At 51.8% G+C, this 226,136-nt stretch carries 217 protein-coding genes, 4 tRNA genes and 11 pseudogenes (2 of these 232 cut by a window edge); 109 read left to right on the forward strand and 123 right to left on the reverse strand.

Annotation, left to right across the window (positions count from 1 at the left end; genetic code table 11):
• From ACH0VJ_RS06585 to opgB, 5 genes are all read left to right on the forward strand, one after another.
• On the forward strand, positions 1-83 hold the 3' end of the coding sequence (locus tag ACH0VJ_RS06585) for a threonine/serine exporter (protein WP_000511329.1). It extends 391 nt beyond the left edge of the window; the window shows 83 of its 474 coding nt (coding positions 392-474); the start codon falls outside the window, past its left edge; its stop codon occupies positions 81-83.
• 92 nt (positions 84-175) lie between these two features.
• On the forward strand, positions 176-715 hold the full coding sequence (gene dnaT, locus ACH0VJ_RS06590) for a primosomal protein DnaT (protein WP_000098581.1): 540 nt from the start codon (positions 176-178) through the stop codon (positions 713-715).
• A gap of 2 nt (positions 716-717) precedes the next feature.
• Complete coding sequence (gene dnaC / locus ACH0VJ_RS06595; protein ID WP_000799924.1) at positions 718-1,455, forward strand: DNA replication protein DnaC; 738 nt, start codon at positions 718-720, stop codon at positions 1,453-1,455.
• A gap of 57 nt (positions 1,456-1,512) precedes the next feature.
• Positions 1,513-1,974, forward strand: a complete 462-nt coding sequence (locus tag ACH0VJ_RS06600) for a DUF2501 domain-containing protein (protein WP_001090314.1) — start codon at positions 1,513-1,515, stop codon at positions 1,972-1,974.
• A 282-nt stretch (positions 1,975-2,256) separates the two neighbouring features.
• Positions 2,257-4,548 carry a phosphatidylglycerol--membrane-oligosaccharide glycerophosphotransferase gene (opgB, locus tag ACH0VJ_RS06605; protein WP_001292713.1) on the forward strand — a complete coding sequence of 764 codons (2,292 nt, stop codon included), beginning with the start codon at positions 2,257-2,259 and terminating at the stop codon, positions 4,546-4,548.
• A gap of 169 nt (positions 4,549-4,717) precedes the next feature.
• Here opgB and tsr read toward each other — a convergent pair whose 3' ends face one another.
• A complete protein-coding gene (gene tsr / locus ACH0VJ_RS06610) occupies positions 4,718-6,379 on the reverse strand; it encodes a methyl-accepting chemotaxis protein (RefSeq protein ID WP_000919511.1) in 1,662 nt (553 codons plus the stop codon).
• Positions 6,380-6,745: 366 nt separating this feature from the next.
• Here tsr and btsT point away from each other — a divergent pair, with 366 nt between their 5' ends.
• The 3 genes from btsT to yjiA all read left to right on the forward strand — a co-directional run bounded on the left by btsT (position 6,746) and on the right by yjiA (position 10,161).
• A complete protein-coding gene (gene btsT / locus ACH0VJ_RS06615) occupies positions 6,746-8,896 on the forward strand; it encodes a pyruvate/proton symporter BtsT (protein WP_000379929.1) in 2,151 nt (716 codons plus the stop codon).
• Between the two features lie 94 nt (positions 8,897-8,990).
• Positions 8,991-9,194 (forward strand): YbdD/YjiX family protein, encoded by a 204-nt coding sequence (locus ACH0VJ_RS06620; RefSeq protein WP_000460616.1) that lies wholly within the window; start codon positions 8,991-8,993, stop codon positions 9,192-9,194.
• A 10-nt stretch (positions 9,195-9,204) separates the two neighbouring features.
• Positions 9,205-10,161 (forward strand): GTPase, encoded by a 957-nt coding sequence (gene yjiA, locus ACH0VJ_RS06625; protein WP_000612222.1) that lies wholly within the window; start codon positions 9,205-9,207, stop codon positions 10,159-10,161.
• A 115-nt stretch (positions 10,162-10,276) separates the two neighbouring features.
• On the opposite strand, the gene ACH0VJ_RS06630 is transcribed toward yjiA, so the two are convergent.
• Positions 10,277-11,245 (reverse strand): hypothetical protein, encoded by a 969-nt coding sequence (locus ACH0VJ_RS06630; RefSeq protein ID WP_000452024.1) that lies wholly within the window; start codon positions 11,243-11,245, stop codon positions 10,277-10,279.
• Between the two features lie 141 nt (positions 11,246-11,386).
• On the opposite strand from ACH0VJ_RS06630, the gene hsdR reads away from it, so the two are divergent.
• The 4 genes from hsdR (at position 11,387) to symE (ending at position 17,650) form a co-directional block, all read left to right on the forward strand.
• A complete protein-coding gene (gene hsdR, locus ACH0VJ_RS06635; RefSeq protein WP_000774453.1) occupies positions 11,387-13,810 on the forward strand; it encodes an EcoAI/FtnUII family type I restriction enzme subunit R in 2,424 nt (807 codons plus the stop codon).
• A 74-nt stretch (positions 13,811-13,884) separates the two neighbouring features.
• Positions 13,885-15,354 (forward strand): type I restriction-modification system subunit M, encoded by a 1,470-nt coding sequence (locus ACH0VJ_RS06640; protein ID WP_000028402.1) that lies wholly within the window; start codon positions 13,885-13,887, stop codon positions 15,352-15,354.
• Positions 15,354-17,114, forward strand: a complete 1,761-nt coding sequence (locus ACH0VJ_RS06645) for a restriction endonuclease subunit S (protein WP_031622250.1) — start codon at positions 15,354-15,356, stop codon at positions 17,112-17,114. Before ACH0VJ_RS06640 ends, ACH0VJ_RS06645 begins: the two co-directional genes overlap by 1 nt.
• A gap of 215 nt (positions 17,115-17,329) precedes the next feature.
• The gene (gene symE, locus ACH0VJ_RS06650) at positions 17,330-17,650 is read left to right on the forward strand and encodes an endoribonuclease SymE (protein ID WP_001536292.1); all 321 of its coding nucleotides are present in this window, start codon (positions 17,330-17,332) and stop codon (positions 17,648-17,650) included.
• A gap of 44 nt (positions 17,651-17,694) precedes the next feature.
• Here symE and ACH0VJ_RS06655 read toward each other — a convergent pair whose 3' ends face one another.
• Complete coding sequence (locus ACH0VJ_RS06655) at positions 17,695-19,548, reverse strand: DUF262 domain-containing protein (RefSeq protein WP_000102839.1); 1,854 nt, start codon at positions 19,546-19,548, stop codon at positions 17,695-17,697.
• A 135-nt stretch (positions 19,549-19,683) separates the two neighbouring features.
• On the opposite strand from ACH0VJ_RS06655, the gene ACH0VJ_RS06660 reads away from it, so the two are divergent.
• Positions 19,684-20,604, forward strand: coding sequence for a DUF5655 domain-containing protein (locus ACH0VJ_RS06660; RefSeq protein WP_023196242.1), 921 nt, complete (start codon positions 19,684-19,686; stop codon positions 20,602-20,604).
• A 76-nt stretch (positions 20,605-20,680) separates the two neighbouring features.
• Here the strand turns inward: ACH0VJ_RS06660 and yjiS are convergent, their stop codons facing one another.
• Positions 20,681-20,845: a DUF1127 domain-containing protein YjiS gene (gene yjiS, locus ACH0VJ_RS06665; RefSeq protein ID WP_000397917.1), complete on the reverse strand. Its 165-nt coding sequence runs from the start codon at positions 20,843-20,845 to the stop codon at positions 20,681-20,683.
• Here yjiS and ACH0VJ_RS06670 point away from each other — a divergent pair.
• Positions 20,812-20,955 (forward strand): hypothetical protein, encoded by a 144-nt coding sequence (locus tag ACH0VJ_RS06670; protein ID WP_031622249.1) that lies wholly within the window; start codon positions 20,812-20,814, stop codon positions 20,953-20,955. The genes yjiS and ACH0VJ_RS06670 overlap by 34 nt on opposite strands.
• Positions 20,956-21,049: 94 nt before the next feature.
• On the opposite strand, the gene ACH0VJ_RS06675 is transcribed toward ACH0VJ_RS06670, so the two are convergent.
• Positions 21,050-22,420, reverse strand: a complete 1,371-nt coding sequence (locus ACH0VJ_RS06675) for an NAD-dependent succinate-semialdehyde dehydrogenase (protein ID WP_000331431.1) — start codon at positions 22,418-22,420, stop codon at positions 21,050-21,052.
• A 180-nt stretch (positions 22,421-22,600) separates the two neighbouring features.
• Positions 22,601-23,125, reverse strand: coding sequence for an Rpn family recombination-promoting nuclease/putative transposase (locus ACH0VJ_RS06680; RefSeq protein WP_000750006.1), 525 nt, complete (start codon positions 23,123-23,125; stop codon positions 22,601-22,603).
• A gap of 478 nt (positions 23,126-23,603) precedes the next feature.
• On the opposite strand from ACH0VJ_RS06680, the gene mdtM reads away from it, so the two are divergent.
• From mdtM to hypT, 7 genes are all read left to right on the forward strand, one after another.
• Positions 23,604-24,845, forward strand: coding sequence for a multidrug efflux MFS transporter MdtM (mdtM, locus tag ACH0VJ_RS06685; protein ID WP_001188918.1), 1,242 nt, complete (start codon positions 23,604-23,606; stop codon positions 24,843-24,845).
• 86 nt (positions 24,846-24,931) lie between these two features.
• Positions 24,932-26,203: a DUF445 domain-containing protein gene (locus ACH0VJ_RS06690; RefSeq protein ID WP_001033033.1), complete on the forward strand. Its 1,272-nt coding sequence runs from the start codon at positions 24,932-24,934 to the stop codon at positions 26,201-26,203.
• Between the two features lie 219 nt (positions 26,204-26,422).
• On the forward strand, positions 26,423-27,607 hold the full coding sequence (locus tag ACH0VJ_RS06695) for an MFS transporter (RefSeq protein WP_000233267.1): 1,185 nt from the start codon (positions 26,423-26,425) through the stop codon (positions 27,605-27,607).
• 870 nt (positions 27,608-28,477) lie between these two features.
• The gene (locus ACH0VJ_RS06700; RefSeq protein ID WP_000068752.1) at positions 28,478-29,149 is read left to right on the forward strand and encodes a nucleoside recognition domain-containing protein; all 672 of its coding nucleotides are present in this window, start codon (positions 28,478-28,480) and stop codon (positions 29,147-29,149) included.
• Positions 29,146-29,607 (forward strand): YjiG family protein, encoded by a 462-nt coding sequence (locus tag ACH0VJ_RS06705; protein WP_000211979.1) that lies wholly within the window; start codon positions 29,146-29,148, stop codon positions 29,605-29,607. Before ACH0VJ_RS06700 ends, ACH0VJ_RS06705 begins: the two co-directional genes overlap by 4 nt.
• 12 nt (positions 29,608-29,619) lie before the next feature.
• Positions 29,620-30,792 (forward strand): beta-aspartyl-peptidase, encoded by a 1,173-nt coding sequence (iadA, locus tag ACH0VJ_RS06710; protein ID WP_001113061.1) that lies wholly within the window; start codon positions 29,620-29,622, stop codon positions 30,790-30,792.
• Between the two features lie 118 nt (positions 30,793-30,910).
• The gene (gene hypT / locus ACH0VJ_RS06715) at positions 30,911-31,819 is read left to right on the forward strand and encodes a hypochlorite stress DNA-binding transcriptional regulator HypT (RefSeq protein ID WP_000383511.1); all 909 of its coding nucleotides are present in this window, start codon (positions 30,911-30,913) and stop codon (positions 31,817-31,819) included.
• Between the two features lie 5 nt (positions 31,820-31,824).
• Here hypT and ACH0VJ_RS06720 read toward each other — a convergent pair whose 3' ends face one another.
• A complete protein-coding gene (locus ACH0VJ_RS06720; protein ID WP_000683251.1) occupies positions 31,825-32,559 on the reverse strand; it encodes an aspartate/glutamate racemase family protein in 735 nt (244 codons plus the stop codon).
• A 238-nt stretch (positions 32,560-32,797) separates the two neighbouring features.
• Positions 32,798-33,328, reverse strand: coding sequence for an Hcp family type VI secretion system effector (locus ACH0VJ_RS06725; RefSeq protein WP_000907671.1), 531 nt, complete (start codon positions 33,326-33,328; stop codon positions 32,798-32,800).
• 717 nt (positions 33,329-34,045) lie between these two features.
• On the opposite strand from ACH0VJ_RS06725, the gene trpS reads away from it, so the two are divergent.
• Positions 34,046-35,059, forward strand: coding sequence for a tryptophan--tRNA ligase (gene trpS / locus ACH0VJ_RS06730; protein WP_001094622.1), 1,014 nt, complete (start codon positions 34,046-34,048; stop codon positions 35,057-35,059).
• Here the strand turns inward: trpS and uxuR are convergent, their stop codons facing one another.
• Positions 35,060-35,833, reverse strand: coding sequence for a Uxu operon transcriptional regulator (gene uxuR / locus ACH0VJ_RS06735; RefSeq protein WP_000841654.1), 774 nt, complete (start codon positions 35,831-35,833; stop codon positions 35,060-35,062).
• Positions 35,834-36,182: 349 nt separating this feature from the next.
• Here uxuR and ACH0VJ_RS06740 point away from each other — a divergent pair, with 349 nt between their 5' ends.
• Positions 36,183-36,848: a dienelactone hydrolase family protein gene (locus tag ACH0VJ_RS06740; protein WP_000588692.1), complete on the forward strand. Its 666-nt coding sequence runs from the start codon at positions 36,183-36,185 to the stop codon at positions 36,846-36,848.
• 16 nt (positions 36,849-36,864) lie between these two features.
• On the opposite strand, the gene ACH0VJ_RS06745 is transcribed toward ACH0VJ_RS06740, so the two are convergent.
• The 3 genes from ACH0VJ_RS06745 to ACH0VJ_RS06755 all read right to left on the reverse strand — a co-directional run bounded on the left by ACH0VJ_RS06745 (position 36,865) and on the right by ACH0VJ_RS06755 (position 39,402).
• Positions 36,865-37,326 carry a DUF302 domain-containing protein gene (locus ACH0VJ_RS06745; protein ID WP_001682584.1) on the reverse strand — a complete coding sequence of 154 codons (462 nt, stop codon included), beginning with the start codon at positions 37,324-37,326 and terminating at the stop codon, positions 36,865-36,867.
• Positions 37,327-37,530: 204 nt separating this feature from the next.
• The gene (locus ACH0VJ_RS06750) at positions 37,531-38,442 is read right to left on the reverse strand and encodes an STM4504/CBY_0614 family protein (protein ID WP_000556768.1); all 912 of its coding nucleotides are present in this window, start codon (positions 38,440-38,442) and stop codon (positions 37,531-37,533) included.
• Positions 38,443-38,793: 351 nt separating this feature from the next.
• Positions 38,794-39,402, reverse strand: a complete 609-nt coding sequence (locus ACH0VJ_RS06755) for a DUF1062 domain-containing protein (protein ID WP_000864865.1) — start codon at positions 39,400-39,402, stop codon at positions 38,794-38,796.
• 487 nt (positions 39,403-39,889) lie between these two features.
• On the opposite strand from ACH0VJ_RS06755, the gene ACH0VJ_RS06760 reads away from it, so the two are divergent.
• The 3 genes from ACH0VJ_RS06760 (at position 39,890) to ACH0VJ_RS06770 (ending at position 43,059) form a co-directional block, all read left to right on the forward strand.
• Complete coding sequence (locus ACH0VJ_RS06760; RefSeq protein ID WP_001054381.1) at positions 39,890-40,147, forward strand: YjhX family toxin; 258 nt, start codon at positions 39,890-39,892, stop codon at positions 40,145-40,147.
• A 4-nt stretch (positions 40,148-40,151) separates the two neighbouring features.
• On the forward strand, positions 40,152-41,783 hold the full coding sequence (locus ACH0VJ_RS06765) for a methyltransferase domain-containing protein (protein ID WP_000979793.1): 1,632 nt from the start codon (positions 40,152-40,154) through the stop codon (positions 41,781-41,783).
• Positions 41,784-42,342: 559 nt separating this feature from the next.
• Positions 42,343-43,059, forward strand: coding sequence for a YebC/PmpR family DNA-binding transcriptional regulator (locus ACH0VJ_RS06770; protein ID WP_000532939.1), 717 nt, complete (start codon positions 42,343-42,345; stop codon positions 43,057-43,059).
• A gap of 239 nt (positions 43,060-43,298) precedes the next feature.
• Here ACH0VJ_RS06770 and ACH0VJ_RS06775 read toward each other — a convergent pair whose 3' ends face one another.
• Entirely contained in the window at positions 43,299-45,344 is a 2,046-nt protein-coding gene (locus tag ACH0VJ_RS06775) for a hypothetical protein (RefSeq protein WP_000049444.1), read from the reverse strand.
• Positions 45,345-45,735: 391 nt separating this feature from the next.
• Here ACH0VJ_RS06775 and ACH0VJ_RS06780 point away from each other — a divergent pair, with 391 nt between their 5' ends.
• The 5 genes and pseudogenes from ACH0VJ_RS06780 (at position 45,736) to ACH0VJ_RS06800 (ending at position 50,091) form a co-directional block, all read left to right on the forward strand.
• Complete coding sequence (locus ACH0VJ_RS06780; protein WP_000826209.1) at positions 45,736-46,386, forward strand: hypothetical protein; 651 nt, start codon at positions 45,736-45,738, stop codon at positions 46,384-46,386.
• Positions 46,387-46,389: 3 nt separating this feature from the next.
• On the forward strand, positions 46,390-46,953 hold the full coding sequence (locus ACH0VJ_RS06785) for a TIGR03759 family integrating conjugative element protein (protein WP_000825592.1): 564 nt from the start codon (positions 46,390-46,392) through the stop codon (positions 46,951-46,953).
• Positions 46,932-47,450 (forward strand): transglycosylase SLT domain-containing protein, encoded by a 519-nt coding sequence (locus tag ACH0VJ_RS06790; RefSeq protein ID WP_000090693.1) that lies wholly within the window; start codon positions 46,932-46,934, stop codon positions 47,448-47,450. Before ACH0VJ_RS06785 ends, ACH0VJ_RS06790 begins: the two co-directional genes overlap by 22 nt.
• Positions 47,447-49,464 (forward strand): annotated as a pseudogene (gene traD, locus ACH0VJ_RS06795) (type IV conjugative transfer system coupling protein TraD). Before ACH0VJ_RS06790 ends, traD begins: the two are co-directional and overlap by 4 nt.
• Positions 49,461-50,091 (forward strand): annotated as a pseudogene (locus tag ACH0VJ_RS06800) (DUF4400 domain-containing protein). Before traD ends, ACH0VJ_RS06800 begins: the two co-directional pseudogenes overlap by 4 nt.
• 2 nt (positions 50,092-50,093) lie before the next feature.
• Here the strand turns inward: ACH0VJ_RS06800 and ACH0VJ_RS06805 are convergent.
• Entirely contained in the window at positions 50,094-50,885 is a 792-nt protein-coding gene (locus tag ACH0VJ_RS06805; RefSeq protein WP_024133357.1) for a DUF6602 domain-containing protein, read from the reverse strand.
• 155 nt (positions 50,886-51,040) lie between these two features.
• Here ACH0VJ_RS06805 and ACH0VJ_RS06810 point away from each other — a divergent pair, with 155 nt between their 5' ends.
• The 7 genes and pseudogenes from ACH0VJ_RS06810 to ACH0VJ_RS06840 all read left to right on the forward strand — a co-directional run bounded on the left by ACH0VJ_RS06810 (position 51,041) and on the right by ACH0VJ_RS06840 (position 54,380).
• Complete coding sequence (locus ACH0VJ_RS06810; RefSeq protein ID WP_000966040.1) at positions 51,041-51,355, forward strand: RAQPRD family integrative conjugative element protein; 315 nt, start codon at positions 51,041-51,043, stop codon at positions 51,353-51,355.
• Positions 51,348-51,479 carry a TIGR03758 family integrating conjugative element protein gene (locus tag ACH0VJ_RS06815; protein WP_001536177.1) on the forward strand — a complete coding sequence of 44 codons (132 nt, stop codon included), beginning with the start codon at positions 51,348-51,350 and terminating at the stop codon, positions 51,477-51,479. Before ACH0VJ_RS06810 ends, ACH0VJ_RS06815 begins: the two co-directional genes overlap by 8 nt.
• 111 nt (positions 51,480-51,590) lie before the next feature.
• Positions 51,591-51,908, forward strand: coding sequence for a TIGR03745 family integrating conjugative element membrane protein (locus ACH0VJ_RS06820; RefSeq protein ID WP_001267430.1), 318 nt, complete (start codon positions 51,591-51,593; stop codon positions 51,906-51,908).
• Between the two features lies 1 nt (position 51,909).
• Positions 51,910-52,149: pseudogene (locus ACH0VJ_RS06825) on the forward strand (TIGR03750 family conjugal transfer protein); the annotation flags it as partial.
• A gap of 108 nt (positions 52,150-52,257) precedes the next feature.
• Positions 52,258-52,671 (forward strand): annotated as a pseudogene (locus ACH0VJ_RS06830) (PFL_4703 family integrating conjugative element protein); the annotation flags it as partial.
• Positions 52,672-52,687: 16 nt separating this feature from the next.
• Positions 52,688-53,687, forward strand: a pseudogene (locus tag ACH0VJ_RS06835) (hypothetical protein); the annotation flags it as partial.
• A 201-nt stretch (positions 53,688-53,888) separates the two neighbouring features.
• On the forward strand, positions 53,889-54,380 hold the full coding sequence (locus tag ACH0VJ_RS06840) for a GNAT family N-acetyltransferase (protein ID WP_000404199.1): 492 nt from the start codon (positions 53,889-53,891) through the stop codon (positions 54,378-54,380).
• 352 nt (positions 54,381-54,732) lie between these two features.
• On the opposite strand, the gene ACH0VJ_RS06845 is transcribed toward ACH0VJ_RS06840, so the two are convergent.
• Both ACH0VJ_RS06845 and ACH0VJ_RS06850 read right to left on the reverse strand, forming a co-directional pair.
• Positions 54,733-55,056: a helix-turn-helix domain-containing protein gene (locus tag ACH0VJ_RS06845; RefSeq protein ID WP_001098042.1), complete on the reverse strand. Its 324-nt coding sequence runs from the start codon at positions 55,054-55,056 to the stop codon at positions 54,733-54,735.
• 150 nt (positions 55,057-55,206) lie between these two features.
• The gene (locus ACH0VJ_RS06850; RefSeq protein ID WP_023196253.1) at positions 55,207-55,485 is read right to left on the reverse strand and encodes a helix-turn-helix domain-containing protein; all 279 of its coding nucleotides are present in this window, start codon (positions 55,483-55,485) and stop codon (positions 55,207-55,209) included.
• A 76-nt stretch (positions 55,486-55,561) separates the two neighbouring features.
• On the opposite strand from ACH0VJ_RS06850, the gene ACH0VJ_RS06855 reads away from it, so the two are divergent.
• The 3 genes and pseudogenes from ACH0VJ_RS06855 to ACH0VJ_RS06865 all read left to right on the forward strand — a co-directional run.
• The gene (locus tag ACH0VJ_RS06855) at positions 55,562-55,837 is read left to right on the forward strand and encodes a helix-turn-helix transcriptional regulator (protein ID WP_001074456.1); all 276 of its coding nucleotides are present in this window, start codon (positions 55,562-55,564) and stop codon (positions 55,835-55,837) included.
• A 112-nt stretch (positions 55,838-55,949) separates the two neighbouring features.
• Positions 55,950-56,084: pseudogene (locus ACH0VJ_RS06860) on the forward strand (PTS glucitol/sorbitol transporter subunit IIC); the annotation flags it as partial.
• A pseudogene (locus ACH0VJ_RS06865) lies at positions 56,085-56,681 on the forward strand (Gfo/Idh/MocA family oxidoreductase); the annotation flags it as partial.
• A 35-nt stretch (positions 56,682-56,716) separates the two neighbouring features.
• Here ACH0VJ_RS06865 and ACH0VJ_RS06870 read toward each other — a convergent pair.
• The 9 genes and pseudogenes from ACH0VJ_RS06870 to ACH0VJ_RS06910 all read right to left on the reverse strand — a co-directional run bounded on the left by ACH0VJ_RS06870 (position 56,717) and on the right by ACH0VJ_RS06910 (position 62,416).
• Entirely contained in the window at positions 56,717-57,262 is a 546-nt protein-coding gene (locus tag ACH0VJ_RS06870; protein WP_000718702.1) for a hypothetical protein, read from the reverse strand.
• 14 nt (positions 57,263-57,276) lie between these two features.
• Positions 57,277-58,317, reverse strand: coding sequence for a ParB/Srx family N-terminal domain-containing protein (locus ACH0VJ_RS06875; RefSeq protein ID WP_000617192.1), 1,041 nt, complete (start codon positions 58,315-58,317; stop codon positions 57,277-57,279).
• Between the two features lie 181 nt (positions 58,318-58,498).
• On the reverse strand, positions 58,499-58,678 hold the full coding sequence (locus ACH0VJ_RS06880; protein WP_229023603.1) for an Arm DNA-binding domain-containing protein: 180 nt from the start codon (positions 58,676-58,678) through the stop codon (positions 58,499-58,501).
• A 557-nt stretch (positions 58,679-59,235) separates the two neighbouring features.
• A complete protein-coding gene (locus tag ACH0VJ_RS06885; protein WP_000940054.1) occupies positions 59,236-60,033 on the reverse strand; it encodes a helix-turn-helix transcriptional regulator in 798 nt (265 codons plus the stop codon).
• 116 nt (positions 60,034-60,149) lie between these two features.
• Entirely contained in the window at positions 60,150-60,425 is a 276-nt protein-coding gene (locus ACH0VJ_RS06890; RefSeq protein WP_000409331.1) for a type II toxin-antitoxin system RelE/ParE family toxin, read from the reverse strand.
• Positions 60,426-60,428: 3 nt separating this feature from the next.
• The gene (locus tag ACH0VJ_RS06895; protein ID WP_000168386.1) at positions 60,429-60,677 is read right to left on the reverse strand and encodes a CopG family ribbon-helix-helix protein; all 249 of its coding nucleotides are present in this window, start codon (positions 60,675-60,677) and stop codon (positions 60,429-60,431) included.
• A gap of 76 nt (positions 60,678-60,753) precedes the next feature.
• Positions 60,754-61,574, reverse strand: a pseudogene (locus ACH0VJ_RS06900) (DUF4942 domain-containing protein).
• Positions 61,575-61,689: 115 nt separating this feature from the next.
• The gene (locus ACH0VJ_RS06905) at positions 61,690-62,031 is read right to left on the reverse strand and encodes a TA system toxin CbtA family protein (protein WP_001194750.1); all 342 of its coding nucleotides are present in this window, start codon (positions 62,029-62,031) and stop codon (positions 61,690-61,692) included.
• A gap of 43 nt (positions 62,032-62,074) precedes the next feature.
• Positions 62,075-62,416 carry a type IV toxin-antitoxin system YeeU family antitoxin gene (locus tag ACH0VJ_RS06910; protein WP_000380486.1) on the reverse strand — a complete coding sequence of 114 codons (342 nt, stop codon included), beginning with the start codon at positions 62,414-62,416 and terminating at the stop codon, positions 62,075-62,077.
• 18 nt (positions 62,417-62,434) lie between these two features.
• On the opposite strand from ACH0VJ_RS06910, the gene ACH0VJ_RS06915 reads away from it, so the two are divergent.
• Positions 62,435-63,346 carry a 5'-nucleotidase gene (locus ACH0VJ_RS06915; protein WP_001536490.1) on the forward strand — a complete coding sequence of 304 codons (912 nt, stop codon included), beginning with the start codon at positions 62,435-62,437 and terminating at the stop codon, positions 63,344-63,346.
• A 77-nt stretch (positions 63,347-63,423) separates the two neighbouring features.
• Here ACH0VJ_RS06915 and ACH0VJ_RS06920 read toward each other — a convergent pair whose 3' ends face one another.
• The 3 genes and pseudogenes from ACH0VJ_RS06920 to ACH0VJ_RS06930 all read right to left on the reverse strand — a co-directional run bounded on the left by ACH0VJ_RS06920 (position 63,424) and on the right by ACH0VJ_RS06930 (position 65,435).
• Positions 63,424-64,299, reverse strand: a complete 876-nt coding sequence (locus tag ACH0VJ_RS06920) for a phosphorothioated DNA-binding restriction endonuclease (RefSeq protein WP_000253099.1) — start codon at positions 64,297-64,299, stop codon at positions 63,424-63,426.
• A 121-nt stretch (positions 64,300-64,420) separates the two neighbouring features.
• A pseudogene (locus ACH0VJ_RS06925) lies at positions 64,421-65,164 on the reverse strand (tyrosine-type recombinase/integrase); the annotation flags it as partial.
• A 186-nt stretch (positions 65,165-65,350) separates the two neighbouring features.
• Positions 65,351-65,435, reverse strand: a tRNA-Leu gene (locus ACH0VJ_RS06930).
• 222 nt (positions 65,436-65,657) lie between these two features.
• Between ACH0VJ_RS06930 and ACH0VJ_RS06935 the strand changes: the two genes are divergently transcribed.
• Positions 65,658-66,677: an NAD(P)-dependent alcohol dehydrogenase gene (locus ACH0VJ_RS06935; protein ID WP_000152566.1), complete on the forward strand. Its 1,020-nt coding sequence runs from the start codon at positions 65,658-65,660 to the stop codon at positions 66,675-66,677.
• Between the two features lie 27 nt (positions 66,678-66,704).
• Here the strand turns inward: ACH0VJ_RS06935 and idnK are convergent, their stop codons facing one another.
• Entirely contained in the window at positions 66,705-67,235 is a 531-nt protein-coding gene (gene idnK, locus ACH0VJ_RS06940) for a gluconokinase (protein WP_000896756.1), read from the reverse strand.
• Positions 67,236-67,451: 216 nt separating this feature from the next.
• On the opposite strand from idnK, the gene idnD reads away from it, so the two are divergent.
• The 4 genes from idnD to ACH0VJ_RS06960 all read left to right on the forward strand — a co-directional run bounded on the left by idnD (position 67,452) and on the right by ACH0VJ_RS06960 (position 71,715).
• Complete coding sequence (idnD, locus tag ACH0VJ_RS06945) at positions 67,452-68,483, forward strand: L-idonate 5-dehydrogenase (protein WP_000453350.1); 1,032 nt, start codon at positions 67,452-67,454, stop codon at positions 68,481-68,483.
• A 24-nt stretch (positions 68,484-68,507) separates the two neighbouring features.
• Complete coding sequence (gene idnO, locus ACH0VJ_RS06950) at positions 68,508-69,272, forward strand: gluconate 5-dehydrogenase (RefSeq protein WP_000998686.1); 765 nt, start codon at positions 68,508-68,510, stop codon at positions 69,270-69,272.
• Between the two features lie 61 nt (positions 69,273-69,333).
• A complete protein-coding gene (gene idnT / locus ACH0VJ_RS06955; protein ID WP_001128356.1) occupies positions 69,334-70,653 on the forward strand; it encodes a gnt-II system L-idonate transporter in 1,320 nt (439 codons plus the stop codon).
• Between the two features lie 63 nt (positions 70,654-70,716).
• Positions 70,717-71,715, forward strand: a complete 999-nt coding sequence (locus ACH0VJ_RS06960; protein WP_001244065.1) for a LacI family DNA-binding transcriptional regulator — start codon at positions 70,717-70,719, stop codon at positions 71,713-71,715.
• Positions 71,716-71,931: 216 nt separating this feature from the next.
• Here ACH0VJ_RS06960 and lptG read toward each other — a convergent pair whose 3' ends face one another.
• The 3 genes from lptG to ACH0VJ_RS06975 form a co-directional block, all read right to left on the reverse strand.
• Positions 71,932-73,014, reverse strand: a complete 1,083-nt coding sequence (gene lptG / locus ACH0VJ_RS06965; protein ID WP_001182242.1) for an LPS export ABC transporter permease LptG — start codon at positions 73,012-73,014, stop codon at positions 71,932-71,934.
• Positions 73,014-74,114, reverse strand: coding sequence for an LPS export ABC transporter permease LptF (gene lptF / locus ACH0VJ_RS06970; protein ID WP_000584132.1), 1,101 nt, complete (start codon positions 74,112-74,114; stop codon positions 73,014-73,016). The genes lptG and lptF overlap by 1 nt, the downstream gene beginning before the upstream one ends.
• A gap of 63 nt (positions 74,115-74,177) precedes the next feature.
• The gene (locus ACH0VJ_RS06975) at positions 74,178-74,228 is read right to left on the reverse strand and encodes a hypothetical protein (RefSeq protein ID WP_212724070.1); all 51 of its coding nucleotides are present in this window, start codon (positions 74,226-74,228) and stop codon (positions 74,178-74,180) included.
• Positions 74,229-74,508: 280 nt separating this feature from the next.
• On the opposite strand from ACH0VJ_RS06975, the gene pepA reads away from it, so the two are divergent.
• The 3 genes from pepA (at position 74,509) to ACH0VJ_RS06990 (ending at position 79,455) form a co-directional block, all read left to right on the forward strand.
• Positions 74,509-76,020, forward strand: coding sequence for a leucyl aminopeptidase (gene pepA, locus ACH0VJ_RS06980; protein WP_000397158.1), 1,512 nt, complete (start codon positions 74,509-74,511; stop codon positions 76,018-76,020).
• Positions 76,021-76,156: 136 nt separating this feature from the next.
• Entirely contained in the window at positions 76,157-76,600 is a 444-nt protein-coding gene (holC, locus tag ACH0VJ_RS06985; protein ID WP_001523689.1) for a DNA polymerase III subunit chi, read from the forward strand.
• Positions 76,600-79,455 carry a valine--tRNA ligase gene (locus ACH0VJ_RS06990; RefSeq protein ID WP_000416327.1) on the forward strand — a complete coding sequence of 952 codons (2,856 nt, stop codon included), beginning with the start codon at positions 76,600-76,602 and terminating at the stop codon, positions 79,453-79,455. Before holC ends, ACH0VJ_RS06990 begins: the two co-directional genes overlap by 1 nt.
• 141 nt (positions 79,456-79,596) lie before the next feature.
• On the opposite strand, the gene ACH0VJ_RS06995 is transcribed toward ACH0VJ_RS06990, so the two are convergent.
• Positions 79,597-80,784, reverse strand: coding sequence for a YjgN family protein (locus ACH0VJ_RS06995; protein ID WP_001066970.1), 1,188 nt, complete (start codon positions 80,782-80,784; stop codon positions 79,597-79,599).
• A gap of 194 nt (positions 80,785-80,978) precedes the next feature.
• Here ACH0VJ_RS06995 and ACH0VJ_RS07000 point away from each other — a divergent pair, with 194 nt between their 5' ends.
• Both ACH0VJ_RS07000 and ACH0VJ_RS07005 read left to right on the forward strand, forming a co-directional pair.
• Positions 80,979-81,482, forward strand: a complete 504-nt coding sequence (locus ACH0VJ_RS07000; protein WP_001519079.1) for a GNAT family N-acetyltransferase — start codon at positions 80,979-80,981, stop codon at positions 81,480-81,482.
• Between the two features lie 106 nt (positions 81,483-81,588).
• Positions 81,589-82,077: a DUF3617 domain-containing protein gene (locus ACH0VJ_RS07005; RefSeq protein WP_000826193.1), complete on the forward strand. Its 489-nt coding sequence runs from the start codon at positions 81,589-81,591 to the stop codon at positions 82,075-82,077.
• Between the two features lie 233 nt (positions 82,078-82,310).
• Here ACH0VJ_RS07005 and miaE read toward each other — a convergent pair whose 3' ends face one another.
• Positions 82,311-83,123: a tRNA isopentenyl-2-thiomethyl-A-37 hydroxylase MiaE gene (miaE, locus tag ACH0VJ_RS07010; RefSeq protein ID WP_000218462.1), complete on the reverse strand. Its 813-nt coding sequence runs from the start codon at positions 83,121-83,123 to the stop codon at positions 82,311-82,313.
• An 11-nt stretch (positions 83,124-83,134) separates the two neighbouring features.
• Entirely contained in the window at positions 83,135-83,551 is a 417-nt protein-coding gene (gene rraB / locus ACH0VJ_RS07015; protein ID WP_000002940.1) for a ribonuclease E inhibitor RraB, read from the reverse strand.
• Positions 83,552-83,651: 100 nt separating this feature from the next.
• Here rraB and ACH0VJ_RS07020 point away from each other — a divergent pair, with 100 nt between their 5' ends.
• A complete protein-coding gene (locus ACH0VJ_RS07020) occupies positions 83,652-83,747 on the forward strand; it encodes a hypothetical protein (RefSeq protein WP_223164636.1) in 96 nt (31 codons plus the stop codon).
• Positions 83,717-84,721, forward strand: a complete 1,005-nt coding sequence (gene argF, locus ACH0VJ_RS07025) for an ornithine carbamoyltransferase (protein WP_000103041.1) — start codon at positions 83,717-83,719, stop codon at positions 84,719-84,721. The genes ACH0VJ_RS07020 and argF (ACH0VJ_RS07025) overlap by 31 nt, the downstream gene beginning before the upstream one ends.
• Before the next feature lie 73 nt (positions 84,722-84,794).
• Here argF (ACH0VJ_RS07025) and ACH0VJ_RS07030 read toward each other — a convergent pair whose 3' ends face one another.
• Entirely contained in the window at positions 84,795-85,247 is a 453-nt protein-coding gene (locus tag ACH0VJ_RS07030; protein WP_000635208.1) for a YhcH/YjgK/YiaL family protein, read from the reverse strand.
• A 675-nt stretch (positions 85,248-85,922) separates the two neighbouring features.
• On the opposite strand from ACH0VJ_RS07030, the gene arcA reads away from it, so the two are divergent.
• The 5 genes from arcA (at position 85,923) to ACH0VJ_RS07055 (ending at position 91,336) form a co-directional block, all read left to right on the forward strand.
• On the forward strand, positions 85,923-87,143 hold the full coding sequence (arcA, locus tag ACH0VJ_RS07035) for an arginine deiminase (protein ID WP_000410835.1): 1,221 nt from the start codon (positions 85,923-85,925) through the stop codon (positions 87,141-87,143).
• 10 nt (positions 87,144-87,153) lie between these two features.
• Positions 87,154-88,086 carry a carbamate kinase gene (gene arcC / locus ACH0VJ_RS07040; protein ID WP_000428748.1) on the forward strand — a complete coding sequence of 311 codons (933 nt, stop codon included), beginning with the start codon at positions 87,154-87,156 and terminating at the stop codon, positions 88,084-88,086.
• A gap of 111 nt (positions 88,087-88,197) precedes the next feature.
• A complete protein-coding gene (argF, locus tag ACH0VJ_RS07045; protein WP_000237035.1) occupies positions 88,198-89,202 on the forward strand; it encodes an ornithine carbamoyltransferase in 1,005 nt (334 codons plus the stop codon).
• 55 nt (positions 89,203-89,257) lie between these two features.
• Positions 89,258-90,661: a YfcC family protein gene (locus ACH0VJ_RS07050; RefSeq protein ID WP_000514424.1), complete on the forward strand. Its 1,404-nt coding sequence runs from the start codon at positions 89,258-89,260 to the stop codon at positions 90,659-90,661.
• 186 nt (positions 90,662-90,847) lie between these two features.
• Positions 90,848-91,336: an arginine repressor gene (locus ACH0VJ_RS07055; protein ID WP_000666051.1), complete on the forward strand. Its 489-nt coding sequence runs from the start codon at positions 90,848-90,850 to the stop codon at positions 91,334-91,336.
• Here ACH0VJ_RS07055 and ACH0VJ_RS07060 read toward each other — a convergent pair.
• Positions 91,306-91,447: pseudogene (locus ACH0VJ_RS07060) on the reverse strand (hypothetical protein). The gene ACH0VJ_RS07055 and the pseudogene ACH0VJ_RS07060 overlap by 31 nt on opposite strands.
• On the opposite strand from ACH0VJ_RS07060, the gene pyrL reads away from it, so the two are divergent.
• From pyrL to ACH0VJ_RS07085, 5 genes are all read left to right on the forward strand, one after another.
• The gene (gene pyrL, locus ACH0VJ_RS07065) at positions 91,427-91,528 is read left to right on the forward strand and encodes a pyr operon leader peptide (RefSeq protein WP_000249504.1); all 102 of its coding nucleotides are present in this window, start codon (positions 91,427-91,429) and stop codon (positions 91,526-91,528) included. The pseudogene ACH0VJ_RS07060 and the gene pyrL overlap by 21 nt on opposite strands.
• 35 nt (positions 91,529-91,563) lie before the next feature.
• Positions 91,564-92,499, forward strand: a complete 936-nt coding sequence (pyrB, locus tag ACH0VJ_RS07070) for an aspartate carbamoyltransferase (RefSeq protein WP_000013055.1) — start codon at positions 91,564-91,566, stop codon at positions 92,497-92,499.
• 12 nt (positions 92,500-92,511) lie between these two features.
• Positions 92,512-92,973 (forward strand): aspartate carbamoyltransferase regulatory subunit, encoded by a 462-nt coding sequence (gene pyrI, locus ACH0VJ_RS07075; protein WP_000148567.1) that lies wholly within the window; start codon positions 92,512-92,514, stop codon positions 92,971-92,973.
• 76 nt (positions 92,974-93,049) lie between these two features.
• Positions 93,050-93,436 (forward strand): 2-iminobutanoate/2-iminopropanoate deaminase, encoded by a 387-nt coding sequence (ridA, locus tag ACH0VJ_RS07080; protein WP_000047544.1) that lies wholly within the window; start codon positions 93,050-93,052, stop codon positions 93,434-93,436.
• A gap of 74 nt (positions 93,437-93,510) precedes the next feature.
• Positions 93,511-93,957: a transposase gene (locus tag ACH0VJ_RS07085; RefSeq protein ID WP_000252553.1), complete on the forward strand. Its 447-nt coding sequence runs from the start codon at positions 93,511-93,513 to the stop codon at positions 93,955-93,957.
• Between the two features lie 104 nt (positions 93,958-94,061).
• Here the strand turns inward: ACH0VJ_RS07085 and mgtA are convergent, their stop codons facing one another.
• A complete protein-coding gene (gene mgtA / locus ACH0VJ_RS07090; protein ID WP_000920854.1) occupies positions 94,062-96,770 on the reverse strand; it encodes a magnesium-translocating P-type ATPase in 2,709 nt (902 codons plus the stop codon).
• 140 nt (positions 96,771-96,910) lie between these two features.
• Positions 96,911-97,009 (reverse strand): mgtA regulatory leader peptide MgtL, encoded by a 99-nt coding sequence (gene mgtL / locus ACH0VJ_RS07095; protein ID WP_105789234.1) that lies wholly within the window; start codon positions 97,007-97,009, stop codon positions 96,911-96,913.
• Positions 97,010-97,153: 144 nt separating this feature from the next.
• Between mgtL and treR the strand changes: the two genes are divergently transcribed.
• The 5 genes from treR (at position 97,154) to nrdG (ending at position 104,587) form a co-directional block, all read left to right on the forward strand.
• Positions 97,154-98,101 carry a trehalose operon repressor TreR gene (gene treR / locus ACH0VJ_RS07100; RefSeq protein WP_001181297.1) on the forward strand — a complete coding sequence of 316 codons (948 nt, stop codon included), beginning with the start codon at positions 97,154-97,156 and terminating at the stop codon, positions 98,099-98,101.
• 137 nt (positions 98,102-98,238) lie between these two features.
• Entirely contained in the window at positions 98,239-99,657 is a 1,419-nt protein-coding gene (gene treB / locus ACH0VJ_RS07105; RefSeq protein WP_000048828.1) for a PTS trehalose transporter subunit IIBC, read from the forward strand.
• Positions 99,658-99,706: 49 nt separating this feature from the next.
• Positions 99,707-101,359, forward strand: coding sequence for an alpha,alpha-phosphotrehalase (treC, locus tag ACH0VJ_RS07110; RefSeq protein ID WP_000155050.1), 1,653 nt, complete (start codon positions 99,707-99,709; stop codon positions 101,357-101,359).
• 408 nt (positions 101,360-101,767) lie between these two features.
• Positions 101,768-103,906, forward strand: a complete 2,139-nt coding sequence (gene nrdD / locus ACH0VJ_RS07115) for an anaerobic ribonucleoside-triphosphate reductase (RefSeq protein ID WP_000187818.1) — start codon at positions 101,768-101,770, stop codon at positions 103,904-103,906.
• A 216-nt stretch (positions 103,907-104,122) separates the two neighbouring features.
• Positions 104,123-104,587, forward strand: coding sequence for an anaerobic ribonucleoside-triphosphate reductase-activating protein (gene nrdG, locus ACH0VJ_RS07120; RefSeq protein WP_001009174.1), 465 nt, complete (start codon positions 104,123-104,125; stop codon positions 104,585-104,587).
• Between the two features lie 3 nt (positions 104,588-104,590).
• On the opposite strand, the gene ACH0VJ_RS07125 is transcribed toward nrdG, so the two are convergent.
• The 13 genes from ACH0VJ_RS07125 to pmbA all read right to left on the reverse strand — a co-directional run bounded on the left by ACH0VJ_RS07125 (position 104,591) and on the right by pmbA (position 114,739).
• A complete protein-coding gene (locus ACH0VJ_RS07125; RefSeq protein ID WP_000220573.1) occupies positions 104,591-104,875 on the reverse strand; it encodes a type II toxin-antitoxin system RelE/ParE family toxin in 285 nt (94 codons plus the stop codon).
• Positions 104,865-105,107 carry a type II toxin-antitoxin system RelB/DinJ family antitoxin gene (locus ACH0VJ_RS07130; protein ID WP_000212724.1) on the reverse strand — a complete coding sequence of 81 codons (243 nt, stop codon included), beginning with the start codon at positions 105,105-105,107 and terminating at the stop codon, positions 104,865-104,867. Before ACH0VJ_RS07130 ends, ACH0VJ_RS07125 begins: the two co-directional genes overlap by 11 nt.
• A 77-nt stretch (positions 105,108-105,184) precedes the next feature.
• On the reverse strand, positions 105,185-107,098 hold the full coding sequence (locus ACH0VJ_RS07135; RefSeq protein ID WP_001212129.1) for a BglG family transcription antiterminator: 1,914 nt from the start codon (positions 107,096-107,098) through the stop codon (positions 105,185-105,187).
• Between the two features lie 16 nt (positions 107,099-107,114).
• Positions 107,115-107,855: a KDGP aldolase family protein gene (locus ACH0VJ_RS07140; protein WP_000779272.1), complete on the reverse strand. Its 741-nt coding sequence runs from the start codon at positions 107,853-107,855 to the stop codon at positions 107,115-107,117.
• Positions 107,852-108,970: a DgaE family pyridoxal phosphate-dependent ammonia lyase gene (locus ACH0VJ_RS07145; RefSeq protein WP_001139193.1), complete on the reverse strand. Its 1,119-nt coding sequence runs from the start codon at positions 108,968-108,970 to the stop codon at positions 107,852-107,854. The genes ACH0VJ_RS07140 and ACH0VJ_RS07145 overlap by 4 nt, the downstream gene beginning before the upstream one ends.
• A complete protein-coding gene (locus ACH0VJ_RS07150; protein WP_000459932.1) occupies positions 108,954-110,087 on the reverse strand; it encodes an amidohydrolase/deacetylase family metallohydrolase in 1,134 nt (377 codons plus the stop codon). The genes ACH0VJ_RS07145 and ACH0VJ_RS07150 overlap by 17 nt, the downstream gene beginning before the upstream one ends.
• A 58-nt stretch (positions 110,088-110,145) precedes the next feature.
• Entirely contained in the window at positions 110,146-110,790 is a 645-nt protein-coding gene (locus tag ACH0VJ_RS07155) for a DUF4310 family protein (RefSeq protein ID WP_000392128.1), read from the reverse strand.
• 11 nt (positions 110,791-110,801) lie between these two features.
• Positions 110,802-111,578: a DUF4311 domain-containing protein gene (locus ACH0VJ_RS07160; protein WP_000478578.1), complete on the reverse strand. Its 777-nt coding sequence runs from the start codon at positions 111,576-111,578 to the stop codon at positions 110,802-110,804.
• Between the two features lie 22 nt (positions 111,579-111,600).
• Entirely contained in the window at positions 111,601-111,903 is a 303-nt protein-coding gene (locus ACH0VJ_RS07165; protein ID WP_000975187.1) for a DUF4312 family protein, read from the reverse strand.
• Positions 111,903-112,265: an SFCGS family glycine-rich protein gene (locus tag ACH0VJ_RS07170; RefSeq protein WP_000435389.1), complete on the reverse strand. Its 363-nt coding sequence runs from the start codon at positions 112,263-112,265 to the stop codon at positions 111,903-111,905. Before ACH0VJ_RS07170 ends, ACH0VJ_RS07165 begins: the two co-directional genes overlap by 1 nt.
• 10 nt (positions 112,266-112,275) lie before the next feature.
• On the reverse strand, positions 112,276-112,614 hold the full coding sequence (locus tag ACH0VJ_RS07175; protein ID WP_001255103.1) for a glycine dehydrogenase: 339 nt from the start codon (positions 112,612-112,614) through the stop codon (positions 112,276-112,278).
• 287 nt (positions 112,615-112,901) lie between these two features.
• A complete protein-coding gene (cybC, locus tag ACH0VJ_RS07180; protein ID WP_001232231.1) occupies positions 112,902-113,288 on the reverse strand; it encodes a cytochrome b562 in 387 nt (128 codons plus the stop codon).
• A gap of 98 nt (positions 113,289-113,386) precedes the next feature.
• Complete coding sequence (gene pmbA, locus ACH0VJ_RS07185) at positions 113,387-114,739, reverse strand: metalloprotease PmbA (RefSeq protein ID WP_000852994.1); 1,353 nt, start codon at positions 114,737-114,739, stop codon at positions 113,387-113,389.
• Between the two features lie 95 nt (positions 114,740-114,834).
• Between pmbA and yjgA the strand changes: the two genes are divergently transcribed.
• A complete protein-coding gene (gene yjgA, locus ACH0VJ_RS07190; RefSeq protein ID WP_000166262.1) occupies positions 114,835-115,380 on the forward strand; it encodes a ribosome biogenesis factor YjgA in 546 nt (181 codons plus the stop codon).
• 55 nt (positions 115,381-115,435) lie between these two features.
• Here yjgA and iolH read toward each other — a convergent pair whose 3' ends face one another.
• The 5 genes from iolH to iolD form a co-directional block, all read right to left on the reverse strand.
• Complete coding sequence (gene iolH, locus ACH0VJ_RS07195) at positions 115,436-116,320, reverse strand: sugar phosphate isomerase/epimerase IolH (protein WP_000683955.1); 885 nt, start codon at positions 116,318-116,320, stop codon at positions 115,436-115,438.
• A gap of 52 nt (positions 116,321-116,372) precedes the next feature.
• Positions 116,373-117,188, reverse strand: coding sequence for a 2-keto-myo-inositol isomerase IolI2 (gene iolI2, locus ACH0VJ_RS07200; RefSeq protein ID WP_001019386.1), 816 nt, complete (start codon positions 117,186-117,188; stop codon positions 116,373-116,375).
• A 160-nt stretch (positions 117,189-117,348) separates the two neighbouring features.
• Entirely contained in the window at positions 117,349-118,575 is a 1,227-nt protein-coding gene (locus ACH0VJ_RS07205; protein ID WP_000661780.1) for an MFS transporter, read from the reverse strand.
• 71 nt (positions 118,576-118,646) lie between these two features.
• Positions 118,647-119,669 carry a D-chiro-inositol-2-dehydrogenase IolG2 gene (gene iolG2, locus ACH0VJ_RS07210; RefSeq protein WP_000736098.1) on the reverse strand — a complete coding sequence of 341 codons (1,023 nt, stop codon included), beginning with the start codon at positions 119,667-119,669 and terminating at the stop codon, positions 118,647-118,649.
• A gap of 180 nt (positions 119,670-119,849) precedes the next feature.
• A complete protein-coding gene (gene iolD, locus ACH0VJ_RS07215; protein WP_000849476.1) occupies positions 119,850-121,790 on the reverse strand; it encodes a 3D-(3,5/4)-trihydroxycyclohexane-1,2-dione acylhydrolase (decyclizing) in 1,941 nt (646 codons plus the stop codon).
• A gap of 416 nt (positions 121,791-122,206) precedes the next feature.
• Here iolD and iolC point away from each other — a divergent pair, with 416 nt between their 5' ends.
• Together iolC and ACH0VJ_RS07225 are read left to right on the forward strand one after the other, a co-directional pair.
• Positions 122,207-124,144, forward strand: coding sequence for a 5-dehydro-2-deoxygluconokinase (iolC, locus tag ACH0VJ_RS07220; protein WP_014343940.1), 1,938 nt, complete (start codon positions 122,207-122,209; stop codon positions 124,142-124,144).
• 60 nt (positions 124,145-124,204) lie between these two features.
• Entirely contained in the window at positions 124,205-125,371 is a 1,167-nt protein-coding gene (locus ACH0VJ_RS07225; protein ID WP_079833527.1) for an MFS transporter, read from the forward strand.
• On the opposite strand, the gene iolI1 is transcribed toward ACH0VJ_RS07225, so the two are convergent.
• From iolI1 to reiD, 5 genes are all read right to left on the reverse strand, one after another.
• Positions 125,368-126,201, reverse strand: coding sequence for a 2-keto-myo-inositol isomerase IolI1 (gene iolI1, locus ACH0VJ_RS07230; protein ID WP_000976927.1), 834 nt, complete (start codon positions 126,199-126,201; stop codon positions 125,368-125,370). The genes ACH0VJ_RS07225 and iolI1 overlap by 4 nt on opposite strands.
• A complete protein-coding gene (gene srfJ, locus ACH0VJ_RS07235) occupies positions 126,202-127,545 on the reverse strand; it encodes a lysosomal glucosyl ceramidase-like type III secretion effector SrfJ (protein WP_000678387.1) in 1,344 nt (447 codons plus the stop codon).
• A gap of 97 nt (positions 127,546-127,642) precedes the next feature.
• A complete protein-coding gene (iolG1, locus tag ACH0VJ_RS07240; protein ID WP_000172704.1) occupies positions 127,643-128,653 on the reverse strand; it encodes an inositol 2-dehydrogenase IolG1 in 1,011 nt (336 codons plus the stop codon).
• An 18-nt stretch (positions 128,654-128,671) separates the two neighbouring features.
• Complete coding sequence (gene iolE / locus ACH0VJ_RS07245) at positions 128,672-129,592, reverse strand: myo-inosose-2 dehydratase (RefSeq protein WP_012601329.1); 921 nt, start codon at positions 129,590-129,592, stop codon at positions 128,672-128,674.
• Between the two features lie 260 nt (positions 129,593-129,852).
• Positions 129,853-130,677: a myo-inositol utilization transcriptional regulator ReiD gene (gene reiD, locus ACH0VJ_RS07250; RefSeq protein WP_000332219.1), complete on the reverse strand. Its 825-nt coding sequence runs from the start codon at positions 130,675-130,677 to the stop codon at positions 129,853-129,855.
• A 122-nt stretch (positions 130,678-130,799) separates the two neighbouring features.
• Between reiD and ACH0VJ_RS07255 the strand changes: the two genes are divergently transcribed.
• From ACH0VJ_RS07255 to iolB, 3 genes are read left to right on the forward strand one after another with little or no spacing between them, the layout of a single operon-like run.
• A complete protein-coding gene (locus ACH0VJ_RS07255; RefSeq protein WP_071588223.1) occupies positions 130,800-131,102 on the forward strand; it encodes a hypothetical protein in 303 nt (100 codons plus the stop codon).
• 15 nt (positions 131,103-131,117) lie between these two features.
• Positions 131,118-132,623 carry a malonate-semialdehyde dehydrogenase IolA gene (iolA, locus tag ACH0VJ_RS07260; protein WP_000450729.1) on the forward strand — a complete coding sequence of 502 codons (1,506 nt, stop codon included), beginning with the start codon at positions 131,118-131,120 and terminating at the stop codon, positions 132,621-132,623.
• Positions 132,624-132,647: 24 nt separating this feature from the next.
• On the forward strand, positions 132,648-133,457 hold the full coding sequence (gene iolB / locus ACH0VJ_RS07265) for a 5-deoxy-glucuronate isomerase (protein WP_000002010.1): 810 nt from the start codon (positions 132,648-132,650) through the stop codon (positions 133,455-133,457).
• Between the two features lie 352 nt (positions 133,458-133,809).
• On the opposite strand, the gene iolT2 is transcribed toward iolB, so the two are convergent.
• Positions 133,810-135,246, reverse strand: coding sequence for a myo-inositol import MFS transporter IolT2 (iolT2, locus tag ACH0VJ_RS07270; RefSeq protein ID WP_000083108.1), 1,437 nt, complete (start codon positions 135,244-135,246; stop codon positions 133,810-133,812).
• A 458-nt stretch (positions 135,247-135,704) separates the two neighbouring features.
• On the opposite strand from iolT2, the gene iolT1 reads away from it, so the two are divergent.
• Positions 135,705-137,138 (forward strand): myo-inositol import MFS transporter IolT1, encoded by a 1,434-nt coding sequence (gene iolT1 / locus ACH0VJ_RS07275; protein WP_000107709.1) that lies wholly within the window; start codon positions 135,705-135,707, stop codon positions 137,136-137,138.
• Between the two features lie 49 nt (positions 137,139-137,187).
• Here iolT1 and iolR read toward each other — a convergent pair whose 3' ends face one another.
• Positions 137,188-138,021: a myo-inositol utilization transcriptional regulator IolR gene (gene iolR, locus ACH0VJ_RS07280; RefSeq protein WP_000033840.1), complete on the reverse strand. Its 834-nt coding sequence runs from the start codon at positions 138,019-138,021 to the stop codon at positions 137,188-137,190.
• Positions 138,022-138,511: 490 nt separating this feature from the next.
• Positions 138,512-139,891 carry a UDP-N-acetylmuramate:L-alanyl-gamma-D-glutamyl-meso-diaminopimelate ligase gene (gene mpl, locus ACH0VJ_RS07285; protein ID WP_001219833.1) on the reverse strand — a complete coding sequence of 460 codons (1,380 nt, stop codon included), beginning with the start codon at positions 139,889-139,891 and terminating at the stop codon, positions 138,512-138,514.
• A 174-nt stretch (positions 139,892-140,065) separates the two neighbouring features.
• Between mpl and fbp the strand changes: the two genes are divergently transcribed.
• The 4 genes from fbp to ACH0VJ_RS07305 all read left to right on the forward strand — a co-directional run bounded on the left by fbp (position 140,066) and on the right by ACH0VJ_RS07305 (position 144,599).
• The gene (gene fbp / locus ACH0VJ_RS07290; RefSeq protein WP_000853764.1) at positions 140,066-141,064 is read left to right on the forward strand and encodes a class 1 fructose-bisphosphatase; all 999 of its coding nucleotides are present in this window, start codon (positions 140,066-140,068) and stop codon (positions 141,062-141,064) included.
• Between the two features lie 226 nt (positions 141,065-141,290).
• Positions 141,291-141,821: an inorganic diphosphatase gene (ppa, locus tag ACH0VJ_RS07295; RefSeq protein WP_000055079.1), complete on the forward strand. Its 531-nt coding sequence runs from the start codon at positions 141,291-141,293 to the stop codon at positions 141,819-141,821.
• A 409-nt stretch (positions 141,822-142,230) separates the two neighbouring features.
• Positions 142,231-143,394, forward strand: coding sequence for a metallo-dependent hydrolase (locus ACH0VJ_RS07300; protein ID WP_000977208.1), 1,164 nt, complete (start codon positions 142,231-142,233; stop codon positions 143,392-143,394).
• Positions 143,391-144,599 carry an MFS transporter gene (locus ACH0VJ_RS07305; RefSeq protein ID WP_000203131.1) on the forward strand — a complete coding sequence of 403 codons (1,209 nt, stop codon included), beginning with the start codon at positions 143,391-143,393 and terminating at the stop codon, positions 144,597-144,599. The genes ACH0VJ_RS07300 and ACH0VJ_RS07305 overlap by 4 nt, the downstream gene beginning before the upstream one ends.
• Before the next feature lie 54 nt (positions 144,600-144,653).
• Here ACH0VJ_RS07305 and ACH0VJ_RS07310 read toward each other — a convergent pair whose 3' ends face one another.
• Genes ACH0VJ_RS07310 through tamA form a run of 3 tightly spaced genes read right to left on the reverse strand, consistent with a single transcriptional unit; the run spans position 144,654 to position 150,510 of the window.
• Positions 144,654-144,998 (reverse strand): gamma-glutamylcyclotransferase, encoded by a 345-nt coding sequence (locus ACH0VJ_RS07310; RefSeq protein WP_001219167.1) that lies wholly within the window; start codon positions 144,996-144,998, stop codon positions 144,654-144,656.
• 2 nt (positions 144,999-145,000) lie between these two features.
• Entirely contained in the window at positions 145,001-148,780 is a 3,780-nt protein-coding gene (gene tamB / locus ACH0VJ_RS07315) for an autotransporter assembly complex protein TamB (protein WP_000060833.1), read from the reverse strand.
• Positions 148,777-150,510, reverse strand: a complete 1,734-nt coding sequence (gene tamA, locus ACH0VJ_RS07320) for an autotransporter assembly complex protein TamA (RefSeq protein ID WP_001120240.1) — start codon at positions 150,508-150,510, stop codon at positions 148,777-148,779. The genes tamB and tamA overlap by 4 nt, the downstream gene beginning before the upstream one ends.
• 212 nt (positions 150,511-150,722) lie before the next feature.
• Between tamA and msrA the strand changes: the two genes are divergently transcribed.
• Together msrA and ACH0VJ_RS07330 are read left to right on the forward strand one after the other, a co-directional pair.
• Positions 150,723-151,361, forward strand: a complete 639-nt coding sequence (gene msrA / locus ACH0VJ_RS07325; protein ID WP_000051469.1) for a peptide-methionine (S)-S-oxide reductase MsrA — start codon at positions 150,723-150,725, stop codon at positions 151,359-151,361.
• A gap of 182 nt (positions 151,362-151,543) precedes the next feature.
• On the forward strand, positions 151,544-152,887 hold the full coding sequence (locus tag ACH0VJ_RS07330) for a hemolysin family protein (RefSeq protein ID WP_000934972.1): 1,344 nt from the start codon (positions 151,544-151,546) through the stop codon (positions 152,885-152,887).
• 84 nt (positions 152,888-152,971) lie between these two features.
• Here ACH0VJ_RS07330 and ACH0VJ_RS07335 read toward each other — a convergent pair whose 3' ends face one another.
• On the reverse strand, positions 152,972-153,178 hold the full coding sequence (locus tag ACH0VJ_RS07335) for a DUF1107 domain-containing protein (RefSeq protein WP_000689229.1): 207 nt from the start codon (positions 153,176-153,178) through the stop codon (positions 152,972-152,974).
• Between the two features lie 326 nt (positions 153,179-153,504).
• Here ACH0VJ_RS07335 and ACH0VJ_RS07340 point away from each other — a divergent pair, with 326 nt between their 5' ends.
• Positions 153,505-154,062, forward strand: a complete 558-nt coding sequence (locus ACH0VJ_RS07340; RefSeq protein WP_000175300.1) for a YtfJ family protein — start codon at positions 153,505-153,507, stop codon at positions 154,060-154,062.
• Here the strand turns inward: ACH0VJ_RS07340 and cysQ are convergent.
• Positions 154,052-154,792 (reverse strand): 3'(2'),5'-bisphosphate nucleotidase CysQ, encoded by a 741-nt coding sequence (gene cysQ, locus ACH0VJ_RS07345; protein WP_000893398.1) that lies wholly within the window; start codon positions 154,790-154,792, stop codon positions 154,052-154,054. The two genes, ACH0VJ_RS07340 and cysQ, sit on opposite strands and share 11 nt — an antisense overlap.
• Before the next feature lie 267 nt (positions 154,793-155,059).
• Here cysQ and ACH0VJ_RS07350 point away from each other — a divergent pair, with 267 nt between their 5' ends.
• Positions 155,060-157,003, forward strand: coding sequence for a bifunctional 2',3'-cyclic-nucleotide 2'-phosphodiesterase/3'-nucleotidase (locus ACH0VJ_RS07350; RefSeq protein ID WP_000589396.1), 1,944 nt, complete (start codon positions 155,060-155,062; stop codon positions 157,001-157,003).
• Positions 157,004-157,050: 47 nt separating this feature from the next.
• Here ACH0VJ_RS07350 and ACH0VJ_RS07355 read toward each other — a convergent pair whose 3' ends face one another.
• Entirely contained in the window at positions 157,051-157,437 is a 387-nt protein-coding gene (locus ACH0VJ_RS07355; protein ID WP_001201297.1) for a helix-turn-helix domain-containing protein, read from the reverse strand.
• 87 nt (positions 157,438-157,524) lie between these two features.
• On the opposite strand from ACH0VJ_RS07355, the gene ACH0VJ_RS07360 reads away from it, so the two are divergent.
• The 3 genes from ACH0VJ_RS07360 (at position 157,525) to ytfE (ending at position 160,184) form a co-directional block, all read left to right on the forward strand.
• Positions 157,525-158,373 carry an SDR family oxidoreductase gene (locus ACH0VJ_RS07360; protein WP_000560616.1) on the forward strand — a complete coding sequence of 283 codons (849 nt, stop codon included), beginning with the start codon at positions 157,525-157,527 and terminating at the stop codon, positions 158,371-158,373.
• Positions 158,374-158,453: 80 nt separating this feature from the next.
• On the forward strand, positions 158,454-159,419 hold the full coding sequence (locus tag ACH0VJ_RS07365) for a DMT family transporter (RefSeq protein WP_000623273.1): 966 nt from the start codon (positions 158,454-158,456) through the stop codon (positions 159,417-159,419).
• Positions 159,420-159,521: 102 nt separating this feature from the next.
• Positions 159,522-160,184 (forward strand): iron-sulfur cluster repair protein YtfE, encoded by a 663-nt coding sequence (gene ytfE / locus ACH0VJ_RS07370; protein ID WP_000331476.1) that lies wholly within the window; start codon positions 159,522-159,524, stop codon positions 160,182-160,184.
• A gap of 111 nt (positions 160,185-160,295) precedes the next feature.
• Here ytfE and cycA read toward each other — a convergent pair whose 3' ends face one another.
• A complete protein-coding gene (gene cycA, locus ACH0VJ_RS07375) occupies positions 160,296-161,705 on the reverse strand; it encodes a D-serine/D-alanine/glycine transporter (protein ID WP_000228322.1) in 1,410 nt (469 codons plus the stop codon).
• A gap of 295 nt (positions 161,706-162,000) precedes the next feature.
• Entirely contained in the window at positions 162,001-162,621 is a 621-nt protein-coding gene (fklB, locus tag ACH0VJ_RS07380) for an FKBP-type peptidyl-prolyl cis-trans isomerase (RefSeq protein ID WP_000235159.1), read from the reverse strand.
• Positions 162,622-162,840: 219 nt separating this feature from the next.
• Here fklB and ACH0VJ_RS07385 point away from each other — a divergent pair, with 219 nt between their 5' ends.
• Positions 162,841-163,476: an OapA family protein gene (locus ACH0VJ_RS07385; protein WP_001119448.1), complete on the forward strand. Its 636-nt coding sequence runs from the start codon at positions 162,841-162,843 to the stop codon at positions 163,474-163,476.
• A gap of 49 nt (positions 163,477-163,525) precedes the next feature.
• Here the strand turns inward: ACH0VJ_RS07385 and ACH0VJ_RS07390 are convergent, their stop codons facing one another.
• The 6 genes from ACH0VJ_RS07390 to ACH0VJ_RS07415 all read right to left on the reverse strand — a co-directional run bounded on the left by ACH0VJ_RS07390 (position 163,526) and on the right by ACH0VJ_RS07415 (position 166,316).
• The gene (locus tag ACH0VJ_RS07390; RefSeq protein ID WP_000381064.1) at positions 163,526-164,452 is read right to left on the reverse strand and encodes a DMT family transporter; all 927 of its coding nucleotides are present in this window, start codon (positions 164,450-164,452) and stop codon (positions 163,526-163,528) included.
• A gap of 147 nt (positions 164,453-164,599) precedes the next feature.
• The gene (gene rplI / locus ACH0VJ_RS07395; protein ID WP_001196059.1) at positions 164,600-165,049 is read right to left on the reverse strand and encodes a 50S ribosomal protein L9; all 450 of its coding nucleotides are present in this window, start codon (positions 165,047-165,049) and stop codon (positions 164,600-164,602) included.
• A 41-nt stretch (positions 165,050-165,090) separates the two neighbouring features.
• A complete protein-coding gene (gene rpsR / locus ACH0VJ_RS07400) occupies positions 165,091-165,318 on the reverse strand; it encodes a 30S ribosomal protein S18 (protein WP_000135199.1) in 228 nt (75 codons plus the stop codon).
• Positions 165,319-165,322: 4 nt separating this feature from the next.
• Positions 165,323-165,637, reverse strand: coding sequence for a primosomal replication protein N (gene priB / locus ACH0VJ_RS07405; RefSeq protein WP_001519453.1), 315 nt, complete (start codon positions 165,635-165,637; stop codon positions 165,323-165,325).
• A gap of 6 nt (positions 165,638-165,643) precedes the next feature.
• Positions 165,644-166,039, reverse strand: a complete 396-nt coding sequence (rpsF, locus tag ACH0VJ_RS07410; RefSeq protein ID WP_001216673.1) for a 30S ribosomal protein S6 — start codon at positions 166,037-166,039, stop codon at positions 165,644-165,646.
• Positions 166,040-166,109: 70 nt separating this feature from the next.
• The gene (locus ACH0VJ_RS07415; protein WP_001541376.1) at positions 166,110-166,316 is read right to left on the reverse strand and encodes a hypothetical protein; all 207 of its coding nucleotides are present in this window, start codon (positions 166,314-166,316) and stop codon (positions 166,110-166,112) included.
• Between the two features lie 193 nt (positions 166,317-166,509).
• On the opposite strand from ACH0VJ_RS07415, the gene yjfY reads away from it, so the two are divergent.
• Positions 166,510-166,785, forward strand: a complete 276-nt coding sequence (gene yjfY / locus ACH0VJ_RS07420) for a DUF1471 family protein YjfY (RefSeq protein ID WP_023195975.1) — start codon at positions 166,510-166,512, stop codon at positions 166,783-166,785.
• Between the two features lie 128 nt (positions 166,786-166,913).
• Here yjfY and ACH0VJ_RS07425 read toward each other — a convergent pair whose 3' ends face one another.
• The 6 genes from ACH0VJ_RS07425 to ulaA are packed head-to-tail and all read right to left on the reverse strand — an operon-like array spanning position 166,914 to position 171,320.
• Positions 166,914-167,600, reverse strand: a complete 687-nt coding sequence (locus ACH0VJ_RS07425) for an L-ribulose-5-phosphate 4-epimerase (RefSeq protein WP_001170769.1) — start codon at positions 167,598-167,600, stop codon at positions 166,914-166,916.
• On the reverse strand, positions 167,600-168,454 hold the full coding sequence (gene ulaE, locus ACH0VJ_RS07430) for an L-ribulose-5-phosphate 3-epimerase UlaE (RefSeq protein WP_000949530.1): 855 nt from the start codon (positions 168,452-168,454) through the stop codon (positions 167,600-167,602). The genes ACH0VJ_RS07425 and ulaE overlap by 1 nt, the downstream gene beginning before the upstream one ends.
• 9 nt (positions 168,455-168,463) lie before the next feature.
• Positions 168,464-169,114 (reverse strand): 3-keto-L-gulonate-6-phosphate decarboxylase UlaD, encoded by a 651-nt coding sequence (ulaD, locus tag ACH0VJ_RS07435; protein WP_000056761.1) that lies wholly within the window; start codon positions 169,112-169,114, stop codon positions 168,464-168,466.
• A 13-nt stretch (positions 169,115-169,127) separates the two neighbouring features.
• Positions 169,128-169,592: a PTS ascorbate transporter subunit IIA gene (gene ulaC / locus ACH0VJ_RS07440; protein WP_000776531.1), complete on the reverse strand. Its 465-nt coding sequence runs from the start codon at positions 169,590-169,592 to the stop codon at positions 169,128-169,130.
• A 9-nt stretch (positions 169,593-169,601) separates the two neighbouring features.
• Complete coding sequence (gene ulaB, locus ACH0VJ_RS07445) at positions 169,602-169,907, reverse strand: PTS ascorbate transporter subunit IIB (RefSeq protein ID WP_000218362.1); 306 nt, start codon at positions 169,905-169,907, stop codon at positions 169,602-169,604.
• Between the two features lie 15 nt (positions 169,908-169,922).
• Positions 169,923-171,320, reverse strand: coding sequence for a PTS ascorbate transporter subunit IIC (ulaA, locus tag ACH0VJ_RS07450; protein WP_000404876.1), 1,398 nt, complete (start codon positions 171,318-171,320; stop codon positions 169,923-169,925).
• A gap of 362 nt (positions 171,321-171,682) precedes the next feature.
• Between ulaA and ulaG the strand changes: the two genes are divergently transcribed.
• On the forward strand, positions 171,683-172,747 hold the full coding sequence (gene ulaG / locus ACH0VJ_RS07455; protein WP_000049161.1) for an L-ascorbate 6-phosphate lactonase: 1,065 nt from the start codon (positions 171,683-171,685) through the stop codon (positions 172,745-172,747).
• A gap of 104 nt (positions 172,748-172,851) precedes the next feature.
• Complete coding sequence (ulaR, locus tag ACH0VJ_RS07460) at positions 172,852-173,607, forward strand: HTH-type transcriptional regulator UlaR (protein ID WP_000133618.1); 756 nt, start codon at positions 172,852-172,854, stop codon at positions 173,605-173,607.
• Here the strand turns inward: ulaR and yjfP are convergent.
• Complete coding sequence (yjfP, locus tag ACH0VJ_RS07465; RefSeq protein ID WP_000560313.1) at positions 173,604-174,353, reverse strand: esterase; 750 nt, start codon at positions 174,351-174,353, stop codon at positions 173,604-173,606. The genes ulaR and yjfP overlap by 4 nt on opposite strands.
• 183 nt (positions 174,354-174,536) lie before the next feature.
• On the opposite strand from yjfP, the gene bsmA reads away from it, so the two are divergent.
• Both bsmA and yjfN read left to right on the forward strand, forming a co-directional pair.
• Positions 174,537-174,866 carry a biofilm peroxide resistance protein BsmA gene (gene bsmA, locus ACH0VJ_RS07470; protein ID WP_000586840.1) on the forward strand — a complete coding sequence of 110 codons (330 nt, stop codon included), beginning with the start codon at positions 174,537-174,539 and terminating at the stop codon, positions 174,864-174,866.
• Between the two features lie 130 nt (positions 174,867-174,996).
• Positions 174,997-175,272 carry a DUF1471 family protease activator YjfN gene (yjfN, locus tag ACH0VJ_RS07475; RefSeq protein ID WP_001518964.1) on the forward strand — a complete coding sequence of 92 codons (276 nt, stop codon included), beginning with the start codon at positions 174,997-174,999 and terminating at the stop codon, positions 175,270-175,272.
• A gap of 44 nt (positions 175,273-175,316) precedes the next feature.
• On the opposite strand, the gene ACH0VJ_RS07480 is transcribed toward yjfN, so the two are convergent.
• The 22 genes and pseudogenes from ACH0VJ_RS07480 to nnr form a co-directional block, all read right to left on the reverse strand.
• The gene (locus ACH0VJ_RS07480; RefSeq protein WP_000118961.1) at positions 175,317-176,939 is read right to left on the reverse strand and encodes an isovaleryl-CoA dehydrogenase; all 1,623 of its coding nucleotides are present in this window, start codon (positions 176,937-176,939) and stop codon (positions 175,317-175,319) included.
• Between the two features lie 84 nt (positions 176,940-177,023).
• Entirely contained in the window at positions 177,024-178,187 is a 1,164-nt protein-coding gene (locus ACH0VJ_RS07485; protein WP_000943930.1) for a glutathionylspermidine synthase family protein, read from the reverse strand.
• Positions 178,188-178,189: 2 nt separating this feature from the next.
• Entirely contained in the window at positions 178,190-178,828 is a 639-nt protein-coding gene (locus ACH0VJ_RS07490; protein WP_001085594.1) for a DUF1190 domain-containing protein, read from the reverse strand.
• Positions 178,829-178,837: 9 nt separating this feature from the next.
• Positions 178,838-179,236, reverse strand: a complete 399-nt coding sequence (locus ACH0VJ_RS07495; protein WP_000547737.1) for a DUF350 domain-containing protein — start codon at positions 179,234-179,236, stop codon at positions 178,838-178,840.
• 17 nt (positions 179,237-179,253) lie between these two features.
• The gene (locus ACH0VJ_RS07500; RefSeq protein ID WP_000090294.1) at positions 179,254-179,937 is read right to left on the reverse strand and encodes a YjfK family protein; all 684 of its coding nucleotides are present in this window, start codon (positions 179,935-179,937) and stop codon (positions 179,254-179,256) included.
• A 122-nt stretch (positions 179,938-180,059) separates the two neighbouring features.
• Positions 180,060-180,161: pseudogene (locus ACH0VJ_RS07505) on the reverse strand (hypothetical protein); the annotation flags it as partial.
• Positions 180,161-180,859: a PspA/IM30 family protein gene (locus tag ACH0VJ_RS07510; protein ID WP_000511974.1), complete on the reverse strand. Its 699-nt coding sequence runs from the start codon at positions 180,857-180,859 to the stop codon at positions 180,161-180,163. The gene ACH0VJ_RS07510 and the pseudogene ACH0VJ_RS07505, both read right to left, overlap by 1 nt.
• 14 nt (positions 180,860-180,873) lie before the next feature.
• On the reverse strand, positions 180,874-181,278 hold the full coding sequence (locus tag ACH0VJ_RS07515) for a YjfI family protein (RefSeq protein WP_000312605.1): 405 nt from the start codon (positions 181,276-181,278) through the stop codon (positions 180,874-180,876).
• 131 nt (positions 181,279-181,409) lie between these two features.
• Positions 181,410-182,141: a 23S rRNA (guanosine(2251)-2'-O)-methyltransferase RlmB gene (gene rlmB / locus ACH0VJ_RS07520; protein ID WP_001293273.1), complete on the reverse strand. Its 732-nt coding sequence runs from the start codon at positions 182,139-182,141 to the stop codon at positions 181,410-181,412.
• Between the two features lie 90 nt (positions 182,142-182,231).
• Positions 182,232-184,670 carry a ribonuclease R gene (gene rnr / locus ACH0VJ_RS07525; RefSeq protein WP_000076354.1) on the reverse strand — a complete coding sequence of 813 codons (2,439 nt, stop codon included), beginning with the start codon at positions 184,668-184,670 and terminating at the stop codon, positions 182,232-182,234.
• 37 nt (positions 184,671-184,707) lie between these two features.
• Entirely contained in the window at positions 184,708-185,133 is a 426-nt protein-coding gene (gene nsrR, locus ACH0VJ_RS07530; RefSeq protein WP_001177632.1) for a nitric oxide-sensing transcriptional repressor NsrR, read from the reverse strand.
• 207 nt (positions 185,134-185,340) lie between these two features.
• Positions 185,341-186,639, reverse strand: a complete 1,299-nt coding sequence (gene purA, locus ACH0VJ_RS07535; protein WP_000527972.1) for an adenylosuccinate synthase — start codon at positions 186,637-186,639, stop codon at positions 185,341-185,343.
• Between the two features lie 102 nt (positions 186,640-186,741).
• Positions 186,742-186,939, reverse strand: a complete 198-nt coding sequence (locus tag ACH0VJ_RS07540; protein WP_001089290.1) for a DUF2065 family protein — start codon at positions 186,937-186,939, stop codon at positions 186,742-186,744.
• Between the two features lie 78 nt (positions 186,940-187,017).
• The gene (gene hflC, locus ACH0VJ_RS07545) at positions 187,018-188,022 is read right to left on the reverse strand and encodes a protease modulator HflC (protein ID WP_001232417.1); all 1,005 of its coding nucleotides are present in this window, start codon (positions 188,020-188,022) and stop codon (positions 187,018-187,020) included.
• 2 nt (positions 188,023-188,024) lie between these two features.
• The gene (hflK, locus tag ACH0VJ_RS07550) at positions 188,025-189,284 is read right to left on the reverse strand and encodes an FtsH protease activity modulator HflK (protein ID WP_000312505.1); all 1,260 of its coding nucleotides are present in this window, start codon (positions 189,282-189,284) and stop codon (positions 188,025-188,027) included.
• A 214-nt stretch (positions 189,285-189,498) separates the two neighbouring features.
• Positions 189,499-190,779 (reverse strand): ribosome rescue GTPase HflX, encoded by a 1,281-nt coding sequence (hflX, locus tag ACH0VJ_RS07555; RefSeq protein WP_000460337.1) that lies wholly within the window; start codon positions 190,777-190,779, stop codon positions 189,499-189,501.
• Positions 190,780-190,850: 71 nt separating this feature from the next.
• On the reverse strand, positions 190,851-191,159 hold the full coding sequence (hfq, locus tag ACH0VJ_RS07560) for an RNA chaperone Hfq (RefSeq protein ID WP_001051875.1): 309 nt from the start codon (positions 191,157-191,159) through the stop codon (positions 190,851-190,853).
• Positions 191,160-191,241: 82 nt separating this feature from the next.
• A complete protein-coding gene (gene miaA / locus ACH0VJ_RS07565; RefSeq protein WP_001000737.1) occupies positions 191,242-192,192 on the reverse strand; it encodes a tRNA (adenosine(37)-N6)-dimethylallyltransferase MiaA in 951 nt (316 codons plus the stop codon).
• The gene (gene mutL, locus ACH0VJ_RS07570) at positions 192,185-194,041 is read right to left on the reverse strand and encodes a DNA mismatch repair endonuclease MutL (protein WP_001122542.1); all 1,857 of its coding nucleotides are present in this window, start codon (positions 194,039-194,041) and stop codon (positions 192,185-192,187) included. The genes miaA and mutL overlap by 8 nt, the downstream gene beginning before the upstream one ends.
• A gap of 9 nt (positions 194,042-194,050) precedes the next feature.
• On the reverse strand, positions 194,051-195,370 hold the full coding sequence (gene amiB / locus ACH0VJ_RS07575) for an N-acetylmuramoyl-L-alanine amidase AmiB (RefSeq protein ID WP_000640370.1): 1,320 nt from the start codon (positions 195,368-195,370) through the stop codon (positions 194,051-194,053).
• 16 nt (positions 195,371-195,386) lie between these two features.
• Positions 195,387-195,848, reverse strand: a complete 462-nt coding sequence (tsaE, locus tag ACH0VJ_RS07580) for a tRNA (adenosine(37)-N6)-threonylcarbamoyltransferase complex ATPase subunit type 1 TsaE (RefSeq protein WP_000981994.1) — start codon at positions 195,846-195,848, stop codon at positions 195,387-195,389.
• Positions 195,820-197,367 carry a bifunctional ADP-dependent NAD(P)H-hydrate dehydratase/NAD(P)H-hydrate epimerase gene (gene nnr / locus ACH0VJ_RS07585; RefSeq protein ID WP_000968675.1) on the reverse strand — a complete coding sequence of 516 codons (1,548 nt, stop codon included), beginning with the start codon at positions 197,365-197,367 and terminating at the stop codon, positions 195,820-195,822. Before nnr ends, tsaE begins: the two co-directional genes overlap by 29 nt.
• On the opposite strand from nnr, the gene queG reads away from it, so the two are divergent.
• A complete protein-coding gene (queG, locus tag ACH0VJ_RS07590) occupies positions 197,366-198,505 on the forward strand; it encodes a tRNA epoxyqueuosine(34) reductase QueG (RefSeq protein ID WP_023195971.1) in 1,140 nt (379 codons plus the stop codon). The genes nnr and queG overlap by 2 nt on opposite strands.
• Positions 198,506-198,774: 269 nt before the next feature.
• On the opposite strand, the gene ACH0VJ_RS07595 is transcribed toward queG, so the two are convergent.
• The 3 genes from ACH0VJ_RS07595 to ACH0VJ_RS07605 form a co-directional block, all read right to left on the reverse strand.
• Positions 198,775-198,850: transfer RNA gene (locus ACH0VJ_RS07595), tRNA-Gly, on the reverse strand.
• Positions 198,851-199,006: 156 nt separating this feature from the next.
• A tRNA-Gly gene (locus ACH0VJ_RS07600) sits at positions 199,007-199,082 on the reverse strand.
• Between the two features lie 156 nt (positions 199,083-199,238).
• Positions 199,239-199,314, reverse strand: a tRNA-Gly gene (locus ACH0VJ_RS07605).
• 275 nt (positions 199,315-199,589) lie between these two features.
• On the opposite strand from ACH0VJ_RS07605, the gene ACH0VJ_RS07610 reads away from it, so the two are divergent.
• Positions 199,590-200,330 carry an arginine ABC transporter substrate-binding protein gene (locus ACH0VJ_RS07610; protein ID WP_000727897.1) on the forward strand — a complete coding sequence of 247 codons (741 nt, stop codon included), beginning with the start codon at positions 199,590-199,592 and terminating at the stop codon, positions 200,328-200,330.
• Between the two features lie 61 nt (positions 200,331-200,391).
• On the opposite strand, the gene orn is transcribed toward ACH0VJ_RS07610, so the two are convergent.
• The gene (orn, locus tag ACH0VJ_RS07615) at positions 200,392-200,937 is read right to left on the reverse strand and encodes an oligoribonuclease (RefSeq protein WP_001271546.1); all 546 of its coding nucleotides are present in this window, start codon (positions 200,935-200,937) and stop codon (positions 200,392-200,394) included.
• 106 nt (positions 200,938-201,043) lie between these two features.
• Here orn and rsgA point away from each other — a divergent pair, with 106 nt between their 5' ends.
• The 3 genes from rsgA to mscM all read left to right on the forward strand — a co-directional run bounded on the left by rsgA (position 201,044) and on the right by mscM (position 206,501).
• On the forward strand, positions 201,044-202,096 hold the full coding sequence (gene rsgA / locus ACH0VJ_RS07620; protein ID WP_000041945.1) for a small ribosomal subunit biogenesis GTPase RsgA: 1,053 nt from the start codon (positions 201,044-201,046) through the stop codon (positions 202,094-202,096).
• 91 nt (positions 202,097-202,187) lie between these two features.
• Positions 202,188-203,156 carry an archaetidylserine decarboxylase gene (gene asd, locus ACH0VJ_RS07625; RefSeq protein ID WP_000934956.1) on the forward strand — a complete coding sequence of 323 codons (969 nt, stop codon included), beginning with the start codon at positions 202,188-202,190 and terminating at the stop codon, positions 203,154-203,156.
• A gap of 18 nt (positions 203,157-203,174) precedes the next feature.
• Positions 203,175-206,501, forward strand: a complete 3,327-nt coding sequence (mscM, locus tag ACH0VJ_RS07630) for a miniconductance mechanosensitive channel MscM (RefSeq protein ID WP_001236755.1) — start codon at positions 203,175-203,177, stop codon at positions 206,499-206,501.
• A 136-nt stretch (positions 206,502-206,637) separates the two neighbouring features.
• Here the strand turns inward: mscM and ACH0VJ_RS07635 are convergent, their stop codons facing one another.
• The 3 genes from ACH0VJ_RS07635 to epmA all read right to left on the reverse strand — a co-directional run bounded on the left by ACH0VJ_RS07635 (position 206,638) and on the right by epmA (position 209,728).
• Positions 206,638-206,958, reverse strand: a complete 321-nt coding sequence (locus ACH0VJ_RS07635) for a hypothetical protein (protein WP_001736544.1) — start codon at positions 206,956-206,958, stop codon at positions 206,638-206,640.
• Between the two features lie 64 nt (positions 206,959-207,022).
• On the reverse strand, positions 207,023-208,525 hold the full coding sequence (gene yjeM, locus ACH0VJ_RS07640; RefSeq protein ID WP_086048309.1) for a glutamate/gamma-aminobutyrate family transporter YjeM: 1,503 nt from the start codon (positions 208,523-208,525) through the stop codon (positions 207,023-207,025).
• A gap of 225 nt (positions 208,526-208,750) precedes the next feature.
• Positions 208,751-209,728: an elongation factor P--(R)-beta-lysine ligase gene (epmA, locus tag ACH0VJ_RS07645; protein ID WP_000004794.1), complete on the reverse strand. Its 978-nt coding sequence runs from the start codon at positions 209,726-209,728 to the stop codon at positions 208,751-208,753.
• A 322-nt stretch (positions 209,729-210,050) separates the two neighbouring features.
• Here epmA and frdA point away from each other — a divergent pair, with 322 nt between their 5' ends.
• The 5 genes from frdA to ACH0VJ_RS07670 all read left to right on the forward strand — a co-directional run bounded on the left by frdA (position 210,051) and on the right by ACH0VJ_RS07670 (position 213,989).
• Complete coding sequence (gene frdA, locus ACH0VJ_RS07650) at positions 210,051-211,841, forward strand: fumarate reductase (quinol) flavoprotein subunit (protein WP_001192954.1); 1,791 nt, start codon at positions 210,051-210,053, stop codon at positions 211,839-211,841.
• Complete coding sequence (gene frdB, locus ACH0VJ_RS07655) at positions 211,834-212,568, forward strand: fumarate reductase iron-sulfur protein (protein WP_000829509.1); 735 nt, start codon at positions 211,834-211,836, stop codon at positions 212,566-212,568. Before frdA ends, frdB begins: the two co-directional genes overlap by 8 nt.
• 10 nt (positions 212,569-212,578) lie before the next feature.
• Positions 212,579-212,974 (forward strand): fumarate reductase subunit FrdC, encoded by a 396-nt coding sequence (gene frdC, locus ACH0VJ_RS07660; RefSeq protein ID WP_000208749.1) that lies wholly within the window; start codon positions 212,579-212,581, stop codon positions 212,972-212,974.
• Positions 212,975-212,984: 10 nt separating this feature from the next.
• Positions 212,985-213,344 carry a fumarate reductase subunit FrdD gene (gene frdD / locus ACH0VJ_RS07665; protein ID WP_000609650.1) on the forward strand — a complete coding sequence of 120 codons (360 nt, stop codon included), beginning with the start codon at positions 212,985-212,987 and terminating at the stop codon, positions 213,342-213,344.
• Between the two features lie 111 nt (positions 213,345-213,455).
• Complete coding sequence (locus ACH0VJ_RS07670) at positions 213,456-213,989, forward strand: lipocalin family protein (protein ID WP_001221669.1); 534 nt, start codon at positions 213,456-213,458, stop codon at positions 213,987-213,989.
• A gap of 16 nt (positions 213,990-214,005) precedes the next feature.
• On the opposite strand, the gene sugE is transcribed toward ACH0VJ_RS07670, so the two are convergent.
• A complete protein-coding gene (gene sugE, locus ACH0VJ_RS07675) occupies positions 214,006-214,323 on the reverse strand; it encodes a quaternary ammonium compound efflux SMR transporter SugE (RefSeq protein WP_000118469.1) in 318 nt (105 codons plus the stop codon).
• A 255-nt stretch (positions 214,324-214,578) separates the two neighbouring features.
• On the opposite strand from sugE, the gene ACH0VJ_RS07680 reads away from it, so the two are divergent.
• Entirely contained in the window at positions 214,579-215,166 is a 588-nt protein-coding gene (locus tag ACH0VJ_RS07680) for a helix-turn-helix transcriptional regulator (RefSeq protein ID WP_023196597.1), read from the forward strand.
• Between the two features lie 30 nt (positions 215,167-215,196).
• Here the strand turns inward: ACH0VJ_RS07680 and ecnB are convergent, their stop codons facing one another.
• The 3 genes from ecnB to efp form a co-directional block, all read right to left on the reverse strand.
• Entirely contained in the window at positions 215,197-215,343 is a 147-nt protein-coding gene (ecnB, locus tag ACH0VJ_RS07685; RefSeq protein ID WP_000239598.1) for a lipoprotein toxin entericidin B, read from the reverse strand.
• A gap of 107 nt (positions 215,344-215,450) precedes the next feature.
• Positions 215,451-215,585, reverse strand: a complete 135-nt coding sequence (locus ACH0VJ_RS07690; RefSeq protein WP_001595192.1) for an entericidin A/B family lipoprotein — start codon at positions 215,583-215,585, stop codon at positions 215,451-215,453.
• Positions 215,586-215,645: 60 nt separating this feature from the next.
• Positions 215,646-216,212, reverse strand: a complete 567-nt coding sequence (gene efp / locus ACH0VJ_RS07695; RefSeq protein ID WP_000257282.1) for an elongation factor P — start codon at positions 216,210-216,212, stop codon at positions 215,646-215,648.
• 40 nt (positions 216,213-216,252) lie between these two features.
• Here efp and epmB point away from each other — a divergent pair, with 40 nt between their 5' ends.
• Positions 216,253-217,281, forward strand: a complete 1,029-nt coding sequence (gene epmB / locus ACH0VJ_RS07700) for an EF-P beta-lysylation protein EpmB (RefSeq protein WP_000940482.1) — start codon at positions 216,253-216,255, stop codon at positions 217,279-217,281.
• Positions 217,282-217,562: 281 nt separating this feature from the next.
• Positions 217,563-218,420, forward strand: coding sequence for a YjeJ family protein (locus tag ACH0VJ_RS07705; protein WP_001229226.1), 858 nt, complete (start codon positions 217,563-217,565; stop codon positions 218,418-218,420).
• A 47-nt stretch (positions 218,421-218,467) separates the two neighbouring features.
• Here ACH0VJ_RS07705 and ACH0VJ_RS07710 read toward each other — a convergent pair whose 3' ends face one another.
• The 3 genes from ACH0VJ_RS07710 to ACH0VJ_RS07720 all read right to left on the reverse strand — a co-directional run bounded on the left by ACH0VJ_RS07710 (position 218,468) and on the right by ACH0VJ_RS07720 (position 221,048).
• Positions 218,468-218,821: a DUF4156 domain-containing protein gene (locus ACH0VJ_RS07710; protein WP_000558210.1), complete on the reverse strand. Its 354-nt coding sequence runs from the start codon at positions 218,819-218,821 to the stop codon at positions 218,468-218,470.
• A gap of 243 nt (positions 218,822-219,064) precedes the next feature.
• Positions 219,065-220,711, reverse strand: coding sequence for a chaperonin GroEL (gene groL / locus ACH0VJ_RS07715; RefSeq protein ID WP_000729126.1), 1,647 nt, complete (start codon positions 220,709-220,711; stop codon positions 219,065-219,067).
• A gap of 43 nt (positions 220,712-220,754) precedes the next feature.
• Positions 220,755-221,048, reverse strand: coding sequence for a co-chaperone GroES (locus ACH0VJ_RS07720; RefSeq protein WP_000027827.1), 294 nt, complete (start codon positions 221,046-221,048; stop codon positions 220,755-220,757).
• A gap of 275 nt (positions 221,049-221,323) precedes the next feature.
• Between ACH0VJ_RS07720 and yjeH the strand changes: the two genes are divergently transcribed.
• The gene (yjeH, locus tag ACH0VJ_RS07725; RefSeq protein ID WP_023196598.1) at positions 221,324-222,565 is read left to right on the forward strand and encodes an L-methionine/branched-chain amino acid transporter; all 1,242 of its coding nucleotides are present in this window, start codon (positions 221,324-221,326) and stop codon (positions 222,563-222,565) included.
• Between the two features lie 58 nt (positions 222,566-222,623).
• On the opposite strand, the gene ACH0VJ_RS07730 is transcribed toward yjeH, so the two are convergent.
• Complete coding sequence (locus ACH0VJ_RS07730; RefSeq protein ID WP_001267291.1) at positions 222,624-223,100, reverse strand: FxsA family protein; 477 nt, start codon at positions 223,098-223,100, stop codon at positions 222,624-222,626.
• Positions 223,101-223,440: 340 nt separating this feature from the next.
• Between ACH0VJ_RS07730 and aspA the strand changes: the two genes are divergently transcribed.
• Positions 223,441-224,877 (forward strand): aspartate ammonia-lyase, encoded by a 1,437-nt coding sequence (aspA, locus tag ACH0VJ_RS07735; RefSeq protein ID WP_000069440.1) that lies wholly within the window; start codon positions 223,441-223,443, stop codon positions 224,875-224,877.
• A 114-nt stretch (positions 224,878-224,991) separates the two neighbouring features.
• Positions 224,992-226,136 carry the 5' portion of an anaerobic C4-dicarboxylate transporter DcuA gene (gene dcuA, locus ACH0VJ_RS07740; RefSeq protein ID WP_000637595.1) on the forward strand. The gene runs 157 nt beyond the window's last position, so 1,145 of the gene's 1,302 nt are visible here — the first part of the coding sequence; the start codon lies at positions 224,992-224,994; the stop codon falls past the right edge of the window.

Here is a 226,136-nt window from a genome sequence, read left to right on the forward strand (position 1 = left end):
AAGCCTCTTCCATTGTTGGCGCGCTCTCAATTGGCCTCTCTGTACCGGGATTATGGCTGTACCGCAAACGCCCCCGCGTGTGAATGGTGGAACGCCTCCTGCTGTTCTTACAGGTCTGTGTGGTACTATAAAAACAGTCGCCCTTCTCGGTTGTTGTTCCATATTGAGAAACATTATGTCTTCCAGAATTTTAACGTCGAACGTCATCGGTATTGACGCCCTTTTACACGATCATCATGCTGTGCTGGCGAAGTCAACGGGCGGCGCAGTGGCGGTATTCGCTAATAATGCGCCTGCATTTTATGCCGTGACGCCTGCACGCATGGCTGAACTGCTGGCGCTTGAAGAAAAGTTATCACGTCCGGGAAGCGATGTGGCGTTAGACGCGCAATTTTACGAAGAACCCGAAGCCGCCCCCGTTGCGATTCCCTGCGGAAAATTCGCCATGTATCCCGCCTGGCAACCGGATGCGGATTTTCAGCGTCAGGCTGCCCTTTGGGGCGTGGCGCTTCGGGAGCCGGTCACCGCAGAAGAGCTGGCGGCGTTTATCGCCTACTGGCAGGCGGAAGGTAAGGTTTTTCACCATATCCAGTGGCAGCAAAAGCTGGCGCGCAGCGTGCAAATCAGCCGTTCCAGCAATGGCGGAATGCCGCAGCGCGACATCAATAGCGTCAGCGAACCTGACAATCATATTCCACCAGGTTTTAGGGGGTAACGATGAAAAATGTTGGCGACCTGATGCAGCGTCTACAAAAAATGATGCCTGCGCATATTACGCCGGCGTTTAAAACGGGCGAAGAATTGCTGGCGTGGCAGAAAGAGCAAGGCGAGATCCGGGCGGCAGCGCTGGCGCGGGAAAATCGGGCGATGAAAATGCAGCGCACCTTTAACCGTTCCGGCATTCGACCGCTGCATCAAAACTGTTCGTTTGATAACTATCGGGTTGAGTGCGACGGACAAATGAACGCGTTAAGCAAAGCCCGACAGTACGTTGATGAATTTGACGGCAATATCGCCAGCTTTGTCTTTTCCGGCAAGCCGGGAACCGGTAAAAACCATCTCGCCGCGGCTATTTGTAACGAGCTGCTGCTGCGCGGAAAGTCAGTACTGATTATCACCGTAGCGGATATTATGTCAGCGATGAAAGACACGTTCAGCAATCGGGAAACCAGCGAAGAGCAGTTGCTTAACGATCTGAGTAACGTTGATCTGTTGGTGATCGACGAGATCGGCGTGCAGACCGAATCCCGCTATGAAAAAGTGATCATCAATCAAATTGTCGATCGTCGTTCCTCGTCAAAACGTCCCACCGGCATGTTGACGAACAGCAATATGGAAGAGATGACGAAAATGCTTGGCGAACGCGTCATGGACCGTATGCGTCTCGGCAACAGTTTATGGGTTAATTTTACCTGGGACAGTTACCGCAGCCGGGTGACAGGTAAAGAGTATTAAATTGCAACGTGCGCCAGGGCGATACGACGCCTGGCTGGCATAACACAGGTGATTACCATGAATACAGCGAAACATGTTCTGTGCTGCGCGGCGATCGCCAGCGTACTGATTTCCACCAGCGGTATTGCCGCCAGTCAGCTAAGCGCTCAGGGCGCGAACGCACAGCAGGGCGGGATGTCGCTTTCTGCGCTAACCGGTCTGCTCAGCAGAGGTGCCCAGTCACTCAGCGCCGATAATATGAATAATGCCGCCGGTATTTTGCAGTACTGCGCCAAACAGAAGCTGGCGTCCGCTACCAACGTGGAAAACGTTAAAAATCAGATTCTGAACAAGTTGGGGTTGGATACCACACAGCAGGAGCAGGACACTAACTACCTGAACGGCCTGCAAGGGTTGCTCAAGACGAAGGACGGCCAGCAGTTGAACCTCAATAATATCGGCAGTACGCCGCTGGCGGAAAAGGTGAAAACCAAAGCTTGCGATCTGGTGTTACAGCAAGGGCTGAATTTCCTCTCCTGACTGCGTTTTCCTGACCGTGCGCCACGCTGGGACGCCCTGATAAAAGCCGTGTTTTGGCCCTTTACCCGCCAACACGGCATTAACCCGATTTTTCTCTTCGTCTTTTCCTGTTATTAGCCGCTATGTCAGGAAGTGATGCCGATCAAAAAACCAACTTTCTAAACTCATTCTAAATAACAGCGCCGTGTAAAGTCATTAGAATTGCAGCAATGTGACATCGCTATTACATTGTTAGAAATTTTTTCCTGCCAGCGATAAGCCTGGTTTATTGAGGATCGTCAGTTGTCCGAGTTGCTCTCTGTCGCTCTGTTTCTCGCCTCTGTGCTGATATATGCCTGGAAGGCGGGCCGTAACACCTGGTGGTTTGCCGCCACTCTCACGGTGCTGGGACTTTTTGTCATTCTGAATATTACCCTGTATGCCAGCGACTATTTTACCGGCGACGGGATCAACGACGCAGTGCTTTATACGCTCACGAATAGTCTGACGGGAGCGGGAGTCGGCAAATATATTCTGCCGGGAATCGGTATTGCCCTGGCGTTAGTGGCGGTATTTGGCGCGCTGGGATGGGTACTACGCCGCCGCCGTCACCATCCTCATCATGTCGGTTACAGCCTGCTGGCGTTACTGCTGGCGTTAGGTTCGGTCGACGCCAGCCCGGCGTTTCGCCAGATTACCGAACTGGTAAAATCACAAATGCGCGATGGCGATCCGGATTTTGCCGTTTATTATAAAGAACCAGCAAAAACCATTCCTCATCCGAAGCTCAATCTGGTCTATATCTACGGCGAGAGCCTGGAACGGACCTATTTTGATAATGACGCTTTCCCCAATCTCACGCCAGAGTTGGGCGCGCTGAAAAATGAGGGGCTGGATTTCAGCCATACCATGCAACTGCCGGGAACGGATTACACCATCGCCGGGATGGTGGCTTCCCAGTGCGGTATTCCGCTGTTTGCGCCGTTTGAGGGCAATGCGTCCGCGTCGGTTTCCAGCTTCTTCCCGCAGAATATCTGCCTCGGCGATATTCTGAAAAACTCCGGCTACCAGAACTATTTCGTGCAGGGCGCTAACCTGCGTTTTGCCGGGAAAGACGTGTTCCTGAAATCACACGGATTTGATCATCTGTACGGCGCTGAAGAGCTAAAAACGGTGGTGGCGGACCCGTCTTATCGTAACGACTGGGGCTTCTACGACGATACGGTGCTTGATGAGGCATGGAAGAAATTTGAAGCGCTTTCCCGCTCAGGCCAGCGTTTTTCGCTGTTTACGCTGACCGTAGATACTCACCACCCGGACGGGTTTATCTCACGCACCTGCAACCGCAAACGCTACGATTACGACGGCAAGCCCAACCAGTCCTTTAGCGCCGTAAGTTGCAGCCAGGAAAACATCGCCGAGTTTATCAACAAAATCAAAGCGTCACCGTGGTTTAAAGATACCGTTATCGTCGTCTCTTCCGACCATCTGGCGATGAATAATACGGCCTGGAAGTACCTGAATAAGCAAGATCGCAACAATCTGTTTTTCATTCTGCGCGGCGATAAACCGCAGCAGGAGACGCTGGCGGTCAAACGCAACACGATGGACAACGGCGCAACGGTGCTGGATATTCTCGGCGGCGATAATTTTATCGGTCTGGGACGTAGCAGCCTTTCCGGGCAGTCGCTGTCGGAAGTGTTCCTGAATGTAAAAGAGAAAGTGCTGGCGATGAAGCCGGATATCATTCGCCTGTGGAATTTCCCGAAAGAGATAAAAGATTTTACCGTCGATCGGGACAAAAACATGATCGCGTTTTCCGGGAGCCACTTCCGCCTGCCGTTACTACTGCGCGTATCGGATAAGCGCGTCGAGCCGTTACCGGAAAGTGAATACTCCGCTCCGCTACGGTTCCAGTTGGCCGACTTCGCCCCGCGCGATAATTTCGTTTGGATCGATCGCTGCTACAAAATGGCGCAGCTATGGGCGCCGGCGCTGGCGCTCTCCACCGACTGGTGCGTCTCGCAGGGGCAGCTTGGCGGGCAGCAAACCGTACAGCATGTCGATAAAGCGCAGTGGCAGGGTAAGACGGCGTTTAAAGACACGATGATCGATATGGAACGCTACAAAGGCAACGTCGATACCTTAAAGATTGTCGATAACGATATTCGTTATAAAGCCGATAGCTTTATCTTTAATGTGGCGGGCGCGCCGGAGGAGGTGAAGCAGTTTAGCGGCATTTCCCGGCCGGAGTCCTGGGGGCGCTGGTCAAATGCGCAGTTGGGCGATGAGGTTAAAATCGAATATAAAGCGCCGCTGCCGAAAAAGTTTGATCTGGTGATCACCGCCAAAGCCTTCGGCGACAACGCGAATCGCCCGATTCCGGTACGCGTAGGCAACGAAGAACAGACGCTGGTGCTGGGTCACGATGTGTCCACTATCACGCTGCATTTCAACAACCCGACGGACGCGAATACCTTAGTCATTGCGCCGCCCGCTCCCGTCGCCACCAACGAAGGTAATATTTTGGGCCATTCGCCGCGCAAATTGGGGATTGGCATGGTGGAGATCAAAGTGGTGAATGTTGAGAGTTAAAAGAGAATGTCATATATGCCGGGTGGCGGCTGCGCCTTACCCGGCCTACACATCATCTTTATCAATAAACTGGCGCACAGGCCTGGTAAGCGCTACGCCATCAGGCAAAAGTGTGAACATCTCATCCGGCCTACGGTCGTCTGTAGGCCGACTGTTCACCACTACGCCCTTAAAACGTTTCCCAATTATCGCTGCCGTCGGCCACAGCGGCCTTTGGTGACGACACGGCTGCCGGGGTTTTTACCGCAGCCACTTCACGCGCACGCTGCTGTTGCTGGTGAATACGGAACACCGCGACGGCCTGGGTCAGACGGCTGGCTTGCTCTTCCAGCGCCGCAGCCGCGGCGGCGGACTCTTCCACCAGCGAGGCGTTCTGCTGCGTTACGCGATCCATCTCCGCTACCGCCAGGCCCACCTGGTCGATACCACGGCTTTGCTCGTCGGACGCCGAGGCAATCTCGCCCATGATATCGGTCACGCGGGTCACTGCATTGACGATCTCATCCATGGTTTCACCGGCGCTTTCGACCAGCGTCGACCCCACATCAACACGGCTCACGGAATCCTCAATCAGACTCTTGATCTCTCGTGCCGCCTGCGCGCTACGCTGGGCCAGATTACGGACTTCACCGGCTACCACCGCGAACCCGCGTCCCTGCTCGCCTGCGCGCGCCGCTTCTACCGCCGCATTCAGCGCCAGGATATTGGTCTGGAAAGCAATACCGTCGATTACGCTGATAATATCGGCGATTTTCTGCGAACTGGAGGCGATATCGCGCATTGTTTGTACGACGTTATCCACCACTTTGCCGCCTTTTTGCGCTGTTTCAGAGGCGCTCAATGCCAGGTGACTGGCCTGACGGGCGTTTTCGGCGTTCTGTTTCACGGTGGCGGTCAGTTGTTCCATACTGGCGGCGGTCTCTTCCAGAGACGCTGCCTGCTGCTCAGTACGGGAAGAGAGATCGTTGTTGCCCATCGCAATCTCGCTGGCGCCGCTATAGATCGCATTCGCGCCGTTACGTACATCGCCAACGGTACGCATCAGTTCACTTTGCATATGACGCAGGTTTTCAGCCAACTGCCCCATTTCGTTGGAGCCTTCCACGTCGATACGCTTCACCAGATCGCCGCTGGCGATATGACGAATGCTTTCAATCAGACGATTCATCGGGGCAATAAGCGACAGTTTGATGCCGAACCAGACGGCGATAATGACCACCAGAACGGCAATCAGCACACTGACCAGTACCCACATCGCCTGGTTGTAGGAACTGTTGTTATCCTCAACAGCAATATCGTACAGACGATCGTTTTGCTGCATATAGGCCATGTACTGCTTCTCAAAAGCGTCCTGATAGCTTTGAGTCGGTTGATCAAAAAACTCGTTAATCTTACCCGCGCCAAGAAGCTGAATAAGCTCCGCCAACGCGCCGTGGTAGATATCATAGGTTCGTTTGATCTCAAGGAAAGCCGCTTCACTCTGACGTGGATCGCGCGGTAACGCCTCATACTGCGCCCAGTTTTTTTCGGTCAGCTTCAGCGTATTGGTCGCCCCCTGCATCAGTTCAGCGACAGTTGCGCCGCTGCCAATATTGCTCTGGTCCATCATCCAGCGGATACCCGCGCGATTCAGGGTATTACGCGTTTGCAACAGCTCCACCCAGGTTGCATTCAGGGCAGACTGCTGCTGACGAATGGTTTGCAATACGGTGAAGTTTTCTTTGTCATTCTTCAGCGAGTTGAAGAACAGCCCGCCGGATGTCAGTTGTAAAAGGCCAAATAGCGCCAATACCAGCAGTAAGCTGGTAACAATTTTAATTCGCTTTAACATGTTTTCTCTTTCCGCTAGACAGATACAGAATTTTCGGCCTGGAAAGGGAAAACTTTATGGGATGCGCGCCATTAATATCACGATTAGCTCAGTGAAGTCGTTATGACGCCCCGCGCAACAAGGATCGTCCCATTTTATATCGTGATCTCAATCACATAAAATAGCCCACGCCCTCCTCCGCGAAACCGCTTACCGGTACGTCCGACCGCTTAAACCGCCATACAACCACTCACTGATTTACCTAACTTTACGCGCGCGATGATCTGGCAAGATCCTCTCAGCATAGCAGTCAATCTACCTCCTCAAACACGAACTCAATATCCACCCAGCTTCGGCTGATAATTAAACTTACAACCAGGTTTTACTATGGATACGAAAAAGATATTCAAGCACATACCCTGGGTGATTCTCGGAATCATCGGTGCTTTCTGCCTCTCGGTCGTTGCCCTACGTCGGGGTGAACACGTGAGCGCCCTGTGGATCGTGGTCGCTTCCGTTTCCGTCTATCTGGTGGCTTACCGCTACTACAGCCTGTATATCGCCCAGAAGGTCATGAAACTCGACCCGACGCGCGCGACGCCGGCGGTTATCAATAACGACGGCCTGAACTACGTGCCGACTAACCGCTACGTGCTGTTTGGTCACCACTTCGCCGCCATCGCCGGCGCAGGTCCGCTGGTCGGGCCGGTATTGGCTGCGCAGATGGGCTATCTGCCGGGGACACTGTGGTTACTGGCGGGCGTGGTGCTCGCGGGCGCAGTGCAGGACTTTATGGTGCTGTTCATCTCTTCCCGCCGTAACGGCGCCTCTCTTGGCGAGATGATCAAAGAAGAGATGGGTACCGTTCCAGGCACCATCGCGCTGTTCGGCTGCTTCTTAATTATGATCATCATCCTCGCGGTGCTGGCATTAATCGTGGTTAAAGCTCTGGCCGAAAGCCCGTGGGGTGTCTTCACCGTCTGCTCCACGGTGCCGATTGCGCTGTTTATGGGCATCTACATGCGCTTCCTGCGTCCGGGACGCGTAGGCGAAGTCTCCGTTATTGGTATCGTGCTGCTGGTGGCGTCTATTTACTTCGGCGGCGTGATTGCCCACGACCCGTACTGGGGCCCGGCGCTGACCTTTAAAGACACCACCATTACCTTCGCGCTGATCGGCTACGCCTTTGTTTCCGCGCTGCTGCCGGTATGGCTGATCCTTGCCCCGCGCGACTATCTCGCTACCTTCCTGAAAATCGGCGTGATCGTCGGTCTGGCGCTGGGGATTGTGATCCTCAACCCGGAACTGAAAATGCCGGCATTGACGCAATATGTCGACGGTACTGGCCCGCTGTGGAAAGGCGCCCTGTTCCCGTTCCTGTTCATCACCATCGCCTGTGGCGCCGTCTCTGGCTTCCACGCGCTCATCTCTTCCGGTACCACGCCGAAACTGCTGGCCTGTGAGACCGATGCGCGTTTTATCGGCTACGGCGCGATGCTGATGGAGTCCTTTGTTGCGGTGATGGCGCTGGTGGCGGCCTCGATCATTGAACCGGGTCTCTACTTCGCGATGAACACCCCGCCGGCAGGTCTGGGCATTACCATGCCAAACCTGCACGAGATGGGCGGCGAGAACGCGCCGCTGATTATGGCGCAGTTGAAAGACGTTACCGCACATGCAGCGGCGACCGTCAGCTCCTGGGGCTTTGTGATTTCCCCGGAACAAATCCTGCAAACTGCGAAAGATATCGGTGAACCGTCAGTATTGAACCGCGCAGGCGGCGCGCCAACGCTGGCAGTAGGTATCGCGCACGTGTTCCACAAAGTCCTGCCGATGGCGGATATGGGCTTCTGGTATCACTTCGGTATTCTGTTCGAAGCACTGTTTATCCTGACCGCACTGGATGCGGGTACCCGTTCTGGCCGCTTTATGTTGCAGGATTTGCTGGGTAACTTCGTCCCGTTCCTGAAAAAAACCGATTCTCTGGTCGCGGGTATCATCGGTACCGCAGGCTGCGTCGGTTTGTGGGGCTATCTGCTGTATCAGGGCGTGGTCGACCCACTGGGCGGCGTGAAGAGCCTGTGGCCGCTGTTCGGTATCTCTAACCAGATGCTGGCCGCCGTGGCGCTGGTGTTGAGCACCGTGGTACTGATCAAAATGCAGCGCACCAAGTACATCTGGGTAACGGTGATCCCGGCGGTATGGCTGCTGATCTGCACCACCTGGGCACTGGGCCTGAAACTGTTCAGCGCCAACCCACAGATGGAAGGTTTCTTCTACATGGCAAACCTGTATAAAGAGAAGATTGCCAACGGCACCAACCTGACCGAGCAGCAGATTGCCAACATGAACCATATCGTGGTGAACAACTACACTAACGCTGGTTTGAGTATTCTGTTCCTGGTGGTGGTGTACAGTATTATCTTCTACGGTTTCACCACCTGGATGAAGGTACGCAACAGCGATAAACGTACCGACAAAGAAACCCCGTATGTGCCCGTGCCGGAAGGCGGCGTGAAGATCTCTTCACACCACTAAAACTGATGCCGGGTAGCGCACAGCGATCCCGGCTAGTGTAGGCCGGATAAGGCGCAAGCCGCCATCCGGCTTTATTCATTAACAGGACGGCAGAATGTTTGATACTTTAGGTCAGGCAAAAAAATATCTCGGCCAGGCGGCAAAAATGTTGATTGGTATTCCGGACTACGACAACTATGTCGAGCACATGAAAACCAACCATCCCGACAAGCCGTACATGACCTATGAAGAGTTCTTCCGCGAACGTCAGCAAGCACGTTACGGCGGCGATGGCAAAGGCGGTATGCGCTGTTGTTAATGGAGAGACTATGATCCCGATTGCAGTTACCCTACTTACCGGTTTTCTTGGTGCCGGCAAAACCACCCTACTACGCCATATCCTCAACGAACAACATGGTTTTAAAATTGCTGTTATCGAAAACGAATTTGGCGAAGTCTCCGTTGACGATCAACTGATTGGCGATCGCGCCACACAGATCAAAACCCTGACTAACGGCTGCATCTGCTGTACCCGCTCCAACGAGCTGGAAGATGCGCTATTAGACCTGCTCGACAGCCGCGACCGCGGCGATATTGCTTTCGACCGTCTGGTGATTGAATGCACCGGCATGGCTGACCCCGGCCCGATTATTCAGACCTTTTTCTCCCATGACGTATTATGCGAACGCTACCTGTTAGACGGCGTGATTGCGCTGGTCGACGCGGTGCACGCTAACGAGCAGATGAACCAGTTCACCATCGCCCAGTCGCAGATAGGCTACGCCGACCGTATCCTGCTGACCAAAACCGACGTGGCAGGCGACAGCGAGAAACTGCGCGAGCGGCTGGCGCGTATCAACGCCCGCGCCCCGGTTTACACCGTGGTACACGGCGATATTGACCTGAGTCAGTTGTTTAATACCAGCGGCTTTATGCTGGAAGAGAACGTGCTGGCAAGCCAACCGCGTTTCCACTTTATTGCCGATAAACAGAACGATGTGTCGTCAATTGTGGTGGAGCTGGATTACCCGGTGGATATCAGCGAGGTTTCGCGGGTGATGGAAAACCTGCTGCTGGAATCAGCGGATAAACTGCTGCGTTACAAAGGGATGCTGTGGATCGACGGCGCCCCCAACCGCCTGCTGTTCCAGGGCGTGCAGCGTCTCTACAGCGCCGACTGGGACAGACCGTGGGGCGACGAAACGCCGCACAGCACGCTGGTATTTATCGGGATCCAGTTGCCGGAAGACGAGATCAGAGCGGCGTTTGCGGGGTTAAGGAAGTAACCCGCATCAAGGCCATCACAGAATGATGGCCTTCAGAGCAGATATGGCACTCTCTATTCACCGTTAGCATATTATATCTTCCACCAGCGCACCACTACATAATGATAAATACAAACTACCTTAACCACGAGGGGATATTATACTCCGGCAAAGGCTCCACACTATAAGTATCTCTCCTGTCGCTCCCTTTTTTGCAGGTGATCTCATAGAAACCCCACTTATCATTTTTATCCGAATAAAACACAGTATATTTATCAGTATTAAAACCAAAATATTTTTCGTTTTTATTCTTCACTTCCAATTCACCGCACTTTGCTTCATTGCGCCATTCATGGTTGATGGTCTTTTTTAGCACAAAATAAGCGACATCACCAATCAACACAGGAACAAGCAGAAACAAAAACATAGACATAATAAAAGCACCTGTTAATGTAAAGATTCGATACCCTTTTGCTTTATCACCGTAACGCAGAAATAGCCCATAGCAAATAGGTTGTGATAACCACAGGAAAAACATAAGAAATGCGGTGGCTTTCCAACAATATTCTAACCATGGAGAAGAGGATAGCTCCAGATTACTGATTTGCCAGAAAATACTGGCAGAGTAACTACTAGTAAAAACAAAAACACCTGAAAATGCGGTAACCGCCAAGCCGATTACCTTAAAGGTTTTTGCTGTATTATTTCTGGCAAAATCTAAAATAGTCAAAATGCTACTAATGAGGATAGAGACTGAAAATAAAATAGCTAACCAATACGTTATGGTGTTGACAAACACATTAGCAGACAACAACAAAAGCAAAAAAATTGACCATGCAGTTAGCGATAGAATACCAGCAAACCGAGTCAATAAATGATCATTGTCTGTGCGTACAAAGAAACTGATATATTCCCTAATTCGATTTTCTTGAGTGCAAGAGAATATTAGAATAGATACAAAGAGAAATGCAACCAGGTAACTTTTTAAAGGAACTTTATAGGGGATTAAATAGATTGCGATCACGCCATAGACAATCACCGCAGAATCTAATTTTTTCTGTTTAAAATGTTTAAGAAAGGATCTCCAAATCTTAATAACTTCCATATTAAAACCTTATATGTTGGGTACAGAATTCACGAATTCATCTAAAACAGAGACTTAACACCAATAATGCACACAGAGTGTAATGATTTCATCTGATTTTGTGTGTAGAATTTGCGCATCGCTATTCGATGAGAATCCCCAATGGCTGACCTGAACCTGAGTACCCTGACGGAAGCAGACATCATCACCAAACGCGTTATGCCCGCCATCCTGAAAGCTGGCTGGGATAACACAACTCAAATCCGACAGGAAGTCAAACTCCGGGACGGTAAGGTCATCGTGCGCGGCAAAGTCGCGGCGCGTAGAACGGTGAAATCTGCCGATATCGTGCTGTACCACAAATTAAACATGCCGCTGGCGGTGATCGAAGCTAAAGCCAATAAACATGAAATCGGCAAAGGTATGCAGCAGGCGCTGGGTTATGCGCACCTGCTGGACGTTCCTTTCGTCTTCGCTACCAATGGCGATGGCTTTATCTTCCATGATAAAACGGCAACCGGCGCGATTGAGCGAGAAATTACCCTCGACGAATTCCCAACGCCTGACGAATTATGGCAAAAATACTGCGTCTGGAAGGGTTACACGCAAGCCCAGCTCCCGGTGATTACTCAGGACTACTACGACGATAACACCGGCAAATCGCCGCGCTACTATCAGCTACAGGCCATCAACAAAACCATTGAAGCCGTCTCAGCCGGGCAAGACCGCGTTCTGCTGGTGATGGCGACTGGAACGGGGAAAACCTACACCGCCTTCCAGATAATCTGGCGCTTATGGAAAGCCAAAAGTAAGAAGCGGATCCTGTTCCTCGCCGATCGCAACATTCTGGTCGATCAGACCAAGAACAACGACTTCCTGCCGTTTGGCACGGCGATGACCAAGGTCACCGGGCGCACCATCGACCCGGCCTTTGAAATCCATCTCGCGCTGTACCAGGCCATCACCGGCCCGGAAGAAGAACAAAAAGCCTTTAAACAGGTAGCGCCGGATTTCTTTGACCTGATTGTGATCGACGAATGCCATCGCGGCAGCGCTTCGGAAGACAGCGCGTGGCGCGAAATCCTCGACTATTTCAGCACCTCCACGCAGATTGGCTTAACCGCCACGCCGAAAGAGACTCATGAAGTCTCCAGCACCGATTACTTCGGCGACCCGGTATATATCTACTCGCTGAAAGAAGGTATCGAAGACGGTTTCCTTGCCCCTTATAAAGTGGTGCGCGTCGATATCGACGTCGATCTTCAGGGCTGGCGTCCCACCAAAGGCCAGACGGATAAAAACGGTGAGCTGATCGACGACCGTATCTACAACCAGAAAGATTTTGATCGCACGATGGTGATTGATGAACGCACCGAACTGGTGGCAAAAACCATTACCGATTACCTCAAGCGCACCAACCCGATGGATAAAACCATCATCTTCTGTAACGACATCGATCACGCGGAGCGCATGCGCCGCGCGCTGGTCAATCTCAACCCGGAACAGGTCAAAAAGAACGACAAGTACGTGATGAAAATCACCGGCGATGACGACATCGGCAAAGCCCAGCTGGATAACTTTATTAACCCTAAAAAGGCCTATCCGGTTATCGCCACCACCTCCGAGCTGATGACCACCGGCGTCGACGCAAAGACCTGCAAACTGGTGGTGCTGGACCAAAACATTCAGTCGATGACCAAATTCAAGCAGATCATCGGCCGCGGCACCCGCATCGATGAACGCTACGGCAAGCTATGGTTCACCATCCTCGACTTCAAAAAGGCCACCGAACTGTTTGCCGACGAACGCTTCGACGGCATCCCGGAAAAGGTGATGGATACCACGCCGGAAGATATCGCCGACCCGGACTCTGATTTTGAAGAGCAGTTCGACGAGCACGAAGAAGAGACTGAAGATGACATCACCGGTGCCGATGAAGATCCCGCGCCGTATACCGTCACCGGTTCAGACGATGTCGGCCCGCTGCCGGAAGACGATGAAAATAAAGTGCGCAAGTTCCACGTCAACGGCGTCGCCGTCGGCGTAATCGCCCAGCGCGTGCAGTATTACGATGCCGACGGCAAGCTGGTCACCGAGTCGTTCAAAGATTACACCCGCAAAACGTTGCTCAAAGAGTACGCCTCGCTGGATGATTTCACCCGCAAATGGCAGGACGCCGAACGCAAAGAGGCCATCATCAAGGAGCTGGAGCAGCAGGGGATCATCTGGGAAGTGCTGGCGGAAGAGGTCGGTAAAGAGCTCGACCCGTTCGACATGCTGTGCCACGTGGTGTATGGTCAGCCGCCGTTAACCCGCAAAGAGCGGGCGGAGAACGTGCGTAAGCGCAACTACTTCACCAAATACTCCGACGCCGCGCAGGCGGTGCTGAATACGCTGCTGGATAAATACGCCGATGCGGGCGTGCAGGAAATAGAGAGTATTCAGGTGCTGAAACTCAAGCCGTTCGACAGCATGGGTACGCTACCGGAGATCATTAAAAGCGGATTCGGCGACCGTAACGGGTATAATCAGGCCATCAGCGAGCTGGAGAGCGAAATCTACCACTTACCGCCCCGCTCCGCGTAACCACTCCCCTTTTGCGCCTTCTGCTGCCATCGTGTAGCAGAAGGCCTTATTGTTAATGAAACATGGAACACATCATGTCAATCAGCTCAGTAATCAAATCATTACAGGACATTATGCGCAAAGACGCCGGCGTGGACGGCGATGCGCAGCGCCTCGGCCAGCTCTCCTGGCTGCTGTTTCTGAAAATCTTTGACGCCCAGGAAGAAGCGCTGGAACTGGAGCAGGATAACTATCAGTACCCGATCCCGCAGCGCTACCTGTGGCGCACCTGGGCGGCAAACGCCGAAGGCATTACCGGCGATTCCCTGCTGGAATTCGTTAACGATGACCTGTTCCCGGCGCTGAAAAACCTCACCGCGCCTATTGATAAAAACCCGCGCGGCTTTGTGGTCAGACAGGCGTTCAGCGATGCCTATAACTACATGAAAAACGGCACCCTGCTGCGTCAGGTGATCAACAAGCTTAACGAAATCGACTTCACCAGCGCCAGCGAACGCCACCTGTTCGGCGACATTTACGAACAGATCCTCAAAGATCTGCAATCGGCGGGCAATGCCGGTGAATTCTATACCCCGCGCGCCGTCACCCGCTTTATGGTCGATCGCGTCGATCCGAAGCTCGGCGAGTCGATTATGGACCCGGCCTGCGGCACCGGCGGCTTCCTCGCCTGCGCGTTCGATCACGTAAAAAACAACTACGTGAAGAGCGTGGCCGATCACCAGACGCTGCAACAGCAGATCCACGGCGTGGAGAAAAAACAGCTTCCTCACCTGCTGGCGACCACCAATATGCTGCTGCACGGTATCGAAGTGCCGGTGCAAATTCGTCACGACAACACCCTCAATAAGCCGCTGTCGTCGTGGGATGAACAGCTGGATGTGATCGTCACCAACCCGCCGTTCGGCGGCACCGAAGAAGACGGTATCGAGAAGAACTTCCCGGCAGAGATGCAGACCCGCGAAACGGCGGATCTGTTCCTGCAATTGATTATTGAAGTGCTGGCGAAAAATGGCCGCGCGGCGGTGGTGCTGCCAGACGGTACGCTGTTTGGCGAAGGCGTGAAAACCAAGATCAAAAAGCTGCTCACCGAGGAGTGCAACCTGCACACCATCGTGCGTCTGCCGAACGGTGTGTTTAACCCGTACACCGGGATCAAAACCAACCTGCTGTTCTTTACCAAAGGCCAGCCGACCAAAGACATCTGGTTCTACGAGCACCCGTACCCGGCCGGCGTGAAGAACTACAGCAAAACCAAGCCGATGAAGTTTGAAGAATTCCAGGCCGAGATCGACTGGTGGGGCAACGAGGCTGACGGCTTCGCCAGCCGCGTCGAGAACGAACAGGCGTGGAAGGTCAGCATCGACGAGGTGATTGCCCGCAACTTTAACCTCGATATCAAGAACCCGCACCAGGCGGAAACCGTCAGCCACGATCCGGATGAACTGCTGGCGCAGTACGCCAAGCAGCAGGAAGCAATTCAGACCCTGCGCCACCAGCTGCGCGATATTCTCGGCGCGGCGCTCTCCGGTAAGGGGGCCAACTGATGGCGGTGGAAAAACTGATTGTCGACCATATCGATACCTGGACTACGGCGCTGCAAACCCGTTCCACCGCCGGACGCGGCAGCTCGGGTAAGATTGACCTGTACGGCATTAAGAAGCTGCGCGAGCTGATTCTGGAGCTGGCGGTGCACGGCAAGCTGGTGCCGCAGGATCCGAACGATGAGCCAGCGTCGGTGCTGCTGGAGCGTATTGCGGCGGAAAAGGCCGAGCTGGTGAAGCAGGGGAAAATTAAAAAGCAAAAGCCGCTGCCGGAGATTAGCGAGGAAGAGAAGCCGTTTGAGTTGCCGGTGGGGTGGGAGTGGGTGCGACTGGGAGACATTGGTGAAACTAATATCGGCTTAACTTATTCACCTAATAACATAAAAGAAACCGGCACTCCAGTATTAAGATCATCTAATATACAAAATGGCATATTAGATTTTACGGATCTAGTTCGTGTTTCTGGCATGGAAATAAAAAATTCATCTTATGTTGAAGATGGAGATCTATTAATTTGTGCAAGAAATGGAAGTAAGACCCTTGTAGGGAAAAATGCTCTAATTAATTCACTTTCCGAACCAATGGCCTTCGGTGCCTTTATGGCAATATTTAGATGTAGCTATAATAATTACGTCAAAATTTTCTTAGATTCTCCATCATTTAGACGTAACCTAGACGGAGTTGATACAACCACAATAAATCAGATTACTCAATCAAATCTGAAGCATACATTAATTCCTTTTCCACCAGAGATAGAACAAGAAAAGATAAAAAATACAGTATTTGAGTTAATATCCCTCTGCGACCAACTGGAACAGCACTCACTGACCAGTCTGGACGCCCATCAACAGCTGGTTGAAACCCTGCTAACCACGCTAACCGACAGCCAGAACGCCGATGAACTGGCCGAAAACTGGGCGCGTATCAGCGAGCATTTCGATACGCTGTTTACCACAGAAGCCAGCATTGACGCCTTAAAACAGACCATTCTACAACTGGCGGTGATGGGCAAACTGGTTCCGCAGGATCCGAACGACGAACCGGCCTCTGAACTGCTCAAACGTATTGCGCAGGAAAAAGCACAGCTGGTAAAAGACGGGAAAATTAAAAAGCAAAAACCGTTACCACCGATTAGCGATGAGGAAAAACCGTTTGAATTGCCGGAGGGGTGGGAATGGTGCTGTATTAATGACTTAACGTTTGTTTCCGGCGGAATACAAAAACAACCCAAAAGACGGCCTGTTAAGAACCATTTTCCTTATTTACGGGTTGCTAATGTCCAAAGAGGTAATATTAATATTGATGAGCTTGAGAGATTCGAACTAGAATCTCATGAGTTAACTTTTTGGTCGTTGAAAAAAAATGACATTCTAATTGTTGAAGGTAATGGTAGTGCTGATGAAATTGGTCGTTGTGCTATTTGGTTGGCTCCAATAGAAAAATGTGTTTATCAAAATCATTTGATAAGAGTTCGAGGAATAATGGAAGGATATCAAGAATTTATTGCATTATATCTTAACTCTCCATCTGGTATTAAAGAAATGCAGCGGCTCGCTGTTACCACCAGCGGTCTATATAATCTCAGTGTAGGTAAGATCAGAGGTATAAAAATTCCATTACCACCTCTTAATCAACAAAATTTGATTTTGTCAAAAATAAGAGAATATATTTTTATCTGTGATAACCTAAAAATATCTATCCAATCCGCCCAACAAACCCAGCTCCACTTGGCCGACGCCCTTACCGACGCCGCCACCAATTAACCCGCCCCCATAAACCAATAAAGCGGCTAAATAGCCGCTTTATTCCCATCACCAGAAATAATCCATCCCCGCATCCACGCCGTTATTTTCATTTATTTTCAGCTGGACTTTCCTTCTATTCCCTGATGATATGTACAGGTATTTTTCGCAAGACGCCCGTGCTGCAACACGAGCGCCTCGCTAATCACAATCACTATTTTAGGAGAATAGCCATCATGACTACCCCGCATTCTATTGCAGAATTCACCGATCCAGAAGTCTCCCCGGGAAATAACCGTAAAGGCACCGTCAGTTATGCGAGCCGCTTTGAAGATCACCAGCATATTCCGGCGATTATCATGAAAGGCCAGTGGCTGGAAGCCGCCGGTTTTGCCATCGGCACCAAAATCGATATCAAAGTGATGGAAGGCTGCATCGTGCTGACCGTGAAACCACCAGAGCCTGAGCTGGTTGAGTCTTTACGGCAAGTAAGCAAGCTGTCAGTACGTAAACAAAAGCAAGTTCAAACGTTTATCCGCGTGATTTCTTCTAAATAGGCAGGAAACCCAGGTGCGATTTAATTCGTACCTGGGTTGCAGTATCAGACATCAATCTCGTCTGTTGCTGTCTCTAATTCAGCAACATCATCCTGACTAATATTTTTCCCCATTGCCGCTTCGATCAATTTCAGCAATTGTTTTTTTCGATCGGCAAAAAATGCCTCGAAACTATCCTGCCGTAACAGCGAAGGCTCAATAAAGTGGCTGCGTAGGATCGCATCCATCTCGGCATCCTCCAGACCGACCTGCGGATGCGTCTGGATCTGCGACAGATACTCAGCCGGAGATCTCCCACCAATCATTCGGTTGGCCTTATAGGAGATTGATGTTTTATTAATGATAGAGTTATACACTGCTGGACTAATATTATTATTCTCGCACCATATCTTTGGGAAAATATGGTGAATATCGAGTGCAATCTCACCATAATCTAACTTTTGGATCGTCGACTTCCAGAAAAAGTCTTGAGCACCATTGCGTAGGATCAACACGCTTAACGCTTTATACGCGGCGCTCAATCGGGAACGTAACGTCAATAAACGCCCTGGCTGGAATGAGGCTTCATAAATCGTCCGGGGCTCTTCACCTTCCCCCTCAATCCAGTTTAGTAACTCTTCCACATCGTTTGCGATACGTGTTTCTACCGCGCCGCCGTACAGTTCCCCCAGGACACCGCACCAGAACCAGCGCGCCAGTTTGTCATAAATTTTGGGCTCCAGCCAATTGCCTTGTAATTTCGATAATACTGCCGCCAGCGGCACAAGCTGCGTACGATAAGGAAGATCCCATGAGTGCATAAAACATTCATGATGGAGAAATTTAGCGGCAAGTAAGAAGCCTTTTTCCACATCGTCGGCCCAGCAATGATAATCTTCAAGAGAAAGGGCTAATACTGAAACTCGTTTAGCACTTACTGCAGTAACTGATTTCCCTGTCTTCCCTTCGGCCAGATCGGCACGCCGTTTTTTTAGCGTATTCAATATGCTGATAGCCTGTAAAAAGTCAGTCGGCTCTACGCCCTGTAGGATAGCTTCTTTATTCAGTACATTTCGGCGGCCAAATTTTTGACGCAAATTACTGCCAAACCAGTCATCCCGAAGATTAAACCCATCAGCCGCAAAACTGGCGGTCACCAGTTCAAATACGGATAGTGGAACACCACCGGTATTAACCTTTTCAAACACCAGGCAAACGGCCTCTTTGCTAGTTGATTTACCCAATTTAATAACAGGCAGCAAATAGTTCCTAAAGGCATTCAGAATTTTTTCACGGAACTGCATATAAGTGAAAAACTTTTCTTGTGAGCACTTATATAAATGACTTTCCCATGCATCAGAGTTGATAATTTGGTTACAAGGGAAAAATAATGCTTCGCACTCTTTTTGCACGGTAGAAAAATCCATTTCAACCGTTTCTCCAAAGGAGTTAACAAAAGTTTTTATATCACGACCAAAATTCATCGTTACTTTTTTAGACTTTTCAACAGAAATAAAAGCTTCATCAAGCCTATTGTCCAGAGCGGCCTCAATATCAATATAATAAAAACGGTCTATCTGCTTTCCTTTCTCGTTAAAAGTCTTAACGGGCGTATCCAGCATCAGGACTTGAGTCAAGGACGTTAAACGTTGCTGGCCATCCAGAATCAACATCTCAGGCTCGGTTTTCTGCAATTCTACATTTTCAACTGGACGCACCTGGAAGCGAACTTCTCCCCCAGTCTCCAGCAGCATAACCGCACCAACGGGAAAAGAACGGGCAATACTGACCAGCAAAGACCGGACATGCTCATCATCCCATACCCACCCTCTCTGGAAATCAGGCAACTGTACCCGTCCATCAGTAATCTGCCCCAGGATATCTTTTAAAGCAATTTTCGTCGTGTCAAACGTACTCATTCTGGCGCTCCTGCCATTTTCTCTTTTCAAATTAATAAATTACCACAAATAACATATCCTCAGACTCAATTTTATGCTTTCTGATTCTACTCTGTGCAGTATCATACCCGGTAATATGAAATTCAGGAGGGATCCATGAGCGATATCCAGCTTTTCCGCCTCAGTGGCGGGAAAGTACAAGAACTACCGGGCAAAGCCGCAGCCATTGAAAAAGATCTGCAAATGCTGATCGAATCCCATATGGAAACGTTCCTTGGCGTCCGCTTTCTCGAGACCGAATACCACACGGGTAAAACCCATCGTGGGCGAATTGATTCCCTCGGCCTCGATGAAAATAACTGCCCGGTGATTATTGAATATAAGCGCCACAGCAATGAAAACGTCATTAACCAGGGGCTCTTTTATCTCGACTGGCTGCTCGATCATAAAGCGGAATTTCAGTTGCTGGTGATGGAGAAAATAAATAAAACCGCGGCCAAAGCCATTGACTGGTCCGGCACTCGGTTAATCTGTATTGCCGCCGATTTTAATAAATACGACGAACATGCCGTTCAGCAAATCAACCGCAATATCAACCTGATTCGCTACAAGCTTTTTGCCGACGACCTGTTAATGCTGGAACTGGTTAACGCCGTGGTCGAAAATAGCCCTCAGCACATCATCGCGAACGGTTCCGTCAGCAGCGGTAAACGCCATACCCGCACGCAGCGCGAACAGCTCTCTTTGGCCTCTCCCGCGCTGCTTTCATTATATGAACAGCTAAAAAACTATGTGCTCTCACTCAGTGATGAGGTTCAGTTTAAAGAGCTTAAGCTCTATGACGCCTTCCACCTCATTCGTAACTTTCTGTGCGTGGCCGTTTATCCCGTGACCGACCCACACCTACGCCTGTGGCTGAAAATTAATCCACAGCATATCCAGCTTGAAGAAGGATTTAGCCGGGACGTCACAAACATTGGCCACTGGGGAACCGGCGACGTCGAATTGATTGTGCGTAACGAACACGATCTGGATAAAGCTAAACTGCTGATCGAGAAAGCCTGGCAGGAAAATTAGCGTTCCAGGATATCCGCCTACTGGAGAGGTTAAGATAAGATTATCCAGCCTTTCCAGTTTTACTGACTCTTATCTGTTATTCCACATCCTTCCTTTCCAACCCAATATCCCTTAACTGCTCGTCACTCATTCGTCGCAACGCCTGACAGGCCCGCTTACGCAGCCACCACCTTTTTAGCGCCCGTCTGAGCTGCACAAAGCCAATGAATGGTTGTCTGGGGCGGTTCTCGTAAAATTCCATACCGGCCTCCGCATAGAACAGAAAATGCGGGCATCATGAATGTCTGTACAAACAATATCGGGATAAAAAGCACGGTTAGTGCAACGTGGATAAATAAGGAGAGCGATTGAGGGTGTTTTGTTCGCTTATTTCGTTCTGATTTAAGATCTGCGTCCTTCGCTGCAAAAAGCCAGGCCCCTCCCGTTTTCAGAGGGGCAACAGGGATTAGCGGCGCACCACTACCAGCTTCTGGTTCACAAACTCCTTAATCCCCAGATCCGATAGCTCGCGTCCGAAGCCCGAACGCTTAACGCCGCCGAACGGCAGCTCCGCTGCGGTGTCGGTCAGCCAGTTGATATAAACCATCCCGGTTTCAATCCGGGAGGCCATGCGTTTAGCACGCTCAATATCCTGACTAAACACCGCACCGCCCAGGCCGTAGTGGGAATCGTTGGCGAGTTTTACCGCCTCGTCATCGTCTTTCACCACATACATCTGCGCCACCGGGCCGAAGAACTCTTCAAAGTACGCCGGGTTGTCACGCGTAATATTGGTCAGAATCGTCGGCTCAAAGAAGTTGCCTTTGCTTCCCAGCGGATTGCCGCCAACGTGCAGCGTCGCGCCATTTTTCACCGCTTCCTCGACCTGTCTGGTCAATGTATCCAGCGCATCTTTCGACGACAACGGCCCCAGTTCGGTAGAAGCATCCATCTGATCCCCCACCTTCACCTTCCTGAACGCCTCGGTGAACTGGCTGAGGAATTGATCGGCGATTTTCTCATGCAGGATAAAGCGCTTCGCCGCCGTACATACCTGCCCCGCATTAGTGAGCCGTGCCTGCACGCCAATTTTCACCGCTTTCTCAAGATCGGCATCGTCCAGCACGACGAACACATCGTTCCCGCCCAGTTCCAGCGTCGATTTTTTAATGTGCTTCGCCGCCTGTGCCGCCACGGCGCTCCCCGCTTTTTCAGATCCGGTCAGCGCCGCGCCCTGCACGCGCGGGTCGGCGATGATGTTCGCCACCTGATCGGAGGAAATAAACAGGTTGGTCCATGCGCCTTCCGGCGCGCCGGCTTCACGCACCAGATGGGCAAACGTCTCGGCGCAGTGCGGTACGATGCTGGCATGTTTCGCCAGCACCGGGTTACCTGCGGCCAGGTTCGGCGCCAGCACACGCATCAACTGATAGTACGGGAAGTTCCACGGCTCAACAGCCATGATGACGCCAATCGGATGATGTTCTACCCACGCGTCGCCAAACTCGGTTTTATAAGGCACCGGGGCAAGAAACTGCTTCGCGTTATCCGCATAATAGCGAGCGATCTGCGCACACAGTTTGACTTCGCCACGGCTCTGCTCGATGAGCTTGCCCATCTCCTGGCTGGCGATTTTTGCCAGTTCTTCAACACGGCTGTCGATCAAGTCAGCCAGCTTATGCAGTACCGGCAGACGTTGGTCAATCTCTCCCCTGGACCAGTCGGAGTGATAGAGCGCGTCAGCTTTTTGCAGCGCGGCTTCAATATCCGCGTCCGTGTGCGGGGGATACTCTTTAATGAGCTGATTATTGGCAGGATTCACTGTCTGGTAAGCCATATCATATGTCTCCTTGTTATCGTCATTAAGGCAGCCGGAAATGCCGCTCAGAACAATAAGGGTAGTAGAGATGGCTGGCGCTATCGGTAAAGTTCGGTATATTCGTGCGGTTATCAGCGATAATTATAGAGAGCGTTGCCCGGCGGGCACCGGGCCTGCAACATTCAGACTGGAACCGCGTTAGTGACTAACATCCTGAAGCTCTTCAGCCGTAAGGCCGGTGAACCGCTGGACAGTCTCGCGGTCAAGTCCGTCCGCCAGCATCTGTCTGGCGATACGCAATGCGGCAACATGCTGACCTTTTTCCAGCCCTTTTTCTAATCCTTCTGCTAATCCTTCCTCCAGACCGAGCTGTCTTCCTTGCCGTTCCCCTTTTCTGCGATCCGCTGCGCGGATCCTCTCTATCAGCGTCATCAGTCTCTCCTTAGTGTGCGGGACATGCCCTACCACATCACGAATAAACGTGGTGAAACGAGGCGTATGTCCGTGCTGAATCATAAGATAATTAAACAGCGCTTTAAGCTGCCTGTCATTAGCGCAACCAGTAACTAACAGCGAAGCAATTCGTTCAACCAGTCCCAGCAGGTCGCGCTGGCGTAACGACACCGGCAGATGAATCTCCATAAAATCGCGGGCGGTTTCCGGGTGGCGCAAAAAGGTTTTAAACACCGCATCATGCGGTGTTGAGGTCGTCGATTTTTTCATGGCGCTCCGTCACCCCAAACCAGGATGCTGCGACTCTACCTCCTGAAAATTCCTTTCTCATCCGTACCTTTTCAGCATTGCGAGGCGCGACGAAAGATAAATCCTGTTATCTGTAATGCACATGCATTTTCGGAACTGAACACGCAAAATACCAGCCTGCGCGCCCTGCCTTTATCTTTATTAACCAGACAAACTCTTTTGATTAACATCAAAATTTAATTACACTTAATGTGTATATTTTCCGTGCAACGTAAATTTCCCGAGGTGTGATGTGCTGATTGTTATCTGTAATCGCCACACGTTCTGACGAGATTCAGAACGCGTCTCTTCCTGTCTGTGTTTTCACCGGCAGCGTTTTTGATTACATGAAATTCAGTACATCCGCAGCCGCTGTTTCTATCGCCTGCCTGACGTCACGATGACGGTATTGAGTTTCGCTGTCCCATCATAGGGTTCTCCGACATGGAGCGCATTTTTTATGCAACGGATTATTCAGTTTTTCTCCCAACGCGCCACAACGTTATTTTTCCCGATGGCGCTGATTTTGTACGATTTTGCCGCCTATCTGACGACGGATCTGATTCAGCCTGGCATCATTAACGTCGTGCGCGATTTTAATGCTGACGTCAGTCTTGCGCCGGCCTCGGTCAGCCTCTATCTGGCGGGCGGAATGGCGTTGCAATGGCTTCTGGGGCCGCTATCCGACAGGATTGGCCGCCGGCCAGTGCTGATTGCAGGGGCATTAATTTTTACTCTCGCCTGCGCGGCAACGCTGTTGACGACCTCAATGACGCAGTTTCTGGTTGCCCGTTTTGTGCAGGGCACCAGCATTTGCTTTATCGCAACGGTCGGCTACGTCACGGTACAGGAGGCCTTCGGTCAAACCAAAGCCATTAAGCTGATGGCAATTATTACCTCCATTGTGCTGGTCGCTCCGGTTATCGGCCCGCTCTCCGGCGCCGCGCTGATGCACTTCGTTCACTGGAAGGTGCTGTTCGGTATTATTGCGGTGATGGGACTGTTGGCGTTGTGCGGCCTGCTGCTGGCGATGCCAGAAACGGTGCAACGCGGCGCGGTGCCGTTCAGCGCGGTGAGCGTACTGCGCGATTTTCGTAATGTGTTTCGCAACCCGATTTTTCTCACCGGGGCGGCGACGCTGTCGTTGAGCTACATCCCGATGATGAGCTGGGTGGCGGTGTCGCCGGTGATCCTGATCGATGCCGGCGGGATGAGTACTTCGCAATTCGCCTGGGCGCAGGTGCCCGTATTCGGCGCGGTGATCGTGGCCAATATGATCGTTGTGCGCCTGGTGAAAGATCCGACCCGACCGCGTTTTATCTGGCGCGCCGTACCAATCCAGTTAAGCGGGCTGGCAACATTGCTTCTCGGTAATCTTCTTCTGCCGCACGTCTGGCTTTGGTCTGTGCTGGGCACCAGCCTGTACGCGTTCGGCATTGGCATGATTTTCCCGACGCTGTTTCGCTTCACGCTTTTCTCCAACAACTTGCCAAAAGGGACGGTTTCAGCCTCGCTGAACATGGTGATTCTGACGGTGATGGCGGTGTCGGTCGAAGTTGGCCGCTGGCTGTGGTTTCACGGCGGGAGACTGCCGTTTCACCTGCTGGCAGCGGTGGCCGGGGTGATTGTGGTCTTCACTCTGGCGACACTATTACAGCGCGTGCGCCAGCATGAGGCGGCAGAACTGGCCGCTGAGAAGTAAATACTCTGCCGGATAGAGGCTTATCCGGCACAGGATAATCTGATGTTTTTTGCACGTTCCTGCCGTCTGGCTCTATCCTTAACCCTATGAATAAAATCGCCGAACTCAAACGCGCCAAACGCCTGGCGCTCTCACTGTTGCTGATAGCCGCCGCGACGTTTGTGACCACGCTTTTCCTGCCGCCCAGTTTTTGGGTGCTGGGCGTAAAAGCTATTGCCGAAGCGGCGATGGTTGGCGCGCTGGCGGACTGGTTTGCCGTGGTGGCGCTGTTTCGCCGCATTCCCATTCCGTTTATTTCACGACATACGGCGATTATTCCCCGTAACAAAGACCGAATCGGCGAAAACCTTGGGCAATTTGTGCAGGAGAAGTTCCTTGATACGCAGTCGCTGATCGCGCTAATCCGCCGCCATGAACCCGCGCTGCTTATCGGAAACTGGTTCAGCCAGCCGGACAACGCCAGCCGGGTCGGGCAGCATCTGCTGCAAATTATGAGCGGCTTTCTGGAACTGACCGATGACGCCCGTATTCAGCGGCTGCTCAAGCGAGCGGTGCATAAGGCGATTGATAAAGTGGACCTTTCCGGCACCAGCGCCCTGATGCTGGAAAGCATGACCAAAAACGATCGTCACCAGGTGTTACTCGATACGCTGATCGCCCAGCTTATCGCCCTGTTACAGCGTGACAGCTCCCGAACATTTATCGCCAGACAGATCATACGCTGGCTGGAGACCGAGCATCCGTTAAAAGCGAAGATTCTGCCGACCGAATGGCTGGGAGAACACAGCGCTGAACTGGTCTCCGACGCGGTGAATTCTCTGCTGGATGATATCAGTCACGACCGCGCGCATCAGATTCGTCATGCCTTCGATCGTGCGACGTATAAGCTGATCGATAAACTTAAACATGATCCGGAAATGGCTGCCCGGGCAGAAAACATTAAAAGTTACCTGAAGGAAGATGAGGCGTTTAACCGTTATCTCGGCGAAATCTGGGCGGATCTACGCCAGTGGTTAAAAACAGATATCAACGCCGAAGACTCAAAGGTGAAGCAGCGCATCGCTCATGCCGGACAATGGTTTGGCGAGACGCTGATCGCCGACGACGCATTACGCGCCTCGCTTAACGGTCATCTGGAACAGGCCGCGCACCGCGTCGCGCCGGAATTCGCCGCCTTCCTGACGCGCCACATCAGCGATACCGTAAAAGGCTGGGATGCGCGCGATATGTCGCAGCAGATTGAGCTTAATATCGGTAAAGATTTGCAGTTTATCCGCGTGAACGGCACGCTGGTCGGCGGCGCTATTGGTCTGGTGTTATATTTACTGTCGCAAATACCGGCACTGCTCAGTATCTAAGAAGGGGAAGGCGCAATTCTCGTTCAGATTAACTGCCAAACCCCGCACGTGGGAGGCATTAATTTAATGCCATTTCCCACCGATGCCCCTCTTCTCAATCCGTTATTCGCCTGCGCTTCACTTTCTTTTCTTGCAAATTTGAAACATTAATTTTACTTTTTATTATCATTTACAACAACAATCCGGCATTACTGCCTTACTTTAGCAAAGAGAAAAACCATGGTTCATGCTCAGAGCGCTTCACCTCGCCATCCCATTTTTACGGCGCTTTTCGGTATGATGGTATTGACGCTGGGGATGGGAGTTGGCCGCTTTCTGTATACGCCCATGCTGCCGGTAATGCTGGCGGAAAAGCAGCTAACGTTTAACCAACTCTCCTGGATTGCCAGCGCCAATTATGCAGGGTACCTGGCGGGAAGCTTACTGTTTTCCTTTGGCCTTTTTCATCTCCCCTCTCGTCTACGCCCCATGTTGCTGGCTTCGGCGGTCGCCACCGGTATTCTTATTCTGTCTATGGCGATATTTACTCAGCCCGCGGTCGTCATGTTGGTACGCTTCCTGGCAGGCGTCGCGAGCGCGGGAATGATGATTTTTGGATCAATGATTGTGTTGCATCATACCCGCCATCCGTTTGTGATCGCCGCGCTCTTTTCCGGCGTCGGGGCCGGGATTGCACTGGGCAACGAATATGTCATTGGCGGTTTACATTATGCGCTTTCGGCCCATTCGCTATGGCTGGGGGCCGGAGCGCTCGCCGGTATATTGCTCTTAATCGTGGCAATGTTGATTCCCCCCCGCGCTCATGCGCTGCCGCCTGCGCCCTTAGCAAGAATCGAAAATCAGCCTATGCCCTGGTGGCAACTGGCGCTGTTGTATGGTTTCGCCGGATTCGGCTACATCATTGTCGCTACCTATTTGCCGCTGATGGCGAAAAGCGCGGGCTCTCCGCTACTCACGGCGCACCTTTGGTCGTTGGTCGGCCTGGCGATCATTCCCGGCTGCTTCGGCTGGCTGTGGGCGGCAAAACATTGGGGCGTCCTGCCATGCCTGACCGCGAACCTGTTGATCCAGAGCGCCTGCGTGCTGCTGTCTCTCGCCAGCGACTCATTGTTGCTGTTAATACTGAGCAGTATTGGTTTTGGCGCCACGTTTATGGGCACAACCTCGCTGGTGATGCCGCTTGCCCGACAACTCAGCGCGCCGGGTAATATTAATTTGTTAGGCCTGGTGACGCTAACGTATGGTATTGGGCAAATTCTCGGTCCGCTCGCCGCCAGTCTGTCAGGCAATGGCGCGTCGGCAATTATCAACGCCACGCTTTGCGGTGCCGCGGCGCTCTTTTTTGCCGCGCTGATCAGCGCTGTGCAGCAGATAAAACAAAAACGGTTTGTGATACGTGAATAAGCGGTAGAGTAAACCCACGCTCTCCGCACCGGGTTGTATCTTTAATGCTATTCGCGGCGCAATGAGGATCTGTTTTTAATAGCACATCCTCAACACGTTATTTCACGGTAAAGATGCCACTAAAAACTATACTTATTCTATGGTTATTAGTGCTATCAATCTGCCTATTATTTTATATACCCTTCATACTTCAAGTGGCTTATGTGTTGGCTACGGATTACCCGGCACATCCATGGGCCTCGCCCTGACGGGCCGTTGCTCACCCCAATCACATCGTTATCTATGCTCCTGGGGACTCACTCCCTTGCCGCCTTTAAGCAACTCGAAGTATTTTGGCTATATATTCCATTATGATGATTATCGCTTCCTCTCAAATCATCACAATTATAAATAAATCACATCAAGAAATTAATTCGATTATTCGTTTTTTATTACCTGCCCGTAGGATTCTTAGGGCGCAAGCTGACCCATCAGCGGCCACTGACCTGACCGTGACAATTCCTCTTAAGGCGTGAAAAATTACAGTAAAAAGTAAAATTTAGGTTAAAAAATTCTATTTTTTAACAACGATAATTAAGTGGCGTGAAATTGACTAACGTCAAATTTATTTCCCCTTTTTCCTGCTCCCGACTCCGGCCTGCGCCAACACCTGTTTCTTTGCTTTTTTACCTCGCGTTATACCGTCCACGGTTCCCCGCGCCTCCGGCAGTAGCGAAGATGGTGATTTTTCGCGCTGCTATGCAAGAAACGCATAGCACGATACATACTTGCATTTTGCCCTTACCCTCATGACTGATAAGGTCTTTCTGTTTCGGGCTTTTTGGCCTGTGGCTACAACCAACACATCATCAAAAAAATTCGGGGATCGCTATGGCGCAACAAGTGGACGGGGCGGCCATGCCGCTTGATACAGAAAAGGTCGGGATAAAGGGATACCTGGCGTTTTTTCTCACCATTATTTTCTTTTCCGGCGTATTTTCCGGAAGCGAAGGCTGGTGGCGCGTTTTTGATTTTACCGTACTCAACGGGTCATTCGGTCATGTGACCGGTACGCAGACCTTTCGCGGCGCGGGCGGAACGGGCGCGAAAGATGGCTTCCTTTTTGCGCTGGAGCTGGCGCCGTCGGTTATCCTTTCTCTGGGTATCATCGCGATTACGGATGGGCTTGGCGGTCTGCGGGCGGCACAGCAATTGATGACGCCCATCCTGAAACCATTGCTTGGCATTCCCGGCATTTGCTCACTGGCGCTGATCGCCAACCTGCAAAATACCGACGCCGCGGCGGGTATGACCAAAGAGCTGGCGCAGGAAGGTGAAATCACCGAACGCGATAAAGTGATTTTTGCCGCCTGGCAGACCAGCGGCAGCGCTATTATCACCAACTATTTCTCCTCCGGCGTTGCGGTATTCGCCTTTCTGGGGACGTCAGTCATCATTCCGCTGGTGGTCATTCTGCTATTCAAATTTATCGGCGCAAACCTTTTGCGCGTCTGGATTAACATCGAAGAACGCCGTCACCCTGCGCAAGGAGCCCAATCATGACGACTCAGGTACGTAAGAATGTCATGGATATGTTTATCGATGGCGCACGCCGCGGTTTTACCATCGCCACGACCAACCTGTTACCCAATGTGGTCATGGCATTTGTCATTATTCAGGCGCTGAAAATTACCGGTCTGCTCGACTGGGTAGGCCATATCTGCCAGCCCGTGATGGCGTTGTGGGGGCTTCCCGGCGAAGCGGCTACGGTGCTTCTGGCTTCGCTGATGAGTATGGGCGGCGCCGTTGGCGTGGCGGCCAGTCTGGCTACCGCCGGCGCGCTAAGCGGCCACGATGTTACCGTACTACTGCCAGCCATTTACCTGATGGGAAACCCGGTACAGAATGTCGGCCGCTGTCTCGGTACTGCCGAAGTCAACGCCAAATATTACCCGCATATTATCGCAGTCTGCGCCATCAATGCGCTGCTGTCGATCTGGGTCATGCAGCTTATTGTTTAATAAGGAGTTATCATGCCTGATTTATCCGCCGCGGAGTTTACCTTGTTACAGGGTGCGCACCTGTTTGCGCCAGAAGACCGGGGCATCTGCGATGTTCTACTCGCGAATGGCAAAATTATTGCCGTCGGCGCTGACATCCCCGGCGATATCGTACCGGACTGTGCGGTGATTAATCTTAGCGGCCGTATGCTGTGCCCGGGCTTTATCGACCAACACGTTCATCTGATCGGCGGCGGCGGCGAAGCGGGGCCGACGACGCGGACGCCGGAAGTCTCCCTGAGCCGCCTGACGGAAGCCGGGATAACAACGGTCGTCGGCCTGCTTGGCACCGACTCCGTCAGCCGTCATCCCGCGTCGCTGTTAGCCAAAACGCGAGCGCTAAATGAGGAGGGGATCACCGCCTGGATGCTCACGGGCGCTTATCACGTTCCGTCGCCGACCATTACTGGCTCGGTAGAAAAAGACGTCGCGCTGATCGATCGCGTCATTGGCGTGAAATGCGCAGTCTCCGACCACCGTTCCGCCGCGCCCAGCGGGAATCAACTCGCCAGCATGGCCGCCGAATCACGCGTTGGCGGCCTGCTGGGCGGCAAACCCGGTGTCAGCGTTTTTCATATGGGCAGCAGCAAAAAAGGGTTACAGCCGCTGTATGACATCCTGGAAAACAGCGACGTGCCGATCGGTAAACTGCTGCCTACCCACGTCAACCGTAGCGAATATCTTTTCGAGCAGGCGCTGGCGTTTGCGCTTAAAGGCGGCGTGATCGACATTACCACCAGTATCCCGGATCCCGTCGCGCCGGCGGAGGGCATTGCCAGAGCGGTAAAAGCCGGCGTCCCGCTTTCCCGGGTGACGCTCAGTTCAGACGGCAACGGCAGCCAGCCGCTATTTGACGCTGCCGGAAATCTGACGGGCATCGGCGTCGCGGGCTTCGAAAGTTTGCTGGAGACGTTGCAGACGCTGGTTAACCACTACGGATTCAGCCTGACCGATGCTCTGCGTCCGCTGACGACCAGCGTAGCCGCCTTCCTCAGTCTGGACGGCAAAGGCGAGATTCGTCCCGGTAACGATGCGGATCTGCTCGTCTTTAGCGCAGATTTACGCATTGAGCAGGTGTATGCGCGCGGCAAACGCATGGTCAATGAGGGGAAAGCCTGCGTAAAAGGTACCTTTGAACCGGCGTAATTCCCACTAGTTTCAGGCTGCCCCATCACGGCATTCTGAAAGAGGACGGGATAAGCGGTTGTCAGCCGCCCGAATGGACGTAGAATGCCCCTTCGGGCGGCTGACAGGATAACGGTAAATGGATGTAACTGGAGCAGGTTTGCACAATATTGAGACAAAATGGCTATATGATTTTCTGACGCTGGAAAAGTGCCGCAATTTCTCTCAGGCCGCCATTATCCGCAACGTATCGCAACCCGCTTTTAGCCGGCGGATTCGCGCCCTGGAACATGCCGTGGGCGTTGAACTGTTTAACCGACAGGTCTCGCCGCTACAGCTTTCCGAACAGGGTAAAATCTTTCACTCCCAGGTTCGCCACCTGTTACAGCAGCTGGAAAGTAATCTGACCGAACTGCGCGGCGGCAGCGATTATACGCTGCGTAAAATCAAGATTGCCGCCGCCCACTCGCTCTCCCTCGGCCTGTTGCCGACCATCGTTAAGCAGATGCCGACGCAGTTTACCTACGCCGTTGAGGCGATAGATGTCGACCAGGCGGTGGATATGTTACGTGAGGGGCAAAGCGATTTTATCTTTTCTTATCACGATGAAAACCTGCAACAAGCGCCGTTTGATAACATCCGCCTGTTTGAGTCGAGACTGTTTCCGGTTTGCGCCAACAATGGCCGGGGCGAGCCGCGCTATACGCTTGAGCAGCCGCACTTTCCCCTGCTTAATTACAGTCAAAACTCCTATATGGGCCGGCTGATAAATCGTACGCTGACTCGCCATGCTGAACTGAGTTTCAGTACATTTTTCGTCTCTTCGATGAGTGAATTGTTAAAACAGGTTGCGATGGACGGCTGCGGAATCGCCTGGTTGCCCGAGTATGCTATCCGTCAGGAGATTACCGACGGGCGCCTGATAGTGCTTGATGCCGACGAACTGGTTATCCCGATCCAGGCTTATGCTTATCGCATGAATACCCGCATGAGTCAGGTAGCCGAAACATTTTGGCGCAACCTGCGTGGGCTTCAGGCCGCGCTGTAAACACATCAGGCGGTAAGGCGTTGTTCCCCGGTCAAAGAGGCGCGGGTGTCTGGCCAGGACTCATACCAACGAATCGCCGCGCGCACCAGCGACGCTGTGGAATCAATCATCGGGCACGCTATCGCGCGTTCATGTCCGGCCACAATAAGCGGAATTTCGGTACACCCCATAATAATTGCCTGAGCGCCACGGGCAATAAGGCTATCGATTTGCGGCAGCAGCAGCGCTTGCGCCGCAGTTTTATCGCCACGTTTAAGCGTATAAATAGCCTGCATTACCAACGCCTGCCCCGCTTCTTCTGGCTGAATTAACGTCAGCCCCCGCGCCAGAGCTTTCTTTTGATATAACCCGGTCGCCAGCGTCGCATTGGTCGCCAGCAGACCAACGTGCCGCGCCGATGGCGGAATATCCCCCAGGGTGGCGTCCAGGATGCTGATCATTCGCGCTTTCGCGACGTTCTGTAAATCATCAAACCAATAATGCGCAGTGTTGCATGGGATAACGATACACTCCGCCCCGGCGTCTTCCAGCATATGCAGATAACGCTCCAGATAACGGTATGGCGAAGGCCCGCCGGATAACAGACATGCTGTACGATCGGGAATATCAGGGATAGAGCTGACAATGAGCGGGATGTGTTGTTGATCACAACTGGCATGTCGCAATTCAACAAATTTTTCCAACATATCCGCCGTTGCCGCAGGTCCCATCCCCCCCAGTATCCCAATGGTGTGTTTCATCGCTTTTCCCGCTTATTTACGTCAAGGTCAGAAACACACTATCAACTTGATGTGTATATAAAAAATGCCGTTTTATTAGCGGCTATGCGTAAAAATCATAACGGGTGTAAGGGCCATGCGTTATCGCCTTTTCAGGCAATCGATTGGTTACATGTACGCTCATCGACCTTCGCAAGCCGCTAAATGCCATTTCGCTATACAGCATCGCCCACTGCGAGTCCGCAAGCTTGTTTTGTCCTCATCGCCACAGCGCCTGTCGGTGAAGAGGCCGCCGTGTTTTGCTTTTCGACGCTAATGCGGGAATATCCCAGCGAATATGGCTATAAACCAAATCCACGGTCTCCGTGGCGCTGCCTTCGGCGTCGCCATGATTGCTCATGCGTGAAATTCGCACATTGGTGAGCGTATAAATAATAAATGGCAGCATTGCGCCCTTATCACGACGGCATAATGTCAGCACGCCTTCTTTCACCGTTTTCCCGTTACAATAGTGCTCATAGAGGCCTGGTGTAGCAAGATCGACTGGCTTTGTCAGCGTCAACCCTCCAATATATGTCCCTCTCGCTTCGCCGGACTCCCGTTTTGTCGGGTTGTGGTTGTAAGCAATAAGTTTTATTTGGTTTTCAAAACCTTTGATCCGGCTTTCGCCTTCAATACCGTCCAGTTTTAAATAGATGGCGTCCATCCCCCCTCCGTGATTATCATGCGGCAAAGCAGGCTGACAAGGACGGAACGCCAACAATGAAAGAACGTTCCATTTTCCAGCCATTTCGTTGGTGTCTCTGTATACCAGATTAAATACCGACAATCTGCTATAACTGGATTCTTGCTAAATACCTTCTGCCATCAACAATCCATTTTACAATAGCGCTACTGACCTGAAATCTATTACGCCAGGCATTCAAGCATCGTTTCCTGAATAACCATAGCCGCTATAAGAACCATATCAAAAAAGAAATATCAATATCATTTCTTATTTTTATCCGAGAAATTACTTAATTACACCGAATCGGAATATAGACAATTCTTATTCCTTTTCACATCAATGGGTTTTTTAGACTTTTGTCATATCGAAAACAACCATTCCAATAGAACATATTTACTATGTGAATATATTTAATGTTTTTATCGCGCGCAGTGTTATCACAGTAATAAATGATTTGCATCAAAAATGCGCCTTTCAGCGCCACGTATTTTTGGGCAGCAAATTATAAAATCGCGTTTCAAAGTCAGTAACATGTTCTCTGTTCAGGCGATATGACTTTATGCCCGGACGACACGCCAGCCGCTTTACCCTTACGTTTAGTCGTGATACGTTAGATCACATGAACACGAAACGATCCAACGCTACGCAACGTCATCTCCGCTGGTGGCTGCCTTCCTGAAGGCGGCACGGATCACTATCCCTTTTTAAGTAGCCGCCGAAAGGCGGCTACTGCGTTTCGGGACGTCTTTCGGCTTTACAGTAAGCATAAAGGAGTCCTTAATGAACACCCTTCCTATCATTCTGACTGGCGATCGCCCCACCGGCTCGCTGCACCTCGGCCATTATGTCGGTTCACTGCGCCAGCGCGTCGCGCTACAGCAGGATCACCAACAGTATGTCCTGATTGCCGACCTGCAGGGACTCACCGATAACGGCAGTAATCCGCAAAAAATCCGCGATAATATTCCGCAAGTGTTAGCTGACTATCTGGCCGTCGGCATCGATCCCACGCTGACGACGATCTGCCTGCAATCCGCGTTACCCGCCCTCGCCGAATTAACGGTGCTGTATATGAATATTGTTACCGTCGCCCGAGTGGAGCGTAATCCTACGGTAAAAAATGAGATTGCCCAAAAAGGCTTTACCCGTTCCCTGCCGGTCGGGTTCATGGCGTATCCCATTAGCCAGGCGGCAGATATCACCGCCTTTAAGGCCGAAATGGTACCGGTTGGCGACGACCAATTGCCCATGATTGAGCAAACGAATGAGATCGTTCATAAGATGAATAGTCTTTTCTCCTCGCCGGTATTGCGACCCTGTCAGGCGCTCCTGAGCGATACGGGTCGTCTGCCCGGCATTGACGGCAGCGCCAAGATGTCGAAATCGCTCGGCAATACCCTGCTTCTTTCCGCCAGCGAAGAGACCATCCACCGTGCGGTCAGCGCGATGTACACCGATCCCAATCATTTAAAAATTAGCGATCCGGGAAAAATAGAAGGTAACGTCGTCTTTACGTGGCTGGATGCGTTTCATCCGGATAAAGCCAAAGTCGCGGCGATGAAAGCACATTATCAACAAGGCGGATTAGGCGACCGTGTCTGTAAAAATGAGCTGGAGACCTGCCTGCAAGAACTGATCGCGCCAATACGCGAACGACGGGCAACCTTTATTGCGGATAAGGGAATGCTAATGGAATTGCTGAAAAAAGGTAGCGAGCGGGCGCATGAGGTCACTCAAAAGACGCTACAGGAAGTAAAACGTGGACTGGGTCTGCCCACGCTATTCCAGGTATAATCAGGCATCAACGTTGTCCAGCGGCCATGACTCAAACAGATAGCCATCAAAGTAGATGTCATCAACATTGGAAAACTCCAGCAGACGCTGCTTCACGTTTTCCAGGTGCTGCCACATCGCCAGCTTCGCTGCGCGGGCGTCTTTCTTAATTAACGCCGCGAGGATCTGCTTATGATCGACCAGCCACTCCTTACGGTAAAGCGTATCGCCCAGATGGCTATGAAGCTGGAGCCACATCGGATTATTTTCACGCCATTGCCAGGACTGACGGAAGAGCTCTACCAACATACTGTTATGGGTCGCTTCGGCAATGGCCAGATGAAACTGCATATCGCCGCTTTCTGAGCCGCCCGGCGCGCTGGAGGCGAGCTCTCGCTCTTCCAGTTGTAACGCCTGGCGCATTTTAATGATGTCTTCGCGGGTGGCCTGCAGAGCGGCAAATTCAGCGATATTGCTTTCCAGCAACTGACGCGCCTGTAACAGTTCAAACGGCCCGGCGTCATTACAGTGATTGACGTCAGCGCCTTCCATCTCGTTATTATCCGCACTGTCGAGCACGTAGATCCCGGCGCCGCGGCGGACTTCAACCAGACCTTTAATTTCCAGCATGATCAGCGCTTCACGCACGACGGTACGCGTCACATTGAGCCTCTCAGCGATCTCTCTTTCCGGCGGCAAGCGCTCCCCGGGGCGGTACGGCGTCTGAACAATCAGATCCCGTATCATTGCGCCCACTTCCTGGTAAGGTCTTTGCTGAGAAGTGTTTGATTTCATATTGGTCGTGCCCGTCCGATGCGATTTCCCGGTATCAGACTATAGCATTTGTAAAGGGGGATAGCACGCGTAGCACACCAAAAACGCGAAACTGGTCAACCAACAAAACAATAATGCGCCCCGTTTCGTTAGTGAAGCCAGATGAAAGGAAAGGCAGTAGACAATACACGACTGATGTTCCACCTTTAGCCCTGATGCCTGAATATGAACAGCATATTGGTTTACCAATATAAAATTTATCAACCAAAAATCAGGCCATAAAATGTGTCTGTACATTGACAGGAACAACGCCTCTGACATAGCGTGATCGGCGAAAATCCAGCCGCTCTCTTTGTATCAAGAACGCGTTATGATAAAAGACACCGTGTTTTTCGCTCCAGGCGTATCCGGGGGAAGCAACGCCTCCAGTCTGTCGAGCCGCCATCGCCGGGCAGCGATTATTCTGCATGAAATTTATGGTATTAACGCTCATATCCAACGCGCAGGCCATGAATGGATGACGCGCGGATTCGACATCTATATTCCCGCGCTGTTTCCTCACCATACCCCCTTTCGCTATGAACAGCAGGAGGAGGCTTACCGTCACTTTTCAGCAAATGTCGGCTTTGATCCCGCCGTCGTTACCACATTACTCCACGAGCTCAGAACGCAGTACGAGACGTTAATCGTCGTAGGATATAGCGTCGGCGCAACGCTCGCATGGCTAAGTGCAGCCAGTGGGTTATGTGATGGCGTCATTTGCTATTACGGTTCCCGTATACGCCAGTACCTTCATCTTGCGCCTCTCTGTCCGGCACTGGTTATTATCGCGCGTTATGAGCCGGCGTTTGATCCCCTCGCCATGCGACAGGCGCTGGAAAAGCGACCCCTGGTGCAGTGTAAAATGTACGATGCGCGGCACGGGTTCTGTGATGCTGATAGCGCCACCTTCGATGCCGCCTTATCGCATCAGGTAATGGACGATGTGAGCGCATTTATTCGCGACATCACTTGTGCAAACACATCGCCCGATTGAAGCCTGATTTTCAGCTTTAGTGGAGACATTTTTCAACGAGCTGTTCCAGTTTTTTCAAAGCCTGTATGTCTGCGGCATCAAGACCATAACGTTGCAGCGTTTCAGCGGGATGATAACTGACTAACGTTCGCCCATCGGCTTGCTGGCTAATGAGCACCCGAAACGGTAAATCCAGCGCCAGTTCGGGATGCGCCAGCATGAGAGGCGTTCCGCCTTTAGGATTGCCAAAGACCAGAACCGTTGTCGGCGGCATTTTCAGGTTAACATTCTGTGCCGCTCTGGCATGATCAAATTCCCCAAATAACACCAGACCGTGATCGGCGACAGCGTGCATCAACCGCGCTCGGGTCTGCAAATAGTCATAAGCGCTGTAGGTTTTAACCATGGTTATCGCTCCATCCTCCGTTGCAAAGCCAGGCCTTATTAAGATTAACATCAGGGTTATTGCCAATAAAAAAGGCTTTAAAATAGCGCTCATTCTTCTCTCTCCCTGACCCAATACCCATGAGTAAATGCGACACAGATGATATGCAGTTTAAAAAGCAGTCATCGTACTGTACCCCTTATTATTGCACTGAACAGCTCATCACTAAAAAAACAGACGGCAGAACAAAAAATTCCGACGTCTGAACAAATTTAAATGAAGATGATGCAGTCTGACTGAACGACAGCGCGATCGTTATTATGGCGCGACACTATCTTCTTCAGCCCGCTGGGTAAGAAAAAATATACTCCGCTCAGTAAGATAATAAATACTACAGGCCAACTCTTCAGAGATACGGAGCATCATTGCGTAGTGATGATGCGATTTTTCTGGCGCCATCGGCAGAAATATTTCTGACTCCAGCACGTTACTTAAAAAATGAAATTTATGTGCATATTCAGCAGATATAACGCCTCTCGCCATCAGATTAGCCATTAGTGTATTTAAACTATCTTGTTCATGATATGCGATACCTTTTCTCTCATGAATTCTGAGAAGAACGCTTCTGAAGACTGCATGACATTCCTTTACGACACAGGCAAAATCATTAAGCATCAGGCGATTATACGCTTCCATAAGATCATATTCGACAAAGCCATACTCTCCAGGGGAGTACAAATAATAACATATGTTTTTAAGCCGTTTTATTCTGCGCAACCTTACAATCCTACCATTTTCATATCGATATTTTAAACCATGCTCATGAAATATATTATTTAATTCACTAATCGCCTTATCCGGTTCTAACCCAAGCGTAACTTCATAGGTCCGAAGGTAGGTATCTATATAGTTAAAAGCAAGCTCAATGGTATCAATATGCTTTCTTTTATCATCTGTTTTTAATAACAGATTACTCATTTCATCCAGATATGACGTTGAATGCGCATATAAGGTGAATAAGCCATACTCTTTGCGCAACGTTTTACATATTCTTCGATAAACTTCGTCAGAATGACTATTATGATAGCAGTATAATGTCATATCATAAAAAGAGGAGCAATTCCCTAACGTATTAATAATCAATAAGATTATTTGCTCGCGTATTTCTAACGGAATATCTTCATATAACAGATCGCTATGCCTTAGTGAGTATGGTCTAAAGGTGTGCATTCCTCCTCCTGTAACCGCAACAGAAAAAAATACGCTATGAATAGCGCCACATTACTCTAATTAAGTGGTTCAGGTATTAATATCAGCTCAACAGTGAGCCATTTTTTCTTATTTTTTAATGGTGTTGCGTGAATATTTATTTACTCTACAGATAATTGTATCCCATCGCCCTTTGTCATTCTGCTGATCATCACTGGTGCGAAAATCTGGATTATCCATGGCATTCAGTCTTCACTGAATGCCACAGACAAGCGTTATTCAACTAAAGCTCACCTGTCCCTTAGTCCTTCTTTCATTCCGTTGCGTCGTTGCCATACCAGCACACTTAAACGTAAGGTGAGCTTATTGTTTTTATCGACGGGTCAGAACAATCCTTCGCCGGTCATACAGCGTTTCAACAGAGAGCTGCAAATCATATTTCGCATTCTTCAGTTTTCGTGATTTAAGCATTTTCATCGTGACGCCACTTATTTGCCCTGTTTCAATCCGTCTCTTGATTTCGGCTGCGCTTAGCAGGAGTTGCTTCTTCAAAATCGACAGCAGGCTGACCTGAAAAGAACGGGAAATCCTGACGCTAACACTGACCTGCTTGTGGGAGGCGATACTGACCAGCCACCGTTCCTGAATGTGAAAATCAGGCTGCCCCGATAATTCAGCATTGTTTCGCTTCAGGATCGCGTTGTCATAAGCAAAATATTGCACCGTGGCAGCATCATTCGCCATCAGTCGGCCATAAAGATCGCGGTTAATTTTGCTGACTGGCAGGCGCGAGAACAGGGAGATATTCCAGGTGTAATCGCAGTGTGTGCATTTATAGATACTCCAGACATCGAGTACCTTCTTTTGCGAATTAACCCGAAATGCCCCAGAAGGCGTGAAGTCCCGTTTTACGCTGCATGAAGGGCAACGTTTCGCTATGCGCTGATACCCCACAGGAGTGACAGTCCATATGACTTTCATAACGTACCTTTTTTAACCCATACAAAACCGGATCCGAACTCAGCGGACCATAAATGTTTGTGTATGAAAAATATTTAAGTGATATTTTTCAGCGGGTTAAAAAAAGATTTCCAACGCTACAACCCTGTCAATGGCCAAAAGATACGTCGAGACTATCAAAGCGGTCATTATCGGGTATATGAGTTTAATCAATATTCATTATGGTAATTGCGGGAGCTATTCATCTGATACGTTAAACGTCATGAGCCTCCCTTTGAGATCACACTTTTCACTCCCGGTTATTCACTTACAGAAATCAGGTGTTATCATTCACGACGTAAATACCTTTCAACTCAACCCGAGGCTTTGATGCTGGAGAATGTCATCATCTGATAATCAGTTCCCCGACCTTTTCAGGCCGGACTGATTATCAATGCGCCGAAATCGAATGCGGACACCGCAGTGTGTTTGCACGTTTTGCCTATGATGATTAAACAGGTTCTTCAGTATGAATTTATCCCGTCAGGAACAACGTACCTTACACGTTCTCGCCAAAGGCGGACGCATTACGCACATCCGCGATGCGTCAGGCCGCGTCACCGCCGTTGAGTGCTATAGCCGCGAAGGGTTGTTGCTCGCCGATTGCACGCTCGCTGTATTCAAAAAACTCAAAACCAAAAAGCTGATCAAATCCGTTAACGGTCAGCCCTACCGCATTAATACAACCGGGCTGAACAGCGTTCGCGCCCAGCCTGATAATCGCTAAGGAGATGATGATGGATATCAGCGCCGTTATTTCTGCAACGCATCACATTCGGCTATTACCCGATGAAGGCAAAATCCCCTGGGACGAGCCAGCCTTCAGCCAACGCATGCTGGAAAATCATCTGTCGCAGGACCACGACTGGGCCAGCCGCCGGCTAACCGTGATTGAGCAACAGGTAACATGGATTACCCGTCAGTTACCCGCTGGCGCCCGCATTCTGGATCTCGGCTGTGGACCCGGTTTTTATACCCGCCTGTTAGCGGAGCGTGGGTTTCACTGCACAGGCGTAGATTTCTCTCCGGCATCCATCACATGGGCTCGCCAGCAGGCGCAAGCCGCAAACCTGAATATTGACTACATTCAGCAGGATATTCGTACATACCACCCCACGGAACCTTTTGATTTCATTATGATGACGTTTGGGGAACTGAATGTCTTTAGCGCTGCGGATGCGCAAAGCCTTATCAGTCATTGCGCGCAGTGGTTGAAACCGGATGGCAAACTGCTTGTTGAAGTGCATACCTTCGATGAAGTTAAACGCCAGGGCATGGCGCAGCCAGGCTGGCAGCGTTGTCCGCACGGCCTGTTTCTTGCCGTGCCTCATCTGCTGTTAACGGAAAATGCCTGGGATGAAGAGGCCCAAACCAGCTCAACGCAGTTCTGGGCGATAGCGGAAAACGGCTGTACCACCCGTTTCGGCAGTCAAATGAAGGCCTGGCGCGATGATGAATATATCAGCCTGCTTGGTGATGCTGGCTTCACTGTGTTGCAGCGCCCGGACAGTCACACCTGGCCGGTCGGCGAGACTTTTGCAGGCAAGCTGTTTGCGCTGCTGGCTGAAAAAGCCCCTCCCGCTGAGGGAATCGCCCTCAGTAAAAGGAATAACCCAATGGATATCCCACGTATTTTTACCATTAGCGAAAGCGAACACCGTATCCATAATCCGTTTACAGCGGAAAAGTACGCCACGCTGGGCCATGCGTTACGCATGAAGCCAGGCACGCGGATTCTCGATCTCGGTAGCGGCTCGGGTGAGATGCTCTGCACCTGGGCTCGCGATTACGGTGTTACAGGTACTGGCATTGACATAAGCCCGCTCTTCACCACACAGGCAAAACAACGTGCAGAAGAGCTCGGCGTCAGTGAATACGTACATTTTATTCATAACGACGCGGCCGGTTATATCGACGAGGAAAAATATGACGTGGCGGCCTGCGTAGGCGCTACCTGGATTGCGGGCGGTGTCGCGGGGACAATAGATCTGCTGGCCAAAAGCCTCAAACCTGGCGGGATCATTCTCATCGGTGAACCGTACTGGCGTCGGATCCCCGCAACGGAAGAGATCGCCCACGCCTGTGGCGTCTCATCCGTCGCCGATTTTCGTCCCCTGCCCGAGTTGGTCGCCTTTTTTGACCAACTTGGCTATGACGTAGTGGAAATGGTGCTGGCGGACCCGCAAGGCTGGGACAGATATGAAGCCGCGAAGTGGATGACCATGCGCCGCTGGCTGGAGGAAAACCCTGACGATGAGTTTGCGCAGGAGGTTCGAACAGAACTGACGGTAGCCCCCAAACGTCACGTCACCTGGACGCGAGAATACTTTGGCTGGGGCGTATTTGCGTTAATCGCGCGATAACGTAAAGCAGGAGGTATACCCTACAAGAGGTATACCTCCGTTTAAAAGTATGCAACAAATTAACACGGCTCAAGGCGGGAATATATCGTCTTAGAGACTATCCCACCAGGCGTTATTGGCGCAGCCAGTTTGGACACGGACAGCGCGCAAAAACCGGAGCGTACACGTAGTACGTGAGGATTTTGAGCACTGCCCAGGTCCAAAATGGCAAGTAAAATAGCCCTAATGGGATAGGCTCTTAATTTCGCCATTAAGTTTCTGCCACAATATGTCGCAAGACGTGCAAGCGTTCCACCTCACCTGATGAGCGAAACCACCATCAATAAGACGTTATTGCTGCGATTCAATTATTAAAAATAAAAAAAGAACCAGAAGAAAATTAAAAAATGACTTACCCACCATATTAGCCATTGTTAAAATCAAAGTAATCCTCCGTAAAAGCTGGAACTTTTTATTTCTCATAGACGAGAATTTATATATTATGATATAATACGGCAGAAAAACATGCAGGTTATTAACCTGCCATTAATGTAAATAATTCTTTGAGGAGATGTTTCCAGTGGGACGTAAATGGGCAAATATTGTTGCTAAAAAAACGGCTAAAGACGGTGCAACGTCTAAAGTATATGCAAAATTTGGTGTAGAAATCTATGCTGCGGCTAAACAAGGTGAACCAGACCCGGAATCAAACTCAGCTTTAAAATTCGTTATTGAACGTGCGAAACAAGCACAGGTTCCAAAACATGTTATTGATAAAGCCATTGATAAAGCCAAAGGTGGCGGAGATGAAACGTTCGTGCAAGGGCGTTATGAAGGCTTTGGACCCAATGGTTCAATGGTTATCGCTGAAACGTTGACGTCTAATGTTAACCGTACGATTGCTAATATCCGCACAATTTTTAATAAAAAAGGCGGGAATATCGGAGCGGCAGGTGCTGTCAGCTATATGTTTGACAATACTGGAGTGATTGTATTTAAAGGAACAGACCCTGACCATATTTTCGAAATTTTGCTTGATGCTGAAGTTGATGTTCGTGATGTAACCGAAGAAGAAGGAAACATCGTTATTTATACTGAAGCTACAGACCTGCATAAAGGAATCGCAGCGCTAAAAGCAGCTGGAATTACTGAATTTTCAACAACAGAATTAGAAATGATTGCTCAATCAGAAGTTGAACTTTCACCAGAAGATTTAGAAATCTTTGAAGGACTTGTTGATGCCCTTGAAGATGATGATGATGTGCAAAAAGTATATCATAACGTTGCAAACCTCTAATTATAAATTAAACAAATCTGTCTCTATGGCAGATTTGTTTAATTTATAAAGCTGTTATAAAAAAGTCTATCTGGCCGGGATCTCAAAAAATGCCTGGAACTAAAATGGGTCTATTTACATCTCCATCGCCGCCATGCTGAAGCTGATGGGGTAAAGATTTCCTTACTGAACTGATTTTACGCCCGTAACCGGGCACCATTTTTCAGATACAAATAATGCTTAATTTGTAACTATATAAACTAGTTAATCTGCTCATCTTCTTTACGAATATATGGACCAAAAGCCCAAGAATCATAATAAGGATGATAAATGAGTGTTTCATCAAACCGAACACTATAGGTTAATTTTTTAATGTTTTTACGCACTGCGCTTACACTAGGCAAACAATAAAGATAGTTAAGAAATTTTTCAATTGTTATCTCCCCTGTGCAATGCTCATAACCATCAATAATATTTTTTATTCTATCTCCTTCTTCATTGTTTTGGAAAATCACCCCTGGCACACGTTGAAGAAAACTAGATAACGAATATTTATCGACAACAAACACATTATCGGAATGATATTTCCCTCCAAGCATAGTTGTTGTGACAATAATTTTATGAACACCTTTCGGTTGCCAATCTACCGGGAGATTGAACTCATTAATAATGATATCAAGATGGTTAAGATAGTGTGTTGAAATTCTGTCGATTTGTTCAATATAAGACCGCAATAATTTATTATTACCATCATAAATTAATGAACTATCTCCAATAATATTACACAATTGTTGATAATACTTGCCATAATAAATCGGCTGCCCATTTGATTTAAGCTCTGTAAAAATCAAATGATCATCAATAAGCATTACGCAATCACACTGAAAATTAGCATGTGTTTCAATGGGAGATGCTTTAATCCCAGCTGCACGAACCTGTCTTAAAAATTGCTGTTCATGGAATCGCCCCTTACCTGCCTGAGAGATTTTTTTTGATCCAAATAACGACATTAAAGAACGTGTAGCAGAACTATGTGCTATTAATGCTGGCATTAAGCATAATCCATCTACACAGGGAATGAATGGACAATCATTAAGATCATGTGACTTTGAATTAAAAGTAAAATAACCAATAACTTTTTTCGCCACATCCTCCGCCATACCTTTCCGTTTAAAAAAAGATAACCAATTTTCACGACTCTTTATTATCAGCCATCTGTCTACCTGTAATGGTATAGGTTTTTTGGAGGAAAATCTTTTCCTCAACTCTTCTTTGGATAACTCAACTAAACATTGATAAGCATGTACCCAATTATATAGTGATACATTACCATATTCTTCATGTAGATCGTCAGGTGACATATTTTCTAACTCACTTAAATGATGTGAGCTATAAATACCTTCAGGATTTAAATAAGAAGGCATACGGTTCTTAGCCCATTGCCTTAATTTAAGACCTTTTTTGCTTGAAGTGTGCATCTCACTATATAAATTAGATTCTCTCATCATCAATCTATTTCGGGCAATTTCATAGTCCTGATATAAACAAGAACCATTGACATCAAGAGAATATGTATCATTATCTTTTTTAGTAAATTCCGCATTACTCAATCTAAAAAAGTCACTTACCCTACTTAATGAGTCAAAAACATTCCATTCATCAAGATATTTTCTCATTGAAAGCAGAGTTTCTTTATCTATACGACAATTTAATTTTAAGGGTTCATTAGTACGTAAATGAGAGAATATTCTCCCAGAATAAGTCGCCACCTCATCAAATGCTCTATTCAACGTTCTGAAATACTCAATATCAGGTTCAGCATTAATATCTATATTTTCAGAGATAATAAACAAGGGGAAATTTTTCTTTACTTTGTTTATATCTTTTACCGTTATTAGTGATGATAGTGAAGATAAAAACATTTCACAAAACAGGATAAGATTAAGTGTTAATGAGTGTGTTCTCTTAATATCTTTACGCCAAATATTATTACATTTCGCAGACTTAAAGAAAGCGTTATTGACATCATGCATTATTTTACATTGGCGTTCAAATTCAGATATTAAATCAATATATTCAGGAAACACATTCATCAATCCATTAACGCATAATTTAAACGTATTATTATATTCTTCCTCGATCTGAAATGAGTATCTATTTAAATAAATAGAAGATATTCTTAAAACATCCAGAGCCATATTAACATTGACATCTTTTCTTTTTATATATTCACCAAAGAAACAACAAAACTCATTGGTATCCTTGGCTATATTAATGATTCTATTAACATCGTAAACCTTACTCATGACCTTTACCCTTCTAATATTTATAGGTTATTTTAAAGCAATCCTCCACGCTAAAAAGTGATTTACCTCGAATATATCAAACCTTATAGAGCATAAAATAAAAAATCCGCAACAGTAGGTAAATAAAAAACCAACCAATTATATAAATAACATTGCCCCACTAAGATATAATTAAACTCAAAACTAAATCATTTATTTTTAATAAGGAAGTTACACAATATGATTCTACAAAAAAAATGAAAGGTAGCCAAATCTTAAAGCTATTATTATTCGCTTATTTACTTTACTATTTTAACAACAATCACCTAATTTAAAAAAACATAAAACAATTGTCGGTAGTCCCTTCCCCTCCCATCCTGCACGCTCCTGTAAAAGCACAGTGGAGGATGCGATGAAACGACTGCTGACAGCTCTGCTCCTGTTTATTTTCAACGGCGTGGCCGCCGCCTCCCCTGCAACGCCAGAAGTCGTTCGCTACGACCGCTATCTGCTGGTCAACACGTCACCGCAACAGCCACTTCTGGAGCAGCTTACCACCCTGTCCGTTCCGCCAGGTTTTCATCCGACGGTCGGGGAAGCGCTGCAGTACCTGCTGCGCGACAGCGGCTGGTCCTTGTGTCTCGCCGATGCGCGCCGGGCGCAGCTTTATGGCCTCCCGTGCCAGTACAACACCGGTCCGCTGCGCCTGAAGGCCGCCCTGCAACTCCTGGCGGGCCCGGCATGGCGGATGACCACCGACGAAAACCGTCGCGAAATTTGTTTTGCCAGTGACAATTCCCTCCCCCCGACGGTGGCTTACCGTCATCCCGTGTCTCTCCGCCCTTTGGGGCCATTAACGGCCCCGTTTTTTCTCGCCGGGACCCTACAGCACGGTGATATCCGCCTGGCGGTGATAGTGCCGCCGGATGCTGTTTACCTCCATCAGGTGGTATGGCTGCGCAGGGAAGAACAGTGGCACGGCTGGCGACTGGAGCGGATTGATGAGCGCCGGGCCATATTCCGTCACGGCAAACGCCAGCTGACGCTGAAGATGCCGGAGTAAGCGATGAAACGCCTGATTCTCCTGTTACTGTTCACCGCCAGCGCGTGGGCGCAACCGCTTGAGGTGCAGACCGGCCAGAACGCGGGCTCCACTCTCAGACCGCTGACCACCCTGGGCGTGGAGGCTGAAAGCGATCATGAACGCCAGCGCTTCGCCGAACTGCTGGTCAGGCAGGAATACCGGCGGCTGGAGAAAGAACTCGCTTTCCAGCGCGCGTATGACGCAGCCTGGCAGCGTCTGTATCCGGGCCTGACGCCGCTGAAAACCACCTCCGCCAGCACTTCCCGCGTTTCGCTGTTCGTCCAGGAGGACTGCCCTCCCTGCGACAGCCTGCTGCGTACCCTGCTGGCACAACAGCGCCCACTGGATATCTGGCTCGTCGGAAGCGAAGGCGATGATAACCGGGTGCGCCGCTGGGCGATGGCGCATGGCATTGACGCAAAACTGGTGAGTGAACACAGCATCACGCTTAACCATGACGCGGGCCGCTGGCTGCTGTTGGGCCAGAGCAAAATCCCGGTGGCGCTGGAGCGTAAGGGGGAGCAATGGCGCGAGGTCCTGCCCTGATCCTGCTGCTGCCCTGCCTGGCGCTGGCGCAGCCGCTGCCGGAAGCGTACCTGCGCGCCGCAGAGCATTTCCGCGTGCCGCCGGAACTGCTGTGGGCCGTCACACAGACCGAAAGCGGGGCGAACCTGAGTGGCAAACATCTCCCGTGGCCGTGGACGCTCAATATCGCCGGGACCGGCTACCGCTACGCCAGCCGGGAGCAGGCCTGTCAGGCGCTGCTGGCCGCCATCCGCCACACCAGCACAAAGCGTATTGACGTGGGGCTCGGGCAAATAAATATCGGCTGGCACCAGGCATATTTTGACTCTCCCTGCGATGCCCTGTATCCCCTGCAAAACCTGTCGCTCACCGCGCAACTGCTGCGTAAGCGCTACGATGAACGTCCCGGAAGCTGGCTCAATGCTGCCGCCCGCTATCACCGCCCTGCGGGCGGCGCGCCCGCTGCACGCTACCGCAAGCTGGTCAGCCACCATCTGCAACAGGCCGCACCGCCATGAGCCGCTACGCGCTGGAAGCGCTGCTGCGCCCACCCGTGGAGTTTTACAGCACCGTCACCGCAGGCTGTGGCGCATTAATCTGCCTGACGCAGGCCCCACTGCTGATGCTGACGCCGTGGCAGGCCCGCCTGATGGCCTGCGCCCTGATTCTGCTGGCCCTGCGACGAGGCTGGCAGGGATGGCAAATCGTACGCTACCACCGCAACCTCCTGCGCCTGCCGCGCTACGCGCTGACCAGCCGGAAAATCCCGGTCAGCAGCCAGAGGCTGTTTCTCGGTAAAGGCTTTCGCTGGCTGCCAATCCACACCCAGCGTCTGTACGACTGCCTGCAACCGGAAGCCGCACACAGGCTGCGCCCCGGATGGTGCTACCGTCTGGCAAGGCACATCGAAAAACGCAGCGAACATACTCTGCCCGGCCTTGCCCGCCTGCTCAGCGCCGATCGCTGGCTGAACCCGGTACGCCCGCTGCCGCCCGTCGGCGGCAATCCGTGGTTGCATGGGGTGGAACTGAAAGAGTGCGACGTCACCCTGCCGCTCAGTGAACGCCCCGGCCACACGCTGGTGCTTGGCACCACCCGCGTCGGCAAAACCCGGCTGGCGGAACTGCTTGCCACTCAGGACATCCGCCGTGGCGAGGTGGTGATCGTTTTCGATCCAAAAGGCGACGCCGATCTGCTGAAGCGTCTGTGGACAGAGGCGCAGCGCGCCGGACGCGGCGACCGCTTTATCCTGTTACATCTGGCATATCCGGAAATCTCCGCCCGCTACAACGCCATCGGGCGCTTTGGCCGTATCTCGGAGGTGGCGTCGCGCCTCACCGGACAGCTTTCCGGCGAAGGCAACTCGGCGGCCTTTCGCGAGTTCGCCTGGCGCTTCGTCAACATTATCGCCCGCGCCCTGGTGGCGCTCGGTCAGCGCCCTGACTATCAGTTAATTTCCCGCCACGTCGTCAATATCGACGCCCTGTTTATCGACTATGCCCGCATCGTGCTGCCGCGCCACAACGCGCGGGCGTGGGAAGTGGTGGCGCAGCTAGCGGAGCAGCTTAATGACCGGAATATGCCGCGCCATATGCTGGGCCGCGATCCTCACGTGGTTGCGCTGGAGCAGTATCTCAATGCGGAGAAATTATACGATCCGATCCTAGACGGGCTGCTCTCGGCGGTGCGCTATGACAAAACCTACTTCGACAAGATTGTCGCCTCGCTGCTGCCGCTGCTGGAAAAGCTGACCACCGGCACGCTTGCCGCCCTGCTCGCCCCGGACTATCACGATCTGGACGACGAGCGACCGATCCTCGACTGGCAGCAGGCGATCCGCCAGAAGGCGGTAGTCTATGTCGGGCTGGACGCGCTCTCCGATGCGGTGGTCGCTGCCGCCGTCGGCAACTCAATGTTTGCTGACCTGGTGAGCGTCGCCGGACATCTCTACAAGTTTGGTCTGAATGATGGACTGCCCGGCAACAGTGAAAAACCGCCGCCTATCAACCTGCATTGCGATGAGTTTAATGAACTGATGGGCGAGGAGTTTATTCCGCTGGTCAACAAGGGCGGCGGCGCAGGTATTCAGGTCACTGCCTACACGCAGACGCTGAGTGATATTCAGGCCCGCATCGGCAGCGCGCCGAAGGCAGGCCAGGTGGTAGGTAACTTCAACAATCTGATTATGCTGCGGGTGCGCGAAACCGCCACCGCCGAACTGCTGACAAAGCAACTGCCACAGGTCGAAGTGCGCAGCCGCCAGGTGAGTTCCGGCGTCACCGACACACCGGGCGGCATCAACAGCTTTACCAGCAACACCCGCGAACAGGTGACGAACCGCAATGTACCGCTGTCGATACTGCCGCGCTGATCCAGCTTCCCAAAGGACAGGCATTTGCTCTGCTCGAAGGCGGACAGCTGTGGAAAATTCGTCTGCCACTGCCCGTAGCAGATAAGCACAGCCCACTACCGGAGTCTGTGGCGCAACTGGCGTCCTGGATGCAGGCGCGCCAGCAGGAGCAGGTGGAATGAGTGAGCAGCGAACGCCTCCGTCACGCCCACTACAGGGACCGATTGGCTGGTTGCTATCGCTGGCCGGACGACTTATAGGGCTGGTTATTAGAGCGCTGGTTCTACGGATCGTACTAGAGCTAGCTGGGCTGTATTTCTGGTGGCCACAGGAGGGGAGCAGGCATGTTTTTCAGGTGATGAGCCAAGAGCGGGCGGAACTGGTTATTGCATTGCAGCCGCACCCTCTGGGGAATGAAATTCTGGTGCTGCTGGAAAAAGGGGGAAATCGCGTACTTATGGCCAACAGGCTCCTGCAGAAACCGTTCACCGCCCTGGCTTATACGCTGGTGAGTTTTATGCTTCGCCTGGTATGGCTTTCCGCCATGCTCCCACTGATTTGCCTGTGTGTTGTAATCGGGCTGACCGATGGTCTGGTGCAACGGGATTTGAGGCGGTTTGGCTCTGGGCTGGAATCTGTTTTTCTACATCTTTATATTATCAGATTCGCTAAATCAGTTACCTGTGTGCTTGGGTGGTTTTACTTGGTTCAGACGTTCTATTCACGATCTGTAAGTATTTTACTACCTACAATAGTATTTTCCGGAGTAATAATATATAGCTGTAGGCAGTTTCAAAAAGTGGTTATAATATTATATTATTCTTACATTGTTAAATCCGACATTTCTTACATATGGTCCTGCATTCAACCAAGCGCCTTGGATATTGTCACACGCTTCCTGTAAAGCCAAAAACATCATTAATAGATTACCATCATTACTGTCAACAACTATATGAGTTCCTGATTGCTGAGAAGAGTTTAACGATAATGGTGTATTATCAAGCTTTATAAATCCTTTATTTAATAAAACCACACCATCAAGTGCTGTACCTGGTGTTTGATATTTCGTTTGCTGATTCCATGATGGCAACGGGATCCTATTCGTTTGATGACTATTTAAGATCCAGTTATACACAGTATTCATTTGTGCTGGCCCATCATATGCCACAACATAATTTATAATTTTAGGTGGCACCCATCCAGTGCTGAAACTTTTATTTATGCTTGGGTTTAAAACTTTCGCGTTGTGAGCTGCCTTAACCGACTGGTCAATTGCAGATTGGTCTAATAATGATTTTACTTCTATTGTAGCAATTACTGACTCAATTAAAAAACCATTAACTCCACCGCCAAAATCTAATTTTGGATAATTGTTTTTATAGATGACAATATCATACTGATTTCTTTGTACTCTTGGTTGAGAGTTAGAATCTATAATTTCCCCTGAACCAATTGCCACATTAGAGCTTAAGTGCCCGGAAAGAAACTCTTTAATAAACGCTTCTCTCGGTGTACCTCTATGTAATGTATGTCCAGCATTAGCAGGAATCTGTGAGATAGAAACCAAATGATTCTCGGTTGCATTCATGTGTGTTTTTAACATTACTTAGCCCTTAAGTTTAGATGGAAATCAATTAATAGTAACTTCTACCAAGAAAAATAAGCAACTTCTTTTAGATGTAATAAACATTTACCGATAACCATCACACTCATCATTTCAATATATTGCAATTATATACACTCAAGGATATAAGCCTTATGTTATACAAATTAACACTACTATTATCCATAACGTTATATAACATTCTGGATTTTGTAATCGCTTCCCCAGAATCCACCCAACTCGCCCTTGCGCAGAAGCAACTCGACGGCGTAAAAACCTCGCTGGAGCGCGCCCAAACGAGTGCCAGCACCGATCCGCAGTCACGCTACGTCTTCGACTACTTACAGGCGCAGCAGGATCTCACCACCGTTGAACAGGGCATCCGCCGCTACCTTAGCCCGGCGAGAGCGCAGCCGCGCGCTCTCCAGCCACTGAGCGCCAGCTACCAGCGGGAGAACCCTGATGACTGACACCCAACTCGCCGCCTTTCAGGCCGCCAGCCTGAGCAAACCGGAGACCGTCAGCCTGCTGGTGCTCGGCCTGTTTACCAGCGTCCTGCTGCTGTGGTGCGCCTGGACGCTGCTGGTCGCCTAGCAGGGCGTCTGCCGCCAGCGCTTGAGCTGGCAGAGCTTTGGCGCGGTAGTGGCCCGTTCACTATTACTGGTGCTGGTCAGCTTCTGGCTAGTACTGAGCTGAGGAGGCATCATGCGCTGGCTTCTGTTACTGCTGTTCGCCACATTTAACGCCCTCGCTGACCTGCCGACGATGGAAGATCCGTCGCGCGGCCAGGGCAAAGGCATTATGGAGACGCTGCAAAACTACGGTTTTGACATCGTGGTACTGCTGGCGCTGGCCATCTGCGCCGTCGGTTTTCTGGTAGTGGCGAACAACTGCATTGCCACCTACTCGGAGATCCAGAGCGGGCGCAAGCAGTGGAAAGATCTGGGCTCTATGGCGGGCGTCGGCAGCATTCTTCTGGTGGTCATCATCTGGCTGCTCAACCAAGCTTCGGACGTCCTGTAATATGGCGACCATCCCCTTTCTCCCTGACCGTCTCAACCGCGAGCCTGTGGTCTGGCGCGGCCTGACCACCAGCGAACTGTTTCTGGCGCTGGTGAGCGGTCTTGGCGGTGGCTGTGCGTTCGGCATTCTGCTGGCCCTGATAACCCACTACTGGCCGTTAATCCCCGGTTCGGCGCTGGCGGGCGCGGCGTTACTGATTCAGGGCGGTGGGCGGATTCTGGCCCGCGCCAAACGCGGCAAGCCCGATAGCTGGCTGCCACAGGCGATCCTCTCCTGGCTGGAGCGCCATCATCTTCGGGGTACACCTAGTCCAGCACAGCACCGTGTGGGTGGTGCGCAGGAGTCCGCGATGAGCCGCTTTCGCCATGCGCTGGCCGAGCGCGATAACCATATCCTGACGCTACGGGCCGTGATTGTTCTGCTGTGCCTGTGTCTGGCTGGCGTCGGCTACGGCTGGTACAGCGCGCCGCAAAAGCTCACCCTCTGGTTCCCGCCGGATCTGCGCAGCGGCAGCACTCGTCCGTGGTGGGAGGTGCCGCCCGCCAGCGTCTACGCCTTCACCTTTTATATCTTCCAGCAATTGAACCGCTGGCCGGATAACGGCGAGGAAGACTATTCCCGCAACCTCCGCTCGCAGCGAGCCTACCTGACGCCCGCCTGTTACACCCGTCTGGAGCATGATTTTCAGGTACGGCGCAACAACGGTGAACTGCGCGAGCGCACGCGCGGCGTGTATGAACTTCCCGGCCACAGCTACAGCAACCTAGTGCATGACGGCGATAAACGCCCTGTTCGACCTGTTACCAGCAGGCACTATAATGAACCTGACGGTGGTGGTGTATCCGCAGGACAAACTGGAGCAGCACATCAGCCACCTTTCCGACCGGGCGATTGGCGACAATACCGATTCGGAATACACCCGCCGCGACTGCCACGAAGTGCGCAGCTATCTGAAAGACGGCCATAAGCTCTACCGCAGCACGCTGGCGTTTTACCTGCATGCGCCCGACATCGATGCCCTGTTTCGCCAGCAGCGCCAGCTACACAGCCTGTTGCTCAACGCCGGACTGGTTCCGGTGCAAGAACAACACGAAGTCGCCCCACTCAGCCACTGGCTGCGCCAGATTTGAAGGCGAACTATTTAACCGTGAAGGCCAGATGTGGCCGGAGGCGGATATCACCCTGGTGGATCTCGCCACCTTTGCCCTCGAAGGCTACGAAGCCCAGCTTGCCATCAGCTATATCTCACTGATTAACCATATCAATAACCTCGGCGAGCGCGACCAGCATCTGGCGAGGCCTATCGTCAATATCACCGATGAGGCGCATATCATTACCGTCAATCCGCTTCTGGCGCGGTTTCTGACTAAATGTTCAAAGATGTGGCGTAAGCTCGGGATCTGGCTGTGGCTGGCGACGCAGAACTTGGCGGATTTTCCCGATGAGGCGAAGAAGCTGCTCAATATGATCGAGTGGTGGGAACTGCTGGTGATGCCGCCGGAAGAGATCGATCAGGTGTGCCGGTTTAAGGCGCTGACGGAAGAACAGCGGTAACTGCTGCGCTCGGCGGTGAAATCACCGGGGCAGTATACCGAGGGTGTGGTGCTCTCGCCGCGCGTTGAAGTGCTGTTTCGGGTGATGCCGCCAGCGCTCTATCTGGCGCTGGCAATAACCGAGAAGCATGAGAAGGCCGAGCGGATGCGGATTATGCGGGAGATAGGGTGTAGTGAGGTGGAGGCAGCTAAAATAATGACCAAGACCTCTTTTGCCTATCGATGATACTTCGTTTATTTATCAATTATGATTGTAATCTTGGCAAACTCAGATTTACACTTAAATGGAAGTACCCTCTGATAATTAAATGCTTAGTTTTACGCCGAACAATCTAATCTTCTGTTACCTTTATATGTTTAAAACCACTTTGAATAAGCATAATATCCATGTATAAAATCGATTAAACACATAGAAAGAGTGGTTTACATGGAAATATTAGCTAAGAGCCCTAAAAATTGTAGTGCAGATGAACTGAAACTATTTGAGGAACTCGTATTCATGGGTGACGAAGTCGATCCCAACGGTCTGAAAGATAGAATATTAAATGCTGAGCAACTTTTTTTTATCAAAGAAGATAAATATGTTGGTATTGCTGCACTTAAACGACCGAAAAAATCTTATAAATCAGATGTTTTTTATAAAGCAGGTTCTTCTGATGAAGATAAGTATGAGTACGAAATAGGCTGGATCTATATCATTGAAGAAGAGAGAGAAAATGGATATGGAGGAATGTTAATGGATTCCATATCTAATTATTTATCTAATAACTCATCTAGCAAAGCTTGCTTTGGTACTGTTCGCGAAAATAATACTGGCATGCAACGTTTATTCGCCAAGCATGGTTTTTCAAAAGTAGGCCATTCATACAACAGTACCAGAGGGGAATATTCCCTTGTCCTATACGTACCCTATGTATAGCTATGCCTTTGTTATAGTTATATTTTAAATCAAAGGTTCATAGTTGACATTGTTAAATGTTATTAAACTAAGTAAGCGCAGCGATTACGAATCGCTCGCTTTACTTTCTTGTCTGACCTCTCTTGATTTGCATAAGCCCACCATTAATTAGCCCCCCAAAGATCATATAATCACACAGTTTAAAAAAATTATAAAATATGTTGTTTTTACAATCAGCCACCGCCTTTAAATGTCATTCCCATCCTTCTCCATTGATATTTTTCAAGAAATAATTCCTCATCTGACAATTTACTGTTCTATAAACACAGACGTTTGTATAACCCTTGAGACAAATTATATTGTAAATTTTCTGTCAAATAACCTTTTTCTTCGCATAAGCAATAATATCAACACGTTCTGATTCGGATAATGCCCAGAAAACTAGCATCAACTCCGCCAAATCATCATCTTCAGCATAAAAGTAAGCCAACGGCACCCGTAAAACCTCGGCCAGTTTTTGCACTATCTCCGTTCCCGGTTCATGTACACCCTTTTCATACCGATTGATGCGTGTACTGGCGACAAATTCATCAATGCCCGCTGCGATCCCCAGTCGTTTTTGGGAAAGCCCACTTGCCAGTCGCGCCTGCTTCAGGCGACGGCAAAAAATATCGTTGTAATGGTTACTTGTATTCATAACTACGAGAATCGTAGTTTTTGCTTGCTGCCGATACTACGATTAACGTAGTATCACAGTAACAGGTTAAAAGAGGCCGTATCTTAAGCATCATCTTTAGGGGAGATACCTACCATCTGGCGGGACGTTTCTAGCAACTGGAGTTGCGCATCAGGAGAGATGGGCAGCGAAGTTGAGAATCAGTTCAGCAAGATTCTCATCAGAAGTGAACAGCCATGGAAGGGGAACATTCAGCACATCAGCTATCCGTGCAACGGTTTCCATATCAGGCCCATGAACACCTTTCTCGTAGCGATTGAAACGGGTGCTTGCAACAGAAGGCTCTACAGCCGCAGCAATCCCCACAGCAGTCTGAGAAATGTCTAAGCGCTGTCGGGCTTCTTTTAATCGACGGATGAAAACATCCCTTTGTCTAAGTCGTTTTTGCATAACTACGAGATTCGTAGTTTTTTAATGACTTAGTTACTACGAAAAACGTAGCATAAGGATTGAAGAGATAAACGAAATGGCTAAAAAAGACTGGCACCCCGCCGGCATCGTTGCCGCTTTACACAAGCGCGGTACCAGTCTGGCGAAACTATCGCGGGAAGCGGGACCGGCCTCGTCAACACTGTCGAATACCCTGACGCGCCCGTGGCCGAAAGGCGAGTGGCTGATTGCCATCGCGCTGGAAATGCATCCATCAGAAATCTGGCCCGGCCGTTACCTCAATGCCAGTAACAAACGTGAACCCCGTAAACCGCTTCACCCCATGACAACAACCGACAACTCCGGGACATAACGACCCGCGCTGTGAGTGGCAGGACGCATTAACCAACGATACCTGACAGGAGAGTTGTTTATGCACACCGAACCACAACCATGCACCATCGCACCACTCGCAGGAGGCCGCCATGTTTCTGGTCTCCCTGGCTGAAGGCTTTATCCACCTGTTCCAGGCCGCAGGCATAATCTTCCTCGACATGATGACCGGGCTAATCCCGATGCTCATCTGCCTGCTGCTGGCCATCAACTTCCTGATGAAGCTGGAAGCCGGGCGCATCCTGCGCGGCCATATCAGCATGGACGACGTGATTAGCGTGCCGACGGAGTGGCTGGACTGGGCGGGCGCAAGCTCCCCGGTGTGGTTTCTGGGTTCCCACTGCTTTGACCTGGTGCGCCACCTCTCCGGCCAGGAAGTGGTGTCGGTGTACGCCGTCGGGCAGAAGCGGCTGATGGTCGAATGCGGTCTCGACACCTTTGACAGCGTGCAAAGCCTGCTGACAATGGCCGATGGCAGTTCGTGGGTGATGGAAAACTCGTGGGTGCTGCCGGAGGGGTTTCCGAAAGACAACGACGGGCGTATCGATATTCTCTGCAAGGCAACGTATATCCGCAGCACTTCACAGCATCGCGGACTGGAAATCACCACGCCGGGCATGACGCTCACGCCCAACAGCTATTTCATCAACTACCGCAACGGCGTTGCCAGCGGTTTCGGTATCGATTCTATAAACGACTTTGTGCGGGCGGTCATACATAAAGCGCCGTACCCGGTCACCGCGGTGGACGGACTGGCGGTCAGCCGGATCTGCGAGGCGGTACACCAGAGTCTCGATAGTCAAAAACCAATGTCATTAAAATAGTCGGCCAGCAGGGATGCTGGTATCCGCAAGCCCGTTTAATCACGCTTAATTTGTTTATTCTGGGAATAAACATACCGGAATCTGTCCCCGTATATTGATTCAATATCCAGGACAAAATCCAAGCGGGCAGAGTCTAAAGCCGCAGACCGAAGGATAAGTGAATCGCCTGAGCAGCGCTCGTCAGTCCCCCTTGCTTCAATTAAGAAAATCTCCTCGCCAACTTTAAATGAATCATTAGGTCTGGGTCCGCCAATCACAAAGCACTGGATATCCAGGCCTAACGCCTGCACTGCTCCGACAAAAATATTCCCGGCAACAGGTTCAACTTTTTTGCCATTGACCGTTACAGATATAGCAGAGACAAATGCAGTTCCCATTCCATTATTGATGATGTAAATACCCGATTTGTTCACCCGCCCGTCATTTGAAAAATAAGCGTTCATCCGCGGCTCAACAGAAATATGGTTATGCTTTATTTGCTCCTGCCTTTGCGACCAGGTAAACCACAGGGAAAGCAGCGCGATAATAATTCCGGTGAAGGCGAGAAGAGTATCTCTGTATTCCCTAAAAAATGCCGCCATTTGTTATCCTTAATTCAACATTGATCGTTAACGCCATTAAGTACCCTGTCCCGATAGTCTTCCAGCTGATGCCGCTGCAGATAGCTTTCTAACTCCTGTGCCCAGCGAGTTCCTTCGCCGAGCGTCGCGCGGCTATGGGTTGAGGCATAAAGATAACGTGTATCATAAAGATTAATCAGCGTCTGATTTACACTATCGATTTTGCACTTCGGATTTTTGAGCTGCTGTTCTAAAGCCCGGACAATACGGGCCCGATGTTCTTGATCGGTAGCAAAATCCCGTTCCTGTAATTCGCTGAGCACCAGAAATGAAGGAGGGATATCTTCTGCAATCGCTGCCTGTAAACGATAATGACCATCAAGAATAACAAATGAACCCAGCCCTGCTATATACCAGACAAGAACTGGAGGCAGCGCACCCTCACGGCATTTTTTACGCCACCATTTTAACCTTCCGGCATCAGGTTGTATAGGATAACGTCCGAATAGCAGGCTACCACCCCACCACCAATCCACTAATCTGACTTTGGCAGGATTAACCAAATCAGGAAAATCTCCGCCGTAGAGCGTCCAGCTACAACCGATATTCCCGCTGCTTTCTGGAGATTCAAAACGCCAGCTATTTGCAGGAACACGCTGTCCGGATAATTTCGGTAATGAATATTTGGCCTCCATCGGCCTTATCAGCCATCGGCGAGGAGACAGAAGAGGCACTGGCGCATTCATTAATTGCCGGGAAAAATAGCGACACCATTCACCTGTCCAGGCCCGTTCGCCTTTGTTTTTAATACCCTCAATATCTTCAGATGTGACAGCCGGTAATAATGTCTGGCAAGCGGAATGATCGGCATTAAACACCAACCAGACACCAGAATGATCTTCCAACATCGATGCCCAGAATAATGTCTTCCCGGAGACCTGTAGCGCCATCCGCCCATAACGACCACTTAGCATTTCCATTGCCACGTCGGTCCTCTGGCTGCTCTTGAGTGTCAACTCCAGACCCTGCCAGTTATTATTGCGATCAAAAAGATCTTTCCACCAATATTGGATCATTATCATCTTCCCTGATAAACAGAGGGTTAGTCTAAAACCTTTTGTAGTGGTCAAGTAATATTGGCCGCGGTTTTACAGTAAAAATGGTATCTGTGCTCTGACTCTACCAGCGCTTTTGGTAATGTCACAGCTACAGTTCGTGGGAAAGATGTAAAGCTCGAAATAACGCAGCACCCGCTTCTTATGTTCTACCGACTAGTTCACGTTGCTGGTTACCCATTCGCGTGCCACCCACAGGCTCAAACGTATGTTCCGGCGTTATAGCAAGGCGTTCAGCCTTTCGGTGCGCACTCGGATCGATGCCGGAAATCAGTAGTAATTGGGCCTCTTCACGCATGCGTCTTGCCTGTGCAAGCGTCAAAAGCGGATCAGAGCCTAAAGCGAGCTTTTTTTCTTTGTTTACAAAGCGGTACTTGATGTACTAGCGTTTTGAACCGTTAGGGTTAACCAGCAGGTAAAGTCCATGCGAGTCACTGAACTTATACGGCTTGCCACAAGGCTTGGCGTGGACTATAGCGCGATCTGTTAGTGCCATTTGGGGGCCTCACTATTATCGAACTACGTCTAAGCCCCCAATTTGGCCCCCAAATCACGTGGATGTCAATGGATGAAAAATGACCAACACGGAAAGACCATTAAATAAATATGGTTATTATCGAAAAATAAATTATCTTTGAATTACAGGTGGATATGGAAGAATTTGGACGGAAATGGACGCAAAAAAAGCCACCATTAGGTAGCTAATTATTACATCACTTGGTGCGAACGCCGAACTCGCACATTACATTAAACCTCATGATTTATAAATAATTTAAATATCATCATTGATAATATACCAACACAGATACCAACACATAAATTCATTGATTTTCGGTATCGAACCCGGACGATTAATGCCAGCCCGAGTTATTAAACCAATCACTCATCATCGTCTTCCACTGGTTCCAGCACGTCAAGCGCAACTCTCACCATCGCGATAGAACCAATACGGACAAAAGCGTCTTCACCATCCTCATCGGTCAGCATGTAACGATCCGTTGTTTCAGGTTCACAATCCAGCATTTCAAAAAACGCGTTCAACTGACCGATTTCACACGTCTCTTCGTTTTGCGGCGCATCAGTCTCAACGCACAGTGGAATCTCACCCCCTCCGTTCACCAGGGTGATATGGACATTAAAATAATCGTCTTCGCAGTCATCATCCTCTTCGTCAACGATTGGCCGCAGACCATCAGACAAAAACTGGTGAAATACCACTTCACGCATATTTAACGCATACCGATACTCGGAAGAATCAAAAACGAAGAAGCGCTCTGTGTTTGGGGCGGTTTTTTCCTGAAAATAATAATAAAACCTCCGCTTATCCGCCGCTGAAATGGGCAACAGCAAATAGTCCTGATATCCCTGTAGCCAAAGTTTTACGGTCCAGAGACCACTGTCCATTTCAATACCGCTTGTGGCTATCGCTTCAAGATCTTCATCGGTTTTACGACGCTTCTTGCGGAAGTCGTTTATCAACCGATCGCTTTCCGGGAACACGACATTTAGAGGCTTATCCAGGGCATTGCATATTGCCTGTGCGAGACTCAGCTTTGCGGCAACTTTTCCGGTTTCGATACGTTGAATTTGCTGCTGGCTGGTGCCAACCATAAATGCCAGTTCGCGTTGGGTGATAGATAGCTGGGTACGAAGCTGTTTGATGTTGTTCTGTAACATGGCATCCATCCTTCATAAGGGGCAGAGAGTGCCATTAAAACACATAAATGAGTAAAGACACAAAATTGTGTTTTTTTCCTCAGTAATCAACGCGCATGAACGAAAAGAAAATTCCTTCATCGTTCTTCTTTCGTATGCCAGAGATCCACGATATAGATATCATTGTCACGGAGTTCGTAGTGAACCTCGTAGTCATCAAACAACACTTTTCGGACTTGCCGAGGTTCATACCGAGTCTGCTGTACGCCAATTGCTGGATGTGCTGTAAGATCAGCGCATCCAGTAATCAGGCGATCCAAAACGTCATCGGCGTGCTGGCGGCTATACTGAAGGGCAAAACGGTAGATACGCTCCAAGTCATCCTGAGCTTTAAGCGTCCAGTAAATTTCCATTTATCAAGCTTTCTTTAAACGGTTGGCAAAATCTACCATATCCGAATGACTCACCACACGACCAGCATCCACATCGGCAAGACCGGCCTGGATACTCTGATGACGCCGTTCTCTTTCTGCCAGCATACTGGTCAATGCTTCCTTAATAATCCAGCTCTTAGAACGATCTAACTCAATTGCCAGATTTTCAACAGCAGCAGCCAACTCAACTGGAATCTGGGCGCTGATGGTCTGTTTAGCGGAAGAAGCCATAGGGATTACCTCGTTTAATAATACTTAATAACTCCTATTAAGATTAGCATAGAGGTGCCTATAAAAACATCACATCTTATTTCACAGGCAACATCCCCGGATAGTGTTTAGCCACGATATCATTCAATCCAGACGCTTAAACGTGATATGCCCGCTGCCCTTCTGAAAATAGCGAATGGTGAACAAATCATCTTCGAAAACCTGCTGATGCGGATTGTCACGCACAAAGTCCATAAACCGGATGGATACATCATGCCGGTTGTCGGGAATAGTCTTCCCGTCAAGCAGGTACAGCATCCGCTCCAGATCGGCGAGCTGATCGCGTCGCCAGCCCCAGTTCAGGCTGTAGCCCCATCGGTCATGCTTCACCAGATTGTTGACGATAATCCTCTTACTGAAGTAGCAGGGATTATTGGTTTTATAGTCCCACGACAACCCTTTGAACACATTGATAATGCCGCGTTCAAAAACATCCTGCTTGTTATGGTGCAACTGTTTAAAGGTACTCAGAATATTGGCTTTACTGATGGCCGGAAGATCGCCTTCATCCAGATCCTTTGCCCACTGGTTGCGAGCCTCGGCATCCATCAACGACAACATCCCCGATTTCAGCATCAGGTCACGCCAGATGCTGCGATCGATATTGCGGGCGATAACTGGCAGGGCTTTGTCCGTTGCCTGCATCAACCAGCAGTCAAAAGCCCGCCCTTGCCGCATCGCCCAGTGCTCCGCCGTGTTGCCGCCAATACTGGATGTCAGGCGGGAAATCTCATCAAGCTGGTGGATGACGGCTTCAATCTGTTGCAGCGCAGCATTCCGCCCGGTGACGATCCGTTCAATATTTGTCGAGCAGATAAGTTCGTTATGGTTAGTTAACACTTCAGCTTCTGTTTGCATAATTTTCCGTCCGTATAAAAGCAAACACGCCTGCCGGGAATGGCAGGCGCATTATGCAGGGAGTTAACAGGGAAGAAAGATCGGGAATGTAATATGGGAAGGCTGCTCGCAAGATTCAGTGTGCCGCGAGATAGCGTTGACGTCGCAACAGACCCGTAGCCTGTCGGGCCCGCAGAATGTCTACAGCCCGAAGATAGGGTGATTGTTCCTGCCAGCTAAATCCCTTGCGATCAATACGAACCAGCTCGTATTTCTCTACAATAAAGTTCACGGCATTAGCCAGCGTGATACCGGCGTCAATGTGTTCCTGAATCACCTTCTCTACGCTAAACGGCGTGTCACTGAGTTCGAGGCCATAATGTTTAGCCAGTAAATGGGTCAGCAGTTTTTGCCAGATTTCGACAGGCGACGGCTGTGACGGGGTTGCCCGGTGTGGGTGGTTGTATTGGGTTTGCATAATGAAATTCCATTGGTAAACAGATAGTGAGGGGGGATGCCGGTCAGTTTTTAACGACGGTTGGGTAAAGCGAAAGATAAACGTAACCGAACGATCCGCGAGTGTCGGCTTCGCAGGTTATGCCCCGGAGTGCAGTCGTAAAGCGTCTGGCTTCGCGCGGATTAAGTGCGCCAGTGCGTAAAGCGACCTCCATTCGTTTAATAAACATTGGAAATAAGATATTCAGAGTCTTTAGTTGCGCCGGGGTAAATTCACCGTAAATACCCGCCCGGTCAGCCAGATAGTGCAGGTGATTACCTTCCTGAACTAACCGGGCGCCAAATGATGGGAAGACATCGTTCCGTAGTCCCCATACTGGCGTGGATTGTGTTTCATTTGTGTCCATTTTGGATTTTCCGTAAATATGATTAATTCAGGGTCACACAGCGCAGGAGTGCATACGGGCCATGCCGATCCGGACAGCGCCATTGAAAAATACCGCGCTTATATGCTGGAACACGAAAACCAGCCTTTACAGCCCGGAACAGGCTACCCCTTAGTCAAAGCGTTGCTGGGTCTGAACCGGTACCGCCAGCCGGATGATAAATCGCCGTTGGTTGAGGTTGTTGTGATGTCGCGTAACAGTCCTGATACAGGTATCCGCGTTTTGAATACCATTCGCCATGACAAACTCGATATTACACGTTCAGCTTTTACCGCAGGCGAAACCGTTGCCGATTACCTTGATGCCTTTGATGTGGATCTGTTTTTAACAACTAACGTTGAAGATGCGCAAAAGGTGATTGATTCCCGATTCTGCGCCGCTGCAATCCTGAAAGATCCACCTTCTGACGCATCTGATATCCCGGAAGGGCAAGTGCGCATTGCTTTTGACGGCGACGCGGTACTTTTTTCCGATCAAAGCGAACTGGTTTATAAGACCCAAGGAATGGCTGCCTTTCATGCTCAGGAAGACGCGCAACAGGATATCCCTATGGAAGAGGGACCTTATGCCACTTTGCTAAAAAAAATAGCCAAGCTTCAGGAACGATTGCCGACCCGCGTTGAGTATTCTCCTGTTCGTATTGCATTGGTGACAGCCAGAAATAGCCCTTCGGAAATGCGCGTTATTAAAACGCTAAGAAGCTGGGGGGTATATGTCGATGAAGCTTTTTTTCTTGGCGGTGTAGAGAAAACAAAAGTTCTGAAGGCGTTTAAACCGCATATTTTCTTCGACGATCAGGACGTGCATTTGATCGCAGCGGCCAAGGTTGTATCTTCTGGAAAAGTCCCTTATGCCAGTAACTCCGAACTTGCAGAACGTGAAGCATCGTAATTATCGCTGACAAACCATTTCGTCATCAAGGCTGAATGGTTTGTATGCCACACGCAAAATAACTGCCCTACCCCAGCTCAATGTTCCCCTCTAAACACCTCTTTCCTATGCCATTCCACAAACCGCTCGCCCGGATAATTTTCTTTAACCGGGGGCAACGCAATCGCCTTTCCCGCAAAATCCCAGAACAGCCGCTGTACCACCCCACCACCATTTACCGCGTCGGAAACTATCACACGCATATTTTCATCCAAACCAATCGAACCACGATCAAACGCTTTATGATGGATTGCGCACAATGCCAGGCCATTAGGTACTTCACAAGGGCCATGGTTCTGCTTCCATCTGATATGGGCAGCTTCCAGAGCAATTGGCGCATTGTCGTGGCGCATGTTGAAGCCGCAGATCGCGCACTGATAATTGTAAGCACGTAGCACCATCTGGCGGAACTTCGGATCGCGTTGACGGAGAGAGGTGCGAATATCAAAACCCATCTCGTCAGCGATGTCTTCCTGAATACTGGTCGGGAAATGCGTCTCCAGGATCTGCTGCGCCAGCGTGTCGATTAGTTTACGTTTTTTTGTTACCAGCGCGAAATTGTCGGCATCAAATCCACCAGCGACATTATATTCAATGAGTTCACGCTTGGGTGGCTGGCGGCTACCGCTGACTGAGCACGATTCCGCGTTTTGCAGTTCCCAGAAACCATCGCCCTTCAGACGCCAGAACGGCATATCCGGACGCTGTTCACGGCGCTGTGGCCCATAGCGTTCCAGCAAATCCCGCAGTTGCTCATGAATTTCAGGGCCATAATCAAACAGGCGATCGTGCCCCTGCCGATAGTGCGAGAGAACATACAGCAGCAATAACGGCTTATGCGGCGCACGCTGTTCGCCTTTGCGCCAGATGGTGATGTTCGCTATCGCCTGCCGGAGAGTTTTGTCGGAAACCATAATACCGGATCGCCTGTGTGCATATATTTGCGATCATGCTCGCAAAGTTTTGCGCAATCAAGGCGTTATTACAGCTTATTTAGAATACTGCCTGGCTCAACATTCACCAGGCGACAGAAACGGACCAGCGAGCAAAACGCAGCTCACTGGATCGAATAAAGATAAGCAGAGTGAGTTCCGTTGCCCAGCGGGTTAGCGGCCTGCCGGTATAGCTGTCTATTTTCTGGAGCAATTCAGGGATGCGTTTTAACGCCAGCGCCGGACGGTGCTGTCGATTGCCAGAAGCAACCGCTCCTGCCATCTCTTGTGCCGGGTTATAATCAATTAACCCGCTTTGTACCGCATAACGCATAATGGCCGTAGTGCGCTGTTGAAAACGGGCAGCAACATCAAGACGTCCAGACATCTCTACGGCTTTAATGGGCGCTAATAAATCGCGAGTTTTTAACTCAGCGATATTACGTTCACCAAGCGCTGCAAAGAGATTATCTTCCAGGCTTTTTAGCACACGATGGGCGTGATCTTCAGACCACTTTTGGTTGGTGCCATGCCACTCGATCGCCACCTCTTTGAAGGTCCGTGCTTTACTCTGTTCAACCTTATCATTTTTCTTTTTGTCTCCCGGATCGACGCCATTCGCTAGTAGCTTACGCGCTTCGTCACGACGTGCTCTTGCATCCGCCAGTGTGATTTCAGGGTAAACCCCAAGTGCCAACATCTTTTGCTTGCCGTCATAACGGTACTGCAAACGCCAGTACTTAGAACCATTTGGATGGACAAAAAGGTGCATACCGCTGCCATCGGTCAGTTTGTATTGCTTATCCGTTGGCTTGGCTGTTCTGACCTTGATATCTGTTAACGCCATGCTTATCCCCTCCCTGTTGGTACAAGCATTATCGAACCGGAAATACCATCATCTGTACCAACATGTGTTGGTAGATGTACGTTGAAGTCGGTTGACCTTGAGAGAGTTAATATAGCGGGAATGATGGGTAAGCACTGGATTTCAGGCGCAAAAAAAGACGTCCGTTGACGTCTATTGATGTTCCGATGGTGCCGAAGGCCGGACTCGAACCGGCACGTATCTCTACGGTTGATTTTGAATCAACTGCGTCTACCGATTTCGCCACTTCGGCACTGAAGAGGTATGCGGAAAACGTTGTGGATTATACCTGTCATACGCCGCCATGCAAGCACGAGCATACACCTGTATCACTAAGTGCTGAAAATTTCAGCAGCGTTGAGTATTAAATAGAATAATCAGGCTACTTCCCGCCTTCTCCAGCAGATTAACGCCGGGCGTCCCTTGCCTCCATGCTCTACACTTTTCAGTTCAACACCACATTAAGGGAAGCACAATGACGATAATAAAAAGCTATGCCGCCAAAGAGGCGGGCGGCGAACTCGAACTCTATGAATATGACGCGGGAGAACTCCAACCGGAAGATGTCGAGGTACGGGTCGACTACTGCGGGATCTGCCATTCCGATCTGTCAATGATCGACAATGAATGGGGGTTCTCTCAATACCCTCTGGTTGCCGGACATGAGGTCATCGGTCGGGTGGCCGCACTCGGTAGCGCGGCACAGGATAAGGGACTAAAAGTCGGCCAGCGCGTTGGAATCGGCTGGACGGCGCGCAGCTGCGGACACTGCGATGCCTGTATCAGCGGCAATCAAATTAACTGCCAGGAAGGCGCAGTGCCCACTATCCTCAATCGTGGCGGTTTTGCCGAGAAGCTTCGCGCAGGCTGGCAGTGGGTAATTCCTCTTCCGGAGAATATGGATATGGCGTCCGCAGGTCCGCTGTTATGTGGCGGCATTACGGTCTTTAAACCGCTATTGATGCACCATATTACTGCTACCAGCCGCGTTGGCGTCATCGGTATCGGCGGGCTGGGGCATATCGCCATAAAGCTGTTACACGCGATGGGCTGCGAAGTCACCGCGTTCAGCTCTAATCCATCGAAAGAGCAGGAAGTGCTGGCGATGGGGGCCAATAACGTGGTGAACAGCCGCGATCCGGAAGCGTTAAAAGCACTGGCGGGCCAGTTCGATCTCATTATTAACACGGTCAACGTCGATCTCGACTGGCAGCCCTACTTCGAAGCGCTGACGTATGGCGGCAACTTCCATACCGTTGGGGCGGTATTGAAGCCGCTGCCCGTACCGGCGTTTACATTAATTGCCGGCGATCGCAGTATCTCAGGCTCGGCAACCGGAACACCATATGAACTTCGCAAACTGATGAAATTCGCCGGACGCAGCAAAGTCGCGCCCACCACGGAACTGTTCGCAATGTCACAAATCAACGAGGCTATTCAGCACGTTCGCGACGGCAAAGCCCGCTATCGTGTAGTGCTAAAAGCTGACTTCTGACCGCCTGACTCAGCGCTTTGACAATGATCAGGAAGCGCTGAGTGCCTGACGAAAAGCCTGTACAGCCAGTCGGCACTGCTCCGTCACGTGCTCGATGTCATGATTAACATCGATACGCGCAATATCATGTTCATCGGCACAGGGTCGCTCCAGCGCGTCAAACTGACTTTGCAGCAGGTCTGGCGGCATAAAATGCCCGGCACGACGCTGCATTCGCTGCAGAATGGTAGCGTAATCGCCGTCCAGCCACAGGAAATGTACGTTAGGGCTGCTCTTACGTAAAATATCGCGGTACTGTTTTTTTAATGATGAGCAGACAATAAATCCCGTCTCATTTTTTTTATAAAGACTGTATGAAGCGTCATTTAATCGTTCCAGCCAGGGTAAGCGGTCTTCATCAGTTAACGGTATTCCCTGAGACATTTTATCAATGTTTTTCGCCGGATGGAGATCATCGCCGTCAATAAACTTCGCAGAAAATAATGTTGCAATTTTGCTGCCTATTAAAGACTTACCACTACCTGAAACACCCATTAAAATATAGCTTTCCCCGGCCATTTAAATACCTCTGAGTCATATTCCACTCCACAATATTACGCCTCTACGTTCGACAATTTCACGTTTTTTAATTTCCATAGAGAAGAACTCTAAGGCACATCACGTTATGCGTAACATTGTAGTGTAACAATTTTCCAGCGTGACATAAGTCACAAATAGTGACAAATAAAACCGCTTAAATGCGTTCAGGGTAACTACCTGACCAGTGAGGAATTTATGGAAGTAAAAACTCAATCCTGCGTTGTTGCGGGTAAGCGTGCTGTTGCCGTTACGGAACAAAATATTGAATGGAATAATAAAGGAACACTCGTACAAATTACCCGAGGCGGCATTTGTGGGTCTGACTTACATTATTATCAGGAAGGCAAAGTCGGCAATTTTACAGTAAAAGCGCCAATGATTTTAGGTCATGAAGTGATTGGCAAAATCGTTCATAGCGACTCAGATTTATTACGTGAAGGACAACCGGTAGCAATTAATCCATCGAAGCCTTGCGGTCATTGCAAATACTGTCTGCAGCATGAAGAAAACCACTGTACTGAAATGCGTTTCTTTGGCAGCGCCATGTATTTTCCGCATGTCGATGGCGGTTTTACCCGATTTAAAGCTGTCGATACCGCTCAGTGCATTCCCTGGCCGGAACAGGCGGACGAAAAAGCCATGGCCTTTGCCGAGCCGCTGGCGGTTGCCATTCATGCGGCTCATGAGGCGGGCGATCTGCAGGGCAAACGCGTCTTTATCTCCGGCGTTGGCCCTATCGGCTGCCTGATTGTTAGCGCGGTAAAAACGCTGGGCGCGGCGGAAGTGGTATGTGCCGATATCAGTACCCGTTCTCTCTCGCTGGCCCGGCAGATGGGCGCGGATACGCTGGTGAACCCACAGCATGATTCTCTTGATGACTGGAAAGCAGAAAAAGGGTATTTCGATATCAGTTTTGAAGTCTCTGGGCATCCTTCCTCTATCTCAACGTGTCTGGAAGTCACACGGGCCAAAGGCATGATGGTGCAGGTTGGCATGGGCGGCGCAGTCCCCAACTTCCCGATGATGATGCTAATAAGCAAAGAGATCTCGCTGAAAGGCTCTTTCCGCTTTACTACCGAATTTAATACTGCGGTTTCCTGGCTTGCCAACCGCGTTATCAATCCGCTGCCGTTACTGAGCGCGGAATATCCATTTACCGACCTGGAAGCGGCGCTGATCTTTGCCGGAGACAAAACACAGGCGGCAAAAGTTCAGCTCGTTTTCTGAGAAAGTAAAATAAGGGACACTATCATGAACGATCTTTTTTCACTGGCAGGTAAAAATATCCTTATCACCGGAGCCGCTCAGGGAATTGGTTATTTGCTGGCGACCGGTCTTGGTCGCTATGGTGCGCGCATTATTGTTAACGATATCACCCCGGAGCGCGCCGAAACAGCCGTGACGAAACTTCAGCAGGAAGGGATAAAGGCTATTGCCGCTCCCTTTAATGTCACCCATAAACAGGATATTGAAGCTGCGGTTGAACATATCGAAAAAGATATCGGCGTCATTGACGTCCTGATAAATAACGCCGGTATCCAGCGCCGTCATCCGTTTACTGAGTTTCCCGAACAGGAGTGGAATGACGTCATCGCCGTAAATCAGACCGCGGTTTTTCTCGTCTCTCAGGCCGTTACGCGCCGTATGGTGGCGCGTAAGGCAGGAAAAGTGATCAATATCTGTTCGATGCAAAGCGAGCTGGGCCGCGACACGATTACGCCATATGCCGCGTCGAAGGGTGCCGTGAAGATGCTGACTCGCGGCATGTGCGTGGAGCTGGCGCGTCATAATATCCAGGTCAACGGTATTGCGCCGGGATACTTCAAAACGGAGATGACCAAAGCGCTGGTTGAAGATGAAGCCTTCACCTCCTGGCTATGCAAACGTACGCCTGCCGCACGCTGGGGCGATCCCCAGGAGCTTATTGGCGCAGCGGTGTTTCTCTCGTCAAAAGCCTCCGACTTTGTTAACGGACATCTGCTGTTTGTCGATGGCGGTATGCTGGTTGCCGTCTGACCAGGGAAATGCGACGCAGCGCGTAAGCGCTGCTATTTTGGCGCTAATAAGAGAGACGAATATGCCATTAATAATTATTGCGGCAGGCGTTGCGCTGCTGTTGGTTTTAATGATTGGCTTTAAAGTTAACGGCTTTATCGCCCTTGTTCTGGTTGCCGCCGTGGTGGGATTTGCCGAAGGGATGGGCGCGCAAGACGTCCTGCACTCCATACAAAACGGAATTGGCGGTACTCTGGGCGGACTCGCCATGATCCTCGGTTTTGGCGCGATGCTGGGAAGATTAATTTCCGATACCGGCGCCGCGCAGCGCATTGCGACGACGCTCATTAATACGTTCGGCAAAAAACGCGTGCAATGGGCGCTGGTGATCACCGGGCTTATCGTCGGCCTGGCAATGTTTTTTGAAGTCGGATTCGTACTGCTGTTGCCGCTCGTTTTTACGATTGTGGCCTCATCGGGACTGCCATTGCTGTATGTCGGGGTTCCAATGGTCGCCGCCTTATCCGTTACGCACTGCTTCCTGCCGCCGCATCCTGGCCCTACTGCTATTGCGACAATTTTTGAGGCAAATCTCGGTACGACCCTGCTGTATGGGTTAATCATTACCATACCGACCGTGATTGTTGCCGGCCCTCTGTTTTCAAAATTGCTGGCGCGCTTTGAGAAAGCGCCGCCTGAAGGATTATTTAATCCTCACCTATTCAGTGAAGAGGAGATGCCGTCATTCTGGAACAGTATTTTTGCCGCCGTGATCCCGGTCATTCTGATGGCCATCGCAGCGGTATGTGAAATCACGCTGCCAAAAACGAATGCCGTGCGGGTTTTCTTCGAATTTATTGGTAATCCAGCAGTGGCGTTGTTTATTGCCATTATCATCGCCATTTTTACGCTGGGCCGACGCAACGGACGTACGGTTGAGCAGGTGATGGATATCGTCGGCGAGTCCATTGGCGCTATTGCGATGATTGTTTTTATCATCGCGGGCGGCGGCGCGTTTAAGCAAGTGCTGGTGGATAGCGGCGTGGGTCAATATATCTCGCAATTAATGACCGGCACCTCGCTATCTCCGTTATTAATGTGCTGGACGGTAGCCGCCGTGCTGCGTATTGCGTTAGGTTCCGCGACCGTGGCTGCGATAACCACAGCGGGCGTCGTATTGCCGATTATTAACGTAACCCACGCCGATCCGGCGTTAATGGTACTGGCGACAGGCGCGGGAAGCGTTATTGCATCACATGTTAACGATCCCGGTTTTTGGCTGTTTAAAGGGTATTTTAATCTTAGCGTCGGGGAAACCCTACGCACCTGGACCGTTATGGAAACATTGATTTCTGTCATGGGGTTGCTGGGTGTACTGGCGCTGAATGCGGTTCTGCATTAATTCATCATCCGCAGCCCAATTAACCATGGGGGCGACGTTCCCGCCCCCGGTACTGGAGAAAACATGAGGAATCACAGAATTTCTTTGCAGGATATCGCTACGCTTGCTGGCGTGACAAAAATGACGGTGAGCCGTTACATCCGCTCGCCGAAAAAAGTCGCCAGGGAAACCGGCGAGCGTATTGCGCAGATCATGGAGGAAATTAACTACATACCAAATCGCGCGCCAGCTATGCTGTTAAACGCGCAAAGTTACACTCTGGGCGTGCTGATCCCCTCTTTCCAGAACCAGTTGTTTGCCGACATTCTTGCCGGGATTGAATCCGTAACGTCGGGTCATAACTACCAAACTCTCATTGCGAATTACAATTACAATCGCGATTCGGAAGAAGAGTCCGTTATCAATTTACTGTCTTACAATATCGACGGCATTATTCTTTCAGAAAAATATCATACCCTCAGAACCGTCAAATTCCTGCGCTCAGCTACCCTTCCGATTGTAGAACTCATGGACATCCAGGGTGATCGCTTAGATATGGAGGTGGGGTTTGATAACCGTCAGGCCGCCTTTGATATGGTCAGCACCATGCTGGATAAACGCCAGCGGCGAAAAATCCTCTATCTGGGTTCAAAAGACGATATCCGAGATGAGCAGCGTTATCACGGCTACTGCGATGCGATGACGCGCCGGGGGCTGGCGCCGTTGCGCATCAATCCCCGCGCTATCTCCTCTATCCATCTGGGGATACAGCTAATGCGTGATGCGCTTACTGCGCACCCGGACGTGGATGGCGTCTTTTGTACTAACGACGATATCGCAATGGGCGCTCTACTGTGGTGCCGCGAGCGTCAACTGGCCGTACCGGAGCAGATCTCCATCGCCGGCTTCCACGGTCTGGAGATGGGCAGGCAAATGATACCGAGCCTCGCCAGCGTAATTACCCCTCGTTTTGAGATCGGGCGCAGAGCCGCGCAGATGTTGCTCAACAAAATTAAAAATAACGATCTCAACCATAATACGATTGATTTGGGTTATCAGATTTATCACGGCAGCACGTTATAAATTTTTTGATCTACTTTTCCCGCAGCTTGCCTGAGCTTAACGCGTAGCCAAAAGCGCCACGCGTCAGGTTACGCACTACATCATTCGAGGAATACCATGCTATCTGCCGGATGGCGGCGCTAACGCCTTATCCGGCCTACGGGTCCGGAGTAGGCCTGATAAGCACAGCGCCATCAGGCACTGCGCTTTACTGCATTGCCGGATGGCGGCCTGTGATTACGACTTACGCAGCATTAGCCACAGGCTAATCAGGAAGAAAGACGCGCTCGGCAGCAGCGCGCCGACAATCGGCGGAATGCCGTATACCAGCGTCAGCGGGCCAAAAATCTGGTCGAGGACGTAGAAGACGAAGCCGAAGCTAATCCCTGTCACCACGCGCACGCCCATCGGCACACTACGCAGCGGGCCAAAGATAAACGACAGCGCCATCAGCATCATCACCGCCACGGAGAGCGGCTGGAAGATTTTACTCCACATATTGAGCTGATAACGTCCGGCGTCCTGTCCGCTCGACTTCAGATATTTAACGTAGTTATGCAGACCGCTGATGGAAAGCGCATCCGGGTCCAGCGCCACCACGCCTAACTTATCCGGCGTCAGATTCGTTTTCCAGGTGCCGCTCACCGTCTGCGAACCGGTGATCTGTTTCGGGTTTTGCAGATCGGACTCATCTACCTGCGACAAACGCCAGACCTTATGCTCCGGGTCGAATTTTGCCGAAGCGGCGTAACGCACCGACTGCAAACGACGCTGATCGTTGAAAGCGTAAATACTAATGCCGGCCAGCTCCTCGTCGCCCTTCACCCGTTCAATATAGACAAAGTTATTCCCGTCTTTCGCCCACAGACCTTGCTGGGTGGAAAGCAGCGAACCGCCATACATCGCCTGCGCACGATAGTTACGCGCCATCTGCTCGCCCTGCGGGGCGACCCATTCGCCGATCGCCATGGTTAACAGCACCAGAGGGATAGCCGTTTTCATCACCGACAGCGCCACCTGCATACGGGTGAAACCCGATGCCTGCATCACTACCAGTTCGCTACGCTGCGCCAGCATCCCCAGTCCCAGCAGCGCGCCAAGCAGCGCCGCCATAGGAAAGAAGATCTGGATATCCTTAGGTACGCTGAGCAGGGTGTACATACCCGCGCCCAGCGCGTCGTAGTTACCCTGCCCCGCTTTTTTCAGCTGATCGACAAACTTGATGATCCCGGAGAGCGACACCAGCATGAACAACGTCATCATGATGGTGGTAAAAATGGTTTTACCGATATAGCGGTCAAGTACACCAAATGGCTGCATTATACCGCTCCTTTACGCAGAAAACGGGCACGCAGACGGCGGACCGGCACCGTATCCCACAGGTTTAAACCAATCGCCAACGCCAGATAGATCAGGTTGACCGCCCACATCCAGATAACCGGGTCCAGTTTGCCTTTACCGCCATTCGATTTAATGGAGGTCTGGATCAGGAAGAACAGCAGATAAAGCAGCATGGCGGGCAACATAGACAAGACGCGCCCCTGACGTGGATTCACCACGCTGAGCGGCACGACCATCAGCGCCATCATAAATACGGTAAAGACTAACGTGATACGCCAGTGCAGCTCGGCGCGAGCGCGATCGTTGTCGGTATTCCACAGCGTGCGCATGTCCATCTGGTCGGTATCGTTCGGGTCCAGCGCCACGGCCTGATGGCCAATAATCGCCTGATAGTTCTGGAAGTCGGTGATGCGAAAATCGCGTAGCAACGCCGTCCCTTCAAAACGCGTCCCTTTGTTTAAGGTGACAACCTGGGAACCATCGCGCAACTGAGTAAGGTGTCCGGAATCGGCCACGACCACAGAAGGACGAGCATTGCCCTTAGGGCGAATTTGCGCCAGGAAAACATCGTGGAAGTCGCTGCCGTCAACGCTTTCGATGAACAACACCGAGCTGCCGTTGGTCGCCTGCTGGAATTGTCCCTGCGCCAACGCCGCCATACCGGGGTTCGCTTTCGCCTCTGCCAGCACTTCATCCTGGTGTTTTGACGACCAGGGACCGGCCCACATCACGTTAACCGCCGCAAGGATACCGGTAAATAACGCCAGTACCATGGCGGCCTTTACCAGCACGGCTTTGCTCAACCCACAGGCGTGCATGACCGTAATTTCACTTTCGGTATACAGTTTGCCCAGCGTCATCAGCAGCCCCAGGAACAGGCTTAAAGGCAGGATGAGCTGCGCCATTTCCGGTACGCCCAGCCCCAGAAGCGAGAGCACCAGATTTGCGGGAATATCGCCGTCAACCGCCGCGCCGAGAATCCTCACTAACTTTTGACAAAAGAAGATCAAAAGTAAGATGAAGAGTATCGCCAGCTGGCTTTTGAGCGTCTCCCGCACCAGATATCTTATGATTATCACTTTAAATACGCCCGTAAAAACCCATTTTTTTGCTGGAATTTAGCTTGTTTCATGGCTTAAACGTCATTTATTCTCTTGAGTCGTCGAAATCATCGCTAAGATCATTATACTCAGCGGATTCACCTCTCAGAACTTGTTCTGACGTGCCAATGCCGTAATAACGTTAAGATTAACACGAAGTCACCACAACAGCGGACATGAGTTACGAAAGCTTTCAATTTCTATACTCTAATGGATTTCGAGTTGCAGGCAGGCGGCAAGACTGTGAAGCCCCGGAGCTTACATCAGGTAAGCGACAGGGGCGAGCAGGCGCAGCCAACGCATCTGCAACTTGAAAGACGACGAGTATAGCTGTAGCCACCACTGTTGTCTTTAAGATTCAGGAGCATAGTGCATGGAGTTCAGTGTAAAAAGCGGTAGCCCGGAGAAACAGCGGAGTGCCTGCATTGTCGTGGGCGTCTTTGAACCGCGTCGCCTTTCTCCGATTGCAGAACAGCTCGACAAAATTAGCGACGGATACATCAGCGCATTGCTGCGTCGCGGCGAACTGGAAGGAAAACCGGGGCAGACTCTGTTGCTGCACCATGTTCCTAACGTTCTTTCCGAGCGAATCCTCCTCATTGGTTGCGGCAAAGAGCGCGAGCTTGATGAACGTCAGTATAAGCAGGTTATTCAGAAAACGATAAATACTCTGAATGATACTGGTTCGATGGAAGCCGTCTGTTTCCTGACCGAACTGCACGTTAAAGGCCGCAACAACTACTGGAAAGTGCGTCAGGCCGTCGAAACGGCCAAAGAGACGCTTTATAGCTTTGATCAACTCAAGACCAACAAGAGCGAGCCGCGCCGCCCGCTACGTAAGATGGTCTTTAATGTGCCGACCCGCCGTGAGCTCACCAGCGGCGAACGCGCCATTCAGCACGGTCTGGCCATCGCCGCCGGGATTAAGGCTGCGAAAGATCTCGGCAACATGCCGCCCAATATCTGTAACGCCGCCTACCTGGCGTCACAGGCGCGCCAGTTGGCCGACAGCTACAGCAAAAATGTCATCACCCGCGTGATCGGCGAACAGCAAATGCGCGAACTGGGTATGAACGCTTATCTGGCGGTCGGCCACGGTTCGCAGAATGAATCGCTGATGTCGGTGATTGAGTACAAGGGCAATCCGTCCGAAGACGCGCGTCCGATCGTGCTGGTGGGTAAGGGCCTGACCTTCGACTCCGGCGGCATCTCCATCAAGCCATCTGAAGGGATGGACGAGATGAAGTACGACATGTGCGGCGCGGCGGCGGTTTACGGCGTGATGCGTATGGTCGCCGAGCTTCAGCTTCCGATTAACGTTATCGGCGTACTGGCGGGCTGTGAAAACATGCCGGGCGGACGCGCGTATCGTCCGGGCGACGTACTGACCACCATGTCTGGTCAAACGGTTGAAGTGCTGAATACCGATGCCGAAGGCCGTCTGGTTTTGTGCGACGTGCTGACCTACGTTGAGCGCTTCGAACCGGAAGCCGTCATTGACGTCGCGACGCTAACCGGCGCCTGCGTGATTGCGCTGGGCCATCACATTACCGGTCTGATGTCGAACCATAACCCGCTGGCGCATGAGCTGATCGGCGCGTCCGAGCAGGCGGGCGACCGCGCGTGGCGTCTGCCGCTGGGCGATGAGTTCCAGGAACAACTGGAGTCCAACTTTGCGGATATGGCAAACATTGGTGGTCGTCCTGGCGGTGCTATCACCGCGGGCTGCTTCCTGTCGCGCTTTACCCGTAAGTATAACTGGGCGCACCTGGATATCGCCGGCACCGCCTGGCGATCCGGCAAAGCGAAAGGCGCGACGGGTCGTCCGGTAGCGCTGCTGTCGCAGTTCCTGCTCAATCGTGCGGGCTTTAACGGCGAAGAGTAAGTTTGAGATTACCCCGTAGGCCTGATAAGGCGCATTAGCGCCGCCATCAGGCGTTTTGCCGGATGGCGCTGCGCTTATCCGGCCTACGGGATGCATCATGGCAACGCATTTAAATCCACCACAAGAAGCCCCATATATGAAAAATGCGACGTTCTATCTTCTGGATAATGACACTACCGTCAATGGTTTAAGCGCCGTTGAACAACTGGTGTGTGAAATTGCCGCAGAACGTTGGCGCGCCGGCAAGCGCGTGCTGATCGCCTGCGAAGATGAGAAGCAGGCCATTCGGCTGGATGAAGCGCTGTGGGCAAGACCGGCGGAAAGTTTTGTCCCGCACAATCTGGCAGGCGAAGGCCCACGCGGCGGCGCGCCGGTTGAAATCGCCTGGCCGCAAAAACGCAACAGCAGCCCGCGCGATATTTTAATCAGCCTGCGTACAAGCTTTGCAGATTTTGCCACCGCTTTCACAGAAGTGGTAGACTTCGTCCCTTACGAAGAAACTTTGAAACAACTGGCGCGCGAACGCTACAAAGCCTACCGCGTGGCTGGTTTTAACCTGAATACGGCAACCTGGAAATAATGGAAAAGACATATAACCCCCAAGATATCGAACAGCCGCTTTACGAGCACTGGGAAAAGCAGGGCTATTTCAAGCCTAACGGCGACGAAAGCAAAGAGTCCTTCTGCATCATGATCCCGCCGCCGAACGTCACCGGCAGTTTGCATATGGGACATGCTTTCCAGCAAACCATCATGGATACCATGATCCGTTACCAGCGTATGCAGGGTAAAAACACCCTGTGGCAGGTCGGCACCGACCACGCCGGGATCGCCACCCAGATGGTGGTTGAACGCAAGATTGCCGCTGAAGAAGGTAAAACCCGTCACGACTACGGCCGCGATGCGTTTATCGACAAAATCTGGCAGTGGAAAGCGGAATCCGGCGGCACCATTACCCGCCAAATGCGCCGTCTCGGCAACTCCGTTGACTGGGAGCGCGAGCGCTTCACCATGGACGAAGGCCTTTCCAATGCCGTGAAAGAAGTCTTTGTTCGCCTGTACAAAGAAGACCTGATTTACCGTGGCAAACGCCTGGTGAACTGGGACCCGAAACTGCGCACCGCCATCTCTGACCTGGAAGTGGAAAACCGCGAGTCCAAAGGCTCGATGTGGCACATCCGCTATCCGCTGGCCGATGGCGCGAAAACCGCAGACGGTAAAGATTATCTGGTTGTCGCCACCACCCGCCCGGAAACTATTCTCGGCGATACCGGCGTGGCCGTGAACCCGGAAGATCCGCGCTACCAGAGTCTTATCGGTAAATTCGTTATTCTGCCGCTGGTTAACCGCCGCATTCCGATTGTTGGCGACGAACACGCCGATATGGAAAAAGGCACCGGCTGCGTGAAGATCACCCCGGCGCACGACTTTAACGACTATGAAGTCGGGAAACGTCACGCCCTGCCGATGATCAACATCCTGACCTTTGACGGCGACATTCGCGAAAGCGCGGAAGTGTTCGATACCAAAGGTGAAGAGTCTGACGTTTATTCCAGCGAGATTCCGGCTGAGTTCCAAAAGCTGGAACGCTTTGCTGCCCGTAAGGCCATCGTTGCTGCCGTTGACGCGCTGGGCCTGTTGGAAGAAATTAAACCGCACGATCTGACCGTCCCTTACGGCGACCGTGGCGGCGTGGTTATCGAACCGATGCTGACCGACCAGTGGTACGTCCGTGCCGACGTGCTGGCGAAACCGGCGGTGGAAGCGGTTGAGAACGGCGACATTCAGTTCGTGCCGAAGCAGTACGAAAACATGTACTTCTCCTGGATGCGTGATATCCAGGACTGGTGTATCTCTCGTCAGTTGTGGTGGGGTCACCGTATCCCGGCATGGTATGACAACGACGGCAACGTCTACGTTGGCCGTACCGAAGAAGAAGTGCGTCAGGAAAATAACCTCGGCGCCGACGTTCAGCTTCGTCAGGACGAAGACGTTCTCGATACCTGGTTCTCCTCCGCGCTGTGGACCTTCTCTACGCTGGGCTGGCCGGAAAACACCGACGCGCTGCGTCAGTTCCACCCCACCAGCGTGATGGTGTCCGGCTTCGACATCATCTTCTTCTGGATTGCCCGCATGATCATGATGACCATGCACTTCATCAAAGATGAAAACGGCAAGCCGCAGGTTCCGTTCCATACCGTCTACATGACCGGTCTGATTCGTGACGACGAAGGCCAGAAGATGTCCAAATCCAAGGGTAACGTTATTGACCCGCTGGATATGGTCGACGGCATCTCCCTGCCGGAACTGCTGGAAAAACGCACCGGCAATATGATGCAGCCGCAGATGGCGGAGAAAATTCGCAAGCGTACCGAGAAGCAGTTCCCGAACGGCATCGAGCCGCACGGCACCGACGCCCTGCGCTTTACCCTGGCGGCGCTGGCCTCGACCGGCCGCGACATCAACTGGGATATGAAGCGTCTGGAAGGTTACCGTAACTTCTGTAACAAGCTGTGGAACGCCAGCCGCTTTGTGCTGATGAACACCGAAGAGCAGGATTGCGGCTTCAACGGCGGCGAAATGACTCTGTCGCTGGCGGACCGCTGGATCCTGGCGGAATTCAACCAGACCGTTAAAGCCTACCGCGAAGCACTGGATAACTTCCGCTTCGATATCGCCGCAGGCATCCTGTACGAGTTCACCTGGAACCAGTTCTGCGACTGGTATCTGGAGCTGACCAAGCCGGTAATGAACGGTGGCACCGAAGCCGAACTGCGCGGCACCCGCCATACGCTGGTCACCGTACTGGAAGGTCTGCTGCGCCTGGCGCACCCGATCATTCCGTTCATCACCGAAACCATCTGGCAGCGCGTGAAGGTTATCTGTGGCATTACCGCCGATACCATTATGCTGCAGCCGTTCCCGGAATATAACGCCGCACAGGTGGATGAAGCCGCGCTGGCCGATACCGAGTGGCTGAAGCAGGCGATCGTCGCAGTACGTAACATTCGTGCGGAAATGAACATCGCCCCGGGCAAACCGCTGGAACTGCTGCTGCGCGGCTGTAGTGAAGAAGCCGTTCGTCGTGTTAACGACAACCGTAGCTTCCTGCAAACCCTGGCGCGTCTGGAAAGCATCACCGTGCTGCCAGCCGATGACAAAGGCCCGGTTTCCGTGACCAAAATCATCGACGGCGCCGAACTGCTGATCCCGATGGCAGGCCTCATCAACAAAGACGATGAGCTGGCGCGTCTGGCGAAAGAAGTGGCGAAAATCGAAGGCGAGATTGCCCGTATCGAAGGCAAACTGTCCAACGAAGGTTTCGTCGCCCGTGCGCCGGAAGCGGTGATTGCCAAAGAGCGTGAGAAGCTGGAAGGTTATGCAGAAGCCAAAGCGAAGCTGATTGAGCAGCAGGCGGTTATTAGCGCGCTGTAATCTGAAAGCCTGATGGCGCTTCGCTTACCAGGCCTACACGTTCGCTTATTGACATGGCGCGATCGGTAGGCCGGATAAGGCATTCACGCCGCCATCCGACAACATGAATTATGGGCCGACGTAAACGTCGGCCTTTTTACATCAGATAAACGGGAAGTAAGGCATAATGCCACGAGAAATCCACATTAGCGGGCTGTTTTCCAGCGGCTTCTCATCATTGGTTAACTCAAGCGAATCCAGATCGCCCTGGACCTGTGTATTCTGCGCCAGCCAGCTCACCAGCCAAATTTTCAACCACGGATAAGCCAGCCCTAAGGTCACGCCGGAAATCACAAACACCACCAGTAACCGCCACAGCATACCGTGTGCAGTGACAGAGGAATGAAAACGAATCGAATCGTTCGCCAGTGACAAATTGTTTAAAAACAGGTTGCGTAACGCCACATATAAGTAACTGGTTACCACAATAATCGCGAGAAAATAGAGGAAATAACATGCCATTATCTGGCCATAATATTGCAGAATAAGCGCCCCTCCTGCCTGCGCATTCCCCATCATACTCAAAAGAATCATGTCGGTGAACACCGGCGCGATTAGATAACCAATCACGACAGCAAAAGGGAAAAGGGTCAACATTGCCAACACGCACCCTCTGATGCACGTTTTAACATTAACCTGAATCGAGAAACGATGAATGCCAAAGTTTGCGCCATTGCCAAACAAGGTCATCCATTTGCTGTAGGTAATACCGTTAATGACCCCTATCCCAATAATAGCCAGCAAACCGAGAAAAACGATATTGAACACTAAACCGCCGACGGCGATGGTTACCAGTGAGATAATGTAAAGAACAATATAAAGCGCCACCATCAGGAGTACCGGGAGAGCGAACATGTACCACCAGGCGCGCCGCATGGAACACTGGAATCCAAAATGTACGCCATTAAGCGAAGTCATCATCGCCTGATACTGTAATCCTTTCACCGCCATAAAAGGAATAATCGCAATTAATAAGCCGAATAGCGTAAAACCGAGACCGGGATGACCGTGTTCAATAAGAGAGAGGCTAACAATATAAATAATAAAAACTAACAACACACTAATAAATAATGCGCCGCCCGTGGCTTTGTAAGTAAAAGGCTGATTGTTTAGCGTCATATTAGTATAAATATAACGTCGACATTTCACCATCGCCCACGGCGCATAGATTCCAAACGTGATACACGTCAACAAGAAATTCACAAGGCAAATAACAAAATACTTTCCGCCCTTGCCTGTAAACACCAACGTGTGATTATGGTTATCTTTACTACTGATAACGTTATTCATGAATCATATCCCTGAATTACAATCTATTAGAATTAATAATAAAAACCAGTAAATTGTTACTGATTTGACTACGATACTATTTTTGTTTAATTTTTCCGCCTTTTATTTTGTCTGATTCAGGATCTCCTTGCGCGTAACTCAAGACGGTGGTATTAAAGTAATCTATAAATAAATTTTAAAAATTGAGCCATATTATGAATAATGTCGCCTCGCCAACGCTCACGGTGCGCCGAATCACTACCGCCGACAATGCCGCTATTGCCCGTGTCATCCGTCAGGTTTCAGCGGAATACGGACTTACCGCCGATAAAGGTTATACCGTTGCCGACCCCAATCTGGATGAACTGTATCAGGTTTATAGCCAACCGGGCGCGGCCTACTGGGTGGTAGAGCAAAACGGTTGTGTGGTGGGCGGCGGCGGCGTGGCGCCGTTATCCTGTAGCGAACCAGACATTTGTGAACTGCAAAAAATGTATTTTTTACCGGTGATTCGTGGCCAGGGGCTGGCGAAAAAGCTGGCGCTGATGGCGCTGGATCATGCCCGTGAACAGGGTTTTAAACGCTGCTATCTGGAAACAACGGCTTTTTTACGCGAGGCGATTGCGCTATACGAACGTTTAGGATTTGAACATATTAGCGAACCGCTCGGCTGCACCGGACATGTCGATTGCGAAGTGAGGATGTTAAAGGATCTCTGAAAGCCAGGCGTTTATTTATCCTCGCCAGGTATTATTTTTGCTGATATAAGTAATCCCGGAAACATCCTGTTATCCGGGAATCACTTATTATTCAAGGAAGTTATAAATGAAACGCCTATTATCAGCAATTGTTTTCCCCGCTATGTTTATTAGTATCTCTAATGTATATGCATTAGATATACAGCCCGGCGAATGGAAAATGGAAAATATAGAAATGCGCACCATCAATCCAGATACAAAAGAAGTATTAATGGATGAAAAAAATTCGGGCATAGCGACGCTTATGTGTTACACCCCTAAAATGTCTGAAGATTCTAAGAAAATGGTGAAGGGTTTTTCTACCAGTGCAGGCGGTTGCACGACAACATTTGTAGAAAGTACGGATACCAAACTGATCAATGAGACTGTCTGTAATAATCCTGATGTCAAATCGCACTCTATTGTAGAAACGACGAAAATAAGCGATACAGAATTTGCGATGACCATGAAATCGGATGTCGATGCAGGAGGTAATAAAACAACCTCCATCAACAAAATTAAACAAACCTTTGTTGGCAAGACCTGCTCTGAAGCGTCAAAAGGCGTGAAACAGTAAGTATTTCAACACAAGAACCCGTAGTGATGATGCAAAAAGGGCATTGTTCACGGTCACCTTTCGGGAATATAACACTGAGTGAGTTCTTTTTGCCTGCCGCAGGGCAGGCTTTACTCAGGACAGAATATCATGAAAATGACTTTTCCTGCTCGCCAGCAGTTTGATGCCGGGCGGATGACCACGCAGGTGGCGACAGCGTAAAAGATAAAAACGCTAATCTTTAATTTTACCCTTTATCCGGCGACTGGCACGCCGCTATGAAAACGAAACTCGCGGTCTGGCGACAAGATAAGGTCAGCTTCCACGTCGCCAAAATAGCGCACGCGCGCAGAAATGTCCTCGGCGGAAATCTGCTGCGCCAGCGCCAGGTAATCCTGATAATGCCGCGCTTCGGAGCGCAGAAGCGAGAGATAAAACGTCTGTAAATCCTCATCCAGCCAGGGCGCCAGAGCGGCAAAACGTTCGCAGGAGCGGGCTTCAATGTACGCCCCGCAAATCAGCTTATCAATTAAGGTGAGCGGTTCGTGCGTGCGTACCGCTTTCAACATTCCTTTCGCGTAGCGGCTGGCGGTGATTTTCACATAAGGAATGTTTCTGGCCTGCATGACCTCGCGTACCTGCCAAAAATGGTGCAACTCCTCTTTAATCAATAACACCATACGGTCGATAAGCTGACGTCCCCAGGGGTCATCAGTTTGCGGCATGGCGCTTTTGCTAATCTGTCTATGCAGGGCAACAAAATCCGGCTCCGGCCCCTGACGAAACGCGAACGCCTCGTAAGGTTGCAGCCAGGCGAGCAGCGCGTCGGTGCCCGATTTATCGGCGACATATTTACGCACCAACAGCAACGCGGTTTGCGCAGCCTTCAGTTCGCAGATCAAGTGATCGGTAAGCAGAAGAGGAAGATTTTGCGGATCGCGGGCCTGGACAATCCACGCCTGCGGCGTCGGGCAATGCAGGAAATTAAGCACCGGAGAGAGTATTTGCGGGTAATTCATACGTAACCTGTTAAAAAAATACGACAGCAGACGCTGCCGTACCGTCATACTATGCAGCTTTAGTGACGCACGCCGTCGTCATCTTCATCGACATAATCGTCGTCATCACCCTCTTCGCCATTAGGGTCTTCAAAATAGGTTCCCCAGCCGTCGTATTCGACATCATATTTTTCCGCCAGGTTCATCAGTTGCTCAACCTGAGCGTCGATGAGTTCGGCGTTCAACGCGCACTCGCTGAGGATGTCGCAACAAATAACCGTATCGCCCTCTTCCACTTCCAGCTCTTCCGGCTCCGTCACTTCATAGCCGAGTTTAAAGGCTTCTACCGCGGCTTTTTCCAACGTTTCGAAATCGTCAGCGGAAAGGTGATGCTCGATAGTGTACAGCGCATCCGGATCGCTGCCGTCCTCAAGTAACTCTTCAATAATTAACCGCGTTTCTTCACGCTGCTCTTCCAGTAATTCCGGGTTTGCCATAGCTCGTTCCTCATAGATGTCCTGCCGACACTCTTATTGTCACATACCGCCGACGTTGCCTCCACCTTATCGAGAAAAGTTTTATCAAACAGGGTTGCAAATGAATAATCATCCATATAAAGTGAATTTTAATTCAATGAGAGGCCTAAGCCATGTGAGGGAAGTATGTCTACGTTTTACCAAAAACCCTTTTTAAAGTTACTTGATTTCACCGCCAGCGAGCTCACTGCTCTGTTGCAGCTTGCCGCCAAACTGAAAGCCGATAAGAAAAACGGTAAAGAAGAACAAAAGCTGGTGGGTAAGAATATTGCGCTCATCTTCGAAAAAGACTCGACCCGGACACGATGCTCTTTCGAAGTTGCCGCATACGATCAGGGGGCGCGCGTGACGTACCTGGGTTCCAGCGGGAGCCAGATCGGCCATAAAGAGTCCATCAAAGATACTGCCCGCGTCCTGGGCCGGATGTTTGACGGTATTCAGTATCGAGGATATGGCCAGGAGATCGTCGAAACGCTGGCTGAATATTCCGGTGTGCCGGTATGGAACGGTTTAACCGATGAGTATCACCCAACGCAATTACTGGCGGATCTGCTCACCATGCAGGAACATCTGCCGGGTAAAGCCTTTAACGAGATGACGTTGGTCTATGCCGGAGACGCGCGTAATAACATGGGTAACTCCATGCTGGAAGCCGCCGCGTTAACAGGATTGGATCTCCGTCTGGTCGCGCCAAAAGCCTGCTGGCCGCAAGCCGCGTTAGTGGCGGAGTGCAGCGCCATGGCGAAAAAGAACGGCGGCGCCATCACCCTGACCGAAGATATCGCCTCAGGCGTAAAAGGCGCGGATTTTATCTATACCGATGTTTGGGTCTCTATGGGCGAACCCAAAGAGAAATGGGCGGAGCGTATTGCCCTGCTGCGTGATTATCAGGTCAACAGCCAGATGATGGCGTTAACCGGCAATCCGCAGGTTAAGTTCCTGCATTGTCTGCCTGCGTTCCATGATGATGAAACCACGCTCGGCAAAAAAATGGCCGAAGAGTACGGTTTACATGGCGGGATGGAGGTGACCGACGAGGTTTTTGAGTCTGCGGCCAGCATTGTCTTTGATGAAGCGGAAAACCGCATGCATACCATCAAAGCAGTAATGGTAGCGACGCTGTCTAAATAATGTCGTTATGATGCCGGATGGCGGTTGGCCTACAAAATCACAACGTGCAGGCGCCGCCATCCGGCACAAAATATTACGCCATCAGCATTTTCACAACCGCTTTACGTACCCGCGCCGGTTCTCCCACCGCGCACAGGGGCTTATGCACTTCGCCGGGATAAAACACCACAAAGTCGCCTTCGTTCAGGACGACGGTTTTCTCGTCGACGCTCGTCGGTAAAAATGCAATGTCTTTATCCGCCAGCCAGTCCGTGTGCGGCGTTCCCGCAGGCCGGGTACTGAATACCATCCCTTCCTGACCTTGTAGCACAATCTGAATATCAAGATAACGGGCGTGATACTCTGCGCTGCGCGATTCGCCCGGCTCCGTCATATTTTCAGAAATCATATAAAACAGCCTGTCACCGTCAATGTCATACTTACCTGGCGCGGTCGTTGCCGTGACATGCGCATTGACGTGCTCAATCGCCTGCCGTAACGCCGTCGGCAGCCAGGCCTCCAGATGTTCAATATTGCCAACAATCATCGCATCCCCTTAGTTAAAACAGCGTTTTATATTTCTCTTTATACGAGAAAAATGGCTGCCATACTACCCTTACTCTCATCGATTTTGCGCCAGCGCATGTTTATCGCCAGCGGTGTTTATATATTGTTAATAGTTCGCCCAACTTTATGCAGCACCTATGCATAAACCCCAGCGGCGCCAAATTGCCATCACTAACAACGCTTTGATATTAAAGGCGTTAACATAAAAACGTTTTAGCGATCACAATTCGCTCTCCCTGCATAAATGACTTCTATATCCATAGTTATTTTTAAATTATTTAAATATCCCCGATAATAAAATCCCCCTCACGCATAGTTATGCAACCATTAAAAATAATCACTTTATTTTCAATTAGTTAAGATTTAAATGTCATTCAGTACAGCAAACAAATAATTAACAATAAAAAAATAACAAACCATATAGCTGCGTAGTAATTCATTTAATGCCTTATTGTTTTTTGAATTTCTCTGACCCGGCTCATATATTAAGTAAGAAAAATAGCACTCCTTGATTGATGTGAATCTCATCACATTAACAACCCAAATAAAATTCAATCATTGCTCCCGAATTTAACTGAAACGCCGCGACTGCAAGCACGCTAAATATTTGCAGCCACTCCTTCTTTATTCTTGAAATTATGTAAAAGGTATAATGATGGAAAAGCATTTTGTCGGTTCTGAAATCGGTCAATTACGCAGCGTAATGTTGCATCGTCCCAATCTCAGCCTAAAAAGACTTACCCCTTCAAATTGTCAGGAATTACTTTTTGACGATGTATTATCCGTAGAGCGCGCTGGCGAAGAGCATGACATTTTTGCCAACACGCTGCGCCAGCAAGGGATAGAAGTGTTGCTGTTAACCGACCTGCTCACCCAAACGCTGGATATGGCTGACGCTAAAGCCTGGCTACTGGATACGCAAATTTCCGATTATCGCCTTGGGCCCACCTTTGCCGCAGATATTCGCGCCTGGCTGGCGGATATGCCGCACCGTGAACTGGCTCGCCATTTAAGCGGCGGTTTAACTTACGGCGAAATTCCCGCCTCCATAAAAAATATGGTGGTCGATACTCACGATATTAATGACTTTATTATGAAGCCATTACCGAATCACCTATTTACCCGTGACACGTCCTGCTGGATATATAACGGCGTCTCAATTAACCCCATGGCGAAACCTGCACGCCAACGTGAAACGAATAATTTACGTGCTATTTATCGCTGGCATCCTCAATTCGCAGGCGGTGATTTCATTAAATATTTCGGCGACGAGGACATTAATTACGACCACGCCACTTTAGAGGGCGGCGATGTGCTGGTGATTGGCCGCGGCGCGGTGTTGATCGGTATGTCTGAACGTACTACGCCGCAGGGCGTCGAGTTCCTGGCGCAGGCATTGTTTAAACATCGTCAGGCGGAACGCGTCATTGCCGTTGAACTGCCAAAACATCGCTCCTGTATGCACCTTGACACCGTCATGACCCACATTGATATCGACACCTTCTCTGTCTATCCGGAAGTCGTTCGCCCGGACGTTCAGTGCTGGACGCTGACGCCAGACGGACGCGGAGGTCTGAAACGAACCCAGGAGAGCACGCTGGTTCATGCTCTTGAAAAAGCGCTTGGCATCGATCAGGTGCGCTTAATCACCACTGGCGGCGACGCATTTGAAGCTGAGCGCGAACAGTGGAATGACGCCAATAACGTGCTCACCCTGCGTCCCGGCGTGGTGGTGGGCTATGAGCGCAACATCTGGACCAACGAAAAATACGACAAAGCCGGCATTACCGTCCTTCCCATTCCCGGCGATGAACTGGGCCGCGGGCGCGGAGGCGCACGCTGCATGAGCTGTCCACTGGAACGCGATGGTATTTAAAGGAGACGTTATGGAAAACAAACGCACACTGGTCGTCGCGCTGGGCGGCAATGCGCTGCTCAAACGCGGCGAACCGCTGGAGGCTGATATTCAGCGTAAAAATATCGAACTGGCGGCCAGAACCATCGCCCAGCTTACGCGGCAATGGCGCGTGGTGTTAGTGCACGGCAACGGCCCACAGGTAGGACTGCTGGCGCTACAAAATAGCGCCTACGCTAACGTTACGCCCTACCCGCTCGATATTCTCGGTGCGGAAAGCCAGGGCATGATTGGCTACATGCTGCAACAGGCGCTGAAGAATCATCTGCCGGAGCGTGAAATCAGCGTCCTGCTCACCCAGGTCGAAGTCGATGCCAACGACCCGGCATTCCTCAATCCCACCAAATATATCGGACCGATTTACGACGAAGCGCAGGCCCGTGCGTTACAGGCAGAAAAGGGCTGGGTATTCAAAGCCGACGGTAACGCCTTCCGCCGCGTTGTGCCCTCCCCGCAGCCGAAACGCATTGTGGAAAACGATGCCATCCGCGCGCTGATTAGCCGCGATCACCTGGTTATCTGTAACGGCGGCGGCGGCGTGCCGGTCGTGGAAAAAGCCGATGGCTACCACGGTATCGAGGCGGTGATCGACAAAGATCTGTCCGCCGCCCTGCTTGCCAGCCAAATTCACGCCGACGCGCTGCTCATTCTGACCGATGCCGACGCGGTGTATCTCGACTGGGGCAAGCCCACCCAACGCCCGCTGGCGCAGGTTACGCCGGAGCTGCTTTGTGAAATGCAGTTCGACGCCGGTTCGATGGGCCCGAAAGTGACCGCCTGCGCTGAGTTTGTCAGCCATTGCCGCGGCATTGCCGGAATCGGCTCGCTGGCGGATGGGCAAGCCATTCTCGCGGGCGAGAAAGGCACTTTGATTCGGTGTGAAACCGCCGACGTTGACGCATAAGGCTTTTTACCGGATGGCGGCTTCCGCCTTATTCGGCCTACAGAGCGCGCATAACCGTGGGCCGGATAAGCGCAGCGCCATCAGGCAATTCATTTTAACAAGGATATTGTAATGGTTATTTCACTGAAAAATCGTAACTTTTTGAAGCTGCTTGACTACACCCCGGCGGAAATCCAACACCTCATCGATCTGGCTATTGAGCTGAAAGCCGCAAAAAAAGCCGGATGCGAAAAGCAAACACTGATCGGCAAAAACATCGCGCTGATTTTTGAAAAAACCTCTACCCGCACCCGATGCGCGTTTGAAGTCGCCGCGTTCGACCAGGGCGCGCAGGTGACTTATCTCGGCCCAAGCGGCTCGCAGATCGGCCATAAAGAGTCCATGAAAGATACTGCTCGCGTCCTGGGGCGGATGTATGACGGCATCGAATATCGCGGATTTGGTCAACACATTGTGGAAGAGCTGGGGGAATACGCGGGCGTTCCCGTCTGGAACGGCCTGACCGATGAATTTCACCCCACACAGATCCTGGCCGATCTGATGACCATGCTGGAACATGCGCCGGGCAAAACGCTGCCGGAACTGAGCTTCGCCTACCTGGGCGACGCGCGCAACAACATGGGCAATTCGCTGATGGTGGGCGCGGCGAAGATGGGCATGGATATCCGTCTGATAGCGCCAAAGTCCTTCTGGCCTGATGCCGAGCTGGTCGCGCAGTGCCGGGAAATCGCCAGCGTTACCGGCGCTCGTATCACCTTAACGGAGAGCGTTGAAGATGGCGTTCACGGTGTGGATTTCCTCTATACCGACGTCTGGGTCTCGATGGGAGAGCCCAAAGAAGCCTGGGCGGAGCGCGTCAGTCTGATGACGCCATATCAGGTCAACCAGCAGGTGGTAAACGCTACCGGTAATCCTGATGTGAAGTTTATGCACTGCCTGCCCGCCTTCCATAACGAGCACACCAAAGTGGGACGCGAAATCGAAATGGCTTACGGCCTGAAAGGACTGGAGGTCACGGAAGAGGTGTTCGAGTCCGCAGGCTCGATAGTCTTCGATGAAGCGGAAAACCGGATGCACACCATCAAAGCGGTCATGGTGGCGACGCTCGGCGACTAATCCCACAGGATATGCGCCCTCGCGGCGCATATCCGTGATATCAGGAGAGAACATCATGGGTAAATTTAAATTTCCCACCGCTTATACCATCCTGTTTATTCTTATTGCCCTGGTCGCGGTGATGACCTGGATTGTGCCGGCGGGAAAATACCAAATGGCGATGAACGCCACGCTGGGAAAAGAGGTGCCGGTGGCGGGAACGTATGCCCCTGTGGACGCGCATCCGCAAGGGATTACCGCTGTTTTACTGGCGCCGATTGACGGCCTCTATAACCACGAAACCTACACCGCCGGCGCCATTGACGTCGCGCTGTTTGTCTTGATTATCGGCGGCTTTCTGGGGGTGGTGAATAAAACGGGGGCGATTGATGCCGGTATTGAACGGGTAACTATCAAACTCAACGGCAAAGATGAGTGGATGATCCCCATTCTGATGGCGCTGTTCGCCGCAGGCGGCACTATTTATGGCATGGCGGAGGAGTCGTTGCCCTTCTACACGCTGCTGGTACCGGTCATGATGGCGGCCCGCTTCGATCCGTTAGTGGCGGCGGCAACCGTACTGCTCGGCGCAGGGATAGGCACGCTCGGTTCGACCATTAACCCTTTCGCCACGGTCATTGCCGCCAACGCCGCCGGCATCCCTTTTACTCAGGGCATGCTGATGCGCGTACTGCTGTTAATTGTCGGCTACGTACTGTGCGTGTTTTGGGTAATGCGCTATGCGCGCAAAGTCCGCGCCCATCCTGAGCTTTCTATCGTGGCGGATAAAATGGAGGAAAATCGCGCTCATTTTCTCGGCAATCGCGCCAATACACTGCTGGAGTTTACGGCTACCCGGAAATGGGTGCTGCTGATCTTCGCCGCCTCTTTCGCGGTGATGATTTACGGCGTGGCGGTTCTCGGCTGGTGGATGGCGGAAATCTCCGGCGTCTTTCTGGCGGCGGCGATTATCGTTGGCGTGATAACGCGGATGGGTGAGGAAGCGTTTACCAGTACCTTTATCGACGGCGCGCGGGATTTACTCGGCGTGGCGCTAATTATTGGTATCGCGCGCGGCATTGTGGTGGTCATGGATAACGGTATGATTACCCACACCATTTTGCACAGCGCGGAAAGTCTGGTTTCCGGCCTCTCTACCACTATTTTCATAAACGTAACCTACTGGCTGGAAGTATTGCTCTCCTTCCTGGTGCCCTCCTCTTCCGGTCTTGCCGTATTGACAATGCCCATTATGGCGCCGTTAGCGGATTTTGCCCACGTACAGCGGGATTTGGTCGTAACCGCCTACCAGTCGGCCTCCGGGATTGTGAATCTGGTTACTCCCACCTCCGCCGTGGTCATGGGCGGTCTGGCGATCGCGCGGGTTCCCTATGTCCGCTATCTGAAATGGGTCGCGCCGCTGTTGCTGATCCTGACATTGCTGAATATGGCGGTACTGAGCATCGGAGCGATGATGTAACGAGCCAGATGGCGACGCGTCTTATCCGACAGGACTGATAAGCACAGCGCCATCAGGCACGCCGTCACCTTTTTTGATCGGCTTCTCATTTTCCTGCAAAACCGCCCGATTGATCCGCAATCGATGTGACAAATGTGATGAATTTCGCCAGTCCGTTGATATTAATAATAAAGATAAGGTGCATTTATGAAGGAATACGATGATTACTCCGCCAAAGAACAACAGCAACTGGCGGTTTGTCAGCGCCTGATTAGTGAAAAAAGTTACCTGTCCCAGGAGGAGATTCGCCGCGATTTACAAAATGAGGGATTTGAAGGTATCAGCCAGTCTACGGTTTCGCGCCTGCTCAAGCTGCTGGGCGCAATAAAAATCAGAAATACGAAGGGACAAAAGATTTATTCCGTAAATCCCCAGCGGCGACCTTCGCCGGATGCCGGACGTTCAATAGCCGAAATGGTCGTGAGCGTTGAACATAATAGCGAATTTATCCTTATCCATACGGCGGCAGGTTATGGTCGCGCCGTCGCGAGAATTCTGGATTACCACGCATTGCCGGAAATTCTCGGCGTCGTTGCCGGTAGCAGTATTGTCTGGGTCGCACCGCGGGTCGTTCAGCGCACGGCGCTGGTACACAAACAAATTAATTATTTGCTTAAAATGAATTTAAATTCATAAGAACCGTTTGCGACAAGTAAATCATGCATTAATTCGCTTGATCCCAAAACAGAGCTGAGTATAATCGCGGACAATTTGCCGGGAGGAAGCATGGTTCAGTGTGTACGACATTCTGTCTTACCGCGTCTGAAAAAAGACGCAGGCCTGCCGTTTTTCTTTCCGTTGAAAACCAATACCAAGCCCCTCAATTGAGGGGCTTTTTTTTGCCCAGGCGTCAGGAGATAAACATGGCTAACCCGCTATATCAAAAACATATCATTTCCATAAACGACCTCAGCCGCGACGATCTTAATCTGGTACTGGCGACGGCGGCGAAATTAAAAGCCAACCCGCAGCCGGAGCTTTTGAAACATAAAGTGATCGCCAGCTGCTTTTTCGAAGCCTCCACGCGTACCCGCCTGTCGTTTGAAACTTCAATGCATCGCCTGGGCGCCAGCGTAGTGGGCTTCTCCGACAGCGCCAACACGTCGCTGGGGAAAAAAGGAGAAACGTTAGCCGACACGATCTCAGTGATTAGCACTTACGTGGACGCGATTGTGATGCGCCATCCGCAAGAAGGCGCGGCACGTCTGGCGACGGAGTTTTCCGGTCAGGTGCCGGTGCTCAATGCGGGCGACGGTTCGAATCAGCATCCGACGCAAACCCTGTTGGATCTGTTCACCATCCAGGAAACGCAGGGCCGTCTGGATAACCTGCATATCGCGATGGTCGGCGATCTGAAATATGGCCGCACCGTGCATTCGCTAACCCAGGCGCTGGCGAAATTTAGCGGCAACCGTTTTTATTTTATCGCGCCGGACGCGCTGGCGATGCCGCAGTACATTCTGGATATGCTTGATGAAAAAGGGATGGCCTGGAGCCTGCATGGTTCTATTGAAGAGGTCATGGCCGACGTCGACATCCTCTATATGACTCGCGTACAGAAAGAGCGTCTCGACCCGTCGGAGTACGCCAATGTGAAGGCGCAGTTTGTTCTGCGCGCCAGCGACCTGAACGGCGCGCGTGAAAATATGAAAGTGCTGCACCCGCTGCCGCGGATTGATGAAATCACCACGGATGTGGATAAAACGCCACACGCCTGGTACTTCCAACAGGCGGGCAACGGTATTTTCGCTCGCCAGGCGTTACTGGCGTTAGTACTGAATAGCGAACTGAGTCTGTAAGGGAGAAAAACGATGACACACGATAATAAACTGCAGGTTGAAGCCATTAAATGCGGCACCGTGATTGACCATATCCCTGCGCAGGTAGGATTTAAGCTGCTGAGTCTGTTTAAATTGACCGAGACCGATCAGCGAATCACTATCGGTCTGAATCTCCCGTCTGGCGAGATGGGGCGTAAAGACTTAATCAAAATAGAAAACACCTTCCTCACCGATGAGCAGGTTAACCAACTTGCTCTGTACGCGCCGCAGGCCACCGTTAACCGCATCGACAACTACGACGTAGTCGGGAAATCACGCCCCAGCCTGCCAGAGCGTATTAATAATGTGCTGGTTTGCCCGAACAGCAACTGCATCAGCCACGCGGAACCGGTATCCTCCAGCTTTGCAGTGAAAAAACGCGCCAATGATATCGCCCTCAAATGCAAATACTGTGAAAAAGAGTTTTCGCATTATGTGGTGCTGGCCAACTAATTTGGGTTGGTTATGAGATCCCGGCTCCCTATAATGAGCGGGGACATTCTATTACCGCTGTAATTCAGGAGAAATCATGAGCAAAACTATTGCGACGGAAAATGCACCAGCAGCAATCGGCCCATACGTACAGGGCGTTGACCTGGGTAGCATGGTAATCACTTCCGGTCAGATCCCGGTCGATCCGAAAACCGGTGCCGTAGCGGAAGACGTATCCGCTCAGGCTCGTCAGTCGCTGGAAAACGTTAAAGCTATCGTGGAAGCCGCTGGCCTGAAAGTAGGCGACATTGTGAAAACGACCGTCTTCGTGAAAGACCTGAACGATTTCGCGACCGTCAACGCCACCTACGAAGCCTTCTTCACCGAGCACAACGCCACCTTCCCGGCGCGTTCCTGCGTGGAAGTTGCCCGTCTGCCGAAAGACGTGAAAATTGAGATTGAAGCGATCGCTGTTCGTCGCTAAGCGCCGGACGTTATCCCCGCCGGGCGGCGCAAGTTTGCCCGGTTCGGGGCACCAACAGCCATGGAGAGGCGGCAATGGTAAGATCGCGTTTTACCGAGGAGCAAATCGCCGATTTTCTGCAACAGTCTAAAAACGGCGTACCGAATAAGGCGTTATGCGAAGAATATGGATTTAGCAACAGCACGCTCCGTCGCTGGCAGGAGAAACATGCTGAAAGCATACGCCAGGAATTAAAACAGATAGAATCTACCGCGAAGATAGTCTTTTTATGCTTCATTGTCGCAGCCATATTGCTTACCCTTATGTTTCCTAAACCCACTGGCGCCTTAGCGATTCCTCCTTACTTAGTTTATTGCATTAGCTATATTCGCCGCTTTCGTCGCATATCCGCAAAACATATCCGGCGGTGGGACATCTCCTCCTCTCGTTCTGGCTCGGGGGCAGAGAATGTATTTTACAAACTTAGCTGGACATTCCTCTTTTTTATGCCTGCATATAGCATTCTACAGTTGCTTGAATAAGCCCTGAAATTTAAAGATAAAGCCGATCGCGTTAAACTTGTCGAGCTTTACGGGGTTAGCGATATCGGGGATTAAGCACGCTGGCGAATCCCCGACGAAAGTGTTTACTGCCAGCCATAACGTCTGCTGTAAAACCCTTTCACTAACTGGGTTAACGTCATATAGCCCGCCAGAATGGCAATCAGCCACGGGAAATAGCTTAACGGCAGCGCCTGCAACTGCAGGTAAGACGCCAGCGGCGAAAACGGCAACGAAACTCCCACGACCATCACCAACAACGTCATCGCCATCAGCGGCCAGGCGGCGCGACTTTGAATAAACGGCAGACGACGGGTACGGATCATATGCACAATCAGCGTTTGCGACAGTAATCCCACCACAAACCAGCCGGACTGGAACAAAGTTTGCGTTTCTGGCGTATTCGCATGAAATACCCACCACATCAGACAAAAGGTCAAAATGTCGAAAATCGAGCTGATCGGACCGAAAAAGACCATAAAGCGCCCCAAATCCGCCGGATTCCAGCGCTGCGGCTTTTGAATTTGTTCTTCATCGACATTATCAAACGGAATCGCTACCTGGGATACATCGTACAGCAGGTTTTGAATCAGCAAGTGCAGCGGCAGCATTGGCAGGAACGGCAAAAAGGCGCTCGCCACCAGTACGCTAAACACGTTACCGAAATTTGAGCTGGCCGTCATCTTGATATATTTCAACATATTAGAAAAAGTACGACGACCTTCAATGACGCCTTCTTCCAGCACCATCAGGCTCTTTTCCAGCAGGATAATATCGGCGGCTTCACGGGCGATGTCCACCGCGCCATCTACCGAGATACCAATATCCGCCGCCCGCAACGCCGGGGCATCGTTAATCCCGTCGCCCATAAAACCGACCACATGCCCCTCGCGTTTGAGCAAAGTGACGATGCGCTCTTTATGCATCGGCGTCAGACGCGCAAACAACGTCGTACGGGCGGCCAGCGCCGCCAGCGCGTCGTCGTTTAACCCTTCAATATCACTGCCAATAATGACATCGCCCGCATCCAGCCCAACCTCATGGCAAACTTTTGCCGCTACCAGCTCGCTGTCGCCGGTGAGAATTTTCACCGTAATTCCGCTCGCCTTCAGCGCTTTCAGCGCCGGCGCGGTGGTCTCTTTCGGCGGATCGAGAAAAGCAATATACCCTTCCAGGATCAGGTCAGATTCATCGATACGCTGGTAATCGCCCTCACGCGCAGGCAGGTATTTGGTCGCGACGGCGACCACGCGTAGCCCCTGACGGTTCAGCGTGTCGGTAACGCGTTTCACCCGGCGCAGCATATTGTCGTCCAGCGGCACAATATCGCCGTTGTGGCGCACCTGAGTACACACGTTCAGGATCTCCTGTAACGCGCCTTTGCAGACCAGTTGATGCACGCTCGAATCTTCGGCCACCACCACCGACATCCGGCGACGCTCAAAATCAAACGGAATCTCATCGATTTTCTGCCAGCGTCCGGAGAGCTGACGCGCGGCGGTTTCGTCTACTCCCTCCAGGACTGCCGTATCCAGTAAATTTTTTAGACCGGTCTGATAATGGCTGTTCAGCCAGGCGCAATGCAGTACATGCTCGCTGGGCTTACCAGAGATATCCGTATGATTTTCCAGCACAATTTTATCCTGCGTCAGTGTGCCGGTTTTATCGGTGCACAGAATATCCATCGCGCCGAAGTTCTGAATCGCATCAAGGTGCTTCACGATAACTTTCTGTTTCGAGAGCTTCACCGCCCCGCGCGCGAGGGTGGAGGTGACGATCATCGGCAACATTTCCGGGGTGAGTCCTACCGCGACCGAGAGCGCAAATAACGCCGCTTCCCACCAGTCACCTTTCGTGTAACCATTAATAATCAGTACTACCGGCGCCATGACCAGCATAAAGCGGATCAGCAACATACTGACGCGGCTAATTCCTTTCTGGAAAGCGTTCTGCTCGTTATCTTGTTCCGACACGCGCCCCGCCAATTGACCAAACCAGGTGTCGGCGCCGGTCGCCATCACCACGGCCTGCGCCGTTCCGCTCACGACGTTCGTCCCCATAAAGCACAGCGTGTCGCACTCAAGCGGGTTATTTTGCCGGGGCTCACGCGTCGCGGCGACTTTCTCGACTGGCAGAGATTCGCCGGTCAGCGACGCCTGGGCGACAAACAGATCGCGCGCCTGGATAATCCGTAAATCCGCCGGGATCATATCCCCCGCCGCCAGCTTAATAATATCGCCGGGCACCAGTTGATCGATGGGTAATTCCAGCCAGGCGTTTTCGCCATTTTCATTAATAACCCGCAGTACGGTAGCGGTATTGCTCACCATCGCTTTTAGCGCGTCCGCCGCTTTTGTCGAGCGCGCTTCCTGCACAAAATTCAGCAGTGTTGAGATACCGACCATCAGGGCGATAACGCCTGCGGCAAACAGATCCTCCGTGGCATAAGAAATGCCGCCAAGAATCGTGAGTAAGATGTTGAAAGGATTGCGATAACATACCCACAGATGCACCCACCACGGCGAGGGTTTCTGTGCCGGAAGGCGGTTTTCGCCATGCTTTTCACGCGCGCACGTCACCTCGGCGGCGTTTAATCCCTCCGGGTGCGTATCAAAAACGCGCCAGAGCGTCTCCTGCTCCATTGCCGCGACTTTCAGACAGCGCTCGCTCAGCGAAGGCGGGATAGTCGCATTTACCGCGGTCTGCGCGCCGGGCAGCGGATCGCGGTGAACCAGACGATAAGGCAAATGACGATTAAGCCGGGCAAAAAGCTGGCGGGTAATGGTTTTTAGCATAGGTAATCCCTCCGCGCCGAAGTCAGGCGCAGAAAATTCTTCAGGCGCGGCAAAGCCTTGCCCGATGAGCAATGTTTAAATAAAAACAGGGACGTTATTGTGTCACTGTCTTACACACCGGTAAGACAGCAGAGGCAGGCTTACCGGAAAAGGAAAATTCTCCATCGCGGGAGAGGGGTGGGTTCAGGGTCCATGTCGCCTCCGGTAAGTAAATAATTTGCGCCGCGGATTATACGCATAAATCCATAAGTTTTGTGGCAATTATGGCGGTACCATACCGTTACGTAATTAAACCAACGATAAACCAGACTTTGCCCATTGCCCTTCGCTTGAGTAAAGTTACTCTTTTTATCACCATCAGCGTCACGCCACGGGAAAACAGGATGCAAAACCGGCTCACTATCAAAGACATCGCCCGCCTGAGCGGCGTAGGGAAATCAACCGTTTCCCGCGTGCTTAACAATGAAAGCGGCGTAAGCGAACGTACCCGCGAGCGTGTCGAAGCGGTGATGAATCAACACGGTTTCTCTCCGTCCCGCTCCGCCCGTGCGATGCGGGGACAAAGCGATAAAGTGGTCGCTATTATCGTCACTCGCCTTGATTCGTTGTCTGAAAACCTCGCGGTTCAGACCATGCTGCCTGCGTTTTATGAACAGGGCTACGACCCTATTATGATGGAAAGTCAGTTCTCGCCGACGCTGGTAATGGAACATCTGGGCATGCTCAGACGACGTAACATTGATGGCGTGGTGCTGTTTGGCTTTACCGGCATCACAGAAGAGCTGATCGCCCCCTGGAAAGCCTCGCTGGTGCTGCTGGCAAGAGATGCGCAAGGTTTTGCCTCCGTCTGTTACGACGACGAGGGCGCGATTCATATCCTTATGCAGCGGCTGTATGAGCAGGGACACCGCAACATTAGCTTTCTGGGCGTTCCCCATAGCGATATTACCACCGGCAAACGTCGGCATGACGCATACCTGGCGTTTTGCAAAAAACATAAACTTCACCCCGTCGCCGCCCTGCCCGGTCTTGCCATGAAGCAGGGTTATGAGCATACGGCAAGCGTCATCATGCCGGATACCACCGCGTTAGTCTGCGCCACCGATACGCTGGCGTTGGGCGCCAGCAAGTATTTACAGGAGCAACGTATTGAGACGCTGCAACTGGCAAGCGTCGGGAACACGCCGCTGATAAAATTCCTGCACCCGGAGATCGTCACTGTCGATCCTGGCTATGCTGAAGCCGGACGGCAGGCGGCTTCGCAGCTGATCGAACAGATCAATGGCCGCTGCGATCCGCGCCGGATCGTCATTCCTTCTACCCTCGCCTGAGTGGCTGATTAAACGGAATATCACGAGTAATTTGTGATCGTCGCTGCGTTTCGGGAACGTTCCCATTTTTAAACCAACGTTGAAGAGATACTCTTGCGCCAACCCATAACATACCTCCTCTGCCATGAGGCTTTACGATGAGCAAAGTAAAACAAGCCGATATCGATCGGCTGATTGACCTGGTTGGCGGGCGCGACAACATCGCCACGGTGAGCCACTGCATTACTCGCCTGCGCTTTGTGCTCCACCAGCCCGCGAACGCCAGGCCAAAAGAGATCGAACAATTACCGATGGTTAAAGGCTGTTTCACCAACGCCGGGCAGTTTCAGGTGGTGATCGGCACCGAAGTCGGCGATTACTATAACGCGCTGCTGGAGACCACCGGCAAAGCGTATGCCGATAAAGAGCAGGCCAAAAAAGCCGCTCGCCAGAACATGAAGTGGCATGAGCAGTTAATTTCCCACTTTGCGGAGATCTTCTTTCCGCTACTACCGGCGTTGATCAGCGGCGGTTTGATCTTAGGCTTTCGTAACGTGATCGGCGATGTGCCGATGAGCAACGGCCAAACGCTGGCGCAGATGCATCCGGCGCTAAAAACGCTTTATGATTTTTTATGGTTGATCGGCGAAGCGATCTTTTTCTATCTGCCGGTGGGGATCTGCTGGTCGGCGGTGAAAAAAATGGGCGGCACGCCGATTCTTGGTATCGTGCTCGGCGTGACACTGGTGTCGCCGCAGTTGATGAATGCGTATCTGCTGGGCCAGCAAACGCCGGACGTCTGGAACTTCGGCTTATTTAGCATTGAGAAAGTGGGCTACCAGGCGCAGGTTATCCCGGCGTTATTGGCAGGGCTGGCGCTTGGGTTTATTGAAACGCGGTTGAAACGCATCGTGCCGGATTATCTCTACCTGGTCGTCGTCCCGGTGTGTTCGTTGATACTGGCCGTCTTTCTCGCCCATACCTTTATCGGCCCCTTTGGTCGTATGATCGGCGACGGCGTGGCCTTTGCGGTACGTTATCTGATGACCGGCAGTTTCGCCCCGATAGGCGCGGCGCTGTTCGGCTTCCTGTATGCCCCGCTGGTCATTACCGGCGTCCACCAGACAACGCTCGCTATCGATATGCAGATGATCCAGAGCATGGGCGGTACGCCAGTCTGGCCGCTGATTGCGCTGTCGAATATCGCGCAGGCCTCCGCCGTGGTGGGCATCATCATCTCCAGCCGTAAACACAATGAACGCGAGATCTCCGTTCCTGCCGCCATTTCCGCTTACCTTGGGGTAACTGAACCGGCGATGTACGGTATCAACCTGAAGTATCGTTTTCCGATGCTGTGCGCGATGATCGGCTCTGGTCTGGCGGGACTGCTCTGCGGTCTGAACGGCGTCATCGCCAACGGTATCGGCGTGGGCGGCCTGCCGGGCATCCTGTCTATACCGCCGCGCTACTGGCAGGTGTACGGCATGGCGATGGTTATCGCGATCGTGATCCCGGTGATTCTGACCACCTTTATCTATCAGCGTAAGCATCGTCAGGGCACATTACAAATTGTCTAATACTTCTTCGGGGCGCAGTTGCGTCCCAACGCACTTGCAGGAAACAACAATGACTATTCCCCTCTGGTGGCAAAACGGCGTTATTTATCAGATCTACCCAAAAAGTTTTCAGGACACGACCGGCAGCGGCACCGGCGATTTACGCGGCGTCACGCAGCGCCTTGACTATCTACAGCGACTCGGCGTGGACGCCATCTGGCTCACGCCGTTTTATATCTCGCCGCAGGTGGATAACGGTTATGACGTCGCAAATTATACGGCTATCGACCCGACCTACGGCACGCTGGATGATTTTGACGAGCTGGTCGCGCAGGCGAAAGCACGCGGTATTCGTATCATCCTGGATATGGTGTTTAACCATACTTCTACCCAGCACGCCTGGTTTCGCGAAGCGCTGAACAAAGAGAGTCCATACCGTCAGTTTTATATCTGGCGCGATGGCACGCCGGATGTCTGCCCGAATAACTGGCAATCCAAATTTGGCGGCAGCGCCTGGCGCTGGCATAGCCAAAGCGAACAATATTATTTACACCTTTTCGCGCCTGAACAGGCCGACCTGAACTGGGAAAACCCCGCCGTGCGCGCCGAGCTGAAAAAGGTCTGCGAATTCTGGGCCGATCGCGGCGTGGATGGCCTGCGTCTGGACGTGGTGAACCTGATCGCCAAAGATCAGGATTTTCCTGACGATCCGACGGGCGACGGACGCCGCTTTTATACCGATGGACCGCGCGCGCATACGTTTTTACGCGAAATGAACCGTGACGTTTTTACGCCGCGTAATCTGATGACGGTAGGCGAAATGTCCTCTACCACGCTGGAAAACTGCCAGCAATATGCCGCGCTTAGCGGCGACGAACTCTCGATGACCTTCAATTTTCATCATCTGAAGGTGGATTACCCCAATGGCGAAAAGTGGACGCTGGCAAAACCTGATTATGTGGCGCTGAAAGCGTTGTTCCGCCACTGGCAACAGGGGATGCATAACGTCGCCTGGAACGCGTTATTCTGGTGTAATCACGATCAGCCGCGCATCGTTTCCCGCTTTGGCGACGAGGGTGAATACCGGGTTCCAGCCGCGAAAATGCTGGCGATGGCGCTGCACGGTATGCAAGGGACGCCTTATATCTATCAGGGCGAAGAAATCGGCATGACCAACCCACACTTTACCCGCATCACCGATTATCGCGACGTGGAAAGCCATAACATGTTTGCCGCGCTACGCGCCGCCGGGCGCGACCCCGACGAACTGCTGGCTATCCTGGCCAGTAAATCCCGCGACAACAGCCGCACGCCGATGCAGTGGGACAACGGTAAAAACGCCGGTTTCACCCAGGGCGAGCCGTGGATAAGCCTGTGCGATAACTATACGGAGGTTAACGTCGAGGCGGCATTACGCGATGAAAACTCGGTGTTTTACACCTATCAAAAGCTGATTGCGCTACGTAAAACCCAGCCTGTACTGATCTGGGGCGATTATCAGGATCTCCTCCCGGATAGCCCATCAGTATGGTGTTATCGCCGCCAGTGGCAGGGGCAAACCCTACTGGTTGTCGCCAATCTGAGCGACCAGTGCCAGGAGTGGCATCCGCCGCATATCAAAGGACAATGGCAGGCGCTACTGCACAATTATGGCGAGGTCGCCAGCCAGCCAGCCGCGATGACGCTCCGCCCATTTGAAGCCATCTGGTGGTTACAACGCTAACGCGACGTCCTTATACGGATAAACGCCACAAACCTATTGACACGGGCTGTGGCGTTGCTCCAGGTTACTGACTGTTTTTGTTGAATAATTAATCAGATTTTTCTTGCTATCTTTTACAAACGCTACAGCGCCCGCCATCTGTACGCTCTGATTTTTACCTTGTTCTACATCAATAAAATTGCAAACATCCTTGATGCAAATCACTACATATAGACTTTAAAATGCACGCCGACCCAATATGTTGTATTAATTGACTACAATTGCTACAACACCTGTTCACTCGACACAAGGTGAATTGTGGATAACCTGGGTCAGGATTGCGGGAAGTCGTTGGAAAAGAGATGAATAAACCTGTTATGGCTTCCCCAGCCTCTGTGGATAACCTGTTCTTACAAATATGGAGTGATCATGACACCGCATGTGATGAAACGAGATGGCTGTAAAGTGCCATTCAAATCAGAGCGCATTAAGGAAGCCATTCTACGTGCAGCTAAAGCAGCGGGAGTCGATGACGCAGATTACTGTGCCACCGTCGCAGAAGTCGTTAGCAGCCAAATGAACGCACGCAGTCAGGTGGATATTAACGAGATCCAGACTGCGGTTGAAAACCAACTGATGTCCGGCCCGTACAAACAGCTTGCCCGCGCCTACATCGAATACCGTCACGATCGCGACATTCAGCGTGAAAAGCGTGGTCGTCTGAACCAGGAAATTCGCGGCCTGGTAGAGCAAACTAACTCCGCGTTGCTCAATGAAAACGCCAACAAAGACAGTAAAGTCATTCCCACCCAGCGCGATTTGCTGGCCGGGATTGTCGCCAAACACTATGCCCGCCAGCACCTGTTGCCGCGTGACGTAGTACAAGCGCATGAGCGCGGCGATATCCACTATCACGATCTCGACTATTCGCCGTTCTTCCCGATGTTCAACTGTATGTTGATCGACCTGAAAGGCATGTTGACCCAGGGCTTTAAGATGGGTAACGCCGAGATCGAACCGCCGAAATCAATCTCTACCGCCACTGCCGTTACCGCGCAGATTATCGCGCAGGTCGCCAGCCATATTTATGGCGGCACCACCATTAACCGTATCGACGAAGTGCTGGCGCCGTTTGTCACCGAAAGCTACAACAAGCACCGCAAAACCGCCGATGAGTGGCAGATCCCGGATGCCGAAGGGTATGCGCGTTCTCGCACCGAAAAAGAGTGCTACGACGCCTTCCAGTCGCTGGAATACGAAGTTAACACGCTGCACACCGCTAACGGCCAGACGCCTTTCGTGACCTTTGGTTTTGGCCTCGGCACCAGTTGGGAGTCGCGTCTGATCCAGGCATCTATTTTGCGTAACCGTATCGCCGGTCTGGGTAAAAATCGCAAAACCGCCGTGTTCCCGAAACTGGTCTTCGCTATCCGCGATGGTTTGAACCACAAGTTTGGCGATCCGAACTACGACATTAAACAACTGGCGCTGGAGTGCGCGAGCAAGCGCATGTATCCGGACATCCTCAACTACGATCAGGTGGTCAAAGTCACCGGTTCGTTCAAAACGCCAATGGGCTGCCGCAGCTTCCTCGGCGTGTGGGAGAACGAAAACGGCGAGCAGATCCACGACGGGCGTAACAACCTGGGCGTGATTAGCCTTAACCTGCCGCGCATCGCGCTGGAAGCAAAAGGCGACGAAACCGCATTCTGGAAACTGCTGGATGAACGTCTGGCGCTGGCGCGGAAGGCGCTGATGACCCGTATCGCCCGCCTTGAAGGCGTGAAAGCCCGCGTCGCGCCTATCCTGTATATGGAAGGCGCCTGCGGCGTGCGGCTGAAAGCGGACGACGACGTGTCTGAAATCTTTAAAAATGGTCGTGCGTCCATCTCTCTGGGCTACATTGGTATCCATGAAACCATTAACGCGCTGTTTGGCGGCGAACACCTGTACGACAGCGAGCAACTTCGCGCTAAAGGCATCGCGATTGTGGAGCGTCTGCGCCAGGCCGTGGATCAGTGGAAAGACGAGACCGGCTACGGCTTTAGCCTGTACAGCACGCCAAGTGAAAACCTCTGTGACCGCTTCTGCCGTCTGGATACCGCCGAGTTCGGCGTGGTGCCGGGCGTAACCGATAAAGGTTACTACACCAACAGCTTCCACCTCGACGTGGAGAAGAAGGTTAACCCGTACGACAAAATCGATTTCGAAGCGCCGTATCCGCCGCTGGCGAACGGGGGTTTCATTTGCTACGGCGAATACCCGAACATTCAGCACAACCTGAAAGCGCTGGAAGATGTCTGGGATTACAGCTATCAGCATGTACCGTATTACGGCACCAACACGCCGATCGATGAATGCTACGAGTGCGGCTTTACCGGCGAGTTCGAATGTACCAGTAAAGGTTTCACCTGCCCGAAATGCGGCAACCACGATGCCGCGCGCGTCTCGGTCACCCGCCGCGTGTGCGGTTATTTAGGCAGCCCGGACGCGCGTCCGTTTAACGCCGGCAAACAAGAAGAAGTGAAGCGCCGCGTGAAGCATTTAGGCAATGGGCAGATAGGTTAATCCTCCGTTTGCAATGCGTAAATGCCGGATGGCGGTGTAAACACCTTATCCGGCCTACAACCGCTGGCTATAGTTCCAATTTCATGAGTTTCCTCTAAGCAGTTGGTGTTGTAGCAAGGCGGCAAACGAACGAATCCCAGGGAGCTTACATAAGTAAGTGACCTGGGTAAGTGAGAGCGGCCAACGCCGCTACAGCGCCAAATGCAACGAGGAAACATGAACTTTCACCAATACTACCCCGTAGACATCGTTAACGGCCCCGGCACCCGCTGCACCCTGTTTGTGTCAGGGTGCGTGCATGAATGCCCTGGCTGCTATAACAAAAGCACCTGGCGGCTGAACTCCGGCCAGCCGTTTACCAAAGAGATGGAAGATAAGATCATTGCCGATCTGAACGACACGCGCATTCACCGTCAGGGGATCTCGCTGTCGGGCGGCGATCCGCTGCATCCGCAAAACGTACCGGATATCCTGGCACTGGTACAACGCATCCACGCGGAGTGCCCGGGGAAAGATATCTGGGTGTGGACCGGCTACAAGCTCGATGAACTCAACGCCGCACAGATGCAGGTGGTCAATCTCATCAACGTGCTGGTCGATGGCAAATTTGTGCAGGATCTGAAAGACCCGGCGCTTATCTGGCGCGGTAGCAGCAACCAGGTAGTGCATCATTTGCGTTGATCGCTAAAGCCGTTTGTTTGCATCGTGATAGACGGCTGAATGTTCTCGCTTGCCGACCGCAACAACAAACACAATCACAACTTCATCCCGAACCTGGTACACCAGACGATAACCGGACGATTTAAGCTTAATTTTATAGCAGTCAGGAAGACCGTTTAAACGGGCAGAGTCGATTCTGGGGTTCAATAGCACATCAGCCAACTTTTTCTTAAGCTGAGCCTTCATCGTATCGCCCAGCTTATGCCACTCTTTTAAGGCCCTCGGGTCGAATTCCAGTTCATAAGTCATCCAGACTAACCTTGATTCCCTTTTGCGGACTAGACAGCCTCTCCCGAACTGTCTGAATCAATGCATCTTCACTGTCGCTAAGAGTGACGGTTTTCACTGGCATGCGCCCCGTTTCCGCGACGTACTGGAACAGTAATCGCACGGCTTCCGTTGGAGTAATGTTCAGTTTTTCCAGCACGGCATAAGCCTCATTTTTGAGTTTGTCATCCAGACGGACGTTCAGCGTGGCCATTATGCCTCCAGTAGAATCGAATGTGTAATGCAGTTTAGCATTACATTCGCATTACATCGAATTCTGGATAACGCCTCTCAAAAACGACTCACGCACTCCATCGCGACCGTTTTAAATTGCGTAAAATTCTGACATGCGCAGAGGCGCGTCATGGCGCGTTCGCGCAGGAAAGTGACGAAAATATCGTAGATGGCCATCGCCTCTTCATATTCACTTTTGCTGATGGCGAGTAAAAAAATAACGTGCGCCGTTTCGTCACCCCAGGCAATCCCCTGCGGCGCGAGCACCGTATAAACCACCGTTTTCTTCGCCAGCAGCCCCAGCGCGTGTGGCAAGGCAATCCCGTCGCCTAATAACGTACTGACAATAGCTTCACGTTCAATAACCGAATCGAGAAACGCCGCATCAACAAAGCCTTCCTCGTGCAACTGATCGCACAGCGTTTTAAACAGCGTCTGTTGATCTATTTCCCCCTCCACGATGCGAAAATGCGAGGCATCGAAATATTTATCCAGCATCCACGGACGGGTTCTGTCCACCAGCACCAGCTTACCGATCTGCTCCAATTGATAGTCGGTAGGAAAGGGGGCGATCATGATAACCGGTTTATCTTTTTCGCCGATCCGCGCCGTGGAAATCACAAAATCCTCCACAATACTGTCCCGCGCCTCATAGTCGCGTAGCGTCAGAGTGCGGGCTATCTCAATCTGCGGGTATTTCCGCGCCAGTACCGCTTCAATCATCCGCACCATCGCATTACCAGCATCGCACACCAGCAGTACCTGCGGCTGCCGCTGGTAGCCAATGTTGTAACTACGTTCCAGCCCAACGCCAATATGCAGCACCAGAAAACCGATTTCGTTTTCGCTAATGGTATACGGCGTGTATTTTCCCCAACTCGATATCGCCGCCAACGTCATATCCCACGCCATCGGATAGTGCTGCTTAATATTTTCCAGTAGTGGGTTGGGGATCATGATCTGGTAGCGCACGCGGGTGATCATCGTTTTGATGTGGGTCAGCAAGTCCGCGTGAAGCTGTTTATCATTCAACAGGTTATAGTTGTACTGGGTATTAATAAAATTGAGGATATAGCGCACCAACGCCTCTTCATCATCGGCATTAATGGCGCTGGGGGCAATCTCCTGTACCTGGCGGGCGGCAATATGCACCTTCAGCCAGCTTACTTCCGGCTCCGACAGCGGCTTATCGGCCAGCTGTTGTAGTAGCTCCGCAATCTCATGCGCCGCATGGCGCACTTTTTCATCGACCTCCTCTGCCACGCATTCCGATAACGGATACCCCTCGCGAATACGCCGTACCGCCACCGCGCAGTACAAACGCAGAAACAGCTCGCTCTCATCGGTCAGGCGGATTTGACAATGAGAGAAAATATCCGGCAAAAGAGACTGCAGCCGTTGAGACAACTCGGTGTTCAGCGTGGTACTAACAATTAACGGATGGGAGGGCTCCTGCTGCGCCAGCGTCCATAAAAGGTCGGTCAGACAGGCGCGAATCGCCATCTCTCCGCCAAACAATTTCATGCCATGACGCGGACGCGTTTCCAGCGTCAGATGATAACGCAGCAAATGCTCGCGCACGTCCGCCATGTCGTTCTGCAACGTCGCACGGCTGATAAACCATTCATCTGCTAAATCCTCCAGCTTCAGCGAGAAGGCGGAGGTTAAAAAACGCGCCAGCAAATAGTGTATCCGCTCCTGGCTGGTGCGCGGACCGCGCGCCAGGGCGGGAGATTGCTGCGTTTGCAGGGATTGATAACGTGCCGGATCATCAATTTTGAGCTGATACCCGTTGCCGCGGCTGAGAGTAAATTGCGCGCCATGCGGCGTCAGCAACATGTTCAGCGCGGCGATATCCGCCCGAACGGTACGCGTGGAGACCGACAACCGCTGCGCCAGCTCGTCCTGCGGCAGCGTCTCGTTTTGCAGCATCGCAAATAGCTGCGCTAAACGTTGGTTGGGGAATCGCACGTCTCTCTCCTCATGATTAGCCGACACGCGACCGGACGATAGCGAGTAACTGACGCACATCGTCCGCACGGGTGTTGCCGCTCACCTTATCAATAATCGAACTATAAATGTGAGGAATGATTTTGCTTACACCTGCATCAAGGGCGATGTGCAGAATCTCGGCGAAGTTTTCCAGATCGATACCGCCCGTCGGTTCCAGCCAGAAATCATGGCGGGCGCAGGCCTCAGCTACCGCTTTATACTCGTCGCGACAGGTGAGTCCTCCCATCGGAAAGTATTTAACGGAGCTGCCGCCCATATCTTTGAGCAGCGCAATCGCCGTTTCTATGGGTACGATGCCGTCCGGCGCGCGGCTGCTTAGCGGGCCGGTGGAAATTTTCACCCGTCCCGGCGTGCCGGTCGGCGAGACAAGACCGTTCACCACCGTCTCATTTTGCCCCAGCAGCGCCCGGCTGGCCCCTACGCCGGTAAACACCTGGTTGACATGCTGCGGCTGTACCTGACGCGAGATTTCGCTCACCATCGCCGACTGGTTAGGATCGCCTGCCCCCAGTCCGACGGAGAGCGCATTATCGATAAGCGCCGCATATTCACGCATATCCGCGACTGCGCTTGCCACATCCGGATAGTTTTTGGAGAGCACGCCAACCAGCACATGACCTTCCGCCGCCGCGTAGATTTCCCGGGCGTTATCTTTCGAACTGGCCAGTACGTTCAGGCAAACGCGATCGCGGTAAAAGTTAGGGGTCAGTTTCATGCTTGTTTCTCCTGATTAATCACCTCGCCAATACGACGCGCCACAATCGCTAACTGCGCGCGATCGACGCTGCGGACATCCGCTTCAATAATCCCTTCGTTGGCTTTGTATCCGCGAAAGTAAATCGCGTATTCCCCTTGCTTCAGCGCGTCGACCAGGTCGCCTGTGGCGATGCCGGTAACGGCTTCATCAAACTTAATTTCCGTGCGCGCGATGTCGCGTCCGGCGCTGTCCCACACCACACGGGCGCTGACGCCGTTAAACGTGTTCAACGTGTCGATAAAGGGCGCCATTTTTTCTACCATCTCCGCGCCGCTCTCTTTTTGCGCCCGCAGGTACAATTCAATGGCGCAGGTCAGGCCAACAATTCCCTCTTTGCCGACCTTCATCGCCCGGCCAATGCCCGCTGACTGACGTTTTACCCACTCAACATACTGCGTTTTGCCAATCACCAGCCCGCTGGTCGGCCCTTCAATCGCTTTCGCGCCGCTATAGATAACGAGATCTGCGCCCACGCGGTAGTAGCACTGCAAATCTTCTTCCGCCGCCGCGTCCACAATCAGCGGGAGATTATGCGTGCGCGCCACCACCGCAGCCTGCTCCACGCTGAGCATACTTTTCTGTACACAGTGGTGAGATTTGATATAGAGAATAGCCGCCGTGCGCGGCGTAATGGCCGCCGCCAACTGGGCGGCGGAACATTCGTTGGCGTAACCGGCTTCCACCAGTTTGCCGCCGCCCAGCGCCACCATCGTTCCCACCGGCGCGCCAAAATTGACGTTGTGGCCCTTTGGCAGGACGATTTCGTTATTTTCAATCGGTGTAACGTGCAGGTTTTCCAGCAGCCAGTCGCTGTCCTGAACCAGTACCGCGGCAACCGACTGGGCAAGGCCCGCACTGGCGCAGGAGACTACCGTCGCCCCTTCCACCTCCAGCAATTTCGCAATGTACTCGCCGGTTTTATTCACCAGATCTTTCATCTCGAAATACTGATTCATTCCGGCCATCGCCGCGTCTACCACTTCCGGGCGCGGCGTAGAGACGCCGAGCGCCGTCATACGTCCGGAGGCGTTAATCACCTGTTTTAATTGATACTTCTCAAAAATCGAAGGCATGTTCCGCGCTCCCTTGTTCGGTCATATAGCCCTTGCCTGCGCGTATCGCGGCAAGCGGCGTCAGCAATTCTTCAGCCTGTAAGCTGTCGTTTTCCGCGTCTACCAACACGGTGGGCTGGCGTTTAAGCGTAAAGAGGGTCAGGTCGGCATCCAGACCCGGCTGAAGACGCCCTTTGGTTTTCAGATTCAGGCTATCGGCGGCATTGGCCGTCACGCACGCAATGACCTGCGGCAGCGACATGCCGATGGCGAGGAATTTCGACATCACATTAGCCAGCGAATGCACCGGGCCATTGATGCGGTTACGGCAGTAGATATCGGAACTGATGGTATGCGGTAAAATCCCCAGGCTAATAGCGCGTTTCGCCACTGCAAAGCTCAGGCTGGCGGTACCATGTCCGACGTCCAGACGCACGCCGCGCGCCAGCGCTCGTGTCACCGAGGCGCGCAGCTCGCCTTCCGGCCGAAGAATACGGTTCGGCTTACCGTTGTAACAATGGGTAATGATATCGCCCGCCGTCAGACGCTCCGCGATTTCGTCCAGATCCGGCGGGTTATTGCCAATATGCACCATCAACGGCAGGTTGCCGTTTTCTTGCTGCATGGCTTTAGCGCGTTCCAGCGGCGTGATGCCGTTAACGCCTACTACGCTGCTGCTCATCCGCGCCTTGAGGCCGACGATAAAATCCGGGTGGCGTTTTACCGCCTGCCGGACCGCATCGGCGTCAATATTGGCCATGTTAGCCAGCTCGTTTTGGGCAATAAGCCCAACGCGTGAAACATTCAATAGCGCATAAACGTCGGTGGTCGCCTGACGGGTCAGGGTGTAAAAATCGTCAATATCATCTGCGCCAGTGCTGCCGGCATCAATCACCGTCGTCACCCCCGTCGCGATGCCGATACTATCCGGCTCATCGAAATAAATCGGCGATTTTGGGTAGCAGTGAACATGAGAATCAATCCAACCCGCACTAACGTAACACTCGCCGCGCAGGTCAATGGTTTTCAGCGCCGGACCATCAACGTCACCCAACGCCGCGATTTTGCCATCTTGCAGGGCAATATTAGTCAACGTGTCATCGACCAGACGCGCATGGCGCAGGAGTAAATCAAACATCGTTCTCTCCTTTGCCGGATGGCGGCGCAACCGCCTTATCCGGCCTACAAATCAACAGTTAGCTAATCGCAACCGGGAAGATGGAACCGAGGATCATCGCGCCTAAAATCGCGCCGCCAGTAATCGGCTTCTGCCAGATATAAAACAGCAGCGCGCCCACCAGAGAGCCCAGACCAATAGGAATCGATGCCGTCATGGCGCTGAGGATAATCAACGGCCCCAGAAAACGGCCTGAAGTGTTACCGGCCCCCATCATGACGTCCGCTCCGTACGTGGAGTCGCTCTGATTGATGGTGAACTTACGCGCCAGAATAATGATGTAGCCAATCGCCAGGCCAATCACCAGACCGGTTATCAGCGAAGCGATAAAGTTCGCCACCGGGAAGACAAAGCCAGCCCCCAGCAGTAACGCCGGAACCCCTAAGCCCACGCCAGTCTGAATTGCCCCGCCGATATCCAGAATTCCGACCAGCGAACCTTCGATAATGCGGGCAAATAAAAAGCTGGCGCCGAAAGCGGCGACCGCGCCGTAGACGCCGGTATCCATCCCCGCTTTCAACATCGCCACAAAAGCGACTTCGTTAAATGCGCCGATACCGTACAGATAGTACATGTGCGTCCCGGCGAAAACGCCGGAGGAGAGCAGGCCAACAAAGATCGGGAACGACCAGTCGGCATACCAAAAACCTTTATTCTCTTCCATTGTGGCCTCCGTTATTTGCCGCTGAGCGAGTTGTGGATCAGTTCAAGCCAGTTCGGTACCGTCATGTTGAAAGACTCGATCATTTTCATGTCGAAGCCGCGGAAGAATCCGCTCAACACAAACAGCAAAACGATGGCGACCATCATCACTTTGGTGACATGGTTCCAGCCGCTCTCTTCTACGCCTTTGCCGATCAAAATACCCAGCACCAGCCCCGGTACGGCGTTCCCCATGATGAGCTGCGCCGCGCCGCCGAAAACGGTGGCCCAGAAGCCCGATTTTTTACCAGCGTCGATCGCCGCTAACCAGAAGATCACAGGCATGACGATGTTGACCAGCAGGTTTGCCGCCGGTACCAGCACCTTAACCGCCGTCACCTGTAGCGCTTCTGGCACGGATGAGGCGGTCAGGTTAAGGAACGTCACGACGATCATGCCGATGACGGCGCAGGCGATCGCCATTTTTTTCGGATCGTGCAGCGTCTCGCCGACGTTACGGTTTTTGATCATTAGCGCCGCCGCGCCCCAGTTAGGGATGATGCGGTGATCGACATCCTGGGTGAACGATCCGGCCGCCACAGACGACGCCCAGGCGTTAAAGAAGAAACCCAGCCCAAAGGAGAAGTGAGATGCCGGGTCGCCTTCACAAGAGTTGAGTTCGCCCAACGTACGGAACGCGCCCATCCCCTGCGTGGTTGGCGCGTGAAACATGCGTGCAGCCCCAGCGCCCACCCCTACGCCGACCAGCGCGCCGATAATGAGCGATTTAATTAGTATTATCAGGAACATAACTATGCCTTTTTAATAAAAATCAGCGTTTCGCGACGAAATCCACCCTGTCGAGATTGATGGCGGTCACGTTGACGGTCACATCCAGCTCCACGCTGTAAGTGCGTCGTTCCCGGCGCAAAAAGAAAAACAGAAAGGCCTCTTTACGCACCGACTCATGCGCCTGAACAATCCGCACATCCTGTGGCTCAATACGCAGTAAGATATACGGCGACTCTCTCATCACCGCCGACTGAACATGGTTCAGCGCATCGGCAAAGGCGCGTGCTTTGGCGTCGCCCTTGCCTTTTACTCTCACCGTGGTGGTGAATTGCTCTTTCATCATCAGGCGCCGTATTTCTTTTGCCACGCCTGCACCAGGCGCTCGCCGAGCTCTTCTTTATCCATAAAGCCGAAACCCAACACGTTGCAGCCTTCATTGATAGCGGTGACGCCTTCATCCACTGACCGCATTCCATATTTGGCTTTGTAGCCATGCTTGTTTTGCGCGGTGATAGCGCCCGCGCCGCCGCTGCCGCAAAATGAAATGCCGAAGGTGGCGTTTTCCGCTTTCATCACATCGCCCAGCTTCATGTCTGCCGCGACGCCCGGTACGACGACCGCGCGACCGCCCGCTTTTTCCACGCCTGCCGCTACTTTCTGGCCTTTACCCAGGCGATCGCCAATCACGACGGTAATCTGTTCCATTTTTTGCTCCTTAGAGGTTGTCTTTCGCGACTTCAAAATGTACCGATAATAGCCAGGCTTCTTCGTCAGGAAGGTTGCCAAACGCCGCCACGATTTCGCGGGCGAGCGCCATTGATTCGGCTGAGATTTCATCAAACAAGCTGGCATCGACTTCCGGTAAAGGCTCGCCGGTAATTGACCGGTGCGCCATCGCGCGAACGTGCGAGGTCAGCATTTGCGTCTGTACCGCATTGGGGACAATGTGATGCCGCCCCAGCAGGCCATCCACCTGCGTTAACACCTGTTCAGCCAGTTCGTTAATTCGCTCACCGGCATCGTGTTTTACTGCTCCGTTATCCACGCGTCTCACCCCGTTAATGGCAATGAGATAAAACTAGCGGTAAGGGTTAAAAGTTTGTAGCGAGTTATTTTCCACCTCGAAGTGGAAACGCGAGTGGGATAGGTGATCTGCGCCACAGAAAAGGCGGCATTAATGAATTATCGCCGGGAAAGTGTGAGATCTATCGCGGCATAAAGAGGAAATAGCGTGGCAGAAACAAACAATGACGTTGTCGTATAAAGTGAGAAAGTGTGATGGGTATTACATTTTGCCGGATGGCGACCTGCGGATAAAGCGAAGCCGCCATCCCACAAAAATTAACGATACTTCTTATGATACGTATTGCGGGTGGTTTTTAGCGCTTCCGCCGCCGCTTTCGCTTCTTTAACGTTACCTTCGTTCGCCAGCTTCAGCGCGCCATCAATTTGGCCGACCAGAATGTCAAAACCGTGACGAAAATCCTTCATTTCCGGGCTATCCGGCGCTTTATCTTCCAGCTTTGGCGGCGTAGCTTTTTGAGCATCCAGCGCGGCCGCGCGCATTTTGGTTAATGCCGCTTTCAGCTCAGGGGCACTATCCGTTTTCTCAACAACTTTCAGGTTATCATTGAGAATATCCATATTATCTTCAAGATCGGCAGCAAAAACAGCCGAACCGAATACCAGCGATGACACAGCAAGAATAGCTAACAGGCTTTTACGCATTGCTCACTTCCTTTTTTATTATTAACGATAAGTGTAATACCCTGAATAATTCGGGTCGCAGGCAGCCAACGCGCCTGCAGCCTGAAGTATGACGGGTATTATTGTCCGGCGATTTTCATCTCCGGTAACAATACCGAACCACACTGTATATTACTGCGCGTTTCAATATCATCACCCACGGTGACAATATTACGCCACATCTCTTTTAAATTACCGGCAATGGTAATTTCACTTACCGGGTACTGGATTTCACCATTTTCAACCCAGAATCCCGCAGCGCCGCGGGAGTAGTCGCCGGTAATACCGCTGACGCCCTGGCCCATCAGTTCCGTCACCACCAGGCCGGTGCCCATCTCTTTTAGCAACTGCTCAAAGTTCAGCCCCTGCCCGGCGATACGCCAGTTATGAATGCCGCCGGCATGACCGGTACTTTTCAGCCCCAGTTTGCGGGCGGAATAGTTGGTCAGCAACCATTGCGTCAGTACGCCATCCTTCACAATGTCCCGGCGCTCCGTACGCACGCCTTCGCTGTCGAACGGTGAAGACGCCAGCCCTTTTAGCAGATGCGGGTGTTCTTCGATGGTTAACCATTCAGGCAGAATTTGTTTGCCCAGCGAGTCGAGCAGAAAAGTGGATTTACGGTATACCGCGCCGCCGGCAATCGCCCCGACCAGATGACCAAATAGCCCTGTCGCCACTTCATTGGCGAAAATGACCGGCGCTTTCATAGTGGAGAGCTTGCGCGGCGACAGGCGGGATAAGGTACGGCGCGCGCACTCGGCCCCGACCCATTCCGGCGCTTGCAGATCCGCCATTGCCCGGCCGATGGTGTAAGCGTAATCACGCTCCATATCGCCGTTCTCTTCGGCGATGACGCAGCTTGAGAGCGAATGGCGCGTGGAGCAATATCCCTGCAACATACCGTGGCTGTTGCCGAACACTTTAATGCCGTAATGGCTGTTAAAACTACCGCCTTCGGTATTGGTGATGCGTTTATCCGCCTTTAGAGAAGCCTGTTCCGCACGCGCGGCCAGTTCAATGGCTTCGTCTGGCGTAACCTCTGCCGGGTGGAACAAGTCCAGATCCGGCGCGTCAAACGCCAGCAGTTCTTTGTCCGCCACGCCTGCGCACGGGTCCGGCGACGTGTAACGCGCGATATCCAGCGCGGCCTGCACGGTACGGGCAATCGCCTGCGGGCTTAAATCTGTCGAAGAGGCGCTGCCTTTGCGGTTCTGGTGATACACCGTAATACCCAGCGCGCCGTCGCTATTAAATTCGACATTCTCTACTTCACCATAACGGGTGCTGACGCTAATGCCGGTGGTCTTGCTGACGGCGACTTCCGCCCCATCCGATTTGCCTGAGGCTAACTCCAGCGCTGTCGAAACTGCTTCTTCCAGAATCTTACGCTGCGCTTCAACTTGTGAGATTACTTTCATTGCAAATGCCATAATGTAGAGAGAGTTTCTCTGAAGTCTAACAGAGAACCGTTTTTCAGTGCGCATCTTAACTGGTAACATTAGCCTCTTTTTTTAAGGAGCCTGACATGACAAAGCAGCCCGAAGACTGGCTCGACGACGTTCCCGGTGATGACATCGAAGACGATGAAATTATCTGGGTCAGTAAAAGTGAAATTAAACGCGATGCCGAGGAATTAAAACGCCTGGGCGCGGAACTGGTGGATCTGGGGAAAAACGCGCTGGATAAGATCCCGCTGGATGCTGATCTGCGCGACGCCATTGAACTGGCCCAGCGTATCAAAATGGAAGGACGCCGCCGCCAGTTGCAGCTTATCGGAAAAATGCTGCGCCAACGCGACGTTGAACCTATTCGCCAGGCGCTGGACAAGCTGAAGAACCGCCATAATCAGCAGGTGGTGCTGTTTCACAAGCTTGAGCATCTGCGCGATCGTCTGATCGTCGAAGGCGATGACGCGGTAGCCGAAGTACTGACCCTGTGGCCGCACGCCGATCGTCAACAGCTTCGTTCATTGATCCGCAATGCGAAGAAAGAGAAAGAAGGCAACAAACCGCCGAAATCAGCGCGTCAGATTTTCCAGTATCTGCGCGAGCTGGCGGAAAACGAAGGGTAATTGCCGTAAATGACCGCGCCAGCCTGTGGCGCGGTACAGGCAAATCCACCCTTTTTTAACGTCCGAGTAACTCCCGCTCGATCCGCTCGCGCGTTTCCACCGCCTGAACACTCATTTTTTCAGGATAACCAAACAGCGACGTGGTGATAATTGCCTCACCGCCCACCTTAAACGTGCGGTTTGCAAAATCCATTTCACGCAGCGCCTGGAATAGCGCGTCAAAATCAACCTCACCTTCTCCCAGCCCGATGTGCTGATGAATCGTCGCATTCACGCCAGGCGGGTTCATGATATAGCGGCAGGGAAGCGTGTGGTTGTGCGTATCGGCCAGCAGAACATGCGAAAGATCGGCCCCGGCATAGTTCAGCATCCTTGCGACGTCGCCCTGCCCTTTATCGTAAAAGAAGCCATGCGGTGCGCTGTACAGATAGGTCACGTTATCACTACGCAAAGACTGCACCATGTCGACCGTCTCATCGTTCAGTTCGCAGAAATCCCAGGGGTGAGACTGAATTTCGATTCGAATTCCCTCTCGTTCCACGATCGGCAGCAGTTCCTCCATGGAGCGATACCACATCTCTTCACAAATCTCCGGCTCATCCGGCGTCCCGGAAAGCTCGGTATTAATCACCTGTACGCCCATATCAACGGCAATCTCAATCATCCGCTTCCAGTTGGTTACCGCGGCGCGCCGACGCTCTTCATCGGGGCCGGACCAACGATAAACCACAATAAATGACGAGATTTCCACACCGTAGTTCTGCAAGGCGCGTTTATACTCCTGCATGGTATCGCGACCAGCTTTAGGGTGTTTATAAAACGGATTAATACGCGGGTGCGGCGACTGCTCAATATATTTATACCCCCACTCGGAAACCTGCCGTACCATTTGGGTAATGGGTAAATGTTTAATAACATCGACATCAAAAGCAATTTTCATTGTAAATACCACGCTGCGGAAACTGAAAACGGTCACCTGGAAATTAGCTGTATCATTGCAACAGCAATGACACGCTGCGATTAATTTGTTCCTCTATTTCCGCCTCACTCCAGGAAGCCAACTGGGAAGAAAAAGGTTCAAAAGCGTAAATACCGCGATATCCCATATTTTCCAGACGCTGCACCTGCTGGTAATTCTGCATTACATCCTTTTCACTCAGCATAATACGCTGCTCATCAGCCAATGCTTCCGTTGGTCGGGTGTCTTCCACACCGGACAAATGCACCAACCCGATAGCAGAAATATCAATGCGCGACGCAAACTCCTTTTCGGCCTCTTCGTACAGATGATGATGGAAGGTATCCAGCAAAACCTTAAAGGGGGAACCTGCTTCCCGGATCAGTTGCTGAGCCCAGACGGCAGAACGCAGCGAACTTACGCGGAATCCCAAAGGTTCAACCAGCCCCTGAATATCATACCGGGCAAAGAGATCGCTCAGTCGTTTTATTGCCTCAACCGTAACCTCCGGCGGCACAATCGTTCCATCATTCAGCGGACAAAGAACTAATGCCCGCGCGCCGACTCCCTGCGCGTCTCGTAATAATCCTTCCGTTTTTTTTACTACCTCCTCGGTCAGTTGGTTGAAGGGATAGACCGCATTAATTGTGACAATTTCAAGTCCATACTTTTCTGCCAGGTTACGCACCTGATTATAATTCAAGTCATCAGTAACGCTGCCGCTAGGCATATCATTACGCAATTCCACTTTATTAAACTCAAGACGTTTAACCAGTCGAAAGAATGCTTCTATACTTAGACCCGGTGCAATTTTCCGGTTAATACAAAACCGTGTTTTTTCGATATTCATTATTTTCTCCCTGAACGTATATGAGTGGGTAAATAACCGTAATCCGTTAGTACAATTTAACGTAGGGTGAAAAAACCGGCTTTATCAATCTTGATAAAAACCGGTTTAATTTAGTGATGAACATCACAGGCTATAAGGGATTTTTGAAGAATATTTGAAGCTATTTCTCGCCAGGCACTTTAAGAAACTGCACCAGGATGCCGCTGAATAAATAGAGCCCCGCCATAGTATACATCACCACGCCGGTGCCGAACCCTGCCAGAACGGAGACCAGCGCTGGCCCAACGAAATTCCCCAGGCCGGAGCCAAAGTTCACGGCCGAGTTCGCCGCCCCCTTCTTATCCGGCGCCATCATCGGCACCAGCGGCGTCATTGGCACAAAGCCAGCCAGCCCGGCTCCCCACAAACACATCGCCAGCATAAAGGCGACATAGTTATGCCCCCATATCATCGGCACCCAGTAAACAATCAGCGTAGCGACACCGGTCAGGATGCTGCCAAAAATCTGGATGGTTCGGCGAAAACCAATTTTATCGCCCATCCAGCCAAAGATAATGTTGAAGACCTGGTTAGAGATAAAGGTAATCCCCCAAATACTCGCCCATTCCTCAAGCGTAAAGTGCTTATCCAGCAGAAACAGAGGTAATACGACAACAAAACCATAGGTGCCAAGACCGTTAATAGTTTTGACAATCACCGCCAGACCGATCCGTGGCCGTTCATACATAATGGAGATACCCGCAGATAACTCTTTGAAGACCGGCGTCGTTCGCGGTTTCAGAATGAATTCATTGCGTTCCAGCACCAGCATGAAGAGAACCCCCAGCAGCGCAACGCCCATCCCGGCCCACATCACGTTGATATGCCCCAACGCAGGAATTAACGACGCCGCCACCACCGGCCCAATGATGGTAAAACCAAGGTTATAGACCACCCAAAACAGCGAGGTGCCGATCCCTTGCTGGTGATTATCCAACTGGATGGTCAGGCGTACCAGGAAGGAGTAACAGACCAGCGGATACCCCACGCCACGCAGCATATAGGTCACGAGAATGGCGCCAAAATCATGGCTGGGTAGCGCAAAGTTCAGAAACGCGACGGAAGCCAGAAGATAGACGATAAAACCGGTAACCATCACCTTTTTAGGACCAAAAACGTCCACACAGACGCCGGATAGCCAGGAGGTAATCGCGACCACAATCCCATACCCGGCAAAAATCTGCCCGATATGCGCCTGATCAAACCCCTGCGTATTTAACCAGGCAGATAACCAGCTGTTCTCAATACAGCCGCCCAACATAAATAAAAATGTTCCCAGGTAGCTCCAGATAAACTTACCTGGTTTTATATAAAATGTCTGGGGCAGCGTTGCCTGCATTTCTTTCATTTTATTACCCTCGGTATAGAAAAGCTCTCACACTTTCAGTGCGAGAGTTTATTCATTATTAACAGATGCAGTTAAAGATAAATATCGCTTGTTATTTTCACCGGCAGCCCGCTTTTTAATGATTGCTGCGCGGCAATAGCGATACGCTGGGCCAATAATGCGTCTTCGCCGGTACAGACAACCGGCGTATGATGCAGGACTGAATCAATAAAGTGTAATATTTCCGTTCGGTAAGCTTCGCGATAACGAACCGTGAAATCAGGAAGAGGATTTTTCATTATGCAGTGCTGGCTGTTGAAAACTTTCACCGTCGATTCACTAACGTTATCCGCATACGCCATCCCTTCTGAGCCAAAAACCTCCACCCGTTGGTCATAGCCATATACCGCCCGACGGCTGTTATCAATGAGCGCGTAGCCGCCGTTTCTGAAAGTCAGCATCACCGCAAGCGTATCAACATCATCAATATTTTTCAGGCTGGGATCAATCAGCGTATTGCCCTTAACATAGACTTCGCTGACTTCATCCTGCATCATAAAACGAGCCATATCAAAGTCATGCATGGTGAAGTCAAAAATCAGACCGCCAATACGTTTGATCAGATCATGGGGTAGCAGGTCCGGATCGCGGGAGGTGATTTTTATCATCTGGGGCCGACCAATCTTGCCGCTGCGCACCAGCTCAAAGACCTCGTGAAACTGAGGATCAAAACGGCGATTAAAGGCAACCTGCAGCGTCACCCCCTTCTCTTTCACTTTTCTCAGCACCGCCATTGAGGCCTGCTCATCCTCATTCATGCTGAGCGGTTTTTCACAAAAAATGTGCTTCCCCGCCTGCGCTGCCGCCGTGACGATCTCTTCGTGCATATCCGTTGAGGTGAAAATAAAAACTGCCTCTATATCATCACGCTGTAAAAGTTCCTGATAATTTTTATACCCTGAAGTTATATTTACCGAATAAAGCCAATCGCTCATCTCCTCAATAAAATAATCGGCGGCGCAGATAATATCTAATTGAGGCAGTAAATACATATTCTCAACATGCATTTTACCTACCCGACCGAGGCCAATAACACCACATCGAAGCTTTTTCATTCGTACCTCTTAATCTCATGAATAGTAAATTTAAAACCGCAAAAGAAAAGCATCCGTAATTCTGCGAAAAACGGATCGTTTTATTTTGCCGTTCTGAAAAGCAAACAATGCGTTGACGCTGTATCGTTCAGGTTGCAGAACAATAACCACACTTCTGCAACCTGAACGACGGCAAATTAATCAGTACTGCCGGGCGTGTCCGATATGTTCTTCAAGCATACGCGCTACCGCCTGGATACGTTCGCTACGGGATACCTGCGCCCCACCAACGCGCCACCAGCTCAGGTACTTATGCACCATCGTTTTGGGAAGCACTTTTATGTCTATCAGCGTGCTCACGGTCTGTTTACGAGCATCTTCCAACGCTTCATGCAGTTGTTCAATGGTGGTGACGCGATAGCTTTTACAACCATATCCTTCAGCGATGCGAGCGAAATCGACCGGGATAAACCCGCCTTCCTGACGACCGCTCTCCTGCTGATGGAAACGAAACTCGGTGAAGTAACTGTCCATACCGTGTTCCATTTGCAGATTATTGATACAGCCGTTGGTCATGTTATCGAGCAAAATGACGGTAATCTTTTTCCCCATCTGGACGGAAGTGACCAACTCAGAGTGCAGCATCATGAACGAACCGTCGCCCACGAAGCTGTACACCTCGCGCTCCGGCTGCGCCAGTTTGGCCCCCAATGCGGCATTGACTTCGTAGCCCATACAGGAGTAGCCGTACTCGACGTGGTAATCATTCTCGCCGCGGCTTTGCCAGACACGCTGGAGGTCGCCCGGCAGGCTGCCCGCCGCCGCCACCACCAGCGCGTTTTCCGGCAACATCCGGTTAAGCACACCCAACACGCGCGTCTGGGTCAGCCACGACCGCGTAATCTCATTAAACTCTTCAAACACCTTTTGAGTATCCATATGATCCTCAATTTCAGGTTTGAAGCCCTCTCCGCTATATTCCACAGCATAGACGCGCTCAACTTCCGCCATATATTGCGAGCGGACGCGGTGAATAGTCTCACCCCATTGCGAAGCATAATGCTCCTGGGCCAGCCGTTCGCTAAGCTGCGTCAGGGCGACGCGAGCGTCACCCTGCATCTGTACGCCATCCAGCTTGAAGACATCAAAGCGGCTAACGTTGATATTTAAGTAGCGCACGTCGGGATTCTGGAAGATCCACTTTGAGGAGGTGGTGAAATCGGTATAGCGCGTCCCTACACCGATAATCAGATCGGCCTCCTGCGCCAGCAGATTCGCCGCCAGTGAACCGGTTTCGCCAATCCCGCCGACGTTCAGCGGGTGTGCAGAACTGAGCGCTCCCTTGCCAGCCTGGGTTTCAGCAATCGGCAGATGACAGCGTTCGGCAAATCTCAGCAGCGCCTCTTCAGCCTGCGAGTACTTCACGCCCCCGCCGCAAACGATCAGCGGCCGCTGGTGGCGGCGAATCAGCGCAACCGCCTCGTTCAGCATCGGCTCCGTCGGCGCGTGACGCTCAAGACGATAGACCCGGCGAGCGAAAAAATAATCCGGATAATCCCAGGCTTCACCCTGCACATCCTGTGGCAGGCAAAGCGTCACGGCCCCCGTATCCGCCGGATCGGTTAACACCCGCATCGCGCTGATACAGGCGCTCATTAGCTGTTCCGGACGCGTAATGCGATCCCAGTAGCGGCTAACTGCACGGAAAGCGTCATTGGTGCTCAGCGTCAGATCGTGTTCTTGTTCAACCTGTTGCAAAACCGGGTCGGGTTGACGCGATGCGTACACATCGCCCGGCAGCAAAAGCAGTGGAATACGGTTAGCCGTCGCGGTCGCCGCTGCGGTGATCATATTGGCGGCCCCTGGCCCCACTGAGGAGGTGCAGGCATAAATCTGATGGCGACGCATCTGGCGGGCAAACCCCGTCGCGATATGCGCCATTCCCTGTTCGTTACGCCCTTGATGAACGCTAAGTTGGCCACAGTCCTCTTCCAGCGCTTGCCCCAATCCGACGACGTTCCCGTGGCCAAAAATGGCGAAAATCCCTTTTACAAATTTGATTTCGCTGCCGTCTACGTCGATGTACTGATTATCAAGAAAGCGCACCAAAGCCTGCGCCATGGTCAACCTGATTGTTTTCATGTACCCCACCTGCTTTTATCAACCGTTCGGCTGTCGTTGCCTGCTTATGCATCGCTTCAGCCCCAAAAACACAGAGACTTATCATAGGATCAAAATTTCCGTTCTCACAATTATATGGAATTTATATTTCATTTATGGGAAGGAGATCAAAAAACGGTTAAAAAATTTCGCCATTTAGGCGTATTTTTCATGAAAATGAAATTTATCTTCCATGTGCTTTTAAAAGAAATAAAACATTAATAATCAATCAATTAAAACAAAAAACACAACAAAAAACGATCATACGCGTTGCCCGGAAATGCCATTTCTGTGATCTTGTTCAAACAATAAATGAAAACATTATTTCCATTTTTATTGAAAATGAAATCACCAAACCTTAGTATGGGCAAAAATAACACCGTCTTCTGTTAGGGGATATGTCAATGAATAAAGCAGTCAGTAGTGAGCAAAAGCCGCTGGACGTTATCTGTCTGGGACGAGTCGCCGTTGATTTGTATGGTCAACAAATCGGGTCGCGGCTGGAGGATATGACGACTTTCGCTAAATATTTAGGGGGATCGTCAGGCAATGTTGCCTACGGCACGGCCATTCAGGGATTACGTTCCGCTATGCTGGCCCGCGTCGGCGATGAGCATATGGGACGTTTCGTTCGTGAAGAATTAAACCGCGTTGGTGTGGATACGCAGTGCCTGCTGTCGGATCGCGATCGTCTGACCGCGTTGGTGATCCTCGGCATTAAAGATCAGGACACCTTTCCTCTGATCTTCTACCGCGATAACTGCGCGGACATGGCGCTAACACCTGAGGATATCCGCGAAGATTACATCGCTTCTTCACGCGCATTAGCCGTCACCGGCACCCATCTTTCTCACCCCAATACGCGCGCCGCCGTTCTTAAAGCGCTGGAGTATGCGCAAAAACACGGGCTGCGGCGGGCACTGGATATCGACTACCGCCCCGTACTGTGGGGCCTGACGTCGCTAGGAGACGGTGAAACACGTTTCATCGCCTCATCACAGGTTACCGAACAGCTCCAGCAGGTATTGCGCCATTTCGATCTGATCGTTGGGACCGAAGAAGAATTCCATATCGCCGGCGGCAGTACCGACACGCTGACCGCCCTGCGGCGCGTCCGTCAGTTGACCCAGGCCGTACTGGTGTGCAAACGCGGCGCGCTGGGCTGCTCAGTCTTTGAAGGCAACATCGCCGATGACTGGTCGCAGGTGAAGATACATAGCGGCGTTCGTGTAGACGTTCTGAACGTGCTGGGCGCGGGCGATGCCTTTATGTCAGGACTGCTGCGGGGATACCTGAACGATGAAAGCTGGGAGCAAGCCTGCCGTTATGCAAACGCCTGCGGCGCGTTAGTGGTATCGCGCCACGGTTGTGCCCCCGCCATGCCAACCAAAAAAGAGCTGGACGACTACCTCGCGCGTGAACAATCCATCACCCGGCCAGACAAAGACCCGCGGCTGAATCACCTTCATCGGGTCACAACCCGTAAACAGCACTGGCCGGAGCTGTGCGTATTCGCCTTTGACCATCGCAAGCAACTGGTGGATATCGCAAATGAAGTCGGCGCCAGTGAATCCGCGATCCCTCCCCTGAAGATGCTACTGCTGGAAGGGGCGCGTCAGGCGGCGCTTGAGGCCGGTTTACAGAATAATAGCGGCATCCTTGCCGATACCACTTTTGGTCAGCAGGCGCTTAACGACGTGACCGGCCAGGGATGGTGGATTGGCCGACCGGTTGAGATGCCCGGTTCGTATCCGCTGAAGCTGGAACATGGCGATATTGGCTCTCAGCTTGTCAGCTGGCCGCAAGAGCACGTCGTGAAATGTCTGGTCTTCTATCATCCACTCGATGCAGAGTCGGTACGTCTTGAACAAGAGGCGCTCATTGACGAGGTTTACCGCGCCTGCTGCCAGTCTGGTCACGATCTGCTGCTGGAAGTCATCTTGCCGCGCGATGCGGCAGACCAAAATGAGCAATACTATCCTCAGATTGTGGAACGTTTTTATCAACTGGGAATCCTGCCGGACTGGTGGAAACTGCCGCCGTTAAGCCCAGATCGTTGGCGAGAAATCAGCCAGCATATTGAGCATTATGACCCTGAATGTCGCGGTATATTGATACTTGGCCTGGACGCACCGGAAAGCGAGTTGAAGTCAGGATTCGCCGCAGCAGCGGATATGCCCTGGGTGAAAGGTTTCGCCGTCGGCCGGACCATCTTTGGCGAACCGTCACGCCAGTGGTTAGGCGGCCAGCTTAACGATGAACAGCTCATCGCAACGGTGAAACAAAAATATCGCATGCTTATCGACTACTGGCGCGAATACCGCCCGGCACGTTAATGCCTGCCTCATCACGCCCCGTGTCTGCATCGGACAAGGGGCGTGTTCAAGGACGATTCCATGCCAGCTCTCACACAACATTCCACATCGATCACGCTGTTTCGCATCAGCGCCGCGATGTTTCTCAACTATCTGACTATTGGCATCCCGTTAGTCATGCTGACGCTGTACGTTCAGCAGCAGTTGCATCTGAGCGATCTGTTGATCGGTATCGCGGTAGGCAGCCAGTTTATCGCCACTTTGCTTACCCGGGGCGCCGCGGGTCGAAAAGCCGACACGTCAGGCGGACGTCGGACGGTTATCACCGGTCAGTTCTACTGCGCCGCATCAGGTCTGCTGATGCTGGTCAGTCTAATCGCTCACCCGGTTCCGCTGCTCGCATGGGCCATACTGATTGTTGGTCGTGTGCTGCTGGGCATCGGTGAAAGTTTCATTTTGACCGGTAATTTAACCTGGGGGATGTGGCTGGCGGGCTCGACCCACGCGGGTCAGGTTATTTCCTGGAACGGCATGGCAACCTACGGTGCGCTGGCTATCGGCGCGCCGCTGGGGCTGTCGCTTTACGCCAGGGCCGGCCTGGCGCTTCCGGCGCTCCTCGTCGTGCTGTTGCCGATCATCGCCAGCGGAGTCATCTATGGCATTCCGGGGAATATCCCAACAGCCCGTCCCCGCGTGCCAGTGCTACGGGTAGTCGGCCTGGTGTGGCGGCCCGGAACAGGGCTTGTGCTCCAGGGCATTGGTTTTGCCACCCTAAGCGCGTTTACCGCCCTCTGGTTCAACGAGCGTCACTGGGATAACACCGGTTTTGCGATGACGCTGTTTGGCATTGCGTTTATCGCTGTCCGTTTTTTCTGCGCCAAATTTCCCGACCGTTACGGCGGCGCCACGGTCGCAACCTTTTCACTACTGGTAGAGGGGACCGGACTGGCGGTAATGTGGGCCGCCCCGTCAGCAGGCGCTGCGCTGATTGGCGCGGCGATTACCGGCTGCGGCTGTTCGCTGATGTTCCCATCGCTGGGCGTAGAGGTTGTGCGCAGAGTGCCACCGGAGATTCGTGGTACGGCCCTCGGCGTCTGGTCAGCGTTTCAGGATCTGGCCTACGGATTTACCGGACCAATAGCGGGCCTGCTGACGCCGTTTATCGGCTATCAGCAGGTCTTTCTTCTGGCCGCGGCCTGCGCGCTGCTGGGCGCGGCGGTTGTCCATCTCCTGCTGCGGCAACATTAAGCTGTTAAGAAGGGGCGAGTCTTTTCCGCCCCTATCGCAAAGACTTCGCTGGCCGCCATCTGCCAGTAGCCAGGGTTAAACAGTTCCAGCGAACAGATCCCCTCATAGCCCTTCTGCACTAGCTCATGCGTGATCTCATGCAGTGGGATCACGCCGTTGCCAGGAAACAGACGATGGCAATGCTCCAGCGTTGCCAGCGGCAGATTATCGGCGTCATCAATATGGTAAACGAAGATCTTTTCCACAGGGATCTGGCGAAGCGTGGTCAGATCCCGCCATTGATCGTGCAGGTAAAGATTAAAGGCATCGACGACCAGCCCGACGTTACTGCGATCGACCGCATCTACGATCTCCATCGCCATGGCAAGACTGCGCACACAGCATCCTGCGGAACCGATCGGCTCAAAGGCCAGCCGCATCTGGCTTTCTTCCGCCACTGCCGCCATCTCGCGCAGACGCTTCACTGAATCTTTCACCGTTTCCCCTGGCGGAAAATTTCCCCCCTGACGAATGGTGGGCACCACAACCAGACAATCACCCCCCACCACTGAGCCAGCATGGCAGGCGAAAGCCAACTGCCGCCGTTTCTCCGCCCAGCTTTCGCTATCACAAAACGTAATGTCTTCCAGCGAATTGTAGCCCCAGGGCTTAAGGTGGCCGACGGCAAAAATGTCTGCCAGCTCGCTTAACGTATGTTTCTGCAACCACTCCTGCAACATATCCAGACGGATTTCGATGTAGTCATAGCCAAAACGTTCCGCCAACACAACATCCTGTGCCAGCGTGGAGTTTCGCATACAGGTCGCTTCATTAAATCCCAGCTTCATCATTCAGATCGACTCCTGCCGCCATAGCAACGTACTGGCGCCTGACGGCGGCAGCGTTAACGCGATTTCTTTATCGCCATCCAGCACCCGGCAACGCCTTTCCTGGACATCGCGGTTATACACCACCAGCACACGCTCGCCGTCGGGATTCACAAATCCCACCTCTTCCAGAAGATTATCGTAACTTGAAGAAAGCATGACCCTCGCCCCCGGACGCACATAGCGGCAGAAGTGGCCAATACCATACCAGGAGTGGTTACGCCGCAGCACGTCGTTTTGCGCATCGTATTGAATGGGCGCTTCACACAGATTACCCTGATGATTCGGCCCCCCCTCACTGTTCAACAGCAGATTCCAGTCGATAAACCCGCTACAACCCGATTTGAAATTACCAATCATGTCATGGAGATAGGTATGCCAGTGGCGAATCTGGCTACCGGCATCGCTCTCCATTGGCACACAGCCTTCGGAAAACAGGAGTTTTTTATCCGGCAGGCACTGGGCCAGATACTGTATTTGCGAAAAATGGTCGCCGGTATACCAGTGGAATGCCAGCCCGTTAATTCCCTTATAATTAGCTTCGTCAGCAAAGGCGAGTTCAGCCCAGTCCACCAGGCCATCTTTATCGTGATCCCAGATATAGATCTCCATCTCATCCATACCCTGCCGGGCGAGGCGCGGACGCAGATACTGCACGGCAAAGGCTGTCTCCTCTTCCACGCTATACAGACAGGAGTCCCAGGTTTTTACCGCCACCGGCTCATTCTGCACGGAGAGCGCCTGCACATTAATGCCGTGGCGGCGGTATTCCAGCAGGTAGTTGATAATGATATCGGCCCAGTCGGCGTAGCATTCGCGCCGCAGCTTGCCGCCACCGTTCATATCGTTATTAGTTTTCATAAACGCCGGCGGACTCCACGGCGAAGCCATCAGCTTCATGTGTGGATTTAACCGCAACGCCCCGGAAATCAGCGGTATTAAATGCGCTTCATCGCGGGAAAAGGAGAGCCGTCCCTGCAGCAGGTCAGCGCTGGAATCGACATACGCGTAATTGCCCAGGGAAAAATCACAGCTCTGAATTGGCATCCGCGCCAGAGTGTAATTATGTTCCTGAGCAGAAAAATAAAGGGAAAGAAATTGCGCCTTCGTCTTTTCGCTCATGCTGTTGAATACCACGCCCGCACCTTCGGTAAAGCTGCCGCCGAATCCGTCAATCTGCTGTAACGTGTGGCGCGGTAAGACGCTGATTAATTCACTGCAATCACGCTGACGATGCGAAAAAGAGACCGCACGCTCAACAAGGAATTGCTGACGATACGGATCGGAAGAGATGAGTCTGCCTTTCATAGGGAAGTTCCGGATAAAAGAAGATAATAAATTGTGATATGCCGGATAGGACGCTTAAGCATCGCTATCCGGCAGAAGGTTTTAATACGCGGAAGGTTTATTTGTAGAAATCAGGTTTTGAGGGTAATTCAACAATCTCGGTATTCCCTGTTTCCTGAGACTTCACGCAGGCATCAGCGGTAACCGCAGCCAGATAACCATCCCATGACGTTGGGCCTGCCGGCGGCAATCCTGCGTTCAGGCGATCGAAGAAATCCTGGAACTCAATGTCGTAGGCATCAATAAAGCGCTGTTTCCAGTCAACCAGGATATCGGTGCTATACTTCGCCGCTTTCCGTACCGCGGCGCTGGCGACGGTTGGCAGCTCCGCCATTCCTTTCTCGCCGGTAACATCGCAGTGAATGTCATAGCCATACTGGCAGTTCACAAACACTTCAACCACAATATTGATGCCGGAGGTGGTTTCCATTACAACCAGCTGCGGATCACGCAGAGTGGTCACCAGGCTGGACTGACGCGGGAAGTAAACCTTAACGGTTTTATAATCTTCGTTAAGCAGCCAGTGCATAACGTCAATTTCATGAATCAATGTTTCATAGATAGCCTGTGGCGTTTTGTATTCTGGCACCGTGCTGGCATTGTAATGACGTCCATGAACCATTAATGGCTGACCGATTTCGCCGCTGTCGATAATATTTTTCAGCTGAACGTAACCTTTGTCGTAGCGGCGCATAAAACCAATCTGCACCATGCGCTTACCATTTTTCTGCTCTGCTTCAATCACACGCTGACAATCCGCAGCCGTCACCGCTAGCGGTTTTTCACAGAAAACATATTTGTTAGCATTTAGCGCGGCAACGGCTACATCGGCGTGCGCCTCATTTGATGCGGTAATGATGACCACTTCAACGTCTTTATCATTAATCAGATCGTGATAGTCATTATAATCTTTGGCTTCGATCGCATACTTATCCAGCGCCGCCTGCGCCCTACCCGCGACGATATCACATACGGCAACAACCTCTACACCCGACACGGTGTTGGCCAGACGTCTTAAGTGATCGGAGCCGATCATGCCGATACCTACAATACCTGCTTTTAAAGTCATTTTCTGTTTCCTTTTCAATTAAAGATAATTTTTCAGTAACTCATCAATATGCTTTTTACCTTTTTGCGCATATTCCAATGGGTTATATTTCTTAGGATCCTGCTCGGCCTCAACAACAATCCAGCCAGAATATTGATGCCCGACCAGATAAGCTAATACGGATTTAAAATCAATATTTCCATCGCCGGGGACGGTAAACACACCATCAAGGAAAGAATTGAGGAATGATTTCTTCGCGAGGCGACATGCTTTGAGTTTTTCATTACGCACATCTTTAAAATGAACGTGTTTAATACGATCAAAATGTTTACTCAGTAGCGGCATGACATCGCCGTCAGAAACATATATATGCCCGGTATCAAACAGCAGATGTACAAATTGCGGATCGGTATTCTCCATGAGTCGATCCACTTCTGGCAGAGTCTGCACACCGGTGCCCATATGATGATGGAAAGCGAGCTTCAGCCCGTGCGCATTGGCAATCTTCCCAAGCGCATTAAGTCCTTCGCATAAAAGCTGCCATTCGCTGTCGCTGAAGTTAGGCTTCTCTGTATAAACGCACTTATCGATAATGCCTTGAATACTATAAGTTTGTTCAGAAACAACGGCGACATATGCATGTATTGCCTGCAAATAAGCACAATGCTGTTCAAAAGCATTCATCGCAGATGCAATACCATCGCGAATAATAAAGGAAGAAAACCACTGGCCTGGTATTTCCAGTCCGCGAAGCATTAACTCTTTATTTAACTCAGCAGGATCCTGCGGATAACAACCGCCAACTTCCGTCCCGGAAAAACCGGTGAGCGCGGCATCACTAAGTATTTGTTTATATGTATTTTCTTTACCAATCTCAGGAATATCATCATTGCGCCAACCGATAGGCGCAATCCCCAACTTAATGCTCTTTTTTACATTGTACATGTTGCTGGCTCCCACTTAATGAAACGCTTTTACTGCATACCGCGATGCAAATTAACCTTTGATGGACAACATATTACTTTTTGTAGCCTGAAAAACTTTATCTATCCTGGTTGAAGAAGTGGGATAAATGCGTCAGGTATCACAAAAAAATCATCACTCTTTAATGATATTGCCAGACTTTTCGCGCTATAGATAAACGCATAAAATATACCGACAAATAAAAAAATGGCCGCAGTATTGCGACCATTCTCATGACGATTAAATTTTAGCAAGCATTAATATTCAAATAATAAATAATTAGCTTTACGATAGTCCTTGCGATATTGACCGGGCGTTTTCCCCACTTTATTTTTGAAGTAATTTTGAAAATGACTAAGGTTGCTAAAGCCAACACGATAGGCAATAGAGGTGATCTTTTCGCGCCCGCCTTCATCCGTGGTTAGTAACGATTGCGCCTCCCCCAGCCTACGTTTTATCAGGTAATCCATCGGTGAATAACCATAGCGGCGTTTAAATTCATGGGAAACATAATAAGGACTGACATTAAATTTCGTCGCCAGTGTATCCAGCCGAATTGGCTCATAGAAATTGCGATCAATATAGGATTTTATTGAATCAAGTAAATTTTCATGGCGCTGTATGGCATCGTTACCTGTGCGCAATAAGACATTTCCCTCAATGTATTTGAGTACTACCTGGGTCAATAGCTGCGCCATTGCTGGCCCTTCTACCGCATGCTGATTAATAACGGTAAACACGGAGCTCATCAGTTTTTCCACCGTCGCATAATGGTGATACAGTGGAATAACCGGCACAATATCATCCGGTATTAGCGCATTCTCACGTAGACCCGGACACGAAATATTGTTAATCCCACAACAAATAGTGCCAATTGGCCGCCCGCTTTCCAGATACTCATCATGCACCACCTGGCTGTTATAAATGACCAGGTCGCCTTTACGAACCGGGTAGATGCGATCGCCAATGAAATACTCTCCGTCTCCTTCGGTGATAAGAATCAGTTCAACGGTCTGTGGGTGCATATGCATGAACCGGACAAACGGACCATTGCTCTCACTGACCTGACTCACATACGCCAACTGGGGCTGAGCCTTATTCTCTCGTTCTGAAGGACAGAAGCACAAGCGCATGATTTACCCTCCAATATCCGAAACTGTGGTGCCGAAACACCCCTGAAATTTGAATTTTTATACCACATCAAATGAAACAAAAATGCTATATAGATCATAATTTTTTCCAAATCTTTCCTCGTCACAACAGACAACCATTGATACCGCAACAAATAAAAACAATAAAAATCAATAAGTTAATTAGATTTTTGGTTTCTTACTGCACATACCCTCGTATAAAAATCAGCCGTCAAATTTTCAAAATAAAATTTCATAAAAATAAATTTGAAATTTTTAATCCTAAAATTTACATTGAATACGGTATGCGTTTTAGGCTGAAGATAACCAGGCTTTCCTGTGACCGCTCAGTCAGAACGTCGTCAACATCGGTTTAAGAGGATAAAAAAGAGATGGAAACAGTCGGCAATTTTATTCATGGTAAAACGACACTGAGCAGCAGCGGCGAGACGCTACCGGTGACTAATCCGGCCACCGGTAAAGTAATTCGTCAGGTCACCCAGAGCACCCGAGAGGAGATGCTGGCGGCAATTCAAAGCGCACATGAGGCTTTTCCGGCATGGAGTAAAATGACTCCGCTACGCCGGGCACGTATCCTTTTTGAATTCAAAGTATTACTGGAAAAGCATCGGGACGAACTGGCGGCGCTGATCGTCAGCGAGCATGGCAAGGTCTGGTCAGATGCGCTTGGCGAACTGACGCGCGGCATAGAGGTTGTCGAATTTGCCTGCGGGATCCCGCACCTCAGCAAAGGAGAGTACTCCTTTAACGTCGGCTCAGGCGTTGACAGCTTTTCATTAATGCAGCCGCTTGGGGTTGTGGCAGGCATCACACCGTTTAACTTCCCGGCAATGGTGCCTATGTGGATGTTCCCGGTTGCTCTGGCTTGCGGCAATACCTTCGTCCTGAAACCGCCCGCACTGGTGCCGTCCGCATCGTTACGTATGGCGCAGCTTCTGCAGGAGGCTGGCCTGCCGGACGGCGTGTTTAACGTTGTTCACTGTGGCAATGAGGCGGCTAGCCTGTTGACCAGCGACCCTCGCGTACAGGCCGTCAGCTTTGTCGGTTCCTCCGCCGTCGCGGAACATATCTATACCACCGCCAGCGCCCATGGCAAACGCGTACAGGCCTTCGGGGCCGCCAAAAATCACGCAATCGTCATGCCGGATGCAGACCTGGACGCCACCGTCAACGCCATTATGGGCGGAGCATTTGGTTCCGCGGGCGAACGCTGTATGGCGCTGCCGGTAGTGGTCGCGGTGGGCGATGAAACGGCGGACCGTCTGATCGAACGCCTGAAACCGCTGATTGCGGCGCTACGTATCGGCCCGGGAGAGCTGCGCGGCAAAGATGAAAATGAAATGGGCCCGGTTGTTTCACGTGCTCATCAACAGAAAGTGTTGGGTTACATCGACAAAGGAGTTAGCGAGGGAGCAACTCTGGTCATGGATGGCCGCAACTATAGCGTGGCGGGATATCCTGAAGGCTTTTATGTCGGCGGCACTCTGTTTGATAACGTCACGCCTGAGATGACCATCTGGCGTGAAGAAATTTTTGGCCCGGTTCTCGGAATTGTGCGCGTCCCGGATTATGCCACCGCCATTAGCACGGTAAACTCCCATGAATTCGGCAACGGCAGCGTGATTTTCACCACCAACGGTCACTATGCGCGCGAATTCGCCCAGTCGGTTGAAGCTGGGATGGTCGGTATTAATATTCCAGTTCCGGTTCCGATGGCATTTCACTCTTTTGGCGGCTGGAAGCGCTCGGTGTTTGGCGCCCTGAACGTCCATGGGCCGGATGGCGTGCGCTTCTATACCCGGATGAAAACCGTTACCTCGCGTTGGCCGAACGGACAGCAGATCGTATCGGAGTTCAGTATGCCGACTCTCGGTTAATACGCTTTCAGGAAGGAGAAGATTATGGCCAACTTGCTGAGTACCTGTACCTCTGAGTCGGGAAATATCCAACACATTTCCCCTCAAAATGCAGGCTGGGAGTATGTCGGTTTTGATGTCTGGCAGTTGAAGGCTGGAGAGTCGATAACCCTGCCGTCCGATGAGCGTGAACGCTGTCTGGTGCTGGTTGCCGGGCTGGCCAGCGTTAAGGCCGCCGACAGTTTTTTCTATCGGATTGGTCAGCGCATGAGTCCGTTTGAACGCATTCCGGCTTATTCGGTTTACCTCCCCCATCATACGGAGGCGAAAGTGACAGCCGAAACCGACCTTGAGCTGGCCGTATGCAGCGCGCCGGGATTCGGAGAGCTTCCGGTACGTCTGATCTCGCCACAAGAGGTCGGGGTAGAGCATCGGGGAAAAGGGCGCAATCAGCGCCTGGTGCATAACATCCTTCCTGATAGCCAGCTCGCCGACAGCCTGCTAGTCGTTGAAGTGTACACTAATGAAGGCGATACCAGCTCCTGGCCCGCGCACAAGCACGATACGGCAGTTGAAGGCCAGGAGACCTATCTGGAAGAGACGTACTATCACCGTTTCAATCCACCTCAGGGATTCTGCTTACAGCGCGTCTACACCGACGATCGCAGCCTGGATGAATGTATGGCGGTCTATAACCGGGATGTAGTGAAAGTACCTAAGGGCTACCACCCGGTTGCCACCATCGCGGGTTACGATAACTACTATCTGAACGTGATGGCCGGCCCGCTACGAAAATGGCGTTTCACCTGGGAAGAGAACCACGCGTGGATTAACTCACCAGACTACCCGCGATAACACTTCGTTGAGTGGTACTTTGCCAGCCGTCCTCTGCGGCTGGCTTTTTTATTCAACTCTGCGCCACACACGCTCATAAGATCGCTATCCGCCTGCTCTTAAATTATTTCCCTGTTTTGTATATAGCGTATTTACGGCACGGCCCCCACCAGGAATACGCAATAAAATAATGATGCAGAAGAAGACTTACCCTATTTGCCGATATTATTATGGATCAATTAGTTACGTAGAGGTGGTAAACACTGGGGAGGTTTCAACAGGGTATATCCTGTGCGCACTCGCTGGAGGGAGTAAAGGTTGTGTAACCAGCGGAGAATATCTCTGGATATTCTCCGCTAATATTGGAGAGGTATCAGGCTATTACATCGCGACGTTTCCCCTGAATTTCACGCAGCTTGTTCTCGGCCAGCCGTTCAATTTCTGTTAGCGGCACCCCTTTTGTTTCCGGCACATAACGAGAAATAAAGACATAGCAGACCAAATTAAAGACGACAAAAATCCACATCGAGAAAGCGCCGCCGAAGGTCTCCTGCAGCCAGGCGTTATCATTTATGACCGGGAACAACAGTGAGATGAGGAAGTTGGCTATCCACATCAGGCTCACCGCCAGCCCCATCCCAAAACCTTTTATCTTTTCAGGGAAAACCTCAGAAATCAGTACCCATGCGCCAACGCTCCAGCTGACGGCAAACAGCAGCATAAAAAACAGGATGCCAAAGATGGTAATGTAGCCTGTATCGTGGGTGTACAAACCGTATGACGCGATCAACAGGCCGACAATTGAGCCGATGGTACCAATTTTCATAATCGGTATACGGCCATAGCGGTCGAACAGGATCATGCCGATAAAACTGCCCACCACATTACATACCGCGATAAAAATGGTCTGGAACATAACCACTTCGGTACTGCTGTTCTGCAACACCAGCGGCGCATAATAGTTCATTACGTTAACGCCTGTGAACTGTTGCAAAACGGCGATACAGCATCCAACCAACAGAATATAGCGGAGCACCGGCGAGCTTTTCAGGTTGGTGCGTTCTCCCCCGGCGACGTTGTCCTGTGGACGTACGGTTTCTTTCATGCTGTCAAAAATAGCGGCCACATCTGTGGCCGTTAATCCACTGTAGATCCGGGTAAGCACCTTTATCGAACGAGCTTCGCTGCGGTTGTTACGGGCGCACCATGCCGGTGATTCGGGTAGGAAAAGCGTAATCGCTAACATCGCAATGGAGGGTACCACTTGGGCAAAAAGCATAGTCTTCCAGCCCTGGGAAACCAGCACATCAGCAGGCATTCCTTTTGCTATCAGATAGTTGACTATAAACACGATAACCTGGCCAGATACCACGGAGATATTGTAAATGCCCAGCGCTTTGCCGCGAATTTCAGCAGGCGCCAGTTCAGACATATACATGGTGGATGCCGTTCCGGCCATCCCAACCGCAAAACCACACACAATGCGGGAAAGGGAGAAGATCATGAACGATTCACTCATCGCCGCCCCTAAGGAAGAAGCGATAAAAATGATCGCAATGATCAGAAGCGCAGGTTTACGCCCCAGTTTATCGGCAATTTTTCCACCGACCAGCGCGCCGATGATACAACCAATCACGATACTGGAAACGGCCCATCCGGTCTCGGTTGGCGTCAGTTGGTAATACTGCTGTAAAGGCAATACCACTCCGGTAATCACCGCCGTTGAATAACCAAACATCAATCCAGCCAGCGCCGCAATACAACACAGGACGTACACATAGGCCGAATTGTACTTACTTCTCTGAGACATAATCCCTCCCTTGCCTGTTGAGGAAACAACACACCAATGAAATTTTTCATTTTATTTTTGCATTCATTAGAAGAAAAATTCCATGCAAAAGATCACGAAATGGAGATATTCCAGGAAAGAACAAAAAGTACGGCCCCTGACAAATTGAGTTCAGGCACTGTCACAAAAGCAATAAAATCAAGTAAATTCATCAAGATACAGAAGATCACTGCGCAAAACGCAGCATCTTAACGATAAAAAACGCCAGGATTATGAAATTCGAAATGTGATACCCATAACAAAACATAAGTTTCATTATTGATCGTTTTGAAATTAAAACATAGGTTGTGAAACGAGAGTTCTCAATAGCTATAAGATCGTCGGCAGCGCTACGGCAATGACCGACATAAGATGAATTTGTCTATTTGTTCACTAAATTCAAACAGATAGATGAAGTTTATTCTGGAGATAATCTACCTATGTCCACATCAGATAGTTGTTATAATACGGGTTACATATTACGCATCTGCGCGATTGCCGCACTGGGCGGAATATTATTTGGCTACGATACTGCTGTTATTTCAGGTGCGATTGGTTCACTGACCAGCTACTTTCATCTATCTCCTGCTGAGACCGGCTGGGCGGTTTCCTGCGTTGTGGTGGGGTGCGTTATTGGTTCGTTTAGCGCCGGATATTTATCCAAACGTTTTGGACGCAAGAAATCATTGATGGTTTCAGCGCTGTTATTCACTATTTCCGCAGTGGGCACCTCCCTCTCCTACACGTTCACCCATTTTGTGATTTATCGCATTATCGGTGGACTGGCAGTCGGCCTGGCGGCAACAGTATCACCGATGTATATGTCTGAAGTCTCACCGAAAAACATGCGCGGCAGAGCATTAAGTATGCAGCAGTTCGCTATCGTTTTCGGTCAGATTCTGATCTTCTACGTTAACTACAAAATAGCATCGATTGCAGCGGATACCTGGCTCATTGAACTTGGCTGGCGCTATATGTTTGCTGCGGGTATTATTCCCTGCATTTTGTTCTGTATTTTAGTCTTTTTAATCCCGGAATCTCCCCGCTGGATGATGATGATTGGTCGCGAGGAGGAGACGCTAAAAATACTGACCAAAATATCCAACGAAGAACATGCCAGACATCTTCTTGCCGATATAAAAACCTCACTGCAAAACGACCAACTAAACGCCCATCAAAAACTCAATTACCGCGACGGGAACGTGCGTTTCATCCTGATTCTGGGCTGCATGATCGCTATGCTGCAACAGGTAACAGGGGTTAACGTCATGATGTATTACGCGCCAATCGTCCTGAAGGATGTGACCGGTAGCGCCCAGGAGGCCCTGTTCCAGACAATCTGGATCGGCGTGATTCAGCTTATCGGTTCCATTATTGGCGCAATGATTATGGATAAGATGGGGCGTTTGTCGCTGATGCGTAAAGGCACTATTGGCAGCATCATCGGCTTGTTGCTCACCTCATGGGCGCTGTACAGCCAGGCAACCGGTTATTTCGCGCTATTCGGTATGCTGTTCTTTATGATTTTCTACGCGCTTTCCTGGGGCGTGGGCGCATGGGTGCTTATTTCTGAAATATTCCCTAACCGGATGAGGTCGCAGGGAATGAGTATTTCGGTCGGATTTATGTGGATGGCAAACTTTTTAGTTTCGCAATTCTTCCCGATGATTAATGAAAACCCGTATTTACTTTCGCATTTCCACGGCGCATTTCCAATGTGGATATTCGCCATCTGCTGCATCTTCAGTTACTTCTTTATCTGCCGTTACCTGCCGGAAACAAAAGGCATTTCGCTGGAGAAAATGGAGAGCGTAGTGTTAGCAAAACGCAGGAAAAAACTGCAGCCAATTCAAACCGAACGTTATTCTGATTAAGTTTCACCACAATGCCGATGATCGCTAAATACGATCATCGGCTTGTTTTTTACTCCGTCGCCAGCGCCAGTGAAACCGCTAACGTTTGCGCCAGACACATGGACGCGACCTGAGAACGGAAACCATCGACCTGCGCTTCACGTACCACAAAACAGACTTCACTGAACGCTGCCAGCGGGCTAACCTGGCTATCGGTTATCGCAATATGGTGCGCACCGCGTTTCGCGCCAAGCTCGACTAATTCCACCACTTCCTGCGCGTAAGGCGAGTAGCTGATGGCAATAACGACATCGTCGGGGCTGACCATACTTAGCTGTTCAGAGAACATTCCGCCAATACCGTCAATTAAAAATGCCCGTCTCTCCAGATGACGCAATGCGTAGGTTAAATAACTGGCCACGCTAAACGAACGACGTAATCCAATCACATAAATATTGTCGGCTTTCGCTAACAGATTTACCGCCGCATCCAACTGCTCATTTTTAATCTGCACCGGTAATTGTTGTAATACCTGTGCATTCACCATTGAAAATAGCTTCAGAATTTCACCCGGCTTTTCCGGGGTAGGTTCCCCTTCATCCGCATTTTTCTGTCTGAACAGACGTGCCCGCTCGGTATAGCTTACAGTTTCCTCCATCAGGTGCTGGCGAAATACCTGTTTCATTTCATTAAATCCGCTAAAACCAAACGCATTAGCAAAACGAATCAGTGTCGAAGGGGGAACATCGGCATGTTGCGCGATGGAAGCTACCGTGTCAAAAGCAACGCTATTACTGTTATCCAGAATATACTGAGCAACTTGTTTAAGACGTTTGCTAAGGCTGTCATAGCGACTGCGGATATCATCCTGCAGTAAGGAAAGTTGAGTTTGATGTTTAGACATGCATGATACTCTAATAGAACGAAAATTTCGTAAATAACCATATTAGCACAAATGAACTGAACATACAGTTAACAACATTCAAATTGCGCTGTGGTTACCTTCAGTACAGAATTTGCTGGCGGGCTGGGTTCTGAGCAATCTGAATCTGACCGCATAAATGCGACAGGATCAGCATTGTTATGACTGGACGATGCCCGCAGCCAGGCGGCATCGCAAACGTTGAAAGGCAGAAGATGACGTTTATAAATCACGAAACCTTCATCTGTTATTGCGAACTGGCTCTTTTCGTCCCGCATACGGCAACCGGCGGAACACTCTTAGTGTATTACACTGATTACTTTAAGGATATGCGTCTACTCTTTTTCAATACTGAGCGGCAAATGATTTTTCAGTATTGCTTTAACGTCTCCCGGCGAGCGGAATGCGCTTTCGATGGCAAGATGCCCCATATAAAACAGCCAGCCACAAGGCTGGCTGACCGCATAGTCATTTAATACGCTGTTACGTTCTGAGCTTTTTTCGCCAGCCCATCCAGCAATTTCTGATGGATGCCGCCGAAACCGCCGTTGCTCATCACCAGGATGTGATCGCCAGGCTGTGCGGTTTTCACCACCATTTCCGCCAGCGTATCGACATCTCCACTCCAGTGAGCAGGCTGTACGCAGGCTTCAGCGACTTCCGCCACTTGCCACGGAATATGCGGCGGCTGCAGCAGGAACACTTCATCCGCACGCCCTAACGACGGTGCCAGGTCATCCTTGCATAACCCCATCTTCATCGTGTTAGAACGCGGCTCCAGCACTGCGATAATGCGCGCGGTGCCGCCCACTTTACCGCGCAGCGCCGCCAGCGTGGCCAGAATTGCCGTCGGATGGTGAGCAAAATCGTCATACACCGTCACGCCGTTCGCTTCACCGCGCAGTTCCAGACGGCGGCGGGCGTTAATAAATGACCCCAGCGCGCTGGCCGCTTCTGCGGGCGCGACGCCCACGTGGCGCGCGGCGGCAATCGCCATCAGCCCGTTGTGCATGTTATGTTCGCCGACCAGGCCCCATTTCACATCGCCGACTTTTTCGCCGTCCAGCCACACTTCCCACTCGGAAGCATCCGTAGTCAGCTTCTTCGCCTGCCAGTGTCCCTGCTCGCCCACCAGCTCCTGCTCGCTCCAGCAGCCCAGCGCCATGGTCTGTTTCAGGTTGATGTCGTTTTCCGGCCAGATGATGCGCCCCTGCCCCGGCACGATGCGCACCAGATGGTGGAACTGCTTCTGGATCGCTTTCAGATCGTCGAAGATGTCGGCATGATCAAACTCAAGGTTGTTGAGGATCAGCGTCCGCGGGCAGTAATGCACAAATTTAGAACGTTTATCAAAGAACGCGCAGTCGTACTCATCCGCTTCGATAACAAAGAACGGGCTCTCGCCCAGGCGCGCGGAAACCTCAAAGTTGCCCGGTACGCCGCCAATCACAAAGCCCGGTTTGTACCCGCACGCTTCCAGTATCCAGGTCGCCATGCCTGCGGTCGTGGTTTTGCCGTGGGTACCGGCGACCGCCAGTACCCAGCGGTCGCGCAACACAAAGTCGTGCAGCCACTGTGGACCAGACATAAAGGGAATGTTTTTTTCCAGCACCGCTTCCACGCACGGATTCCCGCGCGTCATCGCATTGCCGATAATCACCAGATCCGGCTGCGGATCAAGCTGGCTGGCGTCATAACCCTGGATCAGATCAATGCCTTGCTTCTCAAGTAAGGTACTCATCGGCGGATACACATTGGCGTCCGAACCCGTTACTTCATGACCAAGCGAGCGAGCCAGCATCGCCAGCCCCCCCATGAAAGTGCCACAAATTCCCAAAATATGAATGCGCATACGTCACTATCCTTTTTTTATCTGCGAGCCATTTTACGCACATGTCTGGCAAGTGAGAAACGCATTTCAGGTAAATCTGTACTTTGCTGGCGCGATTCACCTGAGCGCATCATCTGAAATGTTTGTTAAGATTGTTACGGTCGCTTTACTCCAATCAATTGCAGGGAAAGTGTTATGAAAACGTTAGGTGAATTTATTGTCGAAAAGCAGCACGAGTTCTCTCAGGCTACCGGTGAGCTCACTGCTTTGCTGTCGGCAATAAAATTGGGCGCCAAGATCATCCACCGCGATATCAACAAGGCCGGTCTGGTCGATATCCTGGGTGCCAGCGGTGCTGAGAACGTACAGGGCGAGGTTCAGCAGAAACTCGATCTGTTCGCGAACGAGAAACTGAAAGCTGCACTAAAAGCGCGCGATATTGTAGCGGGCATCGCATCGGAAGAAGAGGACGAAATTGTCGTCTTTGAAGGCTGCGAACACGCGAAATATGTGGTGCTGATGGACCCTCTGGATGGCTCTTCTAACATCGACGTTAACGTCTCTGTCGGTACGATTTTCTCGATTTATCGCCGAGTGACGCCCGTCGGCACGCCGGTTACCGAAGAAGATTTCCTGCAACCCGGCAACAAACAGGTCGCTGCGGGATATGTCGTGTATGGCTCGTCCACCATGCTGGTTTACACTACCGGCTGCGGCGTACACGCTTTCACCTACGATCCGTCGTTGGGCGTGTTCTGTCTGTGCCAGGAACGTATGCGTTTCCCGGAAAAGGGTAAAACCTACTCCATTAACGAAGGCAACTACATTAAATTCCCGAATGGCGTGAAGAAGTACATCAAATTCTGCCAGGAAGAGGATAGTTCAACAAGTCGCCCTTATACCTCACGTTACATTGGCTCTCTGGTGGCCGATTTCCACCGCAACCTGCTGAAAGGCGGCATCTATCTCTACCCCAGCACCGCCAGCCATCCGCAGGGGAAACTGCGTCTGCTGTATGAGTGCAACCCGATGGCGTTCCTCGCGGAACAGGCCGGCGGCAAAGCAAGCGATGGTAAAGAACGTATTCTGGATATCATTCCGGAAAGCCTGCACCAGCGCCGCTCGTTCTTCGTCGGCAACCGCCATATGGTTGACGATGTGGAACGCTTTATCCGCGAATACCCGGACGCGTAATCTTTACCACCATGCGGAATAACGCATGAAGCCGCCATTGGGCAATAAGATGTCCGATGGCGGCGTTGCCTTATCAGACACGTGATTTTTCCGGTTCTTAACCTTTGGCGTTCATGCTCCGCAACGACGCGCCAGATGAGGCGGAAACGAAAACAAGCGAAGACTTTCGGCGTGAGTTGGCTATAATACTCGCCACTTGTTTGTCATAAATTCAAAGGAAACAGACATGAGCTTACTCAACGTCCCGGCGGGTAAAGAACTGCCGGAAGATATCTACGTCGTTATCGAGATCCCGGCTAACGCAGATCCGATCAAATACGAAGTTGACAAAGAGAGCGGCGCGCTGTTCGTTGACCGCTTCATGTCCACCGCGATGTTCTATCCGTGCAACTACGGTTACATCAACCATACCCTGTCTCTGGACGGCGACCCGGTAGACGTTCTGGTCCCGACGCCGTACCCGCTGCAGCCAGGCGCCGTCATCCGTTGCCGTCCGGTTGGCGTACTGAAAATGACCGACGAATCCGGTGAAGATGCGAAACTGGTTGCCGTACCGCACACCAAACTGAGCAAAGAGTATGATCACATTAAAGATGTGAACGATCTGCCGGAACTGCTGAAAGCGCAGATCACTCATTTCTTCGAGCATTATAAAGATCTCGAAAAAGGCAAATGGGTGAAAGTTGACGGTTGGGACAACGCCGAAGCGGCTAAAGCGGAAATCGTTGCCTCCTTCGAGCGCGCAGCGAAGAAATAAGTTCGCTTTTACATAAGCGTCAAGATAAAGGCTCTCATAGTAATGAGGGCCTTTTTATTGGCTAATGAATAGAACACAATTTTTATCATTATTAGTTTAACATTCACGGAATGAATAAGACTTTACCTTATTTTTTATTAAAAAGGGTTGAATACGCTCACATTTTCTCTAAAAAGCTTAAGATAATAATTGTTTTGTGAATGCCCGCAGACTCCTCTGGACTTACGCCCTAAATATTAGCAAGCGCCAAATTCTTATTTAGTGCATAGGCCCGATTACCTTTTTAATAAGGTATCCTAAGCTCTCCCTACCAATAACCGTATTTTTAATCCAACATAACATCCGCTCAAAACACACTTTTTAATATATTTTTAAGGGCTGCCATAATTATTTACTATTTTAAGAGATTATGATGAAAAATGATATATTAATTACCGGTGGACATATCATCGATCCCGCTCGTAATATTAATGAGATTAACAATTTACGCATCATTAACGATATTATCGTTGATGCCGATAAATATCCTGTAACTTCGGAGACCCGGATTATCCATGCCGACGGTATGATCGTCACTCCCGGTCTTATCGATTATCACGCGCATGTTTTTTATGACGCGACGGAAGGCGGCGTCAGGCCTGATATGTACATGCCGCCGAATGGCGTCACCACCGTCGTGGATGCAGGTTCTGCCGGTACGGCAAACTTTGATGCCTTCTACCGAACGGTGATTTGCGCCAGCAAAGTTCGAATCAAAGCGTTTTTGACCGTGTCGCCGCCGGGCCAAACCTGGTCACAAGAAAATTATGATCCTGACAATATTGATGAAAATAAGATCCACGCGCTGTTTCGTCAGTATCGCAACGTTCTTCAGGGATTAAAACTCAAGGTTCAAACTGAGGACATTGCTGAATATGGCTTAAAACCGCTGACTGAATCCCTTCGTATTGCCAACGATTTAAGGTGCCCCGTGGCAATACACTCGACTCATCCCGTCGTTCCCATGAAAGAACTTGTCTCCTTGCTACGCCGCGGCGATATTATCGCTCATGCGTTTCACGGCAAAGGTAGCACCATTCTTACTGATGAAGGCGCTGTCTTAGCCGAAGTCCGTCAGGCAAGAGAAAGAGGCGTTATATTTGATGCCGCCAATGGTCGCAGCCATTTTTCAATGAACACGGCACGCCGGGCCATCGCCAATGGCTTTCTTCCGGATATCATCAGTAGCGATCTCTCAACCATCACTAAACTCGCCTGGCCTGTTTACGCCTTACCATGGATTTTATCGAAATACTTAGCACTCGGCGTCGCGCTTACCGATGTCATTAACGCCTGTACCCATACCCCAGCAGTTTTAATGGGTATGGCAGCAGAAATTGGTACGCTGGCCCCTGGGGCATTTGCCGATATCGCCATCTTTAAATTAAAAAACAGGCATGTTGAATTTGCCGATATTCATGGTGAAACGCTCACGGGGACGCATGTGCTGGTACCACAAATGACCATAAAATCCGGTGAGATATTATTTCGTCAAATTGATTTTGGCGCGCGGCCAAACGGAGTTGAAAAATGACCTCAATGCAAAAATGGCTACGGATCGGCGCGACATTAATGTTCGGCCTTTTTGTTGCTTATCTTGACCGTTCTAATCTTTCCGTTACGTTACCTACGATTACACACGACCTGAATATTGATGGCGCAACGGCCAGCATTGTATTAACCATATTTCTTATTGGCTATGCCTTTTCAAATATTTTTGGCGGCGTATTTACCCAGCGATACGATCCGAAAAAAATAGTCATTCTGATGGTGCTAATCTGGTCGATTGCGACCGTTTTTGTCGGATTTACCTCGTCAGTGTACGTTATTTTGATTTGTCGGCTGGTGCTTGGCATTACCGAAGGCATTTATTGGCCGCAGCAGTCCCGCTTCGCCAGCGACTGGTTTTCAGACAAAGAACGGACGCAGGCGAACAGCATTATCCAGTATTATGGACAGTTCCTGGCATTAGGCCTGGGATTTATGATTTTGTCCCCGCTGGATGCTGCCTTCGGTTGGCGAAATGTTTTTATTATCACTGGTGTGATCGGCATTGTTGTTGTGGTTCCACTTTATATAACAATGCTGAAAAAACAGGAAGAAGCGCCTTATTATCGTGCGCCGGCGCCAACAGAGAAAACTAAACTTACCCTGGAATCGCTGGGCGGAACCCCCTTCCTACTCCTTATTTTTACCTACATCACTCAAGGGATGTTGTTCTGGGGAATTACGTTATGGATCCCCATGGTTGTCAATTCTCTCGGCTATACCGGATTCAGTAAAGCATTGGTCAGTTCTCTGCCTTATCTGACTGCGGTTATACTGGCAATCCCTATCTCATGGATCAGTGATAAGACACAAAAACGTGTACTTATTGCTTCACTGGGCCTACTAATCCCCGGCGTGATGTTATTTCTCCTGCCATTTGTCGATGCGCCGGGCTTTAAAATCACGCTCATTACCCTGGCGATGGGTTATTATGCCGCCAGCTTTACCCCCAACATCTGGTCGATTATCCAGTCGAACGTTAAACCCCATGCGATTGGCCCAGCCTCCGGTATTATTAATGGCATCGGCGCCGGCGGCGGCGGTACGTTGGCAGGCCTTATGGTCGGCTATTTTTACCGGACAACCGGCAGCTATATGCAGGGATTTATGGTTCTCGGATGCATTGTTATCCTGGGCGGCGCGTCATTATTGATCTACGGCAGAATAAGAGCTCACCATGCCCGGCGCTAGCGCCATCAGCCAGAATGTAAAAAAACAACGCCACCCGAGGGTGGCGTGTTCAGTTCAGGGCTGGTTTCTGTCTAACCAGTCACCGCTTTCAATCAGAGTTAACCCATCAACAGGACGTTGATATACATACATCCATGCGCTGCCGTAAGGCGTCTGGATTAACTGGCGTGCGTATTCACCGCCCCTGGTGCGCAAAGCATCAAGTTCGGCCAGCGTGGCGTTATCAATTCGATAAACTTCACCGTATACCGCTCCGTTTCCCGGAACTGCGCCTGGATAGTGGCCCAGACTATACAACTGGTAGTTATCGATACGGTAATCGCCAAGCAATTGGGCATTGGTCATCCAGTGACTGTTGCCTTGTTTCTGTCGTAAACTGCCATAGACAAATATTCGCATTGCTAAAACTCAAACTGATAGAGCAAATCAAGTGCCTGATCTACGCCAGACACTGCTTCCAGATATAGCTTAGGCATCAGGCGATAACGTAACGTGAGCGTCGCCAGAGAGTCAAATATCCCTACACCATACTTCACCTGTAGACCCGGCAGTACATAGCCGCTGACCACAACCTGGGACGAATCGCCCACCCCTTGCGTGTCCAGCGCCAGATTACTTACACCGAATGTCTCTCCGATTTTACCCACAACCTGACCACTTTGCGCAACCCCCAGACCAATAAGCATGGAGGTCATTGCTGCGCTATCACTCTGATTGCTGTCCAACCCCTGCCCACGCAGCAGATAAGAAAGCGCTTCAGCCTGCGGCATCGCCGGATCGGAGAAGATTTCCGCTTTGGGTTCATCAGCAGTGCCTGTGACACGCACGCCCGCAATAACATCGTCTTCGGTGGCGTCAGGGTTACGGATCGCTTCGATATTGAGCAGCGGCTGATCCGGCGGGCCGGAGAACAGCAGCTCGCCTTTACGGACAAGCAGGTCCTGGCCGTAGGCGCGGAATCGGCCGTCAGGAATATTGATTTGACCATTCAGCCCCAGCCCCTGCTTATCCTGCGCGACTTTCAAATCGCCGGTCAAACGCGCTTTAAGCCCGAAGGCGTCGATGCGCACGTTGTTGCCGACGTGGACCGTCAGATTACTGTTGATGGGAATAGACGCTGTCTGCGGCGTTTCTGGTTGCAGGTCATTATTGAGCATAACCACATCGCTGGAGACGCCAACCGCGCTCTCCGGCAGGTCGTGCACCACAATTCGCGCCCACGGAACGTCCACACGCCCATCCAACGTGAACAGCGAAGGCGTCGCGTCAAAGACCACATCCGGCGAGACATCCAGGCGCACCATCGGCGGAACGGTAATCCGCACCCGGCTGCCTTTCGCCGTCACCCGCGCGCGCCAGTTGTCAATCTGACTCCAGTCGGCGTTACCGTTCAGGTTAATTTGCCCTTGTTGTGTTCGCACGATACCGGCGAGTGTCGAACGCGTCCCGCTAAAGTTCATGGTGAGCTGGCTCGGCTGCATCTCAAACGGCATAAAATTACCGTCAATATCCAGCGCGCTAAGCTGCAACTGACCAAACAACTGCGGGCTTTGCACATCGCCGCCCAGACGTAGCCTGGCGTTTAACATTCCCGCCGCTTTTTCGCCGCGCGAAAAGACAGGGTTGACCATCGCCAGATTGAGATTGCGCATGTTGACGTTACCGCCGAGATTGCGCCGCCCCTGAGGATCGGTTACCTGCACCTGGCCATCGAATTGACCATTGTTCGTCAGGCGAATCAGCCATCCCAGCTCGGCGCGATTATTGTGCAGATCGGCGCTGAGGTTCAGCGTCTCAAACGCGACCGGTAACGGCGCGTCATTGACGGTCTGCGTGACCTTCACATTACGACCGGAAAGCGTGACCTTCCCCTGCGGCAATCCCTCCTGGGTGGTGTCCCACGACACGTCCGCTTTCCCGCTAAAGATCCCGCTGGCCTGCGTGGTATCAGGCATAAATGGCTTCAGCATCGCCAGATCAAAGCGGTTGAGATTGACCACCGCCCGTCCTGCGGCGCCCGCATCAATGGTTTGCGGGATGCACAGCTCGGCGTTCGGGTTCAGCCAACAATGCGGCCCGATACTGATTTTCTGTTCTTTATTACGGTAGTCCAGCGCAATCGCGCGGGTCAACGACCATGGCCCCACTGGCGTCTGGAAACGGGTGTCGCTTAACGTCCCTTTCCAGCGCGCCGCCTCGCGATCAAAACTGCCTGTCAGGGAGAGTTGACCGGATACCGGTTCTCCCTGAACACGGAGCTGTAGCTGATGCTGCTTCTCGCTGCCTTTGGCGTCAAGCGTCACCAGATTGATGTTAACGTCGGGTTGCGAAATCCGCTCTACGCGAACGTTGAGATGGCCCGCTATCTGATCGGTGGATTTAATATCGCCCTCAATGCGCGCCTGGGCGACAGACAGCTCCTGCCAGAGCAGACCGCGGGCGGTGATATCCGCCAACAGCTGCGGCGCTTCTACCGTACCGCGGACTTTAACGATTCCTTTTGCCATGCCGCCCAGTCCTGGCAGCGCATTATCCAGCCCTGGCGCATCGATGGCGGCGTCAAGATTCAGCTCCTTAACGCCAAGCTCGCCTTTTATATCGGCGCTGTTTGGGCCCAGCGCAAGGTGCAGCCCCGGGATCGTCCACTGCATGTAGCTGTTGCCCTTTAGCGTCCCGTTGACGTTAACGCTGTTCTGCTTCACATTGCCGGTCAGCTTGAGTTCCGGGACATCCATCTGCCAGGTGCCGCCGTAGAGGCTGCCTTTGGTTTTCATGACGCCGTTAAGCTTCGCGGGCCAGTCCGGGATCTCTTTAGCGGTATTGATGCCATTCAGCGTCAGTTCGCCACGCCAGCTAATCGCCTGCTGCCAGTCCACCAGCGCTTTCAGTTCGGTTTTTCCCTCCAGAGCGGCGACGGTGAGTTTATCGAGATTAATCTGCCGCTCATTCCCTTTAGCATCCAGCGTGATGGTCGCCGGCGGAATATCTTGTCCTTTCACGGCGGTTCGCATCGACAACGTATAGTCGGTCATCTTACCGCTCAGTTTGAGCTTCAGATCGTCAGCCTGAAACTGGGTATCACCCGTCAATGGCCAGGCAATGCGTTGGCTGACGACTTCAAGATTGAGCGGTAAACCGGCCTCCGCCAGCCGCGTCTGGGCGCGAAGCGCGACATCCATCGGCCCGGAAAGGTTCACCCCGACCTCCAGTTGTTCGCGTAACGCGCCGCCGACCTTGAGTTTTATCTTTTCACCCTTTAGCGGATCGATATTCAGCGTACTGTTGAGCGTAATATCAACCGGCCAGTTATTGGCGAGCTGCGCCGTACCGGAGGCTTTCACCGTGCCCTGGTTGGCGTCGATATCCAGAGTATCCAGCTTCATATTACCGTCGATACTGCTGACTTTAAGCAGCATCGTGCGCACCGTCAGATCGGTATCGCCGGTGATGCGTAGCTGCTCGCCGCGAAACGACTCGATATTCAGATTGAGCGGCAGGTGAACATCGGTCATCTCCGGCATTACCGGTTTTGCAAACAGATCTTTTAGCGTTTCGCCAAGCGGCTTTTCATCCGGTTGAGGTTTCTCGATTTTGGGTTCAACCACCTCTTCCTGCGCCACGTCAGCGACCTTCGGCAGAGCGATCAGCAATCCCTGAAGCCGCGTCGGTTTCAGGGTCAGGTTTTTCTCCTGCCATGCCAGCCCGGAGGTAAAATCCAGCACCGAAACGGTAGTGTCATCAATATTGATATTGATGTTATTCAGCGCCACGCGCGACAGCGTGATGGGCCAGGGGGTGGAGAGGTTCAGCGGTCCGCTTTCTTCCTCTTCTTGCGCCGGTTCGGAAGGCGGCATTTTTTTGCTGTCGATAGCGACATTAATATCTTTTAGCGCCAGATCATTGACGCACAGGCTACTGCGCCACAGGCAATCAAGCCCGACAGCCAGATGAATTTCGCCCGCATTCACCGCAACGCCCGGCTGCTCATAGCGGATATTTTTTAACGATAAGTCCCGCCAGCCGCCGGTGACCTGCCCAATCTCCAGCCCCGGCACCCAGCGGTTCGCCGCACTGAATACCAGATGCAGCCCCGTCGTCGTCCCGACCAGAAACGCAACGCTCGCCAGTAACACCACAATGAAAATCAACACGCCGAGGCTTATTTTCTTCCATAAACTCATAATTCAGGCCCCAGACCGATATAAAACTGTAAACCGTGTTCGTCTTTGTCGCCGACCGGTACGGCAAAATCGAGTTTGATAGGCCCAACCGGCGACGCCCAGCGCACGCCGACCCCGGTCCCGGTTTTGAAATCGCTACGGCGAATATCACTCACCGCCTCGCCGCTATCGACAAACACCGCCCCCCACCATTTGCCGGTGACGTTATACTGGTACTCCAGCGATCCGGTTGCCAGTTTTGAGGCGCCTTTAAGATTGCCGTCGCTATCTTTAGGCGAAATAGATTTGTATTTATAGCCGCGAATACTGCGGTCGCCCCCGGCGAAGAAACGTAAATCCGGCGGAACTTTGTCGAAATCACCGGTTTCTATCCAGCCCAAATTGGCGCGCATCACAAAACGGTGGCGATCGTACAAAGTCCGAATCCAGACGTTTTGCGCCTGCAGCACGGAGAAATCCACGTCGGAGCCCCAGGCCGTATTCGAATAGTCTACTGAATAGCGCTGCGAATCGCCCCAGGTTGGCATCAGTCCCCCTCGCGAGCGGGTTCGGCTGATCATCACGCCCGGGTAGAACAGCATGGTGGTGTTGGTGACGTTCCCCTGGGTAAAGTGGTCGAAACTCCAGCGCAGGTTAATCGCCCGCTGCCAACCGCTGGAAAGGTCCCAGTAACGCGACACGGCAAGCGTGGTCGAGTCCTGCTCCGTATCATTCAAATCGGTACGTTTAAAGCCGCCCTGTACCAGATAGTATTGCTCCAGCGGGTTTTTCAGCAGCGGCATTTTATAACTAAAATCCAGCACCTGTTCCGGCGCAGAAATACTGGTGCTGGTGGTCAGGCTATGACCGTAAGAGTTCATCCACGGTTTTTTCCACGACGCTTTCACGCGCGGCCCGACGTCGGTGGAGTACCCCACCCCGGTTTCAATCGTGTTTTCGGTTCGCGGCGATACCACGCCTTTTAACGGCAGAATTTTTGTTTTACGCGATTTCTCAAATTCCGGCGCCACCACGACAGAATTAAACCATCCGGTAGCGGAAAGTCGGCGGTTTAGTTCCGCCAAATCTTTCGATTCGTACTCATCACCCTCTTTAAACGGCAACAGATTTTGTAAATATTCATCACGAATCTGCGAACCTTCGAAGGTGACAGGTCCGAAGCGATAGCGCTCACCGCTATCATAATCAATATCCCAAAACGCCTGATGACGACCCAGAGCAATTCCCAACTGACTTTTAACGAATTCGCTGTCGAAATAGCCTTTACGTAGCGACACGCTGGTTAACGACTTTCTAAAATTGTCATAGTCTCCCTGGTTCAGCACCGTGCCGATTGCCGGACGCGTTTTCAGTAAGGCCAGATAATCTTTGTCCGTACGCGCGCCGCCGCGTAAAATGACTTCTGTACCGCCAATCAACACCGGCTGGCCGGGCGTAACCCTGGCGATTAATACCTGCCGTCCTTTCGCAGGCGGTGGAAGCAAGTCGAATTTGATAGTGGGTTCGTAATAGCCTAACGCTTTAAGCCCTTCGCGAATCGCATCATCAACTCGGGCGCGAAAGCGCCGATCCGGCGTCACCTCATCGCTCTGAATCGTAGAGAGCTGTGCGCGAACGTTTTTTTCCAGCTCTCCGGATAGCCCTTCGACTTTCAGACGAACATTTGCGGCTACCGCAGAACTGCTCAGGCACAGTAAGCTAACCCAACATAACTGACGGATATGTGGCACATTTTCTCCTGAATATCCCCTATTCCCACCCCTGGAAAAAATCACACTACCGCTCCGCGGCTTAACATAAAATCAACAATTTCGATTGAAAAGCAGACGACTGCCCAAATATTTCTTATGGTTAAATCCAGATACATTAATGTTGTTATTGTGTGCAAAGATGCGTCTCGTTACAACCTTAACGCCAATTAACGCTTTCGGGAGAATAGCTCATGAGTTTATTTGATAAAAAACATCTGGTTACTCAAGCAGATGCGTTACCAGGACGCAACACCCCGATGCCGATCGCCACTCTGCATGCGGTAAATGAACACTCTATGACCAATGTCCCTGCCGGGATGGAGATCGCCTACTTCGCGATGGGCTGTTTCTGGGGCGTAGAACGTTTATTCTGGCAATTGCCCGGCGTATATAGCACCGCGGCAGGGTATGCAGGCGGTTACACACCTAATCCAACCTACCGGGAAGTCTGCTCCGGGCAGACCGGTCATGCCGAAGCGGTACGGATAGTGTACGATCCTGCCGTTATCCGTTATGAACAGCTTTTACAGACCTTCTGGGAAAATCACGATCCGACGCAGGGGATGCAACAGGGTAACGATCACGGTACGCAATACCGTTCTGCGATTTATCCCTTAACGCCGGAACAGAGTGCCGCCGCTCACGCCAGTCGCGAGCGCTTTCAGGCGGCAATGGCCGCCGCCGGAGACCATCGCCCTATTACCACGGAAATCGCCCATGCGACGCCGTTTTACTACGCCGAAGATGAACACCAACAGTATCTGCACAAAAATCCATACGGTTACTGCGGGATTGGCGGGATCGGCGTTTGCCTGCCGCCTGACGCGTGACGACGCTGGCGTAGGGGGAACTTGTCGGAGTTGAAAATGAACCCTCTGGCGACTTTACAGTAGCTTACGCTATACTAGCCCTGAACTTATCGGCTCACTGCTACGAGCCGGTTTTCATTAAACGTTACCACACGGATTTATAAACTTCCCTTCCGAGGATCTGGCGTTTCGCCGGATAAGATATGTTAAACAGTATATTCATTATATTCTGCCTGATCGCTGTAAGTGCGTTCTTCTCCATCTCCGAGATCTCGCTTGCCGCATCACGTAAGATTAAACTTAAGTTATTAGCTGATGAAGGCAGTATCAACGCACAACGCGTATTGAAAATGCAGGAAAATCCCGGCATGTTTTTCACCGTTGTGCAAATTGGCCTGAACGCCGTCGCTATTCTTGGCGGTATCGTCGGCGATGCGGCATTTTCGCCCGCCTTTTCCGCCCTTTTCTCGCACTATATGTCGCCAGAACTCTCCGAGCAGCTGAGCTTTATTCTCTCTTTCTCGCTGGTGACGGGGCTGTTTATCCTGTTCGCGGATTTAACCCCGAAACGCATCGGTATGATTGCGCCAGAAGCTGTGGCTTTGCGTATCATCAACCCGATGCGCTTCTGCCTGTTCGTTTTTCGCCCGCTGGTGTGGCTGTTTAACGGCATGGCAAACAACATCTTCCGCCTGTTCAAAATTCCAATGGTGCGGAAAGACGACATTACTTCTGATGATATTTATGCAGTGGTGGAAGCCGGCGCGCTGGCGGGCGTCTTGCGCAAGCAAGAGCACGAACTGATTGAAAATGTGTTTGAACTTGAATCCCGCACCGTACCGTCTTCTATGACGTCGCGCGAAAGTATCATCTGGTTTGATCTGCACGAAGACGAACAAAGCCTGAAGAAAAAGGTCGCCGAACATCCGCACTCAAAATTTTTGGTGTGTAATGAAGATATCGACCACATCATCGGCTATGTAGACTCCAAAGATCTGCTAAATCGCGTGCTGGCGAACCAAAGTATGGCGCTGAATAGCGGCGTGCAAATTCGCAATACCTTGATTGTGCCGGATACGCTGACCCTTTCTGAGGCGCTGGAAAGTTTCAAAACGGCGGGCGAAGATTTCGCGGTCATTATGAATGAATACGCACTGGTCGTCGGTATCATTACGCTGAACGATGTGATGACCACGCTAATGGGTGACCTGGTCGGCCAGGGACTGGAAGAGCAAATTGTGGCGCGCGATGAAAATTCCTGGCTGGTTGACGGCGGCACGCCGATTGACGACGTCATGCGCGTGCTGGATATCGATGAGTTTCCGCAATCCGGCAACTATGAAACCATTGGCGGCTTTATGATGTTTATGCTGCGCAAGATCCCAAAACGCACTGATTCGGTGAAGTTTTCCGGCTACAAATTTGAAGTGGTGGATATCGACAACTACCGTATCGATCAGTTGCTGGTGACGCGTCTCGACAATAAAAGCAACGTACCGGCGCCGAAACTGCCCGATGCAAAAGACAAAGAAGACAGCGCGGCCTGAAATCCGTTTGCCAGAAACATCAACGGCTCCTGATTCAGGAGCCGTTTTTTTTTACTTTTTTAACCTACTGCATAGCACTTTTGGTTACGCCATCTCAGTTTGCAGACGCATAACCTGACGGTTAACTTCAGACATCACAGACAAGTGCTGCTTGTCTCTCACTTTTGGGATAAGAATCTTACCCTTATCGAACTCAAAAGCGCCAACATCCTTGATATATAACCGTCCACGGAACAGGATCTTCACGTACTTCGCCACCTGTAGCGGGTTGTAGCGTTGGAAAATTTTCATTGTTGTCTCCTGCAGAGTATTACGCCCTTGCGGTGCCACAATCGGCCCAACAGTTTTAAGGCGCAAATTTTAATGCCATATGACTATAGACCATATCTACGTCGTTTCCAGTGTGCATAAGTATATTTACCTTTTGATTACAGTTATTCAGAATTATCTAAACATCAGCTCATTTTTCTCAGTATATGCCTTCATTTTTCACAGGAAGTGTGCGCCCGCCCGCAAACTGGCATCCCCTTTGCGGGAAAAAGCATCAATCGCACATATGATTAACTATCGGCCCAAAGTGGTCGGATCACCTGCAAAAAAATAAAGAAGGAATGACCATGACCCTACGTAAAATTCTGGCGATGTCGTGTCTGCTACTCCCCATAATGGCTTGTGCGCATAACCTTGAAGATAACCAACGGGTGCCGCCGGTAGGCATTGCCGACCGTGGCGAACTGACGTTGAATAAAGATGAGTTTAGTTATAAAAACTGGAATAGCGCGCAGCTGGCGGGAAAAGTGCGCGTCCTGCTGCACATTGCGGGTCGAACGTCAGCGAAGGAAAAAAACGCCACGCTGATTGAAGCGATTAAATCCGCCGGGCTTCCGCATGACAGATACCAGACGACCACAATTGTGAACACCGATGATGCGATCCCCGGCTCCGGTATGTTCGTGCGTAGCAGTATAGAAAGTAATAAAAAGCTCTACCCGTGGTCGCAATTTATTGTCGACAGCAATGGCGTGGCGCGTAACGCCTGGCAATTAAAAGAAGAGGGGTCCGCCGTCATCGTGCTTGACAAAGACGGTCGGGTTCAATGGGTGAAAGATGGCGCGTTAACCCAGCAAGAGGTACAGCAGGTGGTCGACCTGCTGCATAAGCTCCTCAGTAAATAGTCACCCGGAAGCCGGGGTTAAGGAACGATTCACGAGGGGTATAGTCCAGCGTTTTTCCCTGCCAGTCGTGAACGTGCGCCCCGGCTGCAACGGCAATGGCATGACCTGCGGCAGTGTCCCAGACGCTGGTCGGCCCAAATCTGGGGTAAAGCTGCGCCTGGCCTTCCGCCACAAGGCAGAATTTCAGCGAGGAACCAATAGAGGTGGTCTGATGTTCGCCAAGCTGTTGGAGATATTCGGTGAGTTCATCATCCGTATGCGAACGGCTAATCACCACCAGCGGCGGGCGGGCATCCCGGACCTGAATCTGCTTACGCACCCCGCACTCCTCTTTCCAGGCCTTACCTTCCGCCGCGTAGTACATCACTTTCAGCACCGGCGCATAGACCACGCCCAACACCGGTTTGCCCTGCTCAATCAGCGCGATATTGACCGTGAATTCGCCATTGCGCTTGATGAACTCTTTGGTGCCGTCGAGCGGATCGACCAGCCAGTAGCGCTGCCAGTGCTGGCGCACTTCCCAGGCAGGCGGATCTTCTTCTGAAAGCACCGGAATATCCGGCGTGAGCGTGCGTAACCCTTCGAGAATCACGGTATGTGCAGCGATATCCGCCGCAGTGACTGGAGAATCGTCCTGCTTGCGGGCGTACTCCATCGGTTTGGCTCCATCATAAACCTGCATAATGGCATCGCCCGCGTTCCGTGCAAGCTGGCATACTTGTTCTAACATTCTCCACCTCTTTATGACAGGGGCGTTAACTCGTTGTTTTACTTATACCCGATCGTTAAGGGTTCCGCCAACTGTGATACCGTCTGCGGTTTTGATAATACCTTTCATGGCATGATTCACCCTTCTGTGAACACTCGCAAAAAATCGGCCGGATGGGGCGGTTTCACCTTCTTATGGCGACGGTCGGAACGATATCGGGTTTCACTGTTTATCATCGCTATTTTTCACTATCCGGCTTTTCTATTGCGTTCTTAAAAGGTGCCTCTGATGATTAAGTTTAGTGCAACGCTTCTGGCTACGCTGATCGCCGCCAGCGTGAATGCGGCCACCGTCGATCTCCGTATCATGGAAACTACTGATTTACATAGCAACATGATGGATTTCGATTATTACAAGGATACCGCAACCGAAAAATTCGGATTGGTACGTACCGCAAGTTTGATTCATGCCGCCCGAAATGAAGTCAAAAACAGCGTGCTGGTGGATAACGGCGACCTGATTCAGGGGAGCCCTCTGGGCGATTATATGGCGGCAAAAGGGCTCAAAGACGGTGATGTTCACCCGGTCTATAAAGCGCTCAACACTCTGGATTACGCGGTTGGAAACCTCGGCAACCATGAGTTTAATTATGGTCTGAACTATCTGCATAACGCGCTGGCTGGCGCGAAATTCCCTTATGTTAACGCCAATATTATCGACGTTAAAACCCAAAAGCCGCTCTTTACGCCTTATCTGATTAAAGAGACGAGCGTTATTGATAAAGACGGCAACCCGCAAACTCTGAAAATCGGCTATATCGGCTTTGTTCCGCCGCAAATCATGATTTGGGATAAAGCGAATCTGAGCGGCAAAGTTACCGTCAATGACATTACGGAAACCGCCCGGAAATATGTGCCCGAAATGCGCGAGAAAGGCGCTGATATCGTGGTAGTCATTGCTCATTCAGGCCTTTCTGCCGATCCGTACCACAGCATGGCGGAAAACTCGGTTTATTACCTCAGCGAAGTTCCCGGCGTCGACGCGATTATGTTTGGCCACGCCCATGCCGTCTTCCCCGGTAAAGATTTTGCCGACATCAAAGGCGCGGATATCGCCAAAGGTACGCTTAACGGCATTCCTGCGGTAATGCCTGGCATGTGGGGCGACCATCTGGGAGTGGTCGATCTGGTGCTCAATAACGACAGCGGCAAATGGCAGGTTACGCAGGCGAAAGCGGAAGCGCGGCCTATCTATGACGCCGCCGCTAAAAAGTCGCTGGCGGCGGAAGACAGTAAGCTGGTCGATATTCTGAAAGCCGATCACGATGCCACCCGCGAGTTTGTCAGCAAGCCCATCGGTAAATCCGCCGATAATATGTACAGTTATCTTGCTCTGGTGCAGGACGATCCTACCGTACAGGTGGTGAATAACGCGCAAAAAGCGTATGTGGAACACTTTATTCAGGGCGATCCGGATCTGGCGAAACTGCCGGTGCTGTCCGCCGCCGCGCCGTTTAAAGTTGGCGGGCGTAAGAACGATCCTGCCAGCTTTGTCGAGGTGGAAAAAGGCCAGTTGACCTTCCGTAACGCCGCCGATCTTTATCTCTATCCGAATACGCTGGTGGTGGTGAAAGCCAGCGGCAAAGAGGTAAAAGAGTGGCTGGAATGTTCTGCCGGACAGTTTAATCAGATTGATATTCACAGCAACAAACCGCAATCGTTGATCAATTGGGATGGCTTTCGCACCTATAATTTCGATGTCATTGACGGCGTGAATTATCAAATCGATGTGTCACAGCCCGCCCGCTATGATGGCGAATGCCAGATGGTGAATCCGCAGGCGGAGCGTATTAAAAACCTGACCTTTAACGGTAAGCCTGTCGACCCGAACGCTACGTTCCTGGTCGCCACGAATAACTATCGCGCTTACGGCGGCAAGTTTGCCGGCACGGGCGACAGCCATATCGCCTTTGCGTCTCCGGATGAAAATCGCTCCGTGCTGGCGGCATGGATTGGCGCAGAGTCAAAACGCGCGGGCGAAATCCATCCGGCGGCGGATAATAACTGGCGTCTGGCGCCAATCCACAGCGATACGGCGCTGGATATCCGCTTTGAAACATCGCCAGGCGATAAAGCCGCGGCCTTCATTAAAGAGAAAGGACAGTATCCGATGAAGAAGGTTGCTGTCGATGATATCGGTTTTGCCATTTATCAGGTGGATTTGAGCAAGTAACGTGAGTCCCGCGTTTATTCGGCCTGACTGGCAGGCCGAATAAAGCGCTAGCCGCCATCTGATAAACGCTCCCGCTGCGCCAATACCTGGGGCAAATTCAGTTCTATCCAGTCCGCCAGCGCGGCGACTTTATCACTCACCTGCTCGCCAAGCGGCGTCAGGCTGTACTCCACATGCGGCGGAACAACTGGATATGACACCCGGTTAAGAAATCCGTCCTGTTCAAGCGCCTGTAACGACTGCGCCAGCATCTTTTCACTCACGCCTCCCATCTTGCGGCGCAGGTCGCTAAAACGGTGTGTACCGTCGCGTAACGCGACCAGAATCAGTACGCCCCAGCGACTGGTGACATGTTTTAACACCTCACGGGACGGGCACTGTTCAGCAAAGAGATTGCCTTCACGCAACTGCCGGGAAAGAGTATGAGCGCGCATTGATACTTACCTTTTTGTACGTACTTACTAAAAGTAAGCTTAGGTGGTAGCGTAATAAAACACAAGACCAACACTGAGGAGTTCACCATGATTGCTATCACTGGCGCAACAGGCCAACTGGGCCAACACGTTATTGAAAACCTGCTAAAAACGACGCCCGCCAGCCACCTCGTCGCGATCGTCCGTAACCCGAAAAAAGCCGCCCCGCTCAGTCAGCGCGGGATTGCCGTTCGCCAGGCGGATTACGCTAACGAAGCCGCGCTGACCACCGCCTTACAGGGCGTTGATAAACTGCTGCTCATTTCATCCAGCGAAGTGGGACAACGCACCGCGCAGCACCGCAACGTTATTCAGGCCGCCATTGCCGCGAAGGTGAAATTCATCGCCTATACCAGCCTGCTACATGCGGATAAATCGCCGCTGGCGCTCGCCGATGAACATATTGAAACGGAAAAAATGCTGGCTGAGTCAGGTATTCCTCACACGCTATTACGTAACGGCTGGTATACGGAAAACTACCTGGCGAGCGTCCCTGCCGCGCTGAAGCATGGCGTCTTTATTGGCGCAGCAGGAGAAGGGAAAATCGCCTCCGCAATGCGCGCTGACTATGCCGCCGCCGCCGCGCGCGTCATCCGTGAAGAGGGTCACGCCGGGAATGTCTACGAGCTGGCGGGTGATGACGCCTGGACATTAAGCCAGTTGGCGGATGAACTTACTCATCAGAGCGGAAAAAAAATCGTCTACCAGAACCTGAGCGAAGTCGATTTTGCCGCCGCGTTAAAAGGCGCAGGCCTGCCTGACGGACTGGCGGATATGTTGGCCAATTCTGACGCTGGCGCGGCGAAAGGCGGCTTGTTTGATGACAGCCATACGCTGCGTAAACTCATCGGTCGCCCGACGACGACGCTCACAGAAAGCCTTCGCTCCGTACTGTAAGTGTTAAAATTTAGTTAATTTATGTGGCATCCTCATAGACCTTCTCTGATAATGACGGAACGGTTTATGAGGAGAATCTGATGATTAGCGGCGTGCTATACGCCCTGCTGGCAGGGCTAATGTGGGGATTGATTTTCGTCGGCCCGTTAATCGTGCCGGATTACCCGGCCCTCTTACAGTCAATGGGACGCTATCTGGCGCTGGGGCTGATTGCCCTGCCGATTGCCTGGTTAGGCCGCACGCGGTTACGCCAGTTGACGCGCAAAGACTGGTTCACCGCCTTGTCGCTGACTCTGATGGGCAATGTAATCTATTACGCCTGCCTCGCCAGCGCCATTCAGCGAACCGGCGCGCCGGTGTCGACGATGATCATCGGGACATTGCCGGTCGTCATTCCGCTTTTCGCTAACATTCTCTATAGCCAACGAGACGGCAGATTATCCTGGCGGCGTTTAGCGCCCGCGCTGGCGCTTATCGGTTTTGGCCTGCTGTGCGTCAATATTGCTGAACTTAGTCAGGGATTATCCGATGTTAGCGGCTGGCGCTATGGTTCAGGCATTGTGCTGGCGCTGATTTCCGTAGCGTGCTGGGCATGGTATGCGCTGCGCAACGCCCGCTGGCTGCGGGAAAATCCCGACAAACATCCCATGATGTGGGCAACGGCGCAGGCGCTGGTTACGCTGCCGGTCTCGTTAATCGGCTATGCGGCGGTCTGTCTGTGGCTGAGTATCCAGAAACCGTTGTTTACCCTGCCCTTTGGCCCGCATCCCGCGCTGTTTATCGGTCTGATGATCGCCATCGCAGTGCTGTGTTCCTGGGTGGGCGCGCTGTGCTGGAATATCGCCAGCCAAAAATTGCCAACCGTTATTTTAGGGCCGCTGATTGTTTTTGAGACGTTGGCGGGACTGCTCTATACCTTCATTCTGCGCCAGGAAATCCCGCCATTCCTGACGTTAAGCGGCATTGCGCTCCTGGTGGCGGGCGTGGTCATTGCCGTGAGAGCGAAACCGGAAAAAGCGACCGTCGTTCCGGTCACGGAACGCTAATTTCATACTCGCTTAAATTATACGCACCCCGAAAGAGTTATAGCCTTGCCTTAAAGATGCATTTAAGATACAACTTATATTATTGCAAATGAGGTAACGGCTATGGCTTATCGCGATCAACCTTTAGGCGAACTGGCGCTCTCTATTCCCCGCGCATCGGCGCTGTTTCGCCGGTACGATATGGATTACTGCTGCGGCGGAAAACAGACGCTGGCGCGCGCCGCCGCGCGTCACGACGTCGATATTGACATCATTGAAGCGCAACTCGCGCAGTTGGCTGAACAGCCCATCGAAAAAGACTGGCGCGCCGTTCCGCTGGCAGACATTATTGACCATATCGTGGTGCGCTATCATGACCGACACCGCGAACAACTGCCGGAGCTTATCCTGCAGGCAACCAAAGTGGAACGCGTTCACGCGGATAAGCCAAACGTCCCACGCGGCCTGACAAAATATCTCACCGCGCTGCATGAAGAGCTTTCCAGCCATATGATGAAAGAAGAACAGATCCTGTTCCCAATGATCAAACAGGGTATGGGTCGCCAGGCAACGGGCCCGATAAGCGTAATGGAAAGCGAGCATGACGAGGCGGGAGAGCTGGTAGACGTCATCAAACACGTCACCCAAAATGTAACGCCGCCACCAGAAGCCTGTACCACCTGGAAAGCGATGTATAACGGCATTAATGAGATGATTGATGATCTGATGGAGCACATCAGCCTGGAGAATAACGTGCTGTTCCCACGCGCGCTGGCCGGGGAATAATCGCCAGCCGGGCATTTTGCCGGATGGCGGCTGTAAACTGCGCCTTATCCGGCCTCCAAATCAACGCTACGCTGTAAGCCCGGTAAGCGCCAGCGCCACCGGGCAAAACAATTAACGCATTCCCGCCATCCGTTTCTTACCTATCAACAGCCAGCCCAGACCCAACGCGATAAACCACAGCGGCGTCACGATCAGCGCCTGGCGCGTATCGTCTTCCAGCGTCAGTAATACCAGCACGAACGCAAAGAACGCCATACAGACCCAGCACATCAGCTTACCGAGCGGCATCTTATAGATGGATTTCTCATGCAGGTGGGGACGCTTTTTGCGGTACACCAGGTATGAACACAGAATGATGGTCCAGACAAACATAAACAGGATAGCCGAAACCGTAGTGATCATGGTGAATGCGCCAATCACGCTCGGGTTGACCATCAGCATAACCACGCCGCCCAGCAGGCAGATACAGGAGAAGGTCAGGCCTTTCGCCGGTACCGCGCGTTTCGATAGCTTAGCGAACGCTTTTGGCGCCACGCCTTCTTGCGCCAGGCCAAACAGCATACGGCTGGTCGAGAAGACGCCGCTGTTGGCGGAAGACGCCGCCGAGGTCAGCACGACAAAGTTGATCACGCTCGCAGCGGCAGGCAGACCCACCAGTACAAACAGCTCAACAAACGGGCTCTTATCCGGCACCACGGAACTCCACGGCGTCACCGACATAATGACAATCAGCGCAAAGACGTAGAACATGATGATACGGATCGGTATTGAGTTAATCGCGCGCGGCAGCGATTTTTCCGGATCTTTAGTTTCTGCGGCGGTAGTACCAACCAGCTCAATGCCCACGAAAGCGAACACTGCAATCTGGAAACCGGCAAAGAACCCGCTAATACCTTTCGGGAACCAGCCGCCGTCATTCCACAGATGCGCGAAAGACGCTTCAACGCCTGTCGGCGATTTAAAGTGCATCGCAATCATCACCAGCCCGACCACAATCAACGCCACAATGGCGACAATTTTGACCATGGCAAACCAAAATTCCATTTCACCAAACATTTTAACGGTGGCGAGGTTGAGGCTTAGCAGCAGGATCACTACCGCCAGCGAGGCGACCCAATCGGAAAGGCCGGGAAACCAGAACTGCGCGTAGGCGGTAATCGCCACCACGTCAGCCATACCGGTCACTACCCAGCAAAACCAGTACGTCCAGCCAGTAAAATATCCCGCCCAGGGGCCAAGCAGGTCGGAAGCAAAATCGCTAAACGATTTATATTCCAGATTCGAGAGCAGCAATTCCCCCATGGCGCGCATCACGAAAAAAAGCATAAAACCGATGATCATATAAACAAAAATGATCGACGGTCCGGCGAGACTGATCGTTTTACCCGATCCCATAAACAGACCGGTACCAATAGCGCCGCCAATAGCGATAAGCTGTATATGACGGTTTGTAAGATTGCGCCGTAGCGACTGTTCAGCCGGAGCCTGTTCGTCGGCTGCGACTTTTACCTGATCTACCATGTTTTTCTTCCTGTACCTGTCTGTGTTGTGCGGGCTCTACGGCCTTTGGTCTATGATACGACGATCCTGTTATCAGGACTCATCGATATTAGGTAAGAATCGGCGGGATGAATACTCAGATTCAAATACAATGTTAATTTTATGTTTAAAATGAGTGTTATATCACTTTGATAATGCGAATTAGCTCACAAAAATACACGTAACGACGCCATTTGCAAAATAAAATATTGGCATCTGCTGAAGTCAGGATTGCCGGATAAGGCGTTTACGCCGTCATCCGGCAAACCCGGGGCGCTTAGAGAATTTCCAGCAGTTCCACTTCAAACACCAGGGTGCTGAATGGCGGAATAGAGGCCCCGGCCCCACGCTCGCCATAGGCCAGCTCCTGTGGGATAGTCAGTTCCCATTTGGAACCTACCGGCATCAGAGTCAGAGCTTCAATCCAGCCGGCGATCACGCCATTTACCGGGAATTCAGCCGGTTCGCCGCGCGCGACGGAGCTGTCAAATACGGTGCCATCAATAAGCTTACCGGTGTAATGCACGCGTACGCGGTCGGTACGCGCCGGAATCGCGCCTTCGCCCTGCATCAGAACGCGGAACTGTAAACCAGATTCAGTACTGTTCACACCGTCTTTTTCGCGGTTTTCTTCCAGGTATTTCACGCCTTCGGCCGCCATTGCTTTGAAACGCTCACGACGCACCGCGTCCGCACGCTCATGAATTTCACGCAGCGCACGATGCACCACATCAACAGGAACCGCCGGGTGTTTACCTTCCAGCGCATCAGCAATGCCTGCAACCAGCGCTTCAGGCAATAGCCCTTCAAGACCGGATTCGCTAAGCTGCTGCCCTACCTGCAAACCAATGCCATAGCTCGCTTGCGCTTCAATAGTGTCAAAAGTCGGGGTGGCCATTATTTTTCCTTCATCGGATATCAAAAAAGTAGCGGGCAGCATAACAGCCACGCTTCTTCTGGTAAAACTTTGTCTCAGGGAGGATGACAAATCGCAGGGAAAAAGAAACAATAGATTATCCGTATTGATGTCACGAAAGCGGATAGCACTACCAGTATCATAGCGTTAGCCATCTATACTCTATGATTAAGGAACGAGATGCGGAGCAGGAGGTAAACCATGCCCGGGCGCTTTGAATTAAAACCAACCCTGGCGAAAATCTGGCACGCGCCGGATAATTTTCGCATCATGGAGCCGCTGCCGCCTATGCATCGTCGTGGCATTATCATTGCCGCTATCGTGCTGGTGATCGGTTTCCTGCTGCCCGCCAGCGAGACCAGCGACTCGCCTGTCGTCACGCGGGAAGCGCAATTGGATCTGCAATCGCAATCACAGCCGCCGACGGAGGCCCAGCTTCAGGCGCAGCTGGTCGCGCCGCAAAACGATCCGGATCAGGTGGCGCCCGTTGCGCCGGAACCTATCCAGGAAGGCCAGCCGGAAGAACAAAACCAGCCGCAAACGCAGCCTTTCCAGCAGGATAGCGGCATCGGTCAACAGTGGCGCTCGTACCGGGTAGAGTCTGGTAAAACTCTGGCGCAACTGTTCCGTGACCACGGACTGCCCCCGACAGACGTTTATGCAATGGCGCAGGTAGAAGGCGCTGGCAAGCCGCTGAGTAATCTCAAAAATGGTCAAATGATTAAAATTCGCCAGAATGCCAGCGGGGTGGTGACAGGTTTAACGATAGATGGCGATAACGGTCAACAGGTGCTGTTTACGCGTCAGCCTGACGGCAGTTTTATTCGCGCACAGTAACGCCGGCTGCGCCTTACCCCGTCTATACCCTATTCGTTCAGGTGAAGCATTACCGCTTCACCTTATTCACCCACCAAATCCCCGAACACACCAGCACCAGCGCAATCATGTATTTCCACTCCAATATATTCTCGCCGAGAAAAATAGCCGAAAGAGCCGCGCCGGAAACCGGGATCAGAAAGTTAAACGGCGCAATCATCCCCACGCGATTATATTTGAGTAAAATGCTCCATAGCGCAAAAGCGACCGACGAGAGTAACGTCAGGTAGACTAAAATCGCCACCGACGAGAAGCCATGTATCGTCAGCGTACCGCCAAAAACGTAACCGCCAATGACCAGTACCAGACCGCCAATCCCCAATTGATAGCCAGTCATGACCATCGGATCGACCGTCTGCGAGAGACGTTTGCCATACAATGTGGCCGCAGAAAGAATAAACGCCGCCAGCACCACGGAGCCTTCTCCCGGCAGATTAAAGCTGAAATCCAGGCCGTTGCTGACGTTCACCGCCATGACGCCCGCAAAGCCCAGAATACAGCCGAGCGTTTTGTTGTAGTTCAATCGGTCGTTCTGATAAATAAAGTGCGCCAGCAATACGCTGAAGAATGTGCCTGTCGCGTTCATGATTGAGCCTTTCACGCCGGAGGTGAACGCAAGGCCGATATAGAAAAAGAGATATTGCAGCGACGTCTGAGTCAGCCCCAGTAACGTTAACTGAGCAAACTGGCGCGGACGAAACCGACCAATCGGTTTACGCTGAAGCAGCGCGAACAGTAGCAGCAACCCACCCGCAAACAAAAAACGATAACCAGCAAAAACAATTTTAGAAGGGATATCGTCGGTGGCTATCTGAAAGAGGTCATAACCGCTTTTGATGGCTGGATAAGCGCTGCCCCATAGCAGGCAACAAAATGCGGCACACACATAAACGACGTTTTTGCGGGCAAACGGGGAGGCCTGGCGTTGGGTATCCATTCTTTCACCAAGAAATTAAAATAATGTTTTATTTTTGATTATCGCGAAAAGAGGGGGAGATAGCCAGTCGAAAAGCGATGGGGTTAAAAAAGCAAAACGTCGGCGCTGGGCCGACGTTTCGTTGCTAGCAAAAACGAGAATGCCTGATTACTCAGCAACCACGTTGATGATAACTTTTGCGAATACTTCGCTGTGAACCTGGAAGTTCACTTCGTGTTCGCCAGTGGTACGCAGAACGCCGTTCGGCAGACGAACTTCGCTCTTAGCCACGTCAACGCCAGCTGCAGTCACAGCGTCAGCGATGTCGCGAGTACCGATGGAACCGAACAGTTTACCTTCGTCGCCTGCTTTAGACGCGATAGTAACGGTTTCCAGGGCGTTGATTTTCTCTGCGCGTGCATTTGCAGCAGCCAGAACGTCAGCCAGTTTAGCTTCCAGTTCAGCGCGACGTGCTTCGAAGTATTCAACGTTTTTCTTGGTAGCCGGAACAGCTTTACCCTTTGGTACCAGGAAGTTACGAGCATAGCCCGCTTTAACGTTAACCTGATCACCCAGGCTACCCAGGTTTGCTACTTTATCAAGCAGAATAACTTGCATTACCTTATCCTCTCAAAGTCGTATTAATGGACCGTGACCGATTACTGATGGCGATCAGTGTACGGCAGCAGAGACAGGTAGCGAGCGCGTTTGATAGCGCGAGCCAGCTGACGCTGGTATTTTGCACGGGTACCGGTGATACGGCTTGGGACAATCTTACCGCTTTCGGTGATGTAGTTTTTCAGCGTAGCGATATCTTTATAGTCGATCTCTTGAACGCCTTCCGCGGTGAAACGGCAGAACTTGCGACGACGGAAATAACGTGCCATATGGCTAGTCTCCAGAATCTATCAATTCAATCTGCTCGGCATGCAGAACCATTTTGCTCAGACCGTTCTTTGCCTTGTGGCAAGAAATAAACCCCTGAACGGTTATGCGGCTGCCGACCGTTATACTGTGAGTAATGGCCTGGTTTTCGTGTCCGCTAACAATAACGGGCATTTGGCACCACGCCTGCCGGTGAAAGCCGGCTTCCTCTTGCACAGAACGATGCTCAAGCACGAACTGGCAATGCGGAATTCCTGATGGACTGACCTTTCGAAGGGGGGCCCTGCACACGGTGCCGGACAACGCCAGACGGTTGGTCATCAGAAATTACTCTTCAGAATCCCCAGCTTCAGCATCATCTGCGGTTTCGTTAGCGAAATCATCGCGACGCTCACGGCGCTCGTCTTTCGCTTTAACCATCGGAGAGGCTTCGGTAACAGCGTGCTTAGTACGCATAACCATGCTGCGGATAACGGCATCGTTGAAGCGGAAGGTAGTTTCCAGCTCATCGATCACTTCCTGCGGCGCTTCAACGTTCATCAGAACGTAGTGCGCTTTGTGCAGTTTGTTGATCGGGTAAGCCAGCTGACGGCGGCCCCAGTCTTCCAGACGGTGGATCTTGCCTTCTGCGCCAGTGATGGCGGCAGAGTAACGCTCGATCATGCCCGGAACCTGTTCGCTCTGGTCAGGATGGACCATAAAAACGATTTCGTAATGACGCATCGAATTGCTCCTTACGGATTATTCAGCCTCCTGTCTGGGTCAGCCGCGGCCCATGGAGGCAAGGAACGTGTTAAAGGTCGGCTGAAAAATGACGCGTTATAATACTGGCGCCTGCGGGCAAACTCAAGGTGATTGTACAATTATTTATCGTGCCGAACGTAACGCCTGTCCCGTCACATTTTGCTGCTGAGATATTAACTTCATATCGCATGCCACTATAAACGGCCTGTTGCGGCAGAGAAATTGACACTGTGGTCAGCGCACTTTTTTGCCACACAGGATTTCTTAAACATGGCGGCATACATCAATGGGTTGTTAATCAGGTAAAAAACGACAATGCAATAATTTTTTGAACAACAGCATCAGAAAAGGTCGCCATCTCTGCGGCGGGTTATGGTTAAAATTAAACCAGAAGCGATTCACTAAAGGGGGATATCGCCAACCAGACCGCGCTGCTGAGGAGGTACTCTATGCGAGCCCGGATAATGTTATTTCTGGCTGCACTTTTGCCTGGCATAACGGCAACGGCAGCCGTCGAGTTAAATAATCATCAGGCCAGAAATATGGATGATGTGCGCAGCTTAGGCGTAATCTACATCAACCATAACTTCGCCACGGAAAGTGAAGCCAATCTGGCGCTGAATGAAGAGGCCGACGTGCGAAACGCAATGTATTATCACGTCATATTTATCCGGGAACCGGGTAGCAATGGCAATATACACGCCAGCGCGAATATTTATCGCTAGCATCAGGAAAACCAACGAAAAAGCCATAGTTGATTTGCCCCCTGAACAGGGGGCTTTTTTCGCGGAAAGATGGCTCCGGAATTAGACCTGTGACATCCCGATAATATTCACATTCCGGAGCTCATACTTCACTTCTGCCCGTAATACGCATTCGGGCCATGCTTACGCATGAAGTGCTTGTTCATCAGATAATCGTCGATGGGGTTGAGGCCAGGGTTAATACCGCGCGCAATCCACGCCATTCTCGCCACTTCTTCCATGACGACCGCGTTATGTACCGCATCGTGCGCATCTTTCCCCCAGGCGAATGGCCCGTGTTGATACACGACAATGCCTGGCGTATGCAGCGGTTCCACCTCGCCCAGCGTTTCGATGATCACCTTACCGGTGTTCAGCTCGTACTCGCCCTGCACTTCTTCTTCGCTTAACGCCCTGGTACAAGGAATATCGCCAAAGAAATAGTCCGCGTGCGTGGTACCGAGCGCCGGAATAGCCATCCCCGCCTGCGCCCATGCCGTGGCGTGGGTGGAGTGGGTATGAACGACGCCGCCAAGCGACGGATAGCGTTGATACAGCGCCAGATGGGTAGCGGTATCGGAAGAAGGACGATAACCTCCCTCCACCACTTTGCCATCCATATCCACCACCACCATGTCATCTACCTTCATGGTTTCATAGGCGACACCGCTTGGCTTAATCACCACCAGCCCGCGTTCGCGATCGATAGCGCTGACGTTGCCCCAGGTAAACGTCACCAGTCCATAACGGGGCAAATCCATGTTAGCGTCAAATACCTGCTGCTTGAGCTTTTGCATTAGGCTGCCTCCACCAGACCGGCGCTGGCCATGCGCGCTTTCACCCAGTCACGCGCTTTCGCTACCTCTGCCGCCGGGTTCTCTGCTGTTTCGCTCCACATCTCAATCAGATAGGGCCCGCAATAGCCACTCTGTTTGAGCGTTTCGAAGCAGCGTTCGAAATCGACAACGCCTTCGCCAAACGGCACATTTTTGAACACGCCGGGTTTAGTATCTTTGACGTGTACCGCGACGATATGCCCGATTCCCGCCTGTAGCTCCATCTGTACGTCGTTATCCCAGGCAGACAGATTGCCGATATCCGGATAGAGCTGGAACCACGGGTTATTGAGGTAGTGAGCATAGCCCAGCGCTTTACTGATGGAATTCATCAGCGGGTAGTCCATGATCTCCATCGCCAGCGTCACCTGGGCGCGGCTGGCCATATCAACGCTCTCTTTTAACCCATCGCGGAAGCGGCAACGCGTTTCGTCGTTGGCCTGCTGATAGTAAACGTCGTACCCCGCCAGTTGAATGACGCGAATCCCGACGTCCTGCGCAAACTGAATCGCTTTACGCATAATCTCCAGCCCCTGCGCCCGTACCGCGTCATCTTCGCTACCGAGCGGAAAACGACGATGCGCGCTCAGACACATGGACGGCACACGCACGCCGGTTTCAGCAACCGCGCTCACCAGCGCCAGGCGCTGCTCGCGACTCCAGTCGAGCCGCGCCAGTCGGGCGTCGGTCTCGTCCACCGACATTTCAACGAAGTCAAAACCCAGCGTTTTCGCCAGCCGCAGGCGCTCCAGCCAGCACTCCCCGGCAGGGAGCGCTTTTTCATAGATGCCGAGCGGAATTTGTTTCGACAGCATAGCCGCTCCTTAGCCCCACAGTTGGGCAATGGAGCGTTTGAACTGCCGTGCGGCTTCTACCGGCGATTCGGCATCGCGAATGCTGCGCCCCGCGATAAAGACATGGATCGGAATGCCTTTGAACAGAGGCAGGTCTTCCAGCGCCAGTCCGCCGGTCACGGTCACTTTAAAGCCCATATCGGACAGCCGTTTAATCGCGGTAATATCCGCTTCACCCCACGCCACGCCTGCGGCCTGCGCGTCACGGCTGCGGTGATAAACCACCTGCTGAATACCCGCATCACGCCACTGCTGCGCCTGTTCCCAGGTCCAGTAACCGGTCAGTTCGATCTGCACGTCGCCGTTGAACTCTTTTGCCACATCCAGCGCGCCTTTTGCGGTGTTGATATCCGCACAGCAAATCACCGTCACCCAGTCCGCGTTGGCTTCGAAACACATACGGGAGAGGATTTTACCGGCATCGGCAATTTTGGCGTCCGCCAGCACGATTTTGTGCGGGTAAAGCGCTTTCAGATCGCGAACCGCACGCACGCCTTCGCCCACGCACAGAATGGTGCCCACTTCGATAATGTCGACTTCTTCGGCAATCAGGCGAGTGGTTTCATAGGCGCTATCCATAGTCTGGTTGTCCAGCGCGACCTGCAACATTGGTAATGACATTTTCAATTCCTTCTTAAGCTGCCGCGTTGGTGCGGTCAATGAGATCCAGGACTTCCTGCGCGGTGCGGCAGGCGCGTAAACGGTCAAAATTAGCTTCGTCTTCAAACAGGTTGACGATCTGCATGATGCCCACTTCCTGGTGAGTGTTGGCATCAACCGCCGCCATGGTGATCAGAATATCGACCGGGTCGTTATCTTCGTGGTTGAACTCCAGCGGCTTTTTCAGCGTCACCAGCGAAAAACCGGTTTTCTTCACCCCTTCTTCCGGGCGGCCATGCGGCATCGCCAGGCCGGGGGCAATCACAAAATAGGGGCCAAACTGCTCAACGCCATCGAGAATGGCCTGGTAATAGCGCGGCTCCACCACGTCGGCAGCCACCAGTAAATCGACGCCGATCTTGACGGCTTCCTGCCAGGTATTCGCTTCAGCCTGCAGGCGGATAGAATTATTCTCCGCCAGTGAATCACGTAATTTCATGTTGCATCCTTACTTCACGTCTTGCGGGAAATGTTCTTTGATCACTTCCAGCAGTTTCGGGCCGAAGTCAGCAGGAGAGAGCATGTTACGCACGCCAACCACATATTTGTTGCCGGTCACGGTGATTTCGCCCGCAATATGGGTAGAAGCGATGATGATATCCGCGCCGCTCAACTCGCTTTTGTACTCGCCAACCGCGCAGCTGTTTACCGTGTGGTCAATGTTTGATTGGGTTAAAAACTGGTCCACTTTCATTTTCATGATCATGGAACTGCCCTGTCCGTTGCCACACACAGCCAGAATACGTACGGTCATAATCAAAACTCCTTATTAAGCAGACTGTTCTGCCAGTTGTTTTTCTGCATCTTCTTCTGCGCGCAGTGCGCGGCCAGCGAAGAACATATAAGCCAGTGCAATTACAATGATGACGGCCATAAAGGCGATACCGAGGGAGAAGAAGCCCTGCATCATCGGCGGTGCCAGAATCGACCAGTCCGCCATACCCATCCAGGCGCTCATCCCCGTGAGTTTCACCGCCCAGACGCAACCAAAGATTTCGATCATCCCCATCACCAGACAAATCTTCAGCGCCGCACGCCAGCCGCCGAAGTGGTTAGCGAACACGCCGATAGTGGCGTTAGAGAAGAACATCGGGATAAAGCCAGGAATAATCAGGATCGAGGAGCCGCAGGCAACCAGGATGCCAACCGCAATCAGCTGACCGATGGTGCCCCACATAAAGCCCCAGACCACCGCGTTCGGCGCGAAGCTATAAATAGCGGCGCAGTCAATCGCCAGTACTGCGCCCGGAATCAGACGCTGGGAGATACCGTTAAACGCTTCAGAGAGCTCGGCGACAAACATACGCACGCCCTGAGTAATAATGAAAATCGCCACCGCAAAGGAGAAACCGGTTTGCAGGATGTAGACCGTCCAGTGCACTTTGCCCGCCATCGCCTGCACGGTGTCGATACCGAAGGAGAGCAGAATGGCACCAAAGAAGATGGTCATTACAATCGCCGTGGAGACGATGTTGTCATGGAAAATGTTCAGCCAGCCCGGCAGTTTGAGGTCTTCAACGCTTTCCTCTTTTTTGCCCAGGAACGGCGCGACTTTATAGGCAATCCAGGAAGCAAACTGCTGCTGGTGACCGATGGAGAAACCGCAGCCGTCCGTCACTTCCTGAGTCGGCTTGTACATCATGTTGGAGGTAATACCCCAGTACAGGGAAACCAGTATCGCCGTGCAGATAATGGTGGTCCACATGGAATAGCCGAAGATATAGAAAGAGACCGCAATCAGCCCCGCCTGCTGGAACATGATGTGCCCGGTCAACATGATGGTGCGAATACCGGTAATGCGTCGCAACAAGACGTAACAAATATTCAGCGCCAGCGCGAGCAACACCGCGTAGCCTACCCAACTATACGCATCACCCATCCGTTCGATCGTTGCCATCATCGAAGCATAGGTATCGGAAATCGCGCCGTTGATGCCGTAGACCTCAGACATTTTCGCCACCACCGGTTTAAAGGTGCTGGTCAGAATGCCGGACCCGGCCTGTAGCAGCATGAAACCAATGATGGTTTTGATCGTCCCTTTGATGATCACGCTGACGCTTTTACGCAGCAGGATATAGCCCAGGCAGGTCACAATACCCAGTAATAGCGGGGCATTGGTCATTACCTGATTAAAAAAAATGGTAAAGATGTTGTAGAGGATCTCCATAACGATCTCCGGTAGACAAGGTTGCTGAGTCACAGGCGCTCAGAATAATGTCCCTCCACTGTAATTTTCAAAAGTAATCACAACAAGATTGAATTTGATTAAATGTGACGTAGCGCGCAAATAATTAGCACACTTAATACATGGTTTACTTATAAATAACTCATTTCTTCATTAAAATAAGTAAAATCATAAAGATGAATACATCCCCATGACGCCAGAAAAGATTAAGTTTTCTTCTGGCTGCGTTCTCCTCTACCCAAAAGTCAAAAAATAGCCCATTGCCTTCTTGAGAAAATAGTGTCAGGATTAATCAAAACAAATCACGTTTTGAACTATTTTGAACAAACATGAAGGTAAATGCGATGAGTAAAGTACAAAGCATCACGCGTGAATCATGGATTCTGAGCACGTTTCCGGAGTGGGGAAGCTGGCTGAACGAAGAGATTGAGCAAGAGCAGGTCGCGCCGGGTACGTTCGCTATGTGGTGGCTGGGCTGTACCGGTATCTGGCTAAAATCTGAAGGCGGCACTAACGTATGCGTCGATTTCTGGTGCGGTACCGGTAAACAGAGCCACGGTAACCCGTTGATGAAAACCGGCCATCAGATGCAGCGTATGGCTGGCGTCAAAAAATTACAGCCTAACCTGCGCACCACGCCGTTTGTTCTCGATCCTTTCGCTATCCGTCAAATTGACGCCGTACTGGCGACCCATGACCATAACGATCACATTGACGTCAATGTCGCGGCTGCCGTAATGCAGAATTGCGCCGATGATGTTCCGTTTATCGGCCCGCAGACCTGCGTGGATTTATGGGTTGGCTGGGGCGTGCCGAAAGAACGCTGCATCGTGGTAAAACCGGGCGATGTCGTGAAAGTGAAAGATATTGAAATTCATGCGCTTGATGCCTTTGACCGCACCGCATTAATCACCCTGCCCGCCGATCAGAAAGCCGCTGGCGTACTGCCGGACGGCATGGATGTACGCGCGGTTAACTATCTGTTTAAAACGCCGGGCGGCAATCTCTATCACAGCGGCGATTCTCACTATTCCAACTACTACGCGAAACACGGCAACGAACATCAAATTGATGTCGCGCTCGGTTCTTACGGTGAAAACCCGCGCGGTATTACGGACAAAATGACCAGCGCGGATATTTTACGCATGGCGGAATCGCTGAATACCAAAGTGGTGATCCCGTTCCATCACGATATCTGGTCGAACTTCCAGGCCGATCCGCAAGAGATCCGCGTGTTATGGGAAATGAAGAAAGATCGCCTGAAGTATGGTTTTAAACCGTTTATCTGGCAGGTTGGCGGCAAGTTTACCTGGCCGCTGGATAAAGACAATTTCGAATACCACTATCCGCGTGGGTTTGACGATTGCTTTACCATTGAACCCGATCTACCGTTCAAATCCTTCCTGTGAGCCGATATCATGCCGGGATTACCCGGCATTTTTTCCATTTACTTTAGTATTTCCAGGCTATTTCAAATATCATCTTTTCAAATCAATTTGTATCGGAATAGCTCATGACTGAAGCACAAAGACATCAAATACTGCTGGATATGCTGGCACAGTTGGGCTTTGTTACCGTCGAAAACGTGATTGAGCGTCTGGGGATCTCCCCGGCGACAGCGCGCCGCGACATCAACAAGCTCGACGAAAGCGGGAAACTTAAAAAAGTGCGCAACGGCGCAGAGGCCATTACCCAACAGCGGCCCCGCTGGACGCCGATGAATCTGCACCAGGCGCAAAACCACGATGAAAAAGTACGCATCGCGAAAGCGGCGTCGCAGCTGGTAAACCCGGGTGAAAGCGTAGTGATTAACTGCGGCTCCACCGCTTTCCTGCTGGGGCGCGAAATGTGCGGGAAGCCGGTACAGATCATTACCAACTATCTGCCGCTGGCGAATTATCTGATCGATCAAGAGCATGACAGCGTGATTATCATGGGTGGTCAGTATAATAAAAGCCAGTCGATTACCCTGAGCCCGCAGGGAAGTGAAAACAGTCTCTATGCTGGCCACTGGATGTTTACCAGCGGAAAGGGCTTAACCGCGGATGGCCTGTACAAGACCGATATGCTAACCGCCATGGCGGAACAAAAAATGCTCAGCGTCGTCGGGAAACTGGTCGCGCTGGTCGATAGCAGTAAAATTGGCGAGCGCGCGGGAATGCTGTTCAGCCGCGCCGATCAGATCGCTATGCTGATTACCGGCAAAAATGCCAATCCGCAGGTTTTGCAACAGCTTGAAGCCCAGGGTGTAAGCATACTCCGCGTTTAAAGATGCTGTCGGAAAAACGCTACCGTCGCCGACAACGCTTCTGGCGTAATGCGATGCCGCACGCCTGCGGCCCATAAACAGGTCACATGCTTATCCAGCTTCGCCGCGGCGAGTGCCTGCTGGAGCCGGAAGGTTTCGATAGCAGGCACCACGTCATCCTCCTGACCATGCCACAACAGAAGCGGCCTGTCGGCCAGTCGCTCTAACTGGTGTGTGACTTCCCATTCACGTAGCGGCGCGATGATATTGTCGAATTCCGCCTGCTGTACTGGGTTCTGCGGGGATAACGGCGGGAAAAGCGTCCGGGCGAGCCCGGTAAAATAGCCCGACCCCATTAAACTGGCCCCGCATTTTACCTCACGGTGACGCGTCATAATGCCCAGCGCCGTCATACCGCCCATGGATGCGCCGCCCACCGCCAACCGCCCGTCAAGTAGCCAGTTTTCCGCCTGAATCGCCGCACGTAACGTCGTAAATTCCTGCATGTTTTGGTGCAGAATCTGCCAGAATCGGTGTATTCGTCCCTGTGAGTCGCCGCCGAAGCGAGCGCCATGCTCCGGCGCATCCGGCATGACTACCCGGAATCCTGCCTGTGCCAGGGCAACGGCAAAATAACTATAAACCAGGCTGGAGGAGGTGAAGCCATGATAGAACACCACACAGGGAAGCGGCACGGCGCGTCTCCCTTCCGGGAAGGCATGTAGTACGACGCCTCCGGCTAATTGTCGTGTTTCAATCGCTATCATTATTCTCTCCTTTTTATCCGGTATGCCACGGAGAAATACTTAACGCAAGTTTATGGATAGCGCAATAATTCATAATGTTTGAGAACTGGGTTACGCTTTCGCAACGTTTTCATTCGAAAATCGCGTGACAGGTAACACTTCGGGAACATTCCCCCTAAAGGGAAATCAATAAGGCATTACACTATGATTATCAGGAAACGAGATAGAGTTATGCGTCGGTTTGCTTCATTGATAGCAGTGCTGTTATTAAGCGCGTGTAGCGTGCTGCAGGGTACGCCGCAACCTGCGCCGCCTGTCGCCGATCACCCGCAGGAAATCCGTCGCGATCAAACGCAAGGACTACAGCGGATGGGGACCGTAAGCGCGCTGGTTCGGGGCTCCCCGGATGATGCAATAGATGAAATCAGAGCGAAAGCCGTCGCTGCGAAAGCCGATTATTACGTTATCTTAATGGTTGATGAAACGGTTATAACCGGCCAGTGGTATTCACAAGCCATTTTGTATCGTCAATAACAGTAGATTGATTTTTAGTCAGTTTTACATTGCTTTGCGCCCCTATGCGTTTACCTGTGCACAATAAACAAACAGGTTTACCGTGATGGAGCGTCCTGTTAAATGCGGGGTATGTAATAAGGAGCTGACGATGAAACAAGAACTTGCCTTATCCTCACTGCTGCTTTCTGCCGGACTGGTGAGTACGACGGCACAGTCTGCCGAATTCGCCAGTGCTGACTGCGTAACGGGTCTGAATGAAATCGGCCTGATCTCGGTCAGTAATGTTGCAGGAAACCCACAGGATGTGGAGCGGATTATCGCCCTGAAAGCCGATGAACAGGGTGCGTCCTGGTACAGAATTATTCAAATGTATGAAGAACAACAGTCGGATAACTGGCGCGTACAGGCGATACTCTATGCCTGATGCCGCGTGGCTCGCGCCGGATGGCATGTACTACAGGTCAAACGTTACCGCAGTCCCCCGGTCGCCCTTAACAGTAAATCATTTTGCACCTGGGCAGGCAGCGGCATTTCGCCGCGTGTATCCAGCATCATCTGACACCACGCTTGCGCCAGCGGCGGCGAGGCATGACGCAGCATTTCCGCTCCGCACCCCAGCAGGAAAAGCTGCTGCGTAATCTCTCTGCCCATTGCTTCGTCCGGTTTGCGTAAACGTTGCTGTAGCTGGCGTACCGCGCGGTCGTAATGGCGATCCTGACCTTTGACTTCCGCAAAAGCTTCACTCAATACGTCATAGACGCCGTGTTGTTTTGTCAGCACCCGAAGTACATCCAGACACATGATATTGCCGGAACCTTCCCAGATACTGTTCACCGGCATTTCACGGTACAGGCGCGGGAGTTCGCTCTCTTCGCAATACCCCATCCCGCCGAGAACCTCCATCGCCTCAGCCACAAAAGGGATTCCCTGCTTACAGATGGCGAATTTCGCCGCTGGCGTGAATAATCGCGCCCATAATGCCTCTTTCGCCTCGCGACGTTGCTCCCAGGCGCGCGCCAGCCGAAACAAAAGCGCCGTCTGCCCCTCCAGGCATAGCGCCATACGACTTAAGGTTTGTCGCATCAACGGTTGTTCGATCAGCGGCTTACCAAAAGCCTGACGCTGATGAGCATGGTAAATGGCGACTGAAAATGCGCGCCGCATTAAGCCATGACTCCCGAGCGCGCAATCAAGACGCGTCATACCGCCTATCTTTAAGATATGCCGAATCCCTTCGCCCTCTTCTCCCAGCCGCCAGCCGACGGCATCCTGAAACTCGACTTCGGCGCTGGCATTAGATCGATTACCGAGTTTATCTTTCAGGCGCTCAAGACGAACAGAGTTCCGTTGCCCGTCTGGCAGGAAACGCGGCACAAAGAAACAGGATAGTCCTCCTTTTGCCTGCGCCAGCACGAGGTGCGCATCACTTTGCGGCACAGAGAAAAACCATTTATGTCCCACCAGCCGATATGAATCATCCGCCAGCCGCTCCGCGTGGGTCGTATTACTGAGTACGTCCGATCCGCCCTGCTTTTCCGTCATTCCCATGCCGATGAGCAGGCCCCGTTTTTGCCCGCCCGGCAGCAAATGTGAATCGTAGCGATCGCTGCGCAGCGGCGCCAGCCAGTCATGGAAAGTGGCGGGAAGCATCTGCAATAGCAACGGTGTCGCGGCAAAGGTCATCGTGACAGGACAGAGTGTTCCCGCTTCTACCTGAGCATGTAATACAAAACGCGCCGCCCGGGCGACAAAACTTCCCGCCCTTGCCTCTTCCTCCCAGGCCAGGTTATGTACCCGATTAGCGCAAAGCCCCTGCATCAACAGGTGCCAGGCGGGATGAAAGCGAACGTCATCCAGACGCTGTCCCTGGGGATCGTAACGCAGCAACTCAGGAGGATGCGCGTTCGCCAGACGACCCAGCTCCAGTGATTCCGCCGTTCCCAGTTGTTGGCCAATGCTGGCGAGAAGATCGCTATCCCATCCCGCGCCTTCCCGGGAAACCGCTTCACACAGCGCGCCATCAGACAGGAATAAGTTACTGTTATTGAGCGGAGCAGGTTGATTAAAGACGGTATGTGTTTGCCAGGACATGGTGTCTCCCTCCTTCAATGGCGCTGCAGTCAAGTATGGTCATGACTGCGCCATTGACGCCAGAGCAAGATCACAAAAGTATGATTAACCGGCAATATAATGTGGGACGAAACGGGAAGTGTCTTTGGTAATTAGCGTATTGTCCTCGCGAATCCCCATCCCGGAGGCTTCATCGTCAATGATCCAACTGCCAATCAGCGTATAGCTATCGCCAAAGCGCGGCAAAGGCTGAAACGCCTGGTAAATCATCGGCTCGTCAGCGTAGTCGCCGTCGGCATGATCGATAACATTTTGCCGCTCGTCGAAAATCGTGACGTTGCCGCCTTCACGTGAATAAATCGGCTTCCGTACGCTGCTTTCGCCTGGCGCTGCGAGCGATTTTTCGCCCTCAAACCAGGCCGGCAGCAGATTCGGATGGCCAGGGAAAAAGCGCCACAATAACGGCAACAGCCCTTTGTTACTCAGAATACTTTTCCACAATGGCTCAATCCATTGCTCACGACGTTTTCGCAACAGCGGGCCGTTGTCATCGCGCATCATCCATTCCAGCGGGTAGAGCTTAAAGGCGCGGCGAATCACGTTATCGTCCAGATCGGTCAGCACACCGCCTACGCCAAGTCCCAGTTCTTCAATATAGATAAATCGCGTTTCCTGGCCCGCCTGCTGCGCGCAATCCTGAAGGTACAGCACCGTCGTGCGATCTTCGTCGGTATCTTCACAACAGCAAAAGTAGAGCGGTTCCCGGCTGTACAGCTCGCTGAAGCGGGCGATCAGCCGCTCCTGTATCGCGTTGTATTGATCGGCATCACGCGGGATGGCGCCGCTACGACGAGCATCCTCCAGCCATAGCCATTGAAAGTAGGAGGACTCATAGAGCGACGTCGGCGTATCCGCATTGTATTCCAGCAATTTAACCGGATCTTTGCCGCACCAGACGAAATCCATCCGCCCGTAAAGCGAAGGATCGCGGCTGCGCCAACTTTCGGCGATGACATCCCAGTACAATGGCGGGATCGCCAGCTGCTGCATGATCTGCTCATCCCGGACGGCCCGCTCGACAATCTCCAGACACATCTGATGAAGCTCTGCGGTCGGTTTTTCGATCTGTTCTTCAATTTGCCGTAATGTAAAACGGTAGGCCCGGCTTTCATCCCAGTAAATTTCGTTATCGATAACATGAAAGTCAAAACCGTGATCGCAGGCGATCTTATCCAGATCCCGGCGTATCGGTACGTTGTGTCGTAGCATGGTTAGCCTCCCCAGTGCCCGCGGGCGCTGGAAGAACGGCCATAGCCGCCGCGGGAGACGGTGGACGCTTTCCGTGTGATATAACCAGGGCTGGTCACGGTATCGCTTTTCCCTGTGCCGCTGCGCCACGCATAATCGCCGGATGTGGTGCGCCAGACGGGACGGGAGACGTAAGATGAACCGCCGCTGCTATAGATGTATTGTTCATCACGGTTCTGACGAATCGCGCGGCTGAGTAAAAAGCCGCTTAATACCGGAACCCAGCTCCGCTCGGTGATATCAAAGTAACAATCGCCAAACTGCGACTGACAGCGCTCCTGCGTCAATTGCTTAGGCACATTAGCGTAAAATTCTGTTTTCGCATTATTCCAACCGTCAGCGCAAACGCTGGCACTGTTGCCATCGTCGATACAGTCGTTCACCGTGGCGTAAAACGTCCCATCGCCGTCCTTGTCAGTATTGCCGCCATCACCGCACCCTTTCAGGAGAAAAAAGGCCGCTCCACCCATAATCGCCAGCGTCAGGCATTTTGGCGTGTAGCGATTTCGTTGCCGCTCAAAGGGATTAACCGGTTCGGCTATTCGTCTTATTGCCGAATGGCCTACGCCGGATGTGCTTCTGGATTTTCGTTTTTTTGCCATGATCTTCCGTTACCATGTCATACAGGCAGCGTTAAAAATACCGCCAGCCAGCGCTGCGGTTCCCATAAATAGCCCCGCCGCCACGTTGTGATGAATAATTTTTTCGCTCAGCGTAGGCATGTATAACCTTACGCAACCATAAATCAGCAGTTGAATCACCAGCGCAATGCCGCCCCAGGCAAAATAGTCCGGGATACTGACCGAGTTTATCGCCGCGCTGGATAAGGGGATGACATAGCCCAGCAACGTACCGCTAAAGGCCAGCGATGCCGCAGTATTGTTATTTTTTATCAGCTGCCATTCATTATGCGGCGTTATCTTTGAGTAAATAAAAAGAAATACAATGACCATTGCCGCGCCAATAAAAAAATAGGCGCAGAAAGCCAGTAATGCGTCCAGTATATGCATAATTTCCCTGTATGTGCTTAACCAATAACCGTCAGTGAAGTGAGCGGGATATCCACGCCGAGGGCGCGTGAAAACACCCATTCAGGCTCACCGCGCTCGTTAAATGATTCTTCCCCGTTCAATAGAAGATACTCCCAGGCGTCATCCGTCACCTGGCGCTGGAAGCCCATCGTAAAATTGTGAACGTCCCATTTCTCTGCCTGCTGATTTTCAACCTTTTCCAGCATGTAGACAGGTTCAATATTGCCCGGCTCTTCATGGTTAAAAAAGCGCTGCCAGCGCCGTTCTTGCCAGTTGAGCGTCATCGGCCCTATTGCCGCTGGCGCAATGGCTGAACGCCAGTGACGTTCCTCGTTAATACCGAAACTTTCCTCATATACAAAAAGTTTGATGTCATCAATGTCGTCAACATCCGTGCCGCCAGTGGTGTTAATTTGCAAAAACTCATCGCCCGAGGTATAGTAGCGAAAAATCTGACTGCCGCCGCCTAAATCTATACGACTCGCTGCCGCGACAGTGTATTTTTCACCCGGTAGCTCCACCAGCAACGACGACTCCAGTAGCCGGAATGCCAGCGTATCCAGCGTGAAACCGGCGTTAAGATGTAATCCTAATGGTCCGCGAATCGGCGCTGGCGCGCTTGTTTTACCGAGCAAACGCTGAAAAAATTGCATCATAGGGGAACCTCTATCTCTTGCCATGCGACCTCTTCAGCCAGAATGCGATTGTCGTTGGGCATAATGCCATTTGAGATCGCGCATTCATGTGCCGTCTCGTATGAAAGCGACGAAGCTCAGCACGGTAGCGCGCTTTCGCGCTACCAATAACAAAGCAGATACTGCCCGATAAACAGGCCCAGCAAAGCGGGCCAGGTCAGTCTGGACAAATGACGCTGGCAGGTTTTGACCATCCACGTAAAGAGCATTATTCGCCTTGTTGACGCTGTAAACGCGCCAACACATCCTGAGCATTGCTTTTATTGGTTGCGCCAATGCCGGCCTGCGCCAGTTTTTCATCCAGGTCGCGTCCATCGGCGACTTTTTCCAGCTGCGCGGCGGCATCCAGCCGGGCCTGGCGTTCAGCCTGACGCGTTTGTAAACGTTTAAGCGACTCCGCCGCCGTAGACACATTCGACGCGGCTCCGACGGTCGACGTCGTCACCGCCTGCTGCGCGCGCTGCATGGCTTCTGTCGCCTTAACCACTTCAAGTTGCTGCTCAAACTGCGCAATCCGCTGGCCTGTCGCCGTTACGGCCTTCTCCACCGCATCACGAGAGGCTTCCAGATTAGTCAGCACCTGTTCTTCGGCAAGAATGGCATTTTCCAGACGGGCTATTTCTTCCGCCACTTCGTTGAGTAAAGCGGCGTCGACATTCTTACTCATTGCCGCCAACGCCCGTGTTTCAAGGCTGGCTTTACGCTCACGTAAATCATTCAGCTTGTCATGGCTTAACTTCACCCGCGCCAATAAATCCACTCTGGATTTACCCGCTTTATCCAGCTCGGCTTTTGCGTCGCGAATATGCTGCTCCAGCATACGTACACCCTGTGCTTCATCAATGGCGTCTTCTGCCTGAGCAACGAATGATTTACCTAACGTGAACAAACTTTTTAAAATTCCCATGTAAGCCGCCTGTATTATTCCTGTGAATAGACTTGTGTTATTTCAGCGATATCCAACGCATTTTCTACAAGCGTGGTGATTTCCAGCGTCACGTCGGCAAGCGACGAATTTAACGACAGCGCGCCAAAAGCGACATAATATTCCTCCTGTTTTACCTGGGTAATACCGACCGAAGACAGCGGTAAAACCTTCTGATTTCTCAGTAAGAAAAGATTAAATTCCGCGGTATCTCTAATCGTATTTACCGGACAGATATAAGTCTCGATAACTATTTGTTGCGAGGTAAATAAAACCGCCAGTGGTAAATCGCCATAATCATTCATTTTTATTATTAATGAGGATTCATTATTTTCTATATCAATATCTAATTCGGCGATGTTGTTTAATGCATCCGCCAGCGTCCGTGGAGTCCATGCCATATTTTTATCTCTATCTCATTTTTATAAATAAAAGAAATTACAGGGTAGGTTTTTCTTTTTATATTACCAGCCAGAGATAAAAAAAAACCATCCGATTATGGATGGTTTTTTCTTAAAAAATACTATTAGCGTCAGGTTCGCTGGCGAACGGCTTCAAACAGACAAATCCCGGTCGCAACAGAGACATTCAGCGACGACACGCTACCGGCCATAGGAATGCTGATCAGCTCATCGCAGTGCTCACGGGTCAGACGACGTATACCTTCACCTTCTGCGCCCATGACCAGCGCCATGCGGCCAGGCATTTTGCTCTGATACAGCGTATGGTCAGCCTCGCCCGCCGTTCCGACAATCCAGATATTCTCTTCCTGCAACATGCGCATCGTGCGCGCCAGGTTGGTGACGCGGATCAATGGCACGCTTTCCGCTGCGCCGCAGGCGACTTTCTTCGCCGTCGCGTTAAGTTGCGCGGAGCGGTCTTTCGGCACGATTACCGCATGTACGCCTGCGGCATCGGCGCTGCGCAGACAGGCGCCAAGATTATGCGGATCGGTGACGCCATCGAGGATCAACAAAAAGGGGCGATCGTGTAATGCGATCAGATCCGGCAGATCGTTTTCCTGATACTGCCGGCCTGGTTTCACGCGAGCGATAATACCCTGATGCACGGCACCGTCGCTTTTCTCGTCGAGATATTGGCGGTTTGCCAGCTGGATAACCACGCCCTGGGACTCAAGGGCGTGAATCAGCGGCAACAGACGTTTATCTTCACGGCCTTTTAAAATAAAGACTTCCTGAAAACGTTCAGGGGCGCGCTCCAGCAGGGCCTGCACTGCGTGGATGCCGTAAATCATTTCGCTCATTAATGTACTCGTTGTTTACGTTTTGCCGGGGGCGCTACGCTTGCCCGGCCTACAGATAATTCACCCTCTTCTGTTTGAAGAGGGTATTGCTCACTCTGCCGCTTTTTTCTTCGCCGCACGCTTCGCTTTGGTCGCTGCGGCTATTTTCTGCGTTTTAGCCGATGGCTTTTTTGCTTTTCTCGCGTCTTTCTTCGCTGCTTTCGGCTTCGCTTTTTTCTCGCCGCGGAAGGCGCTATCAGGCTCGAAGTTAACTTTTTTACCTACCTGACGACGTTTACCGGCGTTTTTACTTTCACCTTTTTTCGCTTTTTCACGCGCCGTTTTGCCGACGTTACGCGGTGCGCGCTCGCTGGAGATCAGGCTAAAGTCAATTTTCCGTTCGTCCATATTCACCGCTTCGACGCGTACCTCGACCCGGTCGCCCAGGCGATATGTCTGCCCGCCGGACTCGCCAATCAGACGTTGCCCTACCTGATCGAAGCGATAGTAATCGTTATCCAGTGAGGAAACGTGTACCAGCCCATCGATAAACAGTTCATCAAGACGGACAAAGAAGCCGAAACCGGTGACGCTGGCAATCACGCCCTTAAAGACGTTGCCTACCTGATCCAGCATAAAGTCACATTTCAGCCAGTCGGAGACATCACGCGTCGCTTCATCAGCGCGGCGTTCCGCCATCGAACAGTGCTGGCCGAGCTGCAACATCTCTTCCATCGAGTAGTGATAACCGCCCGTTTCTGTGGTGTTGCCCTTGTTCCCTTGCTCTTTCGCCAGCAGGTACTTAATGGCGCGGTGCAAAGAAAGATCCGGATAGCGGCGAATCGGCGAGGTAAAGTGCGCATAAGACTGCAACGCCAGGCCAAAGTGCCCGCGGTTTTCCGGATCGTAAATCGCCTGCTTCATTGAACGCAGCAGCATAGTTTGCAGCATTTCGGCGTCCGGCCGGTCGGCAATCGATTCAAGCAGTTCGGCATAATCGCGCGGTTCCGGTTTATTTCCGCCCGGCAGCTCCAACCCCAGCTCCGCCAGTACGGAGCGGAATGAGGTGATCGCTTCGGTGGTGGGCTTATCATGAATACGGAATAACGCCGGCTCTTTAGCTTTTTCGACAAAGCGCGCCGCCGAGATATTCGCCATGATCATGCACTCTTCGATAAGCTTATGCGCGTCATTACGCTGGGTCTGTTCGATACGCTCAATGCGACGATCGGCGTTAAAGATAAACTTCGCCTCTTCGCTCTCAAACGAGATCCCCCCGCGCTCTTCACGCGCTTTATCCAGCACTTTGTAGAGGTTGTGCAGCTCTTCAATATGCTTCACCAGCGGCGCATATTGTTCACGCAGATCCTGATCGCCCTGCAGCATATGCCAGACTTTGGTATAGGTCAGACGCGCATGGGAGCTCATCACCGCTTCATAGAATTTGTAGCCGGTCAGCCGACCTTTCGCCGAGATGGTCATTTCACAGACCATACACAGCCTGTCAACCTGCGGGTTTAGCGAACACAGGCCGTTGGAGAGCACCTCCGGCAACATTGGGACAACCTGTGACGGGAAGTAAACCGACGTGCCGCGATTGCGCGCCTCGCGATCCAACGGCGTTGGCGGCCGTACATAATAGCTCACGTCAGCAATAGCGACCCACAAACGCCAGCCGCCGCCGCGTTTTTTCTCACAGTAAACCGCGTCGTCAAAGTCACGGGCATCTTCGCCATCAATAGTGACCAGCGGCAAATCGCGCAGATCGACACGACCGACTTTCGCCTCTTCCGGCACCTCTTCTTTCAGCCCGGCGACCTGCTGCTCTACCGCCTGCGGCCAGATGTAAGGTATTTCATGGGTACGCAGCGCCATATCAACCGCCATACCGGTGCCCATATTGTCGCCCAGCACTTCGACGATTTTCCCTACCGCTTTAGTACGGCGAGTTGGACGTTGGGTCAGTTCAACCACGACCACGAACCCCATCCGCGCGCCCATGACGTCTTCTGGCGGGATAAGAATGTCGAAGCTGAGACGGCTGTCGTCCGGCACCACAAAGCCGACGCCCGCATCGGTGAAATAACGCCCGACTATCTGACTGGTTTTCGGTACCAGTACACGGACGATACGCGCTTCGCGGCGACCTTTACGATCGGCGCCCAGCGGCTGCGCCAGCACCTGATCGCCATGAATACAGGTTTTCATCTGCTCGCTGGAAAGATACAGATCGTCTTTGCGGCCTTCGACACGTAAGAAACCGTAACCGTCACGATGACCGATCACGGTGCCTTTCAGCAGGTCGAGGCGTTCCGGCAGCGCATAGCACTGGCGGCGGGTAAAGACCAGTTGTCCGTCGCGCTCCATCGCGCGCAGGCGGCGACGCAAGGCTTCAAGCTGCTCTTCGCCTTCAATATTCAGTTCTACGGCCAGTTCTTCGCGACTGGCCGGTTTTTCACGTTTCGTTAAATGTTCGAGGATAAATTCCCGGCTCGGGATAGGATTCGCGTATTTTTCTGCTTCGCGTTCCTGGAAAGGATCTTGTGACATTGAGGTTCCTCCATTGTCATCTCTAATGAAGTTTACTTCACTCCACCAGTAATAATTTATAAAGCGGTTGATTCTCTTCAACCAAATCGGCAAGCGTGTAGTTATCCAGCTCCTTGAGAAAACTCTGCACGGCCTTAGAAAGCGCCTGTTTCAGACGACAGGCAGGGGTGATGTGGCAAAATTCGCTGCTACAGTTGACCAGTGATAAGGGTTCCAGCTCACGCACCACATCGCCAATACAAATAGTATTAGCCGGTTTACCCAGGCGGATACCGCCATTTTTTCCCCGAACGGCGGTGACAAAGCCCGCCCGGCTAAGCTGATTGATAATTTTGACCATATGATTACGGGACACGCCGTAGACTTCTGTCACCTCAGAAATGCTGGTCATTCGTCCATCTGGTAACGACGCCATATAGATTAGCGCACGTAAGCCGTAATCGGTGAAACTCGTTAACTGCACATCAACCTCAGGAAAAGGGAAAACGGGATATAACTTATCTGTATTGATGATAAACCAGCCACAAGCTGTGTCGCTAATTTATTTCAGTTCGGGGAAGGAAAAAAGCGAGGATTTAGCACTGTGTCGGATAGCGTAATGGCTTACCCGACACAGCAATGTATCACACTGTTAGCCCGGCAAGCAAAATATCTGCCAGGCGTACCAGATTTACGCGTCGAACGGGTCGCGCAGAATCATCGTCTCAGTACGATCGGGGCCGGTAGAAATAATATCAATCGGCACGCCGGTCAGTTCTTCGATACGTTTGATGTAGTTCAGCGCCGCCTGCGGCAGGCCGCTACGATCTTTCACGCCGAAGGTGGATTCAGACCAGCCCGGCATGGTTTCGTAAATCGGCTCTACACCTTTCCAGTCGTCAGCTGCCAGCGGAGTGGTAGTCACTTCGCGACCATCCGGCATACGATAAGCCACGCAGAGTTTCACCTCTTTCAGGCCATCCAGCACGTCCAGTTTGGTCAGGCAGAAGCCAGACAGGGAGTTCAGCTGTACCGCACGACGAACGGCAACGGTGTCCAGCCAGCCGGTACGACGACGACGGCCGGTAGTAGCGCCATATTCGTTACCCTGCTTGCAGAGGAACTCGCCGGTTTCATCAAACAGTTCGGTCGGGAACGGACCCGCACCTACGCGAGTGGAGTAAGCTTTGAGGATACCCAGAACGTAATCAACATAACGCGGGCCCAGGCCGGAACCGGTCGCCACGCCACCTGCAGTGGTGTTAGAAGAAGTTACGTACGGATAAGTACCGTGGTCGATATCCAGCAGGGTACCCTGCGCACCTTCAAACATGACGAAATCGCCACGCTGACGCGCCTGGTCGAGCAGGTCCGAAACGTCAACAACCATAGAAGTCAGGATGTCGGCAACAGCCATCGTATCATCCAGAACTTTCTGGTAATCAACCGCTTCAGCTTTGTAGTAGTTAACCAACTGGAAGTTGTGATATTCCATCACTTCTTTCAGTTTTTCAGCGAAGGTTTCTTTGTCGAAAAGGTCACCAACACGCAGACCGCGACGTGCCACTTTATCTTCATAAGCAGGCCCGATTCCACGACCGGTGGTGCCGATCGCTTTCGCGCCACGCGCTTTCTCACGCGCGTTATCCAGCGCAACGTGATAATCAAGGATCAGCGGACAGGCTTCAGACAGTAGCAGACGCTCACGAACGGGGATGCCACGGTCTTCCAGTTCTTTCATCTCTTTCATCAGCGCGCTCGGAGACAGCACAACACCGTTACCGATGATGCTGGTTACATTCTCGCGAAGAATACCTGATGGAATAAGATGGAGAACGGTTTTTTCACCGTTGATTACGAGAGTATGGCCTGCGTTGTGACCGCCCTGGTAGCGTACAACATATTTAGCCCGTTCAGTCAGAAGATCGACGATCTTTCCTTTACCTTCGTCACCCCATTGGGTGCCCAGTACGACGACGTTGTTACCCATTTTTCAAAATCACCGTTTGCTTAAAAATGGATTCTACCATCGCTTTTTCAGATATACAGCACTTTTTGCACTCAATCTGCGGCAAATCCGACCACTTTTTGCTCAGCCAATCGTTTTCCTCAACATGTAGTAGACCACAACTCCCGCGACCACAAGTCCGCCGCCAAAACGACGTAAAACATTTTCCGGCAGTTGCGCCAGTGCCGAAACCATTTTTTTCCATGCGCCGGGATACAGCATCGGTCCCAGCCCTTCGAGGACTAATACCAGAGCAAGCGCCAACCAGATTGTTGAATTCATTTATCGCCCTTATAAAAGAAAACCACCGGCATCCTTTGGATGCGGTGGTTTTGCTGGTCTAAAACCGCTGACGCTATTTTAGCGTGTCGTCGAACTCGGTGTCTTCATGTAGCGGAAGAAATCGCTGTCCGGGCTCAGTACCATCACGTCCTGATTACCTTCGAAGCTCTTCTCGTAAGCGCGCAGACTACGAATGAACGCGTAGAAATCAGGGTCCTGGCTGAACGCGTCGGCAAACAGCTTCGCGGCTTCAGCATCACCTTCACCACGCATGATACGCCCCTGACGCTCGGCTTCCGCCAGAGTTTTCGTCACCTCATAGTCAGCAGCCGCACGCAGTTTTTCCGCTTCTTCCTGACCTTGTGAGCGATGACGACGCGCGACCGCTTCACGCTCGGCGCGCATACGGTTGTAAATCGCCTCAGAAACCTCGGTCGGCAGGTTGATCTGCTTAATACGCACATCGACCACTTCGATACCCAACGCCGCCATACTGTTCGGGTTGATGACCGGTACTTTACCTTTGGTTTCCGCCGTAACGCGTTCCGCCGCTTCGGCAATCGCGTCATCCGCCGCCGGGGTCGCTACTTCATCATCGGTACCGGCTGAACCGGAGTTCAGCGCGTCGCGCACCTCCAGTGTCAGACGACCACGAGAATCGGTCACGATGTCTTTTACGTCCAGGCGACCAATCTCAGAACGCAAACGGTCCGAGAATTTACGTTTTAACAGCACTTCGGCTTGCGAAATATCGCCGCCGCCGGTCGCCAGATAGTAACGGCTAAAGTCGCTGATACGCCATTTGATGTAGGAGTCGACAATCAGGTCTTTCTTCTCTTTAGTCACAAAGCGATCGGCCTGGTTATCCATCGTCTGGATACGCGCATCAAGCATTTTCACTGATTCAATAAACGGGATCTTAAAGTGCAGACCCGGCGCGTAAACCAGCGGTTTGTTCTCATCGTCACGCAGAACTTTACCAAAACGCAGCGTAATGCCGCGCTCGCCCTCTTTGACCACAAAGACGGACATGTAGAGCACTACCAGCACGATGATGATAATCGCAATAACTGACTTACGCATCGTTATTCCCCCTGACGCTGGTAGTCGTTACGCTGCGCATTCGCGCGGCGTTGGTCCATAATATCGCCCTGATTTGAGGACGACGTGTTGCTTGCTCCGCTGGCGTTAGACTTTGTGGACGGCGGCAGGCGCAGCAGGTTGCTGGCGCTATTGTCGCTCTTTGCCGCCGGCGCATTCCCGCCTTTCAGCATCTGATCTAACGGCAGCACCATTAAATTACCGCTCTTGTCGTTAACCAGTACTTTACGGGTATGGCTCAGCACTTTTTCCATCGTTTCAATATACAGACGCTCGCGTGTAATCTGCGGCGCGGCTTTATATTCCGGCAAAATCTTCGCAAACCGGGCGACTTCACCCTGCGCTTCCAGGATAGTCTGGGTTTTATAGGCGCGTGCCTCTTCCAGAATACGCTGCGCCTGACCGTTGGCGCGCGGCTGAACTTCGTTGGTATACGCTTCCGCTTCACGAATGTACTGCTGCTCGTTTTCACGTGCGGCAATCGCGTCGTCAAAGGCGGCTTTCACCTCTTCCGGCGGACGCGCAGCCTGGAAGTTCACATCCAGCAGGGTAATCCCCATGTTGTACGGTTTGATAGTCTCTTCCAGCTCGCGTTGGGTATCGCTACGAATAACGGTACGGCCTTCGGTCAGGATGCGATCCATCGTGTATTTACCAATGACGCCACGCAGCGCGCTGTCGGTGGCCTGACGCAGGCTATCGTCCGGGCTGGTCACGCTAAACAGATATTTCTGCGGATCGGTGACGCGGTATTGCACGTTCATTTCAACGCGCACGACGTTTTCATCAGACGTCAGCATCACGCCTGACGCCGCCAGTTCGCGCACCGCTTCGACGTTCACCGGCGTAACGTCGTCAATAAATGTCGGCTTCCAGTTCAGACCTGGCTCTACCAGATGGCTGAATTTACCAAAACGCGTTACAACGCCGCGCTCGGCTTCTTTAATGGTATAAAAGCCGCTGGCCGCCCAGATAATGACTACTGCCGCCGCCGCGATGGCGACAATACGGCCTCCCAGTTGCGGACGCGGGCCTTGCGATGAGCTACCGCCGCCGGAACCGGTGCCTTTACCGCCCCCAAAACCACCGAGTTTTTTACTCAGCTTACGGAAGATATCATCCAGATCGGGAGGTCCCTGATCGCGGCCACCTTTGTTTCCATTTCCCCCAGAGTTGCTGCCAGGTTTGCTGCTTCCCCACGGGTCGCGGTCCTGTCCGTTATTACCGGGCTGATTCCACGCCATGTTTGTGCTCCATATTTGTTATGCGGTGATCCCCGTTGTCTTTCGACCTCAGAGGATAAGGCGAAATTACTCCATGCTTCAGACTAACCGCCGTTACAGACATCATCTTTCAGGCTGCGTCTTGAGTGGCGGCTTTTTTACCCCAGGTCACTTAGTTGTGAGCTCCTGAGATTCTCTCAGCTACCGCCTCAATACGACCTGAATGACTTCGCGTCTAGATCACGTATTCGATCAACGCCGGTTCTTGTTTACAGAGGCGACGCCAGTCGACAATCGGCATTCGTACCTGCAGACTGACGCTACCGTCTTCCTCCATCCACTCTTTTTCTATTGCCTGAAGCTGATAAAACCGGCTTCTCAGACGCCCTTCCTGCGGCGGCAAACGCAGCGTATGCTGCGCCACCTCGCCGGAAAGACGCTCCGTCAAAGCCTGAAAAAGCTGTGGTATCCCCACGCCGCTTTGCGCTGAAAGCCAAACGCGGATGGGTTTATTCTCTTCATCTCTGTCGATACGCGGTTCAAAGTCGTCCAGCATATCGATTTTGTTCATCACCATTAAGGTGGGGATTTCGTGAGCGTCAATCTCTTCAAGAACGGTGTTTACCGCCTCGATGTTTTCCTGCACACGAACATCCGCCGCATCGACCACATGCAGCAGCAGCGTCGCCTGACGCGTCTCCTGCAGGGTAGCTTTAAAGGCAGCCACCAGATCGTGCGGTAAATGGCGGATAAAGCCTACCGTATCCGCCAGAACGGTTTCACCGACATCCGCTACATCAATACGACGTAACGTCGGGTCCAGCGTCGCAAATAGCTGATCTGCCGCATAGACCCGCGCTTCAGTGATCTGATTAAAAAGGGTGGATTTTCCGGCGTTGGTATAGCCCACCAGCGATACCGTCGGAACATCGGCCTTGATGCGCGACTGCCGCCCCTGCTCACGTTGCTTCTCAACTTTCTCCAGGCGCGACTGAATCTGCACAATGCGATTACGCAGTAAACGACGGTCGGTTTCGAGCTGGGTTTCACCCGGACCGCGCAAACCAATCCCGCCTTTCTGACGTTCAAGGTGGGTCCAGCCACGCACCAGACGCGTAGCCAGATGGCGTAGCTGCGCCAGCTCAACCTGCAACTTACCTTCATGGGTACGCGCACGTTGGGCAAAAATATCTAAGATAAGACCGGTGCGATCGATAACCCGGCACTCGCACAAACGCTCCAGGTTTCGCTCCTGGGCTGGATTCAATGCATGATCAAACAATACGACCGCTGCGCCAGTCGCTTTCACGGCTTCCGCAATTTCAACTGCCTTACCTTCACCTACAAAGTACTTCGGGTGCGGTGCTTTACGGCTACCGGTAATCACCTGCATTGCTTCGACACCGGCGGAAGAGACCAGAGATTCAAACTCCTGGAGGTCTTCCATATCTTTGTCTTGCGAAAAATAGATGTGTACCAGTACCGCCTGCTCACCGGCATCATAACGGTCAAACAAGCGTAAACCCTCTTAATAACCAGCGGGGGCGATTATCCGACGCCCCCGACATGGATAAACAGCTCGTGAACTTATTCAGTCTCTTCGCTGTCCTGTTGCGCAGTAGAACCCTGCGCGTTGCTACCGTGATGGTAGTTATTGCTGGCGCCGCCACCGGCATTGTTGCTGTGATGGGAAACCGGGCGAGACGGGACAACAGTAGAAATCGCGTGCTTATAAACCATCTGGCTGACCGTGTTTTTCAACAGGATCACGAACTGATCAAAGGACTCGATTTGACCTTGCAGCTTAATACCATTCACCAAATAAATAGAAACTGGAACACGTTCCCGACGCAATGCGTTCAGGAACGGATCTTGTAAAGATTGCCCCTTAGCCATTCTCTTTTCCTTATATGCTTATTTGTACTTTGAACCTTTCGATTCTGAAAAATTGCGCACGATACGTCTCAATTGTACACATTCAGTCTGCGATAGCACCAACAACCTGTAATACTTCTTTTCGCGCCCGATCGGGATTCTCACTGTCAAGCCAGCGCACCCCTTCCCAACCGCGCAACCAGGTCATCTGGCGCTTCGCCAACTGTCTCGTGGCGCAAACACCTCTATAAACCATTTCATCATATGAGATTTCGCCCTCAATGTATGACCACATCTGGCGGTATCCCACACAACGGATGGAAGGCAAGTCCGTATGCAAATCTCCTCGGGCAAAAAGCGCCCGGACTTCTGCTTCAAAACCTGAAGCCAACATCTGATGAAAACGCAGTTCAATGCGCTGATGGAGCAGTTCACGGCTCGCCGGGGCGATAGCGAACTGATGCACCTGGTACGGTAGCGCGTCTCCTGACGTTTGCGTTAGCTCCGTTAAAGTTTTACCCGAAATGAAAAAAACTTCCAGTGCCCGGGAAAGTCTTTGCGGATCATTTGGATGAATTCGCGCGGCGGCAACCGGATCTATCTCCTGAAGTTGCTGATGCAACGCCTCCCATCCAAGCTCCGCTGCTTGCTGCTCTATCCGGGATCTGACTTCCGGATCTGCTGAAGGCAGCGGCGATAACCCTTCCAGCAATGCCTTAAAATACAGCATGGTACCGCCCACTAACAGCGGGATACGCCCCGCAGCGGTGATCTCCGCCATTTGCTCTAACGCGTCGCGGCGAAAATCCGCCGCCGAATACGCCTGCGACGGGTCGCGTATATCCAGCAGTCGATGCGGCGCCGCTTTCAGCTCATCGGCATTCGGCTTAGCCGTGCCAATATCCATTCCCCGATAAATGAGGGCGGAATCAACGCTTATCAACTCTACTGGCAAAACTTTACGCAGTTCTATCGCCAGCGCCGTTTTGCCGGAGGCCGTCGGCCCCATCAAAAATATCGCCTTAGGCAGGCTCGCCTTGCTTACATCATTCATGCTTCAGGGCGTTCATCGCCGAATGTAAATCAACAGGTTGTAACAGGCCACCCGGCGGCGCTTTTACCAGCTGCGGACATAGCCGCTCAACATCCGCCAGCAGCGATATGGCCTGCGCCATCGACCACTGCGGATGTTCGCTCTGCACATTACGCGCTATCCATTGTGCAATATTGACCGTTGCAAATGTGGTCTGTTGCGCCAGGTAGCCTATCAGTTCAGGAATCAAGATTTGTAAATTTTGTTGTCGTAAGGGTAAAGGCACCGCCCGAATGGTCACATGCTGCGCATCTGACTGAAATTCAATACCCAATTCTCCCAACAAAGATTGGGCTTTTTGCAGCGCGGCTTTTTCATCGGCGCTCACTTTTAAACGCAGCGGAATCAGCAACGGCTGCGCGCAAACCGGACTTTGACCCGGTGTAAGCTGCGCCTGACGCAGCCAACGCTCCGCAACCGGCAGCGACAAGAGCTGGATAGTCCCCGCGTGTTCCAGCAACGCGCAGTCACCGCCGACTATCGTCAGTACGCGACCGAAACTCTGGCTATGTCCGTCAAGCGCAGGCGCAACCGGCTCCGGCGCGGGGCTCGTCGCCGGCGTCTGTAAAAGCGCGCGATAAACCTCGCTCTGCTGCTTCTGATACCCTGGCTGCGCGTGCGGCCAACCACCTGCGGACTGACGCCCGCCGTTGCCGCCCGATGCGCCGCCGGAATAACGCGGTGTCGCGGGCTCGCGCGCCGCAGTTGGCTCGGCGGGTACAGCAAAATGGTTGCGCCCCGCGGCGATACGGTTTTCCGGGACATGCCGCGGCGCTGGCGCAATGTCCTCCAGCGGCAGCGTCGTTTCCGTCTGCTGTTGCAGAACGCTCAGCACCCCTTGATAGATGAAGTCGTGCACCAGCCGGGATTGATGAAAACGCACTTCGTGCTTGGCGGGATGAACATTGACATCCACCTGATGCGGGTCAATCTCCAGATACAGCACAAACGCAGGCTGTTGGTCCGCGCCCAGTTTATCTTCACAGGCCTGGCGAATGGCATGGTTGATCAAGCGGTCGCGCATCATGCGGCCATTCACATAGCAGTACTGGATCTCCGTTAACGCCGTGGTGGTGTGATTCGGATCGGCGACCCAGCCGCGCAGGGTCAGATCGCCATGCTGCCACTCGATCGCCAGTGCCTGTTCGAGAAACGGCGTGCCGCAGATGGCGCCTAACCGGCGCTCTTTTTGCCCGTCCTTTGCGACAGCGCGATACTGCCGTACCAATTTGCCGTTGTGCGACAGGTTAAGCGTGACGTCAAAACGGGCCAATGCAATACGACGGATGATCTCATCGATGTGATTAAATTCCGTTTTTTCGGTACGCATGAATTTGCGCCGGGCGGGCGTATTATAAAAGAGATCCAGAACTTCCAGGGTGGTGCCGACCGGGTGCGCGGCGGGTTTTACCGTCACGTCCATGTCGCGCCCTTCCGCATACGCCTGCCAGGCTTCCGCCTGCTCCGCCGTGCGCGACGTTAGCGTCAAACGCGAGACCGAACTGATACTGGCCAGCGCTTCGCCGCGAAATCCCAGACTGATAATCGCTTCCAGATCGTCAAGCGAGGCGATTTTACTGGTGGCATGACGGGCCAGCGCCAGCGCCAGCTCCTCTTTTTTAATGCCGCAGCCATTGTCGCGAATACGAATAAGCTTCGCGCCGCCACGCTCGATGTCGATATCAACGCGGGTGGCGCCTGCATCCAGACTATTCTCTACCAGCTCTTTAACAACCGACGCAGGGCGTTCCACCACTTCGCCAGCGGCGATTTGGTTCGCAAGCTGCGGCGGCAGAACCTGAATCGGCATGAAATCTCCTTAATTCGCAGCAGTTATGGCGCCAGGCTGGTTGGTACTGGCCGTCTGGCCTGGGCTGCCCTGCGGCGCAGACTGGATCGGATGCGCTGCAAAGTACTTACGCAACCCCCGGTATATAGCGTCAGCAATCTGCTGCTGATAGCGGTCGCTCGCCAGCAATCGCTCTTCGCCGTGATTACTGATAAAACCCGTCTCCACCAAAATGGACGGGATATCCGGCGAACGCAGCACGCCCAGGCTCGCGTGTTCCGGGCGACGTTTATGCAGCGACCCCACGCCGTCGAGTTGGCTTAGTACGTTCGTCGCCACATCATACCCTACCCGCTGCGAATGACCGAATTGCAAATCCAGTACCGCCTGGCTCAGGTAAGGGTCTGACTGACTGTTCGCCAGCACATCGCCAGCGCCGCCTAACAGTTCGGATTGCTTCTCATGCTGCTCAAGCCAGTTTGCCATTTCGCTGTTCGCGCGACGATTAGACAATACCCAGACGGAGGCGCCGGTGGCGTCGCGATTTGGCGCGGCATCCGCATGAATAGAGACAAGGAAGTTGGCGTTTTGCTTACGCGCCACGTCAGACCGCCCCATCACCGAAATAAAATAGTCGCCGTCACGCGTCAGCACGCCTTTAAACATCGGATCGTTATTCAGCAATGTGCGTAACTTACGCGCGATGGCGATGGTGACATTTTTCTCGCGCGTACCGCCCGGGCCTATCGCGCCGGGGTCCTGGCCTCCATGTCCGGCATCAATAGCAATCACCACTTTATCGCCAGCGCCTGCCGACGCGCGCGCCGCAGGCCGCGTAACGGTATTGCTGCTGGTTACGCCGGTCAGGCGATCATCAGAAGATTTAAACGGATTACGGGCCGGCTCCGTCGGGCGAGGCGCGCTTTCAACCCGTTTCGCGACGACAGGCGGCGGTGGCTGCGGAACATCGGCATTAATGGTGAAAATGACCGTATAGTTGCCGCCGTTTTGCCGCTTCACCGCCTCGGTTTTACCATTTTCCGTCAGATCGACAAGCAACCGTAAAGATTGCGCATCTTTCGGCGTTCCGGCACGGATCGTTTTTACCAGATTGTTACCGCTAAACTGAAGCGGCAGCCCCTGAATCACGCCGGTCTGCCTGATATCCAGCGCCACGGTACGTTTACCGTCCTGTGAGTAAGCATATTCCGGCTCGCCGATAAAACTCAGCGTAATGCGCGCCTGCTGCTCGCCGTTGGACACCTGAATATCAGAGAGACTGGCGGCGCCCGCCTGCGCGCACAGCAGGATTAAGGCTGCTATTACGGCATTTTTGATGCGATAAATCATCCCGCCACCTTTATAGCTAATCGGCTAAACGCGCCAGTAACGAATGACCCGATGAGGATACCGCGCTTACGCGAGCCTCACGCCCCTGCGCCTGGTAATCAATATGGATTTCGACGTCCGGGTCGGGGAGAACGCCTTTACCTTGTTGCGGCCACTCCACCAGACAAATGGCGTCGTTGGCGAAATAATCGCGAATGCCCATAAACTCCAGCTCCTCCGGGTCCGCAAGACGGTATAAGTCGAAGTGATATACCATCATGTTATCAAGCGCATAAGGCTCTACCAGCGTATAGGTGGGGCTTTTTACATTACCGTTATGGCCTAACGCCTGTAAAAATCCCCGGCTAAACGTCGTTTTACCGGCACCTAAATCGCCATACAGATAAATAACGGTCGCGCCATCGCAGGCGTTGGCTACCCGTTGCCCCAGGCCTAGCGTCGCCTGTTCGTCAGGTAGCGGAATTACTCGATTCATCATGGTTTACGTCAATCACATCAGGGTTAACAATACGCCGCAGCGTAGTAAAAAGATCGGTCGCCAACATGCCGCGAGCGCCATAACGCGCTGCCAGTAAGTCCGCCGCCGCGCCGTGAGCCACACATCCCACACATGCCGCATCATACGGGGTAAACTTCTGTCCGAGCAATGCGCCGATGATGCCGGACAGGACATCGCCCATCCCGCCGCTCGCCATCCCTGCATTACCAGCGTCAATGATAGCCAGAGGGTGGTGTTCAGCGGCGATAATCGTTCCTGCGCCTTTTAACACGACCACGCCTCCATACCGTTTTACCAGACGCTGTGCTGAAAGTAAGCGATCACTTTCAATTTCTGCCACAGAACATCCTAACAGGCGGGCCGCCTCTCCCGGATGCGGCGTAATCACGCGATTGTGACGTTTATCAGGATTGATTGCCAGTAGGTTCAACGCATCCGCATCCCACAGCATAGGTTTACGGACGTTTTCTACTTTCTGTAAGGCTTTTTTGCCCCATTCCTGCTGTCCAAGCCCCGGGCCGATCACCACAACGTCAGCCCAGGTCAGGCTCTCTTCCAGCGACTGAGGCGTGAGTTCATGTACCATCAGTTCCGGGCGGGCCGTCAGCAACGGCGCGATGTTTTCACCGCGGGTCAGTACTCTGACCAAGCCAGCTCCCGTACGCAGCGCCGCCTCGCCAGCCATCCGAATTGCGCCCGCTGTTCCCTGGTCGCCTCCAATAATCGCCAGACGACCATGATCGCCCTTATGCGAGGTCGGTCGACGCGGCGTTAGCCATTGCCCCAACTGCGTCGCGTCAAAACGCCGGAGCGGCGGCGTCTGGCTCGCCAGCCAGCCTTCCAGTCCCAACGCGTCATAATGCAATATGCCGGTAACGTCACGCGCTTTGCCGGTCAGCAGGCCTGGTTTCAGGGCGATAAACGTGACCGTATGCGCGGCGCTTATCACCGCGCCAGGCGTGGCGCCCGTTTGCGCCAGCAGACCTGACGGGATATCGACGGCGACAACCGGCGCAGGATGAGCGTTCGCCTGTTCAATCAGACCGGCTACCGGGTCGCGCGGCGCCTGGGCTATGCCGGTGCCAAGCAGCGCGTCGATAATCAGATCCGTCGCTTCCGGCCAGATAATATCGGCAGCATGGATAATGCCGCCAGCATTCAGCCAGGCATCGCGCGCCTGCGCCGCTTCTTCAGGCAACGGTTTGTCGCTCTCCTGCGCCAGCAACGTTACGCTAATGCCCGCCGCTTGCGCTAGTCGCGCCACAACGTAACCATCGCCGCCGTTGTTGCCATGACCACACAACACCAGCCAGTGTCGGGTGTCAGGATAACTGTCACGGGCTACCCGAAATGCCGCGTCGCCAGCGCGCAGCATCAATTCATAGAGTGTGAGTCCGAAGGCATCCGCCGCATCGCGTTCCAGCCGTTTGATGTCATCGGCGGGCCAAATGGAGTGTGGTATACTTACAGGGTTTTTCTTCATGTTATGGTCCATCATGTCAAAGCCCCTCGATCTCAATCAGTTAGCGCAAAATATTAAGCAGTGGGGGCTGGAGCTGGGCTTTCAGCAGGTCGGTATTACTGATACCGATCTGCGCGCATCCGAACCTGCGCTGCAGGCGTGGCTGGACAAACAATACCACGGCGAGATGGCATGGATGGCGCGCCACGGTATGATGCGCGCCCGGCCTCATGAACTCTTACCCGGTACGCTACGTGTCATCAGCGTGCGCATGAACTATTTGCCCGCCAACGCCGCGTTTGCCAGTACGTTGAAGGATCCCACGCTGGGCTACGTTAGCCGATATGCGCTGGGGCGTGATTATCACAAGCTGTTACGCAGCCGCCTTAAAAAACTGGGCGAGCAGATCCAGCAGTACTGCGGTTCGCTGAATTTTAGACCGTTTGTCGACTCTGCGCCTATTCTTGAACGCCCATTAGCGGAAAAAGCCGGACTTGGCTGGACGGGTAAGCACTCACTTATCCTTAATCGGGAGGCGGGCTCATTCTTTTTCCTGGGGGAATTGCTGATTGATTTACCGCTGCCGGTCGACCAGCCGGTCGAGGAAGGTTGCGGCAAATGCGTCGCCTGTATGACCATTTGCCCGACCGGGGCGATTGTCGAACCGTATACGGTGGACGCGCGGCGCTGTATTTCTTATCTCACCATTGAGCTGGAAGGCGCTATTCCGGAAGCATTTCGCCCACTGATAGGTAACCGTATTTACGGCTGCGATGACTGCCAGCTTATCTGTCCGTGGAATCGTTACTCTCAGTTGACCGACGAAGCAGATTTTAGCCCACGCAAGGCGCTGCATAATCCAGATTTGCTTGAGTTGTTTAGCTGGAGCGAAGCGCAGTTTCTGAAAGTCACTGAAGGTTCTGCGATTCGGCGCATTGGTCATTTACGCTGGCTGCGCAATGTTGCCGTCGCGCTGGGGAATGCGCCGTGGAATAATGCCGTCATTACGGCGCTGGAAAGCCGCAAGGGTGAGCATCCACTTCTTGATGAGCATATCGAATGGGCGATTGCGCAACAAATTGAAAAGCGGAACGCCTGCATCATTGAAGTGCAGCTACCGAAAAAACAGCGTCTGGTCAGGGTGATTGAAAAAGGGCTGGTGCGCGATGCGTGAATTATTCACAGGCTGTGTATAAAAATAAAAACACATTGCGATTCAAGAGGGAAAAAAGGAACAGACAATAACGCTAACGTTTTGAAATCTTATTTTTTCTATATTTTTCAGTAAATTATAGAAATTCTACGCGTCAGGTATAATTTTTTGCATTCCAGGAGTAATGGGCCGCCCTGTGGATAAGTCTGTTTACAAGGATCTGACGAAAGCGGAACAAAACGTGCCCCAACGCGATATTCGTTGTGGATAATTTTACTGTAGATAAGAATTGGAGCGGGAAACGAGACTCGAACTCGCGACCCCGACCTTGGCAAGGTCGTGCTCTACCAACTGAGCTATTCCCGCATAATCTTCGTCTTTCGAACCGCTACTGCGTTGGCTGCCTTCACTCGCCTGAGTCACTTACTTCAGTAAGCTCCTGAGAACTCATTCAGTTGCCGCCTTGTCGCAATTCGAAATCCTGCGATTGGTGGTCTGTGCTTAACAAGCACTTTCAAATTTTGGAGCGGGAAACGAGACTCGAACTCGCGACCCCGACCTTGGCAAGGTCGTGCTCTACCAACTGAGCTATTCCCGCATAATCTTCGTCTTTCGAACCGCTACTGCGTTGGCTGCCTTCACTCGCCTCAGTCACTTACTTCAGTAAGCTCCTGAGGACTCATTCAGTTGCCGCCTTGTCGCAATTCGAAATCCTGCGATTGGTGGTCTGTACTTAACAAGTACTTTCAAATTTTGGAGCGGGAAACGAGACTCGAACTCGCGACCCCGACCTTGGCAAGGTCGTGCTCTACCAACTGAGCTATTCCCGCAAATTTGTTGCTGTCGTAATTCGCATTTCTGCGTCGTTACGGGAGGCGCATTATACGAGAAATCCATTTAGCTGCAAGCCCCTGAACGCATTTTTTCGCGATTTTTGTTTGAATGCTGATTAAATCACCAAACAAGACAAAAAACGAGCAAAGCGTGCGCTATGCAACAAAAAACTTTTCACGCCACGCCTAAAGGCACAGAATCAGAATAGCACCCTGCGCCAAAAAAAGAATAGCACGGTGACCACAACATCCAATTGATATCAGGGATCAAGATGAAAAAAAAACTTATTGTCATGCTGTTAGCCAGCCTCTCCGTTCACGCCGCTTCCGTTTCCGCCAGAACATTACATTTTGGCACCTCCGCCACCTATGCGCCCTATGAGTTTGTCGATGCCGATAATAAAATTGTTGGTTTCGATATTGATGTCGCCAACGCGGTCTGCAAAGAGATGCAAGCGGAGTGCTCATTCACTAACCAGAGCTTTGATAGTCTGATCCCCAGCCTACGCTTCAAAAAGTTTGATGCGGTGATCGCCGGTATGGATATGACGCCCAAACGTGAGCAGCAGGTCTCCTTTAGCCAACCCTATTACGAAGGTCTATCGGCGGTAGTCGTCACGCGTAAAGGGGCTTATCACACTTTTGCCGATCTGAAAGGCAAAAAAGTCGGTCTGGAAAACGGTACAACGCATCAGCGCTATTTGCAGGATAAACAACAAGCCATCACGCCTGTCGCCTATGACAGCTATCTAAACGCCTTTACCGATCTGAAAAACAACCGTCTTGAGGGCGTGTTTGGCGATGTCGCCGCGATTGGTAAGTGGCTAAAAAACAATCCGGATTACGCCATCATGGATGAACGCGCCAGCGATCCTGACTACTACGGAAAAGGGTTAGGCATTGCGGTACGCAAAGGCAACGACGCGCTATTGCAAGAAATTAATGCCGCGCTCGACAAGGTGAAAGCATCGCCGGAATATGCACAAATGCAGGAGAAATGGTTTACGCAGTAATTCAATGGCGGGAGAGCTGCCGGATGAGACGCTCTGGCGTTGCCATCCGGCATGTTACGCCTCACAGCTTAATGAAATGCTCGCGGTAGTAAGCCAGCTCCGCCACCGACTCGCGAATATCATCCATCGCCTGGTGCGTGCCCTGCTTGGTAAAGCCGGCCAGAATCTCCGGCTTCCAGCGGCGCGCCAGTTCCTTGAGCGTACTGACATCCAGATAGCGATAGTGGAAGTAGGCCTCCAGTTCCGGCATATATTTAAACAGAAAACGACGATCCTGACCGATGCTGTTACCGCAAATCGGCGACTTACCCGCAGGCACCCACGTTTTCAGAAATTCAATCGTCGCCAGTTCAGCGTCTCGTTCGCCCATCGTACTTGCCTTAACGCGATCCACCAGACCGCTGCCGGTATGGGTGCGCACGTTCCAGTCATCCATTAACGCCAGTTGCGCATCGGATTGATGTACCGCAATCGTCGGCCCTTCCGCCAGAATGTTCAGGCTGGCATCCGTCACCAGCGTGGCTATCTCAATAATGCGATCGCGCTCGGGGTCCAGACCTGTCATCTCCAGATCGATCCAAATCAGGTTGTTTTCATCGGCACTCATGCTATTTTCCCCCCTTCAGAGGTCACATTCACTGTGACTATATTCATCTACAATTGCGTGTATCATAGATGTTTTGCCCACTATGGGCGACCAGGAGCCAGTACGATTGAGCAAAAATAAACTCTCCAAAGGCCAGCAGCGCCGTGTGAACGCCAATCACCAGCGTCGTTTAAAAACGTCCGCGGAGAAAGCCGACTACGATGACAACCTGTTTGGCGAGCCTGCAGAAGGTATCGTCATTAGCCGTTTTGGTATGCATGCCGATGTGGAGTCTGCTGACGGCGAGGTTCACCGTTGCAATATCCGCCGCACTATCCGTTCGCTGGTGACGGGCGATCGCGTCGTCTGGCGTCCGGGCAAAGCCGCCGCAGAGGGCGTCAACGTAAAAGGCATCGTTGAAGCGGTGCATGAGCGCACCTCGGTATTGACGCGCCCGGACTTCTACGACGGCGTGAAGCCTATTGCCGCCAACATTGACCAAATCGTTATCGTCTCCGCGATTTTGCCGGAGCTGTCGCTGAATATCATCGATCGCTATCTGGTCGGCTGTGAAACCCTACAGGTTGAGCCGCTTATCGTACTCAATAAAATTGATCTGCTGGACGACGAAGGTATGGACTTCGTTAATGAGCAGATGGATATCTACCGCAATATCGGCTATCGCGTGCTGATGGTCTCCAGCCATACGCAGGATGGTCTGAAACCGCTGGAAGAGGCGTTAACCGGTCGCATCAGTATTTTTGCCGGGCAGTCCGGTGTCGGAAAATCCAGTCTGCTAAACGCTCTACTCGGCTTACAGAACGAGATTCTGACGAACGATGTATCGAATGTCTCCGGTCTGGGTCAACATACCACTACCGCTGCTCGTCTGTATCATTTCCCGCATGGCGGCGATGTCATTGATTCCCCCGGCGTGCGCGAGTTCGGCTTATGGCATCTGGAGCCGGAACAAATCACCCAGGGCTTTGTCGAATTTCATGACTATTTGGGACATTGCAAATACCGGGACTGCAAGCATGACGCCGATCCAGGCTGCGCCATTCGCGAAGCGGTAGAGAACGGCGCTATTGCGGAAACCCGTTTCGAAAATTATCACCGAATTCTTGAAAGTATGGCGCAGGTAAAAACGCGTAAAAACTTTTCTGATACGGACGACTGACAGATACGCTAGGCGTCGTTAGAATCGTCCCCTTTTTTCAGGATACCGGTATAACTGCCGGTTCAGGAACAACAATGGCCTGGAGGCTACCTTGTTAAACTCATTTAAACTTTCGCTACAATACATTCTGCCGAAACTATGGCTCACTCGCCTGGCGGGCTGGGGCGCAAGCAAACGAGCAGGATGGCTGACAAAACTGGTTATCGATCTCTTCGTAAAGTATTACAAAGTCGATATGACCGAGGCGCAAAAACCGGATACCGCCAGCTATCGTACGTTCAATGATTTCTTTGTTCGTCCGCTGCGTGATGACGTGCGTCCGCTCAATACCGATCCTAACATCCTGGTGATGCCTGCTGACGGCGTGATAAGCCAGTTGGGTCGTATCGAAGAAGAGAAAATTTTGCAGGCCAAAGGCCATAATTACAGCCTTGAAGCGTTGCTGGCGGGTAACTACCTGATGGCGGATAAGTTCCGCAACGGCACGTTTGTGACCACTTACCTCTCCCCTCGCGACTACCATCGCGTGCACATGCCATGCAACGGCATCCTGCGTGAAATGATCTACGTACCGGGCGATCTGTTCTCCGTTAACCATCTGACCGCGCAAAACGTCCCCAACCTGTTTGCCCGCAACGAGCGCGTTATCTGTCTGTTTGATACCGAGTTCGGTCCTATGGCGCAGATTCTGGTCGGCGCAACAATTGTCGGCAGTATCGAAACCGTCTGGGCGGGGACCATTACCCCGCCGCGCGAAGGCATCATCAAGCGCTGGACCTGGCCAGAAGGCGAACATGAAGGGTCTGTCGCCTTGTTGAAAGGCCAGGAGATGGGACGCTTTAAACTGGGTTCCACGGTTATCAACTTATTTGCGCCGGGGAAAGTGAATCTGATCGCGTCGCTGGCAAGCCTGTCCGTTACCAAAATTGGCCAACCGCTGGCGACGTCGACCGAAACATTCGTCGCGCCGGAGGTGGAACCTGCTCCGCTGCCGGCAGAAGAAATTAAAGCTGAACACGACGCCAGCCCGCTGGTTGACAATAAAAAAGACGACACCTAATCAAGAGAGAATGCTGACGTGCGCCTGATTATCGCTTTTCTGATGGCCTGGTGCCTCAGCACGGGGGCGTTCGCCGCAACGGCCCCCGACGCCAAACAAATCACGCAGGAACTGGAGCAGGCAAAAGCGGCGAAGCCCGCTCAGCCGGAAGCCGTTGAGGCGCTCCAGACTGCGTTAAACGCGCTTGAAGAGCGAAAAGGCTCGCTTGAGCGCGCGAAACAATATCAACACGTTATTGATAATTTCCCTAAGCTATCCGCCACCTTGCGCGCCCAGTTGAATAATCTGCGCGATGAACCTCGCAGCGTACCGCCAGAGATGTCCACCGAAGCGTTAAATCAGGAGATCTTGCAGGTTAGCAGCCAGCTACTGGATAAAACCCGCGAGGCGCAACAGGAACAGGAGCGCGTCAGGGAGATCGCCGACTCGCTCAGCCAGCTTCCCCAACAGCAAAACGACGCCCGTCGCCAGCTTAATGAGATTGAGCGACGGCTCGGCGCCGCAGGCGGAAGTGCCGCGCTTAGCCAGGCGCAAAGTCTCAGTATGCAGGCGGAGTCCGCCAAACTAAAAGCGTTAGTCGACGAACTGGAGTTGGCGCAACTGTCCGCCAACAACCGGCAGGAACTGGCTCGTCTGCGTTCCGAGCTGGCGGAAAAACAGAGCCAGCAATTGGATGCGTATCTTCAGGCGCTGCGCAATCAGCTCAACAGCCTGCGCCAACGTGAAGCGGAACGCGCGCTGGAAAGCACTGAGCTGCTGGCGGAAAACAGCGCCGGTTTGCCGGAAGGCATCGTCGAACAATTTAAAGTCAACCGCGAGCTGTCACAGGCACTCAATCAACAAGCGCAGCGGATGGATCTGGTCGCTTCGCAGCAGCGACAGGCCACCAGCCAAACGTTACAGGTGCGTCAGGCGCTCAATACGCTGCGGGAGCAGTCGCAATGGCTTGGCGTGTCCAACATGCTTGGCGAAGCGCTGCGCGCGCAGGTCGCCCGTCTGCCAGAGATGCCTAAACCGCAGCAGCTTGATACGGAAATGGCGCAGCTACGCGTTCACCGTATGCGCTATGAAGAATTACTCAATAAACAGCCGCAGCTACGGCAAATACGTCAGGCCAATGGACAGCCGCTGACCGCCGAGCAAAACCAGATTCTTGACGCCCAGCTTCGCACTCAGCGCGAGCTGCTCAACTCGTTGTTACAGGGCGGCGATACGCTGATCCTGGAGCTGACCAAACTGAAAGTCTCCAACAGCCAACTGGAGGATGCGCTTAAAGAGGTTAATGAAGCGACCCACCGTTATCTGTTCTGGACCGCTGACGTTAGCCCGCTATCGCTCTCCTGGCCTGTTGATTTGGTTCAGGATTTACGCCGGCTTATCTCATTAGATACGTTTAATCAGTTAGGTAAAGCCAGCATCATGATGCTGACCAGCAAAGAGACGCTACTGCCGTTATTCGGCGCGCTGGCGCTGGTCGGGTTTAGCCTCTATTCACGTCAACACTTCAACCGGTTCCTTGAGCGCTCGGCCTCGCGCGTCGGGAAAGTCACCCAGGATCACTTCTCGCTGACGCTGCGAACGGTGTTCTGGTCAATTCTGGTCGCCTCGCCGCTGCCCGTCTTATGGGCGACGCTCGGCTATGGTCTACAGGAAGCCTGGCCGTATCCGCTGGCCGTCGCCATCGGCGATGGCGTGACGGCGACAGTACCGCTGTTGTGGGTAGTCATGATTTGCGCCGCTTTTGCCCGCCCTAATGGCCTGTTTGTGGCGCATTTCGGCTGGCCGCGAAACCGGGTAGCGAAAGCGATGCGCTACTACCTGATGAGCATTGGGCTGATCGTGCCGCTCATTATGGCAGTGATCATGTTTGATAATCTTAACGATCGGGAGTTTTCCGGCTCGTTGGGCCGCCTTTGCTTCATCCTGATATGCGGCGCGCTGGCGCTGGTCACGCTGAGTCTGAAAAAAGCGGGCATCCCGCTCTATCTTGATAAAGAAGGCAACGGCGACAACATGGTCAACAGCCTGCTGTGGAATATGCTGATGGGCGCGCCGCTTATCGCGATTCTGGCGGCGGCGGTAGGTTATCTGGCCACGGCGCAGGCGCTACTGGCGAGACTGGAAACCTCGGTCGCCATCTGGTTCCTGTTGCTGGTCATCTATCACGTCATTCGCCGCTGGATGCTGATCCAACGACGCCGACTGGCTTTTGACCGCGCCAAACATCGTCGGGCGGAAATGCTGGCGCAGCGCGCGCGCGGCGAAGAAGAACCGGCGCACTCCTCCAGCCTGGAAGGCGCGGTCGACATCGATGAAAGTGAAATCGATCTTGACGCTATTAGCGCTCAGTCGCTGCGTCTGGTCCGCTCAATTCTGATGCTTATCGCCCTGCTATCGGTAATTGTACTGTGGTCGGAAATCCACTCGGCATTCGGCTTCCTGGAGAATATTTCGCTGTGGGATGTCACCTCTACGGTGCAAGGCGTGGAAAGCCTGGAGCCAATTACTCTGGGGGCGGTGCTCATTGCGATTCTGGTCTTTATCATCACCACGCAGTTGGTGCGTAATCTGCCTGCGCTGCTGGAACTGGCGTTATTACAGCATCTCGATTTAACGCCTGGTACCGGTTACGCCATCACGACCATCACCAAATATCTGTTAATGCTGATTGGCGGACTGGTCGGTTTCTCGATGATCGGCATTGAGTGGTCGAAGCTACAATGGCTGGTTGCCGCGCTCGGCGTTGGGCTTGGTTTTGGCCTGCAAGAAATTTTCGCTAACTTTATCTCCGGCCTGATTATTTTGTTTGAAAAGCCGATTCGTATCGGCGATACGGTGACCATTCGCGATCTCACCGGCAGCGTGACCAAAATCAATACCCGCGCCACCACCATCAGCGACTGGGATCGTAAAGAGATTATCGTGCCGAATAAAGCCTTTATCACCGAACAGTTTATCAACTGGTCGCTGTCTGACTCCGTTACGCGCGTGGTGTTAACCATCCCGGCGCCAGCGGATGCCAATAGCGAAGAGGTGACGCAAATTCTGCTGACGGCGGCGCAGCGCTGTTCTTTGGTGCTGGACAACCCGCCGCCTGAAATCTTTCTGGTGGATCTCCAGCAGGGTATTCAAATTTTTGAACTGCGTATCTATGCCGCGGAAATGGGACACCGTATGCCATTACGCCATGAGATCCACCAATTGATTCTGGCTGGCTTCCGCGAGCACGGTATTGATATGCCGTTCCCGCCGTTCCAGATGCGTCTGGAGAGCCTCGGCGGTAAACAAACGGGGAGAACGTTAACGTCAGCGGGTAAAACCAGCCGCCCGGCGGGGAGTTTGTAGCGCATGATCCAGGCAAGAAATGCCGGATGCGACCCGTCGGGTCTTATCCGGCCTACGGGCCGGCAATTAACCTGTAGGCCCGATAAGCTTGCGCCATCGGGCATTTCATCGCAGCTCACAGATATTTTCGGACTTATTATGCGTCCAGATCGGCAACAGGCAGGTTAATTTCGCTATAGCGCATTCGGAATAAATCGCCGTAACCCACCAGTTCTCCGCGAAATACGAGGCATCTTATAACATACGCGCAATAAATATCCGACACATGTTTCCACTTATCCTCATCGCGATCCCTTAACGTGCCAATAGTCATTCCTACTACCATCGCAACCTTTCGACGTGCAACATGAACGGAAGAAAGAATAACCTTTTCTATTTCAAGGATATCTTCCGGAGTAAAATTGAGTGCCCTAACCTCATCTTCCGTGATAATCGGGTCTCTCGAACTATCATTCATCACGTTCTCCATCGGGCAATAAACGCCGGATGCGACCCGTGGGGTCTTATCCGGCATACGGCCTTTACTCCGCCGCCCACTCCGGATCGGCGCTCATGCGGCTGCTGTAATTCTGATAAATCGCCATCGCCAGCAGCGAGAAGAAGATCGGGCCGCCGATCATCCACAAGGCGCTGTCCCAGTCCCCAGCTTCAATCACCGGCTGGATGATGGTAAAGACGTTGGCAAACGTCACCACCAGCACCACAACACCCGTCGCGACCAGGGTAGAGGCTTTGGTTTTAAAGAGAACAAATGGCCGCTCCAGATCCTGACGCGCTTTAAAGAAGGGAAATGCCAGCGCAAGGAACAGGTATGGCAAGGTCATTGAGACGTTCGCCATCAGCGTGAGTTTGTTATAAAACGCCGATGCGGTGTCACCGCCAAAAGAGACCAGCAAAATAAACAGACTCACCAGCACGCACTGTAGCCACATAGCGGTCGCCGGCATACCATTAGCGTTCAGTGTTGTCATCGGCGCGGGCCACAACGCTTTTGGCGTCCCCTGAATAATGGCTTTCAGCGGTGAATAGCTCAACGTAAAAAACGCGCCGGTATAAGCCAGAAACATAGAAAGGCCGGTGATACGCGCAAACCAGACGCCCACCGTCATCGCTGCGTCCGGAGAAAGGTTTAACGCGTTACCTAATGTCGTGCCTAAACTCGACATCAAAATGTAGGTAATATTCCCTAAGTTAACGGCGCTATTACTTAATATCTGTTGCCAGTTAGTGCTGACGCCCCATAAAAAGATCGCCAAAGAATAACCAATTGAAATCACAATGGCCGCGAAGACAATGCCTTTCGCAAAATTCTTTTCCGGTTTTTCGGTTTTATCCACCAGTCCGCCGACAGCCTCAATACCGCCGTAAGCAAAAATAGCAAATACCACAAATGACAACATTGCCAGGCCGGAGTGATAACCCGGATTCGGTGACGAGGTAAAATTAATTTCTTGTGCAAAATGCCCACCATTTAATAACAAAATAGCGACACTCACTAACAATAAAACTAAATTAAGACACATTACGGCAATACCTCCGACCGCCGTAATTCGCGCAATTTTATTGATCCCTCTGGCGGCGACACACGTCACCAGAATCATCCAGCCAACGGCGAGCAGCCCGACAACCTGCGTAGGCTCAAGCCCCGCAATACGCCAGTGCTGCGTCATATCGGCACCAAAAACAAAAGTAGAAAACGGTACCCAAATTTTTGCCGCCGTACTTACCATCCATATGACATACGATGAAAACCACATAAACGTGCCAATAAACGCGTAACGTGGCCCCACGCTATTATTCATCCACGAATAGATCCCGCCCTCTTCTTTGCGATAAGCGGAACCCATTTCAGCCATCATTAAGGCGAATGGAATAAAAAACAGCAAGGCAGAAAATATATACCACGGGATTGTGCTATACCCCATTAAATAAAACGCCGACGGGCTATTCGCAAAACCAAAAACAGAAGTAAAAATCATCAGGATAAGCCCAATAAGGCTCATCTTTTTTATCGTGTGGGTCATTCAACCATCCCTTACTCTCGAGCGCGTTTGCCAGACGCCGCTCACCGATTGACGCCGCCTTCTTTTTTACAAAGGTCAGCGATAAAAAAATCAACACAGGATTGATACCTAAATGGCATCAAAGTTCCAGCCTTATGTTGTGGCAAATAGAGGATAATTGAAAAAATATGCTACAAAATGGCGCTTATTGCGCCATTTTATCTCGCGAAAGAGTGAATTTCAGATTTACGCCCGATCGACCGTAAAAGCAATCACGTCCGCCAGGCTTTCTGCTCCCAGCGCCAGCATCACCAGACGATCAACACCCAGCGCCACGCCGGAACAATCCGGTAGACCGGCGGCCAGCGCATCCAGTAGATTTTGGTCAATCGGCTGCTGCGGCAGACCGCGCGCGGCGCGCTTACGATTGTCCTGTTCAAAGCGCTGTTGTTGCTCACGTGCGTCCGTCAGTTCGTGGAAACCATTCGCCAGCTCAATACCTTTGTAGTACACCTCAAAGCGCTCGGCGACGCGATGATCCTCGGTACTGATTTGTGCCAGCGATGCCTGACTTGCCGGAAAGTGATAAATAAAGGTCGGCTTTTCTTTACCTATATGCGGCTCAACCCCCATCGTGAACAACAGTTGAAGCAACGTATCACGGTCTTCTTCCGTATCGGCGATATTGCTTAAATCAAGCTTTGCCGCCGCCTCACGCAGTTGCGTTTTATCTGCTGATAACGGGTCAATCTCCAGATGGCGCTGAAACGCCTGTTGATAGGAGAGACTTTCCGCAGGTTGACAATCCAGCACTTGCTGAAGCAAATCATCCACTTCATTCATCAGGCGATACATATCGTAATGCGGGCGATACCACTCCAGCATGGTGAATTCCGGATTATGATGTCGTCCCATCTCTTCATTACGGAAACTGCGGCATAGCTGGAAAACCGGACCGCACCCTGCCGCCAGCAGGCGTTTCATATGGTATTCCGGACTGGTCATTAAATAGAGGTTGATCCCCTGGGAATGGCCAGGTCCGACGAAACGCGTTTCGAACGGGAACAGATGAATGTCTGTGACCGTCGCCTGACTCATGCAGGGCGTCTCAACCTCAAGCACTCCACGATCGGCAAAGAAACGACGGATTTCCGCCATAATCGCCGCACGTTTTAATAAATTGGGGATGGACGCGCTCGGCTGCCAGGTTGCCGTTTCGCTCATGATTCTTTCTCCAGTTTAAGACAAGGTCACGAAGTCTACTCGCAACGCGCGGGCGAAACAAATTTTGCGCAGGCGTATCGGGCGCCTTCTGGAGGGTAAAAAAAGTGATTTCAGATGGTTTAGTAATTAAATTAATCAAAATCAATGATAATTCATCCCTCTGATACGCTAAAAAAATCGAACACGTCAAATTTCCCTCACATCCCTGAGACTATACTGTTGTACCCATAAAGGAGCAGTGGAAACGCATTCATACTTCGCAGAACCCAGAGGCTTTATCTGGCTGCGCGAGGGTGAAATTACAATAATCTGGAGGAATGTCGTGCAAACCTTTCAAGCCGATCTTGCCATTATAGGCGCCGGTGGCGCGGGATTACGTGCTGCAATTGCTGCCGCACAGGCGAATCCCAATGCTAAAATCGCACTGATCTCAAAAGTGTACCCGATGCGCAGCCACACCGTCGCTGCCGAAGGGGGTTCAGCCGCTGTCGCCCAGGATCATGACAGCTTTGACTACCATTTTCACGATACGGTAGCAGGCGGAGACTGGCTGTGTGAGCAGGATGTCGTGGATTACTTTGTCCACCATTGTCCCACTGAGATGACGCAGCTGGAGCAATGGGGCTGCCCGTGGAGCCGCCGTCCGGACGGTAGCGTTAACGTGCGTCGCTTCGGTGGTATGAAAATCGAGCGTACCTGGTTCGCCGCGGATAAAACCGGCTTCCATATGCTGCATACTCTGTTCCAGACTTCCCTGCAGTTCCCACAAATCCAGCGCTTTGACGAACATTTTGTGCTGGATATTCTGGTTGATGACAACCATGCGCGCGGCCTGGTGGCAATGAACATGATGGAAGGCACGCTGGTGCAAATCCGCGCCAACGCCGTGGTCATGGCGACAGGCGGCGCAGGCCGCGTATACCGCTATAACACCAACGGCGGCATCGTCACCGGCGACGGGATGGGCATGGCGCTGAGCCACGGCGTTCCGCTGCGTGATATGGAATTCGTTCAGTATCACCCGACCGGCCTGCCAGGTTCCGGTATCCTGATGACTGAAGGTTGCCGCGGCGAAGGCGGTATTCTGGTCAATAAAAATGGCTACCGTTATCTGCAAGACTACGGCATGGGCCCCGAAACGCCGTTGGGCGAGCCGAAAAACAAATATATGGAACTGGGGCCGCGCGACAAAGTATCCCAGGCTTTCTGGCACGAATGGCGTAAAGGCAACACCATCTCCACGCCGCGCGGCGATGTGGTTCACCTCGACCTGCGTCATCTCGGCGAGAAGAAACTGCATGAACGTCTGCCGTTCATTTGCGAACTGGCGAAAGCCTATGTCGGCGTCGATCCGGTTAAAGAACCGATTCCAGTACGTCCGACCGCGCACTACACCATGGGCGGCATTGAAACCGACCAGAACTGTGAAAGCCGTGTCAAAGGGCTGTTTGCCGTTGGCGAATGCTCCTCTGTTGGCCTGCATGGCGCGAACCGCCTCGGTTCCAACTCACTGGCGGAACTGGTGGTGTTTGGTCGTCTGGCTGGCGAACAAGCAATGGAACGCGCTGCTACGGCAGGCGCCGCAAATAGCGCCGCGCTCGACGCCCAGGTTGCCGATATTGAACAACGTCTGAAAAATCTGGTGAACCAGGAAGGCAACGAAAACTGGTCGAAGATCCGCGATGAGATGGGTCTGTCTATGGAAGAAGGTTGCGGTATTTACCGTACCCCGGAACTGATGCAGAAAACCGTTGATAAACTGGCCGAGCTTCAGGAACGTTTCAAGCGCGTACGTATCTCCGATACTTCCAGCGTGTTCAACACTGACCTGCTGTATACCATCGAACTGGGTCATGGTCTGAACGTGGCGGAATGTATGGCGCACTCTGCGCTGGCGCGTAAAGAGTCCCGCGGCGCGCATCAGCGTCTGGATGAAGGCTGTACCGAGCGCGACGATGTGAACTTCCTCAAGCACACCCTCGCCTTCCGCGATGCTGATGGCACGACCCGTCTGGAATACAGCGACGTGAAAATCACCACCCTGCCGCCAGCCAAACGTGTTTACGGCGGTGAAGCGGAAGCAGCCGATAAGAAGGAGAAGGCGAATGGCTGAGATGAAAAACCTGAAAGTTGAGGTGGTGCGCTATAACCCGGAAACCGATACCGCGCCGCACAGTGCTTTCTATGAAGTTCCTTATGATGAAACAACATCGCTACTGGACGCGTTGGGCTACATCAAAGATAACCTGTCGCCAGACCTGAGCTACCGCTGGTCCTGCCGTATGGCGATCTGCGGCTCCTGCGGCATGATGGTCAACAACGTCCCTAAACTGGCGTGTAAAACCTTCCTGCGCGATTACACCAACGGTATGAAGGTGGAAGCGCTGGCGAACTTCCCGATTGAGCGCGATCTGGTTGTCGATATGACGCACTTTATCGAAAGCCTGGAAGCGATTAAACCGTACATTATTGGCAACTCTCGCACGCCAGATCAGGGGCCGAATGTCCAGACCCCGGCGCAAATGGCGAAGTATCATCAGTTCTCCGGTTGCATCAACTGTGGTCTGTGCTACGCCGCGTGCCCGCAGTTCGGTCTGAATCCTGAGTTTATCGGACCGGCTGCGATTACGCTGGCGCATCGCTATAACGAAGATAGCCGCGATCACGGTAAGAAGGAGCGTATGGCGCAGTTGAACAGTCCGAACGGCGTATGGACCTGTACTTTCGTGGGCTACTGCTCCGAAGTCTGTCCAAAACATGTCGATCCGGCTGCGGCCATTCAGCAGGGTAAAGTGGAAAGCTCGAAAGACTTTCTTATCGCCACCCTGAAACCACGCTAAGGAGTGCAACATGACGACTAAACGCAAACCCTATGTGCGGCCGATGACGTCCACCTGGTGGAAAAAACTGCCGTTTTATCGCTTTTATATGCTGCGCGAAGGCACAGCGGTGCCGGCAGTCTGGTTCAGTATTGAACTGATTTTCGGTCTGTTTGCGCTCAAACACGGCGCGGAATCCTGGATGGGATTCGTCGGCTTTTTACAAAACCCGGTGGTAGTGATCTTAAACCTGATCACCCTGGCGGCCGCGCTGCTGCACACCAAAACCTGGTTTGAACTGGCGCCGAAGGCGGCCAATATCATTGTAAAAGACGAAAAAATGGGGCCAGAGCCAATCATCAAAGGGCTTTGGGTGGTCACTGCGGTAGTCACCGTAGTCATTCTGTATGTTGCCCTGTTCTGGTAAGGAGTCCCGGATGATTAATCCAAACCCAAAACGTTCTGATGAACCCGTATTCTGGGGACTGTTTGGCGCAGGCGGTATGTGGGGCGCGATCATCGCGCCGGTGATCGTGCTACTGGTTGGCATCATGCTGCCGCTGGGGCTATTTCCGGGCGATGCCCTGAGTTTTGAGCGCGTACTGACGTTCGCCCAAAGCTTTATTGGTCGCGTTTTTCTGTTCCTGATGATCGTGCTGCCGCTATGGTGTGGCCTACACCGTATGCACCACGCGATGCATGACCTGAAAATCCACGTGCCCGCGGGCAAATGGGTCTTTTACGGTCTGGCGGCAATCCTGACCGTTGTGACGGCAATTGGCGTTATCACTCTCTAAGTTGCCACGACGCCCTCTTATCTACCCGATAAGAGGGCGTTTTTTCTTTTCCTGCCTCTCATTTTCCCGCCAGGTTCTACACTTAGAAAAAACACTGGAAGGAAAAACGCTATGCGCATTCTGCCCGTCGTTGCTGCAGTTACGGCTGCATTTCTGGTTGTCGCCTGTAGTTCGCCTACTCCGCCTAAAGGCGTTACCGTGGTAAATAACTTTGATGCCAAACGTTACCTCGGCACCTGGTATGAGATCGCACGCCTCGATCATCGATTTGAACGTGGACTGGAACAAGTCACGGCCACCTATAGTCTGCGTGACGATGGCGGGATTAATGTCATCAATAAAGGCTATAACCCGGATCGGGAAATGTGGCAAAAAACAGAAGGCAAAGCGTATTTTACCGGTAGTCCAAACCGCGCCGCGCTCAAGGTCTCTTTTTTCGGCCCGTTCTACGGCGGCTATAACGTGATTGCGCTTGACCGGGAATACCGTCATGCGCTGGTGTGCGGCCCGGATCGCGACTATCTGTGGATACTCTCTCGCACGCCAACGCTTTCTGAGGAAATAAAACAGCAAATGCTGGCCGTCGCGACCCGGGAGGGGTTTGACGTCAATAAATTAATTTGGGTAAAACAATCAGGTTCGTAGCAATATCAGCGACGAATTAATGCGCACTGAGTTTTAGCCCAATGATACCCGCGACGATCAAGCCAAGACTGAGCAAACGCGCCGGTGAGGCAGACTCGCCCAACAGAAGGATACCGGTGATTGCCGCCCCGACGGCGCCGATGCCGGTCCAGATGGCGTACGCCGTTCCAACGGGCAGCGTTTTCATTGCCCAGGAAAGTAACGCCATACTGATAACCATGGCCGTAATGGTGATGATACTGGGGGTCAGACGAGAAAAACCGTGGGTATACTTCAGGCCGACAGCCCATACCACTTCAAGTAAACCAGCGATTAATAGAATGATCCAGGACATAGCAGGCTCCAGATAATTAATGGGGCCGTCCCCGGTGAGAATAGCGTTTACAGGTCGTCCTGTAACGTATACGGATGAAAAGCCATTCTTGCCTGAGAGAAAATGAATTTCAACCTTTTTATTTTTTTCCGTCTAAAGGCGGGAATTGGCCCTTTTAAGCCGCGTAGTTTTCGCATTTAGCGCCCACAGGAGTTCTCTATGATGGAACGCCTTCTGGGAAAGAAAGTGCTTTACTACTTCCGGGTGCAAAAAACTATGTTGAAAATTTTAGTGATAGACCGATGCCACTTTACCCGTACGGGCATGGAGGCCTGGCTTAATCACACTGATGTGCTCAGTTCTTCACTGCTGGTATCCGGGATGAATAACCTTATACTGGCGAAAGAACATATTCTGCAATGGAAGCCCCACCTGGTTATCGCTGATTTATATGGTTTTCTCAACGATGCCTTACCCGAACAGCCTATCAATGCATTTTTTGCCGCCTGCAGGATGACGCCGTTGGTATTATTACAGTCAGGGAATATGCCGTACAGACCGCAATATGCCAGTCATGCGGTGTTATCTAAACACACGCCTTTAAATGAGCTTGCACAACGAATTAAAGGAGCGCTACATACTCATCCACTGCAGGAAGCGCCGGAAAGCGCCACGCCATTGCTCTCTCCGCAGGAGGAAAAAGTGCTCGCGATGTGGACGGAAGGCACCAGCAATAAAGAGATTGCGTATGCGCTTGGCATTCACGGGAAAACGGTTTACACCTATAAGCGTAATATCCGTATGAAACTTCATATGGATAATCGGTATTCTCCCTTTCTTATGCTTCCGGAGAAAATCGATTAACGGTACGACGCCATGCCGTACCGTTGATGATTACTGCTGAGCTCTGGTTGCAGCGCCAGAGATCGCACTACCACCGTCCGAGATGTCCTCGCCCACGCCGCGCGTGGTATTACAAGCAGTTAATACAGTGGAAAGTACCAAAACAGAAAAGATCGCTGCAATTGTCTTTTTAACCATAATGTCTTCCTTTTCTAGCCAATGTTGTTTGTGTATAGCAACTTAATAATAGACAACATCCCAGAAAATGACGGGCGATCGACTAATTTTAGGAAGACGAGAAGCGATTAGCTGGCTGCGCGGGAGATGGCGTGGCCAAGATGCTGAATATCTTCGCCGAAGCCGCGGGCGGTATTACATGCCGTTAATAATGTGCTGGTAAGAAGAACCAGCGCGACAAGGCTGATAAAGCGTTTCATCATTGAGGCGCGAAAAAAAGGATGGCGCAGCATACGCTGCACCATTTTTCCCGATAACGTAAATTATTTTACGCGGGATACGTATTCGCCGGAACGGGTATCGACTTTGATCACTTCGCCAATCTGCACGAACAGCGGAACTTTAACCACTGCGCCAGTAGACAGCGTGGCTGGTTTGCCGCCAGTACCTGCGGTATCGCCCTTCAGACCTGGGTCGGTATCAACAATTTCCAGTTCAACAAAGTTCGGCGGAGTGACAGAGATAGGCTGACCGTTCCACAGGGTTACGATGCATTCCGCCTGATCCAACAGCCATTTTGCGTTGTCGCCGATAGCCTTGGCATCTGCAGACAGCTGCTCGAAGGTTTCGTTGTTCATGAAATGCCAGAACTCACCGTCGTTGTACAGGTAAGTCAGGTTCATATCGACTACATCCGCGCCTTCAGCGGAATCGGTCGATTTGAAGGTTTTCTCAACGCGCGTGCCGGTCAGCAGACGGCGCAGCTTAACGCGGGCAAACGCCTGGCCTTTACCCGGTTTCACGAATTCACTGGATTCAACCGCATAAGGTTCGCCATCCAACATGATTTTAAGACCGGAACGAAAATCGTTGCTATAGTAAGTCGCCATAAGGCCCTCTGAAATTGTTAACTGGTAGCTAAGCCACAAAATGGCGCATATTGTAACCCTAAATACCCCATTGCGAGAAGATTGGTTAGCGCAACTTGCCGATGTTGTGACCAATCCCGACGAACTGCTGCATCTTTTACAGATTGAAGCTGATGAAAACCTCCGGGCAGGACAGGACGCCAGGCGCTTGTTTGCCCTCCGCGTGCCGCGCGCTTTTATTGCGCGCATGGAGAAGGGCAACCCTGACGATCCTCTTTTACGTCAAGTACTGACGTCCCGGGATGAATTTATTGTCGCCCCCGGTTTCTCCACCGACCCGCTGGAAGAGCAACACAGCGTGGTGCCAGGATTATTGCATAAATACCAAAACCGGGCGCTATTGCTGGTAAAAGGCGGATGTGCGGTAAATTGCCGCTACTGTTTCCGTCGTCACTTCCCGTATGCGGAGAATCAAGGCAATAAGCGCAACTGGACAGTCGCGCTGGAGTATATCGCCGCACACCCGGAACTGGATGAGATCATCTTTTCCGGCGGCGATCCGCTGATGGCGAAAGATCATGAGCTGGACTGGCTGCTCACGCAACTGGAAGCCATTAAGCACGTCAAGCGGCTACGCATCCACAGTCGGTTGCCTATCGTCATCCCGGCACGCATTACTGACGAACTGGTCGCCCGCTTTGACCAGTCACGTCTGCAAATTTTGTTGGTGAACCATATCAACCACGCTAATGAAGTGGACGAGGCATTCTGCCTAGCGATGAAGAAACTGCGCCACGTGGGCGTCACGCTTCTCAACCAGAGCGTCCTGCTGCGTGGCGTGAATGATAACGCGCGAACGCTGGCGAATCTGAGCAACGCGCTATTTGACGCCGGCGTGATGCCCTATTACCTGCATGTGCTGGATAAAGTGCAGGGCGCCGCGCATTTTATGGTCACCGATGACGAAGCCCGGCAAATCATGCGCGAACTGCTCACGCTGGTATCCGGCTATATGGTGCCAAGACTGGCGCGTGAAATCGGCGGCGAACCGAGCAAAACACCGCTGGATTTACAGCTTCGGCAGTGCTAATCCTCGCGGGCGCGTCAGGGACGACGAAAAATATTACCGCGCAATATTACGAGGAGACTCCCCCGCGATTCTCCTCACCCTTTGGCGAGGATAAACTAACCTTCGTTAAATACACCTTTCCGGTCCTCTCTTTTCAATAAAGTCCGTTTTAGGACTCGCTTAGCGTGTACTGCATTTTCGAATTATACTGGTTCTCCTTTTTATAGGACGGCATAAACAATTTATATATCAAATACATTGCAGTAAAACATTTAATTATTTTATATTTGTGGAGAATTGACATGGCCTTAACGATTAAGGGACTAAATACCGGCGTTATTCGTCACAATGATAAGTTTATCGCGCTGGCGCTTAAGGTGAAGTCACTGAGAAATAAAGAAACACTGCTTTTCTTTCCTGTGCTCGCGCTGCGAGACTTGTTGATCGGCCTTGAACACCGGCTTTATTTACAACACTCGCTTCCGGAACAAGAGCAGGAAAAACGCCAGAAAGCCAAAAGCAGTCATGTGCTTAAAATGCATGAGAATATTCCGGCAATACTCCGTGAAGAGCTGGAAAACGCCGATGTTAATCAGCGTGTTGAATCTTTAGCGTTGAGCGATAATACAGAAAAAGTATTAACCTTTACGTTAAAGCTGCACAATGGTAGCCATCTTGATTTACAGGTCGGTGAGTGGCAGGTTGAAGTTCTGGTGATGGCTATTATTCACGCCATTAATAATGCCGAAATGCGTGAGCTCGCATTGCGTATTTCTTCAATGCTGGACTTTTTACCATTATACGATGCTGACTGCCTGGAAAACGGTAATATCGAATTCGATACCTATAACCAGCCTGACTGGAAACATAATCTGTATAACCATTATTTAGCGCTCGTTTATCGTTATACGGATGAGGCAGGACAATCGCATGATTGCGGCACCATCATTAAGACCCGTAGTCAGTCAGGCTCTAAAGAAGCTGAAGCAATATCACGCCGCTTGCTGAATTTCAGCCCGCGTCTTAAAAAGCTGGAAGGAAAACCGTGTAAGGTTTTTGTCAGAACGCTTGAAACCGGTAAAGCAGCGCGTCTGACGCAAGATCAATGCATGCGCGCGTTGCATAATCTACGCATGGCATCATCGCAGGAAAAACGCTAACCATATCGCCCTCTGAATCTTTCAGAGGGCGTTACGATTCAGACATATCAGTTCGGACATTTATAAACCTGGCCGTTCATCTCGCTGGCCGTCGGGACAAAACTGGACAACATGCCCTGTGACGGACTACTTACGCCATACAGCACGTTTCCACCCATCGCGGCTGCCTGATTACGCAGATCGTTCGCTGCGCCACGCATTGAGCCACCCTCTTCGCCGTGCTGGCCTGAAAACCAGTTACTCTGTTTACCAGTTGCCGTACCAATAAGCTGGCATTCCGCGCCCGGCTTATCTTCGACAAAGCGTACATTTTGGCCGGCAGCGGTGAGTTCGTTGCTGGAGCTACAACCCGCCATCAGCAGCGCGGCGCCAACGATCCCTGCTAAATATTTCACGTGCATGTTATTCCCCATAATCAATGAGCTGGACGTTTTGTCCGTATCTGAATCTTATACTAAAAAGATGACTAAAAGAAAAACCCCCGGTCATTTCTGCCCGGGGGTTTCTCAATTCTGGGAGATAAGCACCCAAATCATTCTGGTTGCAGGAAGGCGGCCAGTTTGTTAATCCCCAGTCACTTACTCAAGTAAGTGACAGGGGTTAGCCAACGCATCTGCAGCCTGAAGGATGCAGGGGGTGGGCAATTACATCATGCCGCCCATACCACCCATACCACCCATGCCGCCAGCAGCGCCTAAATCAGGAGCATCGCTTTTCGGCAGGTCGGTCACCATGCACTCGGTAGTGATCATCAGACCAGCCACAGAAGCCGCGTACTGCAGCGCAGAACGGGTAACTTTGGTTGGGTCCAGGATACCCATATCGATCATGTTGCCGTATTCTTCAGTTGCTGCGTTGTAACCGTAGTTACCGTCGCCGCCTTTAACGGTGTTAGCGACAACAGACGGCTCTTCGCCGCAGTTCAGCACGATCTGACGCAGCGGAGCTTCCATTGCGCGCAGCGCAACTTTGATACCCACGTTCTGGTCTTCGTTCTGGCCTTTCAGGTCAGCAATTTTAGAAGCAACGCGGATCAGCGCAACGCCACCACCAGCAACCACACCTTCTTCTACCGCAGCACGGGTCGCGTGCAGGGCATCTTCAACGCGGGCTTTCTTCTCTTTCATTTCAACTTCGGTCGCAGCGCCAACTTTGATTACCGCAACGCCGCCTGCCAGTTTCGCTACGCGCTCCTGCAGTTTTTCACGATCGTAGTCGGAGGTCGCTTCTTCAATCTGCTGACGGATCTGAGCAACACGGCCCTGGATGGCAGCTTCTTCACCCACGCCATCGATGATGGTGGTGGTGTCTTTGTTGATCACAACACGTTTCGCCTGACCCAGGTCTTCCAGGGTTGCTTTTTCCAGCTCCATACCGATCTCTTCAGAGATTACGGTACCGCCGGTCAGGGTAGCGATATCCTGCAGCATCGCCTTACGACGATCGCCGAAGCCCGGTGCCTTAACAGCAGCCACTTTCACGATGCCACGCATGGTGTTCACTACCAGGGTAGCCAGCGCTTCGCCTTCAACATCTTCAGCGATGATCAGCAGCGGTTTGCCTGCTTTTGCAACGGCTTCCAGAACCGGCAGCATTTCGCGGATGTTGGAGATTTTCTTATCAGCCAGCAGGATGAACGGGCTTTCCAGCTCTACTGCGCCAGTTTCCGGCTTGTTGATGAAGTAAGGAGACAGGTAGCCGCGGTCAAACTGCATACCTTCAACCACGTCCAGTTCGTCCTGCAGACCGGTACCGTCTTCAACGGTGATGACGCCTTCTTTACCGACTTTATCCATCGCTTCCGCAATCAGTTTACCTACGGTTTCGTCGGAGTTAGCGGAGATAGTACCTACCTGAGCAATCGCTTTAGAGTCGGAGCACGGTACGGACAGGGCTTTCAGCTCTTCAACCGCCGCAGCAACCGCTTTGTCGATACCACGTTTCAGGTCCATCGGGTTCATGCCCGCAGCAACGGCTTTCAAGCCTTCGGTAATGATGGACTGCGCCAGTACGGTCGCGGTGGTGGTGCCGTCGCCTGCAGCATCGTTCGCTTTAGAGGCAACTTCTTTCACCATCTGCGCGCCCATGTTTTCAAACTTGTCTTCCAGTTCGATTTCACGCGCTACGGAAACACCATCTTTAGTGATAGTCGGCGCACCGAAAGATTTATCCAGAACCACGTTACGGCCTTTCGGACCGAGGGTTACTTTCACTGCATCTGCCAGTACGTTTACGCCGCGCAGCATTTTCACACGAGCGTCGTTACCGAATTTTACGTCTTTAGCTGCCATTTTCTCTTTCCCTTAAATTCGTATGTTCAGTGTCGTTCGCGGATTACGCTTCAACAATTGCCAGAATGTCGCTTTCAGACATGATCAACACTTCTTCATTGTCGATCTTTTCAGATTTCACACCGTAGCCATCGTTAAAAATAACGATGTCGCCAACTTTCACGTCCAGCGGCTGTACAGTACCGTTGTCCAGGATGCGACCCTTACCGACAGCGATGATTTCGCCACGAGTTGATTTACCCGCTGCGGAACCGGTCAGTACGATGCCGCCAGCAGATTTAGACTCAACTTCTTTACGTTTGACGATCACACGATCATGTAACGGACGAATACTCATTGATAGCTCTCCTTTGAGAAAGTCATTATCAGTTATGGGTGACGCCGGCCCGTAAACGGTTTCCCGGCTGGTGACCAGAGAGATGGGGATGGGGTTTTGCCCCTTCAAGGGGGGAGATGAAAAAAAATTCTTCTGAGCGAAAAAAGCGGTAAAAACGCTACTTATCTCACGTTTACCCAAGGTTTAGAACATCCTGCTATAAGAAAAGGCGTGTGTGATACGCTTAAAAATGTCTGTCGTCACCTGACGTTACAATGCCGCCGGATAATGAGCTGATGAATGAACTAAAAAAAGAGCTTGGGTTGGTTCAGGGCGTTATCTTGTTAACCACATCATTATTAGGGACTGGCGTTTTTGCGCTTCCGGAGCTGGCTGCGCTGGCGGCAGGCGACATCAGCCTTTGGGCATGGCCGCTGCTCATTATTTTGATTTTCCCTATTGCGATTGTCTTTGCTGTGCTGGGGCGTCATTTTCCACACGCTGGTGGCGTAGCGCATTTTGTCGGGATGGCATTTGGCCCGCGTCTGCAACGGGTGATCAGTTGGCTGTTTTTATCAGTCATTCCTGTTAGTTTTCCCGCAGCCTTGCATATTGCGGTGGGTTTCGGCCAGGCGCTGTTTGGCTGGCAAAGCGAACAGCTCTTATTTGGGGAGCTGGGTACTCTAGGTTTGCTATGGTTTATGGGATCGCGCGGCGCCAGCTCCAGCGCCAACCTGCAAGCCATTATCGCTGGATTAATTATCGCGCTTATTGCCGCCATTCTGTGGAAAGGCGCGATTAAACCTGCAGATATCACCTTCCCAGCCGCAAACGAAATCACCTTTTCCCGCCTGTGTACCGCCCTGGCGATCATGTTCTGGGGATTTGTGGGAATTGAGGCTTTTACGCATTTGTCGTCTGAATTTAAAAATCCTGAACGTGATTTTCCGCGCGCATTGATCATTGGCCTGATGCTGGCCGGCGCCATTTATTGGACCTGTACCGCCGTGGTGCTGCATTTTGGCGTCTATAGCGACAAGATAGCGGCAACAGCCTCGCTACCGCTTATTATTGTTCATCTCTTCGGTATCCAGGCGTTGTGGGTAGCCTGCATTATTGGTTATCTCACCTGCTTTGCCAGCCTGAATGTGTATGCTCAGAGTTTTGCGCGTCTGATATGGACGCAAATGCAATATCAGCCCGATCACTATCTGGCTCAACTCTCTCCCGGGCGCCTTCCCTTGCACGCGTTAAACGTTATTCTGGCCTGTTGTTGCGTGAGTTCCCTGGTCGTCTACGCCCTGAAGATTAACCTCAATGCGCTGATCGTCTATGCTAACGGTATTTTTATTATGCTCTATCTGCTTTGTATGCTGGCGGGCTGTCGACTGTTGAAAGGGCGCTGCTATGCACTGGCGGTGACGGGTTGTCTACTGTGCCTGTTATTGCTGGTAATGCTGGGGTGGAAAAGCTTATATGCCATTATTATGCTGGCAGCATTATGGCTGTTTTTACCGAAGCGAAAACGCATGGCGTAAGACGTATCTGTTGGCCGGATAACGCCTCACGCGACTTATCCGACCAGCATCTCTACCTTTAATCCCGACGATCGTCTTTATGTTCAATACGATCGCGATCGTCATCTTTACGCTGATACTCGCCGTCAAATGTTTCGCCACCGCCAGTACCCGCGCTAAACCCGCCGCCCGGCATCCGGGAAAAACGTAAATGCGGCAGCAACTTCAGCGTCAAATGTTTTTGCACTGGCGGTAACAAAAGGAGAAGGCCGAGAAAATCGGTGAAAAATCCCGGCAACAGGAGCAGTAAGCCAGCGATGATCAGCGATACACTCTTAATCATTTCTGCCGCCGGGCTCTCACCGGCCGCCATTTTTTGTTGCATCAGCAAAAAGTTTTTAAAACCCTGGTTACGTACCAGCGACATACCGATAACAGACGTAAAAATCACCAGGATTAGCGTCATCAGGACGCCAAGCACATGGGCGACCTGGATAAAGATAGAAATCTCAATGTAAACATAGAGAAAGACAGCTAAAAAGGGTATCCAGCGCAAAGGACTCTCCTGTAAGTCATGGCCGTCTGCGACGACCATTTGAATGGGGTTGCGATTCGCATCGATTCGATATGGTGGTGCGTAGCAAAATTTCAAGTGGTTTGTACACCTATTTTAGGTAGTAATACTAAAGCGGTGACCTATTTCACAAAATAATAAATAAGGGGTAAATTCCCACACTTTAAGTGATCCAGATTACGGTAGGAATTCTGAACCAGCATATGATCTCGTTTATCAGGCCGATGGAGGGGATAATCGTCGGTCAGAAAACATTCGAAATCACATATATCCTGTGTGTTTTAAAGTAAAAATCATTGGCAGCTTGAAAAAGAAGGTTCACATGTCAAACAACATTCGTATCGAAGAAGATCTGTTGGGTACCAGGGAAGTTCCAGCTGAAGCCTACTATGGTGTTCACACTCTGAGAGCGATTGAAAACTTCTACATTAGCAATAACAAAATCAGCGACATCCCTGAATTTGTGCGTGGCATGGTTATGGTAAAAAAAGCGGCGGCGCTGGCCAACAAAGAGCTGCAAACCATTCCTAAGAGTGTGGCGAACGCCATCATTGCCGCATGTGATGAAGTCCTTAACAACGGTAAGTGCATGGACCAGTTCCCGGTAGATGTCTACCAGGGCGGCGCGGGCACTTCCGTCAACATGAATACCAACGAAGTGCTGGCCAACATCGGGCTGGAACTGATGGGTCATCAGAAAGGTGAATATCAGTACCTGAACCCGAACGACCACGTGAATAAATGTCAATCCACTAACGACGCCTATCCGACAGGCTTCCGTGTAGCGGTTTACGCCTCTATCGTCAAACTGATCGATGCCATCAACCAGTTGCGTGAAGGTTTCGAACGTAAAGCGGTTGAATTCCAGGACATCCTGAAAATGGGTCGTACCCAGTTGCAGGACGCCGTACCGATGACGCTTGGTCAAGAATTCCGTGCGTTCAGCATCCTGCTGAAAGAAGAAGTGAAAAGCATCGAGCGTACTGCTGAGCTGCTGCTGGAAGTCAACCTTGGCGCAACGGCAATCGGTACTGGTCTGAACACGCCGAAAGAATACTCTCCGCTGGCGGTGAAAAAACTGGCTGAAGTCACTGGTTTCGCCTGTGTTCCGGCTGAAGATCTGATTGAGGCGACATCTGACTGTGGCGCATATGTTATGGTTCACAGCGCGCTGAAACGTCTGGCAGTGAAGATGTCCAAAATCTGTAACGACCTGCGCTTGCTCTCTTCTGGTCCTCGTGCCGGCCTGAACGAGATCAACCTGCCGGAACTGCAGGCGGGCTCTTCCATCATGCCAGCCAAAGTGAACCCGGTAGTACCGGAAGTCGTAAACCAGGTATGCTTTAAAGTCATCGGTAACGACACCACCGTTACGATGGCGGCGGAAGCCGGTCAGTTGCAGTTGAACGTTATGGAGCCGGTTATCGGCCAGGCGATGTTCGAATCCATCCACATTCTGAGCAACGCGTGCTACAACCTGCTGGAAAAATGCGTTAACGGCATTACCGCGAATAAAGAAGTGTGCGAAGGGTACGTTTATAACTCCATCGGTATCGTCACTTACCTCAACCCGTTCATCGGCCACCACAACGGCGACATCGTCGGTAAAATCTGTGCTGAAACCGGTAAGAGCGTACGTGAAGTTGTGCTGGAGCGCGGCCTGTTAACGGAAGCCGAGCTGGACGATATTTTCTCCGTACAGAACTTGATGCACCCGGCTTATAAAGCTAAACGTTATACTGATGAAAGCGAACAGTAATCGTACAGGGTAGTACCAAAGAGGCACGTCACGATGACGTGCCTTTTTTCTTACAAGAAGTTACCAAATAACAACAATTTAATATCAACTTGTTAAACAACAAGGAAGGCTAATATGATAGTTGTCGAACTTATCATTGTTTTGCTGGCAATCTTTTTGGGCGCCAGACTTGGGGGCATCGGTATTGGATTCGCAGGTGGGCTGGGTGTTCTGGTACTTGCCGCCATCGGCGTGAAGCCAGGGACAATTCCATTCGATGTCATTTCCATCATCATGGCGGTTATCGCCGCGATCTCTGCTATGCAGGTCGCGGGCGGTCTGGATTATTTGGTAAACCAGACGGAAAAACTGCTGCGTAAGAACCCGAAATACATCACTATCCTCGCACCGATTGTGACCTATTTCCTGACTATTTTTGCTGGTACCGGGAACATTTCCCTGGCAACGCTGCCGGTTATTGCTGAAGTCGCGAAGGAGCAGGGAATCAAACCTTGCCGTCCGCTCTCGACCGCCGTGGTATCCGCGCAGATTGCGATTACCGCCTCGCCGATTTCTGCGGCCGTGGTGTATATGTCTTCTGTTATGGAAGGTCATGGCATTAGCTACATTCACCTGCTGTCCGTGGTTATCCCCTCTACGCTGCTGGCGGTGCTGGTGATGTCCTTCCTGGTCACGATGCTGTTCAACTCCAAACTGTCGGACGACCCGATTTACCGCAAGCGTCTGGAAGAAGGGCTGATTGAACTGCGTGGTGAAAAGCAGATTGAAATCAAACCAATGGCAAAAAATTCCGTCTGGCTGTTCCTGCTGGGCGTTATCTGCGTGGTTGTTTATGCGATTGTCAACAGTCCGAGCCTCGGCCTGGTTGAGAAACCGCTGATGAACACCACCAACGCTATTTTGATCATCATGTTGAGCGTCGCAACGCTGACCACCATCCTGTGTAAAGTGGAAACTGACGCCATCCTCAACTCCAGTACCTTTAAAGCAGGGATGAGCGCCTGTATCTGTATTCTGGGCGTGGCGTGGCTGGGCGATACCTTCGTATCCGCTAACATCGACTGGATCAAAGACACTGCGGGTAGCGTCATCCAGGGCCATCCGTGGCTGCTGGCCGTCATCTTCTTCTTTGCTTCCGCGCTGCTCTACTCTCAGGCGGCAACGGCGAAAGCGCTGATGCCGATGGCGCTGGCGCTGAACGTCTCTCCGCTGACGGCAGTCGCTTCCTTCGCCGCCGTTTCCGGCCTGTTCATTTTGCC

Source organism: Salmonella sp. 2020_1459 (assembly GCF_043847915.1).
Taxonomy (GTDB): domain Bacteria; phylum Pseudomonadota; class Gammaproteobacteria; order Enterobacterales; family Enterobacteriaceae; genus Salmonella; species Salmonella enterica.

What these genes read in the sequence shown, in the direction of transcription:
- ACH0VJ_RS07495 (WP_000547737.1), bottom strand. Translation starts at nt 179,236, where the DNA reads ATGCATATACTGGACGCATTACTGGCTTTCTGCGCCTATTTTTTTATT.
- ACH0VJ_RS07125 (WP_000220573.1), bottom strand. Translation starts at nt 104,875, where the DNA reads ATGACTTATGAACTGGAATTCGACCCGAGGGCCTTAAAAGAGTGGCAT.
- ecnB (WP_000239598.1), bottom strand. Translation starts at nt 215,343, where the DNA reads ATGGTTAAAAAGACAATTGCAGCGATCTTTTCTGTTTTGGTACTTTCC.
- ACH0VJ_RS06760 (WP_001054381.1), top strand. Translation starts at nt 39,890, where the DNA reads ATGAATTTATCCCGTCAGGAACAACGTACCTTACACGTTCTCGCCAAA.
- hflC (WP_001232417.1), bottom strand. Translation starts at nt 188,022, where the DNA reads ATGCGTAAGTCAGTTATTGCGATTATCATCATCGTGCTGGTAGTGCTC.
- ACH0VJ_RS06890 (WP_000409331.1), bottom strand. Translation starts at nt 60,425, where the DNA reads ATGGAAATTTACTGGACGCTTAAAGCTCAGGATGACTTGGAGCGTATC.
- iolG1 (WP_000172704.1), bottom strand. Translation starts at nt 128,653, where the DNA reads ATGACTTTAAAAGCAGGTATTGTAGGTATCGGCATGATCGGCTCCGAT.
- ACH0VJ_RS07705 (WP_001229226.1), top strand. Translation starts at nt 217,563, where the DNA reads ATGGCCTTAACGATTAAGGGACTAAATACCGGCGTTATTCGTCACAAT.
- ACH0VJ_RS07255 (WP_071588223.1), top strand. Translation starts at nt 130,800, where the DNA reads ATGAAACAAAAATGCTATATAGATCATAATTTTTTCCAAATCTTTCCT.
- rlmB (WP_001293273.1), bottom strand. Translation starts at nt 182,141, where the DNA reads ATGAGCGAAATGATTTACGGCATCCACGCAGTGCAGGCCCTGCTGGAG.
- ACH0VJ_RS06640 (WP_000028402.1), top strand. Translation starts at nt 13,885, where the DNA reads ATGTCAATCAGCTCAGTAATCAAATCATTACAGGACATTATGCGCAAA.
- ACH0VJ_RS07355 (WP_001201297.1), bottom strand. Translation starts at nt 157,437, where the DNA reads ATGCGCGCTCATACTCTTTCCCGGCAGTTGCGTGAAGGCAATCTCTTT.
- efp (WP_000257282.1), bottom strand. Translation starts at nt 216,212, where the DNA reads ATGGCGACTTACTATAGCAACGATTTTCGTTCCGGTCTTAAAATCATG.
- ACH0VJ_RS06960 (WP_001244065.1), top strand. Translation starts at nt 70,717, where the DNA reads ATGAGGAATCACAGAATTTCTTTGCAGGATATCGCTACGCTTGCTGGC.
- orn (WP_001271546.1), bottom strand. Translation starts at nt 200,937, where the DNA reads ATGAGTGCCGATGAAAACAACCTGATTTGGATCGATCTGGAGATGACA.
- rnr (WP_000076354.1), bottom strand. Translation starts at nt 184,670, where the DNA reads ATGTCACAAGATCCTTTCCAGGAACGCGAAGCAGAAAAATACGCGAAT.
- holC (WP_001523689.1), top strand. Translation starts at nt 76,157, where the DNA reads ATGAAAAATGCGACGTTCTATCTTCTGGATAATGACACTACCGTCAAT.
- yjiA (WP_000612222.1), top strand. Translation starts at nt 9,205, where the DNA reads ATGATCCCGATTGCAGTTACCCTACTTACCGGTTTTCTTGGTGCCGGC.
- ACH0VJ_RS07300 (WP_000977208.1), top strand. Translation starts at nt 142,231, where the DNA reads ATGATGAAAAATGATATATTAATTACCGGTGGACATATCATCGATCCC.
- ACH0VJ_RS07055 (WP_000666051.1), top strand. Translation starts at nt 90,848, where the DNA reads ATGAAGGAATACGATGATTACTCCGCCAAAGAACAACAGCAACTGGCG.
- iadA (WP_001113061.1), top strand. Translation starts at nt 29,620, where the DNA reads ATGCCTGATTTATCCGCCGCGGAGTTTACCTTGTTACAGGGTGCGCAC.
- pepA (WP_000397158.1), top strand. Translation starts at nt 74,509, where the DNA reads ATGGAGTTCAGTGTAAAAAGCGGTAGCCCGGAGAAACAGCGGAGTGCC.
- ACH0VJ_RS07140 (WP_000779272.1), bottom strand. Translation starts at nt 107,855, where the DNA reads ATGAAACTGACCCCTAACTTTTACCGCGATCGCGTTTGCCTGAACGTA.
- ACH0VJ_RS06915 (WP_001536490.1), top strand. Translation starts at nt 62,435, where the DNA reads ATGATTAATTCAGGGTCACACAGCGCAGGAGTGCATACGGGCCATGCC.
- ACH0VJ_RS07365 (WP_000623273.1), top strand. Translation starts at nt 158,454, where the DNA reads ATGATTAGCGGCGTGCTATACGCCCTGCTGGCAGGGCTAATGTGGGGA.
- tsr (WP_000919511.1), bottom strand. Translation starts at nt 6,379, where the DNA reads ATGTTAAAGCGAATTAAAATTGTTACCAGCTTACTGCTGGTATTGGCG.
- trpS (WP_001094622.1), top strand. Translation starts at nt 34,046, where the DNA reads ATGAACACCCTTCCTATCATTCTGACTGGCGATCGCCCCACCGGCTCG.
- ACH0VJ_RS07130 (WP_000212724.1), bottom strand. Translation starts at nt 105,107, where the DNA reads ATGGCCACGCTGAACGTCCGTCTGGATGACAAACTCAAAAATGAGGCT.
- ACH0VJ_RS07670 (WP_001221669.1), top strand. Translation starts at nt 213,456, where the DNA reads ATGCGCATTCTGCCCGTCGTTGCTGCAGTTACGGCTGCATTTCTGGTT.
- treR (WP_001181297.1), top strand. Translation starts at nt 97,154, where the DNA reads ATGCAAAACCGGCTCACTATCAAAGACATCGCCCGCCTGAGCGGCGTA.
- mpl (WP_001219833.1), bottom strand. Translation starts at nt 139,891, where the DNA reads ATGCGCATTCATATTTTGGGAATTTGTGGCACTTTCATGGGGGGGCTG.
- ACH0VJ_RS06790 (WP_000090693.1), top strand. Translation starts at nt 46,932, where the DNA reads ATGGCGCGAGGTCCTGCCCTGATCCTGCTGCTGCCCTGCCTGGCGCTG.
- aspA (WP_000069440.1), top strand. Translation starts at nt 223,441, where the DNA reads ATGTCAAACAACATTCGTATCGAAGAAGATCTGTTGGGTACCAGGGAA.
- ACH0VJ_RS07340 (WP_000175300.1), top strand. Translation starts at nt 153,505, where the DNA reads ATGACCCTACGTAAAATTCTGGCGATGTCGTGTCTGCTACTCCCCATA.
- yjgA (WP_000166262.1), top strand. Translation starts at nt 114,835, where the DNA reads ATGACAAAGCAGCCCGAAGACTGGCTCGACGACGTTCCCGGTGATGAC.
- iolC (WP_014343940.1), top strand. Translation starts at nt 122,207, where the DNA reads ATGTCAATGAATAAAGCAGTCAGTAGTGAGCAAAAGCCGCTGGACGTT.
- ACH0VJ_RS07480 (WP_000118961.1), bottom strand. Translation starts at nt 176,939, where the DNA reads ATGTCCTGGCAAACACATACCGTCTTTAATCAACCTGCTCCGCTCAAT.
- ACH0VJ_RS06600 (WP_001090314.1), top strand. Translation starts at nt 1,513, where the DNA reads ATGAATACAGCGAAACATGTTCTGTGCTGCGCGGCGATCGCCAGCGTA.
- pyrL (WP_000249504.1), top strand. Translation starts at nt 91,427, where the DNA reads ATGGTTCAGTGTGTACGACATTCTGTCTTACCGCGTCTGAAAAAAGAC.
- iolI1 (WP_000976927.1), bottom strand. Translation starts at nt 126,201, where the DNA reads ATGATGAAGCTGGGATTTAATGAAGCGACCTGTATGCGAAACTCCACG.
- ACH0VJ_RS07205 (WP_000661780.1), bottom strand. Translation starts at nt 118,575, where the DNA reads ATGAAAGAAATGCAGGCAACGCTGCCCCAGACATTTTATATAAAACCA.
- ulaE (WP_000949530.1), bottom strand. Translation starts at nt 168,454, where the DNA reads ATGCTGTCGAAACAAATTCCGCTCGGCATCTATGAAAAAGCGCTCCCT.
- ACH0VJ_RS07610 (WP_000727897.1), top strand. Translation starts at nt 199,590, where the DNA reads ATGAAAAAAAAACTTATTGTCATGCTGTTAGCCAGCCTCTCCGTTCAC.
- miaE (WP_000218462.1), bottom strand. Translation starts at nt 83,123, where the DNA reads ATGACGGTACGGCAGCGTCTGCTGTCGTATTTTTTTAACAGGTTACGT.
- hsdR (WP_000774453.1), top strand. Translation starts at nt 11,387, where the DNA reads ATGGCTGACCTGAACCTGAGTACCCTGACGGAAGCAGACATCATCACC.
- ACH0VJ_RS07310 (WP_001219167.1), bottom strand. Translation starts at nt 144,998, where the DNA reads ATGCGAATATTTGTCTATGGCAGTTTACGACAGAAACAAGGCAACAGT.
- ridA (WP_000047544.1), top strand. Translation starts at nt 93,050, where the DNA reads ATGAGCAAAACTATTGCGACGGAAAATGCACCAGCAGCAATCGGCCCA.
- dnaT (WP_000098581.1), top strand. Translation starts at nt 176, where the DNA reads ATGTCTTCCAGAATTTTAACGTCGAACGTCATCGGTATTGACGCCCTT.
- symE (WP_001536292.1), top strand. Translation starts at nt 17,330, where the DNA reads ATGACTACCCCGCATTCTATTGCAGAATTCACCGATCCAGAAGTCTCC.
- pyrI (WP_000148567.1), top strand. Translation starts at nt 92,512, where the DNA reads ATGACACACGATAATAAACTGCAGGTTGAAGCCATTAAATGCGGCACC.
- iolG2 (WP_000736098.1), bottom strand. Translation starts at nt 119,669, where the DNA reads ATGAAAAAGCTTCGATGTGGTGTTATTGGCCTCGGTCGGGTAGGTAAA.
- cysQ (WP_000893398.1), bottom strand. Translation starts at nt 154,792, where the DNA reads ATGTTAGAACAAGTATGCCAGCTTGCACGGAACGCGGGCGATGCCATT.
- ACH0VJ_RS06995 (WP_001066970.1), bottom strand. Translation starts at nt 80,784, where the DNA reads ATGAATAACGTTATCAGTAGTAAAGATAACCATAATCACACGTTGGTG.
- queG (WP_023195971.1), top strand. Translation starts at nt 197,366, where the DNA reads ATGTCAAAGCCCCTCGATCTCAATCAGTTAGCGCAAAATATTAAGCAG.
- ACH0VJ_RS07485 (WP_000943930.1), bottom strand. Translation starts at nt 178,187, where the DNA reads ATGCTACGACACAACGTACCGATACGCCGGGATCTGGATAAGATCGCC.
- rpsF (WP_001216673.1), bottom strand. Translation starts at nt 166,039, where the DNA reads ATGCGTCATTACGAAATCGTTTTTATGGTCCATCCTGACCAGAGCGAA.
- ACH0VJ_RS06660 (WP_023196242.1), top strand. Translation starts at nt 19,684, where the DNA reads ATGAGCGATATCCAGCTTTTCCGCCTCAGTGGCGGGAAAGTACAAGAA.
- ACH0VJ_RS07385 (WP_001119448.1), top strand. Translation starts at nt 162,841, where the DNA reads ATGCCCGGGCGCTTTGAATTAAAACCAACCCTGGCGAAAATCTGGCAC.
- iolH (WP_000683955.1), bottom strand. Translation starts at nt 116,320, where the DNA reads ATGAAAATTGCTTTTGATGTCGATGTTATTAAACATTTACCCATTACC.
- ACH0VJ_RS07720 (WP_000027827.1), bottom strand. Translation starts at nt 221,048, where the DNA reads ATGAGTATTCGTCCGTTACATGATCGTGTGATCGTCAAACGTAAAGAA.
- ACH0VJ_RS07360 (WP_000560616.1), top strand. Translation starts at nt 157,525, where the DNA reads ATGATTGCTATCACTGGCGCAACAGGCCAACTGGGCCAACACGTTATT.
- pyrB (WP_000013055.1), top strand. Translation starts at nt 91,564, where the DNA reads ATGGCTAACCCGCTATATCAAAAACATATCATTTCCATAAACGACCTC.
- mdtM (WP_001188918.1), top strand. Translation starts at nt 23,604, where the DNA reads ATGCAACGGATTATTCAGTTTTTCTCCCAACGCGCCACAACGTTATTT.
- ACH0VJ_RS06785 (WP_000825592.1), top strand. Translation starts at nt 46,390, where the DNA reads ATGAAACGCCTGATTCTCCTGTTACTGTTCACCGCCAGCGCGTGGGCG.
- cycA (WP_000228322.1), bottom strand. Translation starts at nt 161,705, where the DNA reads ATGGTAGATCAGGTAAAAGTCGCAGCCGACGAACAGGCTCCGGCTGAA.
- arcA (WP_000410835.1), top strand. Translation starts at nt 85,923, where the DNA reads ATGGAAAAGCATTTTGTCGGTTCTGAAATCGGTCAATTACGCAGCGTA.
- frdC (WP_000208749.1), top strand. Translation starts at nt 212,579, where the DNA reads ATGACGACTAAACGCAAACCCTATGTGCGGCCGATGACGTCCACCTGG.
- idnK (WP_000896756.1), bottom strand. Translation starts at nt 67,235, where the DNA reads ATGGCCGGGGAAAGCTATATTTTAATGGGTGTTTCAGGTAGTGGTAAG.
- iolI2 (WP_001019386.1), bottom strand. Translation starts at nt 117,188, where the DNA reads ATGAATATCGAAAAAACACGGTTTTGTATTAACCGGAAAATTGCACCG.
- iolD (WP_000849476.1), bottom strand. Translation starts at nt 121,790, where the DNA reads ATGAAAACAATCAGGTTGACCATGGCGCAGGCTTTGGTGCGCTTTCTT.
- iolB (WP_000002010.1), top strand. Translation starts at nt 132,648, where the DNA reads ATGGCCAACTTGCTGAGTACCTGTACCTCTGAGTCGGGAAATATCCAA.
- frdD (WP_000609650.1), top strand. Translation starts at nt 212,985, where the DNA reads ATGATTAATCCAAACCCAAAACGTTCTGATGAACCCGTATTCTGGGGA.
- idnO (WP_000998686.1), top strand. Translation starts at nt 68,508, where the DNA reads ATGAACGATCTTTTTTCACTGGCAGGTAAAAATATCCTTATCACCGGA.
- rplI (WP_001196059.1), bottom strand. Translation starts at nt 165,049, where the DNA reads ATGCAAGTTATTCTGCTTGATAAAGTAGCAAACCTGGGTAGCCTGGGT.
- ACH0VJ_RS07160 (WP_000478578.1), bottom strand. Translation starts at nt 111,578, where the DNA reads ATGTTCCTGATAATACTAATTAAATCGCTCATTATCGGCGCGCTGGTC.
- ACH0VJ_RS06875 (WP_000617192.1), bottom strand. Translation starts at nt 58,317, where the DNA reads ATGATCCAATATTGGTGGAAAGATCTTTTTGATCGCAATAATAACTGG.
- btsT (WP_000379929.1), top strand. Translation starts at nt 6,746, where the DNA reads ATGGATACGAAAAAGATATTCAAGCACATACCCTGGGTGATTCTCGGA.
- ACH0VJ_RS07710 (WP_000558210.1), bottom strand. Translation starts at nt 218,821, where the DNA reads ATGCACGTGAAATATTTAGCAGGGATCGTTGGCGCCGCGCTGCTGATG.
- ACH0VJ_RS06670 (WP_031622249.1), top strand. Translation starts at nt 20,812, where the DNA reads ATGGTTGTCTGGGGCGGTTCTCGTAAAATTCCATACCGGCCTCCGCAT.
- ACH0VJ_RS07390 (WP_000381064.1), bottom strand. Translation starts at nt 164,452, where the DNA reads ATGGATACCCAACGCCAGGCCTCCCCGTTTGCCCGCAAAAACGTCGTT.
- yjfP (WP_000560313.1), bottom strand. Translation starts at nt 174,353, where the DNA reads ATGATAGCGATTGAAACACGACAATTAGCCGGAGGCGTCGTACTACAT.
- amiB (WP_000640370.1), bottom strand. Translation starts at nt 195,370, where the DNA reads ATGATTTATCGCATCAAAAATGCCGTAATAGCAGCCTTAATCCTGCTG.
- tsaE (WP_000981994.1), bottom strand. Translation starts at nt 195,848, where the DNA reads ATGATGAATCGAGTAATTCCGCTACCTGACGAACAGGCGACGCTAGGC.
- ACH0VJ_RS06750 (WP_000556768.1), bottom strand. Translation starts at nt 38,442, where the DNA reads ATGCACACCTTTAGACCATACTCACTAAGGCATAGCGATCTGTTATAT.
- treB (WP_000048828.1), top strand. Translation starts at nt 98,239, where the DNA reads ATGAGCAAAGTAAAACAAGCCGATATCGATCGGCTGATTGACCTGGTT.
- tamB (WP_000060833.1), bottom strand. Translation starts at nt 148,780, where the DNA reads ATGAGTTTATGGAAGAAAATAAGCCTCGGCGTGTTGATTTTCATTGTG.
- ACH0VJ_RS06675 (WP_000331431.1), bottom strand. Translation starts at nt 22,420, where the DNA reads ATGGCTTACCAGACAGTGAATCCTGCCAATAATCAGCTCATTAAAGAG.
- ACH0VJ_RS06690 (WP_001033033.1), top strand. Translation starts at nt 24,932, where the DNA reads ATGAATAAAATCGCCGAACTCAAACGCGCCAAACGCCTGGCGCTCTCA.
- ACH0VJ_RS06845 (WP_001098042.1), bottom strand. Translation starts at nt 55,056, where the DNA reads ATGAATACAAGTAACCATTACAACGATATTTTTTGCCGTCGCCTGAAG.
- ACH0VJ_RS07540 (WP_001089290.1), bottom strand. Translation starts at nt 186,939, where the DNA reads ATGAATTCAACAATCTGGTTGGCGCTTGCTCTGGTATTAGTCCTCGAA.
- ACH0VJ_RS06855 (WP_001074456.1), top strand. Translation starts at nt 55,562, where the DNA reads ATGGCTAAAAAAGACTGGCACCCCGCCGGCATCGTTGCCGCTTTACAC.
- ACH0VJ_RS07500 (WP_000090294.1), bottom strand. Translation starts at nt 179,937, where the DNA reads ATGGCAAGAGATAGAGGTTCCCCTATGATGCAATTTTTTCAGCGTTTG.
- epmA (WP_000004794.1), bottom strand. Translation starts at nt 209,728, where the DNA reads ATGAGCGAAACGGCAACCTGGCAGCCGAGCGCGTCCATCCCCAATTTA.
- ACH0VJ_RS06725 (WP_000907671.1), bottom strand. Translation starts at nt 33,328, where the DNA reads ATGGCTGGAAAATGGAACGTTCTTTCATTGTTGGCGTTCCGTCCTTGT.
- nrdG (WP_001009174.1), top strand. Translation starts at nt 104,123, where the DNA reads ATGAACTTTCACCAATACTACCCCGTAGACATCGTTAACGGCCCCGGC.
- ACH0VJ_RS07690 (WP_001595192.1), bottom strand. Translation starts at nt 215,585, where the DNA reads ATGATGAAACGCTTTATCAGCCTTGTCGCGCTGGTTCTTCTTACCAGC.
- ytfE (WP_000331476.1), top strand. Translation starts at nt 159,522, where the DNA reads ATGGCTTATCGCGATCAACCTTTAGGCGAACTGGCGCTCTCTATTCCC.
- ACH0VJ_RS06805 (WP_024133357.1), bottom strand. Translation starts at nt 50,885, where the DNA reads ATGTTAAAAACACACATGAATGCAACCGAGAATCATTTGGTTTCTATC.
- ACH0VJ_RS06815 (WP_001536177.1), top strand. Translation starts at nt 51,348, where the DNA reads ATGACTGACACCCAACTCGCCGCCTTTCAGGCCGCCAGCCTGAGCAAA.
- cybC (WP_001232231.1), bottom strand. Translation starts at nt 113,288, where the DNA reads ATGCGTAAAAGCCTGTTAGCTATTCTTGCTGTGTCATCGCTGGTATTC.
- lptG (WP_001182242.1), bottom strand. Translation starts at nt 73,014, where the DNA reads ATGCAGCCATTTGGTGTACTTGACCGCTATATCGGTAAAACCATTTTT.
- ACH0VJ_RS06840 (WP_000404199.1), top strand. Translation starts at nt 53,889, where the DNA reads ATGGAAATATTAGCTAAGAGCCCTAAAAATTGTAGTGCAGATGAACTG.
- ACH0VJ_RS06810 (WP_000966040.1), top strand. Translation starts at nt 51,041, where the DNA reads ATGTTATACAAATTAACACTACTATTATCCATAACGTTATATAACATT.
- ulaB (WP_000218362.1), bottom strand. Translation starts at nt 169,907, where the DNA reads ATGACCGTACGTATTCTGGCTGTGTGTGGCAACGGACAGGGCAGTTCC.
- ACH0VJ_RS07085 (WP_000252553.1), top strand. Translation starts at nt 93,511, where the DNA reads ATGGTAAGATCGCGTTTTACCGAGGAGCAAATCGCCGATTTTCTGCAA.
- sugE (WP_000118469.1), bottom strand. Translation starts at nt 214,323, where the DNA reads ATGTCCTGGATCATTCTATTAATCGCTGGTTTACTTGAAGTGGTATGG.
- ulaC (WP_000776531.1), bottom strand. Translation starts at nt 169,592, where the DNA reads ATGAAATTACGTGATTCACTGGCGGAGAATAATTCTATCCGCCTGCAG.
- uxuR (WP_000841654.1), bottom strand. Translation starts at nt 35,833, where the DNA reads ATGAAATCAAACACTTCTCAGCAAAGACCTTACCAGGAAGTGGGCGCA.
- fklB (WP_000235159.1), bottom strand. Translation starts at nt 162,621, where the DNA reads ATGGCCACCCCGACTTTTGACACTATTGAAGCGCAAGCGAGCTATGGC.
- ACH0VJ_RS06895 (WP_000168386.1), bottom strand. Translation starts at nt 60,677, where the DNA reads ATGGCTTCTTCCGCTAAACAGACCATCAGCGCCCAGATTCCAGTTGAG.
- ACH0VJ_RS07145 (WP_001139193.1), bottom strand. Translation starts at nt 108,970, where the DNA reads ATGCCTTCGATTTTTGAGAAGTATCAATTAAAACAGGTGATTAACGCC.
- ACH0VJ_RS06700 (WP_000068752.1), top strand. Translation starts at nt 28,478, where the DNA reads ATGGCGCAACAAGTGGACGGGGCGGCCATGCCGCTTGATACAGAAAAG.
- ppa (WP_000055079.1), top strand. Translation starts at nt 141,291, where the DNA reads ATGAGCTTACTCAACGTCCCGGCGGGTAAAGAACTGCCGGAAGATATC.
- ulaR (WP_000133618.1), top strand. Translation starts at nt 172,852, where the DNA reads ATGACTGAAGCACAAAGACATCAAATACTGCTGGATATGCTGGCACAG.
- hfq (WP_001051875.1), bottom strand. Translation starts at nt 191,159, where the DNA reads ATGGCTAAGGGGCAATCTTTACAAGATCCGTTCCTGAACGCATTGCGT.
- hflK (WP_000312505.1), bottom strand. Translation starts at nt 189,284, where the DNA reads ATGGCGTGGAATCAGCCCGGTAATAACGGACAGGACCGCGACCCGTGG.
- ACH0VJ_RS06780 (WP_000826209.1), top strand. Translation starts at nt 45,736, where the DNA reads ATGAAACGACTGCTGACAGCTCTGCTCCTGTTTATTTTCAACGGCGTG.
- iolR (WP_000033840.1), bottom strand. Translation starts at nt 138,021, where the DNA reads ATGTCTAAACATCAAACTCAACTTTCCTTACTGCAGGATGATATCCGC.
- ACH0VJ_RS07020 (WP_223164636.1), top strand. Translation starts at nt 83,652, where the DNA reads ATGAATAATCATCCATATAAAGTGAATTTTAATTCAATGAGAGGCCTA.
- ACH0VJ_RS06720 (WP_000683251.1), bottom strand. Translation starts at nt 32,559, where the DNA reads ATGAAACACACCATTGGGATACTGGGGGGGATGGGACCTGCGGCAACG.
- epmB (WP_000940482.1), top strand. Translation starts at nt 216,253, where the DNA reads ATGGCGCATATTGTAACCCTAAATACCCCATTGCGAGAAGATTGGTTA.
- miaA (WP_001000737.1), bottom strand. Translation starts at nt 192,192, where the DNA reads ATGAATGATGTAAGCAAGGCGAGCCTGCCTAAGGCGATATTTTTGATG.
- ulaG (WP_000049161.1), top strand. Translation starts at nt 171,683, where the DNA reads ATGAGTAAAGTACAAAGCATCACGCGTGAATCATGGATTCTGAGCACG.
- ACH0VJ_RS07000 (WP_001519079.1), top strand. Translation starts at nt 80,979, where the DNA reads ATGAATAATGTCGCCTCGCCAACGCTCACGGTGCGCCGAATCACTACC.
- bsmA (WP_000586840.1), top strand. Translation starts at nt 174,537, where the DNA reads ATGATTATCAGGAAACGAGATAGAGTTATGCGTCGGTTTGCTTCATTG.
- ACH0VJ_RS07050 (WP_000514424.1), top strand. Translation starts at nt 89,258, where the DNA reads ATGGGTAAATTTAAATTTCCCACCGCTTATACCATCCTGTTTATTCTT.
- pmbA (WP_000852994.1), bottom strand. Translation starts at nt 114,739, where the DNA reads ATGGCATTTGCAATGAAAGTAATCTCACAAGTTGAAGCGCAGCGTAAG.
- ACH0VJ_RS06920 (WP_000253099.1), bottom strand. Translation starts at nt 64,299, where the DNA reads ATGGTTTCCGACAAAACTCTCCGGCAGGCGATAGCGAACATCACCATC.
- priB (WP_001519453.1), bottom strand. Translation starts at nt 165,637, where the DNA reads ATGACCAACCGTCTGGCGTTGTCCGGCACCGTGTGCAGGGCCCCCCTT.
- ACH0VJ_RS07425 (WP_001170769.1), bottom strand. Translation starts at nt 167,600, where the DNA reads ATGCAAAAGCTCAAGCAGCAGGTATTTGACGCTAACATGGATTTGCCC.
- yjfN (WP_001518964.1), top strand. Translation starts at nt 174,997, where the DNA reads ATGAAACAAGAACTTGCCTTATCCTCACTGCTGCTTTCTGCCGGACTG.
- ACH0VJ_RS07515 (WP_000312605.1), bottom strand. Translation starts at nt 181,278, where the DNA reads ATGGCATGGACTCCACGGACGCTGGCGGATGCATTAAACAACATCGCC.
- ACH0VJ_RS06870 (WP_000718702.1), bottom strand. Translation starts at nt 57,262, where the DNA reads ATGGCGGCATTTTTTAGGGAATACAGAGATACTCTTCTCGCCTTCACC.
- purA (WP_000527972.1), bottom strand. Translation starts at nt 186,639, where the DNA reads ATGGGTAACAACGTCGTCGTACTGGGCACCCAATGGGGTGACGAAGGT.
- ACH0VJ_RS07510 (WP_000511974.1), bottom strand. Translation starts at nt 180,859, where the DNA reads ATGGGAATTTTAAAAAGTTTGTTCACGTTAGGTAAATCATTCGTTGCT.
- mutL (WP_001122542.1), bottom strand. Translation starts at nt 194,041, where the DNA reads ATGCCGATTCAGGTTCTGCCGCCGCAGCTTGCGAACCAAATCGCCGCT.
- ACH0VJ_RS07030 (WP_000635208.1), bottom strand. Translation starts at nt 85,247, where the DNA reads ATGATTGTTGGCAATATTGAACATCTGGAGGCCTGGCTGCCGACGGCG.
- ACH0VJ_RS06885 (WP_000940054.1), bottom strand. Translation starts at nt 60,033, where the DNA reads ATGTTACAGAACAACATCAAACAGCTTCGTACCCAGCTATCTATCACC.
- idnD (WP_000453350.1), top strand. Translation starts at nt 67,452, where the DNA reads ATGGAAGTAAAAACTCAATCCTGCGTTGTTGCGGGTAAGCGTGCTGTT.
- ACH0VJ_RS06695 (WP_000233267.1), top strand. Translation starts at nt 26,423, where the DNA reads ATGGTTCATGCTCAGAGCGCTTCACCTCGCCATCCCATTTTTACGGCG.
- ACH0VJ_RS06705 (WP_000211979.1), top strand. Translation starts at nt 29,146, where the DNA reads ATGACGACTCAGGTACGTAAGAATGTCATGGATATGTTTATCGATGGC.
- mgtA (WP_000920854.1), bottom strand. Translation starts at nt 96,770, where the DNA reads ATGCTAAAAACCATTACCCGCCAGCTTTTTGCCCGGCTTAATCGTCAT.
- nnr (WP_000968675.1), bottom strand. Translation starts at nt 197,367, where the DNA reads ATGATGGACCATAACATGAAGAAAAACCCTGTAAGTATACCACACTCC.
- ACH0VJ_RS06630 (WP_000452024.1), bottom strand. Translation starts at nt 11,245, where the DNA reads ATGGAAGTTATTAAGATTTGGAGATCCTTTCTTAAACATTTTAAACAG.
- ACH0VJ_RS06740 (WP_000588692.1), top strand. Translation starts at nt 36,183, where the DNA reads ATGATAAAAGACACCGTGTTTTTCGCTCCAGGCGTATCCGGGGGAAGC.
- ACH0VJ_RS07330 (WP_000934972.1), top strand. Translation starts at nt 151,544, where the DNA reads ATGTTAAACAGTATATTCATTATATTCTGCCTGATCGCTGTAAGTGCG.
- iolT2 (WP_000083108.1), bottom strand. Translation starts at nt 135,246, where the DNA reads ATGTCTCAGAGAAGTAAGTACAATTCGGCCTATGTGTACGTCCTGTGT.
- ACH0VJ_RS07155 (WP_000392128.1), bottom strand. Translation starts at nt 110,790, where the DNA reads ATGGAAGAGAATAAAGGTTTTTGGTATGCCGACTGGTCGTTCCCGATC.
- treC (WP_000155050.1), top strand. Translation starts at nt 99,707, where the DNA reads ATGACTATTCCCCTCTGGTGGCAAAACGGCGTTATTTATCAGATCTAC.
- ACH0VJ_RS07150 (WP_000459932.1), bottom strand. Translation starts at nt 110,087, where the DNA reads ATGTTTGATTTACTCCTGCGCCATGCGCGTCTGGTCGATGACACGTTG.
- ACH0VJ_RS07170 (WP_000435389.1), bottom strand. Translation starts at nt 112,265, where the DNA reads ATGGAACAGATTACCGTCGTGATTGGCGATCGCCTGGGTAAAGGCCAG.
- ACH0VJ_RS06645 (WP_031622250.1), top strand. Translation starts at nt 15,354, where the DNA reads ATGGCGGTGGAAAAACTGATTGTCGACCATATCGATACCTGGACTACG.
- idnT (WP_001128356.1), top strand. Translation starts at nt 69,334, where the DNA reads ATGCCATTAATAATTATTGCGGCAGGCGTTGCGCTGCTGTTGGTTTTA.
- ACH0VJ_RS07305 (WP_000203131.1), top strand. Translation starts at nt 143,391, where the DNA reads ATGACCTCAATGCAAAAATGGCTACGGATCGGCGCGACATTAATGTTC.
- argF (WP_000103041.1), top strand. Translation starts at nt 83,717, where the DNA reads ATGTCTACGTTTTACCAAAAACCCTTTTTAAAGTTACTTGATTTCACC.
- groL (WP_000729126.1), bottom strand. Translation starts at nt 220,711, where the DNA reads ATGGCAGCTAAAGACGTAAAATTCGGTAACGACGCTCGTGTGAAAATG.
- ulaA (WP_000404876.1), bottom strand. Translation starts at nt 171,320, where the DNA reads ATGGAGATCCTCTACAACATCTTTACCATTTTTTTTAATCAGGTAATG.
- srfJ (WP_000678387.1), bottom strand. Translation starts at nt 127,545, where the DNA reads ATGAAAGGCAGACTCATCTCTTCCGATCCGTATCGTCAGCAATTCCTT.
- iolA (WP_000450729.1), top strand. Translation starts at nt 131,118, where the DNA reads ATGGAAACAGTCGGCAATTTTATTCATGGTAAAACGACACTGAGCAGC.
- msrA (WP_000051469.1), top strand. Translation starts at nt 150,723, where the DNA reads ATGAGTTTATTTGATAAAAAACATCTGGTTACTCAAGCAGATGCGTTA.
- ACH0VJ_RS07490 (WP_001085594.1), bottom strand. Translation starts at nt 178,828, where the DNA reads ATGGCAAAAAAACGAAAATCCAGAAGCACATCCGGCGTAGGCCATTCG.
- ACH0VJ_RS06680 (WP_000750006.1), bottom strand. Translation starts at nt 23,125, where the DNA reads ATGAAAAAATCGACGACCTCAACACCGCATGATGCGGTGTTTAAAACC.
- rpsR (WP_000135199.1), bottom strand. Translation starts at nt 165,318, where the DNA reads ATGGCACGTTATTTCCGTCGTCGCAAGTTCTGCCGTTTCACCGCGGAA.
- ACH0VJ_RS07635 (WP_001736544.1), bottom strand. Translation starts at nt 206,958, where the DNA reads ATGAATGATAGTTCGAGAGACCCGATTATCACGGAAGATGAGGTTAGG.
- dnaC (WP_000799924.1), top strand. Translation starts at nt 718, where the DNA reads ATGAAAAATGTTGGCGACCTGATGCAGCGTCTACAAAAAATGATGCCT.
- ACH0VJ_RS06990 (WP_000416327.1), top strand. Translation starts at nt 76,600, where the DNA reads ATGGAAAAGACATATAACCCCCAAGATATCGAACAGCCGCTTTACGAG.
- yjeH (WP_023196598.1), top strand. Translation starts at nt 221,324, where the DNA reads ATGAATGAACTAAAAAAAGAGCTTGGGTTGGTTCAGGGCGTTATCTTG.
- ACH0VJ_RS07165 (WP_000975187.1), bottom strand. Translation starts at nt 111,903, where the DNA reads ATGATGAAAGAGCAATTCACCACCACGGTGAGAGTAAAAGGCAAGGGC.
- arcC (WP_000428748.1), top strand. Translation starts at nt 87,154, where the DNA reads ATGGAAAACAAACGCACACTGGTCGTCGCGCTGGGCGGCAATGCGCTG.
- yjiS (WP_000397917.1), bottom strand. Translation starts at nt 20,845, where the DNA reads ATGGAATTTTACGAGAACCGCCCCAGACAACCATTCATTGGCTTTGTG.
- ACH0VJ_RS06775 (WP_000049444.1), bottom strand. Translation starts at nt 45,344, where the DNA reads ATGAGTAAGGTTTACGATGTTAATAGAATCATTAATATAGCCAAGGAT.
- iolT1 (WP_000107709.1), top strand. Translation starts at nt 135,705, where the DNA reads ATGTCCACATCAGATAGTTGTTATAATACGGGTTACATATTACGCATC.
- nrdD (WP_000187818.1), top strand. Translation starts at nt 101,768, where the DNA reads ATGACACCGCATGTGATGAAACGAGATGGCTGTAAAGTGCCATTCAAA.
- ACH0VJ_RS07350 (WP_000589396.1), top strand. Translation starts at nt 155,060, where the DNA reads ATGATTAAGTTTAGTGCAACGCTTCTGGCTACGCTGATCGCCGCCAGC.
- ulaD (WP_000056761.1), bottom strand. Translation starts at nt 169,114, where the DNA reads ATGTCATTACCAATGTTGCAGGTCGCGCTGGACAACCAGACTATGGAT.
- mgtL (WP_105789234.1), bottom strand. Translation starts at nt 97,009, where the DNA reads ATGCGTATAATCCGCGGCGCAAATTATTTACTTACCGGAGGCGACATG.
- ACH0VJ_RS06755 (WP_000864865.1), bottom strand. Translation starts at nt 39,402, where the DNA reads ATGAAAGTCATATGGACTGTCACTCCTGTGGGGTATCAGCGCATAGCG.
- ACH0VJ_RS06765 (WP_000979793.1), top strand. Translation starts at nt 40,152, where the DNA reads ATGATGATGGATATCAGCGCCGTTATTTCTGCAACGCATCACATTCGG.
- ACH0VJ_RS06620 (WP_000460616.1), top strand. Translation starts at nt 8,991, where the DNA reads ATGTTTGATACTTTAGGTCAGGCAAAAAAATATCTCGGCCAGGCGGCA.
- ACH0VJ_RS07680 (WP_023196597.1), top strand. Translation starts at nt 214,579, where the DNA reads ATGTTGAAAATTTTAGTGATAGACCGATGCCACTTTACCCGTACGGGC.
- hypT (WP_000383511.1), top strand. Translation starts at nt 30,911, where the DNA reads ATGGATGTAACTGGAGCAGGTTTGCACAATATTGAGACAAAATGGCTA.
- ACH0VJ_RS07225 (WP_079833527.1), top strand. Translation starts at nt 124,205, where the DNA reads ATGCCAGCTCTCACACAACATTCCACATCGATCACGCTGTTTCGCATC.
- yjfY (WP_023195975.1), top strand. Translation starts at nt 166,510, where the DNA reads ATGCGAGCCCGGATAATGTTATTTCTGGCTGCACTTTTGCCTGGCATA.
- yjeM (WP_086048309.1), bottom strand. Translation starts at nt 208,525, where the DNA reads ATGACCCACACGATAAAAAAGATGAGCCTTATTGGGCTTATCCTGATG.
- ACH0VJ_RS06850 (WP_023196253.1), bottom strand. Translation starts at nt 55,485, where the DNA reads ATGCAAAAACGACTTAGACAAAGGGATGTTTTCATCCGTCGATTAAAA.
- fbp (WP_000853764.1), top strand. Translation starts at nt 140,066, where the DNA reads ATGAAAACGTTAGGTGAATTTATTGTCGAAAAGCAGCACGAGTTCTCT.
- ACH0VJ_RS07005 (WP_000826193.1), top strand. Translation starts at nt 81,589, where the DNA reads ATGAAACGCCTATTATCAGCAATTGTTTTCCCCGCTATGTTTATTAGT.
- ACH0VJ_RS07335 (WP_000689229.1), bottom strand. Translation starts at nt 153,178, where the DNA reads ATGAAAATTTTCCAACGCTACAACCCGCTACAGGTGGCGAAGTACGTG.
- ACH0VJ_RS06935 (WP_000152566.1), top strand. Translation starts at nt 65,658, where the DNA reads ATGACGATAATAAAAAGCTATGCCGCCAAAGAGGCGGGCGGCGAACTC.
- rraB (WP_000002940.1), bottom strand. Translation starts at nt 83,551, where the DNA reads ATGGCAAACCCGGAATTACTGGAAGAGCAGCGTGAAGAAACGCGGTTA.
- ACH0VJ_RS06820 (WP_001267430.1), top strand. Translation starts at nt 51,591, where the DNA reads ATGCGCTGGCTTCTGTTACTGCTGTTCGCCACATTTAACGCCCTCGCT.
- ACH0VJ_RS06745 (WP_001682584.1), bottom strand. Translation starts at nt 37,326, where the DNA reads ATGAGCGCTATTTTAAAGCCTTTTTTATTGGCAATAACCCTGATGTTA.
- argF (WP_000237035.1), top strand. Translation starts at nt 88,198, where the DNA reads ATGGTTATTTCACTGAAAAATCGTAACTTTTTGAAGCTGCTTGACTAC.
- ACH0VJ_RS06910 (WP_000380486.1), bottom strand. Translation starts at nt 62,416, where the DNA reads ATGGACACAAATGAAACACAATCCACGCCAGTATGGGGACTACGGAAC.
- frdB (WP_000829509.1), top strand. Translation starts at nt 211,834, where the DNA reads ATGGCTGAGATGAAAAACCTGAAAGTTGAGGTGGTGCGCTATAACCCG.
- ACH0VJ_RS06655 (WP_000102839.1), bottom strand. Translation starts at nt 19,548, where the DNA reads ATGAGTACGTTTGACACGACGAAAATTGCTTTAAAAGATATCCTGGGG.
- ACH0VJ_RS06905 (WP_001194750.1), bottom strand. Translation starts at nt 62,031, where the DNA reads ATGCAAACCCAATACAACCACCCACACCGGGCAACCCCGTCACAGCCG.